This window comes from Streptomyces sp. AM25, from assembly GCF_058146165.1.
Genome location: NZ_JBKIWN010000020.1, coordinates 57,672 through 231,081 on the forward strand (window position 1 = coordinate 57,672; position 173,410 = coordinate 231,081).

The 173,410-nt window shown below is 71.0% G+C and carries 157 protein-coding genes, 5 tRNA genes and 1 pseudogene (1 of these 163 running past the window's edge); 101 read left to right on the forward strand and 62 right to left on the reverse strand.

The window, feature by feature from the left end; all coding sequences use genetic code 11:
• The 5 genes from proB to ACLHRZ_RS25960 all read left to right on the forward strand — a co-directional run.
• A protein-coding gene (gene proB / locus ACLHRZ_RS25940; RefSeq protein WP_490420925.1) for a glutamate 5-kinase crosses the window boundary here: on the forward strand, positions 1-1,092 show its 3' portion. The gene continues 72 nt to the left of window position 1, outside the view; 1,092 of the gene's 1,164 nt are visible here — the last part of the coding sequence; its start codon lies off the left edge, out of view; it ends in the stop codon at positions 1,090-1,092.
• A 189-nt stretch (positions 1,093-1,281) separates the two neighbouring features.
• Complete coding sequence (locus tag ACLHRZ_RS25945; protein ID WP_490420926.1) at positions 1,282-1,740, forward strand: DUF8830 family protein; 459 nt, start codon at positions 1,282-1,284, stop codon at positions 1,738-1,740.
• A 151-nt stretch (positions 1,741-1,891) separates the two neighbouring features.
• A complete protein-coding gene (locus ACLHRZ_RS25950) occupies positions 1,892-3,193 on the forward strand; it encodes a glutamate-5-semialdehyde dehydrogenase (protein ID WP_490420927.1) in 1,302 nt (433 codons plus the stop codon).
• Positions 3,194-3,419: 226 nt separating this feature from the next.
• Entirely contained in the window at positions 3,420-3,989 is a 570-nt protein-coding gene (locus ACLHRZ_RS25955) for an SCO2584 family spore wall biosynthesis protein (protein WP_490420928.1), read from the forward strand.
• A 140-nt stretch (positions 3,990-4,129) separates the two neighbouring features.
• Positions 4,130-5,206: an SCO2583 family membrane protein gene (locus tag ACLHRZ_RS25960; RefSeq protein WP_490420929.1), complete on the forward strand. Its 1,077-nt coding sequence runs from the start codon at positions 4,130-4,132 to the stop codon at positions 5,204-5,206.
• Here the strand turns inward: ACLHRZ_RS25960 and ACLHRZ_RS25965 are convergent.
• Positions 5,203-6,237, reverse strand: coding sequence for a M48 family metallopeptidase (locus tag ACLHRZ_RS25965; protein WP_490420930.1), 1,035 nt, complete (start codon positions 6,235-6,237; stop codon positions 5,203-5,205). The two genes, ACLHRZ_RS25960 and ACLHRZ_RS25965, sit on opposite strands and share 4 nt — an antisense overlap.
• 90 nt (positions 6,238-6,327) lie before the next feature.
• Between ACLHRZ_RS25965 and ACLHRZ_RS25970 the strand changes: the two genes are divergently transcribed.
• The 9 genes from ACLHRZ_RS25970 (at position 6,328) to ACLHRZ_RS26010 (ending at position 10,989) form a co-directional block, all read left to right on the forward strand.
• Positions 6,328-6,498, forward strand: a complete 171-nt coding sequence (locus ACLHRZ_RS25970; protein WP_490420931.1) for a hypothetical protein — start codon at positions 6,328-6,330, stop codon at positions 6,496-6,498.
• A 115-nt stretch (positions 6,499-6,613) separates the two neighbouring features.
• Entirely contained in the window at positions 6,614-6,775 is a 162-nt protein-coding gene (locus tag ACLHRZ_RS25975; RefSeq protein WP_490420932.1) for a hypothetical protein, read from the forward strand.
• 55 nt (positions 6,776-6,830) lie between these two features.
• Positions 6,831-7,442 (forward strand): nicotinate-nucleotide adenylyltransferase, encoded by a 612-nt coding sequence (gene nadD / locus ACLHRZ_RS25980; RefSeq protein WP_490420933.1) that lies wholly within the window; start codon positions 6,831-6,833, stop codon positions 7,440-7,442.
• 42 nt (positions 7,443-7,484) lie between these two features.
• On the forward strand, positions 7,485-9,032 hold the full coding sequence (locus ACLHRZ_RS25985; RefSeq protein WP_490420934.1) for an LCP family protein: 1,548 nt from the start codon (positions 7,485-7,487) through the stop codon (positions 9,030-9,032).
• 111 nt (positions 9,033-9,143) lie between these two features.
• Positions 9,144-9,584 carry a ribosome silencing factor gene (gene rsfS / locus ACLHRZ_RS25990; protein ID WP_490420935.1) on the forward strand — a complete coding sequence of 147 codons (441 nt, stop codon included), beginning with the start codon at positions 9,144-9,146 and terminating at the stop codon, positions 9,582-9,584.
• Complete coding sequence (locus tag ACLHRZ_RS25995) at positions 9,581-10,234, forward strand: histidine phosphatase family protein (RefSeq protein ID WP_490421080.1); 654 nt, start codon at positions 9,581-9,583, stop codon at positions 10,232-10,234. The genes rsfS and ACLHRZ_RS25995 overlap by 4 nt, the downstream gene beginning before the upstream one ends.
• Before the next feature lie 102 nt (positions 10,235-10,336).
• Positions 10,337-10,409 (forward strand) — tRNA-Ala (locus tag ACLHRZ_RS26000).
• A 124-nt stretch (positions 10,410-10,533) separates the two neighbouring features.
• Positions 10,534-10,767, forward strand: coding sequence for a hypothetical protein (locus ACLHRZ_RS26005; RefSeq protein WP_171088339.1), 234 nt, complete (start codon positions 10,534-10,536; stop codon positions 10,765-10,767).
• Between the two features lie 149 nt (positions 10,768-10,916).
• A tRNA-Ala gene (locus tag ACLHRZ_RS26010) sits at positions 10,917-10,989 on the forward strand.
• Between the two features lie 36 nt (positions 10,990-11,025).
• On the opposite strand, the gene ACLHRZ_RS26015 is transcribed toward ACLHRZ_RS26010, so the two are convergent.
• Both ACLHRZ_RS26015 and ACLHRZ_RS26020 read right to left on the reverse strand, forming a co-directional pair.
• Positions 11,026-12,450: an NADH-ubiquinone oxidoreductase-F iron-sulfur binding region domain-containing protein gene (locus tag ACLHRZ_RS26015; protein ID WP_490420936.1), complete on the reverse strand. Its 1,425-nt coding sequence runs from the start codon at positions 12,448-12,450 to the stop codon at positions 11,026-11,028.
• The gene (locus tag ACLHRZ_RS26020; RefSeq protein WP_490420937.1) at positions 12,447-13,064 is read right to left on the reverse strand and encodes a hypothetical protein; all 618 of its coding nucleotides are present in this window, start codon (positions 13,062-13,064) and stop codon (positions 12,447-12,449) included. The genes ACLHRZ_RS26015 and ACLHRZ_RS26020 overlap by 4 nt, the downstream gene beginning before the upstream one ends.
• 280 nt (positions 13,065-13,344) lie before the next feature.
• Here ACLHRZ_RS26020 and ACLHRZ_RS26025 point away from each other — a divergent pair, with 280 nt between their 5' ends.
• From ACLHRZ_RS26025 to ACLHRZ_RS26055, 7 genes are all read left to right on the forward strand, one after another.
• Entirely contained in the window at positions 13,345-15,312 is a 1,968-nt protein-coding gene (locus ACLHRZ_RS26025; protein WP_490420938.1) for a S53 family peptidase, read from the forward strand.
• A 248-nt stretch (positions 15,313-15,560) separates the two neighbouring features.
• Positions 15,561-18,413, forward strand: a complete 2,853-nt coding sequence (gene leuS, locus ACLHRZ_RS26030; protein WP_490420939.1) for a leucine--tRNA ligase — start codon at positions 15,561-15,563, stop codon at positions 18,411-18,413.
• Between the two features lie 123 nt (positions 18,414-18,536).
• Complete coding sequence (locus ACLHRZ_RS26035) at positions 18,537-19,232, forward strand: hypothetical protein (RefSeq protein WP_490420940.1); 696 nt, start codon at positions 18,537-18,539, stop codon at positions 19,230-19,232.
• A 60-nt stretch (positions 19,233-19,292) separates the two neighbouring features.
• Positions 19,293-20,138 (forward strand): DegV family protein, encoded by an 846-nt coding sequence (locus tag ACLHRZ_RS26040; protein WP_490420941.1) that lies wholly within the window; start codon positions 19,293-19,295, stop codon positions 20,136-20,138.
• A 111-nt stretch (positions 20,139-20,249) separates the two neighbouring features.
• Positions 20,250-20,906, forward strand: a complete 657-nt coding sequence (locus tag ACLHRZ_RS26045; RefSeq protein WP_490420942.1) for a ComEA family DNA-binding protein — start codon at positions 20,250-20,252, stop codon at positions 20,904-20,906.
• Positions 20,903-23,662 carry a ComEC/Rec2 family competence protein gene (locus ACLHRZ_RS26050; RefSeq protein WP_490420943.1) on the forward strand — a complete coding sequence of 920 codons (2,760 nt, stop codon included), beginning with the start codon at positions 20,903-20,905 and terminating at the stop codon, positions 23,660-23,662. Before ACLHRZ_RS26045 ends, ACLHRZ_RS26050 begins: the two co-directional genes overlap by 4 nt.
• Complete coding sequence (locus ACLHRZ_RS26055) at positions 23,548-24,240, forward strand: arylamine N-acetyltransferase family protein (RefSeq protein WP_490421081.1); 693 nt, start codon at positions 23,548-23,550, stop codon at positions 24,238-24,240. Before ACLHRZ_RS26050 ends, ACLHRZ_RS26055 begins: the two co-directional genes overlap by 115 nt.
• Positions 24,241-24,270: 30 nt before the next feature.
• On the opposite strand, the gene ACLHRZ_RS26060 is transcribed toward ACLHRZ_RS26055, so the two are convergent.
• Positions 24,271-24,552: a hypothetical protein gene (locus ACLHRZ_RS26060; RefSeq protein WP_490420944.1), complete on the reverse strand. Its 282-nt coding sequence runs from the start codon at positions 24,550-24,552 to the stop codon at positions 24,271-24,273.
• Positions 24,553-24,618: 66 nt separating this feature from the next.
• Here ACLHRZ_RS26060 and holA point away from each other — a divergent pair, with 66 nt between their 5' ends.
• The gene (gene holA, locus ACLHRZ_RS26065; RefSeq protein WP_490420945.1) at positions 24,619-25,605 is read left to right on the forward strand and encodes a DNA polymerase III subunit delta; all 987 of its coding nucleotides are present in this window, start codon (positions 24,619-24,621) and stop codon (positions 25,603-25,605) included.
• A gap of 211 nt (positions 25,606-25,816) precedes the next feature.
• Here the strand turns inward: holA and rpsT are convergent, their stop codons facing one another.
• Positions 25,817-26,083 carry a 30S ribosomal protein S20 gene (rpsT, locus tag ACLHRZ_RS26070; protein ID WP_490420946.1) on the reverse strand — a complete coding sequence of 89 codons (267 nt, stop codon included), beginning with the start codon at positions 26,081-26,083 and terminating at the stop codon, positions 25,817-25,819.
• A 206-nt stretch (positions 26,084-26,289) separates the two neighbouring features.
• Between rpsT and lepA the strand changes: the two genes are divergently transcribed.
• The 4 genes from lepA to ACLHRZ_RS26090 all read left to right on the forward strand — a co-directional run bounded on the left by lepA (position 26,290) and on the right by ACLHRZ_RS26090 (position 32,189).
• Entirely contained in the window at positions 26,290-28,158 is a 1,869-nt protein-coding gene (gene lepA, locus ACLHRZ_RS26075; protein ID WP_490420947.1) for a translation elongation factor 4, read from the forward strand.
• A gap of 204 nt (positions 28,159-28,362) precedes the next feature.
• Positions 28,363-30,252 carry an AMP-dependent synthetase/ligase gene (locus tag ACLHRZ_RS26080; RefSeq protein WP_490420948.1) on the forward strand — a complete coding sequence of 630 codons (1,890 nt, stop codon included), beginning with the start codon at positions 28,363-28,365 and terminating at the stop codon, positions 30,250-30,252.
• A gap of 36 nt (positions 30,253-30,288) precedes the next feature.
• Complete coding sequence (gene hemW, locus ACLHRZ_RS26085; protein ID WP_490420949.1) at positions 30,289-31,521, forward strand: radical SAM family heme chaperone HemW; 1,233 nt, start codon at positions 30,289-30,291, stop codon at positions 31,519-31,521.
• A 101-nt stretch (positions 31,522-31,622) separates the two neighbouring features.
• Entirely contained in the window at positions 31,623-32,189 is a 567-nt protein-coding gene (locus ACLHRZ_RS26090; RefSeq protein ID WP_490420950.1) for a Uma2 family endonuclease, read from the forward strand.
• Here the strand turns inward: ACLHRZ_RS26090 and ACLHRZ_RS26095 are convergent.
• Positions 32,186-33,004, reverse strand: a complete 819-nt coding sequence (locus ACLHRZ_RS26095) for a DUF3097 domain-containing protein (RefSeq protein WP_490420951.1) — start codon at positions 33,002-33,004, stop codon at positions 32,186-32,188. The two genes, ACLHRZ_RS26090 and ACLHRZ_RS26095, sit on opposite strands and share 4 nt — an antisense overlap.
• 33 nt (positions 33,005-33,037) lie before the next feature.
• Positions 33,038-33,778 carry an MBL fold metallo-hydrolase gene (locus tag ACLHRZ_RS26100; RefSeq protein ID WP_490420952.1) on the reverse strand — a complete coding sequence of 247 codons (741 nt, stop codon included), beginning with the start codon at positions 33,776-33,778 and terminating at the stop codon, positions 33,038-33,040.
• Between the two features lie 191 nt (positions 33,779-33,969).
• Between ACLHRZ_RS26100 and hrcA the strand changes: the two genes are divergently transcribed.
• The 5 genes from hrcA to ACLHRZ_RS26125 all read left to right on the forward strand — a co-directional run bounded on the left by hrcA (position 33,970) and on the right by ACLHRZ_RS26125 (position 38,793).
• The gene (hrcA, locus tag ACLHRZ_RS26105; RefSeq protein ID WP_490420953.1) at positions 33,970-34,986 is read left to right on the forward strand and encodes a heat-inducible transcriptional repressor HrcA; all 1,017 of its coding nucleotides are present in this window, start codon (positions 33,970-33,972) and stop codon (positions 34,984-34,986) included.
• The gene (dnaJ, locus tag ACLHRZ_RS26110) at positions 34,987-36,123 is read left to right on the forward strand and encodes a molecular chaperone DnaJ (protein WP_490420954.1); all 1,137 of its coding nucleotides are present in this window, start codon (positions 34,987-34,989) and stop codon (positions 36,121-36,123) included.
• Between the two features lie 75 nt (positions 36,124-36,198).
• Positions 36,199-37,272 (forward strand): nitronate monooxygenase, encoded by a 1,074-nt coding sequence (locus ACLHRZ_RS26115; protein ID WP_490420955.1) that lies wholly within the window; start codon positions 36,199-36,201, stop codon positions 37,270-37,272.
• A 4-nt stretch (positions 37,273-37,276) separates the two neighbouring features.
• A complete protein-coding gene (locus ACLHRZ_RS26120; RefSeq protein WP_490420956.1) occupies positions 37,277-38,026 on the forward strand; it encodes a 16S rRNA (uracil(1498)-N(3))-methyltransferase in 750 nt (249 codons plus the stop codon).
• An 11-nt stretch (positions 38,027-38,037) separates the two neighbouring features.
• Positions 38,038-38,793, forward strand: coding sequence for a helix-turn-helix transcriptional regulator (locus ACLHRZ_RS26125; RefSeq protein WP_490420957.1), 756 nt, complete (start codon positions 38,038-38,040; stop codon positions 38,791-38,793).
• A gap of 16 nt (positions 38,794-38,809) precedes the next feature.
• Here ACLHRZ_RS26125 and ACLHRZ_RS26130 read toward each other — a convergent pair whose 3' ends face one another.
• Complete coding sequence (locus ACLHRZ_RS26130) at positions 38,810-41,821, reverse strand: AfsR/SARP family transcriptional regulator (protein WP_490420958.1); 3,012 nt, start codon at positions 41,819-41,821, stop codon at positions 38,810-38,812.
• A 104-nt stretch (positions 41,822-41,925) separates the two neighbouring features.
• Here ACLHRZ_RS26130 and ACLHRZ_RS26135 point away from each other — a divergent pair, with 104 nt between their 5' ends.
• Positions 41,926-43,365 (forward strand): AfsR/SARP family transcriptional regulator, encoded by a 1,440-nt coding sequence (locus ACLHRZ_RS26135; RefSeq protein WP_490420959.1) that lies wholly within the window; start codon positions 41,926-41,928, stop codon positions 43,363-43,365.
• 10 nt (positions 43,366-43,375) lie between these two features.
• Here ACLHRZ_RS26135 and ACLHRZ_RS26140 read toward each other — a convergent pair whose 3' ends face one another.
• Positions 43,376-43,876: a hypothetical protein gene (locus tag ACLHRZ_RS26140; protein ID WP_490420960.1), complete on the reverse strand. Its 501-nt coding sequence runs from the start codon at positions 43,874-43,876 to the stop codon at positions 43,376-43,378.
• Between the two features lie 218 nt (positions 43,877-44,094).
• On the opposite strand from ACLHRZ_RS26140, the gene ACLHRZ_RS26145 reads away from it, so the two are divergent.
• The gene (locus ACLHRZ_RS26145; RefSeq protein ID WP_490420961.1) at positions 44,095-44,814 is read left to right on the forward strand and encodes a VOC family protein; all 720 of its coding nucleotides are present in this window, start codon (positions 44,095-44,097) and stop codon (positions 44,812-44,814) included.
• A 126-nt stretch (positions 44,815-44,940) separates the two neighbouring features.
• Here the strand turns inward: ACLHRZ_RS26145 and ACLHRZ_RS26150 are convergent, their stop codons facing one another.
• From ACLHRZ_RS26150 to ACLHRZ_RS26170, 5 genes are all read right to left on the reverse strand, one after another.
• A complete protein-coding gene (locus ACLHRZ_RS26150; RefSeq protein ID WP_490420962.1) occupies positions 44,941-46,071 on the reverse strand; it encodes an acyltransferase family protein in 1,131 nt (376 codons plus the stop codon).
• Entirely contained in the window at positions 46,064-47,059 is a 996-nt protein-coding gene (locus ACLHRZ_RS26155; RefSeq protein WP_490420963.1) for an alpha/beta hydrolase, read from the reverse strand. Before ACLHRZ_RS26155 ends, ACLHRZ_RS26150 begins: the two co-directional genes overlap by 8 nt.
• Positions 47,060-47,212: 153 nt before the next feature.
• Positions 47,213-49,630, reverse strand: coding sequence for a galactose oxidase early set domain-containing protein (locus ACLHRZ_RS26160; RefSeq protein WP_490420964.1), 2,418 nt, complete (start codon positions 49,628-49,630; stop codon positions 47,213-47,215).
• Positions 49,630-51,213 carry a phospholipid carrier-dependent glycosyltransferase gene (locus ACLHRZ_RS26165; RefSeq protein WP_490420965.1) on the reverse strand — a complete coding sequence of 528 codons (1,584 nt, stop codon included), beginning with the start codon at positions 51,211-51,213 and terminating at the stop codon, positions 49,630-49,632. The genes ACLHRZ_RS26160 and ACLHRZ_RS26165 overlap by 1 nt, the downstream gene beginning before the upstream one ends.
• Positions 51,210-52,466, reverse strand: coding sequence for a glycosyltransferase (locus ACLHRZ_RS26170; RefSeq protein ID WP_490420966.1), 1,257 nt, complete (start codon positions 52,464-52,466; stop codon positions 51,210-51,212). The genes ACLHRZ_RS26165 and ACLHRZ_RS26170 overlap by 4 nt, the downstream gene beginning before the upstream one ends.
• Before the next feature lie 190 nt (positions 52,467-52,656).
• On the opposite strand from ACLHRZ_RS26170, the gene ACLHRZ_RS26175 reads away from it, so the two are divergent.
• The 3 genes from ACLHRZ_RS26175 (at position 52,657) to ACLHRZ_RS26185 (ending at position 54,609) form a co-directional block, all read left to right on the forward strand.
• Positions 52,657-53,235, forward strand: a complete 579-nt coding sequence (locus ACLHRZ_RS26175; RefSeq protein ID WP_490420967.1) for a hypothetical protein — start codon at positions 52,657-52,659, stop codon at positions 53,233-53,235.
• Positions 53,236-53,335: 100 nt separating this feature from the next.
• Positions 53,336-53,695, forward strand: coding sequence for a histidine triad nucleotide-binding protein (locus ACLHRZ_RS26180; protein WP_490420968.1), 360 nt, complete (start codon positions 53,336-53,338; stop codon positions 53,693-53,695).
• 5 nt (positions 53,696-53,700) lie between these two features.
• The gene (locus tag ACLHRZ_RS26185) at positions 53,701-54,609 is read left to right on the forward strand and encodes a ribonuclease Z (protein WP_490420969.1); all 909 of its coding nucleotides are present in this window, start codon (positions 53,701-53,703) and stop codon (positions 54,607-54,609) included.
• A gap of 348 nt (positions 54,610-54,957) precedes the next feature.
• Here ACLHRZ_RS26185 and ACLHRZ_RS26190 read toward each other — a convergent pair whose 3' ends face one another.
• Positions 54,958-55,557: a LuxR family transcriptional regulator gene (locus tag ACLHRZ_RS26190; RefSeq protein WP_490420970.1), complete on the reverse strand. Its 600-nt coding sequence runs from the start codon at positions 55,555-55,557 to the stop codon at positions 54,958-54,960.
• A 252-nt stretch (positions 55,558-55,809) separates the two neighbouring features.
• Between ACLHRZ_RS26190 and ACLHRZ_RS26195 the strand changes: the two genes are divergently transcribed.
• Genes ACLHRZ_RS26195 through ACLHRZ_RS26205 form a run of 3 tightly spaced genes read left to right on the forward strand, consistent with a single transcriptional unit; the run spans position 55,810 to position 57,969 of the window.
• Positions 55,810-56,445 carry a sporulation delaying protein family toxin gene (locus tag ACLHRZ_RS26195; protein WP_490420971.1) on the forward strand — a complete coding sequence of 212 codons (636 nt, stop codon included), beginning with the start codon at positions 55,810-55,812 and terminating at the stop codon, positions 56,443-56,445.
• A gap of 16 nt (positions 56,446-56,461) precedes the next feature.
• Complete coding sequence (locus ACLHRZ_RS26200; RefSeq protein WP_490420972.1) at positions 56,462-57,058, forward strand: SdpA family antimicrobial peptide system protein; 597 nt, start codon at positions 56,462-56,464, stop codon at positions 57,056-57,058.
• Positions 57,055-57,969 (forward strand): sporulation-delaying protein SdpB family protein, encoded by a 915-nt coding sequence (locus ACLHRZ_RS26205; RefSeq protein WP_490420973.1) that lies wholly within the window; start codon positions 57,055-57,057, stop codon positions 57,967-57,969. The genes ACLHRZ_RS26200 and ACLHRZ_RS26205 overlap by 4 nt, the downstream gene beginning before the upstream one ends.
• A 64-nt stretch (positions 57,970-58,033) precedes the next feature.
• Here ACLHRZ_RS26205 and ACLHRZ_RS26210 read toward each other — a convergent pair whose 3' ends face one another.
• Complete coding sequence (locus tag ACLHRZ_RS26210; RefSeq protein WP_490420974.1) at positions 58,034-59,122, reverse strand: S-(hydroxymethyl)mycothiol dehydrogenase; 1,089 nt, start codon at positions 59,120-59,122, stop codon at positions 58,034-58,036.
• A gap of 188 nt (positions 59,123-59,310) precedes the next feature.
• Here ACLHRZ_RS26210 and ACLHRZ_RS26215 point away from each other — a divergent pair, with 188 nt between their 5' ends.
• Complete coding sequence (locus ACLHRZ_RS26215; RefSeq protein ID WP_490420975.1) at positions 59,311-60,099, forward strand: HAD family acid phosphatase; 789 nt, start codon at positions 59,311-59,313, stop codon at positions 60,097-60,099.
• A gap of 12 nt (positions 60,100-60,111) precedes the next feature.
• Here the strand turns inward: ACLHRZ_RS26215 and ACLHRZ_RS26220 are convergent, their stop codons facing one another.
• Complete coding sequence (locus tag ACLHRZ_RS26220; protein WP_490420976.1) at positions 60,112-61,437, reverse strand: 6-phospho-beta-glucosidase; 1,326 nt, start codon at positions 61,435-61,437, stop codon at positions 60,112-60,114.
• 78 nt (positions 61,438-61,515) lie between these two features.
• Here ACLHRZ_RS26220 and ACLHRZ_RS26225 point away from each other — a divergent pair, with 78 nt between their 5' ends.
• The 6 genes from ACLHRZ_RS26225 to era all read left to right on the forward strand — a co-directional run bounded on the left by ACLHRZ_RS26225 (position 61,516) and on the right by era (position 67,175).
• On the forward strand, positions 61,516-62,640 hold the full coding sequence (locus ACLHRZ_RS26225; RefSeq protein ID WP_490420977.1) for a carbohydrate kinase family protein: 1,125 nt from the start codon (positions 61,516-61,518) through the stop codon (positions 62,638-62,640).
• Between the two features lie 105 nt (positions 62,641-62,745).
• On the forward strand, positions 62,746-63,762 hold the full coding sequence (locus ACLHRZ_RS26230; protein WP_490420978.1) for a PhoH family protein: 1,017 nt from the start codon (positions 62,746-62,748) through the stop codon (positions 63,760-63,762).
• Positions 63,763-63,776: 14 nt separating this feature from the next.
• Positions 63,777-64,274 carry an rRNA maturation RNase YbeY gene (gene ybeY / locus ACLHRZ_RS26235; protein WP_336411683.1) on the forward strand — a complete coding sequence of 166 codons (498 nt, stop codon included), beginning with the start codon at positions 63,777-63,779 and terminating at the stop codon, positions 64,272-64,274.
• The gene (locus ACLHRZ_RS26240) at positions 64,271-65,563 is read left to right on the forward strand and encodes a hemolysin family protein (RefSeq protein ID WP_490420979.1); all 1,293 of its coding nucleotides are present in this window, start codon (positions 64,271-64,273) and stop codon (positions 65,561-65,563) included. Before ybeY ends, ACLHRZ_RS26240 begins: the two co-directional genes overlap by 4 nt.
• A gap of 278 nt (positions 65,564-65,841) precedes the next feature.
• Entirely contained in the window at positions 65,842-66,189 is a 348-nt protein-coding gene (locus tag ACLHRZ_RS26245; protein WP_490420980.1) for a cytidine deaminase-like protein, read from the forward strand.
• Between the two features lie 44 nt (positions 66,190-66,233).
• Positions 66,234-67,175 (forward strand): GTPase Era, encoded by a 942-nt coding sequence (gene era / locus ACLHRZ_RS26250; RefSeq protein ID WP_490420981.1) that lies wholly within the window; start codon positions 66,234-66,236, stop codon positions 67,173-67,175.
• A 101-nt stretch (positions 67,176-67,276) separates the two neighbouring features.
• On the opposite strand, the gene ACLHRZ_RS26255 is transcribed toward era, so the two are convergent.
• Positions 67,277-67,546 (reverse strand): protealysin inhibitor emfourin, encoded by a 270-nt coding sequence (locus tag ACLHRZ_RS26255; RefSeq protein ID WP_490420982.1) that lies wholly within the window; start codon positions 67,544-67,546, stop codon positions 67,277-67,279.
• A 30-nt stretch (positions 67,547-67,576) separates the two neighbouring features.
• Positions 67,577-68,632, reverse strand: coding sequence for a M4 family metallopeptidase (locus ACLHRZ_RS26260; protein WP_490420983.1), 1,056 nt, complete (start codon positions 68,630-68,632; stop codon positions 67,577-67,579).
• Positions 68,633-68,935: 303 nt separating this feature from the next.
• Between ACLHRZ_RS26260 and leuA the strand changes: the two genes are divergently transcribed.
• From leuA to ACLHRZ_RS26285, 5 genes are all read left to right on the forward strand, one after another.
• A complete protein-coding gene (leuA, locus tag ACLHRZ_RS26265; protein WP_490420984.1) occupies positions 68,936-70,735 on the forward strand; it encodes a 2-isopropylmalate synthase in 1,800 nt (599 codons plus the stop codon).
• Between the two features lie 180 nt (positions 70,736-70,915).
• Positions 70,916-71,659 carry a tellurite resistance TerB family protein gene (locus ACLHRZ_RS26270; RefSeq protein WP_490421082.1) on the forward strand — a complete coding sequence of 248 codons (744 nt, stop codon included), beginning with the start codon at positions 70,916-70,918 and terminating at the stop codon, positions 71,657-71,659.
• A 65-nt stretch (positions 71,660-71,724) separates the two neighbouring features.
• On the forward strand, positions 71,725-72,072 hold the full coding sequence (locus ACLHRZ_RS26275; RefSeq protein WP_490420985.1) for a hypothetical protein: 348 nt from the start codon (positions 71,725-71,727) through the stop codon (positions 72,070-72,072).
• Positions 72,073-72,129: 57 nt separating this feature from the next.
• Positions 72,130-72,876 (forward strand): DNA repair protein RecO, encoded by a 747-nt coding sequence (gene recO, locus ACLHRZ_RS26280; RefSeq protein ID WP_490420986.1) that lies wholly within the window; start codon positions 72,130-72,132, stop codon positions 72,874-72,876.
• A 26-nt stretch (positions 72,877-72,902) separates the two neighbouring features.
• Positions 72,903-73,721, forward strand: a complete 819-nt coding sequence (locus ACLHRZ_RS26285) for an isoprenyl transferase (RefSeq protein ID WP_490420987.1) — start codon at positions 72,903-72,905, stop codon at positions 73,719-73,721.
• Between the two features lie 99 nt (positions 73,722-73,820).
• Here the strand turns inward: ACLHRZ_RS26285 and ACLHRZ_RS26290 are convergent, their stop codons facing one another.
• The 4 genes from ACLHRZ_RS26290 to ACLHRZ_RS26305 form a co-directional block, all read right to left on the reverse strand.
• A complete protein-coding gene (locus tag ACLHRZ_RS26290) occupies positions 73,821-74,231 on the reverse strand; it encodes a Fur family transcriptional regulator (protein WP_490420988.1) in 411 nt (136 codons plus the stop codon).
• Positions 74,232-74,375: 144 nt separating this feature from the next.
• Complete coding sequence (locus tag ACLHRZ_RS26295) at positions 74,376-75,248, reverse strand: metal ABC transporter permease (RefSeq protein ID WP_490420989.1); 873 nt, start codon at positions 75,246-75,248, stop codon at positions 74,376-74,378.
• Positions 75,248-76,015, reverse strand: a complete 768-nt coding sequence (locus ACLHRZ_RS26300; RefSeq protein WP_490420990.1) for a metal ABC transporter ATP-binding protein — start codon at positions 76,013-76,015, stop codon at positions 75,248-75,250. The genes ACLHRZ_RS26295 and ACLHRZ_RS26300 overlap by 1 nt, the downstream gene beginning before the upstream one ends.
• A 47-nt stretch (positions 76,016-76,062) precedes the next feature.
• A complete protein-coding gene (locus ACLHRZ_RS26305) occupies positions 76,063-77,064 on the reverse strand; it encodes a metal ABC transporter substrate-binding protein (protein ID WP_490420991.1) in 1,002 nt (333 codons plus the stop codon).
• 153 nt (positions 77,065-77,217) lie between these two features.
• Here ACLHRZ_RS26305 and ACLHRZ_RS26310 point away from each other — a divergent pair, with 153 nt between their 5' ends.
• From ACLHRZ_RS26310 to ACLHRZ_RS26320, 3 genes are all read left to right on the forward strand, one after another.
• Positions 77,218-78,600, forward strand: a complete 1,383-nt coding sequence (locus tag ACLHRZ_RS26310; RefSeq protein WP_490420992.1) for a glycine--tRNA ligase — start codon at positions 77,218-77,220, stop codon at positions 78,598-78,600.
• A 145-nt stretch (positions 78,601-78,745) separates the two neighbouring features.
• Complete coding sequence (locus ACLHRZ_RS26315) at positions 78,746-79,969, forward strand: sensor histidine kinase (RefSeq protein WP_490420993.1); 1,224 nt, start codon at positions 78,746-78,748, stop codon at positions 79,967-79,969.
• Positions 79,957-80,601 (forward strand): response regulator transcription factor, encoded by a 645-nt coding sequence (locus tag ACLHRZ_RS26320; RefSeq protein WP_490420994.1) that lies wholly within the window; start codon positions 79,957-79,959, stop codon positions 80,599-80,601. Before ACLHRZ_RS26315 ends, ACLHRZ_RS26320 begins: the two co-directional genes overlap by 13 nt.
• Before the next feature lie 137 nt (positions 80,602-80,738).
• Here the strand turns inward: ACLHRZ_RS26320 and ACLHRZ_RS26325 are convergent, their stop codons facing one another.
• From ACLHRZ_RS26325 to ACLHRZ_RS26335, 3 genes are all read right to left on the reverse strand, one after another.
• Positions 80,739-81,320: a TetR/AcrR family transcriptional regulator gene (locus tag ACLHRZ_RS26325; protein ID WP_490420995.1), complete on the reverse strand. Its 582-nt coding sequence runs from the start codon at positions 81,318-81,320 to the stop codon at positions 80,739-80,741.
• A 78-nt stretch (positions 81,321-81,398) separates the two neighbouring features.
• The gene (locus ACLHRZ_RS26330) at positions 81,399-82,403 is read right to left on the reverse strand and encodes an aldo/keto reductase (protein WP_490420996.1); all 1,005 of its coding nucleotides are present in this window, start codon (positions 82,401-82,403) and stop codon (positions 81,399-81,401) included.
• A 118-nt stretch (positions 82,404-82,521) separates the two neighbouring features.
• Positions 82,522-83,976, reverse strand: coding sequence for an MFS transporter (locus ACLHRZ_RS26335; RefSeq protein ID WP_490420997.1), 1,455 nt, complete (start codon positions 83,974-83,976; stop codon positions 82,522-82,524).
• A gap of 102 nt (positions 83,977-84,078) precedes the next feature.
• Between ACLHRZ_RS26335 and ACLHRZ_RS26340 the strand changes: the two genes are divergently transcribed.
• The 5 genes from ACLHRZ_RS26340 to ACLHRZ_RS26360 all read left to right on the forward strand — a co-directional run bounded on the left by ACLHRZ_RS26340 (position 84,079) and on the right by ACLHRZ_RS26360 (position 93,006).
• Positions 84,079-84,990 carry a helix-turn-helix transcriptional regulator gene (locus ACLHRZ_RS26340; protein WP_490420998.1) on the forward strand — a complete coding sequence of 304 codons (912 nt, stop codon included), beginning with the start codon at positions 84,079-84,081 and terminating at the stop codon, positions 84,988-84,990.
• A 62-nt stretch (positions 84,991-85,052) separates the two neighbouring features.
• On the forward strand, positions 85,053-86,237 hold the full coding sequence (dusB, locus tag ACLHRZ_RS26345; protein WP_490420999.1) for a tRNA dihydrouridine synthase DusB: 1,185 nt from the start codon (positions 85,053-85,055) through the stop codon (positions 86,235-86,237).
• 262 nt (positions 86,238-86,499) lie between these two features.
• Entirely contained in the window at positions 86,500-89,334 is a 2,835-nt protein-coding gene (gene ppdK / locus ACLHRZ_RS26350) for a pyruvate, phosphate dikinase (protein ID WP_490421000.1), read from the forward strand.
• A 632-nt stretch (positions 89,335-89,966) separates the two neighbouring features.
• On the forward strand, positions 89,967-91,016 hold the full coding sequence (locus ACLHRZ_RS26355) for an ArsR/SmtB family transcription factor (RefSeq protein ID WP_490421001.1): 1,050 nt from the start codon (positions 89,967-89,969) through the stop codon (positions 91,014-91,016).
• 34 nt (positions 91,017-91,050) lie between these two features.
• A complete protein-coding gene (locus tag ACLHRZ_RS26360) occupies positions 91,051-93,006 on the forward strand; it encodes a glycosyltransferase family 2 protein (RefSeq protein ID WP_490421002.1) in 1,956 nt (651 codons plus the stop codon).
• A 25-nt stretch (positions 93,007-93,031) separates the two neighbouring features.
• Here the strand turns inward: ACLHRZ_RS26360 and ACLHRZ_RS26365 are convergent, their stop codons facing one another.
• The gene (locus ACLHRZ_RS26365; protein WP_490421003.1) at positions 93,032-94,864 is read right to left on the reverse strand and encodes an APC family permease; all 1,833 of its coding nucleotides are present in this window, start codon (positions 94,862-94,864) and stop codon (positions 93,032-93,034) included.
• Between the two features lie 223 nt (positions 94,865-95,087).
• Here ACLHRZ_RS26365 and ACLHRZ_RS26370 point away from each other — a divergent pair, with 223 nt between their 5' ends.
• Positions 95,088-95,654 carry a hypothetical protein gene (locus ACLHRZ_RS26370; RefSeq protein WP_490421004.1) on the forward strand — a complete coding sequence of 189 codons (567 nt, stop codon included), beginning with the start codon at positions 95,088-95,090 and terminating at the stop codon, positions 95,652-95,654.
• Positions 95,655-95,672: 18 nt separating this feature from the next.
• On the opposite strand, the gene ACLHRZ_RS26375 is transcribed toward ACLHRZ_RS26370, so the two are convergent.
• Entirely contained in the window at positions 95,673-96,590 is a 918-nt protein-coding gene (locus ACLHRZ_RS26375) for an oxidoreductase (protein WP_490421005.1), read from the reverse strand.
• A 100-nt stretch (positions 96,591-96,690) separates the two neighbouring features.
• Here ACLHRZ_RS26375 and ACLHRZ_RS26380 point away from each other — a divergent pair, with 100 nt between their 5' ends.
• The 7 genes from ACLHRZ_RS26380 to ACLHRZ_RS26410 all read left to right on the forward strand — a co-directional run bounded on the left by ACLHRZ_RS26380 (position 96,691) and on the right by ACLHRZ_RS26410 (position 105,163).
• Positions 96,691-97,374 (forward strand): hypothetical protein, encoded by a 684-nt coding sequence (locus tag ACLHRZ_RS26380; protein ID WP_490421006.1) that lies wholly within the window; start codon positions 96,691-96,693, stop codon positions 97,372-97,374.
• A 201-nt stretch (positions 97,375-97,575) separates the two neighbouring features.
• Positions 97,576-98,520, forward strand: coding sequence for a trypsin-like serine peptidase (locus ACLHRZ_RS26385; protein ID WP_490421007.1), 945 nt, complete (start codon positions 97,576-97,578; stop codon positions 98,518-98,520).
• Between the two features lie 198 nt (positions 98,521-98,718).
• Positions 98,719-100,062, forward strand: a complete 1,344-nt coding sequence (locus ACLHRZ_RS26390; RefSeq protein WP_490421008.1) for a deoxyguanosinetriphosphate triphosphohydrolase — start codon at positions 98,719-98,721, stop codon at positions 100,060-100,062.
• Positions 100,063-100,213: 151 nt separating this feature from the next.
• Positions 100,214-101,479, forward strand: coding sequence for an NAD(P)/FAD-dependent oxidoreductase (locus ACLHRZ_RS26395; RefSeq protein ID WP_490421009.1), 1,266 nt, complete (start codon positions 100,214-100,216; stop codon positions 101,477-101,479).
• Entirely contained in the window at positions 101,476-101,940 is a 465-nt protein-coding gene (locus ACLHRZ_RS26400) for a GNAT family N-acetyltransferase (protein ID WP_490421010.1), read from the forward strand. Before ACLHRZ_RS26395 ends, ACLHRZ_RS26400 begins: the two co-directional genes overlap by 4 nt.
• A 9-nt stretch (positions 101,941-101,949) precedes the next feature.
• Positions 101,950-103,851, forward strand: coding sequence for a DNA primase (gene dnaG, locus ACLHRZ_RS26405; protein WP_490421011.1), 1,902 nt, complete (start codon positions 101,950-101,952; stop codon positions 103,849-103,851).
• A gap of 214 nt (positions 103,852-104,065) precedes the next feature.
• A complete protein-coding gene (locus tag ACLHRZ_RS26410) occupies positions 104,066-105,163 on the forward strand; it encodes a sigma-70 family RNA polymerase sigma factor (protein ID WP_490421012.1) in 1,098 nt (365 codons plus the stop codon).
• A gap of 22 nt (positions 105,164-105,185) precedes the next feature.
• On the opposite strand, the gene ACLHRZ_RS26415 is transcribed toward ACLHRZ_RS26410, so the two are convergent.
• Together ACLHRZ_RS26415 and ACLHRZ_RS26420 are read right to left on the reverse strand one after the other, a co-directional pair.
• Positions 105,186-106,610 (reverse strand): FGGY family carbohydrate kinase, encoded by a 1,425-nt coding sequence (locus tag ACLHRZ_RS26415; RefSeq protein WP_490421013.1) that lies wholly within the window; start codon positions 106,608-106,610, stop codon positions 105,186-105,188.
• 43 nt (positions 106,611-106,653) lie between these two features.
• A complete protein-coding gene (locus ACLHRZ_RS26420; RefSeq protein WP_490421014.1) occupies positions 106,654-106,941 on the reverse strand; it encodes a YtxH domain-containing protein in 288 nt (95 codons plus the stop codon).
• 191 nt (positions 106,942-107,132) lie between these two features.
• On the opposite strand from ACLHRZ_RS26420, the gene ACLHRZ_RS26425 reads away from it, so the two are divergent.
• From ACLHRZ_RS26425 to ACLHRZ_RS26445, 5 genes are all read left to right on the forward strand, one after another.
• Positions 107,133-107,205: transfer RNA gene (locus ACLHRZ_RS26425), tRNA-Asn, on the forward strand.
• Positions 107,206-107,210: 5 nt separating this feature from the next.
• Positions 107,211-107,283 (forward strand) — tRNA-Asn (locus tag ACLHRZ_RS26430).
• 192 nt (positions 107,284-107,475) lie between these two features.
• Positions 107,476-107,552: transfer RNA gene (locus tag ACLHRZ_RS26435), tRNA-Ile, on the forward strand.
• Between the two features lie 111 nt (positions 107,553-107,663).
• Positions 107,664-108,899 (forward strand): tyrosine-type recombinase/integrase, encoded by a 1,236-nt coding sequence (locus ACLHRZ_RS26440; protein ID WP_490421015.1) that lies wholly within the window; start codon positions 107,664-107,666, stop codon positions 108,897-108,899.
• A 239-nt stretch (positions 108,900-109,138) separates the two neighbouring features.
• Positions 109,139-110,056, forward strand: coding sequence for a tyrosine-type recombinase/integrase (locus tag ACLHRZ_RS26445; protein ID WP_490421016.1), 918 nt, complete (start codon positions 109,139-109,141; stop codon positions 110,054-110,056).
• Positions 110,057-110,328: 272 nt separating this feature from the next.
• Here the strand turns inward: ACLHRZ_RS26445 and ACLHRZ_RS26450 are convergent, their stop codons facing one another.
• Both ACLHRZ_RS26450 and ACLHRZ_RS26455 read right to left on the reverse strand, forming a co-directional pair.
• Positions 110,329-110,547 (reverse strand): LexA family protein, encoded by a 219-nt coding sequence (locus tag ACLHRZ_RS26450; protein ID WP_490421017.1) that lies wholly within the window; start codon positions 110,545-110,547, stop codon positions 110,329-110,331.
• Positions 110,544-111,056 carry a DUF8825 domain-containing protein gene (locus ACLHRZ_RS26455; RefSeq protein ID WP_490421018.1) on the reverse strand — a complete coding sequence of 171 codons (513 nt, stop codon included), beginning with the start codon at positions 111,054-111,056 and terminating at the stop codon, positions 110,544-110,546. Before ACLHRZ_RS26455 ends, ACLHRZ_RS26450 begins: the two co-directional genes overlap by 4 nt.
• On the opposite strand from ACLHRZ_RS26455, the gene ACLHRZ_RS26460 reads away from it, so the two are divergent.
• Both ACLHRZ_RS26460 and ACLHRZ_RS26465 read left to right on the forward strand, forming a co-directional pair.
• Positions 110,958-111,170: a cold-shock protein gene (locus ACLHRZ_RS26460; RefSeq protein ID WP_359361313.1), complete on the forward strand. Its 213-nt coding sequence runs from the start codon at positions 110,958-110,960 to the stop codon at positions 111,168-111,170. The two genes, ACLHRZ_RS26455 and ACLHRZ_RS26460, sit on opposite strands and share 99 nt — an antisense overlap.
• 143 nt (positions 111,171-111,313) lie before the next feature.
• Complete coding sequence (locus tag ACLHRZ_RS26465; RefSeq protein ID WP_490421019.1) at positions 111,314-112,654, forward strand: endonuclease domain-containing protein; 1,341 nt, start codon at positions 111,314-111,316, stop codon at positions 112,652-112,654.
• Positions 112,655-112,715: 61 nt separating this feature from the next.
• On the opposite strand, the gene ACLHRZ_RS26470 is transcribed toward ACLHRZ_RS26465, so the two are convergent.
• From ACLHRZ_RS26470 to ACLHRZ_RS26480, 3 genes are all read right to left on the reverse strand, one after another.
• Positions 112,716-113,189, reverse strand: coding sequence for a DUF6233 domain-containing protein (locus tag ACLHRZ_RS26470; RefSeq protein ID WP_490421020.1), 474 nt, complete (start codon positions 113,187-113,189; stop codon positions 112,716-112,718).
• Between the two features lie 139 nt (positions 113,190-113,328).
• The gene (locus tag ACLHRZ_RS26475) at positions 113,329-113,961 is read right to left on the reverse strand and encodes a hypothetical protein (protein WP_490421021.1); all 633 of its coding nucleotides are present in this window, start codon (positions 113,959-113,961) and stop codon (positions 113,329-113,331) included.
• A complete protein-coding gene (locus ACLHRZ_RS26480; protein WP_490421022.1) occupies positions 113,951-114,406 on the reverse strand; it encodes a hypothetical protein in 456 nt (151 codons plus the stop codon). The genes ACLHRZ_RS26475 and ACLHRZ_RS26480 overlap by 11 nt, the downstream gene beginning before the upstream one ends.
• A 570-nt stretch (positions 114,407-114,976) precedes the next feature.
• On the opposite strand from ACLHRZ_RS26480, the gene ACLHRZ_RS26485 reads away from it, so the two are divergent.
• From ACLHRZ_RS26485 to ACLHRZ_RS26545, 13 genes are all read left to right on the forward strand, one after another.
• Complete coding sequence (locus tag ACLHRZ_RS26485; RefSeq protein WP_490421023.1) at positions 114,977-116,731, forward strand: ParB N-terminal domain-containing protein; 1,755 nt, start codon at positions 114,977-114,979, stop codon at positions 116,729-116,731.
• Between the two features lie 66 nt (positions 116,732-116,797).
• A complete protein-coding gene (locus tag ACLHRZ_RS26490; protein WP_490421024.1) occupies positions 116,798-117,220 on the forward strand; it encodes a hypothetical protein in 423 nt (140 codons plus the stop codon).
• Positions 117,221-117,357: 137 nt separating this feature from the next.
• A complete protein-coding gene (locus tag ACLHRZ_RS26495; RefSeq protein ID WP_490421025.1) occupies positions 117,358-118,584 on the forward strand; it encodes a hypothetical protein in 1,227 nt (408 codons plus the stop codon).
• 38 nt (positions 118,585-118,622) lie between these two features.
• Complete coding sequence (locus ACLHRZ_RS26500; protein ID WP_490421026.1) at positions 118,623-118,982, forward strand: hypothetical protein; 360 nt, start codon at positions 118,623-118,625, stop codon at positions 118,980-118,982.
• 126 nt (positions 118,983-119,108) lie between these two features.
• Entirely contained in the window at positions 119,109-119,984 is an 876-nt protein-coding gene (locus tag ACLHRZ_RS26505; RefSeq protein ID WP_490421027.1) for a hypothetical protein, read from the forward strand.
• Between the two features lie 112 nt (positions 119,985-120,096).
• The gene (locus ACLHRZ_RS26510; RefSeq protein ID WP_490421028.1) at positions 120,097-120,501 is read left to right on the forward strand and encodes a DUF6409 family protein; all 405 of its coding nucleotides are present in this window, start codon (positions 120,097-120,099) and stop codon (positions 120,499-120,501) included.
• A 334-nt stretch (positions 120,502-120,835) separates the two neighbouring features.
• A complete protein-coding gene (locus ACLHRZ_RS26515) occupies positions 120,836-121,543 on the forward strand; it encodes a hypothetical protein (RefSeq protein ID WP_490421029.1) in 708 nt (235 codons plus the stop codon).
• A 60-nt stretch (positions 121,544-121,603) separates the two neighbouring features.
• A complete protein-coding gene (locus ACLHRZ_RS26520) occupies positions 121,604-122,029 on the forward strand; it encodes a DUF6197 family protein (protein ID WP_490421030.1) in 426 nt (141 codons plus the stop codon).
• A 79-nt stretch (positions 122,030-122,108) separates the two neighbouring features.
• The gene (locus ACLHRZ_RS26525; protein ID WP_490421031.1) at positions 122,109-122,516 is read left to right on the forward strand and encodes a DUF6181 family protein; all 408 of its coding nucleotides are present in this window, start codon (positions 122,109-122,111) and stop codon (positions 122,514-122,516) included.
• Positions 122,513-123,112: a DUF6349 family protein gene (locus ACLHRZ_RS26530; RefSeq protein WP_490421032.1), complete on the forward strand. Its 600-nt coding sequence runs from the start codon at positions 122,513-122,515 to the stop codon at positions 123,110-123,112. The genes ACLHRZ_RS26525 and ACLHRZ_RS26530 overlap by 4 nt, the downstream gene beginning before the upstream one ends.
• 221 nt (positions 123,113-123,333) lie before the next feature.
• Positions 123,334-123,609 (forward strand): DUF6211 family protein, encoded by a 276-nt coding sequence (locus ACLHRZ_RS26535; protein WP_490421033.1) that lies wholly within the window; start codon positions 123,334-123,336, stop codon positions 123,607-123,609.
• Positions 123,610-123,653: 44 nt separating this feature from the next.
• Positions 123,654-124,316 (forward strand): hypothetical protein, encoded by a 663-nt coding sequence (locus tag ACLHRZ_RS26540; RefSeq protein ID WP_490421034.1) that lies wholly within the window; start codon positions 123,654-123,656, stop codon positions 124,314-124,316.
• Positions 124,313-124,489 carry a hypothetical protein gene (locus ACLHRZ_RS26545; protein WP_490421035.1) on the forward strand — a complete coding sequence of 59 codons (177 nt, stop codon included), beginning with the start codon at positions 124,313-124,315 and terminating at the stop codon, positions 124,487-124,489. Before ACLHRZ_RS26540 ends, ACLHRZ_RS26545 begins: the two co-directional genes overlap by 4 nt.
• Positions 124,490-124,874: 385 nt before the next feature.
• Here ACLHRZ_RS26545 and ACLHRZ_RS26550 read toward each other — a convergent pair whose 3' ends face one another.
• The gene (locus ACLHRZ_RS26550; protein ID WP_490421036.1) at positions 124,875-125,144 is read right to left on the reverse strand and encodes a hypothetical protein; all 270 of its coding nucleotides are present in this window, start codon (positions 125,142-125,144) and stop codon (positions 124,875-124,877) included.
• A gap of 145 nt (positions 125,145-125,289) precedes the next feature.
• On the opposite strand from ACLHRZ_RS26550, the gene ACLHRZ_RS26555 reads away from it, so the two are divergent.
• Both ACLHRZ_RS26555 and mobF read left to right on the forward strand, forming a co-directional pair.
• Positions 125,290-126,999, forward strand: a complete 1,710-nt coding sequence (locus ACLHRZ_RS26555) for a transposase (RefSeq protein ID WP_490421037.1) — start codon at positions 125,290-125,292, stop codon at positions 126,997-126,999.
• Positions 127,000-127,226: 227 nt separating this feature from the next.
• On the forward strand, positions 127,227-131,663 hold the full coding sequence (gene mobF, locus ACLHRZ_RS26560) for a MobF family relaxase (RefSeq protein ID WP_490421038.1): 4,437 nt from the start codon (positions 127,227-127,229) through the stop codon (positions 131,661-131,663).
• A gap of 85 nt (positions 131,664-131,748) precedes the next feature.
• On the opposite strand, the gene ACLHRZ_RS26565 is transcribed toward mobF, so the two are convergent.
• Entirely contained in the window at positions 131,749-132,000 is a 252-nt protein-coding gene (locus ACLHRZ_RS26565) for a DUF397 domain-containing protein (protein WP_490421039.1), read from the reverse strand.
• The gene (locus tag ACLHRZ_RS26570) at positions 131,997-132,932 is read right to left on the reverse strand and encodes a helix-turn-helix domain-containing protein (RefSeq protein ID WP_490421040.1); all 936 of its coding nucleotides are present in this window, start codon (positions 132,930-132,932) and stop codon (positions 131,997-131,999) included. Before ACLHRZ_RS26570 ends, ACLHRZ_RS26565 begins: the two co-directional genes overlap by 4 nt.
• A gap of 242 nt (positions 132,933-133,174) precedes the next feature.
• Between ACLHRZ_RS26570 and ACLHRZ_RS26575 the strand changes: the two genes are divergently transcribed.
• The 7 genes from ACLHRZ_RS26575 to ACLHRZ_RS26605 all read left to right on the forward strand — a co-directional run bounded on the left by ACLHRZ_RS26575 (position 133,175) and on the right by ACLHRZ_RS26605 (position 142,543).
• Positions 133,175-133,816, forward strand: a complete 642-nt coding sequence (locus tag ACLHRZ_RS26575; RefSeq protein WP_490421041.1) for a DUF6415 family natural product biosynthesis protein — start codon at positions 133,175-133,177, stop codon at positions 133,814-133,816.
• A complete protein-coding gene (locus ACLHRZ_RS26580; RefSeq protein WP_490421042.1) occupies positions 133,813-134,373 on the forward strand; it encodes a hypothetical protein in 561 nt (186 codons plus the stop codon). The genes ACLHRZ_RS26575 and ACLHRZ_RS26580 overlap by 4 nt, the downstream gene beginning before the upstream one ends.
• Positions 134,374-134,731: 358 nt before the next feature.
• Complete coding sequence (gene fxlM, locus ACLHRZ_RS26585) at positions 134,732-135,985, forward strand: methyltransferase, FxLD system (RefSeq protein ID WP_490421043.1); 1,254 nt, start codon at positions 134,732-134,734, stop codon at positions 135,983-135,985.
• 41 nt (positions 135,986-136,026) lie between these two features.
• On the forward strand, positions 136,027-136,221 hold the full coding sequence (fxlA, locus tag ACLHRZ_RS26590) for an FxLD family lanthipeptide (RefSeq protein ID WP_490421044.1): 195 nt from the start codon (positions 136,027-136,029) through the stop codon (positions 136,219-136,221).
• 117 nt (positions 136,222-136,338) lie between these two features.
• Positions 136,339-139,359, forward strand: a complete 3,021-nt coding sequence (locus tag ACLHRZ_RS26595; protein WP_490421045.1) for a lantibiotic dehydratase — start codon at positions 136,339-136,341, stop codon at positions 139,357-139,359.
• Positions 139,356-140,510, forward strand: a complete 1,155-nt coding sequence (locus tag ACLHRZ_RS26600) for a lanthionine synthetase C family protein (protein ID WP_490421046.1) — start codon at positions 139,356-139,358, stop codon at positions 140,508-140,510. The genes ACLHRZ_RS26595 and ACLHRZ_RS26600 overlap by 4 nt, the downstream gene beginning before the upstream one ends.
• A 35-nt stretch (positions 140,511-140,545) precedes the next feature.
• A complete protein-coding gene (locus ACLHRZ_RS26605) occupies positions 140,546-142,543 on the forward strand; it encodes a thiopeptide-type bacteriocin biosynthesis protein (RefSeq protein ID WP_490421047.1) in 1,998 nt (665 codons plus the stop codon).
• A gap of 63 nt (positions 142,544-142,606) precedes the next feature.
• Here ACLHRZ_RS26605 and ACLHRZ_RS26610 read toward each other — a convergent pair whose 3' ends face one another.
• The 21 genes from ACLHRZ_RS26610 to ACLHRZ_RS26710 all read right to left on the reverse strand — a co-directional run bounded on the left by ACLHRZ_RS26610 (position 142,607) and on the right by ACLHRZ_RS26710 (position 161,750).
• Positions 142,607-143,056, reverse strand: a complete 450-nt coding sequence (locus tag ACLHRZ_RS26610; RefSeq protein ID WP_490421048.1) for a hypothetical protein — start codon at positions 143,054-143,056, stop codon at positions 142,607-142,609.
• Complete coding sequence (locus ACLHRZ_RS26615; RefSeq protein WP_490421049.1) at positions 143,056-143,568, reverse strand: hypothetical protein; 513 nt, start codon at positions 143,566-143,568, stop codon at positions 143,056-143,058. Before ACLHRZ_RS26615 ends, ACLHRZ_RS26610 begins: the two co-directional genes overlap by 1 nt.
• Positions 143,565-145,016, reverse strand: a complete 1,452-nt coding sequence (locus ACLHRZ_RS26620; protein ID WP_490421050.1) for a type IV secretory system conjugative DNA transfer family protein — start codon at positions 145,014-145,016, stop codon at positions 143,565-143,567. The genes ACLHRZ_RS26615 and ACLHRZ_RS26620 overlap by 4 nt, the downstream gene beginning before the upstream one ends.
• A gap of 34 nt (positions 145,017-145,050) precedes the next feature.
• Positions 145,051-145,314, reverse strand: a complete 264-nt coding sequence (locus ACLHRZ_RS26625) for a hypothetical protein (RefSeq protein WP_490421051.1) — start codon at positions 145,312-145,314, stop codon at positions 145,051-145,053.
• A complete protein-coding gene (locus tag ACLHRZ_RS26630) occupies positions 145,314-145,637 on the reverse strand; it encodes a DUF6238 family protein (protein ID WP_490421052.1) in 324 nt (107 codons plus the stop codon). Before ACLHRZ_RS26630 ends, ACLHRZ_RS26625 begins: the two co-directional genes overlap by 1 nt.
• A gap of 50 nt (positions 145,638-145,687) precedes the next feature.
• Complete coding sequence (locus ACLHRZ_RS26635) at positions 145,688-147,121, reverse strand: ATP/GTP-binding protein (RefSeq protein ID WP_490421053.1); 1,434 nt, start codon at positions 147,119-147,121, stop codon at positions 145,688-145,690.
• The gene (locus tag ACLHRZ_RS26640) at positions 147,118-148,644 is read right to left on the reverse strand and encodes an SCO6880 family protein (protein ID WP_490421054.1); all 1,527 of its coding nucleotides are present in this window, start codon (positions 148,642-148,644) and stop codon (positions 147,118-147,120) included. The genes ACLHRZ_RS26635 and ACLHRZ_RS26640 overlap by 4 nt, the downstream gene beginning before the upstream one ends.
• Positions 148,645-148,647: 3 nt before the next feature.
• Complete coding sequence (locus ACLHRZ_RS26645; RefSeq protein ID WP_490421055.1) at positions 148,648-150,399, reverse strand: hypothetical protein; 1,752 nt, start codon at positions 150,397-150,399, stop codon at positions 148,648-148,650.
• Positions 150,380-151,711: a hypothetical protein gene (locus ACLHRZ_RS26650; protein ID WP_490421056.1), complete on the reverse strand. Its 1,332-nt coding sequence runs from the start codon at positions 151,709-151,711 to the stop codon at positions 150,380-150,382. Before ACLHRZ_RS26650 ends, ACLHRZ_RS26645 begins: the two co-directional genes overlap by 20 nt.
• 3 nt (positions 151,712-151,714) lie before the next feature.
• A complete protein-coding gene (locus ACLHRZ_RS26655) occupies positions 151,715-152,053 on the reverse strand; it encodes a DUF8827 family protein (RefSeq protein ID WP_490421057.1) in 339 nt (112 codons plus the stop codon).
• A 50-nt stretch (positions 152,054-152,103) separates the two neighbouring features.
• Positions 152,104-153,087 carry a C40 family peptidase gene (locus tag ACLHRZ_RS26660; RefSeq protein ID WP_490421058.1) on the reverse strand — a complete coding sequence of 328 codons (984 nt, stop codon included), beginning with the start codon at positions 153,085-153,087 and terminating at the stop codon, positions 152,104-152,106.
• 10 nt (positions 153,088-153,097) lie between these two features.
• Positions 153,098-153,700, reverse strand: coding sequence for a hypothetical protein (locus ACLHRZ_RS26665; protein ID WP_490421059.1), 603 nt, complete (start codon positions 153,698-153,700; stop codon positions 153,098-153,100).
• Positions 153,701-153,809: 109 nt separating this feature from the next.
• Positions 153,810-155,543: an MSCRAMM family protein gene (locus ACLHRZ_RS26670; RefSeq protein ID WP_490421060.1), complete on the reverse strand. Its 1,734-nt coding sequence runs from the start codon at positions 155,541-155,543 to the stop codon at positions 153,810-153,812.
• 345 nt (positions 155,544-155,888) lie between these two features.
• On the reverse strand, positions 155,889-156,440 hold the full coding sequence (locus tag ACLHRZ_RS26675) for a hypothetical protein (protein WP_490421061.1): 552 nt from the start codon (positions 156,438-156,440) through the stop codon (positions 155,889-155,891).
• A gap of 92 nt (positions 156,441-156,532) precedes the next feature.
• Positions 156,533-157,666: a DUF2637 domain-containing protein gene (locus tag ACLHRZ_RS26680; protein ID WP_490421062.1), complete on the reverse strand. Its 1,134-nt coding sequence runs from the start codon at positions 157,664-157,666 to the stop codon at positions 156,533-156,535.
• Positions 157,663-158,088, reverse strand: coding sequence for a DUF6195 family protein (locus ACLHRZ_RS26685; RefSeq protein ID WP_490421063.1), 426 nt, complete (start codon positions 158,086-158,088; stop codon positions 157,663-157,665). The genes ACLHRZ_RS26680 and ACLHRZ_RS26685 overlap by 4 nt, the downstream gene beginning before the upstream one ends.
• Complete coding sequence (locus ACLHRZ_RS26690; RefSeq protein ID WP_490421064.1) at positions 158,085-158,426, reverse strand: DUF4326 domain-containing protein; 342 nt, start codon at positions 158,424-158,426, stop codon at positions 158,085-158,087. The genes ACLHRZ_RS26685 and ACLHRZ_RS26690 overlap by 4 nt, the downstream gene beginning before the upstream one ends.
• Positions 158,426-159,145: an ATP-binding protein gene (locus ACLHRZ_RS26695; protein WP_490421065.1), complete on the reverse strand. Its 720-nt coding sequence runs from the start codon at positions 159,143-159,145 to the stop codon at positions 158,426-158,428. The genes ACLHRZ_RS26690 and ACLHRZ_RS26695 overlap by 1 nt, the downstream gene beginning before the upstream one ends.
• Positions 159,146-159,147: 2 nt before the next feature.
• Positions 159,148-160,011 carry a hypothetical protein gene (locus ACLHRZ_RS26700; RefSeq protein ID WP_490421066.1) on the reverse strand — a complete coding sequence of 288 codons (864 nt, stop codon included), beginning with the start codon at positions 160,009-160,011 and terminating at the stop codon, positions 159,148-159,150.
• 426 nt (positions 160,012-160,437) lie between these two features.
• Positions 160,438-161,022: a WhiB family transcriptional regulator gene (locus ACLHRZ_RS26705; protein WP_490421067.1), complete on the reverse strand. Its 585-nt coding sequence runs from the start codon at positions 161,020-161,022 to the stop codon at positions 160,438-160,440.
• Positions 161,023-161,447: 425 nt separating this feature from the next.
• Complete coding sequence (locus ACLHRZ_RS26710) at positions 161,448-161,750, reverse strand: transcriptional regulator (RefSeq protein WP_490421068.1); 303 nt, start codon at positions 161,748-161,750, stop codon at positions 161,448-161,450.
• Positions 161,751-162,095: 345 nt separating this feature from the next.
• On the opposite strand from ACLHRZ_RS26710, the gene ACLHRZ_RS26715 reads away from it, so the two are divergent.
• Entirely contained in the window at positions 162,096-163,004 is a 909-nt protein-coding gene (locus tag ACLHRZ_RS26715) for a helix-turn-helix domain-containing protein (protein ID WP_490421069.1), read from the forward strand.
• A 51-nt stretch (positions 163,005-163,055) separates the two neighbouring features.
• On the opposite strand, the gene ACLHRZ_RS26720 is transcribed toward ACLHRZ_RS26715, so the two are convergent.
• Genes ACLHRZ_RS26720 through ACLHRZ_RS26730 form a run of 3 tightly spaced genes read right to left on the reverse strand, consistent with a single transcriptional unit; the run spans position 163,056 to position 165,733 of the window.
• Entirely contained in the window at positions 163,056-164,243 is a 1,188-nt protein-coding gene (locus tag ACLHRZ_RS26720) for an amidohydrolase family protein (RefSeq protein WP_490421070.1), read from the reverse strand.
• A 23-nt stretch (positions 164,244-164,266) separates the two neighbouring features.
• Complete coding sequence (locus ACLHRZ_RS26725; RefSeq protein WP_490421071.1) at positions 164,267-165,379, reverse strand: MAB_1171c family putative transporter; 1,113 nt, start codon at positions 165,377-165,379, stop codon at positions 164,267-164,269.
• Positions 165,380-165,382: 3 nt separating this feature from the next.
• A complete protein-coding gene (locus ACLHRZ_RS26730) occupies positions 165,383-165,733 on the reverse strand; it encodes a hypothetical protein (RefSeq protein WP_490421072.1) in 351 nt (116 codons plus the stop codon).
• A gap of 848 nt (positions 165,734-166,581) precedes the next feature.
• Between ACLHRZ_RS26730 and ACLHRZ_RS26735 the strand changes: the two genes are divergently transcribed.
• The 4 genes and pseudogenes from ACLHRZ_RS26735 to rocD all read left to right on the forward strand — a co-directional run.
• Positions 166,582-166,998 carry a pyridoxamine 5'-phosphate oxidase family protein gene (locus tag ACLHRZ_RS26735; protein ID WP_490421073.1) on the forward strand — a complete coding sequence of 139 codons (417 nt, stop codon included), beginning with the start codon at positions 166,582-166,584 and terminating at the stop codon, positions 166,996-166,998.
• A 641-nt stretch (positions 166,999-167,639) separates the two neighbouring features.
• Positions 167,640-168,272 carry a trypsin-like serine peptidase gene (locus ACLHRZ_RS26740; protein ID WP_490421074.1) on the forward strand — a complete coding sequence of 211 codons (633 nt, stop codon included), beginning with the start codon at positions 167,640-167,642 and terminating at the stop codon, positions 168,270-168,272.
• Between the two features lie 818 nt (positions 168,273-169,090).
• A complete protein-coding gene (locus ACLHRZ_RS26745) occupies positions 169,091-173,140 on the forward strand; it encodes a Pls/PosA family non-ribosomal peptide synthetase (RefSeq protein WP_490421075.1) in 4,050 nt (1,349 codons plus the stop codon).
• A 55-nt stretch (positions 173,141-173,195) separates the two neighbouring features.
• A pseudogene (gene rocD / locus ACLHRZ_RS26750) lies at positions 173,196-173,410 on the forward strand (ornithine--oxo-acid transaminase); the annotation flags it as partial.

Genomic DNA, 173,410 nt, shown 5'->3' on the forward strand with positions numbered 1-173,410 from the left:
GGATCCTCGTCACTCACCACTGCGGGCGGGGGACTGGACGCCGACCGGGTTGACGCGCTCGTCGACGTGCTGGCCCGGACGCTGCGCGAACAGGGCCCCGCGAACGCCGCCGCGAAGGAGATAGTGCTGGTCTCCTCGGGCGCCATCGCCGCCGGGCTCGCCCCGCTGGGCCTGGACCGCCGCCCGCGCGACCTCGCCCGGCAGCAGGCCGCCGCCAGCGTCGGCCAGGGCCTGCTCGTCGCCCGCTACACCGCCTCCTTCGCCCGCTACGGCCGGCGCGTCGGCCAGGTGCTGCTGACGAGCGACGACACCAGCCGCCGCGCGCACTACCGCAACGCCCGCCGCACGCTGGACCAGCTGCTGGCGATGGGCGCCGTGCCCGTCGTCAACGAGAACGACACCGTCGCCACGGACGAGATCCGCTTCGGCGACAACGACCGGCTCGCCGCCCTCGTCGCCCACCTCGTCCGCGCCGACCTGCTGATCCTGCTCTCGGACGTGGACGGCCTCTACGACGGCGACCCCAGCACCCCGGGCACCTCGCGGATCGCCGAGGTCCGCGGCCCGCAGGACCTGGAGGGCATCTCGATCGGCAGCGTCGGCAAGGCGGGCGTCGGCACGGGCGGCATGGTCACCAAGGTCGAGGCGGCCCGGATCGCGGCCGCCGCCGGCATCCCCGTGGTGCTCACCTCCGCCAGCCAGGCCGACGCCGCCCTGCGCGGACGGGCCACCGGCACGTTCTTCCACCGCACCGGCCGCCGCTCCGCCGACCGCCTGCTGTGGCTCGCCCACGCCTCTGCCCCGCGCGGCGCCCTGGTGCTGGACGACGGGGCCGTCAAGGCCGTGGTCGAGGGCACCGGTTCGCTGCTGCCCGCGGGCATCGCCTCCGTCGAGGGCGAGTTCAGTGCTGGTGACCCCGTCGAGCTGCGGGACACCACGGGCCACGCCGTCGCGCGCGGGCTGGTCGCCTTCGACGCGGGGGAGATCCCGCAGCTGCTGGGCCGCTCGACCCGCGAGCTCGCGCGCGAGCTGGGCCCCGAGTACGAGCGCGAGGTCGTGCACCGGGACGACCTGGTCGTGCTGCACCGCTGACGGACGTCAAACGGGGGTGATGCGGGCCGGGAAGTGCCGGTCAGCAGAGCCTTTCCTCGGTCCTTTCCGCAAAACCCCCACACCGCCGCCCGCCGACTGGTCAACTTTGAGGTACGGCAGCACAACGAGAACCAGCACGGCACGGCTCCGCACCCCGCGCGCGGAGCAGCGATCAACAGGAGGCCGCCGGTGAGACGAGGGCGCCCAGGGGCGCAGCCCAAGGGGACGGCGGAGCGCACACTGACCAGTGTCGGGTCCGGCACGCCGGACACGGCGGGCCGGCCGGGCGGCGAGCCGCCCGGCGATGTGTCGCGGCTGTGGCACATCACCCTCAGCGTCTCGGGCAGCGAGGCGCCGCTGAAGGAGGTCCGGCGGGCGCTCGAACAGCTCGCGCACGACCATCCGTTCCTGCTGACCAGCCGCTACGCCAACGACCACGCCGAGATCCGGTACTGGGAGGAGGCGCGCGACCTGCACGACGCGGCCGCCGTCGCGCTGCGGCTGTGGGGCGAGCACCGCTCCACGGCCAGGCTCCCGCCGTGGGAGATCGTCGGCCTGGAGGTCATCGACCGCGAGACCTACCACCAGCGCATCGCAGAGGGCCACGGCCCGCTGCCGGCGACACCGGTGGGCGTCCACCCGTTCTGAGAGCGCGCCCCGTCTCGCGCCCCGCAAGGGGCGCGGGGAACTGCGCGAGCAACCACCGCGGACCCGCAGCCGAACGCGAACCGCCCGGGCGGGCGTCCCGCACTGTGGAATCCCCCCGACCGCCCCCGGCGCGAGGGTTAGGCTCGGGGCCATGAGCAGCGTCTTCCCCTCCCCCCTCGCCGACCCGATGCCGCAGTCGCCCGTCCTGCGCGCCGCCTACCGCGCCCGCGCCGCGGCCGCCGACCTGGCGCCACTGCCGAGGTCGGCGAAGGACGAGGCGCTGCTGGCCATCGCCGACGCGCTGGAGGTCCGCACCCGCGAGATCGTCGACGCCAACGCGGAGGACGTCGCGAAGGCCCGGGCCGCGGGCACGGACGAGGGCATCATCGACCGGCTCACCCTCACGCCCGAGCGGGTGCGCGCCATCGCCAAGGACGTCCGCGACGTGGCGGCGCTGCCCGACCCGGTGGGCGAGGTCGTGCGCGGCTCGACCCTGCCCAACGGCATCGACCTGCGCCAGGTCCGCGTCCCGCTGGGCGTCGTCGGCATCATCTACGAGGCCCGCCCCAACGTCACGGTCGACGCCGCCGCGCTGTGCCTGAAGTCCGGCAACGCCGTGCTGCTGCGCGGCTCGTCCTCCGCCTACGCCTCCAACACCGCCCTGGTGCGGGTGATCCGCGACGCGGTCGGCGGCGCCGGGCTGCCGGCGGACGCGGTGCAGCTGGTGCCGGGCGAGAGCCGCGAGTCGGTGCGCGAACTGATGCGCGCCCGCGGCATGGTCGACGTGCTGATCCCGCGCGGCGGCGCCTCACTGATCCGCACCGTCGTCCAGGAGTCCACGGTCCCGGTGATCGAGACGGGCACCGGCAACTGCCACGTGTACGTGGACGCCGAGGCCGACATCGACATGGCCGTCGAGATCCTGGTCAACTCCAAGGCCCAGCGCCCCAGCGTGTGCAACGCCGCCGAGACCCTGCTGGTGCACCAGGACATCGCCGGGCGCTTCCTGCCGCGCGCGCTGGCCGCGCTCGCCGAGGCCGGGGTGACCGTGCACGGCGACGAGCGGGTGCTGGAGCTGGCGGAGGGCTCCCCGGCCACGGTGGTGCCGGCCACCGCGGAGGACTGGGAGACCGAGTACCTGTCGTACGACATCGCCGCCGCGGTCGTGGACGACCTGGACGCGGCCGTACGCCACATCCGGCTGTGGACCTCCGGCCACACCGAGGCCATCGTCACGACCTCGCAGGCCGCCGCCCGCCGCTTCACCCGACTCGTGGACTCCACGACGGTCGCCGTCAACGCCTCGACGCGGTTCACCGACGGGGGCCAGTTCGGCTTCGGCGCCGAGATCGGCATCTCCACGCAGAAGCTCCACGCCCGCGGCCCGATGGGCCTGCCGGAGCTGACGTCGACGAAGTACATCGTGACGGGCGACGGGCACACGCGGCGCTAGGCCCCGCTGGACGGGCGGCTCTTCGGCTGCGGGCCGTCCGTGGCTGGTCGCGCAGTTCCCCGCGCCCCTGACGGGGCACGGATCCGGGGTGCGGTGTCGTGCCCCGTCAGGGGCGCGGGGAACTGCGCGAGCAACCCAAGCCGGCCCGCACCCGAACAACAGCCCCCAGCGCAGCAATTCCGGTACCGCCCACGCGGATTGAGCGCTTCGGGGCTACTCTGAACGGGTGCCGGACGACGTGGGGGGCAGGCCGTTCCCGGACGGCGAGGAGCCCGACAGCCACTGCCGCGGGGGCGCGGACGACCCGTTCGCCTCCGTGGTCTTCGACGAGGAGTTCGTGCGGGCCGCCGCGATCCACGAGCCCTCGGCGGCCGAGCGGATGCTCGCCGCCGACCGGGCCCGCTCCGGCGGCGGCCCCGCCGACGACGACCCGTACGAGGAGGCCGCCGGGGACGGCTTCCACCCGGGCCGGGCGATGGAGCTGCCCGGCCTCGCCCACGAGCTCGACCCCGACGACGCCTACGGCCCCTACGGGCGCTACGGCAACGCCCGGGGCCCCTACCGCGGCCACGCCCGCTGGCGCCGCCCGGTGGCCTGGGTGCTCGCCGTGATCATGGGCATAGGCGTGGTCGCCCTCGCCTTCGCCGCGGTCTACCGCGGCGCCGCCTCCGCCGGGGACCAGGAACCCGTCCCGCCGACCGCCACCACGGGGGCCGGGGCGCCCGCCGGGCCGCTCCCGTCCGTCTCGGCCGACTCGGAGCCCCCGGCCGCCCCGGCCGTGCCACGCCGGGGCTGACCGCCGCCCAAGGGCTTGGCCAAGGCTCTGCACGCCCGTAAGCGGAACCGGCAGTGGTTCACCCGGTAGCGTGAATTTTCGTCAGAACTTGTCGTGTACCAGCGCGTTTACCGAAGCCCCCACGGACCTACTCTTGAGGTATGGACGGGCCTGGAGACCCACCTGAGGGCGCGCCCGAGGGTGCCCCGGGAGGTGGCGACGAAGAGTACCGATCCGTCGTCTTCGACGAATCGTTCGTCCGTGCTGCCCGGCTCCGGGAGTTCTCCGCCCGCGAGCGCATGGACGACCACGCCCCGGCCGTCCGCACCCGGCACGCCTGGGTGCGCGTGAGCGCCTCGCGCCAGGTCCTCCTGCTGGTCATATTGATCACCCTCGCCTTCGGCACGGCCGTCTACATGGGCCTGCGCCACCCCTACAAGGAGCCCAGGCCGCCCTCCGCGGAGCCGCTGCGCGTCGCCCTCGTCCCGCTCGCCCCGCACGACGCCGTGCCCGGCGGGGACGCCAGGGCGCTCCTCGACCGCAGTCCGGCCGCCAAGTTCCGCGACGGGACCGACGGCGTCACCCTTCCGGCCGTACGGCGCACCCAGAATTTCTCCGAGTCCCTCGTGATGGCCGCGCTCGCCACGGCCAAGGAGTACACGGTCAAGTCCGCGCTCGACCCGGCCGTGCTCACCGGCGGTTCCCAGCGCACCGTCCGGCTGCTGCTGGCCCCCGACCAGCTGGACCAGTTCGACCGCAGCTTCGACAGGCCCGCGGACGACGGTCTGCACGAGGCCACCGGCTGGCTGGTCCGCTTCGACCCCTCCCAGGTCGCCCTCGCGGACGCGCCCGTCCGGGTCCAGGGCGTCTTCTCCGTCACCGAGGCCTCGCCGGCGGCGCTCGAGGTCTCCGCGGACCACACCTTCGTCTACGCCGTGCGCCCGGCGAAGCCGGGGAGCGGGCAGCCGGCCCAGGCCTCGCTGTTCACCGTGCGGCGCACCGTGAAGTTCCGCTTCGACCGCGACGACCTGCAGGAACACCATGTACAGGTGCTGCAGAGCGCGGTGCAGGCGGGCCCGGAGTCCTGCTCGGCGGACGACGCGTCCTACCTGAGGCCCCTGCTGGCCGGCCAGCGGGCCGCGGCCGGCGGCCCGGCCGACACGGACCCGTACACCACGGGCGTCCCCCAGACGGCCCTCTGCGGCTCCCTGGCCCCGGGTGCGGAGCCGGCCCGCTAGTCCCGGTTCCCCTGCCCGCGCCCGAACAGCTTCCCGCCGAGATCACCCACGCCCCCGGCCACGTCCCGCACGAGCCCCATCAGCGGGTCCTTGCTCGCCTTCACCGACTCCGCGTAGTGGCTCGCGGACTCCTTGAAGGAGTCCGTCACGGACGTTTCCTTGTCCTCCGACCTGCGCGGATAGTGCCCGTCCATGATCCGCTGGAAGTCCCGGCTCTCGGCGAACCGCTTCAGCTCCGCCGCCCGCACCGTGGCGAACGGATGGCTGCGCGGCAGCACGTTCATGATCTTCAGTACGGAGTCGCGCAGGTCGCCGCCGCGTTCGTACTCCTCCGCCTGGGCGAGGAACGCGTCCACGTTCATCTGGTGCAGGTGGTTGCCGCCCGCCAGCTTCATCAGGCCCCGCATCGACGCCTGCAGGTCCTGGCCGGCCAGCAGGCCCGCCCGGTCCGCCGACAGCTCGGACTTGCGGAACCACTCGCGCAGCGCCGTCACGATGGCCATCACCGCGATGTTGCCCAGCGGGATCCAGGCGACCTTGAGCGCCATGTTCGTCAGGAACAGCAGGATCGTGCGGTAGACCGCGTGCCCGGACAGCGCGTGGCCCGTCTCGTGCCCGACGACGGCCCGCATCTCCTCCTCGTCCAGCAGCTCCACCAGACCTGTGGTGACCACGATGATCGGCTCGTCCAGGCCGATGCACATCGCATTGGGCTGCGGGTCCTGGGTGACGTACATCGGCGGGAGCGCGGGGACGTCCAGGACCGCGCACGCGTCGACCAGCATCGCGTGCAGGTGCGGGAACTGCTGCTCGCTCACCCGTACCGAGTCCGACAGGTACAGCAGCCGCAGGCTGCGCTCGGGCAGCAGGCCGCTCAGCGCCTTGAAGACCGTGTCGAAACCGCTGAGCTTGCGCAGGGCCACCAGGGCCGAGCGGTCCGCCGGATGCTCGTACGCACGCGAGGAGATGTCCGGGAACCGCCTGCGCTCCCGTGCGGGCTCGGTGCTGTGGTCGAAACTGCCGTCACTCATCGCGACCCCCTCGGTGGGCTGCTCCGCGGCCCGTCCCCCGGCTGAGGACCCCAGCCTAGGCCGTGGCTCGGACATGGCTACCGTTGAGGCATGCCCCTCATCGATGGTTTCACTGCTCACCCTGCTTTCCCAGTGTTGCTGGCCGTCTCCAAGGAGGACGTGGGCCCCGGCCCCGTCCTGCGCACGGTCCTGATCGTCGGCCTGATCGGTGTCCCGCTGACCGCCTGGTTCCTGCTGCGCGGCTACCGCAAGAAGGACTGACCGGGGACGGCCGCACGCGGACTTGGCGGAGTCGGCGTGAGGTTGGCATAAGCCCCCGCATACGATGTGGCAGAAGTCTCCACCCGACCACGTCACCGGATAGGTCCTGCCGACGATGTTCATCGCCAATGCCCACTCAGCCCTGGTCACCCTCGCCTCCGAGGGCGAGCACGTGGACACCCACAAGAGCATCAGCCCCTACATGACCGGTGGCGCCGCCCTGGTCATCCTGCTGCTCCTGCTCTGGATCACCACCCGCTTCAACCGCGACCGCTGACCCCACCGGTCCCTGAGGGCGGGGCCCCGAGCCGTGCCCAGTAGGGTCTGCACGCATGGAAGAGCAGACAGAGCCCGTGAAGCGGCGGCTCGGCGTGATGGGCGGAACGTTCGACCCCATCCACCACGGCCACCTGGTCGCCGCGAGCGAGGTGGCCGCGAAGTTCCACCTGGACGAGGTGGTCTTCGTGCCGACCGGGGAGCCGTGGCAGAAGAGCCACCGGAAGGTCTCCCCGGCCGAGGACCGCTACCTGATGACGGTGATCGCCACCGCGTCGAACCCGCAGTTCTCGGTCAGCCGCATCGACATCGACCGCGGCGGTCCCACCTACACCGTGGACACGCTGCGCGAGCTCCGGTCGCTCAACGAGAACGCGGACCTGTTCTTCATCACCGGTGCCGACGCCCTGGCGCAGATCCTCACCTGGCGGGACACCGACGAGCTCTTCTCGCTCGCCCACTTCATCGGGGTCACCAGACCCGGGCACATACTGGCCAACCCCGGCCTGCCCGAGGACCGGGTCTCCTTCGTGGAGGTCCCGGCGCTCGCCATCTCCTCCTCCGACTGCCGGACGCGCGTGGCGCAGCACGAACCCGTCTGGTACCTCGTGCCCGACGGTGTGGTGCGCTACATCGACAAGCGCAGGCTGTACCGTCACGACGGCTGAGTCCCGCAGACTTCCGGACTCGATGGGCACCGAGGGGCACTGGTGAACGACCGACAGGACCCGTACGCAGGGCAACCGCAGGTGTACGGCTACGACGCCTATGGCCAGCCGGTGTACCGGCCCGATGCGCCGGAGCGCGTGTACGACGCCTACGGCCGGCCGCTCCAGCAGGCTCAGCCGCAGCAGCAGTCCTACGGTTACGACCCGTACGGTCAGCCCGTTCAGCAGCAGGCCTACGACCCGTACCAGGCGCAGCAGCACGTACAGCAAGACGTACAGCCCCGGCCCGCCGCCCAGCCCGTGCAGCAGGCCGAGCAGGAGAGGATCCCCGGACCGCGCCAGGCGCCGGACTACCGCACCGAGCAGTTCTCGTTCATCGAGGAGCCGGACGAGGACTCCGAAGACGTCATCGACTGGCTCAAGTTCAGCGAGAGCCGCACCGAGCGGCGTGACGAGCGCAAGCGCAAGGGGCGCAACCGTGTGATCGCCCTTGTCGTGGTGCTGGTCCTCGCCGTCGGCGCGGCGGTCGGCTGGTTCCTGCTGTCGGACTCCGGAGACAAGAAGGGCACCGGAGCGTCAGGCGGAGCGCAGCAGCGCGATGTGGTCGTCGTGCATCTGAAGGAGACCAAGGGCGGCGGCAGTTCGACGGCTCTGCTGGTCGACAATGCGGGCGGCAAGAAAGGCACGACCGTCCTGCTGCCCAACTCCCTGATCGTGTCCAAGGACGGCGGCGGGGCGACGACCCTGGGCAAGTCCGTCCAGGACGCCGGCACCGGCGGTACCCGCGACGCCCTCAACACCCTGCTAGGCGGGGGCATCAAGGGCAGCTGGCGGCTGGACACGCCGTACCTGGAGAACCTGGTCCAGCTGGTCGGCGGCATCACCGTGGACGCCGACGCCACCGTGCCGGGCGCCTCGTCGGGCGACCGTCCGGTCGTCTCCCAGGGTGCGGGGCAGAGCCTCAACGGGCAGGCCGCCGTGGCCTACGCCACCTACCGTGCGGACGGCGAGGACCCGAACCGTCAGCTGACCCGTTTCGGCCAGGTCATGCAGGGCGTGCTGAAGAAGATCTCCACCGACGCGGGCGCGGCCACCACGACCGTCGAGTCCCTCGCCCAGATCCCCGACCCGTCGCTGTCCGTCAAGCAGCTCGGCGCCTCCCTCGCCGGGCTCGCGGCTCGGGCCAAGGCCGGTGCGTACGACACCCGGCTGCTGCCCGTGCAGCCGGACGGGACGCTCGCCGACAAGAGCGCCGGCATGGTCAAGGACGTGCTCGGCGGCACGGTGAAGAACGCCGACAAGAACGCCGCACCGCGGGTGAGTGTGAAAGACGCCACAGGCGGCAAGAGCGGTGCCGCGGCGGCGCAGGTCGCACTCGCCAACGGCGGCTACACCTACGTCGACGGCGGCCGGGCCGGTGCCGCGGAGGCCGCGTCCTCCGTGACGTACACGGACGACCTGCGTGCCGGGGAGGCCAAGGAGGTCGCCAGGACCCTCGGCCTGCCGGACGGCGCGGTGAAGAAGGGCGGCAGCGCGGGCACCGCGGACATCGCCGTGGTGCTGGGCAAGGACTACAAGGGCGGCTCCTGAGCGCGGGGCCGGTCCGGGAGCGGCGGGGAGCGGGGGAAATCGTCAGGAGGGCTGTCGCCGGGTCGTGAGACCCTTGAGGCGTACTGACCCTCTTGACCGAAAGCATGGCTTGTGACCGCCACGGACCGCTCCATCGAGCTCATCCAGGCCGCCGCCCAGGCGGCCGCCGACAAGCTCGCGCACGACATCATCGCGTACGACGTCAGCGACGTGCTGTCGATCACCGACGCCTTCCTGCTGGCGTCGGCCCCCAACGACCGCCAGGTCAAGTCGATCGTCGACGAGATCGAGGAGCGGCTGCTGAAGGACCTGGGCGCCAAGCCGGTGCGCCGCGAGGGCGACCGTGACGCCCGCTGGGTGCTGCTCGACTACGTCGACATCGTCGTGCACGTGCAGCACAGCGAGGAGCGCGTCTACTACGCGCTGGAGCGCCTGTGGAAGGACTGCCCGGAGATCGGGCTGCCGGCCGACGCCGTCGCGACCCGCGGCAAGGGCGAGGAGCTCGCCCGCGCACAGGCCGCGGAGGCCGGTGCGGACGGTGAGCTGAGCTGAACGGCAGCCGGGGCGGCCGGGGCCGTCGCATCGTCCTGTGGCGCCACGGTCAGACGGCGTGGAACCTGGAGCGCCGCTTCCAGGGCTCGACGGACATCGAGCTGACCGGGACCGGAGTGGCCCAGGCACGCCGGGCCGCCCGGCTGCTGGCCGCGCTGGGGCCGGACGCGATCATCGCCTCCGACCTCGTGCGCGCCCGGGACACCGCCGCCGAGCTGTCGGCCGTCACGGGGCACCGGGTCGTCCACGACAGCGGGCTGCGCGAGACCTACGCGGGCGTGTGGCAGGGCCTCACGCACGACGAGATCATCGAGCGGTACGGCGAGGAGTACGCGGCGTGGAAGCGCGGCGAGCCCGTCCGCCGCGGCGGCGGTGAGCTGGAGACCGAGGTCGCCGACCGGGCCGCCCCGGTCGTCCTCGCGCACGCCGACAAGCTGCCCGACGGCGGCACGCTCGTAGTCGTCAGCCACGGCGGCACGATCCGCACCACCATCGGCCGGCTGCTCGGCCTGCCGTCGCACTCCTGGGAGGCGCTCGGCGGCCTGACCAACTGCTGCTGGTCGGTGCTGGGCGAGGGTGCCCGCGGCTGGCGGCTGCTGGAGCACAATGCCGGGACGCTGCCCGAGCCGGTGCTCGGCGACGACGACTGAGAGCCCCACGGAGCCCGATTTCCCATCCGGGCAGCTGGCAGGCTAAAGTTCTTCTTGTTCGCGGGGAACGCGGGGGAAAACCCCGGAAGAACCGAGAACAGCGGGGCTATAGCTCAGTTGGTAGAGCGCCTGCATGGCATGCAGGAGGTCAGGAGTTCAATTCTCCTTAGCTCCACAGGACAGACGATCCCGTCTCCCGGTCCCCGGGAGGCGGGATTGTTGCTGTTCCCGGGCGCCGTCGTGGCAGAATCGGGCGTCCGGGGCCGGACGGGGCCGAAGGGGAGGGAACGGGCTGACCCATGGGTGCTCACAGCCGGAAGTGCGACTGGTGCGGCAGCGGGACGCCGATCGTGCGCGACATGGAACCGCTCAACTCCGCTTACCAGTACTGGTGTGTGGAGTGCGCGCGGGCGCTGATCATAAAGGGCGACCCCATCGAGACCTACCGCGAACTCGAGGGCGAACCGATCTACGGGCGGCTGCTCGACGAGCACTGCACCCTCAAGCGGTTCTACTCCTTCGCCACGGCCTGATCCGGCACGGACCGACGAACGGGCTCGACGGGCAAAACGGACAAAAAGCGCTGCCGGTCAACCGATTTGGCAGACGGGGGTGCGGTCCGTGTAAAGTAATCCATGTCGCCAGGGAGACCGCAAGGGAAACCGGCGGGAAAACAAAACAAGGGGCTATAGCTCAGTTGGTAGAGCGCCTGCATGGCATGCAGGAGGTCAGGAGTTCAATTCTCCTTAGCTCCACAGGAGATGAGAGGGCCGTCCGCAAGGACGGCCCTCTCACTGTTTTTCGAGCCGCAGCGCCAGCGCAGGACAGCGGCGCACGGCCCGCTGTGCGCGCACCTGCAGGTGCGCGGGCACGGCGGTGTCCGCGAGCGACGGATAGCCGTCCGGGCCGAGCCGCACGAGCTGCGGAAGCAGGTCCGCGCACAGGCCGTGCCCCTCGCACAGCGTCCAGTCCACCGCCAGCCGCTCCCCGGCCGCGGGCGCCGGCCCGGCGGCCCGCGGCAGGGGCAGTACGCCCGCCGTGCCGCGCCCGCAGCCGCCGCCCAGGACGTGCGACGCCAGATCGTCCGTGAAGGCCGCCAGGGAGCTCAGGAGAAACCGCGCCGCCCCGTCCGGATGGCCGCACGCCCCGCGCCCGTGCACGGCCTGCGCCGCGTCCCGTACGGCCTCCAGGGCGCCCTGCCCGCCGCCCGCCAGGACGCCCGCCAGCGCCCCCGCCAGCGACGGCAGCCCGAGCCGGCACGGCCCGCACTGCCCGGCGGACTCCGCGGCCAGCCAGTGGGCCACCCGCACCGTCTCGCCCAGCGGGCAGGTCGCCGGGGGCAGCGGCAGCACGGCGCCCGCGCCCGGGGTCTCGTACGACAGGACGGCACCGGCCACGTGCTCCGCGTCGAGCCAGAGCCCGTGGTAGCCGCCGACCAGCACCCCCTGCGGCACCGGTTCGGCGCCGCACCGCTGCAGGACGTACGGCAGCGGCACCCCGTCCGGAGCCTCCGCCACGCGTGGCTGCGGGACGGCGCCGGAGACGGTGAGCAGGAGCGTGCCGAGGGTTCCGTGGCGGGCGGCGAGGGCGAGTTGGGCGAAGGTCTCGGTGTTGGACAGCAGCGTCGGGGCGCCGCCCAGCCCCTGCTCGGCGGCGTGCACACGGCGGCCCGGCGGCAGCGCGGGGCCGCCGTCCGCGGCGCGCAGCAGGGCGGAGGACTCGCCGGAGACCATGCGCTCGGGGAGGCGCACGACGCGGGCGCGCAAGGTGCGTCCGCGCCGGTCGGCCAGGCCGCGCTCGGCCAGGGCGTCCCGCACGGACGTCTCCGTGCCGTCCCGGGTCACCCCGACCACGAGCGTGCGGGCCCTCAGGGCCTCGGCGGCCAACAGGGCGCCGTCCAGCACCAGATGCGGGGCGCGGCACAGCAGGACCGCGTCTTTGCGGCAGGCGGGCTCGCCCTCGCAGCCGTTGACGACGACGGCAGGGGGTGCGCCGCCGCCGGCGACGGCGCGCAGTTTCCGGGCGAAGGGGAAGCCTGCGCCGCCGCGGCCCCGGAGGCGGGTCGCTTCCGCGAGGGCGACGAGCTCCGTGGTGCTCAGCCGCGGGGCGGTGCCGTGCACCGCCAGATGGGCCCGGCGGTCGAGCCGGGCATGGTCGTCGAATCCGGCGGTGAGGCGGGGCTCTCCGAGAGGGAGGACGTCGGGCAGGTCGTTCATGGGATCAGGGACCGCCGGGCGTGGGTGCCGGTGTGGGGTGCTGCCCGGTGGGCGGGTGGTGCCCACGCCTTCCGCACTGTGGAACGCCTGCCCGCAGCCTTCGGCGTGAGGACGCGCACCACCAGCGCACCCAACACCCCCGTCACGCACACCGCATAGCAGGCCGTCACCCAACCCGCCGGTGTGCGGCCCGCGTTCAGGCCGTGGACGAGCGCCGTGCACCAGGCCACGTACGCGCACGCGTGCACCGCGCGCCACCTGCGGGCCGCACGGCCCCGGCCGGCAAGGGCGCCGCGCAGTACCCCGGTCGCCGCTGCCAGCACCATCAGGTAGGCCGCGACGGCGCCCAGGCCGATCAGTGCTCCGCCGGAGGCGAACGGCACCAGGGCCGCGCCCGCCGACGCGTGCGCCTCGGCCACCTTGATGCCGATGTGCGCCAGCAGGAAGCCCAGGGCGCACACCCCGGTGGCCCGGTGCACGGCCTGGGCGAGCAGTCGCCCGCGCGGTCCCATGAGCATCCGGTCGGCGGCGACGAGCCCCCAGACGACGGTGACGGTCAGCGAGACCAGGGTGAGCACACCGGCGGTCTGGTCGAGTAATCGGCGGAGGTCCATGGCCCGGCACGCTAGGTGCCGCACCCGGCCGTCCGGTCCGCTTTGCGCAACTTCGCTGCGCACGCCCGTACTACTGCTAGCGTCGGTCCGTTCGGGCCGCGTTCGGTATCCGCATTCCCAACAAACCGTCCTCAAACGGTTTTTGAATTCACGACTACTCTCCTTCCTCGAAACTTCCTTGACCTCTTCTTGGCGAACTCATGTCCCATGGATGAACAGTTCATCGAAAGAGTGACGCCACACACGACGATTGCGACGACTCGCATCGCAGGGGGTTTCTTTGAGAACAAGCCGTTCCAGAGCGCGCGCCGGACTGTCCCTGACCGCAGCACTGCCGCTGGTCGCCGGAGCCCTGACGCTCGGCATGCCGGCCGCTCACGCCGACTCCGGTCCGCATGACCGCCACGCACTGGTGGGCACCAAGCCGCAGTGGGCCACTGACCAGGCCGACCGCGGCACCACTGCCGCCTCGAACACCGTCACCGCCCGCGTCTACCTGGCCGGCCGGGACGCCAAGGGGCTGGCGGACTACGCCCGGTCCGTCTCCGACCCCAAGTCGGCCTCGTACGGCAAGTACTTGACGGCGAAGCAGGCCAAGGACCGCTTCGGCACGACCAAGGCGCAGATAGCCCAGGTCACCGAGTGGCTGAAGTCCTCCGGCCTCAAGGTGACCGGCACCAACGACCACTACGTCACCGTCACCGGTGACGCCGCCGCGGCCAAGAAGGCCTTCGGCACCGAGCTCCACAACTACGTCAAGGACGGCAAGACCTACCACGCCCCGGCGAAGACGGCCTCCGTCCCGGCCGGCCTGGGCAACGCCGTCCTGACCGTCGTGGGCCTCAACAACGCCCCGCGCCTGGCCCACCGGAACGACACCCTGCCCGGCCCGGGCGCCGGCTTCCGCAACGCCGGCCCGTTCTCCACCTACTACGGCTCGAAGGTCAACACCGACCTGCCGTCCGCCTACGGCGGCAGCGCGCCGTACGCCATCAAGGGCTACACCGGCAAGCAGCTGCGTGCCGTCTACGGTGCGAAGAACTACACGGGCAAGAACGTCACCATCGCGATCACCGACGCGTTCGCCTCGCCGACCATCGCGAAGGACGCCGCCGAGTACGCGAAGCGCAACGGCGACAAGGCCTACCGCAAGGGCCAGCTGTCGCAGGTGCTGCCCTCCGACTGGTCGCACACCGCACCCAACGAGTGCGACGCGTCCGGCTGGTACGGCGAGGAGACCCTGGACGTCGAGGCCGCGCACGCCGTGGCACCGGACGCCGACATCGTCTACGTCGGCGGCAAGTCCTGCATGGACGACGACCTGATCGACTCCCTGCACAAGGTCGTCGACAACCGCCTGGCCGACATCGTCTCCAACTCCTGGGGCGACGTGGAGGCCAACGAGTCCCCGGACGTGGCGGCCGCCTACGACCAGCTCTTCCAGCAGGGCGCCGTCGAGGGCATCGGCTTCTACTTCTCCTCCGGTGACGACGGCGACAACGCCGCCAAGCACGGCGCGAAGACCGTCGACTCGCCCGCCAACTCCCCGTGGGTCACCACCGTCGGCGGCACCTCGCTCGCCGTCGGCAAGGGCAACAAGTACTTGTGGGAGACCGGCTGGGGCACGCACAAGTCCCCGCTGTCCCAGGACGGCCAGAACTGGGCCAACTTCCCCGGTGACTTCACCGGTGGCGCGGGCGGCGGCACCAGCACCCTCTACGACCAGCCGTTCTACCAGCGCAACGTGGTCCCGGACACGCTGTCGAAGATCAACGGCACCGCCAAGCCGATGCGCGTCGTGCCGGACATCGCAGCCGTCGCCGACTCCACCACCGGCTTCCTGGTCGGCCAGACCCAGACCTTCCCCGACGGCGCCGTGAAGTACGACGAGTACCGCATCGGCGGCACCTCGCTCGCCGCCCCGGTGATCGCGGGCGTCCAGGCCCTGGCGCAGCAGGCACGCGGCGGCGCGCCGATCGGCTTCGCCAACCCGGGCATCTACGACCGCTACGGCACCTCCGCGTACCACGACGTCACCGACCACCCGCTGGGCCAGGGGCAGGGCATCGCCAACGCGCGCGTGGACTTCGTCAACGGTGTCGACGCCAAGGGCGGCACGGTCGTCTCGCTGCGCAGCTTCGGCGGCGACAGCTCGCTCTCGGCCACCGTGGGCTACGACAACGTCACCGGCGTCGGCACCCCGGCCGACGACTACGTGACCTCGTACGTGCCGCGCTCGCGCCACTGACGACCGGCAGCGCTGCGTCACCGGTGCATCACTGATCAGCGCGTCAGGGCCCGTCACCTCGGTGCGGGCCCTGACGCCGCCGGTGTAACCTGACCGCATGCGTGCCGTACGCCTCCTGCTTAGCGAGCCGCGCTGATCAGCGCCGACCGGTGACCTCCGGTCGGAATCGGCGCGGCGTCCCCTCCTGTGCGAGGGGATTTTTCGTTTCCGGGCAGGCAGAGACGACGATCGATGGAGCTTTGAGGACGATGAGCGAGACCACAACCGCCGCCGAGGTGGCTGCGCCGCACCGCTACACGGCCGCGCTGGCCGCTGACATCGAGGCGCGCTGGCAGGACGTCTGGGACGCCGACGGCACCTACGCGGCGCCGAACCCCGGCGGTGAGCTGGCCGGCGACCCGGCCGTCGTGGCGCGGCCCAAGAAGTTCATCATGGACATGTTCCCGTACCCCTCCGGTGCGGGCCTGCACGTCGGCCATCCGCTCGGCTACATCGCCACCGACGTCTACGCGCGCTACCACCGCATGACGGGGCACAACGTCCTGCACACCCTCGGCTTCGACGCCTTCGGCCTGCCCGCCGAACAGTACGCCGTGCAGACCGGCACCCACCCGCGGGTCTCCACCGAGGCCAACATGGAGAACATGAAGGCCCAGCTGCGGCGGCTGGGCCTGGGCCACGACAAGCGCCGGTCGTTCGCCACGATCGACCCGGAGTACTACAAGTGGACCCAGTGGATCTTCCTGCAGATCTTCAACTCCTGGTACGACGACAGCGCCCGCAAGGCGCGTCCGATCGGTGAGCTGATCACGCAGTTCGAGAGCGGCGAGCGCGAGGTCCCCGGAGGCCGGGCGTGGAGCGGGCTGAGCGCCGCCGAGCGCGACGAGGTGCTGGGCGGGTACCGCCTGGCGTACGCGTCGGACGCGCCGGTCAACTGGTGCCCCGGCCTGGGCACGGTGCTGGCCAACGAGGAGGTCACCTCCGACGGCCGCTCCGAGCGCGGCAACTACCCGGTCTTCAAGGCCAAGCTGCGCCAGTGGAACATGCGGATCACCGCCTACGCGGACCGCCTGCTGGAGGACCTGGAGCCGCTGGACTGGCCGGAGGCCATCAAGCTGCAGCAGCGCAACTGGATCGGCCGCAGCGAGGGCGCCCGCGTCGACTTCCGGGTGACCGACGGCTCGGACGCGAAGATCACCGTCTTCACCACCCGCCCGGACACCCTGTTCGGCGCCACCTACATGGTGCTGGCCCCGGAGCACGACCTGATCGACTCCATCGTCCCGGCCGCATGGCCGGAGGGCACGAAGGAGATGTGGACCGGCGGTGCCGCAACCCCGGCCGAGGCGGTCGCCGCCTACCGCAAGCAGGCGCAGTCCAAGACCGACGTCGAGCGCCAGACCGAGGGCAAGGACAAGACCGGTGTCTTCACCGGTGCGTACGCCGCCAACCCGCTGACCGGCGAGCGCGTTCCCGTCTTCGTCGGCGACTACGTGCTGATGGGTTACGGCACCGGCGCGATCATGGCCGTCCCCGGCCAGGACGAGCGCGACTGGGAGTTCGCGACCGCCTTCGAGCTGCCGGTCGTCCGCACCGTGCAGCCGCCCGAGGGCTGGGAGGGCGAGGCCTACACCGGCCAGGGCCCGGCCATCAACTCCGCCAACGCCGAGATCGACCTGAACGGCATGCAGGTCGACGAGGCCAAGCGCACCGTCATCGCGTACCTGGCCGAGCGCGGCATCGGCGAGGGCACCGTCAACTTCAGGCTGCGCGACTGGCTGTTCAGCCGCCAGCGCTACTGGGGCGAGCCCTTCCCGATCGTCTACGACGAGAACGGCGTCGCCCACGCGCTGCCCGAGTCGATGCTCCCGCTGGAGCTGCCGGAGGTCGACGACTACTCGCCGCGCACCTTCGACCCGGACGACGCCGACACCTCGCCGGAGACCCCGCTCTCCCGCAACGAGGAGTGGGTCAACGTCACCCTGGACCTGGGCGACGGGCCGAAGCCGTACCGCCGCGAGACCAATACCATGCCCAACTGGGCCGGTTCGTGCTGGTACGAGCTGCGCTACCTGGACCCGCACAACAGCGAGCAGCTGGTCTCCGAGGAGGCCGAGCGCTACTGGATGGGCCCGCGCGAGGGGCAGCCCCTGGGCGGTGTCGACCTGTACGTCGGCGGCGCCGAGCACGCCGTGCTGCACCTGCTGTACGCCCGCTTCTGGTCCAAGATGCTCTTCGACCTGGGCCACGTCTCGTCCTCCGAGCCGTTCCACAAGCTCTTCAACCAGGGCATGATCCAGGCCTACGTCTACCGCGATGCGCGCGGCATCGCCGTGCCCGCGGCGGAGGTCGAGGAGCGCGACGGCGGCGCGTTCTACTACGAGGGCGGCAAGGTCAGCCGACTGCTCGGCAAGATGGGCAAGTCCCTGAAGAACGCCGTCACGCCGGACGAGATCTGCGCCGAGTACGGTGCGGACACGCTGCGCCTGTACGAGATGGCCATGGGCCCCCTGGACGTCTCGCGCCCCTGGGACACCCGTGCCGTCGTCGGCCAGTACCGCCTGCTGCAGCGCCTGTGGCGCAACGTGGTGGACGAGGCCACCGGCGAGGTCACGGTCGTCGACGCCGAGCCCGACGAGGCGACGCTGCGCGCCCTGCACAAGGCCGTCGACGGCATCGGCCAGGACATGGCGAACCTGCGGTTCAACACCGCCATCGCCAAGTTCACCGAGCTGAACAACTTCGTGACCAAGCTGGACGAGGTCCCGCGGTCCGTCGCCGAGCAGCTGGTGCTGCTGATCGCCCCGCTGGCCCCGCACATCGCCGAGGAGCTGTGGCGCAGGCTCGGCCACCGGGACTCGGTCGTCCACCGGGGCTTCCCGGTCGCCGACCCGGCCTACGTCGTGGACGAGACCGTGACCTGCGTCGTCCAGCTCAAGGGCAAGGTCAAGGCCCGTCTGGAGGTGCCGCCGGCGATCTCCGACGAGGAGCTGGAGAAGGTCGCCCTGGGCGACCCGGCCGTCGTCGCCGCCCTGGGCGGCGCGGGGATCCGCAAGGTCGTCGTGCGGGCCCCGAAGCTGGTGAACATCGTCCCTGCGTAACGGGCTAGGGGTTTGTCCCTACGGGCAGGTTGGGGGTTCGTTCGGAACCGCCGGCCTGCCCGTTGCGTTTACGGTGGAGGCAACGAACTCCGTCCCGCACTCCGACCTCGCCGAGGAGCAAGCATGGTAGCCGTGGCCGCGATCATCGCTGTGACCTGTGCGCTCTTCATCGCCTTCGCAGTGATCGGCACGGTCAAAGCGGTCCGGGCCGTCAAGCGCGGCGTCGACCGCACGGTCACCGAGGCCCGTCGCACCGTCGAGGACACCCGGCTGAAGGCCAAGCAGTACACCCAGCCGGGCGCGGCCGGCGAGGTCGCCCAGCTGCGGCTGTCGCTGCGCACGTCCATGCGTGCCACGCAGGAGGCGCTGCGCGCCGGCGTCGTGGAGGACGCCTCCCTGTCGGAGTCGCTGGCCCTCTTCGAGCGCCTGAGCACGCACGGCCGGGAGCTCGACGAGGACCTCAGGCGCCTGGAGGACGAGCCGGACAAGGCCCGCATCGCCGCCTGCCTGCCCTCGCTGCGGGAGCGCACGCAGAGCATCACGCAGTCCGCCGACTCGCTGCGGTGGGCCGCGCAGGACAGGGCCCGGCAGTTCGCGGACGACGACCTGGCGACGCTGAGCGAGCAGATCCGGATGGAGTCCGGCGCGCTGCGGCACTGGGACACGGAGCCCGTCGACAAGCCGGAGGAGAAGGCGGCGGAGGCGGGCGGATCCGGGCCCGGGCCCGAGCCCCGGCGTGCGGCGATCGACGGCAGGAATGTCTGGCGTCAGGCGGGGTACAGCTGGCAGAAGGCCCGGCGGCCGGAAAGCACCACTTGACGATCATGAGGACCCGGGCCGCGCTGCCGCCCGGGCGGCCCGGCGGGTAACCTCCGGAGCATGTCCCGCCATGTCGCGATCATCACCGATTCCACGGCCTACCTGCCGCAGGAGGCGATGTTGCGGAACGGCATCACGGCCGTCCCGCTGACGGTGGTCCTGGGCGACGAGGCGCTCCAGGAGGGCACGGAGATCTCGGCCAGATCGGTCGCCCAGGCCCTGCAGAAGCGCAGGCCCGTCACCACGTCGCGCCCCGGCCCCGAGGTCTTCGCCGCCGCGTACCGCGCCGCGGCACAGGCGGGCGCCGAGGGCATCGTCTCCCTCCACCTCTCCGCCGAGTTCTCCGGCACCTACGACGCGGCGGTCCTCGCGGCGCGCGAGGCGCCGGTGCCGGTGCGGGTCGTGGACACCGGCATGGTCGCGATGGCCCTGGGCTTCTGCGCCCTGGCCGCGGCCGGGACGGCCCGGGCGGGCGGCACCCTCGACGAGGCCGTGGCCGCCGCGGAGAAGCGGGCGCAGGGCACGGCCGCCTACTTCTACGTCGACACCCTCGACTACCTGCGCCGCGGCGGCCGTATCGGTGCCGCACAGGCGCTGCTGGGCTCGGCGCTCGCCGTCAAACCGCTGCTGCAGCTGGACGGCGGCCGCATCGAGCTGCGCGAGAAGGTCCGCACGGCGTCCAAGGCGATCGCCCGCCTGGAGGAGATCGCGGTCGAGCGCGCCGCGGCGGCCCCCGTGGACATCGCCGTCCACCACCTCGCCGCCCCCGAGCGCGCGGAGCAGCTCGCGGAGCGGCTGCGGGACCGGGTGCCCGGCGTGGTGGAGCTCCACGTGAGCGAGGTGGGTGCGGTGATCGGGGCGCACACGGGGCCGGGGCTGCTGGGAGTCGTGGTCTCGCCGAGGTAGCGGGGGTGCGGGTGGCCGCGCGTGGGTGACGAAGTTATCCACAACTGCGCGGTTATCCACGGAATTTGGGCCGTCTCAGCGGGAATGCCGCAACCGCCCTACGGTCGCTCCATGACGACGATTCCCATGACTCCCACGACAACGCCCCGCGGCGACTGGCGGCTTGCGGCACGGGAGCGCATCCCGCTGTGGGTGCAGACGAGATGCGGCTTCGAGCCGAGGACGCTGGCCGCGCTGACGGTGGTCCTGGTGGCGGCGGCCGTCTTCGCCGCGTACCACTTCTGGCAGGACCGCCCGCAGCCGGTGCGCCCGCCGCCGCGCGAGGCGATGCCGGTGGCGGCAGCGGTGTCGCCTGCGGTGCGCAGGACGGTCGTGGTGGACGTCGCGGGCAAGGTGCAGCACCCCGGGGTGCTGCACCTGCCGCAGGGCGCGAGGGTGGCCGACGCCCTGGAGGCGGCGGGCGGCGCCCGCCCCGGCACGGACACGACGGCCCTCAACCGGGCCCGGGTCCTGGCCGACGGCGAACAGATCGTGGTGGGCGCCCCGCAGGCGGCGGCCCCGGGCGGCGCGCCGGGAGGCCCGGTCAGCCTCAACTCGGCGACGCAGGAACAGCTCCAGTCCCTCCCGGGCGTGGGCCCGGTCCTGGCGAAGCGCATCCTGGACTACCGCACCCAGCACGGCGGCTTCCGCGAGGTCACGGACCTCCGCCAGGTCACGGGCATCGGCGCGCATCGGTTCGCGGATCTCCGGGCGTTGGTCCAGCCATGAGGCCTGCGGCCGGCGTCGGGGGCACTCCGGAGACCGGGCCGGCACCCGCACCGGCACCCGCACCCGACACCGCCCCGCCCCAAGACCCTCTGCCCGACCTCCGGTTGATCGCCCCTGCGATCACCGCCTGGCTGGGCGCCGCCCTTGCCCTGAGCGCGAGCCCGTTCGTCGTCGCCCTCGCCTGTGCCGTCGCCCTGGCCGCGGCCACCGCCCTGGCGGTCCGGCACCGCACCACTGCCACCGCGGTGGCCCTCGCCGCCGCTCTTCTCTGTGCCTGTGCAGGCGCGACGGCCGGTGCCCTGGCCGGGACCGCCGTTCACCGGGGCCCCCTGCCCCGACTCGCCCGCCGCGCCGCGGAGGTGACCCTGGAGGTGACCGTCACCGACGACCCCCGTACCGCTCGCAGCGCCCGCGCCGACTCCACCGTCGTCCTGGCGGCCGACGCCACCCGCCTCGACGGCCCGGCCGGCACGACCGCGCTCCGCACCCCGGTGCTCGTGATGGCCGGACACCGGTCCTGGCTGGGCCTCCTGCCCTCGACCAGGCTCCGGCTCACCGGCAGACTCGCGCCGCCCACCCGCGGCGGAGCCGCCGACCGCATCGGCGCGGTCGTCCGCGTCAACGGCCGGGAGCCCCCGAACGTCATCGCCCCGCCGACCGCGCTCCAGCGTGCCGCCGCCCGGCTCCGCTCCGGCCTGCGCCGGGCCACCGACGGCCTCGCCCCGGACGCACGGGCCCTCCTGCCCGGCCTGGTGGTCGGGGACACCTCCCGCATCTCCGCGGACCTCGACGACGCCTTCCGCGCCACCGACCTCACCCACCTCCTCGCCGTCTCCGGCGGCAACTTCACCATCCTGCTCGCCCTGCTCATCGGCCCCTCCCACCTCTCCGCCCGCGCCGAGCGCCGCGGCCTCGCGGCACGCCTCGGCCTGCCGTTGCGGCTCACCGCGCTGCTGGGCGGAGCGCTGTCGCTCGGCTTCGTGGTCGTCTGCCGCCCCGACCCGAGCGTGCTGCGCGCCGCCGCCTGCGGACTGATCACGCTGCTGGCGCTCGGCAGCGGCCGCCGCCGCAGCCTGCTGCCCGCGCTGGCGGCGGCCGTGCTCCTGCTGGTGCTCTTCGACCCCTGGCTGGCGAGGAGTTACGGCTTCCTGCTCTCGGTCCTGGCGACCGGCGCCCTGCTGACCCTGGCGCCCCGTTGGAGCGAGGCGCTCCAACGGCGCGGTCTGCGGCCCCGGTTGGCGGAGGCGGTCGCCGCCGCGGGAGCGGCGCAGGCCGTCTGCGGGCCCGTGATCGCCCTGTTGGCGGCACAGGTGAGCCTGGTGGCGGTCCCGTGCAATCTGCTCTCCGAGCCGGCGGTCGCCGCCGCCACGGTGCTGGGCTTCGCGGCCATGGCCGCGGCCCCGGTCGCGCTGCCCGCCGCCAAGTGCCTTGCCTGGCTGGCCGGCTGGCCCGCCTCCTGGACCGCGGTCGTGGCCCGCACGGGCGCGGCGCTCCCGGGGGCCGCGCTGCCCTGGCCGGGCGGCTGGCCCGGCTGCCTGCTGCTGGCCGTGATCACGGCGGCCGCCGTCCCGGCCGCCCGCCGGGTACGGCTGCTCCGCAGGCCCTGGGCCTGCGCGGCGCTGGCCCTGCTCCTGCTGCTGACGGTCGTCCGCCCGGCCCCCCTCACCCGGGCCGTCACGGGCTGGCCGCCCTCCGGATGGCGGCTGGCCGCCTGCGACGTGGGCCAAGGGGACGCCCTGGTCCTCGCCGCGGGCGACGGGGCCGCCGTGGTCGTGGACGCCGGGCCCGATCCGCACGCCGTGGACGGCTGCTTGCGGGCGCTGCAGATCGAGAGGGTTCCGCTGCTTCTCCTGAGCCATTTTCACGCCGACCACGTCGACGGGCTGCCGGGCGTGCTGCACGGTCGCGCGGTCGGGATGATCGAGACGACGCCGTTCGCCCGGCCGCCCGGCAGGGCCGCGTTCGTGCGGCGTGCCGCCGCGCAGGCGAACGTCCCGGTGACCGAGGGCGTGGCGGGGGAGCGGCGGCAGCTCGGGGACCTGTCGTGGGAGGTGCTGTGGCCGCCGTCGGCGGGCGCCTCCGCGGCGGCCGAGGACGGGCCCAACGACGCCAGCCTCGTGCTGCTCGTCCGCACCGCGGGCCTCACGCTGCTCCTGCTCGGGGACCTCGAACCGCCCGCGCAGCAGGCCCTGTCGGAGGCGTATCCCGGCCTGCCGCCGGTGGACGTCCTCAAGGTCGCCCACCACGGTTCCGCGCACCAGGACGTGCAGTTGCTGCGGGCCCTGCACCCCCGGCTGGCCCTGATCTCGGTCGGCGCGCACAACCGCTACGGCCACCCCGCGGCGGCGACGGTCGCCGTGCTGAGGGCGCAGGGCGCGGCGGTGCTGCGGACGGACACCGACGGTGCGGTGGCCGTGACGGGCTCGGCGGCGGCCGTCACCGCAGGCCGCGGCCGCAGACGTAGGACCCGGGCCCGATGCCGGGGCTGTGCCGCATGCGGCATAACTGAACCATGGATTCCACCGGCATTGACGCCTACCTCCGCCGCATCGACGTCCCGCGCCCGCCCGCCCCCGATGCGGAGGCGCTGCGTGAGCTCCACTTCCGGCACATCGTCGCGGTGCCGTTCGAGAACCTGTCGATCCATCGGGGAGAGGAGATCGTGCTGGAGGGCGAGGCCCTCGTGGAGAAGGTGGTGCAGGCCGGGCGCGGTGGCTTCTGCTACGAGCTCAACGGCGCCTTCGCCCACCTGTTGACCGCCCTCGGTTACCGGGTGGGCCTGCTGGCTGCGCGGATGGTGATGCCGGACGGATCGCTGGGCATCCCCTACGACCACCTGGCGCTGCGCGTGGAGACGGGACAGGGCGGGGCGGCGGAGGCCCCGCGCTCGTGGCTGGTGGACGTCGGTGCCGGCTCGCACAGCCTCTACCCGCTGGACTACCGCGAGCGAGGCGATCAGAGCGACCCGGGAGGTGTGTTCCGCATAGCGGAGGCCGGAGGGGGAGAGGGGGACGACCTGGAGGTGTTCAAGGACGGCAAGCTGCAGTACCGGCTGGAGCAACGCCCCAGGGAGCTGGCCGACTTCGAGCCCGGCTGCTGGTGGCACCGGACGTCGCCGCAGTCGCCCTTCACCCGGTCGCTGGTCTGCTCCCGGCCGACGGGGACGGGCACGGACCGGGTCACGCTCAGCGGCCGCAAGCTGGTGATCACCGATGCCTCCGGAAAGCTGGAGCGGACGCTCGCCGAGGACGAGGTCCTCGGCGCGTACCGGAAGCACTTCGGCATCAGCCTCGACCGGGTGCCGGAGCTCCGCGAGTCCTCGGACAGGCCCTAGCCCGCGGCCCGCGTCACGCCTCCGGCCGGGTCACTCCGCCTCGAGCCAGCCGTCGTACTCCTCGGCGAGCTCGCGCAGGGCGGAGACGTCCAGGTCGCCGTCGGGGTCCTCCACGACGACCAGCCACTGGGCGTCCTCGGCGTCGTCCTCACCGGCGAGGGCTTCGCGCACGACCTGGGGGTCGTCGTCCAGTCCGAGGCGCGAGGCGGCCTCCTCGGCCGCCTCCTCGGCCGCGTCGCGGTCGGGGAGCACCAGCAGGTGACGAACGGAATCTGAGGCTCTGTAGGAGGAGAAAGTGCTGCTCACTCGCATATTGTGCGGCATGCTCCGGAGACCGGCGAGGGGGGTCTGTCACCGGCGCATGGGATGCTGGACACGATGGCCAGGAAGACAGTTACCGACGACCCCCTCGCCCCCGTCACGCTCGCCGTGGGCCAGGAGGATCTCCTCCTCGACCGCGCCGTGCAGGAGGTGGTCGCGGCGGCCCGCGCCGCCGATGCGGACACCGATGTGCGGGACCTCGCGCCCGACGCCCTCCAGCCCGGCACCCTCGCGGAGTTGACGAGCCCGTCGCTCTTCGCCGAGCGCAAGGTCGTGGTCGTGCGCAATGCGCAGGACCTCTCGGCGGACACCGTGAAGGACGTGAAGGGCTATCTCGGCGCGCCCGCCGAGGAGATCACGCTGGTGCTGCTGCATGCGGGCGGCGCCAAGGGCAAGGCCCTGCTGGACGCGGCCCGCAAGGCCGGGGCCCGGGAGGTCGCCTGCCCGAAGATGACCAAGCCGGCCGACCGTCTGGCCTTCGTCCGCGGGGAGTTCCGCACGCTGGGCCGCTCGGCGACCCCGGAGGCGTGCCAGTCCCTGGTGGATGCGATCGGCAGCGACCTGCGGGAGCTGGCGAGCGCGTGCGCCCAGCTGACCGCCGACATCGAGGGCGTCATCGACGAGGCCGTGGTCGCCCGCTACTACACGGGCCGCGCGGAGGCCTCCAGCTTCACGGTCGCGGACCGGGCGGTGGAGGGCCGGGCGGCGGAGGCCCTGGAGGCCCTGCGCTGGGCGATGGCCACCGGCGTCGCGCCCGTCCTGATCACCAGTGCCCTGGCCCAGGGCGTCCGCTCCATCGGCAAGCTGGCCTCCGCCCCGCGGGGGGCCCGTCCCGGGGATCTGGCGCGGGAGCTGGGCATGCCGCCGTGGAAGATCGACCGGGTGCGGCAGCAGATGCGCGGCTGGTCGGCGGACGGCGTGGCGGTCGCGCTGCGGGCGGTCGCGGAGGCGGACGCCGGCGTCAAGGGCGGCGGCGACGATCCGGAGTACGCCCTGGAGAAGGCAGTGGTCGCGGTGGCGCGAGCGGCACGCAGCAGGCGCTGACCGACGGGTCCGGGGGCCCGGCCGGCCCCCGGAATGCCCGAAGGCCCCGTGCCCGCCCCGGGGAAGGGGCAGGCGCAGGGCCTTCGAGATCGTTCAGGGTGCCGCACGCACGTGGCGAACGTCCGTGTGCGGCACGGGATGCCGGTCCGGAGCGGTTGAGAGGGTCCGCTGACCCGTACCGACGGGGTCCGGGGCGAGCCCCGGAAGGGGGTCAGGCCTGGATGCCCGCAGCCTGCTTGGCCAGCGCCGACTTCTTGTTGGCGGCGGCGTTCTTGTGCAGAACACCCTTGCTGACGGCCTTGTCCAGCTTCTTGCCGGCCAGGGCGACGGCGGCGGTGGCCTTGGCGGCGTCACCGGCGGCGATGGCCTCGCGGGCAGCGCGGACGACGGTCTTGACCGAGGACTTGACGGCCTTGTTGCGCAGGCGCGCCTTCTCGTTGGTCTTGTTCCGCTTGATCTGGGACTTGATGTTCGCCACGAAAAGAGCCTTTTCAGGTTCGTTGGAGTTCGAATGCGCCCGCGGCGTGTAGAGGGCACGCCAGGCACAGTGGACCAGGCTACCAGCAGGGGCTCGGGCCGCCCAAACCGGACGGTCGCCGCCGCTCATGGGAGCATGGAGGGGTCGTATACCCGACTCCCGCCGAGGCTGGCGTGCAAACGCCGAAGTCACCGAATGGATCCTGCGTGCCCGCGACCCCTACCAACGTGCCCGAGCCGAGCCGTACCGACCCGGCTCTGATCCGCAACTTCTGCATCATCGCGCACATCGACCACGGCAAGTCGACGCTTGCCGACCGGATGCTCCAGCTGACCGGTGTGGTCGACTCGCGGCAGATGCGTGCGCAGTACCTCGACCGGATGGACATCGAGCGCGAGCGCGGCATCACGATCAAGTCGCAGGCGGTCCGTCTCCCCTGGGCCCCGTCCGAGGACGAGTCGAGGACGACCCACATCCTCAACATGATCGACACCCCGGGTCACGTCGACTTCACCTACGAGGTCTCCCGCTCCCTCGCCGCGTGCGAGGGCTGCATCCTCCTGGTGGACGCCGCCCAGGGCATCGAGGCCCAGACCCTCGCCAACCTCTACCTGGCGATGGAGAACGACCTCACGATCATCCCGGTCCTCAACAAGATCGACCTGCCGGCCGCCCAGCCCGAGAAGTTCGCCGCCGAGCTGGCGAACCTCGTCGGCTGCGACCCGTCCGACGTACTCAAGGTCTCCGCCAAGACCGGCGTCGGCGTCCCGGAGCTGCTGGACCGCGTCATCCGCGACGTCCCGGCCCCGGTCGGCGTCAAGGACGCCCCCGCCCGCGCGATGATCTTCGACTCGGTCTATGACGCCTACCGCGGCGTGGTGACGTACGTGAAGGTCGTCGACGGCACGCTCAAGAAGCGCGAGCGCATCCGGATGATGTCCACCGGCGCCGCCCACGAGCTGCTGGAGATCGGTACCAACTCGCCCGAGATGCTCCCGGCCGACGGCCTGTCCGTCGGTGAGGTGGGCTACCTGATCACGGGTGTGAAGGACGTCCGCCAGTCCAAGGTCGGCGACACCATCACCCAGTACCAGGGCGGTGCCACCGACGCGCTCGGCGGCTACAAGGACCCCAAGCCGATGGTGTTCTCCGGCCTCTACCCGCTGGACGGCTCGGACTACCCGGAGCTCCGCGAGGCCCTGGACAAGCTGCAGCTCAACGACGCCGCCCTGGTCTACGAGCCGGAGACCTCCGCCGCGCTCGGCTTCGGCTTCCGCGTCGGCTTCCTGGGCCTGCTGCACCTGGAGGTCATCCGCGAGCGCCTGGAGCGCGAGTTCGGCCTCGACCTGATCGCCACCGCGCCGAACGTGGTCTACCGCGTCCTCATGGAGGACGGCGTCGAGCACGAGGTGACCAACCCGAGCGAGTTCCCCACCGGCAAGATCGCCGAGGTGCACGAGCCGGTCGTCCGGGCCACGATCCTGGCGCCCAGCGAGTTCATCGGCGCGATCATGGAGCTGTGCCAGACCCGCCGCGGTGTCCTGCTGGGCATGGACTACCTCTCCGAGGACCGCGTCGAGATCCGCTACACGCTGCCCCTCGCCGAGGTCGTCTTCGACTTCTTCGACCAGCTGAAGTCCAAGACCCGCGGCTACGCCTCGCTGGACTACGAGCCCACCGGCGAGCAGATGTCCGATCTTGTCAAGGTCGACATCCTGCTGCACGGCGACAAGGTCGACGCGTTCTCCGCGATCACGCACAAGGACAAGGCGTACGCGTACGGCGTGCGGCTGGTCGCCAAGCTGCGCGAGCTCATCCCGCGGCAGAACTTCGAGGTGCCGATCCAGGCCGCCATCGGCTCCCGGGTCATCGCCCGTGAGACGGTCCGCGCGATCCGCAAGGACGTCCTCGCCAAGTGCTACGGCGGTGACATCTCCCGTAAGCGGAAGCTGCTGGAGAAGCAGAAGGAAGGCAAGAAGCGGATGAAGATGGTGGGCAACGTGGAGGTCCCGCAGGAGGCCTTCATCGCGGTGCTGTCCACCGACGACGGCGGCGGCGAGAAGGGCAAGAAGTAACGCCCCGGGCCGCTCCGCACGGCAATTGCCCGTCCCGTACCGGGGCGGGCAATTGCCGTATTCGGGGACATCCGTCCCGCCGGTCACAGCTTCAACAAGGCTTTCTTCAGCTCTTACGCCATGGGCCCAACGGCTCTAGTCTGATCACTGTTTGGAAGGTTACTCACGAGTCACCAGCAACGAAGCGGGACCCCGGAGGATGCCGTGACGGAGACACAGACGTTGATCGAGAACCGGCCGCCCTCCGTGGCGTCGCTGTTCCTCGAACGGGTCGCTGCCACACCGGATGCGGAGGCCTACCGCCACCCGGTGCCGGCTCCCTCCGGCCAGGGCCCCGACGACTGGGCCTCGCTCACCTGGCGCCAGGCCGCCGACCGGGTCCTCGCCGCCGCCGCCGGCCTGATCACCCTCGGGGTGCAGCCCGAGGAGCGGGTCGCCCTCGCCTCCTCCACCCGGGTCGAGTGGATCCTCGCCGACCTCGGCATCATGTGCGCGGGCGCCGCCACCACGCCCGTCTACCCGAGCACCAACGCCGAGGAGTCGGCGTACATGCTCGCCGACTCCGAGAGCCGCGTCCTCATCGCCGAGGACGCCGCCCAGCTCGCCAAGGCCCGCCGGCACCGCGCCGAACTCCCCGCGCTCGCCCATGTCGTGGTGATCGACGAGACGGACGTCCCGGCGGACGAGGACGACCCCGAGGACTGGGTCCTCTCCCTCGCCGAGCTGGAGCGCCGCGGCGCCGAGTACCTCAAGGCCCACCCCGACGCCGTCACCGACCGGATCGCCGCCCTGCGCCCCGAGCAGCTCGCCACCCTGATCTACACCTCGGGCACCACCGGCCGCCCCAAGGGCGTACGGCTGCGGCACGACGCCTGGGCCTACATGTCCCGCGCCATCGAGGCCACCCAGCTGGTGCGCCCCGACGACGTGCAGTACCTGTGGCTGCCCCTCGCGCACGTCTTCGGCAAGGTGCTCACCACCGGGCAGATCAGCGTCGGGCACGTCACCGCCGTCGACGGCCGCGTCGACAAGATCATCGAGAATCTGCCCGTCGTCCGGCCCACCTACATGGCCGCCGTGCCGCGCATCTTCGAGAAGGTCTACAACGGCGTCGCCACCAAGGCCCGCGCGGGCGGCGGCGCCCAGTACAAGATCTTCCGCTGGGCCGCGGACACCGCCCGCGAGTACGCCAAGGCGCAGCAGGACAACTTCCGCCGCACCGGCAGCAAGGCCGTCCCCTTCGGCCTCGCCGCCCGGCACCGGATCGCCGACGCCCTCGTCTACACCAAGATCCGCGCGGCCTTCGGCGGCCGGCTGCGCGCCTGCATCTCCGGCGCCTCCGCCCTCGCCCCCGACATCGGCTACTTCTTCGCCGGCGCCGGCATCCACATCCTGGAGGGCTACGGCCTCACCGAGACCAGCGCCGCCAGCTTCGTCAACCCCGGCGAGGCCTACCGCACCGGCACCGTCGGCAAGCCGCTGCCCGGCACCGAGGTCCGCATCGCCGACGACGGGGAGATCCTGCTGCGCAGCCCCGGCGTGATGGAGGCCTACCACGGGCAGCCCGAGCGCACCGCCGAGGTCCTGGAGTCCGACGGCTGGTTCCACACCGGCGACATCGGCGAGCTCTCCCCGGACGGCTACCTGCGCATCACCGACCGCAAGAAGGACCTGATCAAGACCTCGGGCGGCAAGTACATCGCCCCCGCCGAGATCGAGGGCCGGTTCAAGGCCGTGTGCCCGTTCGTCTCCAACATCCTCGTCCACGGCGCCGACCGGAACTACTGCACCGCGCTCATCGCCCTCGACGAGCCCGCCATCCTGGGCTGGGCCAAGGAGCACGGCCTGGAGGGCCGCCCCTACGCGGAGGTGGTCGCCGCGAAGGAGACCGAGGAGCTCATCGACGGCTACGTGCGCCGCCTCAACGAGGGACTGCAGCGCTGGCAGACGATCAAGAAGTTCCGGCTGCTGCCGCGCGACCTCGACATCGAGCACGGCGAGCTGACCCCGAGCCTCAAGCTCAAGCGGCCGGTGGTCGAGCGCGCGTACAAGAACCTGATCGAGGAGATGTACGAGGGCGCCCGCGAGCAGTGAGGACGGGTCCGGCGCCGGATGCCGGACAATGGGGGCATGCCTTCCGTACTGCCTGACGGCGAGCCCATGCCCGCGGACGGGACGCTGCCCCGCCACGCCCTCGACGGCGCCGGGCAGCGGCCGCTCGGGTTCTACCTGCACGTCCCCTACTGCGCCACGCGCTGCGGGTACTGCGACTTCAACACCTACACCGCGAGCGAGCTGCGCGGCTCCGGCGGCGCCCTGGCCTCCCGCGACAACTACGCGGACACGCTGGCCGAGGAGATCCGCCTCGCCCGGAAGGTGCTGGGCGACGACCCGCGCCCGGTCGAGACCGTCTTCATCGGCGGCGGCACGCCCACCCTGCTGCCCGCCGCCGACCTCGGCCGGATGCTGGCCGCGATCCGCGAGGAGTTCGGCCTGGCGCCCGGCGCCGAGATCACCACGGAGGCCAACCCCGAGTCCGTCGACCCGCGCTACCTGGCGGAGCTGCGGGAGGCCGGCTTCAACCGGGTCTCCTTCGGCATGCAGAGCGCCCGGCAGCACGTGCTGAAGATCCTCGACCGCACGCACACGCCCGGCCGCCCCGAGGCGTGCGTGGCCGAGGCCCGTGCGGCGGGCTTCGACCACGTCAACCTCGACCTGATCTACGGCACGCCGGGGGAGACCGACGAGGACTGGCGGGCCTCCCTGGACGCCGCCGTCGGAGCCGGTCCGGACCACGTCTCGGCGTACGCGCTGATCGTGGAGGAGGGCACGCAGCTGGCGCGCCGCATCCGGCGCGGCGAGGTCCCGATGACGGACGACGACGTGCACGCCGACCGCTACCTGATCGCGGAGGAGGCGCTGTCGGCGGCGGGCTTCGCCTGGTACGAGGTCTCGAACTGGGCCACGAGCGAGGCCGGCCGCTGCCGGCACAACGAGCTGTGCTGGCGCGGCGCCGACTGGTGGGGCGCGGGCCCCGGCGCCCACTCGCACGTGGGCGGGGTGCGCTGGTGGAACGTCAAGCACCCGGGTGCGTACGCGCAGGCGCTGAGCGAGGGCCGTTCCCCGGGGGCGGGGCGGGAAGTGCTGCCGGAGGAGGACCGGCGCGTGGAGCGGGTGCTGCTGGAGCTGCGGCTGGTGGACGGGTGTCCGCTGGGGCTGCTGAAGCCGGCGGGGCGCGCGGCGGCGGAGCGGGCGCTGGGGGAGGGGCTGCTGGAGGCCGGGGCGTACGAGGACGGGCGGGCCGTGCTGACCCTGCGGGGGCGGCTGTTGGCGGATGCGGTGGTGCGGGACTTGGTGGACTGATTACCTGTTCGGGTGAACAAGGGCGCATAGGCCGTGCGTCTGCCTACGCTTTCCATAGGCTGCCGTCAACTGACACGCGGCGGATGTGGAGGACCACGGAGATGACCGCTGTGGATGAAGAAATGATCGCCTTTATCGACGAGCACCCCGAGGTGTTCGAGCGGTACAAGGTCGAGCTTCTGCGGGGGGAAATCGTGATGATGGCGGGGCCCGACGTGGTCCACAACTTGATCGTTCTGTCTGTTCTGCGGCAGATCCCCGGTGATCGTTGGTGGCCGCTCCAGACGCAGGACATCGCCATCCCGGGCGAGGACAGTGAGCCGCAACCGGATCTCGTGGTGGTGGAGCAAGGTGCGGTTGAGGGCCCCGGGCGGCTCGTGCCCGCGGCGGCAGCCACGTTGCTCTTGGAGGTCGTCTCGAAGACCAGCGCTCTGCGCGACTACAACACCAAGCGGTCGATGTACGCGGCTGGGCAGGTGCCCGCCTACTTGATCGTCGACCCATTCGCCGCCACGTGCATGCTGCTCACGGAGCCGGTCGGCGCTGGGGACCAAGCCGACTACGCAGCGGTGCGCACCAGCAAGTTCGGTGACCCGGTCCCCCTCGAAATGCTGGGCATCACTCTGGACACCTCGGACTTCAAGACCCTGCCCGGCAACCCGCGTTAAACCCCCACCGTCACGAAGTCGATCAGCTCCTCGACCCGCCCCAGCAGCTCCGGCTCCAGGTCCTTGTAGCTCCGCACCGCCCCCAGAATCCGCTGCCAAGCCGCCCCCGTGTTCTCGGGCCACCCCAGCTGCTGGCACACCCCCGTCTTCCAGTCCTCCCCGCGCGGCACGCGCGGCCACCCGGCGATGCCGACCGACGCCGGCTTCACCGCCTCCCACACGTCCACGTACGGGTGGCCCACCACCAGTACATGCTCCCCCGTCACCTCCGCCGCGATGCGCGACTCCTTCGAACCCGGAACCAAGTGGTCCACCAGGACGCCCAGGCGCGCATCCGGTCCCGGGGCGAACGACCGGACGATGGACGGGAGATCGTCGATGCCCTCCAGGTATTCGACGACCACGCCCTCGATGCGCAGGTCGTCGCCCCAGACCCGCTCCACGAGCTCCGCGTCGTGCCGGCCCTCGACGTAGATCCGGCCCGCCCGGGCGACCCGGGCCCGGGCGCCGGGGACGGCGAGGGAGCCGGAGGCGGTGCGGGCCGGGGCGGCGGGCGGCACCGACGCCGGGCGGACGAGCGTCACCACCCGCCCCTCCAGCAGGAAGCCGCGCTGTTCCATCGGGAACACGCGATGCTTCCCGAAACGGTCCTCCAGGGTCACCGTCAAGCCCTGTGCCGTCTTCTCGCAGCGGATCACCGCCCCGCAGAAGCCCGTTGTGACCTCTTCCACAACGAGGTCCGGCTCGGCCGGAACCTCCGGCGCGGGCGCCGTCCGCTTCCAGGGTGGGGTGAGGTCAGGGCTGTAGCGCTTCATGCGGGCCATTGTGGTTGATGATCACGATCCCGCTCACGCGACACCGAAGCGCGCCGCCAGCTCGTCACGTTGCCTCCGCACGAACCCCGCATCCACCACGGCCCCGTGCCCGGGCACGTAGAGCGCGTCCTCCCCGCCGAGCGCCAGCAGCCGGTCCAGGGCCGCCGGCCAGGCGTGCGGCAGGGCGTCGCGGCCCGCCTGGGGCTCGCCCGACTCCTCGACCAGGTCGCCGCAGAAGACGACGTCCGGGGCCCCGTCCCGGCCGACCGCGAGGACGGCCAGGTCGTGGGCGGTGTGCCCGGGGCCGGCGTTGGCCAGCAGGACCCGCCGGCCGCCCAGGTCGACCGCGATCTCCCCGGAGACCGGGTGGTGCGGCAGGACCAGCAGGTCCGCGGCCTCGGCCGCCTCCTCGGGGTCCACGCCTTGCGCTTCCGCGGAGCGCCGGATGTCCTCCCGCTCGCGCAGCATCAGTTCGTCGAGACCCACGGCCCCGTACACCTGTACGCCCGAGAACGCGGCCGTGCCCAGCACGTGATCGAAATGCGGATGTGTGAGCGCGATGTGCGTCACGGGCAGACCGAAGAGTTCCGTCACCTCGTGCCGGATCTCCGCCCCCGCGTGCAGCGTGGCCCCGGTGTCGACGACGAGCACGCCCGTGCTGCCCGCGATCGCCCCGATGGTCTCGTCCCAGCCCGGCATCCGGCGGCGGGCGACGCCCGGCGCGAGCCGTTCCCAGCGCGCTTCCGCGGCGCCCGTTTCCCCTTGAGTTCCCATGCGGTGACGGTAGCCGCAGCGCGGTACCGTTGCCCGGCCCGCGGGCGCGCGGCGGGGGCGGCCCTTGCCCCGGCCGTGGTGCCCGGCCGTACACTGGCTGAAGGGATCTGGCACTCGTGACCATTGAGTGCCAAGGAACGGTCCCTGCAGAACCCGCAAGACGGCTGGACCACTGACTGGAGGTGCGCGCGGTGCTGAGTGAACGCAGGCTTGAGGTACTGCGCGCCATCGTCCAGGACTATGTGGGCACCGAGGAGCCCGTGGGCTCCAAGGCCCTCACCGAGCGCCACCGGCTGGGCGTCTCCCCGGCCACCGTGCGCAACGACATGGCCGCCCTGGAGGACGAGGGCTTCATCGCCCAGCCCCACACCAGCGCGGGCCGGATCCCGACCGACAAGGGCTACCGCCTCTTCGTCGACAAGCTGGCGGGTGTCAAGCCCCTGTCGTCGGCCGAGCGGCGCGCCATCCAGAACTTCCTGGACGGTGCCGTCGACCTCGACGATGTCGTGGCCCGTACGGTGCGGCTGCTGGCGCAGCTGACCCGGCAGGTCGCGGTGGTGCAGTACCCCTCGCTGACCCGTTCGACCGTGCGGCACGTGGAGCTGCTCTCGCTCGCTCCCGCCCGCATCATGCTCGTCCTCATCACGGACACCGGGCGCGTCGAACAGCGTATGGTCGACTGCCCGGCGCCCTTCGGGGAGAACGCGCTGGCGGATCTTCGGGCGCGGCTCAACAGCCGGGTCGTGGGGCGGCGGTTCACCGATGTGCCGCCGCTGGTGCAGGACCTCCCCGAGTCCTTCGAGCAGGACGAACGCGGAACCGTTTCCACGGTGCTCGCGACCCTGCTGGAGACCCTCGTCGAGGAGACCGAGGAACGGCTGATGATCGGCGGCACCGCCAACCTCACTCGTTTCGGTCATGACTTCCCGCTGACGATCCGGCCCGTGCTGGAGGCGTTGGAGGAGCAGGTCGTGCTGCTCAAGCTGCTCGGCGAGGCCAAGGACTCGCGGATGACCGTGCGCATCGGTCATGAGATTGCCCACGAGGGACTCAACTCCACATCGGTGGTCGCCGTCGGCTACGGTTCGGGCGACGAGGCAGTCGCCAAACTCGGCGTGGTCGGACCGACCCGCATGGACTACCCCGGAACGATGGGAGCGGTACGCGCAGTGGCACGTTACGTCGGACAGATCCTGGCGGAGTCGTAAGTGGCCACGGACTACTACGCGGTCCTGGGCGTCCGCCGCGACGCCTCGCCGGACGAGATCAAGAAGGCCTTCCGCCGCCTCGCTCGCGAGCTGCATCCGGACGTCAATCCGGACCCGAAGACGCAGGAGCGGTTCAAGGAGATCAACGCCGCCTACGAGGTGTTGTCGGACCCGCAGAAGAAGCAGGTCTACGACCTCGGCGGGGACCCGCTGTCCTCCTCGGGCGGCGCGGGTGCGGCCGGCGGCTTCGGCGCCGGTTTCGGCAACTTCTCGGACATCATGGACGCCTTCTTCGGCCAGGCGTCGCAGCGCGGGCCCCGCTCGCGGACGCGGCGCGGCCAGGACGCCATGATCCGCATAGAGGTCGACCTCAACGAGGCCGCCTTCGGCACCACCAAGGACATCCAGGTCGACACGGCCGTCGTCTGCACCACCTGCAGCGGCGAGGGCGCGGCCCCCGGCACGTCCGCCCAGACCTGTGACATGTGCCGCGGCCGCGGCGAGGTCTCGCAGGTCACGCGGTCCTTCCTGGGCCAGGTCATGACCTCCCGCCCCTGCCCCCAGTGCCAGGGCTTCGGGACGGTCGTCCCCACCCCCTGCCCGGAGTGCGCGGGCGACGGCCGCGTGCGGTCGCACCGCACGCTCACGGTCAAGATCCCGGCCGGTGTGGACAACGGCACCCGCATCCAGCTCGCGGGCGAGGGCGAGGTCGGCCCGGGCGGCGGCCCGGCGGGCGACCTCTACGTGGAGATCCACGAGAAGCCGCACTCCGTCTTCCAGCGCCGCGGCGACGACCTGCACTGCACGGTCACCATTCCGATGACGGCGGCGGCGCTCGGCACCAAGGTGCCGCTGGAGACGCTGGACGGCGTCGAGGAGATCGACATCCGGCCCGGCACCCAGTCCGGCCAGTCGATCCCGCTGCACCAGCGCGGCGTCACGCACCTGCGCGGCGGCGGCCGGGGCGACCTGGTCGTGCACGTCGAGGTGCAGACGCCCGGGAAGCTGGACCCGCAGCAGGAGGACCTGCTGCGCCAGTTGGCGAAGCTGCGCGGCGAGGAGCGTCCCATGGGCGAGTTCAAGCCGGGCCAGCAGGGGCTGTTCTCGCGGCTGAAGGATGCGTTCAACGGCCGCTAGGCCGTCCCCGGTCGCCGGGCGGACGGGCAGAATCCGGCCCGCCCGGTGATCGGGAGCCTGTGCAACGATGTCGGCATGGCTCCCCTGAGCGACCTGTTCCCGCACCCCGTCGTGCAGGCCCCCATGGCCGGTGGCGCGAGCCGCCCCGCGCTGGCCGCCGCCGTCTCCGAGGCCGGCGGTCTCGGCTTCCTGGCCGCCGGGTACAAGACCCCGGCCGCCATGTACGAGGAGATCAAGCAGCTCCGCGCGCTCACCTCGCGCCCCTTCGGCGTCAACCTGTTCCTGCCGCAGCCCCCCGCCGCCGACCCGGCCGCGGTCGAGGTCTACGCCGAGCAGCTGGCCGCCGAGGCCACCTGGTACGACACCCCCCTCGGCGAGTGGGACCGCGATGCCGACGACGCCTGCGAGGCCAAGCTCGCCATCCTCCTCGACGACCCCGTCCCGGTCGTCTCCTTCACCTTCGGCTGCCCGTCCCCCGAGGCCGTCGCGGCCCTCGCCGCGGCCGGCACCCGCACCGTCGTCACCGTGACCTCGCCCGCCGAGGCGGAGGCGGCCCGGCGGGCCGGCGCGGACGCGGTGTGCGCCCAGGGCGTCGAGGCCGGCGGCCACCAGGGCACCCACCACGACGACCCGCACGCGGACGGGGCCGGCGCGGGCCTCGGCCTGCTGTCCCTGCTGGCGCAGCTGCGCGAGACGGTACGGATCCCGGTGATCGCCGCGGGCGGGCTGATGCGCGGCGCCGACATCGCCGCCGTCCTGTCCGCGGGTGCCTGCGCCGCCCAGCTGGGCACGGCCTTCCTCGCCTGCCCCGAGTCCGGTGCGCACCCGCTGCACAAACAGGCCCTCACCGACCCGCTGTTCGTCCGCACCGAGCTCACCCGGGCCTTCTCCGGGCGCCCGGCCCGCGGCCTGGTGAACAGATTCGTGCGGGAGCACGGGCCGTACGCCCCGGCCGCCTATCCGCAGGTGCACTTCCTGACCGCCCCGCTGCGCAAGGCGGCCGCCGAGGCCGGCGACCCGCAGGCCCTCGGCCTGTGGGCGGGCCAGGGGCACCGCCTGGCCCGTGAACTTCCGGCGGCCGAGCTCGTGCAGCTGCTGGTCGCCGAACTCGGCGCGGCAAGCGCGCCGTTGAACCGAGGGAGCAAGTAGAACCATGACAGCGCCGGTCTTTCTGGTCGAGGAGGACGCCCTCACGGGCGTCTTCCCCGGTACGGTCTTCCCGCTCGACGGCCCCGAGGGCCGGCACGCGGTCTCCGTGCGCCGGCTGCGGGTGGGCGAGGAGATCGTGCTGACGGACGGCGCGGGCACGGGCGTGCACGGCACCGTCGCGGCCGTCGAGGGCAAGGACCACCTCGACGTGGCCGTCACCTCGGTGCGCTCCGAGCCGCTGCCCCGGCCGTCGATCACCGTCGTCCAGGCCCTGCCCAAGGGCGACCGCGGCGAACTCGCCGTCGAGACCATGACGGAGACCGGCGTCGACGTCATCGTGCCCTGGTCCGCGGCGCGCTGCGTCACGCAGTGGAAGGGCGAGCGCGCCGCGAAGTCGCTCGGCAAGTGGCGCTCGACGGCCCGCGAGGCGGGCAAGCAGTCGCGCCGCCTGCGCTTTCCCACGGTGGCCGGGCAGATGACGACCAAGCAGGTCGCGGCGCTGCTGTGGGAGGCCGACTTCGCGGCCGTCCTGCACGAGGAGGGCAGCACCCCGCTGGCCACCGCCGAACTCCCGGAGACCGGCAGCATCGTCCTGGTCGTCGGCCCCGAGGGCGGCGTCTCCCCGGAGGAGCTCGCCGCCTTCGCCGAGGTGGGCGCCCACCCGTACCGGCTGGGCCCGAGCGTGCTGCGCACGTCCACGGCGGGCACGGCCGCAGCGGCCCTGCTGCTGGGGCGGACGGGCCGCTGGAGTTAGGGGAGACGGCCATGCCGCTGAGAGCCCGGGACTACGAGCGGATGCTCGACCTCGCCGTCGCCGTTCTGGAGAACGGCGACACCGACACCTCCTGGCACCTGATCACCGGCCACCTGCTGGAGGCGTTCGGCTGCCACTCGGCGACGTACACGGCGGGCAGCATCGCCGACGGCACCGGGCAGGCCGAGGGCTGGGCCCCCGAGCGGCTCAGCGAGCATGTCGGCGACCTCGTGCAGCGGCGGATCCGGCAGGGTCACCCGCTGTTCTTCTACACCAGGCCGCTGGAGCACCGGCCCCCGGTCAACGTCAGCGAGATCTGCGCCCGTTGGCGCCACACCGAGTGGTACAGCGAGGCGCGCCGCGACTTCGGCGCCGCCTACCAGATGGGCGTGCCGCTGCCCGGCGAGCACGGCATCCTGCGCAACATCGTCCTGGGCCGCGACGCCGACTTCAGGCCCCGCGAACTCGCCCTGGCCACCCGCATGCAGCCGCTCCTCGTCGGCGTCGCCAACCACGTTCGGGAACTGCGCCGCCTGCGCACCGCCACCCTGCCCGCCCCCGTGATGACGGGGCACGGGCTGACCCCGCGCGAACTGACCGTCCTGGGGCTGCTGTCGGAGGGGCTGACGACGGAGGCCATGGCGCGGCGCTTGGCCATTTCGCCGCATACGGTGAATCGGCACTTGGAGAAGGTGTACCGGAAACTCGGGACCAATAACCGGGTGGCCACGGTGCAGTTGGCGCGCCGGTCCGGGCTTGTCGGCTGAGCGTTCGGGTGCGGGTTCACCGTGGCTGGTCGCGCAGTTCCCCGCGCCCCTTCGGGGCGCTGAGCAGCGCCCGCGTCTGCTCTATGTCGGCCTGCGCGCTGCGCTGTTCGAAGAGGTCCAGCGCCGCCTCCAGGCAGGTGCGGGCCCGGGTGTGCTGGCCCAGGTGGTCGAGGCTGCAGCCCAGGGCGCGGAGCAGGCTGCCCTCCAGTACGGGGCTGGTCCTGCGGGCCACGGGCAGGAAGGTCTCGGCGACGTCCGCCGCCAGGCGGTGCCGTCCCGTCTGGACGTGGAGGTCGGCCATCAGCACGCCGGTGGCCGCCTCGAAGGCCGTCACGTTCAGGGTGCGGAACAACTCCAGTGCCTCCTGGGCGCGGTGGAGCGCGGCGTCGGCGTCGTCGCACAGGCGCAGCACCCGGGCCAGGTAGTACAGGCCGATCGCCTTGGACACCGAGGGCTCCCCGCCGACCAGTCCGGCGCCCCGTTCGGCCGCGGCGCGGGCCTCGGCGAGCCGGCCCTGCCGGGCGTAGTTGAAGGCCAGTTCGCCCAGGGCGGTGCCCTCGGCGGTGCCGGCGCCCGCGGTGCGGAAGAGACGTACCGAGGCCTCGCCGTGCCCGACGGCCTCGTCGGTGCGGCCGCCGACGCGGGCGCCCGCGCACAGCGTGAGGTGGGCCCAGCCGCGCAGCCGGGCGTCGGAGCCGTCGGCGCACAGGGCGATGGAGCGCAGGAGTTCGGACTCGGCCTCGGCGAAGGAGCTCGCGTGCCACAGGGCGTTGCCGCGGACGTAGCGGGCCAGGGCCTCGGCGGTGCGGTCGCCGCGGGCCGCCGCGGCCCCGGCGACCCGCGCGGCCTGGGCGATCACCCCGGTCTGGTGGGTGACGCCGGGCAGCACGTTGTTGAGCTTGTCGACGAGGTCGGCCGCCTGGGCCAGCGGCAGGGCCCCGTCCACGCAGGCCCGGTCGATCAGCGCCCGCTGCACGGGTATCTCCTCGTGCATCCAGCCGGTCGCGGCCTGCGCGGTGCCGAAGGCGAGGCCGGCCGCGGCCACCGGCACGTCGATGAGCCGGCGTTCGGCCGGGTCCACCGAGTGCGAAGCCGCGTCCGCGGCCCGCGCGGTGGCCAGGCAGAAGTCCAGCAGGCGGGCGAAGGCGCGGGACGTCTCCGCGGGGGTGTCGTCGCGGGCGTTCCTGGCCCGCGCGAAGACCCGCACCAGGTCGTGGAAGTGGTACCGGCCCATCCTGCGGGATTCCACGAGGTTGAGGTCGACGAGGGACTCCAGCAGGTCCTCGGTGCTCTCCGTGTCCCGGCCGAGGAGCGCGGCGGCGCAGTGCACGCCGAGGTCCGGCGCGTCCACCGCGGACAACAGCCGGAAGGTCCGGGCCTGTTCGGGGGAGAGCTTGGAGTACGAGAGCTCGAAGGTGGCCTCCACGGCGAGTTCGCCGGTGGACAGCTCGTGCAGCCGCCGGTGCTCGTCGTCCAGCCGCCGCACCATGTCGGCCAGGGTCCAGCCGGTCTCCGCGGCCAGGCGCGAGGCGGCGACCCTGATGGCCAGGGGGAGCCGGCTGCACGCGGCCACGACCGCGGCGGCCGCCTCGGGTTCGGCGTCGCAGCGGCGGTCGCCGACGATCCGCCGGAGCAGGGCGAGGGCCTCGGCGGGCGGCATCACGTCGAGCCGCAGGTGCTGCGCCCCGGCCAGCCCGGTCAGCCGGGCGCGGCTGGTCACCAGGACGGCGCTGCCGGCGGTCCCGGGGACCAGCGGCTGCACCTGGCCGTCGGAGGACGCGTTGTCCAGCAGCAGGAGGACCCGGCGCTCGGCCATCAGCGAGCGGTAGAGGGCGATGCGTTCGTCGCCGTCGTCCGGGACGTCGCCGTCGGGCACGCCCAGGGCGCGCAGGAAGGAGGCGAGGACGGCCTGCGGGTCCAGGGGTTCGCGGTCGGCGCCGCGCAGGTCCGCGTAGAGGTGCCCGTCGGGGAACCGCTCCGCGACCCTGCGGGCCGTGTGGACGGCGAGGGTGGTCTTGCCCACGCCCGGGACGCCGTTGACGGCGGAGACCACGACGGCCTGTGTGCCAGGGTGGGTGAGCATCCCGGTGAGGGTGCCGACGGCCTCGGTGCGACCGGTGAAGTCGTCGATGCCGCACGGCAGCCGGTGGGCCGCGGGGATGCTGTCGAAGGCCGGGTGGGCGGGTCCGCCGGCGGGCCGGACCGCGGGGTCCGCGCACAGGATCCGCTGGTGCAGCTGCTGCAGCGCCGGGCAGGGCCTGCGCTCGGGCGGCGGGAGGTGGCCCAGTTCGGTCTCCAGGAACCGCCGGGTGTCCTCGTACACGCTCAGCGCCTCGGCCTGGCGGCCCGCCTGGTGGAGGGCCAGCATCTGGACGCCCCGCAGCCGCTGGCTCGCCGGGTACTCGATGACCAGGGCGCCCGCCTCGGCGTGCAGGTCCGGGCGGTCCCCGAGCTCGGCGTCGAGCTCCAGGCGCGTCTCCAGCAGCGACTGCCGGACGGCACAGAGCCGTTCGCGCACCGCCCGCGCGTGCGGGCCGTGCAGTCCGGCCAGCGGCTCGGCGGACCACAGTTCCAGTGCGCCCGCCACGACGTCCCGGGCCTGCCCGGCCGTGCCGCCCGCCGCCCGGATCCGGGCGGCCTCCGCCTCCGCCCGCCCGAACGCCCAGGTGTCCACGGCCTCGGCGGGCACCCGCAGCGCATAGCCGTCGCCGACGGTGACCAGCAGCGGCGCCTCGGCGGAGTGCCCCAGCACCCGGCGCAGCCGGTGGACGTGGGTGCGGACGGACTGACCCGGCCTGGTCGGCCGGTCCGCCTCGTCCCAGACCCCGTCCGCGATCAGCGGCACCGACACCGTGCGCCCCGCGGCGGCGAGCAGGATCGCCAGCACCTCGCGCTGCTGGGGCCGTCCCAGGCCGAGCTCGGCGCCGTCGCGCCGGGCGCGGACCGGGCCCAGCAGCGCGAACTCCAGTAAGTGCGCCGGCCCTTCCTGGGATCTGCCTCCGCTGTGGGACCCCTCGTGCGACGTCATGGTGCGCTCCCTCCCCGACATGCACAGCTCATACATGGATTACGCACATATGATGGGATGTCAGGTCGCCTGGATGTCGAAGCGACACGGGCTTGGGGCATGACGTGACACTGCATTTCCGTACGCTGGGTCCGCTGCGGATCCGGCAGGGGGACACCGAGAACCCCGTGGGCCGGCCCCAGCAGCAGGCCGTTCTGGTGGCGCTGCTGGCGGCCCGGGGCGGGCCGCTCACCACCGGCCAACTGCTGCGCGCCGTCTGGGGCGAGGACGAGGAGCGCTGGCCGGCCCGACCCAAGCGCGCCCTGGCCACCCATGTCTACCGGCTCCGGCAGCTGCTCGCGGCCGGGGGCGGGGCCGCGGCCGTGCACCAGACCGGGCAGGGGTACCGGCTGGCCGCCGAGGCCGCGGCCGTCGACATGCACTGCTTCGACGACGCCGTCCAGGCGGCCGCCGCGGCCCGGCAGCAGGGCGACCCGGACGGCGCGCACGCCCTGCTGACCCGGGGCCTCGGCCTCTGGTACGGCAGCGCCCTGGACGGTGTCCCCGGCCCCCTCGCCGAGCGGATCCGGCAGCGGCTGGAGGCCAGCCGCACGGCGGCCCTGGAGGCGCGGCTGTCCCTCGACGTCGCCCGCGGGCGGCACGCCGAGGTGCTCCCGGAGATCACGGCGCTGGCCGCGGGGCCGGACCCCTCGGGGCGGTTGCAGTCCCTGCTCATGCTCGCGCTCTCCCGCAGCGGCCGCCGGGACGAGGCCCTCGCCGTCTTCGAGCGCGCCCGCGGGCAGGCCGAGGAGCTCGGCCTCGACCCCGCGCCCGAACTGGTGCGGCTGCAGCGGCAGATCGCCGATGGAACTGCCGGTGCGCCCGCTCCGTGCCGCCCGCGCCATCTCCCCGCCGACACGGTGGACTTCACGGGGCGTGCCGGGGAAGTGGCCCTGCTCGTCCGGGCCCTGGTGCCCGCCGGTGCGCCGGTCGTGGTGCACGGCGCCGCCGGGACCGGGAAGACCGCGCTCGCCGTCCACGCCGCGCACCGCCTGCGCGACACCTATCCCGACGGCCAGCTCTACGGCGACCTGAAGGCCTCGCACGCGGCGCCGGTCCGTCCCGCCCGGGTCCTCGCCGCCTTCGTCCGGGCCCTCGGCGGGGAAGTGCCCGAGGACGAGGCCGGCTTGGCCGCCGCCTACCAGGAGGCGCTCGACGGGCGCCGGGTCCTGGTCGTGCTCGACGACGTGCAGGATCTCGACGGCATCCGCCCGCTCGTCCCCCGGCACCCCGGCTGCGCGGCCCTCGTCACCGGCCGGACGCCGGCCGGGCTCCTCCCCGGTGCCCGGCAGGTCGCCCTCGGTGCCTTCTCCGCCGGCGATGCGCTCGATCTGCTCGTCCGCACCCTCGGGGCGGCACGCGTCGAGGCCGAACCGGACGCCGCACGCGCCCTGGTGGAGGCCTGCCGGTGCCACCCGGCGCTGCTGCGGACGGCGGCGGTACGGGCCGCGGCCCGGCCGCACTGGTCGCTGGCGAGCGTGGCCGAGCGGGTGGGCAGGGGGTGAGCGGGGGGCGTCAGGACGACCAGAGGATGTCGCAGGAGGGCAGGACGAGCCCGTACGGGGCCGTGCTGTGGCAGACCCTGCCGTTGTCCCCGTAGATGGTCAGGTGACCGGTGAAGTCGAGAAGGAGCTTCACCGGGTAGGAGCGGTCGCCGCGCTGGGTGCCGCTCGACCAGCACGAGTGGCCGTCCTGTCCGTAGACCACGAGGTTCCCGTCGGTCTGCATCACGGCCTTGTAGCCGCAGCCGACCGTCTTGCTGTCCCACTGCGGGTAGCCGTTGACGTAGGCGACGAGGTTGCCGTCCTGCTGCATGATCAGGCGGGCCGGGCCGTTGTCCAGGTGCCAGCCGGCGTAGAGGGGCTCGTCGTTCCAGATGGTGGTGTGGCCGGAGTCGATGGCCGCGTGCGCCGTCCCGCCGGTGGCCAGCAGGCCTGCCGTGGCGAGCACGGCCGACGCGGCAAGGCCGGTCAGACGGCGGGCGATCGAGGAGCGGGTGGTTCTGATGGCGCTCATGACGAGCCTCTCTTCTTCGAGTGACACACGGGCAAAAAGGGGCAACAGCGAAGCGTTGCCATAAGAGCGTGTCCCGGCTCGTTCAACAATCGGTCAACAGGCCATAGACGGCCATGCGGGGAAGACGGCGGAAGGAAGCACACCGGCTTCCGGTTAACAACCGGTCAACACCGCTTCCGCCATGGCGGATCCGCCCGCCGCACTGCCATGCTGGCCGCATGCTGACGAGCGCCGGATCCGCCCCGGGAACCCCGAACTGGATCGCGTTGAGCACGCCCGACCCCGCGGCCTCCGCCGCCTTCTACGAAGCCCTGCTGGGCTGGGAGTTGACCGCCGGGGCCTGCTTCCGGCTCGCGGGGCGGACGGTGGCGGGGGCCGTGGCCGATTCCCGTACCGGACGGGGCGCCTGGACCGTGTCCTTCCGCACAGCGGACGCGGCGGCGACGGCCGGGGCCGTGGAGCGCGCGGGCGGTTACGCCGGGCCCGGCGGGCTCGCCGACCCCGCGGGGGCCCGGTTCGCCGCCCGGGAGCCCGGCGAGGGGCCGGGCCTGGAGGCGGTCGACGCCCCCGGCTCGCTGTGGTGGACGCAGCTCTACACGCCCGACGTGGAGACGGCCAAGGACTTCTACCGCGCGGTCTTCGCCTGGGACACCCACGACCTCGTCCTCGAACGCGGCGCCGCCTACACCGTGGTCGCCCCGCGGGGCGGCGGACTGGAGGGCGCGCACGGCGGCATCATGCGGCCGCTCGACGCGACCCCCGTGGGCTGGGTGCCCTACTTCGCGGTCGGGAACTGCGACGCGGCGGTGACCGCGGCCATCGAGAACAAGGGCCGCGTGGTCCACCCGCCGGAGTCCCAGCGGGGCATCGGCCGGCAGGCCACGCTGCGGGACCCCTTCGGGGCGTGGTTCGCGGTGAACGCGAGCGCCGGCGTGTAGGAACTTCTTCCTATCGCGCGGAACCGGGCCGTCCGGCAGGCTGATGAGCAACGGGAAGCCGCGTCGTACCGAGTACGGGGGGATCGGTAGGGCGTGTGCTCCCGGCCGACCGGCCCCCGTTCCCGCCTACCCGGGAACGGGGGTACGCGGCTTCGCCCGCTCGTACACCCGGAACGCCGACCAGCACAGCAGCAGCGCGATCGCGAACGCGGGCATCCAAGTGAGCCTGTTCAGCAGCCAGTCGAGGCCGTCCGGGGCCGTGTGCAGGCCCGGCAGGTACGAACCGGCCAGCAGGCCCGTCGTGGTGACCGCCATCATCGCCGTCTGGTGCCACAGGAACACCGTCATCGCCGACAGGTTCAGCAGCGCCACCGCCGCCCACACCGCCGGGCGCCGGTGCAGTGCGCGGCGCAGGGGGTCGCGCAGCAGCAGTGCCGCGCCGCACTGCGCCAGGCCGAAGGCGGCCGCCGCCAGGGTCGGCGGGTTGAGGTTGGAGATCGCGGCGCCGGGGACGCCCACCATGGAGGCGGGGTAGCCGCACCAGGCGACCAGCGCGGCCGTCGCCGCCGTCCCGCCGGCCAGCAGGGCCCAGCCGCTCCGCCGCGAGGCGAAGGCGCCGCGCGCCCACGCGGCCCCCACGCAGTACGGGACCAGCCAGCCCGCCGCCACGTTCACCCAGCCTGGCCAGGCGGGCCCGCCCAGGCCGAAGCGGACCAGGTCCACCGTCGCCACCACGGCCAGCGGCCACACCGGGTGCAGCCGCCGCACCAGCGGTGTCAGTGCCGTGAGCCCTGCGAACACCAGCAGGAACCACAGGGGCGACAGGACGAGTTGCAGCAGGGTGTGGACCGTCTCCAGGCCCGTGCCCGCCGCCAGCATGCAGGCCGCCGCCACCGCCCACAGGGCGAGCAGCACCGCGACCGGGCGGAAGAGACGGGCCAGCCGGGCAGCCAGCCACGGGCCGTAGCCCGTGCCGCGGGCGCGCGCCGATGTGTAGCCCTTGGCGGCCACCTGGCCGCCGACCAGGAAGAACACGGCCAGCGTCTGGAACGCCCAGGACACCGGGGTCAGCCACGGCATGTGCTCCAGCGGGCTCGCCCCGTGCAGGGCGCCGCCGTCCGCGACGAGCGCGGTGACCAGCCAGTGGCCGAGGACGACACCCAGGATGGCGACGGCGCGCAGCGCGTCCACGGCGCGGTCGCGGCCGGGCGGCGTCGCGGCGTCGATCTTCAGGACGGGAGCGCGCAGGTCAGCCATGGGACCGCTCCACCGGCTCCTTGCCCAGCGCGATCCGCGCCAGGTTCTGCAGCGGGAGTGAACCCGGCTTGTGGTACTCGCTGTGCCCGCCGTCGCCCGCCGCGAAGACGCGCGCGCCGAAGGCCGGCGAGACGGGGTCGGCGCCGAAGCCGACGGTCGTGCCGAAGAAGTCCGCGCTGGTGTGCGGCACGCCGCCGACCCAGTCGTCCGTGCCGCGCCCCGCCCAGACCCTGGCCGGCGTGCCCAGCGCCGCCGCGCTGTTCGCGCCGGTGCCGGGGCTGCCGTACACGGCGATGTCCGCCACCGCGAGCCCGCTCGCGGCGCGGCCGCACACGACGGAGCCGTAGGAGTGGCCCAGGAGGGAGATCGCCGCGTTCTTGTTGAAGCGGTGCAACGAGCCGGTGAACGCGCGCAGTTCGCGCGCCGCCACGTCCGCGCGGTCCGTCGTCAGCACCTCCGGGCTCACCGTGCCCGGCGTCGCGTAGCCGAGCCAGGCGACGACGGCGACCCGGGCCGCCGGGTTCTGGCGGCGCAGCTCGTCGCGGAGCGCGGCCGCGCTGCCGCCCAGGGTCTTGTACGGGGTGCCGCCGCGGGTGTCGTACGTGTCCAGGGTGGTGTCCGCGCCGGGGACCAGCACCGCGATGCGGTCGGCCGTGGGGAGGTCGCCGAGGACCTCGACGGCGCGGCCGCTGCCGCGGGCGTCGAAGGCGAGGAAGTGCCGGGCGGGGTCGGCGAACGCCCGCAGCCGGGCCGCCCGGCCGTGATCGCCGTGGGCGTCGGCCATGCGGGCGGCCTCGGTGATGGTGGTGCGGTTGGCCGCGTAGCGGGTGGCGGGGGTGTCGGCGGGGCCGAAGGCGGCCGGCTTCGGTGCCGGCACCGAAGCCGGGGCGTCCGGGGCCGTGGTGGCCGCGGCGGTCGGGACGGCCACGGCGGTCACGACCGCGGCTGCGGCCAGGGCGCGGCGCAGGCGGGGGGTCTGGAGAATCACCCTTCAAGGGTCTTGGGCTGCGCCCGGCAGGACCATGGTGGTGCTGGGCGTATCGGGGTGGGGGTTTCCCTACCTTTGTCCGTCGGGTGCGGGCCGTTGGTGGCTGGTCGCGCCCACGCGGCGGAGCCGCATGATGCAACAGCCCCGCGCCCCTTACGGGGCGCACGCCCAACCCGTTCCCCGTGGGTCCAGTCGCAACGGGTCGTCTCGGCCGTTCATCTTCAGGGCGCCGTAACCGTGCGCATTCAACCAGTTGCACCGCGAACCCGTCGTCCTCGCCACCTCCCCCGGGAACACCGTCGGTACGCACACGTCCGCCGAGCCGTAGTGCCGGTCGCAGCCTGCGATCTCCGGGGAGACCGGGTGAGCGGCGTGCGGCCGTTCCGGGCCCTTTGCCTTCGCCGTCATGTGGCCGGCGAAGCCGTGCACCATCGGTGCCGCCGTCGCGTCCGGGCCGCCCAGGTGGATCCACGAAGCCACCGACGGGACCCCGGCCGCGTCCACCGCGAAGAGCATGTACCAGCCGGGCGGGGCCAGGTTCGGGTTGCTGGTGATGTTCAGGCCGAGCGTGGTGCCGTCGGCGCCCACCGTCATCGGGAGGTCGACGAAGCGCTGGTTCGGGTCGGACGAGTGCGTCACCGTTGCCGGACGGATGAGTTCCGCCTTCACCACCGGGCGGTCCACCGTCACCCGCTGCGTGCTCGCGTACTGCCACTTGTCCGCGTTCGCCACCGAGGTGATCTGCGGCCTCGCGCCCTTGAACAGGTACGGCGGCGTGTAGACCGAGACGTGGTCGTCGAAGGTGCCGTTGCCGGGGTTGTCCCCGACCGCCATCACCCGGCCGTCCGGCAGCAGGAAGGCGGACGAGTGGTACGTGCGCGGGATCGGGTCCGTCGCCAGGCCGGGCTGGAACGCGTTGCCCGCCGGGTCGTAGAACGACGCCTCGTACACCGGGTCCGCCCGGTCGTGCAGGCCGCCGCCCGTCTCCAGCACCTTGCCGTCGGGCATCAGCACGGCGGAGACGTACATCTTGCCCTGCGCACCCGCCTCCGGCTTCGGGCCCCGGCCCTGGTCGACCGTGCCCTGGGGCAGCAACGGGCCGTGCCGATAACGGGGATCGGTCTGCTTGAGGTCGATCAGATCCGTCAGCCGGCTCGCCTCGGGGTTGGAGTTGACGTTGCCGCCGCCCATCGTCAGCACACGCTGGTCCTGGGCGGGCGGCAGCAGCACGCTCATCGACTGGTCGCGGTGGTCCTTGTCCTGCAGCCCCGGCACGTCGGTGATCCTGTTGGCGCCGTAGTCGTAGACGGCCGCGCCGCCGCCCGGCGTGCCGTCGCCGAAGACGTGGCTGCCGGAGTAGAAGAGCCGGCCGTCCTGCATCAGGATCATCGACGGGTACAGGCCCCAGTACGACCAGGTCTGGTTGACCTCGCCGCGCGGCAGCCACTTCTGCTGCGCCTGGGAGAACTTCTCGGCCGTCACACTGCCCGTCGAGTCCTCCTTCAGCCCGCCGAAGGTGATGACGTCGCCGTTGCCCAGCTCCGTCGCCGACGGGTACCAGTGGCCTTCGTTGAGGTCGTTGACCTTGATGTACGACTCGCTCGCCGGGTCGAAGACGTAGCTGTCCTTCAGGCCCTCGTAGCCGTGGCTGCCGTCCGCCGCCGGATAGGACTTGTTGCCGCTCATGATGAGCACGCGGCCGTCCGAGAGCTGGACGTGGCCGCCGCAGAACATGTCCACGGGCGTGGGGATCGTCTTCATCGCGCCGGTCTTCGGGTCGTAGACCGCCGATGTGAACGTGCCCGCTTTGAAGAGGGACGGGTCGTTCCCGGACCCCGCCACCAGCAGCACCTTGCCGTTGTGCAGGACGACCGAGTGCATGCTGCGCACCGGGTTCCTGAACGGCATGACCTCCCAGCGGCCCTTGGTGCAGGCGTCCCCGGCCGTGCACAGCGAGCCCGCGGCCGGCAGGGTGGCGTCCTCCATGTCGTAGTCGTCGGTGGTGACCGTGCCCGTGCCGTAGACGGAGACGCCCCAGGTGATCTGGTCGGTGCCCGGCGGCACCACGGGCGTACGGACCGTGGCCCGCGTGTAACCGGCGCTCACCGGGAGGGACTTGAGGTCCGTCCAGTACTGCCAGCCCGCCTTGACGTCGTGCCGGAAGACCGTGACGGACGCGTCCGGGGTCGTGGACTTGTACCAGAGGGAGAGGTCGTACTGATGGGACGGTGCGACGTCCGGGGCGCAGGAGGTGTCCTCGGCCATCATCGCCTTGCGGTCGCCGTTCACCCGGCGCGTGACGGTGACGGACAGCGCGCGGCCGCCGCTGTGCGCCTGCGAAGCATCGGTCGTGGTGACGGTGAAGTCGTTGTCGCCCCAGCCGGACTTCTCCCAGCACGTGGGCATGCCGTTCGAACCGACCGATTCGAGGCCGGGGTTGACGACGAGGTTGGAGCCGGCCTGCGCGGGGCCCGGGGCGGCGAGCAGCAGGCCGAAGGAGCCGGCCGACGCCAGTAACAAGGCCGCCGCTGCGCGTCTTTTGCGCTGCCGTGCTGTGGCGTTCAGTGCCATCAAGTCCCCTTCTCCGTCCGGCGGATCTCGATCCGGTCCGCACCCTCCCCGAACGAGGCCACCGCCCGCGAGTGCTCCAGCGCGGCCTTCACCGTCGGCAGCGTCGCCGCGTCCCGCCGCACCGTCGGCGAGGCGACGACGTAGTCCACGTCGCGCCAGCCGTGCGGGAGGGTCCTGGTCACGGCCGGGTCGAGATCCGCCTTGTAGAACCAGATGGCGCCCGTGCCCGGCCGGTACCCGGCGTGCACGAGGTCCAGCCAGACGGCGTCGTCCGCCAGGACGCGCGTGCGGGCCGGGTCGGGGACGTGGCCGGAGTCCCGCAGCCAGTGCACGGCGGCGCGGCAGGGGGAGTCGGCATGGGCGGTCAGCGCCGGGCGGTTGCCGTCCCACCAGCGCGGCACGACCAGCACCGCGGCCGCCACGGCGAGCAGCCCGACCGCCGCCCGGCGCACCGCAGGCCACTTGCGCCCCCGCAGCAGCGCCCCCGCCGCCGACGCCGCGGCCCCGGCCAGGGCCAGTGCCAGGAACGGCAGCAGCTGGATGACGTACATCGCCGGCAGGTACCCCGAGGGCCGCAGCGCCACCAGCGCGAGGATCACCACGGCCAGCGCGGGGCCCAGCAGCGCGCGGCCGGTGCGCGACCAGCGGGCGGCGGCCACCAGCACGACGGCCGCGGCCAGTCCGCCGAGCGGCAGCAGGCGGTCGTAGTAGAGCCAGGAGTGCAGCACCGCGTGCGCACCGGACCCGGGGTCCAGCACGGAGCCCGAACCCGGGCGGCTCATCTGGTACTTGATGCCGTCCACGAGCGAGACGTGCCCGGGGCCCGGCAGCAACTCGTCGTTGAGCAGGGCGAACAGCGGATACGCGAGCCCCGCCAGCACGCAGGCCGTCACCGCACCCGTCACGGCGAACTTCCGGGTGTCGCGGTGGCTGTGCTGCCACATCGTGACGAGCAGGGCCGGCAGGACGACCAGCATGGTCTCCTTCGAGAGCACCGCGACCGCCGCCGCGAGCCCCGCCCCGAAGTGGTGCCACAGGTGCCGCCGCGGCGAGGCCGCCAGGCAGAACGCCAGCAGGATCCACAGCACGGCGATGTTGTCGAGGAAGATCTCCCGCTGCAGGACGACGGCCAGCGGCGACAGCCCGAACAGCGCCATCGCCAGCCCCGCCGCCCACCGCTGCAGCCCCAGCCGCCGCGCCAGCACGTACAGCAGCACCGCACTCACGCCCGCCGCCGGCAGCATCGCGTACCGCATCGGCGCCACGGACAGGGCGCCGGGCGAGACGAGCGACGGTATCCAGGTGACCAGGGCGAGCTGGATCCAGCCGAGCGGAGGGTGGTCGTACCAGTAGGTGTAGTGGGCCAGGCCCCTGCCCTGCTGGACGGCCCAGGCCTGGGCGAGGTACGTGCCCTCGTCGTCGCCGGGTGCCGGGAAGCCGGCCGCGTTCCAGCCCTGGACGAGCAGGACGACGGCCAGCACCCCGCCGCACACCAGCAGCCCGGGCCGGGCGCCGCGGAGGCGGACGGCGACGGGCCGGGCCGCGACCGGCACGGGCCGCGGCGGGGCCGCGGTGCCGGTCACGACATCACGTCCTCTGCGGCGAGATGGGCCCCGACGTGCCGCGTCAACTCCCAGTCGCTGCGCCCCCGCTGCTCCCGCCAGACGGCCCGCACCGCGGCCCCGGCCAGCAGCAGCTGGTAGCAGGGCCCGCCGACGACGAGCTTGGCGTAGTGCACCGGGCGGATGCGCAGGCCGTACTGCACACCGAAGTCGTGCAGCCCGACGACCTCGAAGACGAAGGTCACCAGGGCGGTGACGAGCGGCAGGAAGGTCACCACGGCGACCCCGGACGGGACGTCGGCCAGCAGTGCGACGAGGACGTTCAGCGGGATGACGACGCCCGTGAAGGCCTGGAAGAACGGCGTCATCAGGGTGTGCCGGGCGAGCATCCGCTGCCCGAACGTGGGCAGTCCGTGCCAGTCCTTCTTGCGGTAGACCTGCAGGAACCCCTGGTTCCAGCGGGTGCGCTGCTTGAGCAGGCTCAGCAGGCTGCCGGGCGTCTCCTCGCGGGTGACCATCTCGGAGTCGTACGCCACCACCACCCGCTTGCCCGTGCTGGACAGCCGCACCCCCAGGTCGCAGTCCTCGGCCAGGCACTCCGGGTCCCAGCCGTCCGCCGCGCGCAGCACGTCGGTGCGGACGAAGACGGTGTTGCCGCCGAGCGGGATGAAGCCCTTCGCGGCGTGCAGGTGCAGCCGGCTGCGGAACCAGAAGAAGTACTCCAGGCAGTTGCGCAGGCTGTACCAGCTGGAGTGGAAGTCGATCAGCTGCACCCCGCCCTGCACCACGTCCGCCCCCGTCGAGCGGAAGGCGTGGTCGACGTGGGCGAGCAGCTCCGGGTGCACCTGGTCCTCGGCGTCGAAGACCCCGACGACCTCGCCCCGGCAGTGCGGGAGCGCGGTGTTGAGCGCCTTGGGCTTGTTCTTCCTCTCGTGCGTGTCGACGACGACCCGCACCCGGTCCGGGGCCGCGGCCTCCGTCCTGCGGGCCACCTCGGCCGTCTCCGGGTCGTCGTGGCCGACGATCACCAGGATCTCGAAGCGGCCGTGCGTGGACTCCAGCAGCCGGGTGACGGTGTGCTCCAGGACGGCCTCCTCGTGCCGGGCCGGCACGAGGAGCGAGAAGGACAGGGCGCCCTCGCCGCTGGGGCGTTCGAAGCGGGTGGCCGCGAGCGTCTCCGGTGTGCGCCAGGCGTGCATCTGCCACCAGAGCGTGAACGCGGCCAGCCAGAACAGCGCGAGCGAGACCGCGCAGACCAGCAAGGAAGTGACCAAAGAATCCCCCCGAGAATCCCCCTGGTTGTCGCTGGGGAGAGAGTAAGGGGGGAAGGTGAAGCTCAGGTGGGGGAATCGGCAATCCTGTGCATGTCCATGAACATCCTCCGGAAGAGGGTGAGTTGATTCCGGATGCGGCTGTCCGGAGGCCGTCTTCCGCTGGGCCCGCCGGGGTGGAAAACTTCCCTGTATGGGTGCGTTGAGGTGCTTACGCGTCCCACGGGCGCGGTACGCGGCCGTCGCCATCGCCCTCACGGGCGCGGCCGCCGCAACACTCGTCGGCTGCGATCCGGCCGGCGGGCTCGATTCGGTGAACGTCGCCGTTGTCACCGGCAAACAGGCCACCGGCCAGCTGGAGCACAGCGGGGTGCACGTGGCCTATCTGACGTGCCAGGGCAAGGCGACGAGCAGCGCCCCGGCGAGCGGCAGCGGTTCGCCCGCGCCCGTCACCGCCGTCGGCGTGGACTGCGAGGGGCAGACCTCCGACGGCAAGAAGATCGTCGTCTACGGCACGGTCACCGGCATCAGTGGCGACGCGTGCGTGCGGGGCAGGCTGACGGGCAAGGTCGACGGGAAGACCAGGTTCACGGTGACGGTACTGGGCGACTGCTCCAAGGCGAGCACCACCGCCCCGGCCACCCCGGGCTCGTGGACCCCCTGGACCCCGCCGGCCCCGTCCCAGGAGCAGCCGCAGCCCGGCTGCAGCTGCCCGCCGACCGAGCCGGCCCGGCCCTCCCCGAGTTGCAGCAGCACCTTCCACGGCAAGTGAGCCCGGACCGACGGCCTGCGGACCCCGTGATCACGGCCTCGTGCGGGCGGCCCGGTAACATCCGGTCCGTACGAGCCGACGACCCGGGAGGAGCCCACCGGTGGCGGGAGAACCGCAGGCCGACTGCCTGTTCTGCAAGATCGTCGCGGGGGAGGTGCCGGCGACCGTCGTCCGCGAGACCGAGACGACCGTGGCCTTCCGCGACATCAACCCCCAGGCCCCCACGCACGTTCTGGTGATCCCCAAGGTCCACTACCCGGACGCCGCCTCCCTCGCCGCCGCCGAGCCGCAGGTCATGGCCGACATACTGCGCGAGTCCGGCGGGATCGCGGCCGACGAGAAGGTGGACGGCACGGGCTACCGGGTCGTCTTCAACACCGGGGCCGGCGCCGGGCAGACCGTCTTCCACGCGCACCTGCACGTGCTCGGCGGCCGCGGCCTCAACTGGCCGCCCGGATAGTCCCCGTGTCCGTACGCGAACTCGTCGTCCTCGGCACCGCCAGTCAGGTGCCCACCCGGCACCGCAACCACAACGGATACGTCCTGCTCTGGGACGGCGAGGGCCTGCTCTTCGACCCCGGCGAGGGCACCCAGCGCCAGATGGTGCGCGCCGGGGTCGCCGCCCACGACCTCAACCGGCTGTGCGTCACGCACTTCCACGGCGACCACTCGCTGGGCCTGGCCGGGGTCATCCAGCGCATCAACCTCGACCGCGTCCCGCACCCGGTCACCGCGCACTACCCGTCGAGCGGCCGGCGCTTCTTCGACCGGCTGCGCTACGCCACGGCCTACCGCGAGACGGTGCAGCTGGAGCAGCAGCCCGTCTCCGGCAAGGGCGCCGTCCTGGTGGACGGCCCGTCCTACGTCCTGGAGGCGCGGCGCCTGTCGCACCCCGTCGAGTCCTACGGCTACCGGCTCGTCGAGCCGGACGGCCGCCGGATGCTGCCGGGGCTGCTGGCGGAGCGCGGCATCTCCGGCCCGGACGTGGGCCGGCTGCAGCGCGAGGGCGAGGTCCGCGGTGTCACGCTGGACGAGGTGAGCGAGGTGCGGCGCGGCCAGCGCTTCGCGTTCGTGATGGACACCCGGCTCTGCGAGGGCGTCTACGCGCTCGCGGAGGGCTGCGACATGCTCGTCATCGAGTCCACGTTCCTGGACGAGGACGCCCCGCTGGCCGTCGAACACGGCCACCTGACAGCGGGCCAGGCCGCCCGCGCGGCGGCGGAGTCCGGGGTCCGGCACCTGGTGCTCACGCACTTCTCGCAGCGGTACGACGACCCGACGGCCTTCGAACGCCAGGCGCGTGCCGCGGGCTTCGAGGGCGAGCTGACCGTGGCCAAGGACTTGATGCGGGTGGCGGTGCCGAAGCGGCGGTGACGTGCCCCGAAGGGGCGCGGGGCTCTGTCGAATATGCGGCTCCGCCGCGTGAGCGCGACCAGCCACGACGAGCCCGCAGCCGACGGACGGGGCACCTAGGGCGTGTCCGATGGGTCAGCACAGGCCCTGCGGCTCCCCCAGCTACCGCTGGGGGTACCCCCAGCACGGCGCCTCGCCGCGTTGTCGCATCACCCGAGTACGCCCAGTACGCGGATGATGCTCCGCCTTGCGATGCTCCCCCAGCTACCTCCCCCCAGCTACCTCCCCCCAGCTACCGCTGGGGGTGCCCCCAGGAGGTGCCCCCAGCACCGGACGCCGCGGGGCCTGCACTGACCCATCGGACACGCCCTAGTTCACCGGCACGAACCCGTGCGCCAGCAACGCCGCGTCCACCCGGCTGCTGACGCCGCACTTGGTGTAGATGCTCGTCACATAGGACTTCACCGTGGCGAAGGTGAGTCCGAGCCGGGTCCCGATCTCGCGGTTGGTCAGCCCCCGCCCGATCAGGGCCAGTACGTCCCGCTCACGCGGCGTCAGCCGGGGCGTTGCACCGGCTGACGCCCGCCGGGCTAGGGCGGGCGGGATGACGAGCGCCCCGTCGGCGGCGACGTACAGCGCGTGGACGAGGCTCGACGGCCGCACCCCCTCCGGGACGACGCTGGCCGGCACCGCCTGGAGCAGGGCCGGCGACAGCCGGGCCGGCTCTCCCAGCAGGACCATGGGCGCGACGTCACGGCCCGCGGACCGCACGCGGGGCCGGAGGCCGGCCAACTCATCCGCGAGCCCGGGCAGTTCCGCCGCCGCCAGCACGACGTCCACGGAACCGCCGAGCAACGCCGCCCTCATCTCCGCCGCCGTACTCGCCCATTCCGCCGTCACGCCGCCTGCGGACCCCAGCGCGGCCGACAGCGATTCCCGCGCGAGCGCACTGTGATGGACAACAGCCACCCGGAGCATTCCGTTCCCCCGTAACTCCACGTCAGCCCCCGGTCGTTGGCGGCCGACACCGGCATCACGGTATGCGGAGATCCCGGGAAAGTCACCAAGATCCCGTGCGGTTGACCGTCGTACGGCTTCGGGTGAATTGCCCCGGCTACCCGGCGGTTCCGGCCGGACGGACAGGGGCGGAGGGCCGTGGCGGCGGCCCCCGCCCGACCGGCAGAGTCCAGCTCCGTCCTCAACCCAGGGAGTCAGTGACCCATGAAGTCGAAGCGCACCCTTGCCGCGGTCGCGGCCGTCGCCGCTCTCGGCGTCGCCGGCCTCACCGCACAGAACGCCATGGCCACCTCCGCGCCCGCCGCCCGGACGCAGCACCGGGTCGTGACCGGCACCGACGCGGACGGCCGTGCCCTGTTCGCCGGGATCTTCTTCCACCAGGGCGAGCTCGGCCGGAAGCTGAGCCGGTCGCAGGATTTCGCAGTGCCGCACGAGGCCGTCGAGAAGAACAACGCCCCCGGGTCGCGGCAGGAGGCCGCCCGGGTGCTGGAGACGATCGGCAAGCAGCAGCCCGGATTCTTCGGACGCTTCTCCGCCGAGGTCCGGTCCGGGAACCCCCTGCGGGTCGACACCGGTGTCCGGAGCGGCCATGAGGCCCTGACCCGCTTCGTCAAGAGCGCGGACCCCGGCACGTCCGGTACCGACAAGGGCACCCTCACCGTGGCCAACGTCATCCTCGTCTTCCCGATCGCCGTCTCCCCGGTCCTCGCCACGGCGAACCAGACCCCGGCCAGGGCCACGGTCTCGAAGAACTCCGGTCTGACGACGCAGCAGGACGACTCGGGCCGGCTGGCCGGGGACCGCCAGGTCGCCGCGCTGACCAGGCTGCTGGCCTCCTGAGGACGGGCCGTCGCGCGTGAGGATCGTCGACGGATTCCCTCTGGCCTGCGACGAACCGGCCGAGCGGGTGCGCGTGCCGCGCCGCTGGGTCGTCCTGGCCGCCGTGGCCTGGACCGTCGTGACGGTGTACGTCGCCCAGAGCTTCCTGCCCGGGAACGTCGTCCGGCTCCCCGGGCAGGAGGGCGCGCGCAAGGCCTCCTCGGTGGTCGCCCCGCAGGGCTGGGCCTTCTTCACCAAATCGGTGAAGAGCCCGGACTTCGTGCCCTACCGGCTGCGGGCCGGGCACTGGGAGAGCGCCGCGCGGGGCCCGCATGCCAAGCCGTCGAACAGCTTCGGCCTGGACCGCGCCTCCCGCGCCCAGGGGATCGAAATCGCCCTGCTGGCACGGCTGGACGGGACCCGCTGGTCGGACTGCGGGAGTGCCGCCTCGGTGGCCGAGTGCCTCGGGCGGACTCCCGTGTCCGGCCGGATCGTCAACCCTTCCCCGGCACCGACCCTCTGCGGCCGTGCGGCGGTGGTGCAGGTGCACACGGTGCCGTGGGCCTGGCGTGACCTCACGCCGGGGGACTTCCTGCCGGACAGGGCGGCCGTATGGGAGGTGACGTGCCGGTGAGGGTACGGGAGATCGTCACTCCGTGGACGAACGTGTACGGCCTGGCCCGGACCCTCGTCGCGCTGGGCACCGCCGGCACGCTGGCGGCATCGGGCGCCGACACGCTGTTCCGGCCGGTCGCCGGCACCGGGACGTACCCGCTGTGCCAAGGGGCCTCGGCAGGCAGCCTCTTCTGCCTGGCACCGGAGAGCCATTCCGGTCTGACCTGGCTGAAGTGGGGCTGCGTCGCAGTCCTGCTGATCGTGGCCTCGGGGTGGCGCCCCCGGTTCACGGCGCTTCCCCATCTCTACGTCAACTACAGCGTCTACACCGGAATCGCCGTCGTCGACGGCGGCGACCAGATCGCCCTGATCCTCTCGGTGCTGTTCGCCCTGCCCGCGCTGGGCGACGCCCGGTGCCTGCACTGGGAACAGCCCCGGGAGCCGGCCGGACGGCTGTGGGCCCTGCTCGGCACCAGCGGGCTGGTCGTGCTCCGGCTGCAGATGTCCGTCCTCTACTTCCAGGCCTGCGTGGCCAAGCTCCCCCACGCGGAATGGGCCGACGGCACGGCCATGTGGTACTGGTCGCGCCATCCGGCGTTCGGGGCGCCGCCCTGGCTGGACGCCGTCGTCAGGCCCGTGGTCGCCACGTCCTGGGGCGTGGCGCTGATGACCTGGGTGCCGCTGGTCATCGAAATGTCCCTGGCCGCCGCACTGTTGCTGCCCCGGCGCGGACGGTGGTGGGCGATGGCCGCCGGGCTGCTGTTCCACCTGGCCATCGCCGTGATGATGGGCCTCTGGAGCTTCGCGCTCGCCATGGCCGGAGGCATCGTCGTGCTGTGCATGCCGCTCGGCTCGGCGATCCGGTGGCGCAGCCGGATGCCCGTGGCACCTCCGGCGGTTGAACAGTCTCGCCGCACCGTTTCCGTGTGACTCCGGCTGCAGTGCCCCGACCGACGTCACGTGGTGGCCGGTCGGGGGCCGAGACGGGCGCGGGTCAGGGGAAGACGACCACCGAGCGGAGCACGTCCCCGGCGTGCATCCGCTCGAACGCCTTCTCCACCTCGTCGAGTTCGATCGTCTCCGTGACGAACGCGCCGAGGTCGATGCGCCCCTGCCGGTGCAGGTCGATCAGCATCGGGAAGTCCCGCGAGGGCAGGCAGTCCCCGTACCAGGAGGACTTGAGCGCGCCGCCGCGCCCGAAGACGTCCAGCAGCGGGAGCTCCAGTTTCATCTCCGGGGTGGGCACGCCGACCAGGACGACCGTGCCGGCCAGGTCGCGGGCGTAGAACGCCTGCCGGTACGTCTCCGGGCGGCCGACCGCGTCGATGACGACGTCCGCGCCGAAGCCGCCCGTGAGCTCGCGGACGGCCTCGACGGGGTCGGTGGTGCGGGAGTCGACCGTGTGGGTCGCGCCCATGCCGCGTGCCGTCTCCAGCTTGCGCTCGTCGATGTCGACGGCGATGATCCGGGCCGCCCCGGCCAGCCGCGCGCCGACGATCGCGGCGTCGCCCACGCCGCCGCAGCCGATCACGGCGACGGAGTCGCCGCGGCCCACCTGGCCGGTGTTGATCGCGGCGCCGATGCCGGCCATCACGCCGCAGCCCAGCAGCCCGGCCACGGCCGGGGACACCTCGGGGTCGACCTTGGTGCACTGGCCGGCCGCGACCAGCGTCTTCTCGGCGAAGGCGCCGATGCCGAGGGCGGGTGAGAGCTCCGTGCCGTCGGCCAGGGTCATCTTCTGCCGCGCGTTGTGCGTGCTGAAGCAGTACTGCGGGCGCCCGCGCAGGCAGGCGCGGCACTGGCCGCACACCGCGCGCCAGTTGAGGATCACGAAGTCGCCGGGCGCCACCTCGGTCACGCCCGCGCCGACCGCCTCGACCACGCCGGCCGCCTCGTGGCCCAGCAGGAAGGGGAAGTCGTCGTTGATCCCGCCCTGCTTGTAGTGCAGGTCCGTGTGGCACACGCCGCACGCCTGGATCTTCACCACAGCCTCGCCGGGCCCCGGGTCCGGCACCAGGACCGTCTCCACCCGCACCGGCTCGTTCTTCCCGGGTGCAACGACCCCGCGTACTTCCTGTGCCATGAACGGCCCCGCCCTTTCGTCCTCGTCACCGACCGTCGTCGATCCGCAACCACGGTACGCGCCGGGGGCACCCGGGCAGGTGAGGGGCCGGACACACTTTTCTCTGCGCGCGTAGATACCTCTTGACCAGTCCTTAACGAGGCCTTAATTTCGCGCTGCACCGTCCTTGCCCTCCCCAGGAGTCCCCCTTGCCGTCCTCCCGCTCGTCCCTGCGCGTCCGCATCGCCGCCCTCACCGCCGCCGTCGTCGCCGGCACCGGCCTCTACGCGGCGGGTGCCGCCACCGCCGACCACAAGGCGCCGCGCACGGACAAGGAGATCCCGAACCTCTCCAAGGTCGAGGACAGGATCAAGGCCTACTACGGCGACACGGTCGACAAGAACGGCCAGCACTACGCCTCGGCGGACAGCAACTACGCCAAGCAGCTCGCCGGGATCCAGAAGAAGGCCAAGGCCCAGCTGGAGCACACGCTCAAGAACAAGAGCGGCAAGGGCAGGCCGGCGATCGTCCTGGACCTGGACGACACCACGCTGCTGACCTACAACTACGAGCTCCAGCAGGGCTTCGCCTTCACGCCCGCCTCGCAGGACGCGTACCTGAAGTCCACCGACATGGCCCCGGTCTTCGGCATGCCGCAGCTCGTCAACTGGGCGCAGTCGAAGGGCATCACGGTCTTCTACGTCACCGGCCGCGACGAGCACCAGCGCGACTGGAGCGTCCGCAACCTGAAGAACGCGGGCTACAAGCCGGCGGCCGACGCCGCGCACTTCTTCCTGAAGAACAAGAAGACCCCGCCGGCCTACCTGTCGTGCGGCGCGAACTGCTCGACGATCGAGTACAAGTCGGGCACGCGGAAGCACATCGAGTCCGAGGGCTACCGGATCATCGGCAACTTCGGCGACCAGAACAGCGACCTGGCCGGGGGCTACGCGGAGCACACGTACAAGCTCCCGAACCCGATGTACTACCTGCCGTAGCGGAACCCCGGCTCAGAACCCCGCCTGCTCCAGGATCCGCCGGGCCACCACCGGCGAGTCCACCAGCGGGTGCAGGGCCAGGGCCCGCACCGCAGCGGTGCGGCTCCCGCGGAGCGCGGCATCGATGGTGCCGCGCTCCACGGCCTTCAGCTGCAGCATCAGCCCCAGCTGGTCCTCCCGCAGCGGGCCGCAGGCCATCGGTGCCGCGCCCTTGGCGCTGACCTCGCACACCGTCTCGATGACGGCGTCGGCGTCCAGCGCCGGCACCGTGCCGCCGTTGCGGACGTTGAGGATCAGCCGCACCCCCGCGTCCCCGGACACCGCCCGCATCAGGGCGAGGGCGACCTGGTCGTAGCCGCCGCCCTCCAGGTCGCAGGTGTCCCGCTCCCAACCGCCGCTCGCCGCGCGGCCGTCGGCCAGGTACGTCTCCTCGCGGTGCAGCCGCGCACGCTCCCAGAGCTCGCGCACCCGCCCCGGCGGGGCGCCGGCCGCCTCCTCGAAGAACCTGCCCTGCTGCTGGGCGAGGAACTCGCCGCGGGTCTCGGCCGCGGCCCGCGTCGCGGCCAGCGTCTCGCGGCGGAAGTAGTAGTAGTGCAGGTACTCGTTGGGCAGCGCGCCCAGCGTCTGCAGCCACCAGGCGCCGAACAGCCGGCCCTCCTCCAGGGTGCCCAGCGCCTGCTCGTCGGCCAGCAGCCCGGGCAGCAGTTCGCGCCCGTCGAGCGTCAACGACCGCAGCCAGCCGAGGTGGTTGAGGCCGATGTAGTCGTACTCGACCTCGTCCGGGTCGGCGCCCGCCGCCTTCGCCGCCCGGCGTACCAGGCCGACCGGCGAGTCGCAGATGCCGATCACGCGGTCGCCCAGCACCGCGGACATCGCCTCCGTCACCATCCCGGCGGGATTGGTGAAGTTGATGACCCACGCCTCCGGCGCCAGCGCCGCCACCCGCTCCGCGATGTGCACCGCCACCGGGATGGTCCGCAGCCCGTACAGCACCCCGCCCGCGCCGACGGTCTCCTGGCCCAGGACGCCCTCGCCCAGCGGGATCCGCTCGTCGCGCACCCGGCCCGCGGTGCCGCCCACGCGGATCGCGGAGAAGACGAAGTCCGCGCCGCGCAGGGCCTCGTCGAGGTCCGATGCGATCCGCACGGAGGGGGCGTCCGGTGCGGCCGCCGCCTGTTCGTCCAGAATCGCCGAAATCACTCTGAGACGGCCCGGATCCGTGTCGTACAGCACCAGTTCGTCACAGCGTCCGGGCACGCCGCGCCGGGCATCGTCCACCAGGGTCCGGTGCACCAGAGGCACCCGGAATCCGCCACCGCCGAGAATGACCAGCCTCATAGTCCGGAAGGTACACCGGCATCGGGCACACTGTCCGGACCCGCACCCTTGCATCCCCGAGAGGAGTAGCAAGCGAGCATGACGATCCCTTCCCCGCAGCCGTGCCACGCACAGCGTTTCGAGGGCGCCGCCCCCGTGCTGGACCCGCTCGCCGAGGTCCGCTCCGAGCAGGATCCGGCCACGGACGTCTACCTCACGGGCCCCGTCTTCCTCGACATCATCTTCACCGGCCTGGACTCGGCCCCGGTGCGCGGCACCGAGACGTGGGCGCGCGGCATGGGGTCGAGCCCGGGCGGCATCGCCAACATGGCCACCGCCCTGGCCCGGCTGGGCCTGCGCACCTCGCTCGCCGCGGCCTTCGGCGACGACATGTACGGCGAGTACTGCTGGGAGTCGCTCTCCCGCGGCGAGGGCATCGACCTGTCCCTGTCGCGCACCGTGCGCGGCTGGCACTCCCCGGTCACCGTCTCGATGGCCTACGAGGGCGAGCGCACGATGGTCTCCCACGGCCACGCGGCCCCGCCGCCGGAGGAGCCGCCCGAGTGCCCGCCCCCGGCGCGCGCCTGCGTGACCCTGCTCGTGGCGGGGAAGCAGGAGGAGTGGATCGCCACCGCGGCCGGCCGGGGCAGCCGGATCTTCGCCGACGTGGGCTGGGACGACACCGGCCGCTGGGATCCGGCCGACCTGGCCGATCTGCAGTACTGCGAAGGATTCCTGCCCAACGCCGAGGAGGCGATGCGCTACACCCGCACCGACTGCCCGCGCGCCGCGGCCCGCGCCCTGGCCGAAAAGGTGCCGCTCGCGGTGGTGACGATGGGGGCGCAGGGCGCGTACGCCGTGGACAGCGGGACGGGCGAGAGCGCCGAGGTGCCGGCCATCGCGGTGGAGGCGCTGGACCCCACCGGCGCGGGGGACGTCTTCGTGGCGGGCTTCGTCACCGGCACCCTCGCGGGCTGGCCGCTGGCGGACCGGCTGGCCTTCGCGGGGCTGACGGCCGCGCTGTCCGTCCAGGAGTTCGGGGGGTCGCTGTCCGCGCCGGGCTGGGTGGAGATCGCCGCCTGGTGGCAGCACGTGCGGTCGTTCGACGACCAGTCCCCGGCCACGCTGCGCCGCTACGCCTTCCTCGACGGGATCCTGCCCGCGGCGTCCCGGCCCTGGCCGCTGCGCCGGGCGGTGCCCACCCTGGGCTTCCGCCAGCCGTGACCAGCCCGTAAATCCCCTCCTGCCGCCCGGTGCACCGTCGTACCCTTGAGACATCAACGTTGCCGGACATGAGAAAGAGGGATGAGCAGGCCACAGTGCCGGCCCATGACTCAGACACCCACACGACCGCAGGCGACAGCCCGGTTCACCGTCCCGGCCAAGCACCCGATGGTGACGGTCCTGGGCTCCGGGGATTCGCTGCTGCGGGTCATCGAGAAGGCGTTCCCGTCCACGGACATCCACGTACGGGGCAATGAGGTCAGCGCGACGGGCGACGAGCGGGAAGTAGCCCTCGTCCAGCGGCTGTTCGACGAGATGATGCTGGTGCTCCGCACGGGTGCGCCGATGACGGAGGACGCGGTGGAACGCTCGATCGCCATGCTTCGGGACGAGGAGGGGGCCGGCGAGACCCCCGCCGAGGTCCTCACCCAGAACATCCTCTCCAGCCGCGGGCGCACCATCCGCCCCAAGACGCTCAACCAGAAGCGCTACGTCGACGCGATCGACAAGCACACGGTCGTCTTCGGCATCGGCCCCGCGGGCACCGGCAAGACCTACCTGGCGATGGCCAAGGCGGTCCAGGCCCTGCAGTCCAAGCAGGTCAACCGGATCATCCTGACCCGCCCCGCGGTCGAGGCCGGCGAGCGGCTCGGCTTCCTGCCGGGCACGCTCTACGAGAAGATCGACCCGTACCTGCGCCCGCTCTACGACGCGCTGCACGACATGCTCGACCCCGACTCGATCCCGCGCCTGATGGCGGCCGGGACGATCGAGGTGGCGCCGCTGGCGTACATGCGCGGCCGGACGCTCAACGACGCGTTCATCATCCTCGACGAGGCGCAGAACACGAACCCCGAGCAGATGAAGATGTTCCTCACCCGGCTCGGCTTCGACTCCAAGATCGTGATCACGGGCGACATCACCCAGATCGACCTGCCCGGCGGCACCAAGAGCGGCCTGCGTCAGGTCCAGGACATCCTCGACGGCGTGCAGGACGTCCACTTCTCGTACCTCACCAGCAGGGACGTCGTCCGGCACAGGCTGGTCGGCCGTATCGTCGACGCGTACGAGAAGTACGACACCCGCAGCAGCAACAACAACAGCAATGGCAACGGAAAGTAACTCCCGGTAACCCCATGGCAATCGACGTCAACAACGAATCCGGCACCGAGGTCGACGAGAAGGCGATCCTCGACGTCGCCCGCTACGCGCTCGCCCGGATGCGTATCCACCCGCTCTCCGAACTCTCGGTCATCGTCGTCGACGCCGACGCCATGGAGCAGCTCCACATCCAGTGGATGGACCTCCCCGGGCCCACCGACGTGATGTCCTTCCCCATGGACGAGCTGCGGCCCCCGGCCAAGGACGAGGAGGAGCCCCCGCAGGGGCTGCTCGGCGACATCGTGCTGTGCCCGGAGGTCGCGACGAAGCAGGGCGAGGAGGCGCCGACCAAGCACTCCATGGACGAGGAGCTCCAGCTGCTCACCGTCCACGGCGTCCTCCACCTCCTCGGCTACGACCACGAGGAGCCCGACGAGAAGGCCGAGATGTTCGGCCTCCAGGCCGCGATCATCGACGGCTGGCGTGCCGAGCACGGCATCGAAGGGCCCTCCCCGGCCCCCACGATCACGTGACCGGTCAGCTGATCACCGCTGCCGTCCTGCTGCTGGTCGTCGCCTGGCTCGCCGCCTGCGCGGAGGCCGGCCTGGCCCGGACCACCCGGTTCCGGGCCGAGGAGGCCGTCCGCTCGGGCCGGCGCGGCAGCGCCAGGCTGATGGCCGTGGCGGCCGACCCCACCCGCTACCTCAATGTGGCGCTGCTGGTGCGCATCGCGTGCGAGATGGCGGCGGGCGTCTTCGTCACCTACGTCTGCCTGCGGGAGTTCGACGCCACCTGGAAGGCGCTGACCGTCGCGATCGTGGTGATGGTCCTCGTCTCGTACGTGGCCGTCGGCGTCTCGCCGCGCACCATCGGCCGCCAGCACCCGCTGAACACCGCGACCGCGGCGGCGTACGTACTGCTGCCGCTGGCGCGGGTGATGGGCCCGATCCCGCAGCTGCTGATCCTCCTCGGCAACGCCTTCACCCCCGGAAAGGGCTTCCGCCGCGGCCCGTTCGCCTCCGAGGCGGAGCTGCGGGCCATGGTCGACCTCGCGGAGAAGGAGTCGCTCATCGAGGACGACGAGCGCCGCATGGTGCACTCCGTCTTCGAACTCGGCGACACCCTCGTGCGCGAGGTGATGGTGCCGCGCACCGACCTGATCGTCATAGAACGCGGCAAGACCATCCGCCAGGCGCTCACGCTCGCGCTGCGGTCGGGCTTCTCGCGGATCCCGGTGACGGGGGAGAACGAGGACGACATCGTGGGCGTCGTCTACCTCAAGGACCTGGTGCGCAGGACCCACATCAGCCGGGACGCGGAGAGCGAGCTGGTCTCGACCGCCATGCGGCCGGCGGTCTTCGTGCCGGACACCAAGAACGCGGGGGACCTGCTGCGGGAGATGCAGCAGCAGCGCAACCACTGCGCCGTCGTGATCGACGAGTACGGCGGTACGGCGGGCATCGTGACGATCGAGGACATCCTCGAGGAGATCGTCGGCGAGATCACCGACGAGTACGACCGCGAACTCCCGCCGGTGGAGGAGCTCGGGGACGGCCACTACCGGGTCACGGCCCGGCTCGACATCGGCGACCTGGGCGAGCTGTACGGCCTGGAGCTGGACGACGAGGACGTCGAGACGGTGGGCGGCCTGCTGGCCAAGGCGCTGGGCCGGGTGCCGATCGCCGGCGCGGTGGCCGAGGTCCCGGTCGAGGGCAAGGAACTCACCGCCCTCCGGCTCACCGCCGAGGCCCCTGCGGGGCGGCGGAACCGGATCGTGACGGTGCTCGTGGAGCCGGTTGCCTCCGGCGGCGGCGCGGAGTAGGGCGCCGTCACCACGGCGCCCCGTCAGGGGCGCGGGGAACTGCGCGATCAGCCACGACGCGCCCGCGGTCGAGGTTCTCGGGGCTGCGCCCCGGCCCCCTGGGGTTGTGCGCCGGCTGCAGGTTGTCGGTGGCTGATCGCGCAGTTCCCCGCGCCCCTGACGGGGCGCTTGGTCGCGCCCACGCGGCGGAGCCGCATATGTGAACAGCCCCGCGCCCCCTACGGGGCGGGGCACGACCTGGCCGAGGGGCGCGGGCGGCACGCCCCTATGCTCCGGGTATGACGGACACCCTGCCCCCCGAAGACCGCAAGCTCATCACGCTCGCCCGGGCGACCCGGGCCCGCAACGGCGTCGCCGAGGGCGCGGCCGTGCGCGACGAGACGGGCCGCACCTACGTCGCCGGAACCGTCGCCCTCGACTCGCTGCGGCTCAGCGCGCTGCAGACGGCCGTCGCCATGGCGGTGGCCAGCGGTGCCACCTCCCTGGAGGCCGCCGCGGTGGTCTCCGAGGCGGCGGCGGTGCCGGACGCGGACCGGGCGGCCGTGCGGGACCTGGGCGGCCCGGAGACGCCGGTGCTGCTGGCCGGGCCGGACGGCACACCGGGCGCGACGATCACGGCAGGCTGAGCCGCTGGTCCGCGCAGGCCGGGGGATCGGGGAGAATGTGTGGCATGGACAAGCCCTCCTCCCCCTCCCAGGCCCCTCACCGCGCGGGCTTCGCGTGCTTCGTCGGCCGCCCCAACGCGGGCAAGTCGACCCTGACCAACGCACTGGTGGGGACGAAGGTCGCAATCACCTCCAACCGCCCGCAGACCACCCGGCACACGGTGCGCGGCATCGTGCACCGCCCGGACGCCCAGCTCGTCCTGGTCGACACCCCCGGTCTGCACAAGCCGCGCACCCTGCTGGGCGAGCGGCTCAACGACGTCGTCCGGACCACCTGGGCCGAGGTCGACGTGATCGGCTTCTGCCTCCCGGCCGACCAGAAGCTCGGCCCCGGCGACCGCTTCATCGCGAGCGAGCTGGCCGGCATCAAGAAGACGCCCAAGGTCGCCATCGTCACCAAGACGGACCTGGTGGACTCCAAGAAGCTGGCCGAGCAGCTGCTCGCCATCCAGAAGCTGGGCGAGGAGCTCGGCATCGAGTGGGCCGAGATCATCCCCGTCTCGGCGGTGGGCGACAAGCAGGTCTCGCTGCTGGCCGACCTGCTGGTGCCGCTGCTCCCGGAGAGCCCGGCGCTGTACCCGGAGGGCGACCTCACGGACGAGCCGGAGCAGGTCATGGTCGCGGAGCTGATCCGCGAGGCGGCCCTGGAGGGCGTGCGCGACGAGCTGCCGCACTCGATCGCGGTCGTGGTCGAGGAGATGCTGCCGCGCGAGGACCGGCCGAAGGACAAGCCGCTGCTGGACATCCACGCGAACGTCTACATCGAGCGGCCGAGCCAGAAGGGCATCATCATCGGCCCGAAGGGGGCCCGCCTCAAGGAGGTGGGCATGAAGTCCCGCAAGCACATCGAGGCGCTGCTCGGCACCCCCGTCTACCTCGACCTGCACGTGAAGGTCGCCAAGGACTGGCAGCGGGACCCGAAGCAGTTGCGGCGCCTGGGCTTCTGAAGCTCCCCGCGCCCCTGACGGGGCGGTGCGTACCGTGCCCCGTAAGGGGCGCGGGGAACTGCGCGACTGGCCACAGCCGGCCCGCAGTCGAAGAACCGCGCTCAGGCCCCCTCCTTGAGCACCGACGTGATCAGCTCCCGCTGATCCCGCGTGAGGTGCGGGTCGGCCAGGTGGACGGACCTGCCGTCCACGTCGATCTCGTAGTGGAAGCCGTCCGGCACGCCCCGTGCCGGCCCCGACTCCCGCCCCGGCGCCAGCGCGCGGTGCGCCAGCGCCTCCAGGTGCGTCGCGTCGGGCCGGCCGGCCGTGTCCAGCTCGGCCCGGCGCTCGATGCCGGCGAATCCGCCGGTCCGGGTGATGACGATCCGCATGCCGCCATTCTGGCCCGCCGGGGGCCCGCGCTACGAGGTGGGGACCCCCACCTGGTGCCACGCCTTCAGCACGGCCTGCGCCGCGTCGCCCTCGCCGTAACGGGCCCGGGCCGCGGCCGCCGTCAGCCGGGCGAAGTCCGCGAAGCCCGCGTCCGCGGCCAGTTCGCCGCCGGTCAGGGTGTCGTACCAGATCTGCCCGGCCCGCTCCCACGCGTGCCCGCCCAGCGCCGTGGCCAGCAGGTAGAAGGCGTGGTTGGGGATGCCGGAGTTGATGTGCACGCCGCCGTTGTCGCGCGAGGTGCGGACGAAGTCGTCCATCGCAGCCGGCTGCGGGTCCTTGCCCAGGTGAGGGTCGTCGTAGGCGGTGCCCGGGGCCTTCATGGAGCGCAGGGCCACGCCGTGGATGGTGGGGCCCAGCAGGCCCTGGCCGATCAGCCAGTCGGCCTGCTCGGCGGTCTGGCCCAGCGCGTACTGCTTGATCAGCGAGCCGAAGACGTCGGAGAGCGACTCGTTCAGCGCCCCGGACTGGCCGTAGTACTCCAGGTTGGCGGTGTGCTGGGTGACACCGTGGGTGAGCTCGTGGCCGATGACGTCCACGGAGACCGTGAAGTCGCCGAAGATGACGCCGTCCCCGTCGCCGAACACCATCTGGTCGCCGTCCCAGAAGGCGTTGTCGTACTTCTCGCCGTAGTGCACGGAGGCGTTCAGCGGCATGCCCGCGCCGTCGATGGAGTGCCGGCCGTAGACCTTGAGGTAGAAGTCGAACGTGGCCCCGAGCGCGGCGTTCGCACGGTTGACCGTGGCGTCCTTGCTGGGGCCGTCGCCCTCGCCGTGCACCTTGGTACCGGGGAGCGCCGTCTCGTGCTGCTCGTCGTAGATGGTGCGCTGCGGCTTGTCGGGCAGCGCGCCCTCGGGGGCGGCCGCTGCGCCGCGGAGCGCGGTGACCCGGCGGCGGGTGCGCAGGGCGCCGTCGTGCTCCAGGGTGCGGCGCGCGGGCTCGTGGTGCCGGGGGTCCTCCGACTGGGCCAGCGCGTCCAGGATGTGCGGTGGAACGATGGTGCAGAAAACGCTCTTCACGGTGTCCATGAGCGGCAATTTCGCATCGGCCGCGGGGCTTGTCACTCTTCCGGACGGCGATTCCTGCAAACGAGTGGCCGGGCTCCGCGGGCCCGGCCCGTGTCCCGCATGCTGGAACACCCCTTTACACCGGGTGAGCCTCGGCTAGTGTGCTGTGCATCATGCGTTTCGGGCTGCTTCTTCTTAGCTGCCGCGGCGAGGGTCTGTAGTCGTAGGCCGACCCCCTCCCCGCGGAGTCCGGTGCTGCGTGCCGTGATGAGCGCAGGCCCGTTGGCCGATCCCTTCGCGGACACCACGAGGAGCCCTCCGCAGATGTCGCAGCAGCCCGAGCAGTCGAACGTGCAGTCCTCCGAGCACTCCGTCGGCCGCCCCACCCCGGTCACCGCGGCGACGGTGACCCAGCGCCCGTCCGGGATGCCGGTCCACAAGTACCGGCCCTACGAGGCCGTGGAGATCACCGGTCGCACCTGGCCGGACCGGCGCATCACCAAGGCCCCCCGCTGGCTCTCCACCGACCTGCGCGACGGCAACCAGGCGCTGATCGACCCGATGTCGCCCGCCCGCAAGCGGGAGATGTTCGACCTGCTGGTGCGCATGGGCTACAAGGAGATCGAGGTCGGCTTCCCCTCCTCCGGGGCCACCGACTTCGAGTTCGTCCGGTCGATCATCGAAGAGGACGCGATCCCCGAGGACGTGACGATCTCCGTCCTGACCCAGGCGCGCGAGGAGCTGATCGAGCGCACCGTGGAGTCCCTGCGCGGCGCGCACCGGGCCACCGTGCACCTCTACAACGCGACGGCGCCGGTCTTCCGCCGCGTGGTCTTCCGCGGCTCGCGCGAGCAGGTGAAGCAGATCGCGGTGGACGGCACCCGGCTGGTGGTGGAGTACGCGGACAAGATCCTGGGCGACGGGACGGTCTTCGGCTACCAGTACAGCCCGGAGATCTTCACCGACACCGAGCTGGACTTCGCGCTGGAGGTCTGCGAGGGCGTGATGGACGTCTGGCAGCCCGAGTCCGGCCGCGAGATCATCCTGAACCTGCCCGCGACCGTCGAGCGCTCCACGCCCTCCACCCACGCCGACCGCTTCGAGTGGATGTCGCGGAACCTGTCGCGCCGTGAGCACATCTGCCTGTCGGTCCACCCGCACAACGACCGGGGCACCGCGGTGGCCGCCGCCGAGCTGGCGGTCATGGCCGGGGCGGACCGGATCGAGGGCTGCCTGTTCGGGCAGGGCGAGCGCACCGGCAACGTCGACCTGGTGACGCTGGGCATGAACCTGTTCTCCCAGGGCGTCGACCCGCAGATCGACTTCTCGCAGATCGACGAGATCCGCCGCACCGCCGAGTACTGCAACCAGATGGAGGTCCACCCGCGCCACCCCTACGCGGGCGACCTGGTCTACACCTCCTTCTCCGGCTCCCACCAGGACGCCATCAAGAAGGGCTTCGAGGCCATGGAGGCGAGCGCCGCCGCGGCCGGGAAGAGCGTGGACGACATCGAGTGGGCGGTCCCGTACCTGCCGATCGACCCCAAGGACGTCGGCCGCTCCTACGAGGCCGTCATCCGCGTCAACTCGCAGTCCGGCAAGGGCGGCATCGCCTACGTGCTGAAGAACGACCACAAGCTGGACCTGCCGCGCCGGATGCAGATCGAGTTCTCGAAGATCATTCAGAACAAGACCGACGCCGAGGGCGGCGAGATCACCCCGCAGGAGATCTGGTCGGTCTTCCAGGACGAGTACCTGCCGACCCCCGGCAATCCCTGGGGCCGCATCGCCCTGCGCTCCGCGCAGACCACCACCTCCGGCGCGGAGGGCACCGACGTGCTCACCGTCGAGGCCGTCGTGGACGGCGCGGAGACGGTGCTGACCGGTACCGGCAACGGTCCGATCTCGGCCTTCGTCGACGCCCTCGCCGCCAACGGCGTGGACGCCCGGGTGCTGGACTACACCGAGCACACCATGAGCGAGGGCGCCGGGGCGCAGGCCGCTTCGTACATCGAGTGCGTGATCGACGGGGCGGTGCTGTGGGGCATCGGCGTCGACGCCAACACCACGCGTGCGTCGATCAAGGCCGTCGTCTCCGCGGTCAACCGGGCATACCGGGACTAAGGCCCCGTCCGGCGGTCAACCGGCCGCCACCGGAAACCACCGCATCCGGTGGGGACGGTGGCGGTTTCGGCCACCCCCGGTCGGAACTCCGCGTGGCGGGGTACTGACGCAGCATCACCGATGTGGCTAACATCACGTCAACGCGGCGACGAGGCCGTGGCGTTATGGAGGTGCGCCGTGATGCACGCGCAAGGCCGACACAGCCCGGACCGGTGTGTGGTGGGCGTACGCACCGTATGGCGCACCGTCGGCGACGGCGAGTTCTTCTGCCCGGGCTGCGGCGGGGACCGCAACTACCACCGGCGTACGGGCCGCCGCCGTCTGGTCGCGTTCGGGGTGCCGCTGCTGCCGCGCGGGCCGGTGGGCCCGATCGTCGAATGCACGGCCTGCCGCGGCCGCTTCGCGCTGGACGTCCTCGACCACCCCACCACCACCCGTTTCTCCGCGATGCTGCGCGACGCGGTGCACACGGTGGCCCTCGCCGTGCTGGCCGCGGGCGGCACGGAGGCCCGCACGGTGCGCCGGGCCGCGGTGGGCGCGGTGCGCGCGGCGGGCTTCGCCGACTGCAGCGAGGAGCAGCTGGTCACCCTGATCGAGGCGCTGGCCGCCGACACGGGCCGGCTGCCCGGCCGGTACGGCGGGAACGGCACGGTCTCCGGCCCCTCCGGCTCCTCCGGCCGCGACGGCTTCGACCCGTGCGGCACGGCCCTGGCCATCGAGCTGCACGAGGCCCTGGAGCCGCTGGCCCCGCACCTGGCCCCCGCGGGCCGCGAATCGATCCTGCTGCAGGGCGCGCGCATCGCCCTGGCCGACGGCCCGTACCGGCCCGCGGAGCGGGAGGTGCTGGCCACGGTGGGGCGGGCGCTGCTGATCTGTCCCGAGGACACCGACCGGCTGCTGGCGGCGGCGCGGATGCCGTCGTAGGACGGGCCGTGACCGCCACCGAATGATCTTGAACTGGGGTGCCGTGCACCGACATTCTCGGGCGCATGACCTCAATTCGCCTCCCCGGCGCGGCGGTGGCCGTCCTCGCAGCGGCAGCCCTCGTCGTCCTCGCGCCCCCCGCCCCCGCGTCCGCCGACACCGCGGACTGCCGCACGTACCACTCGGCCCGCACCCCGTCGAAGCTCACGCTGGAATGCGGGGTGCCCGGCCCCGAACTCCCGTACATGAAGCAGGAGGTGGAGCGCCGCACCCCCTTCATGACCCCCGCCCTGCAGGACGTCCACAGCTGCGGGGAGATCACCCAGCGGCAGTCCCTCCTCTACTTCGAGGCCCGCGACAAGTGCAAGGCCGTCGCCCACTACCTGGCGATCCACGGCGACTTCCGGCACTGACCCCGCCGTCCCGCACCGGCGGTCCGGGCCGCCCCGCCGGTGCGGGACAATGACTGCATGAGTCTGTTCCGCGACGACGGCATCGTCCTGCGTACCCAGAAGCTGGGAGAAGCGGACAGGATCATCACCCTCCTGACCCGCGGCCACGGCCGCGTCCGCGCCGTCGCGCGCGGGGTGCGGCGCACCAAGTCCAAGTTCGGGGCCCGGCTGGAGCCGTTCTCGCACGTCGACGTGCAGTTCTTCGCGCGCGGCGGCGAGCTCGTCGGGCGCGGTCTCCCGCTGTGCACGCAGAGTGAGACCATCGCCGCCCACGGTGGCGCGATCGTCACCGACTACGCCCGCTACACCGCCGGCACCGCGATGCTGGAGACCGCCGAGCGGTTCACCGACCACGAGGGTGAACCCGCCGTCCAGCAGTACCTCCTGCTGGTCGGCGGCCTGCGCACGCTCGCCGCGGGCGAACACGCCCCGCACCTGGTGCTCGACGCGTTCCTGCTGCGCTCCCTCGCGGTCAACGGCTACGCCCCCAGCTTCGGGGACTGCGCCAAGTGCGGCATGCCCGGCCCCAACCGCTTCTTCTCGGCCGCGGCCGGCGGAGTCACCTGCGGGGACTGCCGGGTGCCCGGAAGCGTCGTACCCTCCTCGGAGTCGCTCGGACTCCTCGGCGCACTGCTGACCGGGGACTGGACGACCGCGGACGCGTGCGAGGCGCGGCACGTCAGGGAGGGGAGCGGCCTGGTGGCCGCGTATCTCAGCTGGCATCTGGAGCGGGGGCTGAGGTCCCTGCGCTACGTGGAGCAGTGAAGGACGTACGAGGAGAAGTGGCAGTCATGGCACGACGGTTTCTGGGCCGCCCCCGACGCGATTACCGCACCCCCGAGCCGCACCCCTCGGGCGCGCGGCCGCCGAAGATCCCGGGCGAGCTGGTGCCCGAGCACGTGGCGATCGTCATGGACGGCAACGGCCGCTGGGCCAAGGAGCGCGGCCTGCCGCGCACCGAGGGCCACAAGGTCGGTGCGGAGCGCGTGCTGGACGTGCTCCAGGGCGCGATCGAGATGGGCGTGGGCAACATCTCCCTCTACGCCTTCTCGACCGAGAACTGGAAGCGCTCGCCCGACGAGGTGCGCTTCCTGATGAACTTCAACCGCGACTTCATCCGCAAGACGCGCGACCAGCTCGACGAACTCGGCATCCGGGTGCGCTGGGTGGGCCGGATGCCCAAGCTGTGGCGGTCGGTGGCCAAGGAACTGCAGGTCGCGCAGGAGCAGACCAAGGACAACGACAAGCTCACGCTGTACTTCTGCATGAACTACGGCGGCCGCGCGGAGATCGCGGACGCGGCGCAGGCGCTGGCGGAGGACGTGAAGGCCGGTCGGCTCGACCCGTCGAAGGTCAACGAGAAGACCCTCGCGAAGTACTTGTACTACCCGGACATGCCGGACGTGGACCTGTTCCTGCGCCCCTCCGGCGAGCAGCGCACGTCCAACTACCTGATCTGGCAGAGCGCTTACGCCGAGATGGTCTTCCAGGACGTCCTGTGGCCGGACTTCGACCGCCGCGATCTCTGGCGCGCCTGCCTGGAGTTCGCACAGCGGGACCGGCGCTTCGGCGGGGCGATCCCGAACGAGGCTCCTGCGGAGCAGGCCTGAAAGACGCCGGACGGGCTGACAATGTCAGCCCGTCCGGCGTTTGAGGACGAGCGGCGAAGCCGCGACAAGGGGGGCTGGGGGCGAAGCCCCCAGGGACGGTCACCCCTTCGCCGCGCACTCCCCGCACGTTCCGAAGATCTCGATCGTGTGGGCCACGTCCACGAACCCGTGCTCCTCGGCGATGGAGTCCGCCCACTTCTCCACGGCCGGGCCCTCGACCTCGACCGCCTTGCCGCACACGCGGCAGACGAGATGGTGGTGGTGGCCGCTGGAGCAGCGGCGGTAGACGGACTCGCCCTCGCTGGTGCGCAGCACGTCCACCTCGCCCGCGTCGGCGAGGGACTGCAGGGTGCGGTAGACGGTGGTCAGGCCGACCGAGGCGCCGCGGTGCCTGAGCAGGTCGTGGAGTTCCTGCGCGCTGCGGAACTCGTCCACCTCGTCGAGCGCGGCCGCCACCGCGGCCCGCTGCTTGGTGGCCCGTCCGCGTACCGGGGGACCGGCGGTCGCCACAGTTGCCTCCTCAAGCTCGCGTGAACACGCACTGCACGTGCTGCCACGCCAATTGTGCCAGGCCCGGCGGACGGAGCTGTACGGGTCGATCAAGGGGATCGGTCCGTACAGCTCCGCCCGCCGGGCCCGGCACGGTCATGATCGTCAGACCTGGACGTCGGCTTCCGGCGCCAGCGTGCAGCGCTCCGCCTCGGCGGTCCGGTCCGCCCGCCGTCTCGCCAGCGGGGTGGCGACGGCGGTGAGGGCGATGAACACGCCGATCGCCATCAGCACGATCGTCGCGCCGGACGGCACGTCCACGTAGTACGAGGTGACAGTGCCCGACAGGGTGACGAGCACACCCACGGCCACCGCCATGGCGAAGGTCGTCGCGAAGCTGCGGGCGATCTGCTGCGAGGCGGCCACCGGGATCACCATCAGCGCGCTGACCAGCAGCAGGCCGACGACGCGCATGGCGACGGTGACGGTCACCGCGGCGGTGACCGCGACCAGCAGGTTCAGCAGCCGCACCGGCAGCCCGGTGACACGGGCGAACTCCTCGTCCTGGCAGATGGCGAACAGCTGCCGGCGCAGCCCGATCGTGGTGAGGACCACGAAGGCGGCCAGGATGCAGATGGCGACGATGTCCTGCTGCGAGACGGTGGTGATCGAACCGAACAGGTAGGTCGTGAGGTTGGCGTTGGAGCCGCTGGAGGAGAGGCTCATGAGCATCACGCCGCCGGCCATGCCGCCGTAGAAGAGCATGGCCAGGGCGATGTCGCCGCGCGCCTTGCCGTACGAGCGGATCAGCTCCATCACCACCGCGCCCAGCACGCACACGGCGGTGGCCACCCACACCGGGCTGGTGTTGAGCAGGAAGCCCAGCCCGACGCCGGTGAGGGCGACGTGGCCGATGCCGTCGCCCATCAGCGCCTGGCGGCGCTGGACGAGGTAGATGCCGATCGCGGGGGCCGTGATGCCGACCAGGAAGGCGGCCAGCAGCGCCCGCTGCATGAAGGGGAGGTCGAGGATTTCCATCAGCTCAGCAGTCCCGTCCGGACGGGTTCCGCTGCCGGGTCGGCGTGCGGGTGGACGTGGTCGTGGCCGGGCAGCGCGTGCTGGCCCACGGCCTTGGGCGGGGGGCCGTCGTGCACCACGCAGCCGTCGCGCAGGACGACGGCGCGGTCGATCAGCGGCTCCAGCGGCCCGAGTTCGTGCAGGACGAGCAGCACGGTGGCGCCGCGGGCGACCTGCGTGCGCAGGGCCTCGGCGAGGACGCCCTGGTTGGCGAGGTCCACGCCGGCCATCGGCTCGTCCATGATCAGCAGTTCGGGTTCCCCGGCGAGCGCGCGGGCGATCAGCACGCGCTGGTGCTGGCCGCCGGAGAGGGCGTTGACGGAGTCCTTGAGGCGGTCCGCCATGCCGACGAGCTCCAGCGCCCGCACGACGGCCTCGCGGTCCGCCTTGCGGGTCGGGCCCAGCTTCGTGCGGGCCAGCCGCCCGGCGGCGACGACCTCGCGCACGGTGGCGGGCACGCCGCTGGCCGCGGTGGTGCGCTGCGGCACGTAGCCGACGCGCGCCCAGTCGCGGAAGCGGCGCTGCGGGGTGCCGAAGAGCTCCAGCTCGCCGCCGGTGAGCGGGACCTGCCCGACGACGGCCCGGACGGCCGTGGACTTGCCGGAGCCGTTGGCGCCGAGCAGGGCGACGACCTCGCCGCGCTGCACGGTCAGGTCGACGCCGCGCAGGACCGGGCGGGAGCCGAGCGAGGCGGTGGCGCCCCGCAGGGATATGACGGGCTGCTCCATGGCTGCTTCCTCCGTCTTCAGAGGCGGCCGGTGCAGAGACGGCCGGCTCACTTGGTGCCGAGCGCCTTCTGCAGTGCGGCCAGGTTGGACTTCATGACCTCGATGTAGTCGTGGCCGCGGGACTTGTCCGTGATGCCCTCCAGGGGGTCCAGGACGTCCGTCTTCACCTTGAGGTCGCCGGCCAGCGTCTTCGCGGTGCTGGGGTTGGCGATGGTCTCGAAGAAGACCGTGCTCACGTGGTGGTCCTCGGCGAGCTTGTGCAGCTCCTTCATCCGGGCGGCGCTGGGCTCGGACTCGGGGTCGAGGCCGCTGATGGCCTCCTCGGTGAGGCCGTAGCGCTCGGCCAGGTAGCCGAAGGCCGCGTGGGTGGTGATGAAGGTGTCCGAGGCGCGGTTCTTCAGGCCGTCGCGGAACGCGGTGTCCAGGTCGCCGAGCTTCTTGACCAGCACGTCGGTGTTCTTCGCGTAGTCGGCCTTGTGGTCCGGGTCGGCCTCGGCGAGGGTCTTGCCGACGCCCTTGGCGACCTCGGCGTACTTCACCGGGTCCAGCCAGACGTGCGGGTCGTCGCCGGGCTCGGCGTCGGAGTGCGAGTGGTTGTCGCCGGTGGAGTGGTCGTGGCCGTCCACCTCGGTGCCGTGCTTCTCCATGCCGGTGAAGGCGGTGGCGTCGGCGACGTGCTTGTTTCCGGACTGCTTGATGGCCGTGTCCACGGCGGGCTGGATGCCCTTGAGGTAGACGATGGCGCCCGCCTCGGAGAGCGAGCCGGTCTGCTTCGGGGTGAGCTCCAGGTCGTGCGGCTCGACGCCCGGTTTGGTCAGGTTGGTGACCTTGACGTGCTCGCCGCCGATCTCCTCGGCCAGGTACTGCATCGGGTAGAACGACGCCACGACCTGCAGTTTTCCATCCGCGGCGGTGTCCTTGCCGCTGTCTGGGGAGCAGGCGGAGAGGGACAGCAGGCCCAGCGCGGCCGTCCCGGCGACGGCGGTGGTCAGGGTTATTCGACGGCGGGACCGGGACGGTCGTTCGGGGCGTATCGGACGTACGTTCATGACACTCATTTTCAACAAAACTGGAAACGATTGTCAACAGCAGTCGCGTCGAGGGACGGGGTCAAGCCAAGGCCATAGCCGATTTGATGAGAGGGGGTGCCGCGCCGGTAACCTGAATCATTCGCTGTTCGTCGTCGCAATGAAGAGAGCACCGTGGCCGCCGACAAGATCGACACCATCGTCAGCCTGAGCAAGCGCCGTGGCTTCGTCTACCCCTGCTCCGAGATCTACGGCGGACAGCGTGCCGCCTGGGATTACGGACCGCTCGGCGTCGAGCTCAAGGAGAACATCAAGCGCCAGTGGTGGCGCTCCATGGTCACCTCGCGCGACGACGTGGTCGGTCTCGACTCGTCGGTGATCCTCGCCCGTGAGGTCTGGGAGGCGTCCGGCCACGTCGCCACCTTCTCCGACCCGCTGACCGAGTGCACCTCCTGCCACAAGCGCTACCGCGCCGACCACCTGGAGGAGGCGTACGAGGCCAAGCACGGCAAGCTCCCCGAGAACGGCCTCGCCGACGTCAACTGCCCGAACTGCGGCAACAAGGGCCAGTTCACCGAGCCCAAGCAGTTCTCCGGCCTGCTCTCCACCCACCTGGGCCCCACCCAGGACACCGGCTCCGTGACGTACCTGCGCCCCGAGACCGCGCAGGGCATCTTCACCAACTTCGCCCAGGTCCAGCAGACCTCGCGCAAGAAGCCGCCGTTCGGCATCGCCCAGACCGGCAAGTCCTTCCGCAACGAGATCACGCCGGGCAACTTCATCTTCCGCACCCGCGAGTTCGAGCAGATGGAGATGGAGTTCTTCGTCAAGCCGGGCGAGGACGAGCAGTGGCACGAGTACTGGATGGAGCAGCGCTGGAGCTGGTACACCGGCCTCGGCATGCGCGAGGAGAACATGCGGTGGTACGAGCACGCCGCCGAGAAGCTCTCCCACTACTCCAAGCGCACCACTGACATCGAGTACCGCTTCAACTTCGGCGGCACCGAGTTCTCCGAGCTGGAGGGCATCGCCAACCGCACGGACTTCGACCTCCAGGCCCACGCCAAGGGCTCCGGCCAGGACCTGTCGTACTTCGACCAGGAGGCCGGCGAGCGCTACTTCCCGTACGTCATCGAGCCGGCGGCCGGTCTGAACCGCGCCATGCTCGCCTTCATGCTCGACGCGTACAACGAGGACGAGGCCCCCAACGCCAAGGGCGTCATGGAGAAGCGCACCGTGATGCGCCTCGACCCGCGCCTGGCCCCGGTCAAGGTCGCCGTCCTGCCGCTGTCCCGCAACCCGCAGCTCTCCCCGAAGGCCAAGGGCCTGGCGGCGGACCTGCGCAAGCACTGGAACATCGAGTTCGACGACGCGGGCGCCATCGGCCGCCGCTACCGTCGCCAGGACGAGATCGGCACGCCGTTCTGCGTCACGGTCGACTTCGACACCCTGGACGACAACGCGGTGACGGTGCGCGAGCGCGACACGATGAAGCAGGAGCGCATCTCGCTCGACCAGATCGAGGGCTACCTGGCCGCTCGCCTGATCGGCTGCTGATCCGCAACGCCTCTTCCGCAGGCCCCGGTTCCCCGCTCGGCGGGGGCCGGGGCCTGCGGCCTTGCGGGGGTGGCACCAGGTTCACCCCCGGAACGGCAATCACTGCCATGGTGCACCCCTGACCTGCGCACCTACCGTGTGAGCCATGCAATTCGCCTTCCTCCTCCGCCCGTTCCGCGGCGCCGGCCGTGCCGCCGCCCTGCTCGCCGTGGGCGCGCTCGCCCAGCTCCCCCCGCTGCTCGTGCTCGCCCTGCCGTGGCTGCCCGGCGGGCCGACGGAGGCGCTGAGCGTGCTGGCGGCCGTCCTCGTGCCGTTCGCCGCGCTCGTGGCCGCGACGCCGCTGCTGAGCACGGTGCAACGGGCCCGATTCCGCACCCGGTCCGGGGTGGACATCCCCGCGCCGGCGCGGGCGGGCGGCGTGGCGCAGTGGCTGCGGTCGGAGGCCGCCTGGCGTCAGGTGCGCTACCACCTGGCGGTGGGGCCGCTGCTGGCGCTGGCCGGGCTGGGCGTCCTGCTGCTGTGGGCGGCGGCGGGGGCGGCGGCCACCACGTACGTCTGGATGTGGGCGGTGCCGCCCGAGCACCGCTACGTGTTCACCGTCGTCCAGGACGGCTACGTCACCGCCGCGGGCCTCGCCGCGCTGTACGCGGCCGCCTGGCTCTCCACGGCCGTCGCCCGGCTCGACGCCCGCGCCGCCGCGAACCGCCTCGGGCCCAGCCGCACCGAGCAGTTGACGCGCCGGGTGGCGGACCTGACCGAGCGGCGGGCCGAGGTCGTCGCCGCGACGGACGCCGAACGGCGGCGCATCGAGCGGGACCTGCACGACGGCGCCCAGCAGCGCCTGGTGTCGCTGGCGGTCAACCTCGGCCTGGCGAAGGCCACTCTGCCCGGTCTGCCGGACGACGCCCGTAAGGTCATCGACGAGGCCCACCGCGAGGCGAAGGAGGCCATCGAGGAGCTGAGCAACCTCGTCCGCGGCCTGCACCCGGCCGTCCTGGAGGACCGCGGCCTGGACGCCGCCCTCTCCGGCATCGCCGAACGGGCCCCGCTGCCGGTGCGGTTGACGGTGGACCTGCCGGAGCGGCCGGCGCCGACGATCGAGGCCGTGGCCTACTTCGTGGTCTCCGAGGCGCTCGCCAACGTCGTCAAGCACGCGCGGGCGAGCAGGGCGGATGTCAGCGTGGAGCGGATCGGGGAGATACTGCTCGTCGTCGTCTCCGACGACGGCGTGGGCGGAGCGGACTCCTCCGGGGGCACCGGGCTGACGGGTCTGGCCAAGCGCGTCGCGTCGGTCGACGGCACCTTCTCGATCAAGAGCCCCGCGGGGGGCCCGACCGTGGTGACTGTGGAGCTGCCGTGCGCGCTGTGATTGCCGAGGATTCCGTCCTGCTCCGGGTGGGACTCGTGAGGGTCCTGGAGACGGCCGGATTCGAGGTGGTTGCGGAGACCGGCGACGCCGAGACCCTGCTGGCCGCGGTCGACGAACACCGGCCGGATCTGGCCGTGCTCGACGTCCGCATGCCGCCGGGCTTCCAGGACGAGGGCGTACGGGCCGCGCTGGCCGTGCGCGCGCAGTGGCCGCGGACGGCAGTGCTGCTGCTGTCGCAGTACGTGGAGGAGCGGTACGCGACGGACCTGCTGACCGGCGAGACGGCGGGCCTCGGCTACCTGCTCAAGCAACGGGTCGCGGACGTCGAGGAGTTCATCGAGGCGGTGCGGCGCGTGGCTGCGGGCGGCACGGCGCTGGACCCGCAGGTGGTCTCGCAGCTCCTGGTGCGCCGCCACTCCGACCCGCTGGACCGCCTGACCGCCCGCGAGCGCGAGGTCCTGGCCGCGATGGCGGAGGGCCGCTCCAACGCGGGGATCGCGGAGCGGCTGGTGGTGAGCGAGAGCGCGGTGGCGAAGCACATCAACAGCATCCTGGCGAAACTGGACCTGCCGAGGGCGGATGCGGACCACCGCCGGGTGCTGGCGGTGCTGCGGTTCCTGGGTGTGGGGTAGCGCCCCGTCACCTGCGGGCGCGTTGTGGCTGGTCGCGCAGTTCCCCGCGCCCCTTACGGGGCACGGAACCCCGGTCGCGCCCCGTAAGGGGCGCGGGGAACTGCGCGAGCAACCGCACATGACCCGCACCCGAAAACTCAGCGACGCAGCCCCCGCAGCAGCAACGCACAAACGGCCTCGAACGCCCCGTCGATGTCGGGCAGTGCCCATTCCTCCGCATAACCCGGGTCATGGAAACGGCAAGTGCCGTCCCACAACGCCCGCGCCGTGACGGCGGGGTCGTCCGAGACGAACTCCCCGTCCCGCACGCCCTCTTCGACGATCCCGGCCAACTGGCCGATCATCGTCTCGATGTGCCGCTCGACGGTGCCGCTGTTCTCGCCGGCGAGCACCATGTAGGTGGCGAACAGCTCAGGATCGTCACCGGCCTTGCGCCGCTTCGCGGCGAACAGCCCGGCGAGCCACGCCTGCAGCCGCACCCCCGCAGGGGCGTCCCCTTCCGCGACGGCGGACAGCTCCACGTGCGTCTTGCCGAGCCACCGGTCGGTCACGGCCTCCCGCAGCGCCGCCTTGCTGCCGAAGTGCCGGTAGACGCTGCCGTGGCTGACACCGAGCGCCCGGGCCACGTCGACCACCGTGGCCTTGGCCGGGCCGAAGCGGCGCAGCACGTCCTCGGTGGCCTCCAGGATGCGGGCGGGGGTCAGGGTCTCGGGCGCCATGGCGGTGGGACGGTCCTTTCGGTCGCAGTGGCAGTCGCTCGCCGACCGGTCGAGCGTAACCGGCCGTGCCCGCAAGGATTACCGCTCGCTGTCGAGGTGGGCCATCTGCGAGTCCGGGTAGCGCTCGCCCGCGGCGGCGCCGGCCGGTACGGCCTCCTCGATGGCGGCGATGTCGGCCGGGCTCAGGGTGACGTCCAGGGCGCCGAGCGCCTCGGTGAGGCGGCCGCGGCTGCGGGCGCCGACCAGCGGGACGATGTCCTCGCCGCGGGAGAGCACCCAGGCGATGGCGGTCTGCGCGACGCTCGCGCCCCGCCCCTCGGCGACCTTGCGCAGCGCGTCGGCCAGGTCGAGGTTGCGCTGGAGGTTCTCGCCCTGGAAGCGGGGGCTCATGCCCCGGAAGTCGTTCGCGGCGAACTGCGCGTCGCGGTTCATGTGGCCGCCGATCAGGCCGCGGGAGAGGACGCCGTAGGCGGTGATGCCGATGCCCAGTTCGCGGCACGCGGGCAGGATCTGCCGCTCGATGCCGCGGGAGAGCAGCGAGTACTCGATCTGCAGGTCGGTGATCGGGGCGGTGGAGGCGGCCCGCCGGACGGTCTCGGCGCCCGCCTCGGAGAGGCCGATGTGGCGGACGTGGCCGGCCTCGACGAGCTCGGCGATGGCGCCGACGGTCTCCTCGATCGGCACGTCGGGGTCGACGCGGGCGATGCGGTAGACGTCGATGTGGTCGACGCCGAGGCGCTGCAGCGAGTACGCGGCGAAGGTCTTCACCGCGGCCGGGCGGCCGTCGTAGCCGAACCAGGCACCGTCGGGGCCGCGCAGGGCGCCGAACTTGACGCTGGTGAGCGCCTTTTCGCGGGACGCGGCGGGCGCGGTGCGCAGGGCCTCGCCGATGAGCAGCTCGTTGTGGCCCATGCCGTAGAAGTCGCCGGTGTCCAGCAGGGTGATGCCGGCGTCGAGGGCGGCGTGGATCGTCGCGACGGACTCGGTGCGGTCGGCATCGCCGTAGAGGGCGGACATGCCCATGCAGCCGAGGCCGAGGGCGGAGATGCGGGGGCCGGTGGTGCCGAGGGTGCGGTGCTGCACGGGAACTCCTTCGGAGTGCGGGGGAGCGGGTACACCGACAGCATGACGCATGGAATGACAGATTTCAATATCTGTCATTCCATGCGTCATCGTGCGCCGGCCCCCGCGGCCGCCCGGCTCAGCGGATGGAGCGCGGCAGCCGCAGGCTCAGCACCACCGTGACCGCGGCCGCCACCAGCTGCACGGCGAGCGTGACCGTCAGGGCGTCCTGCATCCCCATCGAGGGCGCCAGCGAGAGGAAGAGCGTCCCGAGGGCGGCCACGCCCAGTGCCTGGAACGCCTGCTGGGTGGTGGTCACCACGCCGCCGCCGACGCCCGCCTGGGCGACCGGCACCTCGCTGAGCATCGTGCGCATCGTCAGCGGGAACAGCAGCCCCTGGCCCAGGCCCTGGACCGCCAGCGCCGGGGCGGTGTCCCAGCCGTCCAGCCCGTGCCCGCCCCAGTGGAAGGTCGCGATCAGCATCAGCAGACCGGCGCTCTGGAGCAGCGCACCGGCCGTCACCACGCGCCGCCCGTGCCGCGCGGCCAGCCGCGGGCCCGCCAGCGAGGCGACGAAGAACGCCAGGCACAGCGGCACCAGTGCCAGACCCGCCGCCATCGGGCCGAGCTTCAGCCCCTCCTGCAGCGCCACCGCGAGGACGAACATGAAGCCGCCCCAGCCCAGGCAGAACGGCATGACGACGGCCAGCCCGCTGCGCATCGAGTGGATCCGCAGCAGCGACGGCGGCACCAGCGGCGTGCGGCCGGCCCGCTCCGTACGCAGCTCCACCGCCAGGAACGCCCAGGCCGCGAACGGGAACACCGCCAGCAGCACCCACGACCACACCGGCCAGCCCGCGGCCCGGCCCTCGGTCAGCGGCAGCAGCAGCGAGATCAGCGTCACCGACAGCAGCGCGGTGCCCGGCCCGTCCACCCGCGTGGGGTGCTCCGAGCGCGTCTCCGGCACCGACCGCAGCGCCAGCACCAGCGCGACGGCCGCGACGGGTGCGTTGACCAGGAAGATCGAGCGCCAGCCGGTGCCCGCGATGTTCAGGGAGACCAGCACGCCGCCCAGCACCTGGCCGACCGCGCTGGTGACGCCGGCCGTCGAGCTGTACCAGCTCATCGCCCGGACCCGGGCCGCGCCGCTCGTCGTGGCCTGGATGCTCGCCAGCACCTGCGGCAGCAGCAGCGCCGAGGCCGCGCCCTGCGCGACCCGGGCGGCGACCAGTGTCCAGGCGTTCGGCGCGAGGCCGCAGGCCACCGAGGTGAGGCCGAACGTCACGATGCCCCACAGGAACAGCCGGCGGCGGCCGAACATGTCGCCGAGGCGTCCGCCGAGCACCAGCAGCACCGCGTACGCCACGCCGTAGCCGCCGACGACCATCTCCAACAGAGCCGGACCGGCGTGCAGGTCACGGTCGATCGTCGGCAGGGCCACGTTCACGATGAACGCGTCCACCATCGGCAGCGCCGCCCCGAGCATGACGGTCAGCAGGCCGAGCGGTGTCAGTACGGGCGCGGCGGAGGAGGACGGGGGGACGGGGGAGCCCACGCGGGGCCGGACGCTGGTTGCTATCGGGGTTTGGCTCACGGGTAAGACGATGGCCCCCTGCTCAGCCTGGTACCAGAGTGTCTTTATCCTGGTACCGGGACTACCTGGCACGCCGATGGGGCGTGCCGCACCCTGGAGGGCATGACCACGATGGTGCTGGAGCAGACCGCCGCACGGACACATGCGGACACAGCGGACGACGTACGGCGCGCGGAGCTCGCCGCCTTCCTGCGCAGCCGCCGCGAGCGGATCACCCCCGAGCAGGTCGGCCTGCCCCGCGGGGTCCGGCGCCGCACCCCCGGGCTGCGCCGCGAGGAGGTCGCGCACCTGGCCGCCGTCGGGGTCACCTGGTACACGTGGATGGAGCAGGCCCGCGACATCCAGGCCTCCGGGCAGGTGCTGGACGCCGTCGCCCGGGCCCTGATGCTCGGCCGCGACGAGCGCTCCCACCTCTTCGCCCTGGCGGGCGTCGCCGACCCGCTGCCCGAGGCCGCGTACGCGGACGTGCCGGAGGCGCTGCTGCAGATGCTGGAGCAGCTGGAGCCCTTCCCCGCCTGCGTGCAGAACGCGCGCTACGACATCCTCGCCTACAACCGCACCTACGGCCGCCTGCTGTGCGACCTCGACGCCCTGCCGCCGCGCGACCGCAACTGCCTGTGGCTCTCGTACACCCACCCCCAGTGGCGGGAGGCGCTCGTCGACCGGGACGAGACGATGCGGCTGATGACCGCCAAGTTCCGTGCCGCGATGGCCGAGCACGTGGCGGAGCCCTCCTGGAAGTGCCTGGTCAAGCGGCTCCACGACGCCTCGCCGGAGTTCCGGGAGATCTGGGCGCGGCACGAGGTGGTCACCGACCAGTCGCCCCGGACGAAGGCCTTCCAGAACCCCCGCGTGGGCCTGCTGCGCGTCAAGCACACCAGCCTGTGGCTCGGCCCCGGCCCCGGTCCGCGCCTGAGCAGCTACACCCCGGTCGACGAGGAGACGCACGGGCGGATGGAGCGGCTGCACCGGCTGGTGCTCGAAGAAGAGCAGGCCGGCGCTTCCGCCGGATGAGGGACAATGGACGGTCGTCCCCCTGTTCCGCACGACTCCCGCACGACCGAGGAAGCCTCTCCATGACGCAGCTCCAGATCGGCCCGCACACGGTGCAGCCGCCGGTGGTCCTGGCCCCGATGGCCGGGATCACGAACGCGCCCTTCCGCACCCTGTGCCGTGAGTTTGCCGAAGGCGTCGGCTGGGGGTCCGGGGGTTATCCCCCGGGAAAGCACAGTTCGGGCGGCAAGGGGCTGTTCGTCAGCGAGATGATCACGACCCGGGCGCTGGTCGAGCGGGACGCCAAGACCATGCGGCTGATCCACTTCGACGGGACCGAGAAGCCCCGCTCGATCCAGCTCTACGGCGTCGACCCGGTGACGGTCGGCAAGGCCGTCCGCATGATCGTGGACGAGGACCTGGCCGACCACATCGACCTCAACTTCGGCTGCCCGGTCCCCAAGGTCACCCGCAAGGGCGGCGGCTCCGCCCTGCCGTACAAGCGCAACCTGCTGCGCTCGATCCTGCGCGAGGCCGTGGGCAACGCCGGGTCGCTCCCGGTGACCATGAAGATGCGCAAGGGCATCGACGACGAGCACATGACCTACCTCGACGCCGGCCGCATCGCCGTCGAGGAGGGCGTGACCGCCATCGCCCTGCACGGCCGCACCGCCGCCCAGCACTACGGCGGCACCGCCGACTGGTCGGCCATCGCCCGGCTGAAGGAGACCGTCCCCGAGATCCCGGTGCTCGGAAACGGCGACATCTGGTCGGCGGAGGACGCCGTCCGGATGATGCGCGAGACCGGCTGCGACGGCGTCGTGGTCGGCCGCGGCTGCCTGGGCCGGCCCTGGCTCTTCGGCGACCTGGTGGCCGCCTTCGACCCCGCGGGCCCCGGCGCCCCGGCGGCGCCCGACATGGGCACGGTGGCCAAGGTGATGCTGCGCCACGCCGAACTGCTGGGCCAGTGGCTGGAGAACGAGGAACGCGGCGTCATCGACTTCCGCAAGCACGTGGCCTGGTACACCAAGGGCTTCTCGATCGGCTCGGAGCTGCGCAAGAAGCTGGCGATCGCCTCCTCGCTGGCCGAGCTGGACGCTCTTCTGAGCGAGCTCGACCTGGACCAGTCCTGGCCGGCCGGCGCGGACGGTCCCCGGGGCCGCACCTCGGGCCGCAACCGCGTGGTGCTCCCGGACGGCTGGCTCGACGATCCCTACGCGTGCGCGGTCGTCGGAGCGGATGCCGAACTTGACACTTCCGGGGGATGACGGGGGGGTTGGCGAGGGCGTGATTCTCGCCACCTCTGATAGGGGTCCCGCTCAGATGAGCGTTTGAGGCGGGCCTGCACCTTCCAAAGGGTGGCACTGCGTGCCACCCTTTGCGTCTTCACCTCTTGACCGCATCATGCGCGATTTCTCGACACATCGTGGTGCCTCGGATGCTTTCCGTGGTCTTGCCTTCAAGATGTGAAGGATGTCGGCGGGCGGCAGATTCGGCCATGCCACTTTCGATCTGCTGGCAGACGGGGTGATGCGCCCATCGTTCGCTCAAGTGGACCTCCTCAGATGCCTTCGATCTGGGTACGCTCCCCGCCGTCAGGGCAGCCCTCCCCACCTGCGTCCGGGAGGCACCAGTGAGGAGTCGAGTCCCGTGCCGGTAAACGAAGATCGCCAGAAGTTCGTCTACGACTTCACCGAGGGCAACAAGGAGCTCAAGGACCTGCTCGGCGGCAAGGGTGCCAACCTCGCCGAGATGACCAACCTCGGTCTGCCCGTCCCCCCGGGCTTCACCATCACCACCGAGGCCTGCAAGGTCTACCTGGAGAGCGGCACCGAGCCCGCCGCGATGCGCGACGAGGTCACCGCGCACCTGGAGGCGCTCGAGGCCGGGATGGGCAAGAAGCTCGGCCAGGCCGACAACCCCCTGCTGGTCTCCGTCCGTTCGGGCGCCAAGTTCTCCATGCCCGGCATGATGGACACCGTCCTGAACATCGGCCTCTCCGACGAGTCCGTGGGCGGGCTCGCGGCCCAGGCCGGCGACGAGCGGTTCGCGTGGGACTCCTACCGCCGCCTCATCCAGATGTTCGGCAAGACCGTGCTGGGCGTCGACGGCGACCTCTTCGAGGAGGCGCTGGAGGAGGCCAAGCGGGCCAAGGGCGTCGCGACCGACGTCGAGCTCGACGCCGCCGATCTGCGCACGCTGGTCGGGGAGTTCAAGGACATCGTCGCCAAGGGGACCGGCCGGGACTTCCCGCAGGACCCCCGCGAGCAGATGGACCTGGCCATAAGGGCGGTCTTCGACTCGTGGAACGGCGAGCGGGCCAAGCTCTACCGCCGCCAGGAGCGCATCCCCGGCGACCTGGGCACGGCCGTCAACATCTGCTCGATGGTCTTCGGCAACCTCGGCCCGGACTCCGGCACCGGCGTCGCCTTCACCCGCGACCCCGCCAGCGGCCACCAGGGCGTCTACGGCGACTACCTGCAGAACGCCCAGGGCGAGGACGTCGTCGCCGGCATCCGCAACACCATGCAGCTCGCCGAGCTGGAGCAGCTCGACAAGGCCTCGTACGACCAGCTGATGCAGATCATGGAGACGCTGGAGACGCACTACAAGGACCTGTGCGACATCGAGTTCACCATCGAGCGCGGCAAGCTGTGGATGCTGCAGACCCGCGTCGGCAAGCGCACCGCGGGCGCGGCCTTCCGGATCGCCACGCAGCTCGTCGACCAGGGCCTGATCGACGAGGCCGAGGCGCTGCAGCGGGTCACCGGCGCCCAGCTGGCGCAGCTGATGTTCCCGCGCTTCGACGAGAAGGCGAAGACGGAGATGCTCGGCCGGGGCATCGCGGCCTCGCCGGGTGCCGCGGTCGGCAAGGCCGTCTTCGACTCGTACACGGCCGTGAAGTGGTCGCGTTCGGGCGAGAAGGTCATCCTCATCCGCCGCGAGACCAACCCCGACGACCTCAACGGCATGATCGCCGCCGAGGGCATCCTCACCTCGCGCGGCGGCAAGACCTCGCACGCCGCCGTCGTCGCCCGCGGCATGGGCAAGACCTGCGTCTGCGGTGCCGAGGAGCTCGAAGTCGACACCAAGCAGCGGAAGATGACCGCGCCGGGCGGGGTCGTCGTCGAGGAGGGCGACGTCGTCTCCATCGACGGCTCCTCCGGCAAGGTCTACCTCGGCGAGGTCCCCGTCGTGCCGTCCCCGGTCGTCGAGTACTTCGAGGGCCGCATGCACGCCGGCGCCGACGACGCGGACGAACTGGTCCAGGCCGTGCACCGGGTGATGGCCTACGCCGACCGCATGCGCCGGCTGCGCGTCCGCGCCAACGCCGACAACGCCGAGGACGCCGCGCGCGCCCGCCGCTTCGGCGCCCAGGGCATCGGCCTGTGCCGCACCGAGCACATGTTCCTCGGCGAGCGCCGCGAGATGGTCGAGCGGCTGATCCTGGCCGACACCGGGGCCGAGCGCGAGGAGGCCCTCGGGGCCCTGCTGCCGCTGCAGAAGGCCGACTTCGTCGAGCTCTTCGAGGCGATGGACGGACTTCCGGTCACCGTGCGCCTGCTGGACCCGCCGCTGCACGAGTTCCTGCCGGACATCACCGAGCTGTCCGTGCGCGTCGCGCTCGCCGAGGCCCGGCAGGAGGCGCACGAGAACGACCTGCGCCTGCTGCAGGCCGTGCACAAGCTGCACGAGCAGAACCCGATGCTCGGCCTGCGCGGCGTCCGCCTCGGCCTGGTCATCCCCGGCCTGTTCGCCATGCAGGTACGGGCCATCGCCGAGGCCGCGGCCGAGCGGCGGGACGCCAAGGGGGACCCGCGCGCCGAGATCATGATCCCGCTCGTGGGCACCGTCCAGGAGCTGGAGATCGTCCGCGAGGAGGCCGAGCGCGTCATCGCGGAGGTGGAGCGTACGAGCGGGGTCCGGCTCGGGCTCACCCTCGGCACGATGATCGAGCTGCCGCGCGCCGCCCTGACGGCCGGTCAGATCGCGGAGGCGGCCGAGTTCTTCTCGTTCGGCACGAACGACCTCACCCAGACCGTGTGGGGCTTCTCGCGCGACGACGTCGAGGCGAGCTTCTTCACGGCGTACCTGGAGAAGGGGATCTTCGGGGTCAGCCCGTTCGAGACCATCGACAAGGACGGCGTCGGCTCGCTCGTCCGCGCGGCCGCCGAGGCGGGCCGGGCCACCCGGCCCGACCTCAAGCTCGGCGTGTGCGGCGAGCACGGCGGCGACCCGGAGTCGGTCCACTTCTTCCACGAGGTGGGGCTGGACTACGTGTCCTGCTCCCCGTTCCGCATCCCGGTGGCACGGCTGGAGGCCGGGCGCGCGGCGGCGGCCTCCGGCGGGAGCGACAGCCGGTAGCCGCTGAACACCGCGTTGCCGGGTGCGCCCCGTCAGAGGCGCGGGGAACTGCGCGAGCAACCCCCACGGGCCGCACCCGGCAGCGTACGGAGGCTGTGCGGCACTTCACCGTCCCCGGCCGCAGCCCGTCCGTGGCTGATCGCGCCCACGCGGCGGAGCCGCTGGGGGCACCTCTTGGGGGCACCCCCTGGGGGCACCCCCAGCGGTAGCTGGGGGAGGTAGCTGGGGGAGTCACAGCCCCGCGCCCCCGACGGGGCGCGGTCCGCACCTGGCCGCGGGTGGTAACCCGCACGTAACGCGTACGGCACCTTGGGGCGCCCACCGAGCCGGAGGCGGCATGGCGAAGGGGCGGCGCCCGTGCGGGAGCGCCGCCCCTCTTTACTCCCCCACCGGGAGTTGTTGCCGCCCGCATCGGCTCGGGCGGCAACTCGCATACTCAGCGGCCGCTTATTCGCTCGCCACCCCCCACGGGAACGAGCGGGGGCGGCCCCGAGTGCGTGAATAGCATTTCGCTTCTGCGATGTTCGCCGCGAGTCCTTTCAACTGTGGCCAAAAGGGCGTGGTAACAGCTCGTATCGGTGTGCATACTCAGTGAGCGGGGGGTGGTTGCGGATGTCTCATGTGGGGGTTTGGTGCTGCGTGTCCATTTCACTGGACTCGATCTGGCCCGGTTGCGCCTGGCCGGAGACCCGGACGTACTCTGGGAAACCGTTCTGAGCCTGCACCGCCTCAGGGACAAGCAAGGCGAATCGATCTACGGTGATTGGCGCTCGGAAACCCGTACTCGGTTGAATGGTGAAACGCGGCTCCTGGCCCCGCTGGTTCCGTCCCGGGGCTATTTCCCGGACTTCCTGACACCCCCGGAAGGGCTGGACGGACTGGAGTCCGGCATCGCCGCGCTGCGGGCCACCCCGGCCGAGCGGGTCCACGAGGAGCTGTCCAAGCTGTCCACGGTGCGCACGCTGCCCGCTTGGATACGATCGCTCGGCGAGGGTGACGCCCGTGCGTTCGGCAAGCTGATCGGCGCGCTCCACACCTATCACGAGGCCGCCATCGCACCCTACTGGACGCACATCCAGGGCCGGATAGAGGCCGACCGGGCCGTGCGCGGCCGGGCGTTGCTGGACGGCGGGGCGGATGCGCTGCTCTCCTCGCTGCCGCCCACGATGCGCTGGCGGGCGCCGGTCCTGGAGGCCGACTACCCCGTCGACCGCGACCTCTACCTCAACGGGCGCGGCCTGCTGCTGGTCCCGTCGTTCTTCTGTCGGCGCACGCCCGTCGCCCTGCAGAACCCGGACCTCGCGCCCGTCCTGGTCTACCCCGCCCGGCACATGTCGGAGCCGTCGGCGTGCGTGCAGTCCCCGCCGCGCTCGCTGGGCAAGCTGGTCGGCCACACCCGCTCCGCGGTCCTGGGGTCGATCGGGGGCGGCTGCACGACCAGCGAACTCGCCCGCAGGGTGGGGGTGTCGGCGGCCTCGGCCAGCCAGCACGCCGGGGTGCTGCGCGAGGCCGGGCTCGTGCTGACCCTGCGGCACGGCAGCGCCGTGCTGCACACGCTGACCCCGCTCGGTGCGGCGTTACTCCGCGGCGGCCGCCGCGGCCCGCTGGCGGAACGTTCCCCCCAGGTCACGATGCAGGCCTGGTCGGCTCAGAACGCGGGTTCGAGTCCTCGTATACCCTGACCGCGTCTGAACTGCAGGAACGGAGCACGCCGCCATGTCTTCCGGCCCGGATGTCACGGTCATCGTCGCCGCCTACAACGCCATGCCGTACGTGACCCGCAGCGTCACGTCCGTCCTGCGGCAGAGTCTGGGTGCTGGGGGTCCCCCCGGCGAAGCCAGGGGGAGCATCGAGCTGATCGCGGTCGACGACGGCTCGACGGACGGCACGGGGGAGGAGCTGGACCGCCTGGCGGCCGGGGCGCCCGGGATGCAGGTGGTCCACCAGCCGAACTCGGGCGGCCCCGCCGGCCCGCGCAACCTGGGCCTGGAACGGGCCACGGGCCGCTACGTCTTCTTCCTCGACGCGGACGACTATCTCGGCCCGGAGGCGCTGGAGCGCATGGTCGCCGCCGCCGACGAGAACGGCTCGGACGTCGTCCTGGGCCGGATCGTGGGGGAGGGCGGCCGCCGTGCCCCGCGCTCGATGTTCGGCCGGAACCAGCCGCGGACGGACGTCTTCGCCTCGCGCGTCTACTGGACGCTCAACCCGATGAAGCTCTTCCGGCGCGAGCTGGTCGAGCGGCTCGGACTGCGCTTCGACACCGGCCTGTCCATAGGCGAGGACCAGCCGTTCACGGCCACGGCCTACCTGGAGGCCGCCGCGATCTCGGTGGTGGCCGACCACGACTGCCTGTACTGGGTCGCGCGCGAGGACGGCAACAACATCACGGCGCAGCCGCACGGCACCCGGATGCGGATGGACCTCTTCCGGCGGATGACGGAGCTCGTCGCGGAGCGCGTGGAGCCGGGCCCCCGGCGGGACGTGCTGCTGCACCGGCACTTCGCCGTGGAACTGCGCGACGCCGTGCTGCAGTGGTGCCGCGAGCCGCACCGCGAGGTCCAGGCGAAGCTGCTGGCCGAGCTGGGCGACCTGATCGCGCCCCACTACGGGGAAGGGCTGGCGGCCCGCCTGCCCGCGGTGGTGCGGCTGCGCTGCCACCTGATCCAACGGGGTCTGCTGGACGAGCTGTTGACGCTGGTGCGGTGGGAGCTGGACCGCGGAGCGGCGAGCTACGGCATAACGACCGTGGCCGCTGCGGACGGTGAGGAGGAGGGGCTCCTGATCGAGGACGGGCGGGCGTACGCCCGTTACCCGTACTTCCGCGACTCCACCCTGAACATCCCCGACGACTGCTACGACATCACCTCCGAACTGCGCGTCCGGCACCAGGTCGCATCCGCGGACCTGGGCCTGGGCGGACTGCGCCTGACGGGCTGTGCGTCCGTCGACCGCATACCTGTCACCGGCACGACGGCCGCCCTGATCCTGCGCCGGCGCGGGTCCGGGGACGAGCGCCGCTTCCCCGTGCACGGGACGGACGGCGCCTTCGACGTCACGGTCGACGGCGCCTCTCTGCCGGCGGGCCTGTGGGACCCGACCCTGGCGGTGAACGCGGCCGGCGTCGCCAAGGAGGCCCGGCTGGGCAGCCGCCGGGCGGAGTCGGTGACGACGGTGACGACGACGGTGGTGACTGCGCAGGGCACGGCGGTTGCGCTCTACACGACGAAGCCGTACGGGAATCTCACGCTGGACGTGGGGGAGACGCGGCACGGGGTGCTGCCGCACTTGGGGGTGGAGGGGGTCTCCTGGGCCCCTGCCGGGCCCGCCACGCTGGCGGTGAACGTCCGCTGCACGCTGGCCGGTTGGCCGGCCGGCGCCCTGACGGTCCGGGCCGAGGGCCCGGACGGTGCGGAGGTCACCGTCCCCGTGGACGGGGACACGGCGCTGTTTCCGCTCGCGGAGGCGGGGGAGTGGCGCGTCGCGGTGCGCCTGGCCGCCGGGGGTGCGGAGTGGACCGTCCCCGTACCGCGCCGGCCGGGGCTCGGCGTTGCGCGCTGGAAGCGGCGCGGCTTGCCGTGGTACGCCAAGCCGCTCGCGGGGCGGGACGTATTGACCCTGCGGGTCGGGCGGGTTGATCTGTGGAAGGCGGTACGGGGGCGGTTGGGCTAGCCGATAGGTGCGCCCCGAGCGGGGATCACGTGATCCGGAACCGCAAGCGGCAGATCACCGCGTCCGTGTCGCGCCGCACCGCGTGTGCCACCACCGTGCCCCGTTGGTTCTGGAGCAGCCGCTGCCAGACGTGGGCCGGCTCGACCTCCGGGATCAGTACCGTCACCCGGTTGTCGGGGTGCTGCTCCGTCAGGTCGCGTACGTACCGCACGATCGGGCGGCCCAACGCACCCGCCTGGGCGGGCAGTTCGACCAGGCTCACGCCCGGGTTCCACAGCTCCCAGTCGCGGCGCAGCGACTCCGCGTCGGGGTGTGCGACCGTCACGGCCACGACCTCGTCGCCGAGCGAGACGGCGGCGGTCAGCGCCTTGCTCGTCAGGCGCGACAGCGACGAGACCGGCACGACGACCACCGAGTGGCAGCGGCGCGGCGGTTCGGGCACCCGGCCCAGCTCCAGGCGCTCGCCGATCCGGCCGTACGCCCGGTGCACCGCCTCGAAGGCCAGTACCAGCACCGGCAGCGCGAGGACGATCAGCCAGGCGCCCTCGGTGAACTTCGTCGCGGTGACGACCACCGTGGCCACGCCGGTGAGCACGGCGCCGAAGCCGTTGAGGAGCGCCTTGCCGAGCCAGCCGGCCGAGCGCTCCTGCCGCCAGTGGCGGACCATGCCGACCTGGCAGATGGTGAAGCCGACGAACACGCCGATCGAGAAGAGCGGTACGAGCGTGTTGACGTCGCCGCCGGAGAAGACCAGCAGCACCGCGGAGACAGCGGCCAGGGCGAGCACGCCGTGGCGGTGGACCTGGCGGTCGGCCTTGAGGCCGAAGACGTGCGGCAGGTAGTTGTCGCGGGCCAGCAGGGCCATCAGGACCGGCAGTCCGCCGAACGAGGTGTTCGCGGCGAGCGCGAGCAGGATCATCGTCGCGAACTGCACCACGTAGAACGCCCAGTTGTGGCCGAGCGAGGCGTCCGCGAGCTGGGCCAGGACGGTGACGCCCTCGACCGGCTGCAGGTGGAAGCGGCCGATGAGGACCGAGAGGCCGATGAGCATGATGCCGAGCAGGGCGCCCAGCGCCACCTCCGTGCGCTGCGCGCGCTTGACACGCGGGGCGCGGAAGGACGGCACCGCGTTGGCCACGGCCTCGACGCCGGTGAGCGCGGAGCAGCCGGACGCGAACGCCTTCAGGAGCAGCAGCGCGCCGACCGAGGTGGCGTTGTCGGCGAGCACCGACGCGTGACCGTGCGCGGCCGCGGTGCTGGCGGGGGCGCTGCGGAAGAGGCCCATGACGATCATGAGCAGGATCGAGCCGACGAAGACGGCCGTCGGCACGATGAAGGCCTTCGCCGACTCCACGATGCCGCGCAGGTTGACGGCCGTCACGACGACGAGGACGCCGAGGCAGAGCCACACCCGCTGGTCGTAGAGGGAGGGGAAGGCGGACGTCAGGGCGGCGACGCCGGCCGTCACGGAGACGGCCACGTTGAGCACGTAGTCCAGGATCAGGGAGGCCGCGGTGACCAGGCTGGTGCGGCGGCCCAGGTGCCGCTTGGCGACCGCGTACGAGCCGCCGCCGTCCGGGAAGGCGGCGATGACCTGGCGGTAGGAGGCGACGAGCACGGCCAGCAGGGCGGCGATCGCCAGGGTGACCGGCAGGGTGAAGCCGAGGCCGTGTGCTCCGGCGGCGGCCAGCACCAGGACGATCGACTCGGGGCCGTAGGCCACCGACGCCATCGCGTCGAGGGACAGGGCCGCGAGGCCCTGGGTGGCGGTGAGCCGGTGCCGGTCCTCGGCAGCGGGACCCGCGCCGGTATCCGGCGGTTCGGTGGGCCGTCCGTCCGTTTTGGCCAGCATGGACATGTCTTGTCGTACCTCCGTGACGTGGAACGCCCAGCGTGGGGCCGGGTTCCGGGGGTCGCGCCCGGCCTTGGCGGGGTCTTGTCGCGGTGCGGCGGTATCTTCACGTGATCTTGACGCCGGTGGCCGTCCGGCCGTAAGCGGAGCGTCAGGATTGGGCGACGTAACGTCAGTTTTCCGTCAATCTCCGGCGTGTGGGGCGGCGGCCGGCCCTACCGTCACGGCCATGGGACGGCGAGCAATGCTGCTGCTGCGACTGCAGGCGCGACATGTCCACGGCCGGTCGCCGGGCGCCGCCGTGCCGGCCTACGACCGCGGCTGGCGCCGCGAGGCCCGCGCCGCCTGGTGGTTCGGGCTGTGCCTCGGTGCCGTCCTCGTCCTCGCCGACCTCGCCCGCGGCAGCCTGGACTGGCCCCGCGGCGGCTGCTGGGCCACGCTCGCCGGCACCCTCGTCGCCGTGCTGCGCCCGGCGCGCATCACCGCGGGCGACGGCTGGCTGGCCGCCCGCGGGCTGCTGCGCGAACACCGCGTACGGACGGACCTGCTGACACAGGTCCGCCGCGCGGACGGGGTCGCCCCGCGGCTGGTGCTGCGCGACGTGACGGGCGGCCGGGTGGAGGTGGACCCGAGGGTCCTCGCGGCGAACCCGCTCCTGTGGCACCGCCTCGACACGGGGGCGCGCAGGGCGCGCGCCAGGGGATTGCTGCGGGGGTCAACTCCGTTGGCGGACGTGGCGGAACGGGTGGACGGCGAGGGGGCGCGGGCGCTGCTGCGGGCGTCGGGGCTGGAGTGAGTCCGGTACCGCCGGGGCTCAGCCGTACGTGATCCCCGTCAGCTTCTCCGAGGCCTCCCAGAGACCTCGCCCGGCAACATCGGACAGCGTCCACCGGGCCCGAACCGACCGCGTCGGCGCCCCGCGCCACAACTGCACCCTCGGACCGATGAATTCGTCCGGCCGCACCCCCGGCGCCGTCGCCGCGTACAGCGTCGGCAGCGCCCCGTCCTCCGCGCTCTGTGCGACGATCCGGTTCGCGACCTCGACGCCCCGCTCGACCCAGGCCCGTTCCTCCATGCGCGGCCCCGCCGTCGCGAGGTTGGTCGCCGCGTAGCCGGGGTGCGCGGCGACCGCGACGACCGGCGAGCCCTCGGCGGCGAGCCGCCGCGCCAGCTCGTGCACGAACAGCAGGTTGGCGCTCTTGGAGCGGCCGTACGCGATCCAACGCCGGTAGCGCCGCTCCATGTTGAGGTCGCGCGGGTCGACGTTGCCCAGGAAGTGCAGCCCGCTGGACACGGTCACCACCCGCGCTCCAGGCCCGGCGGCCCGGAGTCGCGGCAGCAGCAGGCAGGTCAGGGCGAAGTGGCCGAGGTGATTGGTCCCGAATTGCATCTCGAAGCCGTCGACGGTCTTGCGCTGCGGCAGGGCCATCACACCGGCGTTGTTGACGAGCAGGTCGACCCGCTCGCCCGCCAGGCCGTCCGCGAAGGCCCGTACGGAGGAGAGGTCCGCGAGGTCCAGCTGCCCCAACTCGGCGTCGGCGTCCGGCACCTGGTCCCGGAGCAGCTCCAGGGCGGCCTTGCCGCGCGTCGCATCCCGGCAGGCCAGCACCACACGGGCGCCGTGGCGGGCGAGTTCACGTGCGGTCACCAGACCGAGGCCGCTGTTGGCGCCGGTCACCACGGCGGTGCGCCCGCTCTGGTCGGGGATGTCGCTCGCGGTCCAGCCGTTCATGCCGTGCGCTCCTCTGCGATCAGGGAAGGCCAGCCTAGACCGCCCGGGGGTGCACTGCAGTCCTTTCGCGCCGGGAGCGCGCGCCCCTACGGTGACCCCCATGCGAAGAACCCTGGCAAGGCTGCTCCTCGCTCCACCGGCGGCCCTCGGTCTCCTGCTCGCCGGCCCGGTGCCGGCCCACGCCACCGACACCGGCTCCGCACCGGCGGCCACCCCCGGCGGGGTCGACGAGACACTGGTGTTCGGCCGCGAACTGGTCGTCCCCCAGCCGTACACCCCCGATCCCACGGACCACGCGGGCCCGCACAGGTGCCTGCAGAAGTACCACGACTACTCCCCGACCCCCGGCTGCGGCGGCTTCACCGTGGACGTCACGCTGCACAACGTCCGCTCCCAGCCCGGCTTCGTCGCGGGCGCGAACGACGGCAGCGACATCAAGTTCACCGCCACCGCCGACACGGACCGCACCTTCGGCTGCCGCACGGCGGACGGCACCTTCGACTGGAGCACCGCCTTCGTGGTCCGTACGACCCGGACGCCGCTGGACCACGTCTACTTCTCCGCCGACAGCGGCTGGATCGTCGACCAGACCCGCAGGGCGACGGACGGCAGCGATTACGGCCCCTCCTTCTCCCTCAACTTCCCTGCCGTGAAGGCCGACTGCCCGGCCGGCACGACGCCCGTCCAGTACGGGCTCAAGGTGACCGACCTCGACATCGGCATCAGCGGGTCCGCGGTCTTCGGCACCACGAGCTGGCACCACGACGGGCCGTTCTACGGCTGACGCGCGCTTGTGCGCCGCCGGCACGGGGAATGGGGCCGGTGAGCCATGTGGCGGCATCCGGTGCTGCCGCACCGGCCGGGGTCCGCGAGGCGTCCGTACGCTGTCCCACATCGGAACATGTGTCATCGGACTGTGCGGAAAACAGTCTGGCGTGCGCCGGATCCCGGCCGGTGCGGTTAGCCTGTCGACTACCTTCCTGACGTGGTGGGGGTGCCCGTGCGTTTCTCCTGGTGGAGCCGGGCCCGGTGGGTCCGGGCCGTGCTCGCGGGGCTCTATGTCGTCACCCTCGCCGCCGTCGTTCCCAAGGGGGCCGGAGGCCACGGCCGGGACGGCAGCTGGTCCAGCGAGGAGGCCCGGCGCTTCTGGGGGCCCACCCGGATGACGGCCTCCACGGACCCCGAGGACGCCGACCCCGACCCCGACGCCAAGAGCGAGGCCCAGAAGATCACCGGCAGCGCACGGCACTTCGACGGGGTGCCGACGGTGGGCGTGATCTTCTACGTCGGCGAGGACATGAAGAACCACCACTGCACGGCGAGCGTGGTGCACAGCCCCAAGGGCAACCTCATCGTGACCGCGGGCCACTGCTCCTTCGGCGACGCGGCCGCCTTCGTCCCCGACTACCAGCAGGGCGCGAGCAAACAGCCGTACGGCGTCTGGGCCGTCGACCGCACCTTCACCGACCCGCGCCGCGACGACTACGGGGACGGCTCCGACCTCGACTTCGCGTTCGCGACGCTCAAGGCGGACTCCCGCGGCAGGCAGATCGAACGGGTGACGGGCGCGAACCGGCTGGTGCGGACGCCCGGATACACCAACCGGGTGACGGTCATCGGCTACCCCGACGTCGACGACGACCCGGCGGACCAGGCGATCCGCTGCACGGCGATGACCGACCGCCTGGACGGCCACAAGCAGCTGCGCATGCGGTGCGACGGCTTCTACTCCGGCACGTCCGGCAGCCCGTGGCTCATCCACTTCAACGAGAAGACGAAGACCGGCGACCTGGTCGGCGTCCTGGGCGGCCTGAACGGCGGCGGCCCGGACGGGGACGAGAGCGCCCGGCTGTCGTACAGCCCGGTCGACGACGACGAGATCTTCAAGCTGTACCTCGACGCGATCAACGACCGCGAGCCCAAGCGGTAGCCCTCCGGGGGGTGCCGCTTGATCGCGGCTGCCGCCGTTCGTCCTCAAACGCCGGACGGGCTGGAATCAGCCCGTTGGGGGCACCTCCCAGCGTTGGCCGGGGGAGTTCGAGGACACCGCGCGCAGCGCGGTCCGGGGCATCCAACCCCCGGAGGGATACCCTCCCGTCTGTCACACCCGGCGGCTACCGTCGGGGGTATGAACGGCACAGGCGCAGGCACAGCACGGAGCAAGGACGCAGGCAGGGAGACCCCCGGTATCGCCGGGTACGACGTGCCGGACGTGGAGCGCTGGGCGCCCGAGCCCGACAAGCGGCCCGGCCGGACGGCCTTCCAGCGGGACCGGGCGCGTGTGCTGCACTCCGCCGCGCTGCGCCGCCTCGCCGGCAAGACGCAGGTCGTCGCCCCGGGCGCCAACGCCCAGGCCTGGGACGCCACGCCGCGCACGCGCCTGACGCACTCGCTGGAGTGCGCCCAGGTCGGCCGGGAGCTGGGCGCGGCCCTCGGCTGCGACCCCGACCTGGTCGAGGTGGCCTGCCTCGCGCACGACCTGGGCCACCCCCCGTTCGGCCACAACGGTGAGCAGGCGCTCGACGAAGTCGCCCGGTCCTGCGGCGGGTTCGAGGGCAACGCCCAGTCGCTGCGCCTGCTCACCCGGCTCGAGCCGAAGCGCTTCGTGCCCGGCCCGCCGACGGGCGACGGCCGGCCGGTCAGCGTGGGCCTCAACCTCACCCGCGCCGCGCTCGACGCCGCCACCAAGTACCCCTGGCCGCGCGGCGGCCACCCCACCGACCCGGACTCGCGCAAGTTCGGGGTCTACGCGGACGACCTGCCGGTCTTCACCTGGTTCCGGCAGGGCGCCCCCGCCCACGGCCGCAGCTTCGAGGCCCAGGTCATGGACTGGGCCGACGACGTCGCCTACTCCGTGCACGACGTGGAGGACGGCCTGCAGGCCGGCCACCTGGACCCGGGCGTCCTGCTCGCCGGCCCCGAGCGCCGCGAGGTGTTCGCGGTCGCCGCCCGCCGCTACGCCCCGGGCGCCGGGCCCGCCGAGCTGGCCGAGGCGCTGGACCGGCTGCTGGCCCAGGAGTGGTGGCCGCACGGCTACGACGGCAGCGCCGTCGCCCAGGCCCGCCTCAAGGACGCCACCAGCCAGCTCATCGGCCGCTTCTGCCTGGCCGCCGAGACGGCCACCCGCGCGGCGTGGGGCCCGGGCCGGCTCGGGCGGTACGGGGCCGAGCTCGTCGTCCCCCGCGGCACGCGGCTGGAGTGCGCCGTCCTCAAGGCCGTCGCCGACCGCTACGTCATACAGCGGGAGGACCAGGAGAAGCTCAGGGCCGAGCAGCGCGTCGTCATCGCCGAGCTCGCGGAGGCCCTGGCCGTCCGCGCGCCCGACGGCCTCGACCCGCAGTTCCGCACCCTCTTCGACGACGCCGCCGACGATGCGGGGCGGCTGCGGGCGGTCGTCGACCAGATCGCCGCCCTCACCGACGCCTCGGCGCGCACTCTTCACGCCAGGCTCACGGGGGCGGGGCCACGATAATCCCGGGCCCTTGCGGGTACTGACCCGTTCAGGCTGTGCTTTCCCGGGGGCCGCAGTATCTGACAGGGGCTGCGCCCCGGGTCGGACCCCCGCCGGAACACCCCACGGGGGCGGTACGCAGACGCACTGCGCGGCAGCGAGGAGGCAGCAAGTGGTGGACGCAGACCAGACGTTCGTCATCGTGGGAGGAGGCCTGGCCGGTGCCAAGGCGGCGGAGACCCTCCGGTCGGAAGGTTTCACCGGCCGGGTGATCCTCATCTGCGACGAACGCGACCACCCCTACGAGCGGCCGCCGCTCTCCAAGGGGTACCTCACGGGAAAGACCGACCGGGAGGCCGTCTTCGTCCACGAACCGGCCTGGTACGCCCAGGCCGACATCGAGCTCCACCTCGGCCAGCCCGCCGTCGCGCTCGACCGCGCGGCCAGGACGGTCCGGCTCGGCGACGGCACGGTCGTCGCCTACGACAAGCTGCTGCTGGCCACCGGCGCCGAGCCGCGCCGGCTGGAGATCCCCGGCACCGGCCTGGCCGGCGTGCACCACCTGCGCCGTCTCGCCCACGCCGAGCGGCTGCGCGGCGTCCTTGCCTCCCTCGGGCGCGACAACGGCCACCTCGTCATCGCCGGAGCCGGCTGGATCGGCCTGGAGGTCGCCGCCGCGGCCCGCGGCTACGGCGCCGAGGTGACGATCGTCGAACCCGCGCCCACTCCGCTGCACCGGGTCCTCGGCCCCGAGCTCGGCCAGCTCTTCACCGACCTGCACGCCGCGCACGGCGTCCGCTTCCACTTCGGCGCCCGGCTCACCGAGATCACCGGCCAGGACGGCATGGTCCTGGCCGCCCGCACCGACGACGGCGAGGAGCACCCCGCCCACGCCGTCCTCGCCGCGATCGGCGCCGCCCCCCGCACCGCCCTCGCCGAGGCCGCCGGCCTCGCCCTCGTCGACCGCGCGGACGGCGGCGGCATCGCCGTCGACGCCTCCCTGCGCACCTCCGACCCCGACATCCACGCCGCGGGCGACGTGGCCGCCGCCGAACACCCCTGGCTGCACACCCGCCTGCGCATCGAGCACTGGGCCAACGCCCTCAACGGCGGCCCCGCCGCCGCCCGCGCCATGCTCGGCCAGGAGGTCTCCTACGACCGCGTCCCGTACTTCTTCTCCGACCAGTACGACGTGGGCCTGGAGTACTCCGGCTACGCGCCCCCCGGCTCGTACGACCAGGTGGTCATCCGCGGGGACGCCGGAAAGCCCGAGTTCATCGCCTTCTGGCTGCGCGAGGGCCGGGTGCTGGCCGGGATGAACGTGAACGTGTGGGACGTCACGGAGGACATCCAGCGCCTCATCCGCTCCGGCGTCCGCCTCGCCCCCGAGGCCCTCGCCGACCCCACCGTCCCGCTCGACGCGGTGCCCACCGCATGAGCCGGATCCGCACCGCGCTCGTGCCCGCCGCGGAGATCTTCGCCCTGCGGCACGCCGTGCTGCGCCCCGGCCTGCCCCCGGAGTCGGCCGTCTTCCCGGAGGACGGCCGGCCGGAGGCGTTCCACGTCGCCGCGTACGACGAGGAGGGGCGGGTGCAGGCGTGCGTCACCTTCATGCCCGGGCCCGTGCCGGACACGGGCGAGGAGGCGTACCGCTTCCGCGGCATGGCCAGCGCCCCGGCCGTGCGCGGCCGGGGGTACGGCGTCGCCGTGCTGGAGGCGGGGCTGGCCGAGGCCGGGGCCCGCGGCGCCGGGCTGGTGTGGTGCAACGGGCGCACGGGCGCGCGCGGCTTCTACGAGCGCCACGGCTTCGCCGTGCAGGGCGAGGAGTTCACGGTCGAGGGCGTGGGCCCGCACCTCGTCTTCGTGATCAAGGTCGGGGGTGTTGGCGCCCGGCCGTAGAATTCAGGCGTGGCAGGCAGGATCAACGATGACGATGTGAGGGCGGTCCGGGACGCGGTCCCGATCGACGCCGTCGTGTCCGAGTACCTCCAGTTGCGCAACGCGGGCGGCGGCAATCTCAAGGGCCTCTGCCCGTTCCACGACGAGAAGTCCCCGTCCTTCCAGGTCAGCCCCGCCAAGGGGCTGTTCTACTGCTTCGGCTGCCAGGAGGGCGGGGACACCGTCGACTTCGTCATGAAGATCGACCACCTCTCCTTCGCCGAGACCATCGAGCGGCTCGCCGCCCAGGCCGGCATCACCCTGCGGTACGAGGAGGGCGGCTACACCCCGGGCCGCCAGCAGGGCGAGCGGATCCGCCTGGTCGAGGCGCACAAGGCCGCCGCGCAGTTCTACGTCGAGCAGCTCGGCAGCCCCGAGGCCGAGATCGGCCGCCGCTTCCTGGCCGGCCGCGGCTTCGACCAGGAGGCCGCGCAGCACTTCGGCGTCGGCTACAGCCCGGCCGGCTGGGACCACCTCACCCGCTTCCTGCGCGGCAAGGGGTTCACCGACAAGGAGCTGATCGTCTCCGGCCTCGCCCAGGAGAGCCGCGGCGGCCGTCCCATCGACCGCTTCCGAGGCCGGCTGATGTGGCCCATCCGCGACATCACCGGCGAGGTCATCGGCTTCGGCGCCCGCAAGCTCCGCGACGACGACAACGGGCCGAAGTACCTCAACACCCCCGAGACGCCGATCTACAAGAAGTCCCACGTCCTCTACGGCATCGACCTCGCGAAGAAGGAGATCGCCAAGACCAACCGCGCCGTGGTCGTCGAGGGCTACACGGACGTCATGGCCTGCCACCTGGCTGGCATCACCACGGCCATCGCCACCTGCGGCACCGCCTTCGCCGGCGACCACATCAAGATCCTGCGCCGGCTGCTGATGGACAACTCCGGCTCCGAGGTCGTCTTCACCTTCGACGGCGACGCCGCCGGCCAGAAGGCCGCCCTGCGCGCCTTCGAGGACGACCAGAAGTTCGCCGCCGAGACCTCTATCGCCATCACCCCCGGCGGCATGGACCCCTGCGAGCTGCGCCTCGCCGAGGGCGACGCGGCCGTGCAGACCCTGGTGGAGACCCGCACCCCGCTGTTCGCCTTCGCCATCCGCCAGGTCGTCGCCCGGCACAACCTCGACACCGCCGAGGGCCGGGCCGCCGCCCTGGAGGCGGCCGCGCCCATCGTCGCGAACATCAAGAACAGCGCCATCCAGCACGAGTACGCCGTCCAGCTCGCCGGCATGCTCGGCATCCTGGACACCCAGTTCGTCGTCCGCCGCGTCGGCCAGCTCGCCCGCTGGGCCCGCGAGCGCGGCCAGCGCCCCGACCAGGGGCGCGCGCAGCACCGCGGCGCGCCGTCCGCTGCGCCCGTACCCCAGCAGCCGGCCGTGCGCGGCCCCGCCCTCAATCTGCGCAGCCCCGCCCACCGCACCGAGCGGGAGCTGCTCAAGCTGGCCCTCCAGCACCCCGAGCTCGTCGCCCCGGCCTTCGACGCCTACATGGAGGACGAGTTCACCGCCCCGCCCTACGCCGCCGTGCGCCGGGCCATCGAGGAGGCCGGCGGCGTCACGCAGGCGGACCCCCGCTATCTGGCCAAGGTCCGTGACGCCGCGCCCGACGACACCGTCCGTGCCCTGGTCACGGAGCTGGCCGTCGAGGCCGTCCACGCCCGCACGGTCGACGCGATCTACGCGGGCACCCAGCTGGTGCACGTCCGGCTGCGGGCCGTCGAGCGCCGCATCGGGGAGGTCACGGCGGGCATGGTCCGCATGGGCACCCAGGCGGACCCGGCGCAACTGGCGGCCGTGCAGAACGAGTTGTGGGTCCTCCAGCAGTACGGAAAGTCCCTCAAGGACCGCGGCGCCGCAGCGCTGTAAGTGCCGGGCAAACGCCGCCTGTAACCGGCCGGTCACGTTCAGGGCTCAGAAAGTGGACGCACGCCCCTCGTGGCGGGCGTGTGTCGTGCTCCACACTATTGGGCGGTGCCCGAGTCCTCGGAGCGCGGCAGGCCCGGCGGCCGCCGGCCCCTTTGCGAAGCCGCTCTCGATCCCCTGCAAGGGCGACGGCTCGGCCGCCGCCGTGCCTTGATCCGTGCTGCCCCGTTCTGCCGCCATAGCAGCGATCACCCTGGAGGTCGCCCCCGTGCAGACCCGGACCCCGACCCTCCCACAGGCCCCGGCCACCGCGGCACCGATCGTGCCGCGGCAGGACGGACCGCCCGCGACCGAGACCTTCGCCGAGGACGCGCCCCCGGAACCGGTGCGGGCCGACACCGGTGGCCCCTCGTCCGACCTCTTCCGCCAGTACCTGCGCGAGATCGGCAGGATCTCCCTGCTCACGGCGGCCGAGGAGGTGGAACTGGCCCGCCGCGTCGAGGCCGGGCTGTTCGCCGAGGAGAAGCTCCTGTGCACCCCCGACCTCGACACCCGCCTCGCCCTGGACCTCGACCAGCTCGTCGTGCTCGGCCGGATGGCCAAACGTCGGCTGATCGAGGCCAACCTGCGGCTCGTCGTCTCCGTCGCCAAGCGCTACATCGGCCGCGGCCTCACCATGCTCGACCTGGTGCAGGAGGGAAACCTGGGGCTGATCAGGGCAGTCGAGAAATTCGACTACGCCCGCGGCTACAAGTTCTCGACGTACGCGACCTGGTGGATCCGCCAGGCCATGTCCCGCGCCCTCGCCGACCAGGCCCGCACCATCCGAGTCCCCGTCCACGTCGTGGAGTTGATCAACCGGGTGGTGCGGGTGCAGCGCCGCATGCTCCAGGAGCGCGGCTACGAACCCACCGCCGAGGAGGTCGCCGCCCAGCTCGACCTGTCGGAGGAACGGGTCAGCGAAGTCCTGCGCCTCGCCCAGGAACCGGTGTCGCTGCACGCGCCGGTGGGGGAGGAGGACGACGTCGCCCTCGGTGACCTCATCGAGGACGGCGACGCCGCCTCGCCCGTGGAGTCGGCCGCCTTCCTGCTGCTGCGCGAGCACCTGGAGGCCGTGCTCTCCACGCTCGGGGAGCGCGAGCGCAAGGTGGTGCAGCTGCGCTACGGGCTCGCCGACGGGCGGCCGCGGACGCTGGAGGAGATCGGGCGGATCTTCGGGGTCACGCGGGAGCGGATTCGGCAGATCGAGTCGAAGACGCTCAATAAATTGCGGGACCACGCTTTCGCGGATCAGCTGCGGGGTTACCTGGACTGAGGCCTCGGTCCGGCTGCGGGCCCTACAACGCCCCCGGGTGCGTCTGCTCCCGCACCGCCGCGTACTGCTGCCGCACCGCCTGACCCGCCGCCAGGTCCTCGCCGGGATCGAAGGACTGGCCCGTCACGGCGGGCCACTGCGGGGGCGTGTGCGGGGCCAGGGTGCCCTGCTGGACGCCCAGCGACCAGGCGGCCTGCCGGGCCGCGCCCAGCGCCGCGTAGTCCATCGGCTGCGGGACGACGACCTGCGCGCCGAACAGCGACGGCGCGATCGCCTGCACGGCGGGCAGCTCGGCGGCCGGGCCCAGCAGGAAGACGCGGCGCACCTCGACGCCGCGCGAGCGCAGCACGTCCAGCGCGTCCGTCAGCCCGCACAGCATGCCCTCGAACGCCGCCCGCGCCAGGTGCTCCGGCTTCATGCTCTCGCGCCGCAGCCCCACCAGCGTCCCCGAGGCGTGCGGCAGCTGCGGAGTGCGTTCGCCCTCCAGGTACGGCAGCAGGACGAGCCCGTAGGAGCCCGGCGAGGACTGCAGCGCCAGCGCGGACAGGCCCGGCAGGTCCGTCCCGAGCAGCTCGGCGGTGCCGCGCAGCACCCGCACGGCGTTGAGCGTGTGGACGACGGGCAGGTGCATGCCGGTCGCGTCGGCGAACGAGATGATCGTGCCGGTGGGGTCCTCCAGCGCCGAGGGGTGCACGGAGAAGACCGACCCGGAGGCGCCCAGGGAGATCACCGCGTCGCCGGGCCCGACGCCCAGCCCGAAGGCGGCGGCCATCGTCTCGCCGGTGCCCGCCGAGATCAGCAGCCCCTCGGGGGTGTGCCCGGCCGGCTCGGCCGGGCCGAGCACGTCGGGCAGCGCGGCCGGCCGGCCCAGCGCCAGCTCCACGAGATCCGGCCGCCATTCGCCCGTCGCGGCCGACCAGAAACCGGTGCCGGACGCGTCCCCGCGGTCCGTCGTCCGGCGCAGGGGCCTGCCCAGCAGCTGCCAGACCAGCCAGTCGTGCGGCTGCAGGAGGGCGGCGGCGCGGGCGGCCGACTCCGGCTCGTTGCGGGCGAGCCAGCGCAGCTTGGCCAGGGCCTGCCCGGCCTGCGGCACCGACCCGACCGCCTGCGCCCAGGCGGCCCGGCCGCCCAGTGCATCGGTCAGCTCGGCCGCACAGGGCTGCATGCGCTTGTCGTTGCCCAGCAGGGCGGGACGGACCAGCACCCCGCCGGCGTCCAGCACGAGCAGACCGTTCTGCTGCGCGGAGACGCCGATGGCCTGCACGCCCTCCAGCACGCCCCCGGCGGCGGCGTCGCCGAGCGACATCAGCCACGCCTGCGGGTCGCCCTCGGGCGCGGCCGCCGGATGAGGGGCGTACCCCTGCCGGAGCACGGCACCGGTGTCCGCGTCGCAGACGACGATCTGTGTGCTCTGGGCAGAACTGTCCAGCCCGGCGACTATCCCCATGTCAAGGATGATGCCAAATCCCGGGCGTCCCCGGCGCCACAGGTCACGTGTTGCTGGTGCCCCAGTCGTCCTCGTCGCCCTGCCCGCGCTCGCGCAGCGAGCGCACGCGGTCGGCGACGGCGCCCGGCAGCCGGCTGCCCGCCTTCTCGAACGCCCGCGAGGCCATGGCCCGGCCGTTCTGCGCGGCGGACTCCGCGGTGTTGCGGACCGCCGGGTTCTGCGCGATGCGCTGCGCGCCCTTGCGCAGCTCCTCGTAGCGCTCCCGGCCGGCCCGCGCGCCGAGCACGTAACCGACGGCCAGCCCGGCGATGAACGTCACCCGGTAGCGCATCGCGCACCGTCCTTCCGTTGGATCCGCTGTGCCTCTCCCGGCCTTCGCCCTCGCCTACCCGGCGGTGCCCGAGGTCACTCCGGGTGTACCGATTGGCGGAGCACCCCCCTGCTTGCGCTAATGTATGTCCCGCAGCGAGCGCACGCCGCCCGGGAGGCCGGACGAAGGTGCATTCGAAGCAAACGCCACAATCCCCTGTAGCTCAATTGGCAGAGCAGCCGGCTGTTAACCGGCAGGTTACTGGTTCGAGTCCAGTCGGGGGAGCGCGGTCCCCTGTAGCTCAATTGGCAGAGCAGCCGGCTGTTAACCGGCAGGTTACTGGTTCGAGTCCAGTCGGGGGAGCTGTGGAACGAGGACCTCTGCGGGGGTCCTTTTTTCATGTCCCGGTTCCCGCCGGGCGGGAACCGATCCGGCGTGATCGAAGTCCTCAAGGTCAGGCTGGTCACACGATGCGGCCCCGCCGGGGCAGCAGATCGTATGAGCGGCTATGCTGCGGCAGACGGCGCGCACAGATGTGCGCGACGCGCCGTGAACGGGGCGGTAGCTCAGCCGGTTAGAGCAGCGGACTCATAATCCGTCGGCCGTGGGTTCGAGTCCCACCCGCCCCACCACGCGGCAGCAGTGCAGAAACGATCTGACCTGCGGAAACGCTGGCGCCCCGCGAACATCGTCGCAGCGTTCGCCACACAAGCGCCACACCGTACCCCCGTACGATTTCTTTCATGGCTTCGATCAAGACCAACCCGCGCAAGTCCGGGGACCCCTCGTACACGGTGGTGTGGCGGACCGGCGGCACCCGATCGGGGCGCTGGCAGCGCGAGACCTTCGATGATGTGGATACGGCGGAGCGGTTCCGTGACCTGGTCAACGGTCACGGACAGCAATGGCCGCCGGGGTGGGTCAAGGGCGAGGGGTTCGTCGAACGGGAGTCGCCCGTGCCGGACTCGGAGATGTTCCCGGTGTTCGCCCATGCCTACGTGGGGCTGCTGACGGATATATCCGACCATACTCGGATCAACTACACCAGATTCATTGATAACCACATGATTCCGTGGTTCGGAGAGCTGTCGGTCTCCGACCGGGGAGCCAAGCTCACCCGGAACCACGTCAGCCAGTGGATTCTTGACCTCCAGAACGGCAGACCTGGCCCGCTTCACCCCGCCGGGACCACACGCCGGTCGTACGCACCGAAGACGATCGCCAATCTGCACGGTCTGCTCTTCAGCATCGTCCAGTCGGCGGTGGACGCCGATCCGTCGTTGCGTGACGCGAATCCGTGCGCGCACACCCGCTTGCCCAAGGGGAACGACACCGAGGACGACGAGGTGTTCCTGGAGCCCGAGGAGTACGCCCTTCTGCGGGCCCACCTTCGTGCCGACGCCGTGGACATCGTTGATGCGCTGGTGAGTACCGGCCTCCGGTGGGGCGAGATCACGGCGCTGCAGCGCAGGGACTTCACCTTCGTGTCCAAGAGGCCGACGCTCCGCGTGCAGCGGGCATGGAAGCGGCGGGGAGAAGGCGGCGGGACGTTCCTCGGCGCCCCCAAGACGAAGAAGTCACGCCGGACCCTCGTGCTCACCCCTGACCAGGTGTCCCTGTTCCAGCGGCTCTGCCTCGGGAAGAAGCCAAGGGATCTGGTCTTCACCGCCCCTGAGGGCGGGGCCTGGCACTCCGGGGTCTTCTTCGCGCACCGCTGGAAGCCTGCCCTGGACGCGGCCAACGACGCCGGGCTCACCAAGCGCCCGCGTATCCACGACCTTCGCCACACCCACGCCTCCTGGCTCATCGCCGGCAAGGTCCCACTGCCCGTGATCCAGGCCCGCCTGGGCCACGAGTCGATCACCACCACCGTCGACCGGTACGGACACCTCCTGGAGTCCTCGGACGACGAGGTCGTGGCAGCCGTCGAGTGGGCGATGAGCGCCACGGTGCCGCAGGACCTCACCAAGGCGGCGTGAAGTCCTCCACGGACGGCAGGAGACCCGGTCACCCCGCGGGGTGACCGGGTCTCCTGCCGTCGTTTGCCCCAGGGTCGGCCGACTGCACCCGACCCGAGGTGGCACAGCGTCCTCCACTGGTCCGGTATGCCAGCCGGTATCCACCCGGCGACGCTTTCGGCCTCATCGCCCGCAGTGCATGCCGATCTCCGGCGGTCAGTATCTTGACGTATGCACTGGGTGTGCATACGTTCGGCCCCATGATTCTCACAACGGCACGAGAGTGCGCCGACCGTTGGGGTGTCAGCGAATCGATGGCCCGCCGAACCCTCGCTCCGCTCGACTCCGTCGACCGCGACCCCAGCAGCGGTGCCATGCGCTACGACCAGGCGGAGGCCGATGCTGCCCGCGCTGCCCAGCCCGGACGCGGCAGCCGCTTGGACCTCAGCGCCGAAGCCGTGACGCCCGAGCACTTCCAGCGACTCATCGCTGATGAATCGATTCCGGCCGCGCACCGCGCACTGTGGGCGTTGCTGTGGGAGGGCGGCGTCCGCCTGGCCGATGCCCTGTCGCTGGACGTACGGGACGTCGACCTCGACCACCACCAGGTCAGCGTGGATTACCCCAAGCGCGACAGCGACGAGCGCACCGTCCCGCTCAGCGACCAAACCGCGGCTCTCGCGCACGCGGCCATGGCTGATCGCTCCGAGGGGCCGTTCCTGGCGGACGGGCGCGGCGCCGCGCTGGGTCGCCAGGCGGCGGCCAGGGTTGCCCGCCAGGTGGCCAAGACGAACATCCATGCCTTTCGGGCTGGCGGCCAGGAGATACGGCGGATCGGTGGTCGGCCGCGGCGCGTCAAGTACCCGAGCGCGTGGACAGAGCCCGAAGCCGAAGGCGTCGACAACCCTTGCTACTGCGAGTGCAAGCACGTACATGCGCACCACCGGAGCGCGTGCGAGGGTACGGCGGACCCGTCTCTGCTGGTAGATGTCGTGATCGAATTCCCTGTGACGGGGAAGGTGAAAGACCGGCGGCTGAGGCCGTTCTGCCGGAGCTGCTACGACGCCATCTGGGCCGAAGGGTATGCCGAGGTGAAGATGGCGGAGATCGCCAAGGCTGAGCGCAAGAGGATCAAGGCTGAGCAGGAGTGCGAGAAGGGGACTGGGCAGTCGATCTGAGGTGCACCCGCCTGCTGCTGAGCGCCTCGTATACGGAAGCCGCCAATGCCTTCGGCGGCTTCCGCCATGTGCGGGTGCCGCGGCAGGATCTTCAGTTTGTCGATGACCTCGCAGCTCAGTTCCTCGCCGGCCGATGGACGCCTTGCCCGGAGGAAGAGCGCCGTCCGGCAATCCTTTCGCTGGCCACCAGCGCTGACGGCGGTCTCGTGTCGGCGGCGGGTGAATCGTCTCGTCCCCAGGGGAACCGGGCGGAGTATGCGTCGGCCGCCCGGTCAGAGGCCGCAGTGCGGGCACCGGCCACTCGGCCGGCCACGGGTCTCCACAGCCAGCCCGCGATCTCGCATCCGCCCAAGGTGGTACGCGACCGTGGAAACGCTGGACAGCCCGACAGCCTCAGCGAGATCGCGCATCGAAGGCGCTTCGCCGTACTTGGCGACGTACTCCCGCGCACTCCGGGCGATCCGTATCTGCTGATCGGTCAGGTCGATCACGATGCCTGCTCCTCCTGCTGTCCGTACGCGCGTGCCTGACGGCGCAGTTCTGCTCTGGCCGCAGGCATTCCGCTGGGAGCTGCGTCGAAGTAGGGGTGCCAGACCAGGCGCACTGAGAGGCGGTGCAGCCGGCGGCGCAACGCTGTCACGTTGCGAGGGCGGGGCACCGCGAGGGCCTCGTACGTACGGTTCCAGGTGCGCTGGAGCCGGACAAGGTCGTCGGGTACTCCGGGGGAAGGGGGCGGGCGGCATGGCCGGAATTGAATCACGTGTTCGATTTGCGGTGCACGTCGAACCGCCCGATGTGATGACGGGCAACCCCGGGCACGGCGGCTCGATCTGCCTGTGTCGCAGTGGCAAGGGTGGTGTGATGGGGGTTGATTACCACCCTCGGAGAGATCGGCGGAAGCGTGGCCAACCGGCAGAGCGGCATTGTGAAGTGGTTCAACGGGGAGAAGGGGTACGGCTTCATCACCCCTGACGGTGGGGGCGACGACCTGTTCGTCCACTTCCGGGCCATCGAGGGCGAAGGCTTCAAGAGCCTCACGGAGGGGCAGAGGGTGTCCTTCGTCGCCGAACGAGGCCAGAAAGGCATGCAGGCCGCGCAGGTCCGTCCCGAGTAGCCCGTGCATCGTGCCATCGCGTCTGCGAGTTCCTCTTGGGCGCGATGGCACGCACCAGCCGCCAGCCCCGGCAGTGCTGCCCTGCTTCGGGCAGCCGACGGCTTCCGGGCGTTGCCGTACGGCGAGGTAGATAGCCTGTCGCTATGTCAGAGCATGTCATTCCGGGTCGCGCGGGTGACCTGATCTCTCTGGGCGCTGCGGAGGTTCTGTGGGCCGGTTTGACGGCTGGCAGTGCTGTGCCGACGGCTGCTGGGGTGTTCGCCGGTCCTCCTGCCGGTACCCGGGCCGGGTATGTCCTGCTCGGCGGCCGTGTGGTGGCGGTGGTGAAGACGGGCGGCGGCCGGTGGGGTGTTGCGGAGGGCGAGGTGCGCCGGGCCGCCGCGGAACTGGACATGGTGGAGATGGACCACGGCCTGGTCCGCATCGGACCGTTCCGTGACGCGCCGCAGCAGGAGCACAGCGAAGGCACGCTGCTGCGCTGGCGCCAGCGCGTCATGCAGGAAGTGCAGGAACCGGGCGGCCCTGGGCAGACAGCACGGCGTGAAGACGGCAGGGCATGCCACCTGGCGGGGATCGACTGGCGGCAGGTGCTCGTGGAACGAGCCCGTGACGGGGCGGTGCGGACGTGGTGGCTGCCGCGTTCTGTGGTCAGGCTGCTGGACGCGGCCGAGCACGCCGAAACACAGTGGCTGCACGCCACGTCGGCCCGCCAGGCAAGCACAGCCGATACCGGACAGCCTTCTGATCACCGGCAGACCCGGGCTGCCGGCCGCCGGCAGACGGCGAGCCCCGAGGGCCCAGCCGCCGCGCTGCGTCTGTACAACGGGGAGTTGGAGGGCCAGTTGTACTCGGTGCTCAGTAGGAAGCCCGGCTTCTCCCGCAAGGTGGCCCAGTGGATGTGCGCCGTCTGCCGCACCGTGCCAGCCACCGTGCTCGATCATTGCCATGAACACGGCTATGCCCGTGCCCCGGTATGCCACTCCTGCAACACGCAAGAGCGGCCCGACCACCTGTACAGCAACGACATCCGCGTGGCCGGCCACTACCTGCACCTCTTCGACACCCACGCCGCCGACTGGCTGCGCCACTGGCACCGCTGCCCCGGCTGCCGCGCCCGCACCACCCTCCCGCTGCCCCACCTCGCCGCATGGACCGCCCACATAGCCTGCCGGTCACTGCGCCCGACCCACCGCGCCTCCCGCAGGCGCGAACCCTGCGGCGTGCTGCGCGTGTCCTGGACCGGCAGCCAGAACGCGCCGCGTTCCTGCCTGCTCACGGTCACCGTCGACTTCTGCCCCTCCGGCGAACACCGCCTCCTGGCACAAGTCCCCTACCGCGAAGCCGCAGAGCAGTTCCGCACCTGGCTGGCCGAGACCGCCCCCGCCGTGGCCGCCGCAGCCGGCCCCGACCGCCTGGACGGCCTCCCCGCCCAGCCCCGGCCCGTCATCGCCGATACCAACGGCGAGGGCCTGGCACTGTTTTGACCGGACACCGGGGGAGACTGGCGCTGCCCACTGCCGCAAGTTATGCCAGCGGCGGGCTTGTTCAGCGGGGCGTGCCGTCCTGTTGCGGGATGTCGGTTGGGTGTGGGAGTGAAGAGGCGGCGTTGCATTCGCGGCAGGGGACGGTGCGAGGCTGGCCGAGGGCGTCGAGGGCCTGGTCGAGGCTGATAGGGGTGGCTCCGGGCTGGCAGCCGACGACATGGAGCAGTCGGGCCCCGGGGTGGCCCGGACGGTGGGGGAGGTCTTGTACGGTCCAGGCTTGTCGGCTACTGCTGTTGTTGCTCGTGCGGGTGGGGACGCTGCTGTAGTCGCCGCCTTCGAGGGGGCGGACGTGGCAGGCATCGAGCCAGACACCGTGTTCCACAGGTTCCGGGTGAACGCTGCTGCCGGGGGCCCAGACGGTGATGCCCACCCGGTACTGCCAGCCGCCGGCAGCGCGCCGCCGCTCGTACAGCCTGGCCCGCAACTCCTGGCCGTCGGGCAGCGTGACGGCCACCCGCGCCGCATCCCTCGGCATTCTCCGGGCTCCCTCCGCGCTCACCGGCATCCTAACCGCGGATTCCAGCGCCCTTCATGGATGTACGCGAGGGCGCGGTACGGGCCAGGCGTCTACACCTTCTTTCCTGATCCGTAAGGGAGTTGAGTCGCACGAGCTGTTACCAGAGGCTGAGGGGGCGTCCCGCTGCTGCCGCTGCCTCGATGCGCTTGCTGATCTGTGCCTCGGGCTCGCCGTTCGCGCGGCCGGTGCGGATCGCTGCTCCGATGGCCCGGGAGCGGCCCGCCGGCCCGCGCAGGTCGGCCAGTGGGCTGCCCGGGTTGCGGCGCCGGGCGAGCCACTCGGCGCGGTTCTCCGCCGGGGTGCCCAGCCGGAGGTGCAGCGGCTGCTGGCACGAATGGTTATCGCAGGTATGGCAGACGGTCGGGCTGTCGGTGCCCCAGCCCAGACGTGGGATCACCCCGTGCGCCAGCTGGTAGCCGTACAGGTGTCCCGGCACCGTCCCCCGCCGGGTCCGGCCCGGCAGGGACGCCGCCCGGAAGGACGCATGACCCGTATCTGAGACTCCGGCGGTCCAGAACCAGCAGCCGGACTCCGACGAGGTGCGGTGGACCTTTGCCCAGTAGCGGGTCCGCACAGCCTCGTCGTCCAGCCAGACCGCCCACTCCGCCGCCGGGATGCGTACGGGCGCCGGCTCCCCGATCAGCGCGAGCTGCTCGACCGGCGCGGACCCGGACTGGCCCACTGCGGAGAGCGGGAACAGGCCGGGTCCAGGACCGTCGTCAGGCAGCATCAGTGTGGCCGCTGCGCGATGCGCCGTCAGCCTGCTGACGCCCGTCCGCCGTGACCTCCTGCTGCGATTCCGAAGATCGGGAGGATCGCGGTCGGCGGGCGCGAGGACGCGCGGCACGGGTACGCAGTCCGTCGATGACATCCTTGGCCCGCGCGGCGGTAACAGGCTTCGCCTCCCTCTCCAGCTCCTCCGCTGGCACACCGAGCAGATCCGAGACCAACTGCGCGTCGCCGTCGAACAGCCTGAGGGCGGCAGCGACGGCTTCGCGCGCTGTTATCTGGGCCTTCTCCTGGGCCAGGGCGGCCTTCGCGGCGGCGTCCCGCGCCGACAGCACGTTCGCCGCGGCCAGTTCACGCGTCTTGGCCTGGAGGGCCTGGTTCGCCCGTACCCGCCGCCGCAGTTCGGCCGCGCTCACCGTGGCCGTAGAAGTCGTGCTCGTGCTCATCCGCCCACCCCGCGGTGTTGATCGAAATACCTGCTCATGGCGCGCACCGTAGGCACAGGTCCGCGGCCATCTCCACCCTGGGAGTGGCGCCGGTCACAGACGGATGCCTCCGGCGGGTCCTACTCGGAGGGGGAGAGGGCCAGTCGCTCGACCGTCGCGCCGTCGTTGGTTGAGGTGAGGGGGCGGGGTTCCCTCCTCGATCGGCCGACCCAGCAAAGCGCACCGCACCACAGGGGTGGGAGGTCGTACGTCCGGATCCTCAAATTCCTCCGTTCCTCTGGAATTTGAGGCTTCCGGGCGCTCCACCTCCCACCCCTGCGCCACGGCACACTCCGCAGAGCCGTCCGACCGAGGAGGGAACCCCGCCGAGGCCCGGTGCGGCCGAGCCCGGCCGGAGGACAGCCGATCAAGCAGCCGGGGCACGGGAAACCCCAGGGTAGAACTTGCCTGAGACTCTATAACGTGGTTTAATTAATGGTGTCGGAAGGGGGAGGGCAACACCCCCGACCGGCACCCCCGCCGAGCCGAACCGGGCCCGGCGGCCCCTCTCGCCAGGAAAGACGAAGCGCGATGAGCAACGCCGCGACCGCAGCCGGCCCGAAGGTCACCCCTGTCCAGTGGGAGACGGTCCCCGTCTCCGAACTGGCCGCCCATCCGGGCAACCTCCGCGAAGTCCAGGTGCCTGCGGACCTGTTGGCCGCCGTCACCGCCAACGGTGTCCAGGAACCCCTGTACGTCGCCGAGACGCGCGGCGGCGTGCCCCAGGTGATCGACGGGTTCCTCCGGCTGGCAGCCGCCATTGCCGCCGGGCTGGAGACCGTGCCGTTCGCGCCGCGCCCGGTCATCCGGATCGACCTGCTCACCCCGCACCCGAAGAACGCCCGCGAAGACCTCGACATCAACACACCGTTTGTGGAGTCGATTCGCGTCGAAGGGTGCCGCATCCCGGTCAAGCTCCAGCGGCTGGAGGGCGGCATCATCCAGGTCAACGACGGCAACCGAAGGTTCTTCGGGTCGCAGGAGGCAGGTCTTACACACCTGCCGTACGAGTGGGAGGACGACGACCGGGACGAGGCCGGGCAGTTCCTCGACATGATCACCACCGCCCAGCACCGCAAGGCGCTGAGCCGTGGCGAGATGACCGCCGCCATGTTCGCTGCGGCCGAGGCGGGCGCCCAGGTCGGCCGGATCGCGAAGGCTGCGGGCGTCCGGCAGAAGGACGTCAAGGCCGTCGTCAAGGTCAAGGGCGACAAGGCGCTGAACGAGGCGGCCACCAGCGCTAACTACGCCTGGACCTTTGATCAGTTGGCCGCGCTCAGTGAGTTCGCCGACGACCCCGATGCGCTCGCCGCGATCACGGAGGCCGCCGAGGAGGCCGCCGAGGACGAAGACGCCGCCGACGAAGTCGACTGGACGATTGCGATCGAGCGGACCAAGCGCGACAAGCGCGAGCAGGCCGAGGCCCACCGCGCCGAGCTGGAGAAGGCCGGGCAACGGGTCCGGGACAGGGCGGAGCTGTCCGACCGGACAATGCCGGTACGGCGGTTGAAGGCGCCGGACGGCGCGTCCATCAGCCCGGAGGAGCACGCGGCCTGCAAGGGGCATGTATGGGTGCTGGAGGACGCAGACGATGCACGGCTCACGTCGTACTGCACCTCTCCCGCCCTGTACGGCCACGCCGGGCCCGGCAGCCCCGTGGGCGGCAGTGGTCAGACCGCCGCCGACACGGAGGCGGAGAAAGCGGCCCGCGCCGCCGTCAAGAAGGGGAACATCGAGTGGGATGCCGCCGAGGGCAGGCGCCGCCAGTGGCTCGCGGACATGGTCAAGCGCCGCGACCTCCCCAAGACGGCCACCAACGCCCTGATCGGCCACGTCAACGCGGCATTGCTCGGCGGTCAGTGGGGGCTCTGCGACGACCTGAACAAGGGGCCCACGACCGAGATCCTGGCCATTCTGCTCGGACTCAGCGGCGATAAGGCGAAGCACCGCATGGACTTCCCCGAGCACGTCGCCAAGGACCCCCGCCGGGCCCCGCAACTCCAGTTCGCCGCCGTCGCCGCCGTCCGCGAGAAGTCCGCCAACCGGTTCGCATGGCGCACCGACAGCCAGCGGTGCAACGAGATCAGGAAGCCCACCGCCAGGTGGTTCGCGATCCTCGCAGCGCTCGGGTACCAGCTCACCCCGATTGAGCAGGCCGTGAAGGACGACGAGCCGTACGACCCGAACAAGAAGAAGCGCACCGCGATCACGGCCAGCGCCGAGCCCGAGCAGGCCGACCAGGCGCCCGCCGCCGACGAGCAGCCCGCCGACGACGCAGCCGCCTAAGACCCTTAGCCGCACGATGCCGGGGTGGGACGCACCGCCCGCCCCGGCAACCCCAGGAGACCCACAGTGACCCGTACAGCCCCGTTCGAGACCCTCGCAGACGACCACGGGTGCGGCTGCATCCCCGCCCCCGCCGAGCCCGGCCCCGGCACCATCGCCGACATCATGCAGGCCCGCGCCATCGCGGACGCCCTCGCAGAGTTCGGCATCGGGCCCGCCCGCTGGTCTGCCGCCTACGACTACCAGGCCGCCGCCGTCGCCCTGCGCGTGGACACCCCGCGCGGACTGTACGCACTCACCATCCCCGCTCCCGGCGAGCCCTTCCCCGTCCGCCACCGGGGCGAGCGCATCGGCGCCCTTGACTGCCGCCGCACCTACGGCACCGCCGACACCTACACCGCCGCCCTGTTCGCCGCGTTCCTCCGGGACCGCGCGGCGCTGGACATCCCGGGGCGCGATGTTTGCCCCACGCCCAAGAACATGGTTTAATTAATGGTGTTGGAGGGGGAGGGCAACGCCCCCTCCGGCCACCGGGCCGCACGCGGCCCGACCGGATCCCGGCCGAACGCGGAGGGCAACCCGCCCGGCCGGGCACTCATCACCTTTCACCAGCAGGAGTACGCACGATGAACAGCGCAGCCATGCGGTTCGACATGCCGGCCGCGTCCGCCAGCCATGTCCGTCAGCTTGTCGAGGCCACCAACGCCCGCGCCGCCGTCCACGGACTGACTGCCTACTCGCTCGACTTCTCCGCCCCGTTCCTCGCGGACTACAAGGGCCCGTTCGACGGCCGCATCATCGGCAAGCGGCCCACCGTCACCGTGACGATCTTCGGGGAGATTCCCCGTCACGGCGGCTGGACGGTCGTGGCCCGGCTGGACCACGACGAGGAAGGGGAAACGCTCCTCAGCGCCTTTCCCGGACTGCCCGACCAGCTTGCCGCCGAGGTGAGCCGACAGCGGGTGATCGAGAACTTCTGCCACGGGTGCAAGGTGGACCGCCATCGGACTGCCACCTACCTTGCACGTCACGACAGCGGCGAGTACCGGCAGTTGGGCACGACGTGCGTGGAGCCGTACACCGGACTGCCGATCAAGGGTCTTGAGGCGCTGTGGCGCTTCGGCAAACTGAAGGACTCCGATTGGGACGACGACAGCGGCGAAGGTGGATACCCCGCCGATCTGCGGGTACCAGTTCCCGAGGTGCTCCGGGTGACCGCCGCCATCGTGGCCCAGGAGGGCCGCTACTACAGCCGCGCCGAGGAGTGGAAGAACACCAGCCCGACCGCAGACGGCGTCTTGGCGTACTTCTTCGACCGCCGCGCGTCGGCCGAGTGGCGCGCGGCCGTCGACGCCGAGCCCCAGGCGCCCGCCGTGGCCGCCGCCGTCCGGGAATGGGCCGTGCAGGGATACGGCAGCGCCAACGACTACCGCCACAAGGTGGGCCAGCTCGCGAAGGGCGAGACGATCGCGCACCGCCACTTCCCGACGCTGGTGTCCGCCATCGCGGGATGGCACCGCGACCAGGAGAAGGCCGCCGACGAGCAGGCCGCCCGCAACTCGACACCACAGGGCGCCAAAGGAGAGCGGCTCACCATCACCGCCACCGTGACGACCGTGATCGAGCTGGAAGAGCGGCACTACGGCTACCACGCCCAGCGCCGCCGACTGGTCAAGTTCCGGGACTCCAGCGGCAACGTCTATGTCTGGTTCAGCAGTGCCGCCGACGTCCCCGACAGGGGCGACGAGGTCGAGGTGACCGGCACCGTCAAGGAGCACAGCGCCTACGGCGAGGTTGCGCAGACCGTACTGACCCGTTGCCGCGTCACCGAACGGCAACTCGCCGCCGCGTGACCGCCCGTCCTCAAGACCGCACAGGAAGGACCCCAGCCATGAGCGCAGACATGCACGTCATCACGCCCGGGTGGACCGTACAGGCCCCCTACGTCCGAACGACGCTCCGCAGAGCGCTTGCACTCCAGTCCACACAGAACGTGTGGACTGGCACGGAGCACATCAGCAACGCGCGGGCGATGATCTACGGCGACGAGTTGCCGGATTCCGGCCGATGGGTGCTCACGAAATCCCAACTGACAACGCTCGTCATCGCGTTGAAGTGGCGCCGCGCGAACCGCGAAAGCTTCGGTGCGAACATCGCCCCTGACACGCTCGCGCATTACGTGGAGATCGAGGAAGCCATTCACCAGGCTTACCGATCAGCCTGCCATGCGGAGGGCCGCTATTGGATGTAGCGGAATTGCCCCACCGCTCAGAACGTGGTTTAATTAATGGTGTCGGAGGGGGGCAACACCGCCTCCGACACCTCCCAGGGGCAGCCGGCCCCCGGAGTCCAGCCTTTCTCGCCAGGAGATGACGTCATGGCCCGCAAGTCGCAGATGAGCCAGGAAGAACGCCGCGCCTACACCGCCCAGATGCGCGCCGAACTCGAATCGGTCATGGACCGCGCGTACGGCGCCATGGTCACCGACGAAGCGTTCTGGACCACCGTCCTGCGCGTCGCCGCCACGCTGCCGGACCGCAGCCCCGTCAACGCCGTCGCCATCGCAGCCCAGTGCCCCCACGCCACCCGCGTACTCAGCGCAGGAGACTGGCGAAAGGCCGGGCGCCACCCTGTCAAGGGCTCCACCTCCATACGCATTTGGACCCCGATCAAGCGCCGCACCGCCACCGCCCAGGACGCCCCCGCAGCCTCCGGTGACGCCCAGCAGGTACCGGCCGAGACCCCCGTCGAGGGTGGCCCCCGCAAGGTCTCCGGATTCAAGGCCGGACCCGTTTTCGACCTCTCCCAGACCGAGGGCGACGAATGCGAGCCCCCCGCCGCGCCCACCGCGCCCGCCGCGCTCCCCGCATCCGTCATCCGTGACGCTCTGGTCACCCGGTACCGGGAGACGTACGGCGAGGACCCCGAGCGGGCCGGAGGGTTCGACTTCAGCCAGCAGGCCCCGGAGGACGCCGCGCGCATCCTGCTGTACGGCCATGCATGGCGCCGCATCCCCGCAGCCGTCGCCTCGATGCCGGGCCAGCATGTTGCCGAAGTCGCGTCCGCCGCCCATGTCGCCGCCCTTGTGCTCGGAATCGCCCCCGGCCCCGCCGTCATGCCCCCGCTCGCGGGCATCCTCACTTCGGACAAGAAGCCCCCCGTTCACGCGTCGGTCGTCCGCGTCGTCGAGACCGGCCGCGCCATCGCGGACGCCGTCACCGCCGCAGCCCGTGAACTGGCAATCGTCGGTTGACCCGAACCCCATAACGTGGTTTAATTAATGGTGTCGGGGGGGGGGCAGCACCGCCTCCGACACCACCGCCCAGGGCAACGGGCGGAAACCCCGCCTCTCACCAGGAGAATTCATGAACAACGCTCAGCAGACCGGCAACCGGACCACCACCCAGTTCGCCCCCGGGACACTCGTGATCGGCCGGGTCTGGCTCGCCGACCAGCAGCACGACCCGCACCCGGCAATCGTCGTCGAATCCTTCGACGGCGAGATCGCGAGTGCTGCAACCGTCTGGTTCTGGACGCTCGGAGCCCCGGAGCCCGGCGAGACCGTCCAGCTCATGCACCCGGGCGAACTCGTCCGGATCGACGACACCTTGACCACCATGGACGCCGCCGCCTTCTGGAGCATCACCAGCTGCGTGGGCAACGGCTTCTCGTTCCTGTGCAGCGAGGGCCGTGCACTGCGAGAAGCGGTCCGGGAGGCGTGGGAAGCCCGGGTGGCCACCCTCGAAGGCGCGAAGGCCACGCAGGGCTGATCCCCCGAGCGCCCCGCCGGTCCGGGGGAGGGCAACACCTCCGGACCGGCGCCCCCGAAGGGGAAGCGGGACACCCCCTTCGGGGGCGGCAGCAACAAGGCCCGGTGCGTTCACCGCCGCTGGCCGACTCCGCCGCAGGCGGCTCCGCCGGCCACCGCCGGGCACCGGGACGGACGCGCCCCGCGGGGGCGCGGCTGCCTCTGCCGTCGCGCAGGGCGCGACGGCCCGCGAGCCGCTCGTCCCTCCCGGCCCGCGCTGGTGGCGCAGGCCGCATTTCACAGCAACGTTCCGCCCTTCGGCCGGAACGAACTCTCTCACCAGAAAAGACAGTTCAGTGACCACTCAACTCCTTGACCGCCCCATAATCGTCACCGTCGCCGGAGACGAGCTGGACAGCACCCCCACCCCCGGCTTCGGCCAGTCCGGCCACCTGACGGCCTTCCCGGAAGTCGGCGTCACCGACACCTCCCGGGCCGCCGTGCCGTACCGCATCGGAGCCCCCGACACCGCGTGCCGCTACCCCGTGATCATCGGCGACAACTGGGTGATCGGGCAGGCCCACCGCTGGCACCGCGACTGGTGGATCGACTCCAGCGCGGGGGAACACAACCTCGGCCGCCCGCCGACGGGCCCCAAGCGCGCCTCGGGCATCGACATGGCCGCTGCCTACCTCGCCGCGGAGTACGCCGCCGGTCGCATCACGGCCGTCCCGCTCGACCAGGTCTGTGCCGAGGCGCCCAAGCCGTTGTGCGGCCCGGTGCCCCTCCTGCACCCGCGGATGCCCGCGACGGACCGCAACATCAAGAGCGCCATCACGGCGTTCGAGGGACTCGCGGCCCACCACTGGCGGGCGGTCCTCACTGGGTTCCCCGGGAGCGATAACCACTGGTATCTCCGCTGCGGACTGTGCTCGTGGGAGGGCCCGAAGTTCTGGTCCCACCTGCGCGGGCGCAACGGCGCCCCGCCGTCTGCCCACCGTCACGAGGGCGGGTGCATCGGCAAGGACCGGGTCCGCGAGCTGATCACCGCCTACCAGCAGTAGACCGACGCCGGGGGCGGCGTGACGCCGCCGCCCCCGGTCCTCTCCCGAACGGACACCACCATGCCGACCCGCTACAGCCCCGAAAGCGTCCTCATCCCCACGGACCCCGCCGCGATCCTCGAATGGGCCGCCTGCCACATCGAACACGTCGGCATCCACCAGGGCCCCGGGCTCTTCAACGCCCCCGGCCGCACCGCTCGACTCGCCTGCTGGCCGCGCGGCGCCATTGCCGTCGCCGCCGGCCACGGGCGGGGACAGGCCGGACGCACCTACGACTGGGACCGCATCCACCGTGCCCGCGACGAAGCACTCCGCATCCTCGCCGCCCACCTTGCGGGCCACCCCGTCGACGCCGACGACCCCGCCACCGTCGCGCGGCTGCACCGCGACGTGATCGACCGATGGAGCACCGCCGCCGGCCGCTCCGCTGACGATGCCGCCCACGCCTTCCGAGCCACCGCAGGCAGCGCCAGCCACCTCTTCTAACCGGCCGGGGGGCGGGGTAGCACCGCCCCGCCCCCCGCCACGTCACCACTACACGTTCGAAGACCGAGAGCCCAGCACCGTGACCCCGACGAAGAATCCCGCCGTCACTGCCTCACGACCACCGCGCCGCCGTGGCGCCGCCGAACTCAGTCATGACGGTGTCGCCCGCATCACCGTCCCCCTTCAGCCCCGACTCAGCGCCTCCGAACTCACCCGCGTACTCACCGCCGCGCCGACCACGATCGACTTCACGGCACTCGATCCCGTCCGCGTCCGCTCGCTCATCGCCGAAGTCCTCACCCAGCACGGCTACGACGTGCTGACCCGCTCTCCCTACGATCCGACGGAAGACCGGCACCAGGACGCCCGGCGAGCAATACGCGCCGCCTACGGACACCGCTTCCGTCACGACGTCGACGAACAACGCTTCCTCGCCGAGCCGCTGAGGGAGACCTTCGCCGCCGGCCTCCTGGGCGACGAACCGTGACGGCCACCGCCGAGCCGTGCGGCGCCCGAAACCGGCAGTCCTACTACTGGCAGGTGCGCATGGCCCGGACCCGCGCACTGGAAGCCGTGAACCGCTTCGAGACCTGGCACATCGAGGCCGGACACCCAGGCGGGACCTACACCGACCTCGGACACGGCACCACCCCGCCGAACCACCACGCCCCCACCCTGCTTGCCCGGCGAATCCCCGGCGGCCAGGACAACGAATACCGCGGAGCCTGTCTCAGCTGCGAGTGGGAGGGAGAGACACGGCGAGGCGACAAGTGGAAGGAGGCCGAGAACACAGCGGTCGAGGACGCGCACGACCACGCCTTCCCCGGCTGGCGCTCCCTCCCGTCAACCACCAAGAACAAGGATCGATGGGACCTGCCCAGGAACGTTCGGCTCTGGAAGCAGCTCACTTCCCTCTACCCGCCTGGCTGGGTGGACCAGGGTGCCCCGCTGCTGGTCTGGGCGCGTTACCGCGACGAGCCCCACGACCCCCCGCACAAGGGTCGGCCCCGGTACGAACTCCGCGTGGACAAGCCTCTGCAGAAGGGGAGCACCGCTCTTGCCGAACAAGCGTCGCTGTTCTGACGGCCAGCGGCGCCCTCGCGCCCGAGCCCCGCCCCTACTCGCAGAAGGTGGTTTAATTCTATCGCTGTGGTCTGGGCAGGCAACACCCAGACCGGAATACCGGGCACTGCTGCCCGACGCGTACACGTCGAAGCGGCACCCCCAGCCAGAACGAAAAGACGGCCAGCGCACAAGGGCAACAAGGCGCTGGCCGTCGAGCCTTTCACCAGAAAGACCCCACCATGCTAAGCGAACACGACCCGGCCCGTCCCCAGCCCGGCGACTTCGCCCAGCTCAGAGCCGGTAACAGCATCGATGCCAGACCGGGCGACACCTTCGTCATAGTCGAGGACTTCCCCGGCGGAGAGCACCTCGTGCTCAACCGCCCCGCCGGCCACCCCCATCGCGACGACTGGGCCGCCGTCCTCGTGCCCGACGAGATCGCCAGCCTCACCCGGGTCACCCCCGAAGGCGCCCGCACCTGGACACCGAGCCCCGGCCCCGAGCCCCGCTCATGACCCCGCCGGCATTCCCGGCCCCCGAGCCCGAACAGGAGACGACAGTGCACCGCGACGACGGCCGCACGCTCTACTCACGCGCCGACCTTCAAAAGGAACACGGCCTGAGCGAATCCACCCTCCAGAACCTCTGGACCAACCGCGAGGAGAACGGCCACCCCGACGCCGAGATCATCGACGGCGTCATGCACTGGGAAAGCGCCGTCTGGACGCCCTGGTACCACGAACTCCAGCGCGCGCGGGCCGCCGCAGCCACCACGAACCCGCCCGACCTCACCGGTGACCCGGAGGACGAAGTCACCCCTGCTGAGGCAGCACGCATCTGCGGATACGCCGACACCAGCACCATCTCCCACAACGTCAAGCAGCCCCCCGAGCACTGGCCGGCCCCGGTCAGCTACGACCTGCTGCCCAGCGGCCGACAGCGACCGAAGTGGAAGCGGTGGGAGCTGTGGAAGTACGTCGCCGAACGCAAGGGACGCGGCCACGCCGGCGGACGGCCCAAGGGCCGCCGCGGGCTGGCCTACCCATACCAGGGGGACCCGAGGCTCGTGCTCGCCCGCCAGGTCATCGAGGCAAACCCCGGCGCGACGAACACCGAGCTGATCCCCCTGCTCGAACAGCAGGCGGAGAAGCCCTCCTCACGCCCGACCTGGATCCGCATCCTGACCTCCGCACGGGAGCACCCCGAGGAGGACCCCTCGTGACCGAACCCCGATGTCCCCGGTGCAGCAGCGCGCTCGGCGAGCAGTCGGCCCGCTCCCGCCTCACCGCCGATCGCGACGTACGGATCTGCTCCGCGTGCGGCACGGACGAAGCCCTGCGCGCGGCCACCGGCCGGTCGCCCGTCCCCTTCGGGGACTGGCCGCTCGGCTCATAAGAACACCGACAGCACCACGGAGAACGTGCCGCTGCCCCACACGGGGCAGCGGCACGTTCGTCTTTGGCATCGCGCGGTGCCGAGCAACGGTTCTCGCCGGGGCGGACCAGGGGTACGCCCACCGCCGCGTCAGCACTGCGCCTGTGACAAGCGGACACCGAGATCGACCAGCGCAACGGCCATTCCCATCAGGCCCCACTGACCCGCCCCCGGCTCCGATCCGCAGGTAACAGCCTCCGAACCACCCGAGGCAGAAGCCTTGAAACCACACCGCCGATGTCCCCGTAGGAAGCAGCTGTCCTGTGCCACCGAACCTTGAGCGATTGCCATCGAAGTTTGATCTAAGTCTCTGTGATCAGAGCGACGCTCGGTCTGGCGTATCTGGTCAGTGCCCGTGTTCCCCGTTGTCGGCGCCCAGTTCGGGGTCGTCGGACATGGCACGCAGCATCGCGACGGTCTGGGCGTCGGTGAGCGCGGCGCCAGTGGCCCGTCGGCGGGCGTCATCGGCGAGGCCGAGTTGGGCTTCGAGCGCGAGCATCGCAGCGGGTGTGTCGGTGGCGGGTGCGCCGTCGGGTTTGTGGCCGAGGCAGATGAGCGGCTCCGGCAGGTCACCGCAGCGAGGGCAGCGCAGATTGTCGGGGGTGGGCTCGGACATTGCGTCTCCTTGACCTGCGGTGCTCAACCTTTGCTGACACTAACGACCCTGTTGCCCATTCGGTAGAAGGGCTGGTCAGAGCTTGATCCACTGGGCAGGGTGGAAACGCGGCCGCTCCTTCGTCCCGGCCGTAGGGGGTGCGATCATGTCGATGCAGCCGCGGCCGTGGCCAGACCCGGCACCCGAGGTTGTCCGGGCAATCCGGGCCAAGCACTACGGGCGTGACCTGCCCTTGCCGGTAGCGGTCCGCGACCGGCTCGGGGAACTGTTCCCCGACGCCGAGTTCGCCGACGCGTTCGCCACGACCGGCCCCAGTGGCTGGTCACCGGGGCGTCTCTCGCTGATCACCGTGTTCCAGATGGCCGAGAACCTCACCGATCGACAGGCCGCCGACGCGGTCCGCGACCGCCTGTCCTGGTCCTATGCCCTGGGGCTAGGACTTGAGGACCCCGGCTTCGACCACAGTGTGCTCACCCAGTTCCGTACCCGCGTCCTGGACCATCAGCTCGAAGAGAAGGTTCTTGACCTTCTGCTCGCTCGCCTCAAGGCGATGGGCCTGCTCAAGGCCGGCGGCAAGCAGCGCACCGACTCCACGCACGTCATCAGCGCGGTCCGTGATCTGAACCGTCTGGAACTGGCCGGGGAATCGGTCCGCGCAGCGGTAGAGGCCCTGAGCTGTGCGGCCCCGCACTGGGTCGGGACTGTCCTGGACGTGCCTGGCTGGTCCCGCCGCTACGACACCCGCATCGACACCTGGCGGATGCCGTCCTCGGCCGCGCGGCGCGAGGGGCTGGCCCGCACCTATGGAACGGACGGCTTCGCCCTGATCAGCGCCGTCTACGATGCGCGTTCGCCGGTCTGGCTGCGCGAACTGCCTGCGGTGCAGGCCCTGCGGATGGTGCTGGTGCAGAACTACACCCGGCGCATCGACCGCGTCGGCCGGGAGACGGTGACCCGCCGGGAACGCGCAGAGGAGGGCGGGGACGGGCTGCCGCCCGGTCATCTGCGGCTGGCCTCGCCCTACGATCTCGACACCCGGTGGTCGGCCAAGCGGGAGATGTTCTGGAACGGCTTCAAGCTGCACATTTCCGAGACCGCGACCGACCTGCCCGAAGCTGAGCGCACCGGTCCCAACTTGATCACCAATGTGGCCACCACCGCCTCCACCGTGCCGGACGTCAACGCGCTGGAGGGCATCCACGCACGCCAACGGACCCGGGACGTACTTCCCGGAAGGCACTACCTGGATTCGGGATACGCCAGCGCCGAGGCGATCACCAGCGCGGCGGCGACCTACGGGGTGGCGCTGATCACCCCGGTGCTGCTGGACACTTCGCGCCTGGCTCGGACAGGACAGGGCTTCGACCAGGGCGCGTTCACCATCGACTGGAAGTACCAGAGCGTCACCTGTCCGCTGGGGCAAACCAGTACGTCGTGGGTCCCGTGCCTGAACCGGGGCAAACCGACCATCGTGGTTGCATTCTCCAGGGCGGTCTGCGGCCCGTGCCCCGCGCGAAAGCAGTGCACCACCGACCGAGACGGGCGCCGGCAACTGTCGTTGCGCCCGCAGGCCATGACCGAGACGCTGCGCTCGGCCCGGGCCGAGCAGGCCGGACGGGACTGGCAAGCCGACTATGCACTGCGGTCGGGGGTCGAAGGGACCATCCGGCAGGCCGTCGCGGTCACCGACAGCCGCCGGACCCGCTATCGGGGGCTGCCCAAGACTCATCTGGAACATGTCTTCGGCGCCGTTGCATTGAACCTGGTCCGGCTGTACGCGTGGTGGTATCGCAGACCGCTTGACCGGCGACGGACCAGCCACCTGGCTCGCCTCGAACTCACCCTCGCTGCGTAGATCACATCAATGGGCAACAGGGTCACTAACTCGCGTTCGTCAAGGTTCGTTGGCAAACGGTCAAGATTCGGTGGCACGGGACAGCAGCGACGATCACGCTCTCTCCGACCGATCTTGAATTCTGAGGACCAAGGTATCGTCACTTCGTGACGATACAATCGGCCAAGATGACGGGATTTGATCGAGGCTGACCGGGGGAGGTGGGCGGGCCGGTGGGGTGGGCAACCGTGATCGGTCCGTCCGAGGAGCAGACCGAGTACCGCCTGACCGGCGGCCACGGTTGCGGGAAGGCCGCCACCGTCGATGCCGCCCCGCTCGTTGCCGCTATCGAGGCCGCGGCCGAAGAAGCCGGAACCAGTGTGGCCCAGCTCCTCGGCTCCACCGAGGCCAAGAAGGCGTTCTTCCGCGCCCGCACCCAGTTGCGGAACGCCAAGAACACCCGGTTCTCCACATTCGACGCCGTCGAAGTCGCCGCCGCGGCGGGTCTCGACGCCCGCGACCTCTACGGGGAGGCCATAGTCCCCGCCCCGGCCGCCGATGGCCAGGTCGACTACCACCTGAGCGCGAGCGAACGCCCGCTGATGTGGATCGGGTCCGGACTCGCCGAGTTCGACATCGTCCCCGGCAGCACCTTGGCGCCCGAGCAGTTCCAGGCCGCCCGCCGCCTCATGCGCGGCGAGGACCCGCGCACTGGTCAGACCCTGGTGGAACCGAAGCTCGCTATCGCCCCGGCCGCCAAGCTGTCTGCGGCCCCCCTGGCCCGAGCTATCCGCCGCAGTGCCGCCGAACGCGGTGTGAAGCCGGAAACACTGCTCGACTCCCAGCGCAAGAAGACCGCCTTCGCCACCATGGAGCGGCAGCTCACCCGGTTCGGCGAAGCCCACAAGGTCCCTGCCTCCACCCTGCTCAAACTCGCCGGCGCCGTCGGTATCGACGCCGCCGAGCTGTACGGCGAACAGGCCCTGGAGAAGGCACTGCTTGCCGAGTCCGGCGGGCGGCTCGACGCCCGCGCGCTCCTGCATGCCGTCGAGGACAAGGCCAGCGCGACGGGGCAGCAGCCTGTGGATCTGTTCGACTCCCGGTCCATGAAACGGCGCTACCAGCAGACCGAGGCCGAAGGCAGCCGTCGCCTGCGGGACCTGCCCATGGCCGTCCGCGAAGCCGTCGCCATGGCCAAGGCCGCCGGCATCGCTCCCGAGCAGGTCTGGGACGCGGAAGAGATCAAGGCCGCCATGCGCGAAGGCCGCGTGGAAGTCGGCAACCGGGGCACCGACGTCACCTTGGATCTGCCCAAGAGCCAGTCCGTATTCCTCGCCTACGCCCCGCCGGAGATAGCCACCGAGGTGGAGGGCGTCTTCACCTCCGCCGGACGCGAGGCCGTCGAGGCTCTCGAAGGCTGGACCGCATACGGGATGCGCGGACGGCACGGCGACGGCCAGTCCGCCGAGATCATCGGCACGAGTGGGTTTTCCGGGTGGCTGATGATCCACCGCGCGGCCCGGCCGGTTGACGGTGCGCCCTACGGCGACCCCCACTTCCACCTGCACTTCACCCTGGCCAACATGGCCAAGGGCACCGACGGGCAGTGGTCCACTGTGGCCGCAGGCGGCCGTGACCTGCACCGCCACACCCGGGCGACCCAGTCCCTGATGAACGCCCGCGTGCGCCGCGAACTCAACACGCGCTACGGCATCCGCTTCCGCCGCGAAGAGCGCACCGGGGCATGGGAAATCGCCGCCATCCCCGAGGCCACCATCCGGCTCTTCAGCAAGCGCGACAACCAGGTCCGCGAACTGCTCACCAAACTCGGACTCGACTACGACAGCGCCACCCTGCGCGAACGCACCGCCGCCTCGGCCGCCTCCAAGGCCGCCAAGAACGGCGAAGCCGCGGGCGTCGCAGATGACGTCCTGCGCGCGTACTGGCAGGCCGAAGGACGCGCTGCCGGCGACGACCCCGACGCCATCACCACCGGAGCCGTCGGCGAATCGGTCGATCAGCCGAACCCGAACCTGGACGAGCTGTGCAGCATCGTCTTTGACCCGAAGACGGGACTCACCGCGCACAGCAAGGAGTTCACGCACGCCGCCGCCCTGTCAGCTGTACTCGAAGCTCTTCCGTACGGCATCGGCACCGCTGCCGAAGCCGAGCAGCTCACCAACGCCGTGCTCCAGCACGCCGGGTACGCGGTCAAGCTCGACCCCCGGGGCGCCCAGCACTACGCGCACGCCGACCGGTACACGACTGCGGACATCGTGGCTGCCGAAGCGCTGATCGTCTCCGAGGCCACCCGCCGCCTTGGCGAACAGACGGCGGTCGTCAGTGGCGACACGGTCGCGATGACCCTGTCTACCGTCGAGGCCCAGCACGGCGGGGACTTCGCGTTCTCCGCCGAGCAGCGCGCCGTGCTGGAACGGCTCCTCACCGCTGGACACGGCATTGACTCTGTCGAGGGCGTCGCGGGCGCGGGTAAGACAACAATCATGGATGCCGCCCGGCAGGCATGGGAGGCCCAGGGCCTGATCGTCGCGGGAGCGAGCACGGCGGCCGTCGCCGCCGCCAACCTCAAGGCGGAAGCCGGGATCACCTCCCGCACCCTCGCCTCCTGGCTCATGGGCATCCGCAATGGCGGGCGAGGGCTTGCCGGCGTGGACGTTCTGGTCGTGGACGAAGACGCCATGTGCGATGACCGCGACATCGCCGAACTCCTCGAACACGCAGCGACAACCGGCACGAAGATCGTCGGCATCGGCGACCCGAAGCAACTGCACTCGCCGGGCGTCGGCGGCCACTTCGGCGCCGTCCATCGCATCGTGGGCGGTCTGAAGCTGACGGAGAACTTCCGGCAGAAGGACGCCGTCGAACGCCGCGCGCTCCAGCTCTGGCGCGATGACAAGCGCATGGAATCGCTGCGGACCTTCGCCAGCACCGGCCGCGTCCACGCCCTGGCCAACAAGGACGAAACGCTCGCCGCGATGCTCACCGTGTGGGCGGACAAGCGCGCCGCACACAGCGACGACCACACCGCCGTGCAACAGCTCCTCATGCTGGCTGCCACGAACGAGATCGTCGAAGAACTCAACCTCGGCGCCCGCGCCCTGCGCAAGGCCAGCGGCGACCTCACCGGCCCCGAACACACCTACGCGCTCCCCGGTGGACGCGAACTCACCCTCTCCGTCGGCGACCAGGTCCTCCTCCGCGTCAACGACTACCGTGCGAAGAAGAGCCAGGGCGCGAACCACGACGTGCTCAACGGCCACCGCGGAATCGTCCGCGCCGTGGACGACGAACGCCGTGTCCTGGTCGAGTGGCGGGAGAAGACCGCCGACGGCCACGAGGACCACGCCGAATGGGTGGATGCCGACTACATCGCCCAGGGCGGACTCGGCCTCGGATACGCGATCACCGGTCACAAGAGCCAGGGCCTCAGCGTCCAGGAAGCCCTGGTCTACGGCCCCGGCGCCCAGGCGAACGCGCTCTACACGATGATGAGCCGCGACAAGAAGGAAGCGCACCTCTTTCTCCCGCTGTCCGTCTACGAGACCGAGACCGACCGGGCCCGTGCAGGCGAACCGGAGACCGACCGGGAACAGCTGGACCGCGCCGTCGCTGGCCTCATCCGCGAGATCGAGACCGGCACCGAAGAGCGGATGATCCTCACGGAACTCCCGCCGAACGCTGTCCCCGCACACCTCCGCGAGATCGTTCCGGACCTGCCGACACCCCGCGCTCCCGGAGCCGGCGAACCGGAGCACGATGACGCACCGGAGCCTGCCCGCACACCCGGCAAGGCCAGCCGACGCACCGCCGCGGACCGTTCTGCAGGAACAGCCCACGAGCCCACCGCACCGGCAGAACCGCGGCCGTACAAGCACCTGGGCAGCGCAGCCCTGCGCGATGCGATCCGCAAGGCGGCAGCCGCTACCCGGGCCGCCGAGCGCGAGGCAGATGCGGCCGAGGTCAAGGCCACCCGGGCCGAACAACAAGCGGCCACGGGCAGCGGACCGAACGCCCTCGCCTTCAACCGCCGGTACGAGGACCTGACCGTGCGTACGGACGCCATCCGCGAAGTACGGACCGTGACCGACACGATCACACGCCGCACCGAAAGCCAGAACCACGTCACCGAACGACTGCACCGCCTCGAAGAGCAGCTGACCGCCACCGGGCGATTCGGCCGCCTCGCACTGCGCGGCGATGACCGGGCGCGCGTCGAAGCCGAGCGCGACGGCCTGCGCCGCCAGCACGCCGAAGGCGCCCACGAGCTGGAGGCCCTGCACACGCGACTGGGCGACCTCACCGCAGTCGCCGGACCCATCGACGAGCACGACGAGGTACTCGCGGAGATGGAGACCGTGAAGCGCGACAAGAGCAGCCTGCTGCAACGTGCCCGAGGGCGTGACCACGACGCGGCGAAGACCCTCCGCACCGAGGCAACCCGAGCGCGCAGCACAGCCCGCGGAGCAGCTCACCGCGAAGCGAACCTCCGGACAGAACTCGCACGACGCCGTCGGCCTGGCACCCCCGAGCCCGACGAACCACTGACTTCTCCGGCGCCCTCCCGGGCGCCGAGCGCGAGCCACCCGTACGCCGAGCAGTACCGTTCGGCTGACGCAATCCAGCACGGTGAGACGGTGGATACGCGTCCTGTCCCGCCCGCGTGACAGGACAGGTACAAGAGCGCGGCTCGCCCCACCAACCACCTCTGGAGCGAGCCGTGTTCACCTGGAGAAGTCCGTGGAAAATGCCTTACCTGGTGTTGCGGAGGGAGTCGCCTCGGACGCTGGCGACGAAGCTGGTGAACGCGCCGGCGGAAACGAGCAGCGCGGGGCCTTCGGGGTTCTTGGAGTCGTGCAGGCCGATCCCGTCATGTTCTGTGGTGGTGAGGTCGGCGACCATGACGCAGGTGTTGCCGTTCCCGCTGCGGGACGCCTTGAACCAGGCGTCCGGCGGGGCTAGGTCGGATGCGGTGAGGGGTCGGGTGTGGCCGGTGGTGGTCATTGCGTGATCTCTCGCGATAGTCGGTGCAGGAACCCCTGCGTGTCCTCCGGAGGTAGCGCCGAAGCGCGCAGGGCATCAAAGGAACGGGTGAACCGTTTGATCTCACGAGGCTTGTCCGTCACTGCGACCGCTCCCCAAGCCGTGTCAGCCCAGACGATCTGCGGCAGGGTGTCACCCGGATCGAGAAGGACGAAGTCATGCGCGGCCCGGTAGCCACGTGACTGGAACGGCAGGATCTGCACGGTGATGTTGTCCATCGCCGCCAGCTTGACGATCTCCTCGTACTGCTCACACATCACATCCGTACCACCGACTATCCACCGCAGCGCGCCCTCACCGAGGATCGCCCACAGCCGTGGTGCCTCGTCGCCAATCAGCAACGCTTCCTTGCGGCCCATCCGCAACGCGACGTGCTTGTCCACGAACTCGGTCGTGGTCTCCTCAATGGGCTTGAACACCTCGTGGACGGCGCGGGCGTACGCCTCGGTCTGGAGTAGTCCCTGCATCGCCGTGGGGGTGTAGGCGCGGATGGACTGCGCGGCTGACTCGATGCCGACGAAGCGCTGCATGCCCGAGGGCATCACGTCCTTGTATTCGGTCCACCACTCCTGGCTGGACGCTTCTCGCTGGATCTCCAGCAGTTGTTCCACGTCGTTGTCGTCGGTGATGCCGTAGCGTTCGAGGAGCTTGCGTAGTTCGCGGGCTTGGCGGAAGGACTGAAGGCCGGTCTCCACACGCTGGAGCTTCGTTTCGGAGAACGGCATCCCCCGGGCGGCGTCTTCGATCGTCAGTCCGGATGATTCCCTCAAGCGCCGCAGATGCGCGCCTAGTTCCATGCGGCGCGCGGTTGGTCTGGCCCGAGCTACCACGTACTTGCCTCCTCGGCGCATGTGATCGGTAGCCACGTTGAAGCGTGCAGAGATCGTGCCCAACTGCCCGCTCTAGCACGGCATTTGCATGATGGGGCATGTGCCAATACCGGCGCAAGAGCTCCTTCATTGCCGATTCACTTGCCGACGCGCTGTGCCGCACGCCACCGTGGAGACCTGAACCAATCCCGGCGCCCCAGTTGCCAGGATTGCGCAGTGCACGGTGGGTTGCCGTCCCCCGAATGCATGCCTGAGCGGCGGCCCACCGTCCCAGTCCGCACCCCCGCTCACGCTGGAGCTCACCCATGCCCGATGTCCGTGGCACCGCCATGCCTTCGCACCCCCCGCGTGTGCGGTTGACCCGTCAGCAGAAGCTCAAGGCCCAGCACCCGCTCGTGCCGCCCGGCGAGGACAGCGCCGCCCCCGACGCATCCGGTGAGCCGGAGGAAGGCAAGATGCCCCACGACCGCCCGGAGGTGACTCGTCACACCCCGACGGCCGGGGTGGAGCACGGATACGCGTTCGACCAGGACGCGATCAACGCCACGGTACGGCGTGCGCTGGATCAGCTGCCCTTGGCCAATATCGTGGACAACCTCGTCGCGGCCCTGCGCTGGCACATCGGAATGCTTGTGCCCGTTATCGAGGCCAAGGACTGGGGGGAGCACGGCCGGGACCCGGCCGTCGACGTGATCCTCGGCGCGGTCCGTGCGAAGGTCGCCGCAGTGCCGGCTGCCGGTACGCAGGCGATCGAACGGGCCGTATACGCGCAGGAGCTAGCCCGGACCTGCCGGGCTCTCCTTCCTCTGGCCACCATCGACCCCGCTTGCGAGAGGCAACACCCGCTCGTGCTGTCGACCTGTACGCACGGGGGCCCCGGGGGGAGGGGCTGGGACACCGCCGAGAGCGACCCCTGCCTGTCCACGGCGCCCGGGGGCGGTCGGTGAGCGCCACCGGGTACGCGCTGAACACCGACGACAAGACTGCGCTCGCCCTCACCGCAACGGACACCGTACGGGGCTACTGGTGTGAGGTGACCGCGGAAGGGCCGGTGTACGGCAAGGACGAGTGGGCGCGGTCCGTGTTGGGTACCTTCCCGACCCCGTTCGTGGGACGCGCGCTGCGGTGGCTGCGTAGCGAGGCTCTGCGTATCGCTGACGGACTTGACCCCGAACCGGAAGCGGTGCCGTCGCTGCGCGGGGGCCTCCGCAGGATCGAGCTGTCCATCGAGTTCGACGTCGGGGATGCACCCACCGCCTTACGTAACTGGGCGAACGCCGACTGGGTCCGGCAGGCCGCATATGACCAACTGCGCGGAGGAGAGCCGTTCCTCCTGGTCGTGGCCGACCTCACGGGCCGGTACGTGCTTGCGGCATGGCCCGTCGACGTTCCGGCGCGTTCCGACGCACGGCCTGTGGAACGCAGACAGCCCACAAGCTCCCGCTCTGATCACCTGAAACGCAGGAAGCACCGCCGACAGGCTGCGGGTCTCCTCCATCGGTGATCAGAGTGGGCCAATCGTCCGCCATTGGCTGGGGGATTCCCGAGGGCACCGGTAACCATCACGGCCGGACTGCCCAGCCAGTGGCGGACCGCTCGGCCCCTCGCGTGGGGAGGGGGCCGAGTACGCCAATCCCGACCTGCCAGGGCTCCCGGCGGGCGGGATAGCCAGCGAGCCCACCTGACATATCGCCCTTATATCGCAGGTAAGTTCGGCCGCTTTTCGCAAAGTCTTGGCCTGTGCTGTGTGTCCTAGACTCGTGGCTTCGTTCTCGGCGCCACAGTCGCCCTGGCCAGGTTCAGCAGCGCCACAGCTCCTACCGGCACAGCTCTCACATGCTGCTCAGGAAGGAATACGCCCTATGCCCGAAGCAACCGCCGACTCCGATCGCGCCATGGAACTGCGGGACCGCATGGTCGATGAACTCGTCGAGCGGGGCGAGATCGTCTCCAAGGAAGTCGAACGGGTGATGCGCGCCGTACCCCGGCACGCCTTCGCCCCGGAAGCGGACCTGGAGGCGGCGCATCACGCCTACAACGCCGTGGTCACCAAGAGGGACGAGCACGGCAGGGCCATCTCCTCGGTCAGCGCACCGCAGATCCAGGCGTTCATGCTAGAGCAGGCCGCCGTCAAGCCGGGAATGCGGGTGCTGGAGATCGGTTCCGGTGGCCTTAACGCCGCCTACCTCGTGGAACTGGTCGGCGACGCCGGCGAGGTGACGACGATCGATATCGACGCCGACGTCACTGACCAGGCCACCCGTCTGCTGGAGCGGAACGGCTACTCGCGCGTGCGCGTCGTGCTCGGCGACGCTGAGGAAGGGGTTCCGGACCAGGCCCCATACGACCGGATCATGGTCACCGTCGGCGCCTGGGACATCCCGCCCGCGTGGGTCGAGCAACTGACCGAGGACGGTCGCCTCGTCGTGCCGCTTCGCATGCGAGGACTCACGCGGTCCATCGCTCTCCAGCGGACCGGCGACCACTTGGTCAGCGCCTCGGTGCCACGGATCTGCGGATTCGTGAACATGCAGGGAGCGGGCCAGCACGAAAACACGCTGCTTCTCGTCAACGGCACCAACGAGATCGTCCTGCGGTTCGACGACGAGGCGCCGGCCGAACCGAGCCTGCTGGACAACGCGGTACGCCACCCGCGGGCCGAGAGCTGGACGGGCGTCACCGTCAAGCGCGGTGAGCCCATTGACATGCTTCAGCTGTACATGGCCACCATGCTGCCCGGCTTCTGCACCATGGGCGTGGACCCGGAACTCGACACCGGAATCGTCGTCCCGTGGAACAAGCGCTTCTCCATGGCGGCCGTGGACGGCCCCAACTTCGCCTACATCACCCCGCGCCTCACCGAGGACGAGAAGTCCTTCGAATACGGGGTCCACGCCCTCGGTCCGGACGGTCCCGAGATCGCTGAGAAGATCGCCGCCCACGTGCGCACATGGGACCAGGAGCATCGCGGCGGACCCGGACCGCGCATCGCCGTCTACCCGGCCGGCACCCCTGATGGCCGGATTCCCGAACTTCCCGGCGCCCTCCTTATCAATAAGGATCACTGCCGGGTCTCGATCTCCTGGCCCACGATGGCGAACGCCGCCGGGGACTAGGGAACCCTGCACCACACCACCGAACAAGGAGAGTGACCGCAATGCCGAACCTCCTCGTACCGGAAACCGACACCCAGACGGATGCGCTCGACGACGAGTTCTCGCTCGACGTCCGCGTCGTCGTGACCAACCGCCCCAGTGCCAACACCGGTGACTGCCCCACCGATGACGGGTGCGGCGACAGTTGCAAGGACGGCGCCAGCGCTTGCGACTCGTTCATCGGCGACCCGTCCTAACGGATCATGTGCGGCTGGTGCGCCGGAACGGAGGTCCGGCGCACCAGCGTCCGCGTACCGCTCTGGAGGTAATCGGTGTCGAATCCATCAGCGAACTACCGATGGCGTGCCGGTGCGATGCTTCGCGCCACGACCGCCCCGGGCACGTGGGACCTGCCTCGCGACCTCAATCTGTTCAGCGATGCAGCGGTCGCGCAGGGACGGGCGTGGCTGGCGGCCGTGTGGCAGCGGGAGGACCTCCGCGATGCGCTCAGCGCTGCCAGCCCCGGCCTGTGTCAGCAGATAGCCGACGTGGCGGCCGGCGAGCGTACTGCACCGCGACAGGTCCGACGGACCGTGGTCTCCCTCTCCTCCTATCTCCTGCGTTGGCAAAGCCGCCCCACACCGTTCGGACTGTTCGCCGGTGTGGCCCCCGCACGAATTGCCGAAGCACCGATGATCGAGTGGGGGGACAAACACCACACCGTGGTGCGGGCCGACACCCGATGGCTCGCCGCCCTCGTCGCCCGTCTCCAGCAGGTTCCCCAGCTGCTCGAACGCCTCACCGTCGTCACCAACGACTCCGGGTACGTTCGCGGCAACCGCTATGTGACCCCTGGTTCTCCAGCGGCCGTGGATCCGAAGTCGTTCGCCCCTGTCGCGGTCTCGGTTCGGCACAACCGGCCCGTTGCCGCTGTCATTGAGGCAGCCCGCACCCCCATCGTGTACCGCGACCTGCGCGCACAGCTCTGCGCGCAGTTCCCGTCCGCCCCGGCCGACCGGATCGAGAGCATGCTCAGCGGCCTCCTCGCCCAGAACATTTTGATCACCAGCCTCTGGCCGCCCATGACCTGTCTGGACTCCCTCGGCCACGTGTGCACCATGCTTCAAACCGTCAAGGCGCACAGCATCCCCGAGATCACGAACCTCGTACGCGAACTACACGCCATACACGAGCGACTTGAAGAGCCGGCTCCCATCGATGGCTGGGCGTCGAGGCCCACGCTGACCGATCGCATGAGGGCGCTCAACGACGCCGCACCGGTTCCGCTCGTGACCGACACCGTACTGGACTGCACCGTCCGGTTACCGGAGCAGGTGGCCGCGGAAGCCCAGGAAGCGGTCACTGTCCTGCACCGGCTGTCGCCCTACCCGTTCGGGTATCCGGCATGGCGCGACTACCACGCACGGTTCCGGGCGCGGTACGGCCCCAGCGCGGTCGTTCCCGTCCTGGATCTGGTGGCCGACAGTGGCCTCGGCCTACCGGCCGGCTACCTCGGCTCCGCCCACCAGGCAGCCCCCAGGCAACTGACCGAGCGTGACGGGAAAATGCTGCGCCTCGTCCAGCACGCCATGCTGGAAGGCCGCGGCGAGATCGTTCTCACCGAGAAGCTGATCGCCGACTTGGAGGAAGACTCCGAGACCATTCCAGTACCCCGGGCCGAGATAGCCGTAGAGATCCACGCCCCCTCGCTGGACGCCATGGCACGGGGATCATTCCGGCTCCTGGTGACCGGGACACCGAGGCCCGGCAGCAGCATGGCGGGACGCTTCGCCCACCTCTTGCCCGCCCAGGACCAAGCCCGGCTCGCCGACACCTACCAGGCCGCCGGTCCCGAGGCCATCGCCGCGCAGCTGTCCTTCGCGCCGCGCCGTCGGCGCAGCGAGAACATCGCCCGCACCATGCAACTCCTGCCCAACGTGATCCCCCTGGCCGAACACCGGGCACCGCACGAGGGTTTGATCCCGCTCACCGACCTCGCGGTCACCGCGGACACGCAACGACTCTGGCTCGTCCAGCTCTCCACTGGCAGGAACGTCGAGCCGCGCGTGCTGCACGCGCTGGAAGCCGGAGTGCACACCCCGCCACTCGCACGCTTCCTCGCCGAGATCACGACGGCCCGGTGCGCCATCTACAAGTCCTTCGACTTCGGAGCCGCATCCCGCCTGCTCTACCTGCCCCGGGTCCGCTACAAACGCACCATCCTGGCCACCGCCCGGTGGCTGCTAACCGCCCGCGATGTCCCCGGCCGGGATGCCGACGTGAAGGCGTGGGACGTCGGGTTTGAAGAATGGCGGACCAAGATGCGCGTACCCGACCGCATCACTTTCACAGAGCAGGATCAGCGGCTGCGGCTCGACCTGACCCACCCGCTTCACCGGCTCGTCCTCCGTACCCGCCTCAACGCCGCGCGCAGGCTCGAACTCCGCGAAGCCCCTGATCCGAAGGAACTTGCCTGGATCGGCCGCGCGCACGAACTCGTCCTGCCTGTCACCGCGGTCGGCTCCTCCACACAGAAGCCCGGCACGGTCTGCACACCGACCGACAAGCCCGCCTACCTGCCCGGCGGATCCAGCATCCTCGCCGCCCAGGTCCATGCTCACCCTGAGCGCTACGACGAAATCCTCGCCGAGCACCTGCCCGAGCTGACCGACAGCTTCAAGACCGTGACCCCGTGGTGGTTCAGCCGACACCGCACGATGCCCCGGCCCGACGCCGACCAGTACCTGTCCTTATGCCTGCGCCTTACCGACCCCGAGGCGTACGGCCACGCCGCCGAACTTGTGCACGACTGGGCAGCCCGTCTGCGCCGACAGCACCTGATAGCCCATCTGACGCTCGCCACCTACGAGCCGCAGCGTGCCCGCTACGGTCACGGCGCGGCCATGGAGGGCGCGTACGAGGCATTCGCCACCGACTCCGCCGCAGCCCTCGCCCAGATCCGCATGGCACCCCTCGCTGGCGTCAGCCCCCAGGTCCTCACCGCAGCCAGCATCGTCGACCTCGCCGCCCACTTCGCCCCCACTACCAGCGCCGGCCTCCACTGGCTGACCCGGGAAATCCCCCACGAGCACGGGCCGCTGGACCGGAAGCTCCGCGACCAGGCCCTCGGTCTCACCGACCTCCACAGCCCCGAGCCCACCCTGCGGTCCTTGCCCGGCGGAAGCGACGTGGCCGCCACCTGGCAGGCGCGCGCCGCAGCGCTGTCCTCCTACCGCGAAAGCCTTGCCGAACAGCGCGACCCGCTCACGGCCCTCCACTCCCTCCTTCGGCTGCACCAGGTGCGCACACTCGGCTTGGACTCAGACCTCCGACGAGTCACCGGCCGCCTCGCGCGCGCCTGCGCGCTGCGCCACATCCGCCGGAGGCCCGCATGACAGCACACCAACGTGCCCAGTCTCTCGCCGAGGGTGCAGCAGGAATCGCCCTGCTCCACATCGAACACGCGCACACCGGCCAGGGCACCTGGAAACAGGCACACACCTGGATCACGAAGGCAGTGGCCGACGAGGTCAGTGCCGCTGATTCCACCGGCCTGTACGTCGGCGCGCCCGCGGTCGCCTACATGCTGAACGCCGCCGCCACCGGCTCTTCCACGCGCTACCAAGACGCCCTCGCCACCTTGGACACACACGTCACCGAACTCGTGCACCGCCGTGCTGCTGCCGGCATGGCGCGCATCCACCGCGGAGACCAGCCCACCTTCCGCGAGTACGACGTCTTCTACGGCTTGACCGGCATCGGCGCCCACCTCCTGCGCCGCGCCCCCGGAGGAAGCGCTCTCGAAAGCATCCTGCACTACCTCGTCGAACTCACCAGGCCCTTGAAGAGCGACGACCGAACCCTGCCCGGCTGGTGGGTCGCCCATGACCAGCACACCCGCACCTCCGCCCGGTATCCCGGAGGCCATAGCAACCAGGGGACGGCACACGGCGTCACCGGGCCGCTCATGCTCCTCGCGCAGGCTGTCCGGCGCGGGATCACCGTCGATGGTCAACTCGACGCCATCAACACCATCTGCACCTGGCTCGACAGCTGGCAGCAGTACAGCGAATCGGGCGCTTGGTGGCCCGAGTGCATCACCCTGACCGACCTGCGCACCGGCCGCCCCAGCCAAAAGGACCCCGCCCGCCCGAGCTGGTGCTACGGCACTCCCGGCATCGCGCGTGCCCAGCAGCTCGCCGCCATCGCCACGGACGACACCAAGCGTCGGCACGCCGCCGAACAACACCTCGCCGACTGCTTGTCCGACCCCGCACAACTCTCCCGGCTCACCGACACCGGGTTGTGCCATGGATGGGCGGGCGTCTATCAGACCGTCTGGCGCGCGGCCCGAGACGCGGCCACCCCGGTGCTCCGCCCGGTTCAGTCCCGCTTGGCCGATGCCCTGGCCCGCCACGCCGCGCCCAGCGCGGCGGGTGGGCCGGGGTTCCTTGAAGGCAGCTCGGGAACCGCCCTCGCCCTGATGACCGCCGCGCAGGACACTGCGCCAACCTCCGGATGGGACGCATGTCTCCTGATCGACTGACCTTCGACGCCGTAACCGTGACGGAGCCAGACCTTTTGCCAGATGAGACGGTGCTGGTGGAGCAGGGCGGCAACGACTGGTTACAGCTGAACCTTCAGTTCCCGGACTGGACGACGGCCGAGCAGATCGCAGCAGACCACGTCGTGCCGCTCCTGGACCGTGCTGAAGCGGATGGCCTCGCCACACAGTGGTGGTTCATCCGCAAATCTCCGTGCTGGCGGCTCCGCGTACGGCCTCACGGTCACAACGCGGAGGACAAGATCGGAGCCGCCTTCGACGAGCTGACCGTTAACGGCCATCTTCGCCGCTGGTGGCCAGGAGTCTATGAACCGGAAACTGCCGCCTTCGGGGACACCGAAGGCATGCGTGTCGCCCACGAACTCTTCCACGCGGACAGCCGTGCCACCCTGAGCCTGCATCGACAGAAGGAAGTCCCCATAGGACGCCGGGAGTTGTCCCTTCTGTTGTGCGGCACCCTGATGCGTGCCGCCGCGCTGGAGTGGTACGAGCAGGGCGACGTGTGGCACCGCGTCGCCCACATGCGGCCCCTCCCCGATGACGTCCCCGCGGACCGGCTTGAGGAACTGTCCGAAGGACTGCGACACCTGATGCGCGCCGACACCACACCGGACGGCCCCCTGATGGGCACAGACGGCCCCCTCGCCTTCGCCGCCGACTGGGTCGGCGCCTTCCGGGAAGCGGGCACTGCACTCGGTAAGGCTGCCCGCGCCGGGACCTTGGACCGGGGCCTGCGTCACATCCTCGCCTACCACGTGGTCTTCCACTGGAACCGCCTCGGACTGCCCGCACGCAAACAGAGCATCCTCGCGTGGGCCGCCCGCGGCGCCGTCCTCGGCCCGGCTGTACGGAAGACGGACGCGCCGAAGCAGAACCGGTTGAGCATCCCGCCCGCGGTCAGCCGCCTGGCCGCACGGTTCCCGCTGGTGCCGCGGCCACGGCTGGCCTGCCCCGGCCTCGCTACCCGGAGCCTCCAAGTCCGCTCCTATGCGCACCAGAGCGAACAGCAGACGCACCCTGAACACCGTCTCGAACGTGCGTGTTCGGCCTGGAACCTTGCCTCCCTGATCGCGGCAGACTCCGGCATGCCCGGCCTCGCCGCCGACCTGTGCTGGCGCCAGTTCGCGATCTTCCAGAAGGCATGGCCGCTATCCGGCCGGACCGCTATCGCCTCGCTCCAGCCACTCGTCAATCTCGCCCGCCTCACCGGCCGGGCCGGCGACCCCGAAAGCGCCTACCAGGCGCTCTACGCCATGGATCACGCTATGCACCACGACGGAGCAAGCACCCTGATACATGGCAGGAGCATCTCTTTTGACCGTTTCACCGAGTGCGGCAGCGACCGCAAGGACGTCGTGCTCTGGATGCGGAGCGTCCTGCTCGAAGATGGCACCCGGCTCCTCGCCGCCACCGGACAGTGGGCAAGGGCCGCAGCACACGCCGCGCTCTGCGATGATGCCGCTGACCGCCTGCGCGAGGCCCGCCAAGTACGGGCCATCGCGCACCTGCACGACGGTGATGCCGACACCGCGCGCGCCCTTCTCGGAGATGCCGTGATCAGCGAACCGTGGGAGCGCGCAGTTGCAGCATGTCTGCGCACTTACAGCGCCATTCGCACCCACCCAGACGACGTGGCTGCGATGCTGGACGCCGCCAAGAACGCTTTGCACTCCTTGCCCACCCAGGACCTGGCTTTCTTCCGCCTCCGGCTTGGCCTGACCGCAGTGGACATCGCTGTGCAGACAAGCCCGGGGCTCGACGCGGAGAGCCTGTACACCGAGCTGATCCGGGACGCCGCGGAATCGGGCGACGCCCTCACCGCCCGCGAACTCCTGCGCCACGAACAGGTCCGCGAGCGATTGACTCCGGCCGAGACCCAACAGCTGGACATGTTCGTCCACGATGCCGGTCTCGGTCGGGGGACCATCCCTGCACCGCTGCTGTCCGAACTGATGGGAGCGGTTGAGACGGCCGAAAGTTCTCTCACCCAGGCCCTCGTACAGGCTGACCGTTAGAGCGTGTTCACGGAAGCTCCGCAGCGATCCGCAGGAGGCTTGCCTAACCAAGCTCCGCGCGCGTTACGGCGGGGGAACGTCTTCGGGTCGATTCTGTGAGTCGGGCTGTGCCAACACGGCGCCGTGCCTGTACCCGTACGAAGAGCGTGGGGATGCGGAGGGGGCCGATGAGTCCTTGCTGCCGGACTGCGGCGTCATATCGCGCCCGGCAGCCGTACCAACCGTCATCCGTGTGAAAACCTGTTCGGCTTGATCGAGTCGGAGCCGTATGGCTCCGTACGGACCTTCCGCGTAGCCGGTGCGGTACCCGTGCCGGTGTAGTTCCAGCGCGGCGTGCACGCCGGCGTCTGCCGGGTCGGTGTCCTCCGGCGGCACGAGCGCGTGCAACTCCTCCTTCCACTCCCATCCGAGGTCCCGCAGCACCGCACGGGCCTCCGTCTGCTCCCAGCCGCTCGTGGCGGCGACGCCGCGGCGGGGGTCCGAGGCGAAGACGACATCGGGGTTCGGGTGCATCAGGCCAGCTCCTTGACCGGTTCCACAACGGTTGTTTCATCAGGGGACGTTGGAGGCAGAGGAGGCCAGGCAGCGAGTTGGAATCGGGCGGGCCGGTCCGTGTGACGGCCAACCCGGCAGTCGTCGCCGGCCTTGCCGAGGGCGGCGTTCATCCGAGTGACGAACCGCTCGTACTGCTCGTGCCAGACCACGGCTGACCCGGCGGTGTCGGCGTAGGCGTCGGCCCGTGCGAAGGCCAGGGCGGCGATCTCGTAGACGAGGGCGTCGTGTTCCATCCAGCACGGCGGGATGACCTGGTGCGGTTGCCAGGCGTACGACGCGTTGAGCCACCTGCACACTGTGTCCAGCCATGTCGGCATGCCGTCGAGCAGCTCACGGGTCAGTGCCCCGATGTCCCAGGGTGCCGGGCCGTCCACCACAGACTCCTCGGCGGCCCTCTCCGCGAGGTATTCGGCGATCAGCGAGGGAGGTTCGGGGAACGGCGTCAGCCGGGCGAGAGGGTTCGTGTTCACGCGGCGACCCCCTGACGGTCCGCCCAGGCCGCAGCATGGGCCTCGGCCTGCTTCTTCTGCTCGGCGGCCTGCCGGGCGCGCTCGATGTCGTTCGCGCGGCGAAGGTCACGGATCTGGGATTGGATCTCCGGCCAGGAGTCCCAGGTCCACATGCCGTCGAGGCGGGTGATGACCGGGGGAAGGTTGTCGGCGAGGACGAGCGCATGGCCCTCCTCAAGGGCCTTGATCTCGTCGCTCCGCAGCACCGCTTCGAGGGCGACATGCGTCGCCGTGGACTGGCCGCCGCGGTCGCCGCTGCTGGTGGTCTTCGTCGTCCGCACCCGCTCGACCTGACCGCAGAGGTCGGACATGTCCCGCAAGAAAGCCGGGTCCTTGCCTCCGCCGAACACGACGACGTTGTTCGTGTACGACGCCAGCTCGTTGGCGGTGTCCTCGCCGAAACGTGCCCGGGCGGAGGCCCAGCCCTGGAGGCCGATGATCACGGTGATCCCTCGCCCGCGACCGTCGGCGACGCGCTGCCGCAGGGAGGGGATCGGCGCGACGTTCGGGGCCTCGTCCAACGCCGCCAGGAGGGGCGGGTCAAGTCTTCCGGCCGGGGAAGCGGTGGCGTGCGCCTCCGCGATGTCGAGAAGGTCCTCCGTCACCGCGGTCGTCAGCGGTGCTACGGAGTTCACCTCGGAGTCCTTGCCCAGCAAGTAGACGGTGCCGCCTGCGTCGAGGACCTGGCGGAAGTCGGTCGGCTCCTCCCCGTTCCCTCGAAGGGCTTCGATCACTGACTGGTGGGCCAGCGGCTCCAAGGCCGCTTCGAGGGTCACGGCGGTGTTGCCGACGGTACGGCTGTCGCCCGTGGTCGACGTACGGAACATGTCTGCCCAGCCGGGGCCGGCGCCGGGGTGCGCGGTCAGAATGCCCAGGGGTGCCGGGTCGTTCAACTTCCGGGCCCAGGCAAGCATTTGATCGAGGCTGGCGCCGTCGAGGGCAGCGGCGTGAAGGATGGCGGCCAGAACCTTGGCGGCCTGCCCCTTGTAGAAGGCGCTGCCCTCGGACGACTGGGCAGCGGCGCCCGGGATGCGGGAACCGGCCACAAGCGCCTTGGCCCGCATCATCGCGGTCTCCGTGCTGGCCGCCCCGGCGATCGGCGACCACCGGAATCGGGGCAGCGACGGCGCGATGCCCTGCGGGTCGAAGACGTACACCGGCCGGTCGTCGCGCCGACGGGCGTCCAGGGTGAGCTCTACCAAGTCCGCCTTGGTCGAGGTGGCGACAACCGGACCGGCCCAGCGCCGGACGGTCGGGGCGAAGAACCGCAGGGTCTTCCCGGACCCCATCGGGCCGATCACGCGGCATGCCTTATCTGCTCGGGACCACAGGTCGATGCCCTTGGGGCGCCGGGAGACCCCGAGGGCATAGCCGAAGTCGAGTGGATCGAGGGCGGGAGGGTGGTGCATGTGGTGCTCCGGAACGAGAGGGCGGCGCCGCGGGTCAGGCCCGCGAACGCCCGTGCTTGGTGAGGGCAACGGCCGCCGGCCGCGAGGGGCCGCCGTCGCCGGTCGACAGGGAAGGTCGGATCTCGGCTGCCTTGACGACGGCTTTCGCGGACAGGTGGCGCTTGAGCTGGGCTTTCGTGGCAAAGCCCGCGTTGCGTCGAGCGCGGTTCGACACGGCCCACAGCGCCACCGCCCCCATTCCGCAGACGGCGACGAGGCCGTACAGCACGAGGGACAGCCCGCCGGGCAGGAGGGCCACTACTCGGCCCGCCGTTCCGCTCGCGCGGCGAGGTAGCGCATCCGCCGCCCGCACAGCCGGGCGACCGACGCTTGGGGCCCCGCACAGCGCGGAGGTGAGGCGTGGAAGGCGGCGTGAAGGTCCTCCGCGCCCCGCCAGACGTGGCTGACGGCCGCGCGGACGCGGCCACCGGCCGCCGAGTAGTCGCCGCGGTCGAGCATGGTGGCGAGCTGGGCTGCCCGCTGTCCGAGTTCGAGAAGTTCAGCGTGCAGCTTGTCAATGTCGTCGCGGACGGTGCGTCCGTACGTCGGGAGCGCAGCCGGTTCGAAGGTCGTAGCAGTCATGAGTACGCGGTTCCGTATTGCTTATCCGTGGAGGTGAGGAAGGGCCGTGCTTATTCGCCGGGGGACGTATTGACGAGGTCCGCCATGGATCCGGACGAGAAGCACAGGTGTTGTTCCGCCTCGGTGAGAAGGTGCTGCACGCCGGGGTAGATGACTTCACCGACTTTCCAGAGGGCCACACCTCTGCGCAGACGCATGATGTGCTCCGCTGTCCAGGCCGGCAGGCCAAGGCGCCTGACGGTGTCTTCGGCCTCCGCCTTCTTCATCGAGTAGACGACGACGGTGTCCGCCATTTTCAGCGCCGCCTGTGTTTCCGGGCTGTCGTCGATGTCGCTCAGGTGATGAACGATGAAAATGCAGCTGAGGCCGTATCCGCGGGCGAACTTGAGGAACTTCTCCAACAGCGCCGCGAGTTGGGGAGTTCCGAGGACGTGCCAGGCTTCCTCGCACACGAGGATCCTCTTGCGCTGGGTGTACCGGCGGCATCCGGCAGTAGGGTTCGCGCCGAGCTCCCAGGCCCCGGAGGCCGCGTCTACGACTCGCCGCTCGTGCTGGCTGGGCTCGGTGCCGCATTCGCACATCGGCCGCAGCCATACCTCTTCGAGGAAGACGCTGATCACCGCGACGAGGATCGTCATGGCGACGCCGCCCGAGGGGACCTTGGTCAGGTCGAAGACGATCATGTCGGCGTCGAGGTCGATGCTGAGGCTGGTGGGGCCGTCGAGCATGCCGATCAGGTCGCCGGTCGCGTCTTCATCGCTGCCGCACAGCCGGTCGAGGACGTAGGAGGCTTCCAATCCGTCGTTGAGCAGCTCGTCCAGCGTGCGCCTCTTGGCGAGAGCATCCGCTTCCTCCGGAGACCGGAGGGCGGCAGCGACGTCCGCCAGCACCGGCGTGCGTCCTTCGTCGGCTGCCCGCTGGTGGGCCCTCCTGATCGCCAGCCGCAGGGCGGAGCCGGCGAACTCGCCCAGCGGCCTGCCGAGACCAAGCTCAACGATCGTCCGGACCAGCTCGATCTGCCGCTTACCGGCGATGGCCGGGTCCATCGGGTTGATGCAGGAGGCGCCCGTGCCGCCGCCCGGCGCGAACTTCACCGGGGCCTTGCCGGTGAGGGACCGCCCGAGGGCGGCCCACTCGCCTTCCTCCCTCTCCTTCTGCTCCTTCGTATCGAGGACAACGACCTTGCGGCCCAGGCGGATCTGCCGGGCCACGTAGGTCTTGATCAAGGCCGACTTACCCCGGCCCGTATCCCCCATCACGATCATGTTGCCGCCGGGCAAGCCGTCCCCGAACGCGCAGAAAGGGCAGTAAATGAATGCCTTGCCGGAGTACAACTCCCGGCCGATGACGGCGCCTTCTGTGCCAAGGGTGGGCGGCGCGATGGGGAGATAGAGAGCCTGGCTGGTCGTGGTCTCGGTGAAGAGCGGACGCCGCACCGTCTCGTGCATGGGCGTCAGCGGGGCCAGGTCGAGCAGGTCAGTCACTTGATGCCCCCAGCGAGCGGCAAGGTGGTGGCGAAGGCGCGAGCGTGCTCAAGATCGAGCCACTCGATCCGGAGTCGGGCGGTACGGGCACGGGAAGCCGTGGTGCGCTTGGTCTTCTCCAGCTCTTCGGGGCTCCGCGCGGAGATCGTGATGTAGCCGACGACGGCGGAGCCGGCCGCACCGGAGGAGGCCAGGGCCATGCCACGCGAGCCGGTGGCGTTGGCGGCGATGAGGTCGCGGGGGTCCACGTTCTTGCCCCGCTGGCGGTCGCGCAGCAGCTCCGCCTGGTTGTTGGTGTCCTCCGCGAGCATCCGTTCCACCGCGGCGTCGTTCGGCTCAAGGTCCTGCGTGATGGCCATGGTGCGGATCACGTCCGGCATGCCGATCAGCAGAGGCGAGAGGAAGTCCGGCCCGACGGGTGTGGTCGGCCAGCCGACGACGGCCGCGGTCGCGTGGTACCAGCTGGACGTGGACCCGGCGGCGCGCGTGGCCACGTACTCGCCCGAGCGCACATCCACGTGGCGCGGGAACGCGTGGGCCCGGGGCAAGTCGGTGTCCCAGATGGCGTGGTCGGGGTCGTACGAGTTGCGGATGAACGCGGTCATCCGAGCCTCGTCGAGCGGAGCGATCACCGACAGGTCGGCGTCCTCGCAGCGAGACCACAGCTCGTCCAGACACGACGCCATGGCCGCGGCCACACCTTCGTCGCCGGTGCCGCGGGTGGCGGCATCTGCGGCAAGGTCGCGGGTGAACTTCGCATGGGCGGTGATGTAGTAGCGGTGCTCTTCCGCCGAGGTCGACACCGCGTTCGCCAATGCGTCGTAGGAGTCCTTCAGCCACTGCGGGGCGCCATCGGTGGCCGCCGACTCATCCCGTTGAGTGACGAACCGCTGGTGCGCGTACGGGTCGCTCTTCATCTGCCGAGCGAGGACCTGAATGCGCTTGACCGGGTGTTCCTCGGTGTTGCCGATGGCATCGAGCAGTTCGCCCCACCGCTCCAGGGCGACGACCTGTTCGCCGACTTCCTTGCCGCCCAGGCCGGGCGAGGCCACTTCCAGCGTCGCGGTGACGCAGCCGGCCTCCGGCTGGAGGACGACAACGGCCTGTTGACCGCGGACGGTCACGGGCATCCAGGTCATCCCGGCGATGCCTTCCGGTTCGGCGAGCGCGGCGTCCGGCGGGGTACCGTCCCGGCGGACACCCGCCTCGATGGCGGGGGAGACCCACACGCCGCCCGTCCGAGCCAAGGCCTTCCGGTGGTAGCGGGTGATCCGCCACCAGCGGTAGATCGTGCGGCGCTGCGACGTGCCCTTGGGCCGGTACGGGAGGAACACCACGACCAGGGCCAGGATGATCGGCAGGACAAGGCCGATCCCGCCCAGCACGGCGGAGCCGGAGAACAGGAAACCGCACAGGATGCCGAGACCGGCGCCGCAGCCCAGGACCACCTGTTCACCGAGGTCCCGGCGGCCCACCAGACCTGTGGGCCGGTGCTTGCCGAACTGATACGTACGAGTAGACATGGATCACTTGTCCTTGCTGGTGGGCGGCTTGATCGGCGCCCCGCCACCAGCGGGCTTCGCCGGCGGGGTGGGAGTGGTCGAGGGGCCGGAACCGGCGGTGGTCCCGGAGGTGAAGGTCGGAGCGGGAGGAGCAGGACGGGCGGGAGGCAGAGGCACCGGCGCGTTGCCCGGCCCCGGCTGAGTCGCCGGCCGCAGGCTTACGACGCCGGGCGCCAGGGACTGGCTGATGACCGGAGCCGAGGAACTGGCCTGACCGCGCGCTGCGGCCGGAGCGCTGGAAGGTGCCTGCCCGCCGCTGCCGTTCGGCGACGGCGTGCCCGTGCCGGAGCCGATGACCGAGCCGGTGGCACCGCCGTGGGACCGGGCCGAAGCCGGAGCGCCGGAAGCGTCTCCGCCGTGCTGCTGCTCGGTGCCGCTGTTCGTGGCGTCGGCCCCCTGCATCCCGGGAGACTGTGTCGCCTTGTTCTTCGCGAGGTCGGCACCAGCCTTCACACCGGCCGCAACTGCACCGGCCGGACCGGCCGCAGCACCGACACCAGCGCCCGAACCGGCTGCCGTCTTGGCGCTCGCCGTGCCGGCCTTACCGACCGTCGACGAGGCGGACGCCTTGCCGCCGGCCGCGGGAGCAGCTCCCTTGCCGCCGCCGGACTTCCCGCCACCGACCAAGGAGTCCTGGATGTGGGTGTTCATGGCGCGGTTGGCGTGCTGGGCCGGACCGTCCACCGCGGACATTGGGCCGGAGGACTGCGCGGCCTTGCGGTCGTGGTGCAGCTGCGCCATCTCGTCCCCGAAGGAGGGGAGCCATCGGTAGAGCGTCGCGGAGGCGAACACGGCGAGCAGCAGGATCAGTGCGCCGACCAGGGTTTTGGAGACGGCGTCCGACATGCTGCCGGTCGAGTCGCTCAGGATCGCGCCGCCCAGGCCGAGCAGTGCGAAGAGGACGGGTTTGGAGAGTCCGAGTGCGAAGATCGCGCCGAACCACTTCTTGCTCTTGCCCCACAAGTCCCGGTCCACGAGGCCCGCGTTCACGATCGGGCCGAGGGCCACGGCCACGTAGATGGCCGCGCTGCGGATGAGCAGCTCGACCCACATCAGCAGGGCTCCGCACATCATGATCAGGTTGACGACCAGCAACTGACCGACGCCCTCGGATGGGTTCGCCGCCATGATCTTGAGGACGTTCTCAAGGAACGGCTTGAAATTGGCCGTGGCGTACGGTTCGAAGACCTTCGTGACCTCGTCGATCGCCTTCATCAACAAGGCGATGGCACCGGGTGTCATCGCGTTGACGACGACCTGGAGCACCAGGAAGCCGATGGCCTCGCTGATCGCCTGAGTGAGCGGCACACCGCGCACGGCCCGCTTGGCGACAGCGATGAACCACAGCGCTGCGGTGATCAGCGACGAGGCCGCGAAGATGATCGCGTATTGCTTCAGGAAACCGGCGGAGGTCAGGTCGATCTTCGTCGTGTTCTGGATCAATTCCAGCATTTTGCGCAAAAACCAAATATTGGCCTCGGTCAACTTCTGCAGCAGGAAGCCCAGCGGGTCCTTGACGAAGTCAATCGCCGCTTTGGCCTCGCAGACCATTGGGATGTAGCAGAAGGGGTTCGCCACGGCGCTGGGGACGAAGATGAACCCCACCACGACGTTGACCCAGGTCAGCGCCAGGAGGCGGCGCCGCCAGGTGCGGCTCGGCCCGGTGCGCTCGATGGCCAGCAGGCCGGGCGCGTCTTCACGCAAGCGCAGGCGCATCGCTTGCACCTCCCACGGACGCGAAGCTGGTGGCCGGCGCGGCCTGTTCGGCTGCGGGCGGGGAGGGGACCAGGGGTTCCGCCGGCGTGACCGAGGTCGCCTTCCAGGTCCCGTCAGCCCAGACCAGATCCACGGACATGCGCAGGTAGGCGACCTGCGGACGCTGGGTCTCGTCCTTCCCGGCGATGCCGCCGACCGACGCGGTCCACAGCTCGACGCTGGCGGCCTGGTCCGAGTAGGACACGGAGCGGGTGGCCAGGACGGCAGTCCTGGTGACGAGCGGCTCGCCGTCCATCGTCTTGCCGTCCTCGCCGAGCGCGCGGTTCTCCGTGACGAGCCGGGCCGTTGAGTCGGTGTCCGACGTGACGGACCTCAGCGCGCTCGGTGCGACCGTGGCGGCCAGCATCGTGTGCCGCCAGCCAGAGTCCGTGAAGAAGCGCGGATCGCCGAACAGCATGACCTGGCTCGTCGCGGCGCCGAGGACTCCGCGCTCGTCGTGTGCGTACGGTGCCGGGAGTCCGTTCGTCCCGGTGGCACCGCTGAGGACCGGGTCGGCAGCGGCGCCCGGCACGTAGGAGGCGAAATCACCGGTGACGTTGGCTGCCTGGCGGACGTCGACCGGCGCGACCGGACCGCTGCCGGACGAAGTGCTGGCCACCTTCCAGTCGTTGTTCTCCCAGACGAGATTCATCGTCACCGTGCGGAAGCCCGCCTTCGGGGACGCGTGGCCCGCAGCACTGCCGCGAACAGTCGTTGTCCACAGCCGGATCGTGGCGTTGTGGATATCGAAGGCGAGGGGGTGAGCAGCGAGGACGCCCGTGCGGGCAATGGCCTGCTGTGGATCCAACTTGCTGTTGTCGCCACGCAGTTCGGCCACGGCCTGACTTGCCGTACGGTCCGCCTCCTTGATGGCGGCCGAGGCCGCACTGCTGGCCGACATGATCGACACCGCCCGGTGCCGTGCCTTCTCGTCCGTGAGGATGGCCGTGCTGCCGCTGACCGTCGTGTAGTTGGCCGCTGCTGCCTTGGCGCCGGCCTCGGTCCGGGGGTACCCCACGGGCACCCCGCCGTCAGCGCCTCCGCGGACCTCGTCGGCTGCCGGGGCTGAACTGGACGGAGCAGAGGCCGCGGGGGGCGTGGCCGGGGCGTCGCCCGTGGCCACGCTGACGGCCAGACCGGCAGCGGTGACCACCGCGACCGCCCCGGCGCCGATGCCCCAGAGCTTCGCCCCACCGGCCCGCCTCGGCGAGCCGCTGGCGGAGGAATCGTTGCGGACGGACCGTAGCCGCCGCTGTCGGGTCTGGACCGTCATGGGTCACACACCCATGCCGTAGGTGATCGTGAAGATCGTGCCGAAGGACGCGACGAGGAACACCGTCACCAGACCGCCGACCATCATGCCCTTGCCGCGCGAGCTGTCCATGGTCGAGTGGCCGTCGCCGATCCAGCCCTTCGACTTGGCGACGCCGGCGAGGAAGGCCCCGGCGCCGACGACCAGGGTGAGGGCGGCCAGGACGCCGAGCAGGATCTTGGCGGTGCCGCCGAGCTTGCCGAACGGGCCCCAGTCCGGCTTCACCCCGCTGACCACGTCGGCGCCGGCCGCGAGGGTGGTGTGTATGGACGGGTCGGCGGCAGCAGACAGGAGGTTGTGCATGGCGGTTCCTTTGGTGCGAATTGCGTTAGTTTGTGCCGATTGGCGGTGGATTAGCCGACGTGCCGCATCGCGATGATCTGCGGCGTCCAGTAACTGAGCGGCTTGATCCGTACTTGGGCCCCGGTGTGCGGGGCATCGATGACCTCGTTGTTGCCGATGTACATGCCGACGTGTTCGGGTCCGGCGGAGCCGGGCACCGTGAACAGGAGGTCACCGGGCTGGAGTTGGGACACGCTCTTGACGGCGGTCCCGGCGTGGACCTGGTCGTACGTGACGCGGGGGAGGTTTACTCCGGCGCTGGCCCACGCCATCTTGGTGAGCGAGGAGCAGTCACAGCCGCCCTGACCGGTGTAGGGCGAGACGCAGTCGCCGCCCCACTGGTACCAGGTCCCCAGCGCCGTCCTCGCCGCGGCGATGGCCCGAGCGGCGCCCTTCCCCGCGGGCAGGTTGGGGTTGACCGCGCCGGCGTCGGCCCACTTCTTGGCCAGCTCGCGGATGGCCTTCACGTAGTCGCGCGTCTCGGGGTACGGCGGGATGCCCTGGTATTTGATCACCGGGTAGCTGCCCGCGTTGTACGCCGCGAGCATGTTGTCCGTGGAGTCTCCGGGAACCCCCTTGACCTCCCCGGCCACCACGCAGTCGTAGTTGGCCTGCCCGGCTACCGCATCGGCCGGGTTGAAGACGTCCTTGATCCCGTCGCCGTCGCCGTCCTGGCCGTACTGGGCCCAGGTGTCCGGCATGAACTGCGCGATCCCCAGAGCGCCCACGGGCGACCGGGCCTTGGGGTCGAAGTTCGACTCCGTGTACAGCTGCGCGGCCAGGATCGAGGCCGTGACCTGCGGACACTTACCGGCGTGCTTGTTGATCAGCGTCCGCAGCCACCCGGGCACCGGCGCGTCGGTCGCGATACCGCCGCCAAAGCCCGTCTCCTGGGCCTTGGCGCTGTCCGCACCGCCGAAGGTCGTCAGCAGCATGACGCCCGAAATGACCATGGCAGCAAGGAGACTGAGGACGATCTTTACCGTCTTCTGCATCGCGACCCCGTCAGGCCCAGGGCAGCGCGGCGACGCGCCAGCCGTCGGCGGTGTGCTCCAGGCGGAGAGCGAGCTGCTCGCTGCTCTGCCGAGTCGGCCCGGACTTCGGAGTCGTGCTGAGGGTGTACGCGACCCGCACGAGGACGGATGACGGCCCCGGGGCAGGAGCGCCGTCCGGCACCGCGACGCCGGTGACCTTGACTGTCTCCTTCACCTGCTCAGCCCGCAGGGCCGCCCACGGGGCCTCCTGCCCCGGGCGCTTCTGGGCGAGGACGTCGGCCAGCTCGCCGGTGGCGAACTTTGCGGCCCGCGCGCCCGCGTCGGCGTACGACCGGTCACCGCCATCGCGGGCGTCATGCTCCGCGTAGGTCGTTGCGAAGCTTTGGGCCACCGTCTCCACGTCCGCGGGCACCGTGGTGGAGCTAGCGGCGGCGGAGGCGGCCGTCGTCGGCGCGGCCGAGGCAGTGATGCCCGAGGACACTGAGTCCGGCCGTGCCTTCTTCGGCGCCGGGCCGTCACTGGTCGAGCTGGAGCAGCCGGAGAGCAGCAGCGTCACGGAGGCCGCAGCGGCTATAGAGGTTGATATCAGGATGAAATGGGTGGAGCGAGGCATGGGTGTACCGCGACCTTGGTGCAGGGAGATCAAGTGAGGGGCGGGTGTTGCGGCCCCGGGGTAGGGGAGAGGGGGCCGCAACACCCCCTGCGCAGGAGGAGTTGGGGGACTACTCCTGCGGGCTGTTACCAGCGCCGGCCGGTGCCTGCTGGCGACGGCGGGTCATCCAGACCGCCCCGCCTCCAGCGGCGAGGAGGGCACCAGCGCCACCCAGGAGCCACGCCGTCCTCTCGGACCCGGTGTGAGCCAGGGAACCGCTGGGGCTCTCGGGAGTCTCGGGAACGTCCGGCTTTCTGGGCTTGCCCGGGTGATCCGGTGTCGGCGGCGTGATGGGCGGAGACGGCGGAGTCGTGGGCGGAGTGGTCGGCGGGACCGGGGAGTCCTCCACCGTCACCGTGACCTGAGCGCCGGGCCGGGCGGTGAACTCCTGGGCAGGGGCTAGTTGGTACCCGTCCGGGGCCTTGCTTTCCCGTGCCCAGTAGTGCGTCCCCTCACGGAGGGAAACGCCGAGCTTGGCCTTGGCCAAGCCGTCCTTCCCGGTGGTCAGCTCAGTGACCTTCTTGCCCGGCTGGTGCTTGCCCGAGGAGTCCACCCGGTCCGCGTTGATCTCGATCACAGCACCCGCGAGCGCCTTGCCCGTTGCCTTGTCGACCTTCTTCAGGACGAGGTCGGCGTCCTTGAACGGATCGACGACGGTGATCGGCTTGGCCGAGCCGGACTGCCCAGCGACGATCACTACATCCTGGTCCGGCACCAGGGCGTGCACGTTGTCACCGGACGAGGTCTCGTGCAGCCGATACGTGCCCGGCTTCAGGCCCTCGAAGGTCAGGACGCCGTCCTTGTTCGTCTTGCCATCTGCCGTAACCTTCCCGGCGGAGTCCAGGAGTTGGAAGGTGACCCCGGTCAGCCGGGTGCCCTCCGGGTCCTTCTTGTGGATCTCCAGGCCGCCGGTCGCTGGCTTGACCTCCACAGCAGCCGAGTCCTGGACCGTGGTCGTGTCTCCGGCCAGCAGCATGCGCTGTGCACGGGAGTCGTGCGGATCCAGCGTCTTGAGCTGTGACCCCGGCAGGCCGGAGGCGCTGCCCTTGACCGTCGACGTGCCTGCCGTCGATGGCGTGAACTTCCAGACGCTCCGCCCGTCGGTGCCCGTCGTGACGGTGCCGTGGGCCGGCCCTGCGTCGAGACTGACCTTGACACCCGGAACGCGCTCGCCGGACAGCGTCGACGTGACCTCCACGTCGACCGTCACGGCCGTGCCCGCCGTCGTCTCCTTCACTTTCGGACGGACGTGCAGCTTGTACGGGCCAGCGAGGCGCTTGGCCTCCGCGAGGTACTCGGCTGCCATCGTGCGGGCACTGGGCGGCACGTTCGGGTAGGACAAGCGAGCCTTGCCGCGGGACCCGTTGATCCCGTACGCGCCACCGGCGAGCAGTTCGTACGTCGCTGTGTCGACCGCTGCCGCCTGCGCGTCGGACCGGGTCTGGCCGTACTTGCCGATGATGTACGAGGCGTAGGCCACCGAGCTGTCCGGCACGGACTGCCCGGTCTCCGACGAGGTCCAATGAGAAATGGGCTTGGGGTCGGAGTATCCGCCTGCCGAATCAGGACCCCGCCGCGACGGGTCGGCACAATATGTCTCGGTGTCACCCCAGACGCGCATTCCCGGGGGGCCGTAGGCGCCGATGTGGCTGGAAGCCGCGTGCCCCTCCGAGTCCGGAATCTGAAATCCCGGGCCGTACTTGTCGGCCGCGCCCGCCGGGGGCGCCCAGGCCAGCGTTCCCACCACGCCGGCGGCCACGGCTATGGCGGCCATCCGGGATGGAGTGGGTATGCGTGAACGCATGAAGTCGTGCTCCTGTTACGGAAGCCCTCCAGAATTCGAGGACTTCGGAGGTGGGAGCCGAACCTCATCGCGCCATTCGCTGCCGACTCCCCTTCCCGATACGCGGCCTGGAAACGCGTATTCCCAGGCCGTCTGGCGTCATATCAAGGTCAATCAACTCCCCACGCGAGACGGCAGCGTCCGGGTATGCGGAAACTGCACGGCCAAAAGGACGCGCTAGGCGTCGGCCGTGCCGAAATCCTGACAGGAGTCCGCGACCAACTCCACTTTTCATGAAAGTAGGAAGTTCCTTCCAGGAAGTTATTTCCAACTAATGGGAATCGGCGTGCGACGGGGCCAAAACCCTTATGTCTGCGACTGCCAGAGGTGCCGGATAGCAACTCCCAGCCAGGGAGCCGCGGGCCCGGAGAGCAGAACAGGCGCACACACGCTGTACGAGAGCGTCACGGTGGGCTGGCTGGCGTGGGTCGTGACGTCGGTCAGGAGGACGTGGTCGAACGGCAACCAGGTGTCGTCCTCGGCCGGGTTGATGCGGAGTCCGGCCGAGGTGAGGACCACGCGCGCAGACGCGTGATCGCGCCAGCGTTCTTGGGCATCCGCTTTCGCTTCCCGGCGGCGCCGTTCATCGAGACGGCGATTGGGTACCCACTGGCGTCCAAAGGTGGGGTGATCCTCGAAGTACCCCGCACCTCCAGGCGGGTAGACGACCTCAGTCCCGTAGTAGCGAGCCACCGAGCACGTCACGTCGGCGAATGCGGTCTCGCCGTCGTCGAGCAGCAGACCCGTCACCGGGATCGGCACGAGAGCGCCGCCGGCCTGGAGATGGAGTTCGAGTTGAGCTGCTGTCCGCTCGGCTTCCTGGCCTTCGAGCCCTGCCTTCGATCGACGGCGCCACACAGTCGCTTCCTCCTGGATCAGTAGCTCGTCCCGGCCGCCGCGATGACGTCGGCGACGCGGCGGCCGGGACGGGGTTCACCTACGAGATGAGATCACCACAGCCCGCTTGAGACATTCGCGGGAGTCCGCTCCTTGCCTCTTGCCGTGGCCCTCTCCTCCTCTTTCTTGAGGAAGGCGATCAGCTCGCCCAGGCGGTCATTGCTGATCGGCTGCTTAGCGCGGACCGCCTCTTGGACCACAGACCGGCTGATCCGGCCTGCCTGCCGGGATGCCTCCTGAGCGATGGGCAGCAGCTGCCGCATCCAGTCGTCAACGGCTTCCCGGCCCGGGACGGCTTCGGCCCCGTCCGGGACGGACGGCTGGTCCTCGCCCTGCGCTTCGTCGGGCGCCTTCGCAAAAGGATCCTTCTCCTCTTCCGCATCGTCTGTAGCAGGGACAGCGGCGCCGGACTCCTCACCGTCCTGAACGCGCGGTCCGGGCTGTCCGTCCGGGGCACCGCCCTCATGGCCCCGGCCCGCCACCGACTCGTTCTCCGCGTCTGCTGGGTGGACCGGAATGGCCTTGCCACCCTGCTCCTGGACCGGTCCGGGCTGGTCCGTCGGGCTGTGCGCACGGCCGTCCGCCTGCGGACGGACCGGAGCGGACCTGCGGTTCAGCCGCTCCCTCAGGCCCGCCCCAAGGGCTGTCAGCCTGCGCCGCTTCTCGGCCGGTGCGGAGGGGACGCGCGGCTCGGGGACCGGTCCCGGACCGTTTTCCGGCCTGTCCGGGACGGACGACTCGGCCGTCCGCGCCATCAAGATGTACAGGTGCACCGAGCCCGCCAGCGCCAGCGGAGCGAGCATCGAAAGGACACCGACCACACGGTCCCCCAGATGCAATGGGGCCGGTCCGGACAGCGGACCGTGGTTCAGCGTGATTGCGTGAAGGGCGTTGGCCCAAAGGCTTGCCCCAGTCGCGGCGAGAAAGAGCACCCACGCGTAGAAGCGCGCACTGAACCTCCCGTGTCGAAGGAGCACCAACGCACGCACGCCATAGGCAATGAAGCCGTCGATGAAGACCGGGAAGAGGTACGAGAGAGTCGGCCGTGCGTGGATCGCGAGGGCCACCTGACGCAGCGCGTCGTAGCTGAATGCGAACCCCGTTGTGCCCAGGAGGATGATCGCCGTGCGGTCCCAGCCGGACATCGAGTTCAGCTTGTGCCTCTCGGCTATGCGTGCGTCGCTCATGCCTGCGCACCGCCGTCTCGCGGGTTGATGGACTGCCACGCGGGAGTCTGCGCCAGCAGTCGGCCGAGCTGTTCGAGCGAGTTCACTTCGTCCACCTGCTGACTCGGACAAGAGATGCAGGAGCGCCGTAGGACGAGCCGCTCCGACTCTTGGGCGTCCCCGCTGTAGTAGAGCTCCAGGTGCTGGCCGGCGACCGTGTCCAGTGACGTGAAGGCCTGAAGGTGTTCCTCCAGGCGCAATACCCCCAGCGGCTCCCATTCGAGGGTTACGGCCTCGTCGCCGAGCACACGGCGGGCGTACTTCGAGGCGGCCGACACCGACCTCGGCCCCCACATACGAAATGCGTTCTCGCGTATTGCCGTGCGCCGTTCTTCTTCTGTGACCAGGCGTCGGGCCGCAGCAAACATGATCGGGTGAGTCATCGGACGAGTCCTTCGGAAGGGGAAGAGCAGGGGCGGCCGTTGGCCAGGCGGAGGAGGACGTCGGCGTGGCACGGCTCGTCGAGCGGGCAGGTGCACATCAAGTCCCGGCCTCGCAGGGCCTCGGCGAATTGCTGGGCGTAGTGAAGCCCGACCGGGCCGCGAAGGGTGGTGGCGAAGAGGTCCACGGCCTCCTCAGGAGTCATCGGCCGCCGGTCACCGGATGGGCTGGGCTGCCCGGTCCGGAAGGGGGTGTCGTAGTGGCTGCCGCGTCCGACGTAGATGCAGTGCGGGGACAGGACCGAGGCGGCACGGGCTGATCCGCGGTAGCGGGTCGGCATCAGGCAACACCCCGTACCCGGCGCTGGTCTTCCCCGACCATGGGCACGAGCGTGGTCACCATCTCAGCGAGTCGGCTGGCTACTCGGTCGCCCACGAAGTCCGTGAGATCCGGGCCGTTGGCATCACGGGCCGGAAGATTGGACGTGATGATGGTCGGCAAGCAGTGGTTGTACCGGTGGTTGATCAGGCGATAGGTGATCTCCTCGGTCCACTCCGACGACTTCGAAGTGCCGAAGTCGTCCAAGAAGAGGAATTGCACCCGGGAGAGGCGCCGCAACTCCTGCTCCGAAGCGCCCATCACGTGGGACGGGCGCAGGCTCCCGTACATGTCCGCGCTGTTGACGGCGAGCAATTCGAACTGCGCCGGGCCGCCGGCCGCGACGTGGCGAAGTGCGCCGAACGCCTGGTGTGTCTTCCCCGTCCCGGTCAGGCCCGTCAACAGGAGGGCCCCTGCGGACGAGGGGTCGGCAAGCGCCCGGTCCGCCCAGGCCACGACCGCCGGAAGGCTCGCCTCGGCGTCGCGGAAGCGCGGAGGGGTAGCAGTCTGCCAGCGGTTCAGCGCGTACTCGGCACGGGTCTTGCGGTGCCACTCCGGGGCACCCGGCCCCACGTCGTCAAGGTGCTCGCTGTCCGGCCCGAGGCGGATACCCCGGGCTGCGATGATCCGGTCAAGGGCGCGCATCGACCGGGCCTGTCCTGCGCATTCTGGCTTGGCCATGATCAAAATCCGTTCGCGTAGGCACTGGGCTTTGTGGGGTTGCGGAAGGGCTTCCAACCCCCCGATTCCGGCCGGAGAGGCACAACGTTGCCCGCGGCGGGCTCGGCAGGACCTTGGGACGGGAGGTCCGCCCAGATGCGAAGCAGGTAGCGGGCCGATTGCGGCGGACGAGCGGAATTCCAGCGCCGCGCCACCATCTCAACCAGCCGTTCATGGCCCCACTGGTCGGCGAGAGCTGTTACCGAGCCCCATTCGCCATCGGTCAGCCGCCAGCCCACGAGCATTCCCGCAGCCGTCATCGCGGCCACGAGCTCCTTGGCGCCCTCCGGAACATCTACCGGGCTTGCTGCCGATGAGCTTGGAGCGTCGGTCAGACTGGGCAAGCTAGCTTGCTTTGAAGGGGTGTTAATACTCCCTACGGGAGTATTAACACCACCCGTGCGCGAGGACAAAACTTCCGACTTCCGACGCAGAGACTTCCCACTTGTGGCGGTCGTGCACTGCTTCCTGGAAGGAACTTCCTGGAAGTTCCTTCCGTCTTCCTCGCTGCCCTGGACGGAAGTTGGAACTTCCGTGCGCCGGTCGGCGGGAGACTCTGCGGCCGGGTCGGTCAGCAGGATCGAGTAGTTATTGGGGTTGTGATTCCCTCCGCCGCGCTGGTAGGTGATTTCCCCAAGGGACTTCAGTTCCCCCAGACAGTTGACGATGGTCCGCGGACTGAGGCCCGTTAGTGCGGCTATGGAGTCCAGGGTCAGGGCGGCTCTCCCCGCATCGTCCGATGCTCGGGCCAGCGCCAGCATTACGAGACGTGATCCTCGGCGGGATTGAGAAAAGGACCAGACCAACTCTGTTGCAATCTCGCTCATCGACTACCACCCCCGGGGGCAGCTATAAGGCGGTGAGCCGCCATTCCAAACGAGTAATCGTCCTCGGGGACGTATCCCTTTTGGTACGGCTCAGGAGTGAGATAAAGATTGCCCGACGGAACGTGAAAATCGTGAGCCCAGCGCCAGTCTGCGACGTTGGCGAAGGCGCGGCGAATGAGACGAGTTACTTGCCGCTCTACGTCCTGATTTACGAAGAGCCGACAGAAATCTGACTCGAAGAAATGGGTAACAGCTCGACTCGCAGGAAGAACGCGGATCAGTATGGCTGACGGCGTCAACGTGCTTATCTCGTTGCGGAGGTCAGGGCTCGGCGGCATGGCCGAAAAATGGTGTGACATGGGAGAACTCCCGAGGAAACGCAAAGGGACTCATTGCGTGAAGAATGGGGCCTCTTGACGAGGAGACTCAGGCCGCAGTTACGTGCGTGGCCGCTGCTGTGGAAGCTGGCGAGGAGCTTTTACGGTGCTTACGCACAAGCTTCAACAGCTGCGCGTGAGTGACCCCGAGCCCGCGGGCGACCCGTGCAGGGCTGAGCGATGGATCAGAGGAAAAAGCCGCAACAACCTCGTCACGCTCAGCTGCGCTGAGAATGCTGGTGGAGCCGTGGACAGCAGCTGAGACCGCGTTGCTGTCCACGCGTCGCTGCCAGGCCACCCGGAGGCTTGTGCGCTCTGAGGCAAGCAGTCCTGCTCGGATTCCGTATTCATCGTCGTGCCGGAGCGATTCGAGCAGGCATCGCGCGGAAACGGCCAGCGGGCATGCCGCGCAGAAATTAAGCGGACGGTTCAGCCTGATGCCTTTCCGCTTCTTGACCAGGTCAGGGTCCAGGTCTGGCCCGTCCCCCGTAAGGACGAAAACTCTTGTGTCCTGGCCCGCGCACTTGGCATTTTCTGCCCAGCGCTTCCCCGGCGCCTTTCCTGCTGCTTCGATCAGGGGACCCCAGTCGCCCCTTTTTGCTGCCTCGGTGAAGCTGTGTATCCCTGTGTTCATTTCGTCTCAGTGCTGTATGGCATTCGGCGTTCGGCGCACGGATGCGGTAAAGGGTCAGGAGTGGCTGCGTGCGCGAGTTGAAGGGCGCAACGGCGAGGTAGACGTCGATGCGTTCTTAGACCCGGCGGGCCGTCCTGGCTGGACGAAATGCATGTCGGAGATAGCTCGAAGGTCGTCCTCAGTGAACTGGACGTACCTTCCGAGTTTCCGGTGAGGGAGAGCGCCTATTTTCTCGCGCAGCCATTTTTCAGGGATGTTTAGACGCTTGGCTGCTTCGCTGTACCCGAGGTGAAGGCGGTTGCCGTGGGTTTCCGGGATGTGCTGAAGAAGGGAATCGCCGTCGCTGGCACGGGTAAGTAGGCTCACCATGGCCGCGAGCTGTTGCAATTCCACAGGCCCCAGGGCGGCCGGTGCTGCTGTCGACATCACGCCTCCCGCCCATGCAGCTGAGCCGTGCGCAGATCGAAGGCATGGCCCGTGGTCCAGCCTGCATTGGGGAAGCTACGGATGATCCATCGCGCCATGGTCAGGGCTTTAGCACGCGGTACCCGGAGGACCTGTCCATGCTCATCCTCGGCAGTGAGCCGAAGGTGCGGCCACAGGGTTCGGGGGCCCTGGAGGCGTACCTGCACGACGGCGGCGTCGGGCAGCATCACCGCCAGCTGATCGGCCAGCCGTTTTGCCGTGGCGGAAGTGGGCATGGACTTGCTGTCCACGGTTGGGGACATGCGACACTCCTCTATGTGTGGCCACTCCGTCAGTGCCTGGCGAGGGACGCGGAGCGGCCGTCTGGGTGATCTACGAGCCCCTTGCAGGGGGCCGTGATCAGAGCTGTCGGGCGTCCGGGAGGTGCGAACTCTCGGGCGCCGATGGTTTTTTGGGGCAACGCAGCCGCATCGGGAGCGGGCCCCTTCTCGGCCTTCCCCTGCGCACGCAGGCGCTAGGAAGGCCGCAGCGAGATCGGAGGGGAGTGCGAATCCCCTCGTTTTTCGCTAAAATGAAGCTATCCCAGTTCATAGAAAAAATCAACAGGCCGAGGTTTCTTCGGTTCGGAGAAAAAACGGGGTCGTGTGATGCCTGCTCGCCACTTCGACAGGAGCCGCGTACGCGCGGTGCGGCGGGCTGCTGACAAGCAGCAGCACGAGGTAGCCGCTGATGTCGGCGTCCGCCCCTCGACCTACAGCGGTTGGGAGACCGGCCTGTCGGTTCCCGATCAGGAGAAGCTCCCGGCCCTGGCCCGGGCGCTCGGGCGTGAACTGGACGACTTGTTCCGGCGAACCGGACTCCCCAACCTTGCAGACCTGCGACGTGACGCCGGCCTCTACCTGACCGAAACCCCTCAGATCATCGGTACCAAGAGTGCTGGCCCCGTGTCAGGGGCCGAACGGGGCGAGAGGCGACTCAAAGACCGGTATCTCGCGCCCCTTGCCGAGGCATACGGTGTCGGCGAAGACGAGCTGAGGCGTGCGCAGGAGCGGTCCATGGCCGAGGCCCAGAAGGAGGAGGGCCGGCCCGAGCCGCAGGGATCAGATGCCGCGCACGCTCCCGATGCCCTGCCCGGCACCTTGGCGGAGAAGATCGCCCTGATCCTTGAACGGTCCTACCCGGGGGAGCAAGAGCCTCCCTCGGACGCGGAGATCGCCGAGGCCGTCAACGCCCACGCTGGTTCAGAGGTCATCGCGGAAGGGGACATCCGCGGTTTCCGGACCGGCGCCCGGGAATCTGCGCCCCCGATCGTCCTCGAAGGGATGGCAGCGTTCTTCGGCGTGACGCCGCTGTACTTCCAGCCCGAAGACGCGGTGGCCCGCCAGGTCTACGAGGGGCTCCAGCTTCTGTCGGCGTCACGGAAGGGCGCTGTTGGACGTGTCCGGGCCCGGGGCATCGGCGAGCAGGGACTGTCCTCCACCGTCATGTCGTTCGTCAACGACCTCGTGACCGAACTGGAGGAGCGGGAGAAAGAAGAGCCAGGCTCGAAGGAGTAGCACCTGCTCCGGAGCCGTACAGCCCCTGAGCAGGCGCCACCCTGGCGGAGGTTACGCCGTCGCGGTCGGCTCGTACCGTCGTCCAGCTGCGACAACGGCCCGGACCGCCTTCAGCGCGTCGAGGTCGGCAAGCGGGTCGCCGTCAACCAGAAGAAGATCCGCCCGGAAGCCGGGGGCGATCCGCCCGGTCACCGTGCCCAGCCCCAGAGCGTCGGCCACATCGACCGTCGCCATGTCGATGATCTTGCTGTTCGGCAGGCCCAGGTGGGCGTAGAAGCCGAGTGCCGACGCCAGGCCGTCGAACCCCGTGCGCTGGACTCCGGCGTCGGTCCCTGCAACGAGCTTCACTCCGGCCTCTGCCATCTGCCGCACCAGATCGAACATGGCCTCCGCACGCTCCTCGCCCAGGAAGCGGCTGAGCATCTGCCAGTGGGGGCTGACTCCCGGGCAGACGGCGATGCCCTTGTCGATGATCTGCTTCAGGACGTCCTGCCGGAAGCTGAGACCGTCGCTCGTGCTCCACGAGCAGTGCTCGATCGTGTCCACGCCTGCTTCGACGGACACCGCGATGCCGTCGGCTCCGTGTGCGTGGGCCGCCACGGGCACGCCGGCCTTGTGCGCCTCATCCACAAGGACGCGCAGATCCTCCACGGAGAACTGGGTCTGCCAGCTCTTCGGTCCGTCCTTGGTCAGGCCGCCGCCGGTGGCCATGGCCTTGATCACGGTGGCGCCGGCCGCGATGTTCTGCCGCACCAGCTCGCGGATCGCGGTCTCCCCGGTGACTTCGCCCCCGAGGAAGTAGCAGTGCCCTCCCGGCACGGTCGCGGGCGTGCCAGCAGAGAGGATCCGAGGACCGGGAGCGGCCCCCTCAGCGATCTCCGAGGCGAGATGCAGGGCCAGGCCGTTTCGGTCGCCCAGGTCACGTGCCGTCGTCACGCCGCTTTGCAGAAGCTGCTCCGCACGCAGGCGCATGGCCTGGAGGAGTTGTTCGTCGCTCGACTCGCGGAGGGCGGCGACCGGGTCCGCGCTGCCGTCGAAGACGAGGTGCACGTGGGCGTCGATGAGGCCGGGCAGGACAGTGCCCGTGACGGCGAGGTGCTCGACGTCCGGGCCTGCCTGCTCCGCGATCTGCGTTCGCGGTCCGACCGCAGTGATCGAGTCGCCTTCGACGAGGACCGCGCCGTCGTCCAGGTAGGTCCCCGAGCCGACGAGGACTCGGTCGGCAGTGATCAGCAGCATCTCGTCTCCTTGATCATCGATGGTCATGCAGCCTGGCGGAGTGCGTCCGATACGGCGATCAGCTGCCGCACGTCGGCTTCCCTGTCGCCGCCGAGGGCCATCGCGAGCGGTACAGCCGGACGTGGGGCGGGGGCACCCTGCCCGATCGTGGCCACGGCTTGGCGAAGGCGGACAGCCAGCTCTGCGGGGGCAAGGCCGAGAACAGAGTCGTCGTCCTCGTCTACGAGGTAGGGGCTGACATCGACCAGCCCGTCACGACACTCCACTATCCGCCGGTGGTGCCGCCTGTGCATGCTGCGAGCGCGCCACCGGTCGAAGAGCGCGGTCGAGGCGGGCTTCAGCACGTGCTCGGGGTATGCCTCGGAGAGCAGCTGCCACAGCGGGGCGAGGCGTCGGTATTCACGGCGTAGGCGGAGCCAGCGGCGCATGGACGTGATCCTTGCGGCTGCTCCGGGGTACGTCACACCTGCGACGAAGAGCAGGATGGACACCACGAGCAGGAAGGCCACCCCGGCCATGAGGGGATGGGGGACGGTCCTGCCGCTCCAGCGGATGGCCACGATGACCGCGCGGACCGCGCAGGCCACGGACATGGCGCTGAGCCCGATCGCGGCCATCCACAGGCCCGTCGAGTGCGGGCGTTGCGACATGCGGGCGTACCGGCGGGTCCACCGCCCGGCGACGCCCAGGGCGTACATGAGATATAGCCCGGCGCCGCCATAGAAGAAGGCGATCTGAGGGATCGTCATGTCCGCCGTGCTGAAGCTGCCCGCGAACACGTTGTGCGGCACCGACTCGGCCGCGATGGTGATTGCCGCGGCCACCAGCAGGACGACGACGGCCTCCCGCCGTGCTCGCCGGCGGCCCGCCTTCTCATCAGCCGAGTACAGGTAGAAGCACAGCAAGAAGTAGACCGTGCCCAGCAGCAGAAGGTTCTGGATCAGCTTCGCCGCGCCGTGGCCAGCCACTGTGTCGACGCCAGAGGCGCCGCCGGGCATGGCCAGGGGGTAGGAGAGTGCCGCCGTCAGCAGGCACAGGGTGACGGAGCGCAGAGGGGCGTCGTGAGGATCGCGGGCCAGCTTGTAGAGCTTCCACACGACGGCAGCCACAAGGCCCAGGAGGAGGAGAGTCGTCACCGGTTACAGCCACCCTCGCCGGTCACCGATGGCCGACTGAACCCGGCGCAGGGAGGGGTCCTCCACCGAAGGAGCGGGGCCGGTCATCGCGGACTGCTCCAGGATGATCGTGGCCACCAGCTCGACGGCGCACTCCTCCCCGGAGGTGTACGAACAGCGCCGGGCCACCCGGCGGATCAGCTTCGGGTCCAGGACCGGGATCATGGTTGCCCAGCCCTCGACGTAGTCATCGGGAGATTCCTGACCCTCTGCCGCTGCTTCGTCCTCGGCAACGAGGATGTGCCCCCACTCGTGGAGGATGATGTGCTCCTGGTGGAGGCGCGTCGTCTCCTGCTGATAGACGATCACATCCATCTGGGGGGTATCCACCCACAGCCCAGAGGGCCCGGGGGTCTCAAGCGGGAACGGCTTGACGACGATGGGCCGTCCACGCCTCTCGCCGTACACCCGGCACAGCTCTTCGACGTCGAGCGGGAACTGGATGCCAAGCTCTCGGAGCTCGTGCCGTATCCGGCGGTCAAGGTCCCGCTCGACCGTCCGACGTTCTGCAGCACGCCAATGCCCGAACCGGCGGTGACCCGCCCCACCCTGCCGAGGCACCGTGGGCTGAGCCGCGTGACCACGCTTTCCTGACCACATGAGTAAACCCCTTCGTACCGGCCGTTAATGGCTCGTAGGAGCCGGGCGACGGCCAAACCCATCCGTCCGTTCGGTTCCTTCGCCGCCAAGTGCGGGCAGGGAGCGGTCAGGGCGTCGAACAGTGCCACGCGCGCCAACAGGAGCGCGGGCGTGAACGAGCGCCGGGACTGCGAGCAGCCACGGCCGACCTTCCGGGAACCTCGTTGGACATTACGTGACACCTCCGACAGCGCCCGACTGGAAAGTAACCTTCCAGTAGGTCCGTTATGCACCTCTCTCGCTGCGTCTATCGCCGCAAAATCGGCTCTTGTGAGGCGTAGACCATGCTTCTGACCTGGTATTTCAGGATTCTGTCGTGCCCTCCTCAAGGGCTTCCAAGGGCTCTCATTCCGCCGTTACCGCCGGGAACGCCCGTTATTGATCTGAGACATTCGATCAAGGGGTGAATCGGTCATGTGGTCGTGAACTGGGCAAAACGTCAAGCAGTGGTGGTCTCGTGAGGCGCTGTGTGCACGGTCACTTTGGGGCAGATCAGGGCATCACCCCCATTAGTCTTTTCAGCCATGTTCAACGCAATAGCCAAAAAGGGTCAGAGCTACCTGGAGTTCTGGGGCGAGTACCACCTGTGCACACTGACGACGATCCGACCGGACGACCGACCCCACGTCGTGCCCGTCGGCGTGACCCTCGACGCGGAGGCCGGTAAGGCGCGGGTCATCACCCTCAAGTCCAGCAAGAAGGTCGCCAACATCCTGGCCGCACTGCCGGGGCAAGCCGACGTGGCTGTCTGCCAGGTGGACGGCGGTCGCTGGGCGACGCTGGAGGGCACAGCCGAAATCCTCACCGACACCGCCGCGGTGGAGGAGGCAGTGGCTCGCTACGCCGAGAGGTACGGCCGCATGCCGGCCCCGAACTCGGACCGAGTGGTCATCGAGATCACGATCGACCGCGCCATGGGGCAGGTGGAAGTGCCGAGGTGACCGAAGGCCGCAGCGTAGGTTTGCGCTTCCCGCAGCGCAGGGTGCTTCCGCAACGGGCATCGGACCGTTGCGGGGAGCAAGGCAGGCCGACGCTTTGACCGCGGGGGCCAAAGTCGCGGTCATGGCTTTGCCTGGCGGCTTGACGGCGGCCACTTACAGAAGGACCCAAGTGTCGATCCCGGTCCACTCTTCAGACGACGGCCACGGCATGAAGGCGGGTACCGCACGGCCTTCGGTCGCGTTGCTTGCACTCACTGCCCCGATAAACTCAGGCTGGCCCGGCGTGTCAGTACACGCACGCGCTGTCACCCCTATCCCCAGCGCCATGTTGAACACCTGCACTCCGCCCGGGAGCAACCGCAGCAGTGACCAAGTCCTTCTGATCCAGACGGTGTGTGCCCTAGCATCCGGCCATGTTTCTCAGGTCTGCTGTGATGGCCGCCGTACTCGTCGGACTGGCTGCTCTATCAGGTTGTGCAGCCGGTGACACGCCGGGGCGCAACAGCCGGGACTCCTCACCGTCTGCGGGTGCGACGGAGCGCGCGCATGGCTGGGATGCCCGCCGGATGCGCAGCGCCCGGCCGTTCCGTTATCAGCGGGGCGTCTCGCGCACTCCGCCGCCGACTTCGTCCAATGCCCGGGTGGGTGCGGTGTTCAGCCACGACGGCAGCGGTGACCACTTCTGTACCGGGAGTGTCGTGGACAGTCCCGGCAAGTCCGTGGTGATCACTGCGGCACACTGCCTCCATGCGGGGAAGGGCGGCGGCTACAAGACGGACCTGGCATTCGTCCCCGGCTACCGTGACGGCCAGACGCCCAACGGGATTTGGACGGTCGGGAAGATGGTCGTCGACGATCACTGGGTGCGGTCGTCCGACCCGGACTATGACGTGGGGTTCGTCATCATCGACAAGCTCAACGGCAAGCGGATCGCTGATGTGCTGGGCGCCAACCGCTTCGGCTACAACGCCGGCTACGGCAACCGGGTGCAGATCACGGGCTATCCGGACAGTGGGCAGGACCCCATCTCGTGCGTCAACAAGACGGTGCAGTTCCAGCCGGACCAGATGAAAGTGGACTGCACCGGCTACAGCAGCGGGACCAGCGGGAGCCCCTGGCTCGCCCACTTCGACAGCAATACCCACACCGGCCAGGTCATCGGTGTCATCGGTGGCTACCAGACCGGCGGCGACACCGACGACACCTCCTACAGCCCCTACTTCAACGACGCCATCAAGTCCCTGTACGACAAGGCCGTCAGTCAAGAGAACTAGCATCCGCACCTTACGGAGCTGGCGATCTGGCTGCCTTTCTATCGCGGTCGCGCATCGCTCGCTCCACGAACATGTCCTGGTGGAACGGGCTGCGGTCTGGTCTGGGGAGTGATCGCGGTGGGGCGGCGGGGCGAAGGCCACCTCGCTCCTTCGGCAGAGTTATTGATTCGGGGCTGGGTGCTGCGGCGGCCTGCTGATGTGACAGGCGGTGCAAGGCGGCTGGTCCGGGATCTGCGCGTCGGGGGCCGGGCGTTCCGCTCCCACCCCACGTGGGTTGGGCGTGGCCGGGCGCAGGGCGTTTCCTATTTCTTTGCCCGGAGCTGAGGATTTCGTGTCTCAGGGCTCGGCGGGCCGCTGTGCGGGGGTCGTTGGAATATGCAGACCTTGTCATTGACGTGGCTTTGACAGGTATTTACGGCGCTCACAGGAACCGGGTAGAAGTTTTGCCTGTCCCACCGTGGTGGGCGGCGGGATTTCGCCAGCCACGGAGCCCGGCTACCGGGCCGGTCCACCGCCCCCCAGGGTTGTCTGGCCGCCCCTGAACCCCCAGGTCGGTGGGCACTGAAGTCTCACGTGAGCACCGGTGACCCAGGCGCGCCAGCAACGTGCGGACGATCCGCAACGGCTGGATCTCCACTGTTTCCCAGTGCTTCGGGCACCTACGTTTCAGACGCTTTAACGGAGTGCGGACCGGGTTACGCAAAGGCGCCGCAGGAGATCTTCGGGATGCGCCTTTCGAATCGGCATTAGTCGTATGCGCGGATGCTGGCCGAGTTCTTGCTCACGTACGGTTGTCAATCTCTCGAGGGGGGAGTTCAGTGACCCATGCGAGCGTTGTCTCGTCGCGTTCCCCGGCGGCTCTAGCCGCACAAATAGCCGATGGCGACGGGGAAAGTGATATCGGTCTGGTCCGGTTCCTGCCGGAATTCTTCGAACGGACCTGTGACCGGAGCCCGGAAGCGGTGGCCGTCGTCTGCGACACCGTCGAGCTCACCTATGCCCAGCTCGACCGCCGTGCCAATCAACTGGCCCATCTCCTCGGTGAGAAGGGGGTGGGGGAGGGGAGCACGGTCGGGATTCTCCTGGACCGTTCCCCGCACACGTACGTCACCCTGCTCGGCGTGCTCAAGGCCGGTGCCGCCTATGTCCCGCTCGATCCGTCCTTTCCCGCCGACCGGGTGGCGTTCATCGCCCAGGACGCCGGGCTGAGCCTCCTGGTCAGCACCTCCGGTCTGCGCGATCACACGGCGGATGCCGGCTGCCCCGTGCTCGACATCGGCGCAGTGCAGGAGGACTTGGACCGCCGGCCTGCCGAACGCCCCCGAGTCCTGCGCGATCCCTCGGCCCTGTGTTACGTGATCTACACCTCGGGCACCACGGGGCGGCCCAAGGGCGTGGCGGTCAGTCATGCCAACATCGTCAACTTCCTGCGGGTGGCGACGCCCGTCTACGGGGTGCGCGAGGACGACCGCGTCTATCAGGGGCTTTCGCTCGCCTTCGACTTCTCGGTCGAGGAGATCTGGCCGGCCTGGGTCGCCGGTGCCGCGCTCCATGCCGGGCCGGGCGATGACCGTCGGGTCGGCCAGGGGCTGAGCGCGTTTCTGGCCGAGCATGCCATCACCGTGTTGTGCTGCGTACCGACCTTGCTCACCACCATTGACGAGGAACTTCCGGCGCTGCGCAGCCTGTTGGTGAGCGGCGAGGCATGTCCCCGTGACCTGGTGCGTCGTTGGGCGCGCGACGGCAGGCGCGTCCTGAACGCGTACGGGCCCACCGAGTCGACGGTGACGGCGACTTGTGGTGAACTGCGGGCGGATCAGCCCGTCACGATCGGCCGGCCGCTGCCCACCTACCGGGTGTACGTGGTCGATGAGCAGCTGTGCCCGGTGCCCGATGGTACCGAGGGCGAGTTGTGCGTCGGTGGACCGGGCGTTGCCATCGGCTATGTGAACCGGCCCGAGCTGACGGCCGAGAAGTTCGTCGCCAACCCGGTGGTGGAGGACCGTGCCGAGGTCCCGCGCCTGTACCGCACCGGCGACCTGGCGCGGATCACGCCCACCGGGGAGATCGAGTACCTGGGCCGGGTCGACACCCAGGTCAAGATCCGCGGCTACCGCATCGAGTGCGCGGAGATCGAGGAGATCCTGCGCGAGGACGAGGCCGTGGAGAACGCGGTGGTCGTCCCCCGGGAGGTCGACGGCAGCGCCCAGGACCTCATCGGCTACCTCACGCTGAGCGCGCCCCGCGCCCGCCAGGGCGAGGAGCAGCTGCGCCACCGGCTGCACGGTTCGCTGCGCAGGCGGCTGCCCGCCTACATGATCCCCGCCTTCGTCGAGATCCTCGACGCGCTGCCCATGCTCGCCGCCGACAAGGTCGACCGGAAACGGCTGCCCGCCCCCGCCTCACCGCCCTTCGGCCGCAAAGCCGGCGCGCGCACGGCTCCCGCAAGCGACTTGGAGAGAAAACTCGCCGCGCTCTGGGGCGAGGTGCTCGGCACCGCGGAACTGTCCACCGACGACGACTTCTTCTGCGACCTGGGCGGCCACTCCATGGCCGCGGCCCGACTGATCTCCCGGCTGCGCCGCGAACCCGAGCTGCGGGATGTGGCGATGGGCGACCTCTACGCCCACGCCACCGTCCGCGCCCTCGCCGGCTTCCTGGAAAGCCGCGCCGCCACCGCCCGGCCCCAGCCGGCGGCCGCTCCCGGCGCCCCGGCACCCCGGCGCCACTCCTCGGTCCGGGTGTGGGCGTGCGGCCTGGCCCAATTCGCCGGCCTCTACCTGTGGATGCTGGCCATGAGCCTGCCGGTGGTGGTGCTCGGCTACCGGCTGACCGTCAGCTTCGGCGCACCCGCCCCCGGCATCCGCACCATCGCGCCGCTCGCCACCCTGGCCCACCTGGACTACGTCAGCTTCTTCGCCGTCGACGCGATCTGGCTGCTCGCCGAGATGCTGGTGCTGCCTCTCCTGGCGGGCAGGCTGCTGATGGCCGGCGTCACACCGGGCTGGTATCCGCTGTGGGGCGTGACCTACCTGCGGTTCTGGCTGTACGGCAAGGTGCTGGCGACCTCGCCCATGGCCGTGCTGTCCGGCTCCCCGCTGCTGCCGCCCTACCTGCGCCTGCTGGGCGCGAAGGTGGGCCGCCACTGCCACATCGCCGTCCCGCCCGCGGTGCCGTCCCTGGTGAGCATCGGGGCCGAGTCGAGCATCAGCTACGGCGCCCGTATTCAGCCGTTCTCCGTCGCCGACGGCTGGCTGCGCCTGGCTCCCGTCACCCTGGGCGCCGGCAGCCACGTCGGCACCAACAGCCTGCTCCTGCCGGGCTCCCGGCTCGGCGACGCCGCTGCCCTCGGCGACCAGACCCTGCTCCCCGCCGACCACACCGTGCCCGACGGAGAGTTCTGGGCCGGTTCCCCGGCCGCCCCGAAGGACGGCAAGTCGGCCCTGCTGGCCGAACTCGAACGCGCCGCCGACCGGCGCGGCTGGCCGCCGCACGTCATCGCCTGCTACGCCGTGGGGGCACTGCTGCTCACCCTCGCGCCGCTGGCGGTGCTCGTGCCCGGCGCGGTCATCACCGGCTGCCTCGTCATCACCATGGGGCCGTGGGCGGCGCTCATCTCCCTCGCCGTGACGGGGCCGTTGGTGCCCGTCGTCACCTGCCTGCTGGTGCTGCTCGTCAAGCGGGGTCTGCTGCCCCGGGGCAGGGCGGGCGTGCATGCCGAGCGCAGCATGCGCGGGGTGGCCAAGTGGGCCGGCGACGCCATGATGACCCTCAGCCTCACCACCACCCACGCCTTGTACTCCACCCTGTACCTGGTGCCGTTCCTGCGGGCGCTCGGCGCCCGCACCGGACGCTGGGCGGAGGTGGCGACCGTCAGCTTCGTCGACCCCGACCTGCTGGAGATCGGCGAGCGCAGCTTCGTCGCCGACATCTCGGTGGTCGGCCCGGCCGTCTTCCACCGGGGACGCTTCGCGCTCACGCCGGCCATCGTGGGCGAGCGCGCCTTCGTGGGCAACGGCGCGCTGGTGCCCGGCTCCTCACGGATCGGGGACAACAGCCTGCTGGGCGTGCACTCGGTGGCCCCGGAGGGCACCACCGAGCCGGAGATGACCTGGCTGGGCTCGCCCGCGCTCTTCCTGCCGCGCCGCGAGGAGAGCCAGCGCTTCCCGGCGAAGTACACCTTCGCCCCCACCCCCGGGCTCATCGCCGCCCGCCTGGCCATCGAGTACCTGCGGGTCACCCTGCCGGCCACCGTCGGCGGTCTCGCACTCCTCGGCATGTTCGACGCCCTGGGGCATCTCGCCGAGATCGCCTCACCCCTCGCCGTCCTGGCCCTGGCCCCCGTACTGCTGCTGGGCTCGGCCGTGGCGGCCACGCTCGCCGTGGTGGTCCTCAAGTGGCTCGTCATCGGCACCTACCGGGCCCGCACCGAGCCCCTGTGGGGCATCTGGGTACGGCGCACCGAACTGATCACCGGGCTCTTCGAGAACCTCGTCGTGCCCACCCTGGTCAACTTCCTCACCGGCAGCCCCTGGATGGCCCCCGTGATGCGCCTGTTCGGCGTCAAGGTCGGCCGCCGCACCTGGCTGAACACCACCTTCATGACCGAGTTCGACCTGGTCGAGATCGGTGACGACGCCGCCGTCGGCGAGGCCACCTCCCTGCAGACCCACCTGTTCGAGGACCGGGTGATGAAGATGTCCTGCGTCCGCGTCGACGACGGCGCCTGCATCGGCGCGCGCTGCGTCGTGCTCTACGACGCCACCGTCGCCACCCACACCACGCTGGACGCGCTCTCCCTGGTCATGAAGGGCGAGTCGCTCCCCGCAGGCAGCAACTGGCGGGGCATCCCCGCCCGCCCCTGCTGAACCGCACCACTGCACCGCTCCAGTGCTTCACTTCCGCTCACTCACCGGAGTTGACATGACAGTCCCCCTGACGGACCCCGCCACCTGGCACGGTCCGCACGTGCACGGCGAACTCCCCGGCCCCCGCTCGGCCGACCTGCTCGAACGCCAGCAGTACCGCGAGTCCAACGCCCGCACCTACCCGCGCCGGCTGCCCATCGCCCTGGCGCAGGGATCCGGGCCCTGGGTACGGGACGTGGACGGCAACGTCTTCATCGACTTCCTCGCCGG

Bases quoted from the DNA above. Each gene is read 5' to 3' on its own strand.
- ACLHRZ_RS25950 (WP_490420927.1), top strand. From the start codon at position 1,892: ATGAGCAGCGTCTTCCCCTCCCCCCTCGCCGACCCGATGCCGCAGTCG.
- ACLHRZ_RS25960 (WP_490420929.1), top strand. From the start codon at position 4,130: ATGGACGGGCCTGGAGACCCACCTGAGGGCGCGCCCGAGGGTGCCCCG.
- ACLHRZ_RS25965 (WP_490420930.1), bottom strand. From the start codon at position 6,237: ATGAGTGACGGCAGTTTCGACCACAGCACCGAGCCCGCACGGGAGCGC.
- ACLHRZ_RS25970 (WP_490420931.1), top strand. From the start codon at position 6,328: ATGCCCCTCATCGATGGTTTCACTGCTCACCCTGCTTTCCCAGTGTTG.
- ACLHRZ_RS25975 (WP_490420932.1), top strand. From the start codon at position 6,614: ATGTTCATCGCCAATGCCCACTCAGCCCTGGTCACCCTCGCCTCCGAG.
- nadD (WP_490420933.1), top strand. From the start codon at position 6,831: ATGGAAGAGCAGACAGAGCCCGTGAAGCGGCGGCTCGGCGTGATGGGC.
- ACLHRZ_RS26005 (WP_171088339.1), top strand. From the start codon at position 10,534: ATGGGTGCTCACAGCCGGAAGTGCGACTGGTGCGGCAGCGGGACGCCG.
- ACLHRZ_RS26015 (WP_490420936.1), bottom strand. From the start codon at position 12,450: ATGAACGACCTGCCCGACGTCCTCCCTCTCGGAGAGCCCCGCCTCACC.
- ACLHRZ_RS26020 (WP_490420937.1), bottom strand. From the start codon at position 13,064: ATGGACCTCCGCCGATTACTCGACCAGACCGCCGGTGTGCTCACCCTG.
- leuS (WP_490420939.1), top strand. From the start codon at position 15,561: ATGAGCGAGACCACAACCGCCGCCGAGGTGGCTGCGCCGCACCGCTAC.
- ACLHRZ_RS26035 (WP_490420940.1), top strand. From the start codon at position 18,537: ATGGTAGCCGTGGCCGCGATCATCGCTGTGACCTGTGCGCTCTTCATC.
- ACLHRZ_RS26040 (WP_490420941.1), top strand. From the start codon at position 19,293: ATGTCCCGCCATGTCGCGATCATCACCGATTCCACGGCCTACCTGCCG.
- ACLHRZ_RS26045 (WP_490420942.1), top strand. From the start codon at position 20,250: ATGACGACGATTCCCATGACTCCCACGACAACGCCCCGCGGCGACTGG.
- ACLHRZ_RS26050 (WP_490420943.1), top strand. From the start codon at position 20,903: ATGAGGCCTGCGGCCGGCGTCGGGGGCACTCCGGAGACCGGGCCGGCA.
- ACLHRZ_RS26060 (WP_490420944.1), bottom strand. From the start codon at position 24,552: ATGCGAGTGAGCAGCACTTTCTCCTCCTACAGAGCCTCAGATTCCGTT.
- holA (WP_490420945.1), top strand. From the start codon at position 24,619: ATGGCCAGGAAGACAGTTACCGACGACCCCCTCGCCCCCGTCACGCTC.
- hemW (WP_490420949.1), top strand. From the start codon at position 30,289: ATGCCTTCCGTACTGCCTGACGGCGAGCCCATGCCCGCGGACGGGACG.
- ACLHRZ_RS26090 (WP_490420950.1), top strand. From the start codon at position 31,623: ATGACCGCTGTGGATGAAGAAATGATCGCCTTTATCGACGAGCACCCC.
- ACLHRZ_RS26095 (WP_490420951.1), bottom strand. From the start codon at position 33,004: ATGAAGCGCTACAGCCCTGACCTCACCCCACCCTGGAAGCGGACGGCG.
- ACLHRZ_RS26100 (WP_490420952.1), bottom strand. From the start codon at position 33,778: ATGGGAACTCAAGGGGAAACGGGCGCCGCGGAAGCGCGCTGGGAACGG.
- ACLHRZ_RS26115 (WP_490420955.1), top strand. From the start codon at position 36,199: ATGGCTCCCCTGAGCGACCTGTTCCCGCACCCCGTCGTGCAGGCCCCC.
- ACLHRZ_RS26120 (WP_490420956.1), top strand. From the start codon at position 37,277: ATGACAGCGCCGGTCTTTCTGGTCGAGGAGGACGCCCTCACGGGCGTC.
- ACLHRZ_RS26125 (WP_490420957.1), top strand. From the start codon at position 38,038: ATGCCGCTGAGAGCCCGGGACTACGAGCGGATGCTCGACCTCGCCGTC.
- ACLHRZ_RS26130 (WP_490420958.1), bottom strand. From the start codon at position 41,821: ATGACGTCGCACGAGGGGTCCCACAGCGGAGGCAGATCCCAGGAAGGG.
- ACLHRZ_RS26140 (WP_490420960.1), bottom strand. From the start codon at position 43,876: ATGAGCGCCATCAGAACCACCCGCTCCTCGATCGCCCGCCGTCTGACC.
- ACLHRZ_RS26145 (WP_490420961.1), top strand. From the start codon at position 44,095: ATGCTGACGAGCGCCGGATCCGCCCCGGGAACCCCGAACTGGATCGCG.
- ACLHRZ_RS26150 (WP_490420962.1), bottom strand. From the start codon at position 46,071: ATGGCTGACCTGCGCGCTCCCGTCCTGAAGATCGACGCCGCGACGCCG.
- ACLHRZ_RS26160 (WP_490420964.1), bottom strand. From the start codon at position 49,630: ATGGCACTGAACGCCACAGCACGGCAGCGCAAAAGACGCGCAGCGGCG.
- ACLHRZ_RS26175 (WP_490420967.1), top strand. From the start codon at position 52,657: ATGGGTGCGTTGAGGTGCTTACGCGTCCCACGGGCGCGGTACGCGGCC.
- ACLHRZ_RS26195 (WP_490420971.1), top strand. From the start codon at position 55,810: ATGAAGTCGAAGCGCACCCTTGCCGCGGTCGCGGCCGTCGCCGCTCTC.
- ACLHRZ_RS26210 (WP_490420974.1), bottom strand. From the start codon at position 59,122: ATGGCACAGGAAGTACGCGGGGTCGTTGCACCCGGGAAGAACGAGCCG.
- ACLHRZ_RS26220 (WP_490420976.1), bottom strand. From the start codon at position 61,437: ATGAGGCTGGTCATTCTCGGCGGTGGCGGATTCCGGGTGCCTCTGGTG.
- ACLHRZ_RS26225 (WP_490420977.1), top strand. From the start codon at position 61,516: ATGACGATCCCTTCCCCGCAGCCGTGCCACGCACAGCGTTTCGAGGGC.
- ACLHRZ_RS26230 (WP_490420978.1), top strand. From the start codon at position 62,746: ATGACTCAGACACCCACACGACCGCAGGCGACAGCCCGGTTCACCGTC.
- ybeY (WP_336411683.1), top strand. From the start codon at position 63,777: ATGGCAATCGACGTCAACAACGAATCCGGCACCGAGGTCGACGAGAAG.
- ACLHRZ_RS26245 (WP_490420980.1), top strand. From the start codon at position 65,842: ATGACGGACACCCTGCCCCCCGAAGACCGCAAGCTCATCACGCTCGCC.
- era (WP_490420981.1), top strand. From the start codon at position 66,234: ATGGACAAGCCCTCCTCCCCCTCCCAGGCCCCTCACCGCGCGGGCTTC.
- ACLHRZ_RS26255 (WP_490420982.1), bottom strand. From the start codon at position 67,546: ATGCGGATCGTCATCACCCGGACCGGCGGATTCGCCGGCATCGAGCGC.
- ACLHRZ_RS26260 (WP_490420983.1), bottom strand. From the start codon at position 68,632: ATGGACACCGTGAAGAGCGTTTTCTGCACCATCGTTCCACCGCACATC.
- leuA (WP_490420984.1), top strand. From the start codon at position 68,936: ATGTCGCAGCAGCCCGAGCAGTCGAACGTGCAGTCCTCCGAGCACTCC.
- ACLHRZ_RS26270 (WP_490421082.1), top strand. From the start codon at position 70,916: ATGCACGCGCAAGGCCGACACAGCCCGGACCGGTGTGTGGTGGGCGTA.
- ACLHRZ_RS26275 (WP_490420985.1), top strand. From the start codon at position 71,725: ATGACCTCAATTCGCCTCCCCGGCGCGGCGGTGGCCGTCCTCGCAGCG.
- recO (WP_490420986.1), top strand. From the start codon at position 72,130: ATGAGTCTGTTCCGCGACGACGGCATCGTCCTGCGTACCCAGAAGCTG.
- ACLHRZ_RS26285 (WP_490420987.1), top strand. From the start codon at position 72,903: ATGGCACGACGGTTTCTGGGCCGCCCCCGACGCGATTACCGCACCCCC.
- ACLHRZ_RS26295 (WP_490420989.1), bottom strand. From the start codon at position 75,248: ATGGAAATCCTCGACCTCCCCTTCATGCAGCGGGCGCTGCTGGCCGCC.
- ACLHRZ_RS26300 (WP_490420990.1), bottom strand. From the start codon at position 76,015: ATGGAGCAGCCCGTCATATCCCTGCGGGGCGCCACCGCCTCGCTCGGC.
- ACLHRZ_RS26305 (WP_490420991.1), bottom strand. From the start codon at position 77,064: ATGAACGTACGTCCGATACGCCCCGAACGACCGTCCCGGTCCCGCCGT.
- ACLHRZ_RS26315 (WP_490420993.1), top strand. From the start codon at position 78,746: ATGCAATTCGCCTTCCTCCTCCGCCCGTTCCGCGGCGCCGGCCGTGCC.
- ACLHRZ_RS26325 (WP_490420995.1), bottom strand. From the start codon at position 81,320: ATGGCGCCCGAGACCCTGACCCCCGCCCGCATCCTGGAGGCCACCGAG.
- ACLHRZ_RS26340 (WP_490420998.1), top strand. From the start codon at position 84,079: ATGACCACGATGGTGCTGGAGCAGACCGCCGCACGGACACATGCGGAC.
- dusB (WP_490420999.1), top strand. From the start codon at position 85,053: ATGACGCAGCTCCAGATCGGCCCGCACACGGTGCAGCCGCCGGTGGTC.
- ppdK (WP_490421000.1), top strand. From the start codon at position 86,500: ATGCGCCCATCGTTCGCTCAAGTGGACCTCCTCAGATGCCTTCGATCT.
- ACLHRZ_RS26360 (WP_490421002.1), top strand. From the start codon at position 91,051: ATGTCTTCCGGCCCGGATGTCACGGTCATCGTCGCCGCCTACAACGCC.
- ACLHRZ_RS26365 (WP_490421003.1), bottom strand. From the start codon at position 94,864: ATGTCCATGCTGGCCAAAACGGACGGACGGCCCACCGAACCGCCGGAT.
- ACLHRZ_RS26370 (WP_490421004.1), top strand. From the start codon at position 95,088: ATGGGACGGCGAGCAATGCTGCTGCTGCGACTGCAGGCGCGACATGTC.
- ACLHRZ_RS26375 (WP_490421005.1), bottom strand. From the start codon at position 96,590: ATGAACGGCTGGACCGCGAGCGACATCCCCGACCAGAGCGGGCGCACC.
- ACLHRZ_RS26380 (WP_490421006.1), top strand. From the start codon at position 96,691: ATGCGAAGAACCCTGGCAAGGCTGCTCCTCGCTCCACCGGCGGCCCTC.
- ACLHRZ_RS26390 (WP_490421008.1), top strand. From the start codon at position 98,719: ATGAACGGCACAGGCGCAGGCACAGCACGGAGCAAGGACGCAGGCAGG.
- ACLHRZ_RS26400 (WP_490421010.1), top strand. From the start codon at position 101,476: ATGAGCCGGATCCGCACCGCGCTCGTGCCCGCCGCGGAGATCTTCGCC.
- ACLHRZ_RS26415 (WP_490421013.1), bottom strand. From the start codon at position 106,610: ATGGGGATAGTCGCCGGGCTGGACAGTTCTGCCCAGAGCACACAGATC.
- ACLHRZ_RS26420 (WP_490421014.1), bottom strand. From the start codon at position 106,941: ATGCGCTACCGGGTGACGTTCATCGCCGGGCTGGCCGTCGGTTACGTG.
- ACLHRZ_RS26440 (WP_490421015.1), top strand. From the start codon at position 107,664: ATGGCTTCGATCAAGACCAACCCGCGCAAGTCCGGGGACCCCTCGTAC.
- ACLHRZ_RS26445 (WP_490421016.1), top strand. From the start codon at position 109,139: ATGATTCTCACAACGGCACGAGAGTGCGCCGACCGTTGGGGTGTCAGC.
- ACLHRZ_RS26465 (WP_490421019.1), top strand. From the start codon at position 111,314: ATGTCAGAGCATGTCATTCCGGGTCGCGCGGGTGACCTGATCTCTCTG.
- ACLHRZ_RS26470 (WP_490421020.1), bottom strand. From the start codon at position 113,189: ATGCCGAGGGATGCGGCGCGGGTGGCCGTCACGCTGCCCGACGGCCAG.
- ACLHRZ_RS26475 (WP_490421021.1), bottom strand. From the start codon at position 113,961: ATGCTGCCTGACGACGGTCCTGGACCCGGCCTGTTCCCGCTCTCCGCA.
- ACLHRZ_RS26480 (WP_490421022.1), bottom strand. From the start codon at position 114,406: ATGAGCACGAGCACGACTTCTACGGCCACGGTGAGCGCGGCCGAACTG.
- ACLHRZ_RS26485 (WP_490421023.1), top strand. From the start codon at position 114,977: ATGAGCAACGCCGCGACCGCAGCCGGCCCGAAGGTCACCCCTGTCCAG.
- ACLHRZ_RS26495 (WP_490421025.1), top strand. From the start codon at position 117,358: ATGAACAGCGCAGCCATGCGGTTCGACATGCCGGCCGCGTCCGCCAGC.
- ACLHRZ_RS26500 (WP_490421026.1), top strand. From the start codon at position 118,623: ATGAGCGCAGACATGCACGTCATCACGCCCGGGTGGACCGTACAGGCC.
- ACLHRZ_RS26505 (WP_490421027.1), top strand. From the start codon at position 119,109: ATGGCCCGCAAGTCGCAGATGAGCCAGGAAGAACGCCGCGCCTACACC.
- ACLHRZ_RS26510 (WP_490421028.1), top strand. From the start codon at position 120,097: ATGAACAACGCTCAGCAGACCGGCAACCGGACCACCACCCAGTTCGCC.
- ACLHRZ_RS26520 (WP_490421030.1), top strand. From the start codon at position 121,604: ATGCCGACCCGCTACAGCCCCGAAAGCGTCCTCATCCCCACGGACCCC.
- ACLHRZ_RS26535 (WP_490421033.1), top strand. From the start codon at position 123,334: ATGCTAAGCGAACACGACCCGGCCCGTCCCCAGCCCGGCGACTTCGCC.
- ACLHRZ_RS26550 (WP_490421036.1), bottom strand. From the start codon at position 125,144: ATGTCCGAGCCCACCCCCGACAATCTGCGCTGCCCTCGCTGCGGTGAC.
- ACLHRZ_RS26555 (WP_490421037.1), top strand. From the start codon at position 125,290: ATGTCGATGCAGCCGCGGCCGTGGCCAGACCCGGCACCCGAGGTTGTC.
- ACLHRZ_RS26565 (WP_490421039.1), bottom strand. From the start codon at position 132,000: ATGACCACCACCGGCCACACCCGACCCCTCACCGCATCCGACCTAGCC.
- ACLHRZ_RS26575 (WP_490421041.1), top strand. From the start codon at position 133,175: ATGCCCGATGTCCGTGGCACCGCCATGCCTTCGCACCCCCCGCGTGTG.
- fxlM (WP_490421043.1), top strand. From the start codon at position 134,732: ATGCCCGAAGCAACCGCCGACTCCGATCGCGCCATGGAACTGCGGGAC.
- fxlA (WP_490421044.1), top strand. From the start codon at position 136,027: ATGCCGAACCTCCTCGTACCGGAAACCGACACCCAGACGGATGCGCTC.
- ACLHRZ_RS26595 (WP_490421045.1), top strand. From the start codon at position 136,339: ATGCTTCGCGCCACGACCGCCCCGGGCACGTGGGACCTGCCTCGCGAC.
- ACLHRZ_RS26600 (WP_490421046.1), top strand. From the start codon at position 139,356: ATGACAGCACACCAACGTGCCCAGTCTCTCGCCGAGGGTGCAGCAGGA.
- ACLHRZ_RS26610 (WP_490421048.1), bottom strand. From the start codon at position 143,056: ATGCACCCGAACCCCGATGTCGTCTTCGCCTCGGACCCCCGCCGCGGC.
- ACLHRZ_RS26620 (WP_490421050.1), bottom strand. From the start codon at position 145,016: ATGCACCACCCTCCCGCCCTCGATCCACTCGACTTCGGCTATGCCCTC.
- ACLHRZ_RS26630 (WP_490421052.1), bottom strand. From the start codon at position 145,637: ATGACTGCTACGACCTTCGAACCGGCTGCGCTCCCGACGTACGGACGC.
- ACLHRZ_RS26640 (WP_490421054.1), bottom strand. From the start codon at position 148,644: ATGTCTACTCGTACGTATCAGTTCGGCAAGCACCGGCCCACAGGTCTG.
- ACLHRZ_RS26645 (WP_490421055.1), bottom strand. From the start codon at position 150,399: ATGCGCCTGCGCTTGCGTGAAGACGCGCCCGGCCTGCTGGCCATCGAG.
- ACLHRZ_RS26650 (WP_490421056.1), bottom strand. From the start codon at position 151,711: ATGACGGTCCAGACCCGACAGCGGCGGCTACGGTCCGTCCGCAACGAT.
- ACLHRZ_RS26655 (WP_490421057.1), bottom strand. From the start codon at position 152,053: ATGCACAACCTCCTGTCTGCTGCCGCCGACCCGTCCATACACACCACC.
- ACLHRZ_RS26660 (WP_490421058.1), bottom strand. From the start codon at position 153,087: ATGCAGAAGACGGTAAAGATCGTCCTCAGTCTCCTTGCTGCCATGGTC.
- ACLHRZ_RS26665 (WP_490421059.1), bottom strand. From the start codon at position 153,700: ATGCCTCGCTCCACCCATTTCATCCTGATATCAACCTCTATAGCCGCT.
- ACLHRZ_RS26670 (WP_490421060.1), bottom strand. From the start codon at position 155,543: ATGCGTTCACGCATACCCACTCCATCCCGGATGGCCGCCATAGCCGTG.
- ACLHRZ_RS26680 (WP_490421062.1), bottom strand. From the start codon at position 157,666: ATGAGCGACGCACGCATAGCCGAGAGGCACAAGCTGAACTCGATGTCC.
- ACLHRZ_RS26685 (WP_490421063.1), bottom strand. From the start codon at position 158,088: ATGACTCACCCGATCATGTTTGCTGCGGCCCGACGCCTGGTCACAGAA.
- ACLHRZ_RS26690 (WP_490421064.1), bottom strand. From the start codon at position 158,426: ATGCCGACCCGCTACCGCGGATCAGCCCGTGCCGCCTCGGTCCTGTCC.
- ACLHRZ_RS26695 (WP_490421065.1), bottom strand. From the start codon at position 159,145: ATGGCCAAGCCAGAATGCGCAGGACAGGCCCGGTCGATGCGCGCCCTT.
- ACLHRZ_RS26700 (WP_490421066.1), bottom strand. From the start codon at position 160,011: ATGAGCGAGATTGCAACAGAGTTGGTCTGGTCCTTTTCTCAATCCCGC.
- ACLHRZ_RS26705 (WP_490421067.1), bottom strand. From the start codon at position 161,022: ATGAACACAGGGATACACAGCTTCACCGAGGCAGCAAAAAGGGGCGAC.
- ACLHRZ_RS26710 (WP_490421068.1), bottom strand. From the start codon at position 161,750: ATGTCCCCAACCGTGGACAGCAAGTCCATGCCCACTTCCGCCACGGCA.
- ACLHRZ_RS26715 (WP_490421069.1), top strand. From the start codon at position 162,096: ATGCCTGCTCGCCACTTCGACAGGAGCCGCGTACGCGCGGTGCGGCGG.
- ACLHRZ_RS26720 (WP_490421070.1), bottom strand. From the start codon at position 164,243: ATGCTGCTGATCACTGCCGACCGAGTCCTCGTCGGCTCGGGGACCTAC.
- ACLHRZ_RS26730 (WP_490421072.1), bottom strand. From the start codon at position 165,733: ATGGATGTGATCGTCTATCAGCAGGAGACGACGCGCCTCCACCAGGAG.
- ACLHRZ_RS26735 (WP_490421073.1), top strand. From the start codon at position 166,582: ATGTTCAACGCAATAGCCAAAAAGGGTCAGAGCTACCTGGAGTTCTGG.